Genomic DNA, 230,686 nt, shown 5'->3' on the forward strand with positions numbered 1-230,686 from the left:
TGTTGGGTTAAGTCCCGCAACGAGCGCAACCCTTATCCTTTGTTGCCAGCACGTTATGGTGGGAACTCAAGGGAGACTGCCGGTGATAAACCGGAGGAAGGTGGGGATGACGTCAAGTCATCATGGCCCTTACGAGTAGGGCTACACACGTGCTACAATGGCGGATACAAAGAGAAGCGACCTCGCGAGAGCAAGCGGACCTCATAAAGTCGTCGTAGTCCGGATTGGGTCTGCAACTCGACTCCATGAAGTCGGAATCGCTAGTAATTCGCAGATCAGAATGCTGCGGTGAATACGTTCCCGGGCCTTGTACACCACCGCCCGTCACACCATGGGATGGGGTTGCAAAAGAAGTCGGTAGCTTAACCTGTAGGAGGGCGCTGACCACTTTGTGATTCATGACTGGGGTGAAGTCGTAACAAGGTAACCGTAGGGGAACCTGCGGTTGGATCACCTCCTTAACCGAAGATGGTGAAATGTGAGTGTTCACACAGATTGTCTGTAGAAGGAGAGGACCAAAAGGCAAACCACGGGAAACGGAATAGGCTTGTAGCTCAGGTGGTTAGAGGCGCACCCCTGATTAAGGGTGAGGTCGGTGGTTCAAGTTCACTCAGGCCTACCAACTTTTCTGTCCGGTTCAATGGGCTATAGCTCAGCTGGGGAGAGCGCCTGCCTTGCACGCAGGAGGTCAGCGGTTTCGATCCCGCTTAGCTCCACCAATGACTCTTCTTAATAAAAACTATTTCGGAACACATTGAAGTCAGTGTGTTGTGAAATTTATGCTCTTTAACAATCTGGAACAAGCTGAAAAATTTGAAACAATCGATGTTGTTGAATGATAACATTGATGAGTCTCTCAAAAACTCCAATCTGAAGACACCTTCGGGTTGTGAGGTTAAAGCGGACTAAGCGTACCACGGTGGATGCCTAGGCAGTCAGAGGCGAATGAAGGACGTGCTAATCTGCGAAAAGCGCCGGTGAGCTGATATGAAGCGCTATCAGCCGGCGATGTTCCGAATGGGGAAACCCAGTGCAATCCGTTTGCACTATCCTTACCTGAATCCATAGGGTAAGGAGGCGAACCGGGGGAACTGAAACATCTCAGTACCCCGAGGAAAAGAAATCAACCGAGATTCCCCCAGTAGCGGCGAGCGAACGGGGAGGAGCCCAGAGCCATCAGCGATATGAGTGTCAGGAGAAACGGTCTGGAAAGGCCGGCAGTAAAGGGTGAGAGCCCCGTATCCGAAGACACTGGTATTGTGAGCTCAACGAGTAGGGCGGGACACGTGGTATCCTGTCTGAACATGGGGGGGACCATCCTCCAAGGCTAAATACTCCTGACTGACCGATAGTGAACCAGTACCGTGAGGGAAAGGCGAAAAGAACCCCGGCGAGGGGAGTGAAAGAGAACCTGAAACCGTGTACGTACAAGCAGTGGGAGCCTTGATTTATCAGGGTGACTGCGTACCTTTTGTATAATGGGTCAGCGACTTATATTCTGTAGCAAGGTTAACCGCATAGGGGAGCCGCAGGGAAACCGAGTCTTAACTGGGCGTTAAGTTGCAGGGTATAGACCCGAAACCCGGTGATCTAGCCATGGGCAGGTTGAAGGTTGGGTAACACTAACTGGAGGACCGAACCGACTAATGTTGAAAAATTAGCGGATGACTTGTGGCTGGGGGTGAAAGGCCAATCAAACCGGGAGATAGCTGGTTCTCCCCGAAAGCTATTTAGGTAGCGCCTCGTGAAGTCATCTTCGGGGGTAGAGCACTGTTTCGGCTAGGGGGTCATCCCGACTTACCAACCCGATGCAAACTGCGAATACCGAAGAATGTTATCACGGGAGACACACGGCGGGTGCTAACGTCCGTCGTGAAGAGGGAAACAACCCAGACCGCCAGCTAAGGTCCCGAAGTCATGGTTAAGTGGGAAACGAAGTGGGAAGGCTCAGACAGCCAGGATGTTGGCTTAGAAGCAGCCATCATTTAAAGAAAGCGTAATAGCTCACTGGTCGAGTCGGCCTGCGCGGAAGATGTAACGGGGCTAAACCATGCACCGAAGCTGCGGCAGCGACACGAATGTGTTGTTGGGTAGGGGAGCGTTCTGTAAGCCGGTGAAGGTGAACTGTGAGGTTTGCTGGAGGTATCAGAAGTGCGAATGCTGACATAAGTAACGATAAAGCGGGTGAAAAACCCGCTCGCCGGAAGACCAAGGGTTCCTGTCCAACGTTAATCGGGGCAGGGTGAGTCGACCCCTAAGGCGAGGCTGAAAAGCGTAGTCGATGGGAAACAGGTTAATATTCCTGTACTGGCCATAATTGCGATGGGGGGACGGAGAAGGCTAGGCAAGCCGGGCGACGGTCGTCCCGGTTTAAGTGTGTAGGTGGGATAACTTGGCAAATCCGGTTATCCAGGACACTGAGGCACGATGACGAGGCATTACGGTGCTGAAGTTGCTGATGCCCCGCTTCCAGGAAAAGCCCCTAAGCGTCAGATTATGGTCAATCGTACCCCAAACCGACACAGGTGGTCAGGTAGAGAATACTCAGGCGCTTGAGAGAACTCGGGTGAAGGAACTAGGCAAAATGGTGCCGTAACTTCGGGAGAAGGCACGCTGGCGTTAGGTGAAGAAACACGCTTTCGGAGCCGAGGCCAGTCGCAGATACCAGCTGGCTGCAACTGTTTAATAAAAACACAGCACTGTGCAAACACGAAAGTGGACGTATACGGTGTGACGCCTGCCCGGTGCTGGAAGGTTAATTGATGGGGTTAGCCGCAAGGCGACGCTCTTGATCGAAGCCCCAGTAAACGGCGGCCGTAACTATAACGGTCCTAAGGTAGCGAAATTCCTTGTCGGGTAAGTTCCGACCTGCACGAATGGCGTAATGATGGCCAGGCTGTCTCCACCCGAGACTCAGTGAAATTGAACTCGCTGTGAAGATGCAGTGTACCCGCGGCAAGACGGAAAGACCCCGTGAACCTTTACTATAGCTTGACACTGAACCTTGAGCCTTGATGTGTAGGATAGGTGGGAGGCTGTGAAATGTGGACGCCAGTCTGCATGGAGCCATCCTTGAAATACCACCCTTGAATGTTTGATGTTCTAACGTCGGCCCGTTATCCGGGTTGCGGACAGTGTCTGGTGGGTAGTTTGACTGGGGCGGTCTCCTCCCAAAGCGTAACGGAGGAGCACGAAGGTTAGCTAATCACGGTCGGACATCGTGAGGTTAGTGCAATGGCATAAGCTAGCTTGACTGCGAGAGTGACGGCTCGAGCAGGTGCGAAAGCAGGTCATAGTGATCCGGTGGTTCTGTATGGAAGGGCCATCGCTCAACGGATAAAAGGTACTCCGGGGATAACAGGCTGATACCGCCCAAGAGTTCATATCGACGGCGGTGTTTGGCACCTCGATGTCGGCTCATCACATCCTGGGGCTGAAGTAGGTCCCAAGGGTATGGCTGTTCGCCATTTAAAGTGGTACGCGAGCTGGGTTTAGAACGTCGTGAGACAGTTCGGTCCCTATCTGCCGTGGGCGTTGGAAGATTGCAAGGGGCTGCTCCTAGTACGAGAGGACCGGAGTGGACGCACCACTGGTGTTCGGGTTGTCATGCCAATGGCACTGCCCGGTAGCTAAGTGCGGAAGAGATAACCGCTGAAAGCATCTAAGCGGGAAACTTGCCTTAAGATGAGTCTTCCCTTGTCCCTAGAGGACACTGAAGGAACGTTCGAGACGAGGACGTAGATAGGCCGGGTGTGTAAGCGTTGCGAGACGTTGAGCTAACCGGTACTAATGACCCGTGCGGCTTAACCTGACAACACCGAAGGTGTTTTGGGGTTTGAGAGAGAGAAGTTTCAGAGAAAGCGGGCTTGTTCGGGATTGAAAACAGAATTTGTCTGGCGGCAACAGCGCGGTGGTCCCACCTGATCCCATGCCGAACTCAGCAGTGAAACGCCGTAGCGCCGATGGTAGTGTGGGGTCTCCCCATGTGAGAGTAGGACACTGCCAGACATTCAATCAGTCAGAGAAGCCATCCGTTACCGGATGGCTTTTTTGCGTTTAATTTTTTTAGGGTATTTGGTTATTTTTACGTGTATAAGCGGCCAATATCGCCCTTTCTGATAATTTCAGGTAATCTTTCATTGTCTTGGCGGCTTGTTCATTTTTTCCTGAATTGAGTAATTCCAGAATATGCGCGTTTTTATCGATATAAGGTGCATACAAAAGCTCAGGATCATTTAAAATACCAAAAGCCAGACGCAATTCTGCGGAAATATTGTGATAGAAAGCGATCAACCTATCACTATCAGTTAATTCTACGATCGCGGCATGAAAGTGCATATTTTCTGTTCCAGCACCAATCCAATCTTGTTGTTTGCGACATTGTTGAGCGACTTCAACGGCTTGTTTCATTTTGGCAATACTGGGATGCATTGGATAAGCCTGAGTAAGTGCCTGACATTCAATTAACTGTCGAACTCGATAGATATCAATAATGGATGCAATGTCGGGAGTTGCGACAAACACGCCACGATTAGGTTCATGTTTCAGCAGTCCTTCTTGCGTGAGAAGGCGGAACACTTCACGTAATGTATTTCGTGAAATTGCAAGCTGTTCACTCAACGCAGCTTCTGATAGTCGTTGCCCAGGTAATAACTCCCCAACAACCAATTTATTTCTGATGGTTTCAGCGATTCTTTTGCTCAAAATTTGGGGAGAATGGTTTTTTTTCATAGTCATCCGTTAGATTTAATGGCTGATAACAAACACCTTTAAAGCGTATACGAAAGCGAATCTTCACATATTCCTCGATAACCAGCAAGTTACAACTATCGAACCAATATAGGGCAATATTATTGTGTCCATTGCACCTAAATTGTGCATATTGACGATAAATCCAACGCAGAATGTTAATAAAGTGATCTCTATTGGATTTTGAAGATCGATAATACAAATTTGTTTGCTTATTTCCTCAGCAGGTCTTATTTATTGTTCAACAATATATTCATTTTAATCAAACAATCTGCTTCTTTAGTTTCACAATATTAAAAAACAATAAGTTATATTTTTACGTGGTACATGGGCGCCATGTCTGTCGGTTCAATCTTTGAGTTTTTGAAATCAGCTTAGGGAAATCATCATGATAAAAACAATCGATTTAAATAGTGATCTCGGTGAAAGTTTTGGTCAATGGCGCATGGGAAATGATGAAGAAATACTGGGTATCGTTAGTAGTGCTAACGTTGCTTGTGGTTTTCATGCGGGTGATCCGGTTGGAATTTTGCAAACATTGAAATCAGCGCAGAGAAATAATGTAGCAATAGGTGCCCATGTTTCTTATCCCGATTTGGTTGGTTTTGGGCGACGTAAAATGGATATAGCCAATGATGAACTCACCGCTGATGTTATTTACCAGATTGGTGCCTTGCAAGGATTGGCTACGGTGGCAGGTACTAAAGTGAGTTATGTCAAACCTCATGGCGCGCTTTATAACACGATCGCAAATGACGAATATCAGGCAATTGCTGTTATTGAAGGAATTCTGGCGATAGATCCCAACCTTGCATTGGTTGGTCTGGCGGGATCAAACATTCTCAAATTAGCTCAGGAAAGCGGACTGAGAACCATAGCAGAAGCGTTTGCTGATCGTGCTTATACCTCACAAGGGGAGTTAGTTTCCCGTCGTGAAAAGGGATCTGTTTTGTATGATGCCGATCTCGTTGCTCAACGCATGTTGCAATTGGTGACAGAAGGGGGAGTTGAGTCAATTGATGGCAAATTTACCCCTATTCAGGCGGATTCAATTTGCGTGCATGGTGATACTCCTGGTGCGGTAGTGATGGCAAAACAGGTCAAGGCAGTTTTGCAGCAGGCGGGAATGACTATTTGGCCATTCATTTATAAGTATGGATCGCATTGATATGGTTAATCATTTTGGGAGATAGCCTTGCGTTTTTTACCTGTTAATAGCAACACCATAATGGTTGAATTGAGTGGATTGGAAGAAACACTGGCTCTGCTTGATTCACTGAATATGGCACCTATTTTGGGGATTGAAGAAATTATTCCGGCAGCGAGAACGCTGATGGTCCGTTTTCGGCCGACAAAAATCTCAATCCAACAATTGGCGGCAGAAATCAGTAGCCGGGATTTGCAAGAGCACAGTCATACAACAGGAAAAAGCGTAGAAATTCTTGTGCATTACAACGGTGATGATCTCGCATTGGTTGCGGAAATATTGGGATGTCCCGTTCAGGAGGTTATCCAGCAACATACTGAAAATGAATATACTGTAGCCTTCACTGGCTTTGCCCCTGGGTTTGCCTATATGGTATCGAATACCTCACAATGGAATATACCTCGCCGAAAAACCCCCAGGACACGCATTCCGGCAGGTGCGGTTGCATTAGCAGGGGAATTCAGCAGCATTTATCCGCAGGCAAGCCCCGGAGGATGGCAGCTTATCGGCATTACGACCGAACGTATGTGGGATCTTTCCCGCCCATCTCCGGCCTTATTGCAACCGGGTTATCGTGTTAACTTTCGAGATGCTGGGCGTCATCCTACAACAATTAGTTTACCTGAAACGGGTTCACCCGAAACTAATCCGCTTGAAACGCCGGACAGTAACATCGCCGCTGCTTCATCGGTTTCCTGTTATCTGGAAATTTTGTCTGTGGGATTACAAACCTTATTTCAAGATCTGGGGCGGGTTGGTCAGGCAAAATTGGGGATCTCAGAATCGGGAGCAATGGATAAAAGTGCTTTGCGCAGCGCAAACCGTATTGTTGGTAATCCCTCTGACCAGGCTTGTCTGGAAATCGTTCAGGGCGGGTTTAAGGCGATCGCATATAGACAGATGCTGATTGCGATTACAGGAGCGCCATGTCCAATAGAGATCAAAACGCCATCGGGTGAAATATTACAAGTGAATACTTACCAACCAATTGATTTAAACGATGGTGATGAAATTTCCTTGGGTATTCCTGTCTCTGGAATGCGTTCTTATTTATCGGTACGTGGCGGCTTTACTGTTCCAGCCATTTTATCCAGTCATTCATTTGATACTCTGTCCAATATTGGGCCTGCTCCGTTGAAAATGAATGATAAATTAATTGTCGGTGAAACATCCCACTGTGTAGCGATATCTGTCTCTGAAACTCTGGCTTTTGATATGCCAAATAAAGATGAAATCGTAGTATTGGACGTCATATTTGGCCCGCGTACAGATTGGTTTACGCAAGAGTCCATCGACTTATTGAGCAAACAAATTTGGCAGGTAACACCTCAATCCAGTCGGATTGGTTTGAGGCTAAATGGTGAATGCTCACTATCGCGAATTAAATTACAAGAACTACCCAGTGAAGGAACATGCACAGGGGCGATACAAATTCCTGCCAGTGGGCAGCCGGTACTATTTTTGGCTGACCATCCATTGACTGGAGGATATCCGGTGATCGCTTCAGTAGCCGATTATCATCTCGATCTTGCTGGTCAGATCCCCGTCAATGCCAAAATTCGGTTCAACCCCATTAGCCAATTCCATGAAATTCAAGGGAGTAGTGATTTTCCATGAACACCGCTGTGAACAATTTAAATAACAAGATTAATAAGAAAGTGCTGATTGCCAACCGTGGTGAAATTGCTGTTCGGATCATTCGAGCTTGCCGCGATTATGGTGTACAGACAGTCGCTGTCTATGCGGGTGTCGATATCAACGCACAACACGTCCAACTGGCTGATGAGGCTTATGCTTTGGGAGGAAATAGCCCTACAGAAACTTACCTCAATATTCCTCGTTTGCTAGATGTAGCGAAGAGATCTGGGGCAACCATGGTACATCCAGGTTACGGTTTTTTGTCTGAGCGAGCGGAATTTGCTCAGGCAGTGATTGATGCGGGTTTAACTTGGATTGGCCCTAACCCTGAAACGATTGATGAGCTGGGAGACAAGGTTAAGGCGCGTAAGATAGCCCAGAAAGTGGGAGCGCCGTTGGTTGTCGGGACATCTGAGCCAGTCAAAAATGAACAGGAAGTTATTGCTTTTGCGGAACAGTATGGCTTGCCGATTGCTATCAAAGCGGCTTTTGGTGGTGGTGGACGAGGTTTGAAAGTTGCCTGGCGCATGGATGAAGTTGCAGAACTTTATCACTCCGCGGTACGTGAGGCGACAGCGGCATTTGGTCGTGGCGAATGTTTTATTGAGCAATTTTTGGATAAACCACGCCATATCGAAGTACAGGTCATTGCGGATAAACAGGGTAATGTGGTGGTACTTGGCACCCGTGACTGCTCTTTACAACGTCGTAACCAAAAGTTAGTGGAAGAAGCGCCCGCGCCATTTTTAACTCAGGAACAACGAGAATATATTCATCAGTCAGCAAAAGCCATTTGTGAGGAAGCTAATTATGTGGGAGCTGGCACAGTAGAATTTTTACTGAGCACAGAGGGAACATTTTCTTTCTTGGAAGTAAATACTCGCTTACAAGTGGAACATCCTGTGACAGAAGAGACAACAGGTATTGATCTGGTTATCGAGCAGTTGCGGATAGCGGAAGGTTATCCATTAAGCATTCAGGAAACACCGATCCCAAGAGGGCATTCGTTTGAATTTCGTATTAATGCGGAAGATGCGGCTAAAGGTTTCCTGCCAACATCAGGCACAATCACCGAATTTATTCCGCCTGCTGGCCCTGGTATTCGTCTGGACTCGGGTGTGATTAATGGCTCTACAATTCCGGCCACCTTTGATTCACTAATGGCAAAATTAATTGTCACAGGGTCGACTCGAGAACAGGCCATTGTTCGGGCACGTCGGGCATTGAAAGAATTTAAGATCTGTGGCGTAGCCTCCGTTTTGCCTTTCCATCAAGCGGTAATGGCGCATCCTGATTTTATTTCTGGTGATAAATTCAATGTCTATACCCGCTGGATTGAAACAGATTTTGTGAATGAACTAGAGGCTTCATTACGTCAGTTTCCGCATGAAGATAAAAATATTACCCGTACTTTTATTGAGATCGATGGCCGCAGGCATGAATTGGGATTGCCCCCGGATTTATTGGCGGGATTGGTGAATTTAGCCCCTGTGGGTGAACAGCCGTTTTCGTCACCTGTCATAAAGGAAAAACTGCGGGAAGATCCCCGTCAGGTAAAAGCTCCTATTTCCGGTATCCTGCATTCTTGGACGATTAAAGAAGGTGAGCAAGTCAGTGAAGGCGATGTGATTGCCGTGATGGAAGCCATGAAAATGGAAGTACAAATCAATGCTCATCGTTCAGGAAAAATCACATTCTGTTCCCAGACAGGGAATTATCAGGATGCAGGAAGTATTCTGGCTAATATAGGTGAGTAATTAATATACCTCATTCTCGTCTTTAAAGTTATTTACATTTCTCTTAGAAATGTAAATAATAATGCTTCTCAATAGTATTTTTGCCTGAAAATAAATGTCTAAAATTACCAAAATTTACGCTAGCCTGGCGAAAAGTGGCCTGTGTGTTCCTTTGATGTCCGCATCTATGCTGACAGTCGCTATCTCTACCAACGCATTTGCAAATGCTGAAAATACGACTAAGAAATCGACTAATACTAGCGATACATTGGTTGTTATTGCGGATAACAATGCCCAAGGTGAACCAGAAGATAGAAAAGTCAGCCGTAATGAAATCAGAGTTAAACAAGCACAAAGTGTCGGTGAGATTTTAAAGAATGTACCGGGCGTACAAGCCGGTCACCCTAGCGCTTTAGGGCAACGTTTTAAAATTCGTGGCATGGATGATCAATTCATCAACGTGACGATTGATGGCGCAAGGCAAGAAGGATATCACTTCCACCATGCAGGAAATTATGGCATCGATCCTGAAATGTTGAAGCAAGTTGATATAAAAGTCGGTAGTAACAGTATTACCCACGATATCGGTGCTATTAGTGGTGCATTAAAATTTGAGACTGTTGATGCCGGTGATCTGTTAGAGCCAGGACAACTCTTTGGCGCTAAAGGAAAATTAAACTACTCAAGCAATGGTTCTGAATTCCAACAATCCTTAGCGACCTATGGTCGATTGGGTGCTGCTGATTTGTTAGGTTACTTTACCCATCGCAATATGCACGACTCTAAATCTGGCAGAGATAATAGCGGGCGAGACTCAATCCCGACAGATGGAAGGTTATTCAATTACTTATTAAAAGCGAAATTTAATCTGACAGATGAACAGTATATTAATGTATCAAAAGAACATTATAAAAATGATGCGGTAACCAATCATAGGTTAAATTTTGGTAATGATGTCAGCCCTAAAGTAAATAACGGAAATAAAGCGAAGTACGCTATTGATCGTGATACCCACAGTATCCTTTATGGATATACGCCAGTTGATAATGACCTGATTGATCTAAAACTAACCGCTTATCATACTAAACAAACCTCTACCCATATGAAGTCTGTAAGCGGAAATGGGAAAGGATTCGATAGTTTTGTTAAGACCCAAGGTATTAAAGTTCGTAATATTTCTAGTTTTGATACCCAAAAGTTGGCTCATGCTTTAACTTATGGATATGAATATTTTGATACCAGAATGGGATATACGGATGTAACAGAGAATGCATATAAAAAAGAAACAGAAAGAGGAAATGCATCATCTGTTTATTTAGAGGATGATATTCAATTGGCTGATTTCCACATCATACCGGGTGTTAGATGGGATCACTACAAATATCACACTATTAATAATAATGAATCTTTTGACAGAACCTATGCTCGTTTCTCAAAAGCACTCGGATTAAAATACGAGTTTGGGGCGTCCACAACATTATTTGCCAACTATACCGAACTATTTAGGGGGCCATTAGGTAAAGAACTGGGTAGGGGATTAAGCGACCATAGTAATAACCTGAAAGCCACAACGGGTTATAACTTGGAAACGGGTGTGGCAGGTACTTATCCTGGTGTTTTTGCTGACAATGACTCGCTGGTTGTATTAGGTAAAGTATTCCAAACAAACTTTAAAAACCTGTCTACAACTTTAGCCAAGAATGAGCTGCATAATATCCCGAAAGCCAGACTGCAAGGGTTTGAATTAGCGACGAGCTATAAACTGGATAATTTGTCTTTAAAAGCCACTTATGCCAAAGTCAATAACAAGATTATTGAAGGTAATGGGCTGTTTGATAAGGCCTTTACCAGAGGATTAGAGTTTGGACCATCAGTGGGTGACTCTATCACAGTAGGTGGTAGTTACTTATTTGACACAACTGACATTGAACTTGGCTGGAATACCCGCTTTGTTCTGTCAAAGAACTCAAAAGGTAAAGACACAAATGAGAAGAAAGAAGCCATTGTTGTTGATGTACATAAACAGGGATATGGCGTAAGTAATATGTATGTCTCTTGGGCGCCAAAAACCGGTGTATTTAAAAATACTGAACTCCTGTTTGGTATCGATAATATGTTCGATAAACGCTACAGAGAACATTCTTACTACTTGGGTACAACACCAGGACAAGAAGAGAAAGGCCGCACATATAAAGCGACAATTTCTTATAAGTTCTAATGAGCATATCTTAAAGGTTGCAAAAATACCTTTCGTAACAAGTCTGCGGTTTATCCGCAGACTTTTTTCAGGATAGCTTGCCAGAATTAGCGCAATTACAGCGTAAAAATCCCAATTAAAGCAATAACAGTCAAAATCGCGGCTGCACCATAAAACACCCACTTACTGGCGGGAACATGGATTTGCAGATCGTGCATACCATGATGCAGGCGGTGCAAACCACACCATAAAGGCAGGCTAATCATCAACAGTAAAAAGATGCGGCCAATAAAACTCTGGCAAAATGTCAGGATGCGTTCATAAGAAAGCGCTTCTGGCGCCAATCCCAGTGGCAGCAAGATACCCAGCAGCAGAATAATTGCTGGCCCAACAATCGCGCTCCACATACCACCGGCACCAAACAGCCCCCAGAAAATCGGCTCATCGGAACGTTTAGGTACTTGATTCATCGGATCCTCCTTGGGATTAGAAAAACAGTGCTATGTCGAGAATTACGGCGGTAACAATAATAGTGATTGCCCATAGAAACTTGATAATCGGCCTTGGTGGCATTTTCTCATTCTTAACGATGATATTGAGTGCCTTGGGAGCTAGCTCAAACCAGGTTTTGGTATGCAGTAATGTAGCCAGCAAAGTGATGATATTAATCAGCAGCACCAATGGATTTTGCAGAAAAGAGACAAACCCAGCCCAGCTTTCAGGGCCACCTTTCAGGGCAAACAGACCGTAAAGTACCAAGATACTGAACCAAACGGTGGGGATGGCTGTCCCTTCACGTAACATATAGAAGCGGTAAAAACCCAGTTTACGCCACCAATTAGATTCCATACCGCGCACATAAGGCTTACGTTTTGTCGTCATTACTCTCTCCTCCCTTATTGTGGTTTCAGCATGGAGATAAGGAAATCTTTGGCGCTTTCTGCCTTGCTCTGTTGAATCGCACCGGCAGGATCAACATGTTTCGGGCACACTTCAGAGCAGTAACCGACAAAAGTACAAGACCAGACACCATTATCGCTGTTGATTTGCGGCATGCGTTCTTTCTTGCCGTGGTCGCGGCTATCAAGGTTATAGCGATGTGCCAGTGTGACCGCGGCAGGTCCAATGAATTCAGGATTTAAGCCAAATTGGGGACAGGCGGCGTAGCACAGGCCACAATTGATACAACCGGAAAACTGATGGTATTTCGCCATTTGGGCAGGGGTCTGCACATTCGGGCCATCGGCGGGTTTACGATCATTGCCAATGATATAAGGCTTGATAGCTTCCAGGCTCTCAATAAAGTGAGTCATATCCACAACCAAATCCCGCTCAATAGGGAAATTGCCTAGCGCTTCGACTTTCATTCCTTGAGCATAATCGCGCAGGAACGTTTTACAGGCCAGTTTTGGTACACGGTTTACCATCATGCCGCAGGAACCACAGATTGCCATACGGCAGGACCAGCGGTAGGAGAGGTCCGGCGCCAGATTGTCCTTGATGTAACCCAATGCATCCAGCAGTGAAGTTTGTTCATCGTAAGGCACTTCATAAGTGACGAAATGGGGGGTACTGTCACTTTCCGGGTTATAGCGCATGACTTCCATTTTCAGATTGTTCATCTCAGCCATTCGCTTGCTCCTTCTGTTTTTTCTCTTGTGCAGCCGCTTCGCCCCCATAGACGCGTTTCGCTGGTTGAGATTTGGTGATCTTCACATCACTGTATTCCAGACATGGGGCACCTTCTGGGTTATAGAACGCCAGTGTATGTTTCAGGAAGTTCTCATCATCACGTTCGGTACAGCCTTCATCAAGGCGTTGGTGGGCGCCGCGGGACTCTTTACGATTCATGGCAGAATGCGCCATACATTCAGCGACGTCCAAACCAAATCCTAATTCAATGGCGTAGAGCAGATCGGTATTGAATACATTGGAACGGTCGCTAATTTCGATATGTTTGAAACGTTCTTTCAGTTCGGCAATTTTATCGATAGTTTTCTGCATTAGCTCTGGTGTACGATAAATTCCGCAGCCTTCTTCCATTGAAGTTCCCAGTTCATCGCGGATTTTCGCCCAGTTTTCGCCGCCTTTCTGATTCAGCAACTTATTGAGTTTATCTTCAACATCACGAGATTGAGCATCCAATACGCTATTATTGGCGGGTTTCACTTCCTGGATATGTTTGACTGCTTCTTCACCGGCCAGGCGGCCAAAGACAACTAATTCAGCCAGCGAGTTAGAACCAAGGCGGTTTGCACCATGCAAGCCAATAGAAGAGCATTCACCGACAGCGAACAATCCTTTGATGCGAGTTTCACCCTGTTGATTCGTTTCGATTCCGCCCATAGTGTAATGTGCAGTTGGACGAACAGGGATTGGTTCTTTGACCGGATCAACGCCGACGTAGGCTTTTGCCAGCTCACAGATAAATGGCAGACGTTCGAGCAGCTTTTTCTCACCTAAATGACGCAAATCCAGATGTACTACATCGCCACGCGGCGTTGCGATGGTGCGGCCTGCCCGCCATTCATGCCAGAACGCTTGAGACACTTTGTCACGCGGGCCTAATTCCATATATTTGTTTTCAGGATGTCCAAGTGGCGTTTCTGGCCCCAAGCCATAATCCTGTAGATAACGATAGCCATCTTTGTTCACCAGAATCCCGCCTTCACCACGACAGCCTTCGGTCATCAAAATACCGGAACCCGGCAGGCCGGTTGGGTGATATTGCACAAATTCCATATCGCGTAATGGTATGCCGTGACGGAACGCAATTCCCATGCCATCACCCGTGACAATGCCACCATTAGTGTTATAACGGTATACACGTCCGGCACCGCCAGTCGCCATAATGACCGCATTAGCGCGGATCTGAACTTTCGTCCCTTCCATCATATTTAGCGCAACTAACCCGCGTGCTTGTCCTTCATCCACTAAAATATCGAGGACAAAATGCTCATCAAAGCGCTGGATTTGTGGATAATTGAGTGAAGTCTGGAACAGTGTATGGAGCATATGGAAACCGGTCTTATCTGCGGCAAACCATGTGCGTTCAATTTTCATGCCCCCGAAACGACGTACGTTCACAGAACCGTCATCCTTGCGGCTCCACGGGCAGCCCCATTGCTCCAGTTGGATCATTTCTGTTGGGCAATGCTTGACGAAATATTCAACCACATCTTGCTCACACAGCCAGTCACCACCGGATACAGTGTCATTGAAATGAAAATCATAGGAATCGTGCGATTGAGTGACTGCGGCAGATCCGCCTTCTGCGGCCACCGTATGGCTACGCATAGGATAAACTTTTGAGAGCAAGGCGATTTTGAGTTGAGGATTAGCTTCAGCCGCCGCGATGGCGGCTCGTAGCCCTGCACCACCGGCTCCGATAATCGCAAGGTCAACATTGAAGGTTTGCACTGCTCTTCTCCATTGTTCAAGTGGGAGTCAATCTACTATTTTTTATACGGTTTAATTATAGCGAAGAGTGCAGGAGGTAAATTTGATATGGATGCGGGTTTTGCGGGTTTTTACCTGTAAAACGTGATCTAACGCATGTTTTTACTTATTTTAATGTTGCATGTTAATATAGGTTATAACTTCATTAATATGGCTTATATAAAAGTAAATGATGAAATTAATTAGTTTGGATAACAATATGGTTTTTATTATAAATTTATATAATTAACCCTTTTTTATTGATATGAAACATTAGAGTGCAGATTTATCAGATAATAGGCTAAAAATAATGTTAATTAATTTTTTGTATTTATGTGATTGACAAATAATAGTATTTTTTACTTTGTAAAAACATTTTATTTAACCACGATTGACTATAGATGAACACTATATTCTAAATATAAATAAATGGATAACGAATATAGTTAACAAGGCCACAAATTAAAAAATTAAGTGTATAAAGAATAAGTGTATAAAGAAATTGAGGGTAATGAATTGTCTGGTACGCTTGATGAAGGTAAACTGCGCGTTTTGTTTTATTTTGGAGTCATAGAAATATGAACGAAAACGCGAATTGGCAGCCAAGTGCCCCTATCGCCAATTTATTGAAAAGGGCAGAGATTTTAGCAGAAATACGGCGCTTCTTCGCAGATCGTGGGGTGTTGGAAGTTGAAACGCCTGTCATGAGTCAGGCGACTGTCACCGACGTTCATTTGGTACCTTTCCAGACACAGTTCGTTGGGCCGGGAGCGGCAGATGGCTTGACTCTGTACCTGATGACTAGCCCTGAATACCACATGAAACGTCTGCTGGCAGCCGGCAGCGGTTCTATTTATCAGATGGGGAAAAGTTTCCGCAATGAGGAAGCAGGTCGTCATCATAATCCAGAGTTCACCATGCTGGAATGGTATCGTCCCCACTACGACATGTATCGCCTGATGAATGAAGTAGATGATCTGTTGCAACAGATCCTGGATTGTGAAAGCGCTGAGTCGCTTTCTTACCAACAGGCTTTCATGCGATATCTGGATATTGATCCCCTTACCGCAAGCAAAGAAAAATTGCGTGAAGTGGCGGCGAAACTCGATCTCAGCAATATTGCTGATCAGGAAGAAGATCGGGATACCTTATTGCAACTACTTTTTGTCATGGGCGTAGAAACTCAGATTGGTATTGAAAAACCAACGTTTATCTATCATTTCCCAGCCTCTCAAGCGGCATTGGCGGAAATCAGCAAGGAAGATCACCGTGTTGCGGAGCGTTTTGAAGTCTATTTTAAAGGCATGGAGTTGGCGAATGGCTTTCGTGAACTGACCGACAGCAATGAACAACGTCTTCGTTTCGAACAGGATAACCGTAAGCGTGAAGAGATGGGCTTGCCGGTGCAGCCGGTTGATGAATACCTGATTGCTGCTCTTGCCCACGGAATGCCTGAATGTGCAGGTGTAGCATTAGGGGTGGATCGTTTGATTATGCTGGCATTGGGTGCTGAGCGGATTAGTGAGGTTATCGCTTTTCCTGTGGGGATCTCGTAACAAAATCATTTACGTCATCTATCTGATGCAATTTAGTCATGGGGCAGTCCGGAACTGCCCCTTTGTTTTTCTACGTTATTTGCGCTGATTATTTATGTTCGTGATGTTTTCTCAGGAATTTCACTGCCAAATCAGGGAAATCTGTGAATGCCCCATCGACATTGGCCTTGTCGAAAACGATATCAAACAATTGGTTGCCGCTGGTGGCATATTTTGGTAATTGATCGATACGGATGGTATACGGGTGTACCGCCAGATGGCTAGCGTGAGCCTCTTTTACCATGCCAGTTAATTTAATGTGGTTTGGCGTAGAGTCACTGGCGATAAGCATATGGTAATCAGGGCCGATTCCATCAGCATATTTTGCTACTTCTTTCATCGCACCAGGTTTAAACATCCAGTCATAGCTATAATTCTGCCATGTACCATCTGATTTTTGTTCGTACGTTTCCTTCCAATCGGTGTAAGCAATAAGCTGAATCAGTTTCAGATCCATTCCCAGTTTCGGTTCTAGTTCATTTTTGATGCGTTTGAGTTCATTGGCATCAAAACATTGCAGATAAACTTTATCGCTCTTTTTGGTGTAGCCATATTGTTTCAGAACCTCCAGCACTTTGCTGGTGATATCTTTGCCTTCCTGGCGATGGAACCACGGTGCTTTGATTTCAGGGTAAATGCCAATGTCTTTGCCTGTGGATTTATTCAGACCTTGAATAAACTCAAGCTCTTCCTGAAAAGTATGGATGCGGAAATCTGATTTACCCATTGGAAAACGTCCAGGATAGCTTTGGACTTTTTTGCCATCCTTGATATCAAAACCTTCGGTAAATTTCAGTGACTTAATTTCTGGCAGGGTAAAGTCGATGGCATAATAGCGGCCGTCAGCGCGGGCGCGGTCTGGAAAACGTTCTGCGACATCCGTTATGCGATCAAGATAGTGATCGTGCAGTACAATAAGCTGGTCATCTTTGGTCATGACCAGATCTTGCTCCAGATAATCCGCACCTTGTGCATAAGCCATTGCTTTGGCGGGTAGTGTGTGTTCAGGCAAATAACCACTAGCGCCACGATGAGCGATAACGATCTTATCTGCTGCATGTGCAATGCCTGACATGGATGATGCTAACAGAATACCGGCCATAATTGCCTTAATAGGGGTCTGCATTGGGGTTCTCCATTTTTATAGAAAATAATGACATAACACAATCCTAAACATTAACTATTATTAATAGTATGTCACAGTTTTATGACATAAAAAATTTTCTCTAAGTTATTTTTATATCCCGTCTTATTTTAGCTGTTATTAAATGAACAATATTCTAATATAGAATAGGTTTTTTATTACTAATTAATGGGTCATTGGAAAAGCATTAGTTTATATAATATGAGAATAGAGCGTGTAAAATATGGATTACATAATAATCTTAATATACCAGTCATTCTTGTGATTAAGATTGAACATCTTGAAAGTATTAAATCAAAAGATTGTTAATACAGTATAGATATGAAGAAGATATTCATAAGTAAAAGTAAGCAACGTATTTAAGATGCATATACTTGATTGTCCTATAACCTATGGAATCGCAGTACAATAAAATTGTACTGCGATTGATAGGGTTATTAATCAGCGTCTTTCCGTTATATCACTGGCCTTGACGAGCAATTTCCTGCTTATGTTTGCTTTCGCTTAACATAACAAACAACAGCAGAATAACAGAGAGGATGCTACCGCCGATCATAACCATAAAGCCGCCGTCCCAACCGAAATAGTCAACGGTATAGCCGACGATGATACTGGCCGCAACTGAACCCCCCAGATAGCCAAACAGACCGGTAAAGCCGGCGGCTGTTCCTGCCGCTTTTTTCGGCGCTAATTCCAGGGCATGGAGGCCGATTAGCATCACCGGACCGTAAATCAGGAAGCCGATAACCAGCATACAGAGCATATCAATATCAGGGTTACCTTCCGGGTTCAGCCAGAATACGATAGTGGCGATGGTGACAAGGGTCATGAAGAATACGCCAGTGGCACCACGGTTGCCTTTAAATACTTTGTCAGACATCCAACCACATAGCAGCGTACCTGGAATACCTGCGTATTCATACAGGAAGTAAGCCCAGGAAGACTTATCCATGGTAAAGTCTTTCACTTCCTTCAAATAAGTGGGTGACCAGTCAAGAATACCGTAGCGCAGTAAATAGACGAATACGTTGGCAATGGCGATCATCCACAACAATTTATTCGGCAAAACGTACTGCATGAAAATTTCTTTTGCGGTCAGCTCTTTTTCGTTTTTTTCCGTATAATCGGGTGGATAGTCGTTTTTATACTCTTCGATGGCTGGTAAGCCACAGGATTGTGGTGTATCGCGCATTAAAGCGAAAACGATGACTGCCACGATGATAGCCGCAAAGGCTGGCATGTAAAACGCAGCTTTCCAGTCATTGAACCAAGCCATCCCCAACATGAACAGTAATGGTGGCACGCCTCCGCCAACGTTATGCGCACAGTTCCAGACAGAAACAATTCCGCCCCGCTCTTTCTGTGACCACCAGTGAACCATGGTACGTCCGCAAGGAGGCCAACCCATACCCTGGAACCAGCCGCAGAAGAACAGCAGGGTAAACATGATAGCAATGCTGGAAGTCGCCCATGGCACAAAGCCCATAATCAACATCACTACTGCCGCCAGTATCAAACCTGCGGGCAGGAAAACACGTGGATTCGAGCGGTCGGAAATGGAACCCATGATGAATTTTGAGAAGCCGTATGCAATTGATATGCCTGACAAGGCAAAGCCAAGATCTCCCTTAGAAAAGCCTTGTTCGATCAAGGCAGGTATGGCGAGAGCAAAGTTTTTTCTTACCAGGTAGTAAGCTGCATATCCGAAGAAGATCCCTATAAAAATTTGCCAGCGCAAGCGACGATAGAGTGGATCTATTTCCTGCGCAGGCAACCGAGCCTTATGAGGCGCCGGCTTGAAAATACTTAACATATTTTTGTCTCCACGTGACTTTTGTATGAGCGAATCACCACCATCAAACAGTGATGGCGTTAAACGAAAAATTTTAGCTATTTATTTTCTATATCGAAGCTAATATTAGCTGAAAACAACCTTGTATGACTGTGAGGTGTCGCTAACATATAGATATAATTTCGCAAAGTCGATAATTTTGAGTGATTTAGCACTTTTTTTGAATACAATTTATTTATGTTAGTGTGATGAGTGTCACAATAAACGGCCTTTTTGGTTATTTTTTATTTTTGCACGTTTAAAGTTCGTATATATTCTCGACCAAATAAACGCTCATTATTATTAGGGGAATATGTCTGATGTAGTAACCATGAAAAAGTCAGATAAATATAACCCACACAAATGTTCCTATTATAAAAATTATTTAATAAATAACTGTTGGTGTTTTTCTGTTTTTTGCTTTTAACAAGTTGTACTATTTGCCTGGTAGTGTTTTAAATAACGTTCTCACTTATTCATGTGATTTATTTTTATTTACATGCTTTGCGTTTTTTATAACACGGTTATAAATAAAGTGTTTGAAATTAAAATTCAAAATGATGGATATTACTACAAATAGTTATTCATGCTCATGATGGTAGTTTTTATGTAGGGTTGGATGACTATTTTATGAGGTAAAATATAATAATATCAGTATGTTAATTAAAATTGGCTACAGATTGTATAGGCGTAATACACTCTGTCTTCCAAATAATGATTGGCTTTATTTAAGTTGATTGTTTAATTAATAAAAGATTACAAATTAATACTAATTAATATATTTATTAAATTTGCAATAAATTTTTGTAATTTATTTTTCTGATCCAGTTAGCGTCAACATAAGGTATTTGAAAATACTGAATGCAGACAAAAATTGGAAGATAACGACTACCAGCATTGATGCCTCTATTCATCATGAAAAGTGATGAAATCAATGGGGCTTAGAATGAGAGTATCATTATGAATACTTACACACACAAGGCAATATTACACACAGCATTTACTACTGGGCAAAAAAATTCTCCTGTTGTTGAACCTGAATTTAATCGTAATATCAGTCATATGACAGCAGAGCTAGAACCGTGGTTTAAGAACGTTCCTTCTCAGTTAGCTGAGTTGGCAAAAAGTATACAAAATGAGATAGCTGTTTCTGATCCCCATGAAACGCTGACATTTGGTGAATTGGATCAACGCATTGAGAATGCGGCACATGTTTTGCCTCATTTCGGTGCCAAAATGGGTAGCATAGCCGCTATCCTGGATGAAATGATCGCTGAACGTCAGGCAAACCCTGCTCAGTTTGTAGGAACATACCATAGTGCAGCGTTAATTCGTCAGCATGTGGAGACGCTCAGGAATGATGTTTACCTAAAAGAAGAGGTTTGTCCCGATGGGTTGGCTCATGCCAATTGGTATCAGCCAGATAAAGTATTACTGACAGGCGCGACCGGATATCTTGGGCTGCACTTGCTGGAACAGTTGCTGAAACAGACCTCGGCCAGAATTATTTGCTTGTGCCGTGCATCTGATGCAGAACATGCCCGTGAAAGAATCAAGTCTGGATTCAAAAATTACCATATTGATGTAGGTCACGGGCTTGAGCGTGTAGATTTTATTATCGGTGATTTGAGGCTGCCGCGTTTTGGTTTGTTACCGGAGTCATGGATGCAACTGGCAGAAGAGGTTGATGTTATTTACCACAACGGAGCATTGGTTAATTTTATCTATCCTTATAGTGCTCTGAAAAATATCAACGTTGACAGTACCCGAACAGCGTTAGAGTTGGCCTGTACTGCGCGCTTGAAACATTTTCATTATGTCTCTTCTGTAAACGCACTGTATGCCACGCAGTCGCCTCGCCCCTATATGGAAGATGATCGTGCCATGAGTGAGTCGGTTTGTGATCCTTCCGGTTATTCAGGAAGTAAGTGGGTATCAGAAGGGATCATTAATATTGCCCGTCAAAGGGGCGTTCCCGTTAGCATTTATCGGCCAGGGTTGATCCTCGGACATACCTTTACAGGAGCGGTACAAGTTAATGATTATCTGATTGCCTCCTTGAAAGGTTATTTGGCGATGGGTTTTTATCCCGACCATGCCCTATTGCTGGATATCGTTCCAGTTGATTATGTGGCGGCTTCGCTGGTGCATATCTCCAAACAGCCGGCGTCTAATGGGAAATTCTTTAATCTGTTCAACCCAGAGCAGGTTTCTATCCAGCAATTTTTCGGTTGGGTGCAAGATTTTGGTTATGTCCTCAATCCTGTTCCATTTAATGAGGGTAAAGATAAGATCCTGGCGCTAGATGATACTCATCCATTATATCCCTTGATCCCACTGATCAGAGATATGACGGAAAGACCTTATCGTGCACTCGATCCGGCTTATGTTGATGAACTCTTCCCTGAATTGGAACTGAAAAATACGCTGGCGGGGTTAGCGGGAAGTCATATCCGTTGCCCCACAATTACGGCTGGATACGTCCATCAAGTATTACGTTATCTGATCGGTATTGGATTCTTACCGGCTGCCCTTCCTTTCAGAAGTTTCAAAAGGGAGGTTGTGTCATGGAACGGTTAATCAGCAACGAAGCCATGAATTGGATGGTCGTTACCAATGGTCAACAGCATTATTCGTTCTGGCCTGTTGAGTATGAAATCCCGATGGGATGGATGGTAATCGGCAAAACAGGAACGAAAGAAGAATGCTTGAACTATATTGCTAAAATTTGGCAGGAGCCAACAAGATAGACATTGTTGGTTGACATCGTTAACTAAATTATGGGCATGTTCCTGCGGGTTCATGCCCGTTTTATTTCTGTTTCTCAATGAGTTCCCAAGGAATTGGGGTAAATTTATTCCGCCAGTAAGTTTCAGTTGATGAGTCAATTAAGTATGCTATTCGCCTCATTCCATTTCGCAATCACTTAATATAACCAATCTTTGCCCACTTGGTCTGCGGCCAAAATTGCGGCGTAAACTTGTTCTGGTGTCACAACAAATGGCATATTGTGAATGGTTTCACCCTCGGCACAACTTGCAATAGCGACTTGCATGATTTTTTGATGCAGTTTCTCATTATCACGTAAGCCCAATTGCTCCAGTGTGACTGGTAGCCCGACCTGTACACAGAAATCGAGCACAGTTTCCAACTCTTCACTTGGGCTATTTTCTAAGATCAATTGTGTCAGAGTACCAAACGCAACTTTTTCGCCGTGATACAGATGGTGACACTCTTCCAGCACGGTAAAACCATTGTGGATAGCGTGAGCCGCTGCCAATCCTGCACTTTCAAAACCAATGCCACTGAGGTAGGTATTGGCTTCGACAATATTTTCAACGGCTGGTGTACTGACACCTGCTTCTACCGCCAGTTTTGCTTTGTAACCTTCCGCCAGCAAAGTTTCATAACACAGTTTTGCCAATGCCAAACCTGTGGTGGATGTCGCACCGCCAGCCATGGTTGGTTTATGGGCTGTACTGTTGGCTCGTGCCTCAAAATAGGTGGCGAGTGCATCTCCCATACCTGCGACAAGCAGGCGAACCGGTGCTTTAGCAATGATATTGGTATCCATTAGCACGATATTTGGATTTTGTGGATAGAACAGGTAGCTGTCGAATTCACCGAGTTCAGTATAAAGAACAGAAAGGGCACTGGTCGGTGCATCTGTCGAAGCAAGGGTAGGAGAAATAATGACGGGTATTTGGGATTTGTATGCAACAGCCTTGGCAGTATCAATCGTCTTTCCTCCCCCGATCCCGATGACAGCCTGACATTGCTGTTCCAACAAAATGGCAGACAAGCGATGGATTTCACTACGGCTGCACTCACCATTGAAAAGTTCGAAATGGCTAGTCACTTCGTGTTCTTCTAGACTTTTGCTGACGGTATCCCCAATAAGGTTCATCACGAAATTATCGGCAATCACGAAGACGTGGTCAGCAAGCATTTTGGTGTATCGACCAATGTGAGATAACGCACCTGGCCCTTGGATATATTTGGATGGAGACTGGATCACTTTCAGCATAAGAAATATTCCTTCTTTACTGGAAACTAGGCATAGAGTGTCACAATACAGGTATAGGGCAAGTTACGAATTGCCCATCCACACTATACGGCAAAATATACAGAGAAGTTATGAGTAAAAGCAGGAAATGGGTGATTTGAGAGGAAATACTGGCGAAACGATTGACACCCTGATTAATTCAGTCAGGGTGCCATTTTTTTAGTTGGCTTTGACCAGAGTTTTAACTGCTGTTTGAGCGAAAAAGTATTTCAGGATCAAATTCAACATAACGCCGTAAGCGGGCAGGAAGAACAGCATGCAGATAAACAGCTTGAAAGCATAATCCACTAACGCAATTTCTACCCAATGTGTTGCCATAAATGCATCCGTACTGCGGTAAAACGCGATAAAGAAAAAGGCCAGTGTATCTAACATATTACCGAAAAACATGGCAGCAGCCGGCGCTATCCACCAGCGGCGTTTCTGGCGAAGACGATTGAAGACACCAACATCCAATATCTGACCGAGCACATAGGCCATAAAGCTAGCTGCGGCAATGCGGGCGACAAACACATTAAAGGTTCCCAATGTCCCGAATCCCTGCCAGGTTCCCTGGAAAAACAGAGCTGAAATCAGATAAGAGATCAGCAACGCTGGCAGCATAACGGAAATAATGATCCGGCGAGCTAATGGCGCACCATAAATACGTACGGTTAGGTCAGTCGCCAAAAAGATAAAGGGAAATGTAAATGCTCCCCAAGTGGTATGAAAACCAAAAATGGAGATGGGTAATTGCACCAGATAGTTACTGGAAGTAATGATCAAAATGTGAAAAAGCGACAGCCAGATCAATGCCGTGGCTCGCTGTTGCGCAGTCAATTGGAACATATTGTACCTTTTTGGTGGATGGGGTGAGGGAACCCAAAAAATCAATCTACCTGAAGATCAGGCAGTGGGATCATACGTGTGTTGCGCAATAAAAGTAAAGTACGGCAGTTGGCGATATTTTGTAATATAATCCATTGCCATAGATTGTTTGAACCTACAGAGATTGTTATGTCCGAAGTTTTTGCCAACCCCGACAAGACACTTGATACGTTGGGATTACGTTGTCCGGAGCCAGTAATGATGGTGCGCAAGGCAGTCCGCCATATGGCTGCGGGTCAGACGTTGTTGATCATTGCTGATGATCCGGCAACAACCCGCGATATTCCGGGGTTCTGTCGTTTTATGGATCATGCGCTGATCGCCCAAGAGACAGAGCAAACTCCGTATCGATACCTGCTCAGGAAAAGCGAAAACTCTGTTTAATTTAGAAAAGCCTATATAATTAACTGGCGAAAAAAAGGAGCCGTGCTAGGCTTTAAATATGGTATTTGGTTATTTATCACCTCGCTGGATGCCATATTTTCTTTTTCCTTAATAGCAACCTTTTGTAATTCATTATGATTTTGAAAAGGTGCAGAGTATTAACATGCACCTTTTCGGTTTGTTATTTTCTTTTTAGGTTAATGTTCCATTTATTGCTGCTGTGATTTGCTCCTAAGCAGCCGAACTGCATTTGCTGTTACCAAAGCTGTAGCTCCCGAATCGGCCAGGACTGCCATCCATAGCCCAGTCATACCCAATAGGCTCGTGATAAGAAATATCGCCTTCAGTCCTAATGCAATAGTGATATTTTGACGGATGTTATAATGGGTTGTTCGGGACAAGGCAATAATTTCAGGTAAACCAGTCAGTCGGTTATGCGTCAGGGCGGCATCGGCTGTTTCCAATGCAACATCAGTGCCGCTGCCCATAGCAACACCGATAGTGGCGGCTTTCATGGCTGGGGCATCGTTGATACCATCACCGACCATCATAGTGCAGTGTTTTTGGCTCAATTCAATGACCGCTTGCACTTTATCTTCAGGCAACAACCCTGCGCGATAATCAATGCCCAGCCGATTCGCAATGGCTGCTGCGGCACGGGGATTATCTCCTGTCAGCATTATTGCTTCGATACCTTGTTTTTTCAGGATACGGATAGCGTCTATGGCATCCTGACGTAAGGTGTCTTGCATTGCTATCAGCCCCATAAATTTCCCATTCCGAGTGACAGCAACCGTTGTTTTTCCATTGTCTTCCAGCTCAAAAACTCTCTGTTTCCATTGCTCGGACAAGGTATTTTCCGGCAATCTTCCGGGGGCTGCAACGAGAATTTTTTGCCCCGATAATTGTCCTTCGACTCCTATCCCGGCCAGGGCTTTGCGCTGTTCAGCCTCAACAATTGTCACACCTTTGTTTTCTGCGGCATTCAGGATAGCTTTTGCCAGTGGGTGATGGGAACCACTTTCTACGGCACCAGCCAGTGCTAGCAAGGTTTCTGCACTGATGTTTTCCGCCGGTTCAATGTCAGTAACCTGGGGTTTTCCTTCGGTCAAGGTTCCGGTTTTATCCAGTGCAATGGTGCTCACTGAACCAAGTTGTTCCAAGGCTGCCCCACCTTTGATTAGAGAGCCGCGACCGGTTGCTGCGGCCAGTGCGGAAGTAATTGCGGCAGGCGTCGAGATGACCAAGGCACAAGGACAACCAATTAACAGCAGAGTCAGACCACGATAGATCCAAGTTTCCCATGAGCCGGCAAAAAACAGTGGCGGGACCAATACCACCAGTGCTGAGAACAAGATAATCAGCGGAGTGTAGACACGACTGAATCGGTCGATAAAGCGCTCAATCGGCGCACGACGCTCTTCTGCTTCTTCAATTAGTTGCAGGATGCGGTCAATAGCGTTGTGACCAGGTTCAGAGATCACCTTCATCTGCACGGCACTATCAACAGAAAGGCAACCAGCGGCGACTTTTTCCCCTTGTTGTCGTTCAACCGGAACTGATTCACCGGTCAGGGCACTTTCATCGAAACTGGCAAATGGGTTGAGCAGTTCGGCATCGGTAGGTAAGCGCGCCCCTGGGGCGATTTCGATGATATCCCCCGGACGCAGATCTGCTGCCGGCACGGTTTCCTTTTTTCCATCCTTAATTAGTAGGGCTTGTTCAGGAACTAATGCCATCAAGGCACTGACGCCACGACGTGCGCGTCCGGCGGCATAGGATTCCAGTATTTCCCCTAACTTGAACAGGAGAATAACCATTGCCGCTTCTGCGGTAGCATCAATAAACAAGGCACCAATGGCAGCAACACTCATCAACGTTTCAATGGCGAAAGGTGTGCCAGAACGGATCAGCTTGATGGCTTTGGTTGCTACCGGATATAACCCAATTAGTGTAGTGATGATGAAAGCGATCTGCCCTGTGGGAGCATTGACTTTTGATATTCCCCAACTGACGAACATCAAGGCGGCCAGAATCAAGATTGGGGAAAAAGTCTTCCAGTGATTGACTGTCGGAGGCAATTTAGATGCCGAACTTGCCTCCTTGATTTCAAAGCCAGCCTGTTTTACTGCTTGTTCAACGGCAGCACGAATATCAATATCAGCATCGACCACCAGTTTCTCTGTTGTAAACAGAACCTTGACCTGCTTGGCTTCTGGCAGTTTTTTGACAGCATTTTCGATCTTTCCTGCACAGCTTGGGCAATCCATGCCTTGGATAGTCCAATTAAAACGCTGTCTCGCTATTAATTCGGTGAGGGCGTTGTCCTGTATGGCATGTGCATGATCGTGTGAACAGTGTGCGCTGCTATTTTTATGGGAATGCGCTGTGTTAGTAGAGCAGCAAGAATGGCTATGATTTGGCGTAGGGGAGTTATGCGAATGTTCGTGGCTGTGATCGTGATGTTGATGTGAATGCTCACTTACATTATTGGCGATATTCTGATGATCATCTTTTTGGAAAGATAGAGAATTGTGCTGTGATTGCTTATGTTTTTTGGTAGTGGATAACATAGGCGACCTCTTATAGAGTTAATCTTAATCATTAGTATTAACTCTACACGTTGGAGTGAACTCCAGAGTCAAATCCAATAAGAGGAATTCTTTTGATGATTTGTGCTATTTAAAATAGGTTCTCATTATCAATGTCCTTCCTCTTAATGTTATTTTCTCTTCAAGCCCTTGGTTAGTAAGGGTAAGCTATCATAGGAATAGTGAACGAATAATCAAAAAGTGTCCGATAAAACCACAGGTAGCAACAATCGCTTTTGATAGTTTAAAAGGGAAGCGATATTGAGCAATGATATTGATACTGTGTGCAAGGAGTAGCAGGATCGTGCCAGCGATGACAGAGAATCGGCTGTCGTTGCTGAGGGAAAAATATTGTTCTCCGGCAACCCAAACCATCAGTAGTGCCATCACGAAACCATCTATTACCCGCCAACGCATATTATCCAGACGAGTCCAGACTGTCAGTATGACCACAATGCCAATGACCAGCAGGATAAAAGGCAGCGGAAAGAAGAAACTGAAACCCATATGTAAGGCAAAACTAATGGTGTATAACAGGTAACTCAGGAATAACGCGATGAATGAGAAGAGTAAATACTTACCAGGGAGCATGTGGAGCGCATCAGAGAGCAGGGCAGTAAGAAGGCCCGCAATGATAAGGTAACCTGAAACCTCAAGATTGGGCGCCTGGCAGGCCCATAATAATAGAAGCAACATAGTGACGGGGCGGAAAACCCATTGCTGCCAGTTGGTGCCACGATAGGCAGCATCAATATATAACCACCCAGAGAAAAACACAGCGAGAAATGGCCAACTCATATTTTTCCTTTCCTTAAAGTTCAACACCTGTTTTGTCAGGCAATTTTATTTATGATGGGGTTGGTACGGAGAATATCTTGATTTATCGATATTGGTTCGTTATTAACGAACGAATAACGTTTTATTATCAAAAACAAAGAACGTCAATGAGTAATTACGCGAATTACTCATTGACGAAAGAAGAAAATAAGATGAGTCACTGGATATGGGAAGTTATTTTTTCTCCTGTTGTTTCTCTTTTAGTTGTTTTTTCTGCCAAGCCAATAATTCAAAGACGCCGAAAAAGAAGATTTTGGTCTGGAGAAAACCAGACAGCTTTTGATCTTTAGGCTGGGAGTTTTTCAGCAGCAGTAACTGAAAAGAATGCATGATTGCCGTAAATACCATTGCAATATCCATGAAATATCTCAATGGTTTAGGGAATGGGTGAAACAAATTGAAGATCATGATACCCCAAACTAAGATCATGATCCCTCTTCCTAATTGAATAAACATCATCGACTCCAAAATCGTGTTTAAGCCGTTCAGACACCCGATTACGGGTGGCGAATATATAATCGATAAGCAACTTGCCCGGCGGTTTTTTGCCGATGCAGTTGCCAGTTTGAGGGAACTTCTGTTGCCGCAGATTCTGCTTCTGCCTCAACATAAATCCAGCTTTCTTCTGCTAGCCAGCTATTGGTTTCCAATAAATTGATTGTTTCAGCCAACATTCCCTTACGGAATGGCGGATCGAGGAAAACCACATCAAACGGCGTTCCGGTGTTGTTAAGGTGTTGTAGTGTATTACCTTGTACCACATCGGCATTTTCAGCTTTCAGTAAGGCTAAATTAGCCAATAGTTGTTTCGCCACATTGCGATCGTATTCAATTAAGGTCGTGTGGCTTGCATAACGAGACAAAGCTTCAAATCCAAGCGCTCCGCTGCCTGAGAAACAATCCAGGCAACGAGCACCCTGAATCACTGGCATAAGCCAGTTAAAAAGTGTCTCGCGGACGCGATCTGTTGTTGGACGCAGGCCGTCACTATCAGGAACCGGCAATTTTCTTCCGCGCCATTTTCCGCCAATAATGCGGATTTGTCCCAAAGACGCGCGTAGTGGTTTTTTAGTCATAATTTACATAACTTAAATATTTGTCATCCGACGCTGCTAAATAATATCTGGCGGAGACAAAGAGTGAGTGAAAACGAAGATATCCATTGATTAATTTACCACGAAATCCTCTATAGACATGTGTTGTGGTGTGATGAAAATGTTAGACTGGATTCATTACTGTTAGAACCTATCTCAGTGGATATAACAGCACATATTTAACTTAACCGCGAGGAGTGTAGTGGCCGATGGCAAAAGAGAAAAAAAGAGGTTTCTTCTCTTGGTTTGGACTTGGTCGTCAAGATAAGAAACAGCAAGAGGAACAGGCTGAACAAGAAAGAGTCGCTGCGGAAGAAGCCGACCGTCGCGCAGCAGAAGAAGCGGAGCAACAGCGTTTAGCGGAAGAAGTCACTCGTCGCGCAGCAGAAGAGGCGGAGCAGCAACGTTTAGCGGAAGAAGCCGACCGTCGTGCAGCAGAAGAAGCGGAGCAACAGCGTTTTGCGGAAGAAGCCGCCCGCCGTGCAGCAGCAGAAGCAGAGCAGCAACGTTTAGCGGAAGCCGCCGCCCATCGTGCAGCAGAAGAGGCGGAGCAGCAGCGTTTAGCGGAAGAAGCCGCTCGTCGTGCAGCAGCAGAAGCAGAGCAGCAACGTTTAGCGGAAGCCGCCGCCCATCGTGCAGCAGAAGAGGCGGAGCAGCAGCGTTTAGCGGAAGAAGCCGCCCGTCGTGCAGCAGAAGAAGCAGAGCAGCAGCGTTTAGTGGAGGAAGCCGCCCGTCGTGCAGCAGAAGAAGCGGAGCAGCAACGTTTAGCGGAAGAATTAGCTCGTCAGGCAGAAGAACAGGCAGCCTTACCTAAGGAACAAGAACGGCCATCCAAAGAAGGATTCTTTGCTCGTCTGAAACGTAGCTTAGTTAAGACCCGTCAAAATCTTGGCTCCGGTTTCTTGGGACTATTCCGTGGCAAAAAAATTGATGATGATCTGTTTGAAGAGTTGGAAGAACAGTTATTGATTGCAGATGTGGGCGTTGAAACTACCCGTAAGATCATTACTAACCTGACAGACCACGCCAGCCGTAAAGAGTTGAAAGATGCGGAAGCGCTTTATTCTAAACTGAAAGAAGAGATGTCAGCCATTCTGGCGAAAGTTGATAAGCCGCTGGAGATAGAAGGCAAATCACCTTATGTCATTCTGATGGTGGGGGTGAATGGTGTTGGTAAAACGACCACGATTGGAAAGTTGGCGCGTCAATATCACTCTCAAGGTAAATCCGTCATGCTGGCGGCTGGAGATACCTTCCGCGCGGCCGCAGTAGAGCAGTTACAGGTTTGGGGAGAACGCAACAAAATCCCAGTGATTTCCCAACATACGGGGGCAGATTCAGCGTCAGTGATTTTTGACGCCATCCAGTCAGCCAAGGCTAAAGGTATTGATGTCCTGATTGCAGATACCGCTGGGCGCTTGCAGAACAAATCCCATTTGATGGAAGAGTTGAAAAAAATCGTTCGAGTGATGAAAAAACTGGACGAAGATGCACCTCATGAAATTATGCTGACTCTGGATGCCAGCACAGGTCAAAATGCAGTAAGTCAGGCTAAACTATTTCATGAAGCTGTGGGATTGACGGGTATTTCACTGACCAAACTGGATGGTACTGCGAAAGGGGGAGTTATCTTCGCGATTGCCGACCAATTTGAGATCCCAATCCGCTACATTGGTGTGGGTGAAGGCATTGAAGATCTCCGTCCATTTAAGGCAGACGATTTTATTGAGGCTCTTTTTGCCCGAGAGGATTAACTATCAATGATTCGCTTTGAACAGGTCAGTAAAGCCTATCTGGGAGGGCGGCAGGCGCTGCAAGGGGTGGATTTTCATCTACTTCCAGGAGAAATGGCATTTTTAACCGGTCACTCAGGGGCCGGTAAAAGTACACTTTTGAAACTTATCTGTGGTATTGAACGCCCTAGCGCAGGCCATATTTGGTTTTCTGGCCATGACATTAGCCGACTAAAATCCCGTGAGATCCCTTTTCTACGCCGTCAGATCGGCATGATTTTTCAGGATCATCACCTACTTTTGGATCGCACCGTATACGAGAATGTCGCGATGCCGTTGATCATCTCAGGGGCAAGTGCTGAAGACATTCGTCGACGGGTATCTGCGGCGTTGGATAAGGTCGGCTTACTGGACAAAGCGAAAAACTTCCCCATTCAGCTTTCCGGTGGAGAACAACAGCGTGTTGGTATCGCCCGCGCGGTGGTGAATAAGCCAACAGTATTGCTGGCAGATGAACCGACGGGAAATTTGGATGGGGCATTATCAGAGGGGATCATGCGTCTGTTTGAAGAATTTAACCGAGTTGGCGTGACGGTTCTGATGGCTACCCATGATACAGCCCTCATTGAACGAAGAAAATATCGTATCTTGACCCTGAATCAGGGACGTATGCAAGGAGGACATCATGGCTAAGCATGTCCGTCATTCAGCGAAAAAAACACCGTCCGCAAAATCCAAATCATTAAAAGGGGGATGGCGTGTACAGTGGCGTTATGCGTGGAAAAGTACTTTGTCCGATATGTTCCGCCAACCGCTGGCAACGTTGCTGACTGTTATGGTGATAGCTATTTCCCTGACCTTGCCAAGTGTGTTCTATATTGTTTGGAAAAACGTCAATCAAGCAGTGATGCAGTGGTATCCCATCCCACAACTCACGGTCTATTTGGATAAGTCACTGAATGACAATAGCGTCAAACAGGTAATTGATCAGTTGAAAAATCTGGATGGCGTGAAATCGGTAAATTACCTTTCCCGTGACGAAGCTGTAAACGAATTTCGTGCATGGTCAGGTTTTGCCAGCGCACTAGATTTGCTGGAAGAAAACCCTCTGCCAGCAGTTGCTATAATCTCTCCTAAACTGAATTTCCAGGACTCTCAGGCGCTAACAACATTGCGCGATCAAGTTGCGCAGATTAAAGGCATTGAAGAAGTCAGAATGGATGATAGCTGGTTTGCCCGCTTGACCGCGTTGGCTGACCTTATTGGCAGAATTGCTGCCGTGATAGGTATCTTGATGGTGGTTGCGCTGCTCTTGGTCATTGGTAATAGTGTCCGGTTGAGCATCTTTAGCCGTCGTGAAACGATTAACGTTATGAAACTGATTGGGGCAACGGATGGTTTTATTTTGCGTCCTTTCCTCAATGGTGGAGCCTTATTGGGGATTTTGGGAGCAATATTCTCTTTGATCCTCTCCTCCCTGCTGGTGTGGAAACTGTCTAACGTGGTTACGGAAGTGGCAAGTGTTTTTGGTACAAGCTTTATACTGCATGGTTTGGAGTGGGATGAATCACTCTTATTAGTGCTTATTTCGGGTATGATTGGTTGGATAGCTGCATGGTTTGCGACAATTCAGCATTTACGTCGTTTTATGCCAGAATAAAGGTGTTGCAGGGCTTGCTAGTGAACTGTTGGGGGTGAATTGTTGTCAAAGTCACAGTTATGGTTTTGTATTGATGTTCACACAACTGAGACGATTTGAATATGATCTCTACGGTGGTAAAATAGACGCACTTTTGGCTTGAATAAACCTTACTGGTGAACTCAGGCAAACTTGAAGGCCATCAATTTGGATCTAATTTTGAGAGAATTTGAATGACAAAAGAAATGCAAACTTTGGCATTAGTTCCACAAGGTAGTTTGGAAGGGTACATCCGTGCCTCCAATGCTTATCCTATGCTTTCTGCTGAGGAAGAGAAGGAACTGGCAGAAAGGCTGCATTACCAGGGAGATCTGGATGCAGCGAAAAAGCTGATTCTTTCTCACCTGCGCTTCGTTGTTCATGTTGCCCGCAGTTATGCCGGTTATGGTCTGCCGCAAGCGGATTTAATTCAGGAAGGTAATATTGGCCTGATGAAAGCGGTTCGTCGATTTAATCCAGAAGTGGGAGTACGTTTAGTTTCTTTTGCTGTTCACTGGATTAAGGCAGAAATCCATGAATATGTATTGCGTAATTGGCGTATTGTGAAAGTCGCAACGACAAAAGCTCAGCGTAAGCTGTTCTTTAATTTGCGCAAGGCTAAACAACGTCTGGGGTGGTTCAATCAGGATGAAATTGAACTGGTTGCCAAAGAATTGGGCGTGACCAGCAAAGATGTCCGAGAGATGGAATCCCGTATGTCAGCGCAGGATATGGCATTTGATATGTCCTCTGATGATGATAATCATGATAGTCATCCAGTGGCTCCGGTGCTGTATTTGCAAGACAAGGCTTCTGACTTTGCCGATGGCATTGAAGAAGATAACTGGGAAACCCACGCTGCGGATAAACTTTCTGTGGCGATGGAAGGGTTGGACGAACGTAGCCAAGACATCATTCGTTCCCGTTGGTTGGATGATGACAATAAAACCACCTTGCAAGAATTGGCAGATAAGTATGGTGTATCCGCTGAACGTGTTCGGCAGCTAGAAAAAAATGCCATGAAGAAATTGCGACTGGCGATTGAAGCGTAATTTCTTAGCTGAGCAAAACTTGCTGGATTAAAAAGCGATAATTTGTTTATCGCTTTTTTTATGCGCGCAAGATAATTAGCAGTGAACAGCAAAATAACCATCAGTGTCAGAGAGCCGAGGAAATTCCATGATGAAAATTGTGATTGCCCCTGATTCATTTAAGGAAAGCTTGAGTGCCTTGCAGGTGGCGCAGGCGATAGAGCGGGGATTTAAGGAGATTTATCCACAGGCAGACTACATCAAGCTACCTATGGCGGATGGCGGCGAAGGGACAGTAGAATCACTGGTGGCTGCAACTGGAGGAAAACGTATCGTGTGTACTGTTACTGATCCTTTGGGACAACCTGTTGAGGCATTTTTTGGTCTGCTTGGCGATGGAAAAACCGCAGTGATTGAAATGGCTGCTGCTTCTGGTTTGCACTTGGTGCCGATGGAACAGCGTAACCCTCTGATAACGACGAGTTATGGAACGGGAGAATTGATTCTGGCTGCATTGGAACAGGGGATACATAAACTGATTTTAGGCATTGGCGGCAGTGCAACCAACGATGGTGGCGCAGGTATGATGCAGGCACTTGGTGCGACTTTATTGGATGGTGACAGTCGTATTCTGCCATTCGGCGGCGCGGCATTAACTCGGCTGGAAGGTATTGACTTAACGAACCTTGATCCGCGTCTCAGGCAAATTGAATTTACCGTGGCTTGTGATGTGAATAACCCATTATGTGGTGAACAGGGAGCATCAGCGGTGTTTGGTCCACAAAAAGGTGCGACACCGGAGATGGTGAAATCGTTAGACTCTGCATTGCATCATTATGGCATGAAAATAGAATCCCTAACGGGGAAAAGCGTGATTGATGCTGCTGGTGCTGGTGCGGCTGGAGGGATGGGGGCATCCTTATTGGGATGTTTGGGGGCAAGATTACAGTCAGGTATTAAGATTGTTATTGAAACCTTGCAACTAGAAGAAGTTATTCAGGGCGCAGATCTGGTCATTACGGGGGAAGGTCGTCTGGATAGCCAGACCATATACGGTAAAACTCCCATTGGTGTTGCCCGTGTTGCGAAAAAGTTTGGCATTCCCACCATTGCGTTAGTTGGGGGAATGAGCCGAGACTATCATGTTGTGCATCAGCATGGGCTGGATGCGGTCTTTTCCATCATACCGGAGGCTTGTTCCCTTGCTGATGCCCTCGCCAATGGTGCCGATAATTTGCAGGTAACGGCACGGAATATTGCAGCAATTTGGGCTATTTCCCACTAAATGCTGCTTGTTTTTTATCTTTCAATTTTGTCGTTTGCTCCCATTAGCGCTATCGCCGTTTACGGTGCTGTTGAGTCATGATGGCAGTGAAACCGATAGATACAGCAAATAACAACGCTCCCATTAAAAATACCCATTCATAGTGGTCGTTGAATAATAAGAAACTGCCAACCATTGGGCCAACAGCCATTCCCATATATCGAATAAAATTATAAAGCCCAATCACAGTTGCCCGTTCTTCCACAAATGTTGTTAACAGCAAAGTGGCATGTGTAGGTGTCGATATCCCCAGAGTGAAACCGTATAAAGCTGTGACAATGATTAACGTGGGAATGCCGAATCGATATGTGATGGAAAACAACAGGATTAAAGCCAGATTTAGCAAGCTGCTGACAATCAGGCCATTTATCTTAGATAACCGATGATGGAGTAAACGATAGCTATAGCTGCCAACAATCATTGCCAATGATATGGGAATGTACATCCAACCAATATCGGCAGGGCTGAAATCATATTCATGGTTTAAGATGATGGGTAAAAAAGTCAAAAAGCAGAAATAACAATAGAACAGCATAAAGCCAATACAGAAAACGGATTGTGCGATGCGATCTGACAAAATCTGACCGAAGTTCCAAAACACCCTTTTAGCACTTGCTGACTGTTTTGGCTTATTTTCTGGTATGGTTTCGGGTTTAGTTTCTGGTAACCAAAGCGAATTGCTGATAAGTATTAGCCCACCGATAACAGCAATAAATTGGAAAATCGCAACATATCCGTTTAATTCGGCTAAATAGCCGCCGAGCAACGGTCCCAAAGCAGGAGTCAGCGTTAACAACATCTGATAAGTACTGATGGCTTTGGCTCGATGTTGCTCTTCATACAGATCACCAATAATTGTCGCTGCAATAACAGGAATAGCTGCAATCCCAATAGCTTGAACTATTCGGAAAGCAATCAGCCAATAAATATCAGAAGCCATTGCACAACCAATAGATCCAATGACGGAAATAATCAGAGCAGGAAGTAAAATGGCTTTACGACCTTTGCTGTCCGCTAATGGACCATACACGATTTGCATAATAGCTAAAACAAATGTGAATGCTGATACAGTCAGGTTTACTAAAGGTAGGGGCGCATTGAATAGCTCCTGTATGGTAGGAATAACGGGAACATAGATATTTTGTGCAAGAGATCCTAATAGGGCACTGAAGCATACTAGGTAGAAGATCACGTTTACATTACGAATTGAGTTACATCTATTCATTTCTCTCTCCTTTTTGTTTCCGGGGAAATATTATTTTGGAAAAGTCGTAAATGAGTGACAGTACAGTTTACCAACGTAAGATCCTTGCCGCAGTTAATCACTTGATACCTCTAAGAGATGGTATTAAGAGAGGGCATAATGAAGAGGTACTCCGCGAATATGGACTCAGTGGCTATTCATTGTCTGAATTACATGTGATCCAGTGTATAGGAGAATCGGTATTATTAAATATCACAAGTATCAGCCAGGCGCTGGGAATGACCAAGGGTGCTATCTCAAAGATCTGTGCAAAACTTCTTCAGCGCTCTATCGTTGAAAAACTGAAAATGGTAGATAACCAGAAAGAGACCTATTTCAGCTTCACTGACGAAGGGAAGCTGATATTTTCTGCGCATGAAAAATTGCATCGGCAAATAGAAGCAAGATGGTTGCAAATATTGGAAAACTATTCGCCGGAAGAATTGATGACCATTAGGCGATTTATTGCCGATATATCGGACCACTCTCGATAATGAAATGCCGCAATATATCGTGGCATGAATATAGTGGCATGACAAGAATCAGAAGCCTGAATGGGATAATTGAAATCAGTAAACAACAGGCTTCTGACGAATTTATCTTGCCTCATTCAACAACCATTCTTGCCTATAATTGTCTCGGCAATGGGGATATATTGATCCGTGATTTTATTAACAGTACTGTCCTCTTTCTTGACTGGTTTGCAATCTTCGAAAAACCATTGAATTGGCGTATTAAACGTATCGGCAATATCAACGAGATGGGAGAGGTTGATCCGATTCACTCCCGTTTCATAACGTGAAAGTTGCTGCTGACTGAGGCCAAGTATCTTTGCTAATGCTGTAGCAGTGATACCCAGCTCTTTCCTTTTGATCTGAATACGTTTTCCGACTAATAGGTTTGCATCTTCCATATCTCATCCTTTTTTCATTAGTAAGTTATGGCGTCATCAAGGAGAATTGCCGAAGCTTAAAATGAGTGCGATTTTTGCCCCGTTAGTTGCTCGTAAAATAGAGCCTGCCTTGACGGATTATCGTTCACGGTATGCCTATTGTTACCACCTGATTCACCGTTTTGGTTTTCTAACATGCGTTTTGTTTTTGTAATCCTTGTCTTATGGCTACCTCTGCATATTTTTTCGGTTGAGTTACCGATGCGGCTTAAACAGAGTTCCTATTCTCCTTGCATGAAAGATAACCAATATGTTCCTGGTTTTTATTTTATGGGATTTTGTATATTTAAAATAATTTTATTTTATTGATTTTTAATGGTTTTTAGTTGATTTATTAAGGTAAACATGCAAAAGACAGTGAATTTTTGTCTAACCTCATGTTTGTTGACATATATCATTCTTGTTGATGATTTTCTTGAGGTTATAAACCGGACAAAATATATCAAACTGTAAACATAATCCTACATAATTTAACCTAAGTCAAATTTCATTATATACTACAAACCATTCCATTTAAGCAATTATAATATATGAATTTTTTTTGTTATTCACATATTTTGTTGCATCATCATAATATTCATGGTGAAAAAATATTACTTGATGCCAGTCAGGTATTGCCAGATCATCCAGAATTAATGTTTTAAAAGCATTACATATCCAAAATTTAATTCTATTTAGCGATAGTCATACGGATTATAAATCTAAACTAGACAGTTTGATATAAATTGTTTTGTTTTTTAATAAAATTTTATTTATTTGACTTATGTGAAGGTATTTTGATGTTTTGGTGGATTATTTCGGCTGATTTACCTTATTTTCATTAAAAATATTATTTACCATTACCTTTTCCACTAAATTGACTTTTAATTCGCCTAAAAATGAGGTTTACTCGCATTTTTGAATTTTTTGAAAACGGCAAGAACATTCCTTACGAGATATTAAGAGATATTTTTATTTACCTAATAAAAACAATAATATATCAATTTTTTTTGGTGGATGGGCGTTTTATCAAGTTGTATTCTGTTTTTCTTTGAGGATTTTTCTATGAAAAATAACGGCATTGAAGTGTTTTTTCGACATATCGCATGAAAATTGAAAAAAACAGCTGTTGTACAAGGTTCCCAGAAATACCATTGTGGTTGGAAACTTCGCAGCCGATAGGGCAGCAATATGGAAGGAGAGGTTGATATATTACGATTATGTATATCGGTTAAATTGCTGTGAAGAATTTATCCTCATTAAAACAGACTGATAGATAATCTGAAATTTTTTTAAAATCAGTGAGTTATTCTTTCTGGTTTATCTCTGTTACCGACTAAAGCCCCGCCCTGGGGAATGATGTTGTTGTGATTTTTTTTCCTGCCCGACACGTTGTCGCACCTGCCGCTTATGTTCAGCCTGTTGCTCTTTCAGCAACCTCGCCTGCTCTTCCAGCCGTAATTGCTCCGGTTGCAATTTATCCTGCTGAGAATTTCTCTGAACTCTTTGCATCTCATGAAAAAGATCGTGTTTACACTTGAAGAGGTATAGTGGAATAACTCCCAAATTTGTCAAATTTGCTTTTTCGAATGACGTAATAACTTATTTATCTCCATGGTTAAGTTATCGCATTTCGTATCATAACGGAAACATGAAAATTAAATAGATGGACTGATTTATAGAATAAAAACGAAAATAACCTCAAATTTACCGATTATTTCACTGAGAACTTATACGAAAATTAATATTTATTTGAAATTATTTTGTTTCGGTATTAAATATAATTGGTGTTTACATTTACATTAGTTATGTAATTTGATTATTATAAAATAACATGTAGTTAATTTAGTTTATGTTTTATATGGGTGAATATACATGTATTTATTATAACATTATGATAAATAATAATTTTATTTGGTTGGCCTTGTTCCTTGGTTGTTAGTGGTTATTTATAAACATAAGCACTTCATTTTATCTGAAATAATTTCAGTCAAATACTAAATGGAAAAAATACAGCAAGAACTTAGCGCTCATGCCAGTAGATATATTCAATAGATCCATTTTTATTTAGTTGTGGAATTCAGCGTAATAAAAAATTGATGTAGATCAAAAACGCTTATCTAAAAAAACAGGAAAAAATGGAATGCCTTCTTATGGTTCATCAAATGAATCATTTATTCCGTTGTCTGGAAAATTATTGTCACATCATTTTTGGCTGTGCGGTTATTAACCGGACTATGACATCCAGCGCCTGAAAAATATTGCCTGAGTATCTTTCGATGCTTGGCGTACCTGTTGTTATTTCTCCTAAAAGTAAAAGAAAAATATTTGTGATGGTTGCTGGGAATAACAGTTTTCAAATATCCGATAGATTCGTTGAGGTAGTAAGCAAATGAAAGACAGTATTACCAGCAAGGAAAATACCCTTAAAGTGGGGTTGCTGGAAACTTGGAACGCCACGGAAACACCCTATCCTGACCATGTATGTATTCATCAGTTGTTTGAACAACAAGCAGAGAAAACCCCGACTGCCGCCGCGTTAATCGCTGGGGATCAGACACTGAGCTATGCGGAACTGAATGCCAGGGCCAACGGGTTGGCTTGTCAACTGATTGAACAGGGGATTTGCCTGGGTGACCATGTAGCGATTCTGTTAGAACGTTCAATTGAACTGGTGGTGGCTCAGTTAGCTATCCTTAAAGCGGGGGCGGTTTATGTCCCTGTCGATCCCAACGTACCGGATGAACGGAAAAAACTGGCTGATAAACGATTGTGCCGCCAAATTACTGCTGACTGATATGCAGACGGAAATCCCGGCTGAATTGGTTGTCCCGCGGATCCATCTTACCTGCGAGACAGAACAGATCAGGGCAGAAGAGCATCGCAATCTTGATTTATTGGGTGCCAGTGCCGAGCCAGCGTATATCATGTATACCTCCGGTTCGACGGGTATACCAAAAGGGGTCATCGTGCCCCATCGGGCTGTCGTCCGGTTGGTTATCAATAATGGCTATGCTGACATCGAACCCAATGACCGAATTGCTTTCGCCGCTAATCCGGCTTTCGATGCCAGCACCTTCGAAGTTTGGGCACCGTTGCTTAACGGTGCTGCGCTGGTAGTTATTGATCATACCACGTTGCTGACACCGCGGGACTTTGTCCAGGCGTTACAGGCGCATCGCATTACGATCCTGTGGATGAGTGTCGGGCTGTTTAACCGGTTGGCGGAGGAACTATCTCCGGTGCTGCCTCAACTTAAAATGCTGCTGGTCGGGGGAGATGTCCTCGATCCGCATGTCATTGCTCAAGTACTGCGTAAGAACCCGCCCCAAAAGTTATTGAATGCCTACGGTCCGAGTGAAGGAACCACGTTTACCACGATTTACCCTATTCACGAGTTAACATCGGGCACGACCGCTATTCCTATTGGGCGCCCCATTGCCAACACCCGGATTTATTTGCTGGATACTGACGGTCAACCGGTGCCATTGGGGATGACTGGTGAGATTTATATCGGGGGTGACGGAGTGGCCTGCGGTTATCTCAATCGCCCTGAACTGACCGCTGAACGCTTTCTCACCGATCCATTTAGCGATAAACCGAACGCGCGTATGTACCGCACCGGAGATTTGGCCCGCTATCTGCCGGATGGCAATCTGGAATTTTTGGGCCGTAACGACCAGCAGGTGAAAATCCGTGGTTTCCGGATTGAACCGGGGGAAATTGAGGCTCGGCTGGTGGAATATCCGGCGATACGTGAAGCTGTGGTGCTGGCGTTAGGGGAGGGGCAGGACAAACAACTGGTTGCCTATGTGCTGACCCAAGAGAATGACAAATTGGCCGCTCGCCTGCGTGAACACCTGAATGCACGGTTGCCGGATTATATGATACCGGTAGCCTTTGTGCGTCTGGATGAATTTCCATTGACACCGAATGGTAAATTGGATCGCCGGGCGTTGCCGGCACCGGGGGAGGACGCCTTTGCCCGTCAGGTTTATGAAGCGCCGCGAGGAGAGAAAGAGATTGTTCTGGCAACCCTTTGGCGCGAATTACTGGGTATTGAGCGAATTAGCCGACATGACAGTTTCTTTGCGTTGGGCGGTCACTCTTTGCTCGGTGTACAGATGATTGAACGCCTGCACAATCTGGGATTGACACTGGCCGCCCGTAATCTGTTCCAGTGCCCTGTGCTGTCAGAATTGGCCCAGACATTGGAGCAACATCAGGCTGTAGTCGTACCGCCGAATGTCATTACACCAGCGACCACCGTGCTGACACCTGCAATGTTGCCGCTAATTGATCTGACCCAGTCTGAGATTGACCACATTGTTGAACAGGTGCCGGGTGGGATCGCTAATGTTCAGGATATCTATGCCCTGTCGCCGTTGCAGGACGGTATCTTGTTCCATCATCTGCTGGCGAAGGAAGGTGATCCCTATCTGCTGGCCTATCCGATGATTTTTTCTGACCGGGCGCTGCTGGATCGCTATCTGGCGGCAGTACAACAGGTGGTTGATCGCCATGATATCCTGCGGACCGCATTTATCTGGCAGGGATTATCTGCACCGGTGCAGGTGGTCTGGCGTCAAGCGCCTTTATCGGTCACTGAACTGACTCTGGATCCGGCTGATGGGCCTGTGGGTGAGCAATTGGCTCACCGTTTTGACCCACGTCAGTATCGTTTTGATCTGAGTCAGGCCCCATTGTTACGCTTTGTCGTAGCACAAGAAACAGTAGCGCAGGAAACCGATGGCCGCTGGCATGTGCTGCAATTGCAGCATCACCTGATTGGCGACCATACGACAATGGAAGTGATGCACCGTGAAGTGCAGGTTTGTCTTGCCGGACAGGATGACAACTTGCCAGTACCGGTGCCTTTCCGCAATCTGGTGGCGCAGGCCCGGTTGAATATTCATCAGGCAGAGCATAGCTTCTTTACTGACATGTTGGCTGACGTGGATGAGCCGACGTTGCCGTTTGGCCTCACCGAGGTGCATCGTGATGGTTCGCAAGTCACACAATCGCACCGGATGTTATCGCCGGAGTTAAACGACCGCCTTCGTCAGCAAGCAAAACGTCTGGGCGTCAGCGTAGCAACATTGTGTCATCTGGCCTGGGCGCAGGTGCTGTCGCAGACCAGCGGTCAGGAAAAAGTGGTGTTTGGCACTGTGCTGTTCGGGCGCATGGCAGCGGGGGAAGGAGCTGACAGCGGCATGGGGCTGTTTATCAATACCTTGCCGCTGCGACTGGATATGGATGACACACCGGTGCACGACAGTGTACGGCTGGCACAGTCCCGGCTAGCCGGATTGCTGGATTATGAGCATACTTCACTGGCGCAGGCCCAACGTTGCAGTGGCGTAGCGGGTGGTACGCCACTATTTAGTGCCCTGTTGAACTACCGACATAATGAGCAGCCGCTGATCCCACATGAGGTTGTACCGGGTATCGAATTCCTGGGTGAACAGGAGCGGACCAACTATCCGTTGGTGCTGTCGGTAGAGGACGGGGGTTCTACTTTGGGGCTGACGGCGCAGGTAGTACAGCCATTTGAGCCGGATCGGGTATGTGGTTATATGCAACAGGCGCTGACCAGTCTGGCAGAAGCGCTGGAGCGGGCACCAGAAACGCCGGTACGGGAACTGAATATCTTACCTGTAACGGAACGTGCGTTATTGCTGGAAATCTGGAACGCAACTGAAAAACCGTATCCTGAGCAGTTATGTATTCATCAGTTGTTTGAACAACAGGTAGAGAAAACGCCGGTTGCTACAGCGCTGATAGCGGGAGATCAAACCCTCAGTTATATGGAGCTGAATATCCGTGCTAACTGGCTGGCTCGTCAGTTAATTGAGCAAGGGGTTTATCCGGGTGAGCATGTTGCGATCTTGTTAGAGCGATCCATTGAACTGGTCGTGGCTGAGTTAGCTATTCTCAAGGTAGGTGCTGTTTATGTTCCGATTGATCCTGGCGTACCGGACGAGCGGAAGGACTGGTTGATAAAAGATTGTTCAGCTAAATTGCTGCTCACTGATATGTGGGCTGATATTCCGGCTGATCTCCTGGCTGTTCCGTTATTTCGTCTCTCTGGTGAGATGAACACCATCAGGGAAGAAGATCGCCTCAATCTTGACTTACCCGCTTCCAGTACCGGAGCAGCGTATATCATGTATACCTCTGGATCTACTGGCACACCAAAAGGAGTGGTAGTGCCTCATCGTGCGGTGGTTCGGTTGGCTGTCAATAATGGTTATGCTGAAACTGGACAAGATGACCGAGTTGCCTTTACCGCTAACCCGGCTTTCGACGCCAGTACCTTCGAAGTCTGGACTCCTTTGCTTAACGGTGGCGCGCTGGTGGTCATCGACCACGCTACCTTGTTGACACCACAGGCGTTTGTACAGGTTTTACAGGTTCATCGGATTACTGTCCTGTGGCTGACGGTTGGATTGTTTAACCGACTGGCAGCGGAATTGTCTCCGGTTCTCCCACAGATCAATATCTTGATTGTCGGAGGGGATGTTCTTAATCCGCATGTGATCGCTCAAATCCTGCGTAATAGCCCGCCTCAGCAGTTATTGAATGGCTATGGGCCAAGTGAGGGAACGACGTTTACCACGACATACCGTATCACTGAAATGCCAGTAGGGACGACAAATCTTCCCATTGGTCGGCCAATCTCTAACACACGCCTCTATTTGTTGAACGCTTATGGCCAACCCGTGCCACTGGGGGCGATCGGTGAGATTTATATTGGTGGAGACGGCGTTGCCTGTGGCTATCTTAATCGCCCTGAACTCACCGCTGAACGCTTTTTGGTTGATCCTTTTAGTGATCAACTGGATGCCCGCATGTATCGAACCGGGGATTTGGCTCGCTATCTGCCGGATGGCAATCTGGAATTCCTTGGTCGTAATGATCAGCAGGTCAAAATTCGCGGTTTTCGGATTGAACCGGGGGAAATTGAAACTCGGTTGAAGGAGTATCCTGCGGTGCGTGAGGCGGCGGTGCTGGTGTTAGGTGACGGGCAGGACAAACGGCTGGTCGCCTATATAGTAGCGCAAGCAGATGATGGATTAATCAACAACCTGCGTGCCCATTTAAGCGCAGTCTTGCCTGATTATATGGTGCCGGCGGCTTTTGTACGTCTGGATGAATTCCCATTGACGCCGAATGGTAAACTGGATCGTCGGGCATTGCCGGTGCCAGGAGAGGAAGACTTTGCCCGTCAGGTCTATGAAGTGCCGCAAGGGGAAACTGAAATGGCCTTGGCGGCTATCTGGCGCGAGTTGTTGGATGTTGAGCAAATCAGTCGGTATGACAATTTCTTTGCTCTGGGTGGTCATTCGTTGTTGGCGATGAGGGTGATGAACCGCGTCGCGGCTTTAGGTGCCGAACTGCCGCTGACCACATTGTTTAAAGCGCCTGCTTTGCTGGCCTTTGCTAAGGTGGTTGATGAGCGTCTTAATGAACAGCGTGGGGCATTACCCGCCATCACACCGACACCCCATGACGGAGCGCTACCCCTGTCATTCGCGCAACAGCGTCTGTGGTTCCTGGCGCAGTTTGAGGGGGTTAGTGATACCTACCATATTCCGTTGGCACTGCGTTTACGGGGCCAGCTTGATATTCATGCCTGGCAGCAGGCGCTGAATCACTTGTTTGCCCGCCATGAAGCATTACGTTCCGTTTTTATCACAGTAAATGAACAGCCTCAGGTTGAACTCCTGCCGACGGAATTTGGTCTGCCGATGAAAAAATACGATCTGCGTAAAGCTCTTGAGGTGGATGAACAGCTTAAGCGTTTGCGTGAGCAGGAAGCTAAAATGCCGTTTAATCTTGCCTGCGGTCCCTTAATTCGTTCTGTTCTGATACAACTGACTGACGATGAGTATGTCTTCCTGCTGACCCAACACCATATTGTGTCCGATGGCTGGTCTTTAGGGATATTGAAATCAGAATTGAGTGCACTTTATTCGGCCTGTTTAAACCAACAGCCTGATCCGTTGCCGCCGTTGATGATCCAATACCCTGATTATGCTGCATGGCAGCGTCAGTGGCTTTCTGCGGAGAGGGTTCAGGTTCAATCCGATTATTGGCGAATGGTGTTGGCTGACGCGCCAGTTTTGCTGGATTTGCCAACTGATCGACCACGTCCGCCCGAACAGTTGTTTGCCGGGAATCTGTGGCCTATCAATCTGGACGCAGACTTAACGGCATCCCTTAAGCGTCTGAGTGAACAACAGGGGGTCACGTTATTTATGACCTTGCTATCAGCCTGGTCAATAGTTCTGTCTCGTTTGTCAGGTCAGGATGATGTGGTTATCGGTACACCAAGTGCTGGTCGCAGTCGTCAGGAAGTGGAATCCTTGATTGGTTTCTTTGTTAATACGTTGGCTTTGCGTATCGACTTATCGGGTGAGCCTAATGTAACGGAGTTGCTGGCGCGTGTGCGGCAAACCGCGCTGGCGGCACAAGAGCATCAAGATTTACCGTTTGAACAAGTGGTGGAAATCGTACAACCACCGCGTCGGCTGGCGCATACCCCGTTGTTTCAAGTGATGTTTGCCTGGCAGAGCAATGAGATTGTGGAATGGAAATTGCCGGGGCTGACAATTTCACCGATCGATCAAGCCTTTGATGTCGTTAAGTTTGATCTTGAACTTAACTTGTTTGAAGAGGAGGACAGGGTTGTCGGTTATCTCGGCTATTCAACCACCCTGTTTGATCAATCGACAATCGAACGACACGTTGAATATTTGCACACAATATTGCAAGCGATGGTCGCTGACATTCAGCAGCCAGTCGGGGAAATGAATATTCTGGCACCAGTAGAGCGCCAGTTGTTGCTGGAAACCTGGAATGCAACTGTAACGCCATATCCTGAACAGTTGTGTGTTCATCAGTTGATTGAACAACAGGCAGATAGAACCCCGGATGCTATAGCGGTAAGGTATGAAAACCAGACGCTCAGCTATGCCGAATTGAATACCCGCGCCAACCGATTAGCACATCAACTGGTTGCATTAGGTGTCATCCCCGATCAACCAGTAGCCATTTGTGTGACACGATCACTGGAGAGAATAGTGGGATTGCTGGCGGTGTTGAAAGCGGGTGGAGCTTATGTGCCATTAGATCCGGCTTATCCGGGTGAACGGCTGGCTTATCTGCTTACTGATGCTGCGCCAACTGTTTTGCTGGCGGATCATATTGGCCGGGCAGCACTGGGTGAAGAAGCACTGAAGACGCTAACTGTACTCGATCCAAATGCCCTGCCGGATCAGCCGGACAATAACCCGCAGATCCCTGATCTCACCTCACGGCATCTGGCGTATGTAATCTACACTTCCGGATCCACTGGCAGACCGAAAGGGGTGATGATTGAACATCAGAGTCTGGTTAACCTGACGCTGGAACACATTGCCCAGTTTGATGTTGGTGTCACCAGCCGGATGTTGCAGTTTGCCTCATTTGGCTTTGATGCCAGCGTCTGGGAAATCATGATGGCGTTGAGCAGTGGGGCTATGCTGGTTATTCCGACTGAAACAATCCGGCAAGACCCGCACCGTCTCTGGCATTATCTGGAAGAGCAATCGGTGACGCACGCTTGTTTGACACCCGCTCTACTGCGGGATGGTGCTGATTTACCGGCGCTGGCGATAAAACCGACCGTGATACTGGGTGGTGAAGCACCCAGTCCGACGCTAATCCAGACATTAAACCGTCAGGCCACGCTGTTCAATGCCTATGGCCCGACGGAAATCACTGTTTGCGCCACCACCTGGAATTGCCCGTCAGATTATGCAGGGGGATTAATTCCCATCGGTAGACCGGCAGTTAACAAACGTATCTATCTGTTGGACAAACATGGTCAGCCGGTGCCGTTGGGCGCAGTAGGTGAGTTATATATTGGTGGTGTGGGTATGGCCCGTGGCTATCTCAATCGCCCTGAACTCACCGCTGAACGTTTCCTGACGGATCCGTTTAGTCATCAACCGGATGCGCGGATGTATCGAACTGGGGATTTGGCCCGTTACCTGCCGGATGGCAATTTGGTATTTGTTGGCCGTAATGACCAACAGGTTAAAATCCGTGGCTTCCGAATTGAACCGGGAGAGATTGAAACTCGGTTGATTGAACACCCAGCGGTGAGTGAGGCATTGGTAGTGGCGTTGGGTGATGGACAGAATAAACGCCTGGTGACTTATGTGGTAGCGCAAACGGATGATGGATTGGCCGCCAGTTTGCGTGAACACCTGAGTGCGCGGTTGCCGGATTATATGGTGCCAACGGCTTTTGTACGTCTGGATGAGTTTCCGCTGACGCCAAACGGCAAGCTGGATCGCCAGGCGTTGCCGGCACCGGGAGAAAAAGCCTTTGCCCGTCAGGTCTATGAAGCCCCGCAAGGGGAGATAGAAATGGCGTTAGCGACCATTTGGCGTGAATTGCTGGAAGTTGAGAAGATCAGTCGGCACGACAGCTTCTTTGCCTTGGGAGGCCACTCCCTGTTGGCGGTACGAATGATTGAGCGTTTGCGGTGTATGGGATTGGGTATCTCGGTACAAGCGCTATTCCAGCATCCAACATTGAATGTGCTGGCTCAGTCTTTGTCTCAGCATTGTGAGATCAAGGTGCCTGATAACCGTATTACACCGGATACGTCTGTGTTAACACCGGAGATGTTGCCGCTGATTGACCTCACTCAGCTTGAAATTGACTGTATTGTTGATCAGATATCGGGTGGGATGGCTAACATTCAGGATATCTATGCTCTGTCACCGCTACAGGATGGTATTTTATTCCACCATCTGCTGGCAAATGAAGGTGATCCTTATCTTCTGATAACCCAACAGGCTTTTGCGGATCGGACTTTACTGGATCGTTATCTGGCCGCGGTTCAACAGGTGGTTGATCGCCATGATATCCTGCGGACCGCTTTTATCTGGGAGGGATTATCAGCTCCGGCTCAGGTGGTTTGTCGTCAAGTTCCCTTACTCATCACAGAATTGACACTCAATCCGGCTGACGGATCGATAAGTGACCAACTGACCCAACGCTTTGATCCGTGCCAGCATCGTATTGATCTGAGTCAAGCACCGTTGTTGCGCTTTGTTATTGCTCAGGATACTGATGGCCGCTGGATCTTGCTGCAACAGTTACATCACCTGATTGGTGACCATACCACGCTGGAAGTGATGAACAACGAAGTGCAGGCGTATCTTACCGGACGGGGAGACCGTTTGCCGGCGCCAGTACCTTTTCGTACTTTGGTCGCTCAGGCTCAATTGGGGATCAGCCAGGAAGAACATACCCGTTTCTTTACCGATATGCTGGCGATGGTGGATGAGCCGACGCTGCCATTCGGATTGACGGAAGTACACCATGATGGCTCGCAGGTGACGGAATCGCACAGAATGCTGACGCCTGCACTGAATAACCGCCTGCGTAATCAGGCCCGGCGTTTGGACGTCAGTGTGGCGGCGTTGTGCCATTTGGCCTGGGCGCAGGTATTGTCGCGTACCAGTGGTCAGAAGCAAGTGGTGTTTGGTACGGTGCTGTTTGGGCGTATGCAGGCTGGCGAAGGCGCCGACAATGGCATGGGGCTGTTTATTAATACCCTGCCGTTACGGTTGGATATAGATGAAACCCCGGTGCAGGAGAGTGTACAGGCTGCTCATAGCCGATTGGCGGGGTTATTAGCGCATGAACATGCATCACTGGCGCTGGCTCAACGTTGCAGTGGAGTAGCCAGTGGGACACCGCTGTTCAATGCGCTGTTGAATTACCGACATAATACCCAGCCGGTCACGTCGGATGAAATCATCAGTGGAATTGAATTCCTTGGGGCACAGGAGCGGACCAACTACCCGTTTGTGTTGTCGGTAGAGGATGGTGGTTCCGATTTGGGGCTGACTGCTCAGGTAGTACAACCCTTTGATCCGGAAAGGATATGCGGTTATATGCAACAGGCTCTGGAGAGTCTGGCAGAGGCGCTTGAACAGGCGTCGGAAACGCCGGTACAGATGTTGGAAATCCTGCCGGAAACTGAACGCACATTGTTGTTGGAAACCTGGAATGCGACCGAAACAACCTATCCTGACCAACTGTGCATTCATCAATTGTTTGAACAACAGGTGGAGAATGCCCCGGACGCCACAGCGTTGGTCTATGAAAACCAATCCATTAGCTATGCGGAATTGAATATCCGTGCTAACCGGCTGGCGCATCAGCTTATCGCGCTGGGTGTTGAGCCGGATCAGCGGGTGGCGATTTGCGTGGCAAGTTCACCGGCGCGGATAGTGGGGCTGTTGGCAATATTGAAAGCGGGTGGTGCCTACGTGCCGCTAGATCCTGCTTATCCGGGTGAACGTCTGATTCATATTTTGACCGATGCTGCACCGACTATTTTGTTGGCAGATAATACCGGACGTTCAGCATTAAATGAGCAAATGTTTTCGCAGTATGTTGTTCTTGATCCGAATTCATCACCTGATCAGTTGGACACCGATCAACCAGATACTAACCCATACGTTGCTGAGTTGACCTCCTGTCATCTGGCTTATGTGATTTATACTTCCGGATCGACGGGTACGCCGAAAGGTGTGATGGTTGAACATTGTGGGTTGGTCAACCTCATCCAGGATAAAATCGCCCAGTTCGCCGTTCATTCTCATAGCCGGATGTTGCAATTCGCTTCATTTGGTTTCGATGCCAGTGTATGGGAAATCATGATGGCATTAGGCAGTGGCGCCAGTCTGGTTATTCCTGACAATGCCATTCGTCAAGAGCCGGGTTGTCTCTGGCATTATCTGGAAGATCAATCGGTGACGCACGCTTGTTTGACACCCGCGCTGTTGCGGGATGGTGCGGATTTACCGGCGATAACCATCAAACCAACATTAATACTGGGCGGAGAGGCTCCCAGTGTGGCCTTGCTTCAGGCACTGAGTGGTCGGGCAACGGTATTCAATGCTTATGGCCCGACAGAAATCACCGTTTGCGCCACCGCCTGGCGTTGTCCATCAGACTATCAGAGGGGATTCATTCCGATTGGACGTCCGACGGCCAACACCCGGATTTATCTGCTGGATGCCCTCAGCCAGCCAGTGCCTTTGGGGGCGGTGGGTGAACTGTATATTGGGGGGACCGGTGTTGCCCGTGGTTATCTCAATCGTCCTGAACTGACCAGCGAACGTTTCTTGGCTGATCCGTTTAGTAATGGTACTGATGCCCTGATGTATCGCACTGGGGATTTGGTTCGTTATCTGTCGGATGGCAATCTGGTATTTGTTGGCCGTAATGACCAGCAGATTAAAATCCGTGGTTTTCGGATTGAACCGGGGGAAATTGAAGCTCGGTTGACAGAACATTCCGCAGTACGGGAAGCGCAGGTATTAGCATTGGGTGATGGGCAGGATAAACGTTTGGTCGCTTATGTGTTAGCAGAATCGGATGACGGATTGGCAGCGAGCCTGCGTGAGCATTTGAGTGCTCTATTACCTGATTATATGGTGCCTGCGGCTTTCGTCTGTTTGACCGCATTCCCGCTAACCGCTAACGGCAAGTTGGATCGCCGGGCATTGCCGGTGCCGGGAGAGGAAGACTTTGCCCGTCAGGTTTATGAAGCTCCGCAAGGGGAGATAGAAACGGCGTTAGCGGCTATCTGGCGTGAAGTGTTAGGGATTGAACAAATTAGTCGACATGATAATTTCTTCGCGTTGGGGGGCCATTCGTTGTTGGCTGCGCGGGTGATGAACCGTGTAGCAGCTTTCGGTGTTGAGCTACCGCTTGTTACCTTGTTTATGGCACCCTCGCTGGCTGCTTTTGCGGAGAAGATCTACGCACAATGTAATGAGGATAGTGACAGGTTGCCTGAGATTACTCCGGTATCCCGCGATAGTGCTCTGCCATTGTCGTTTAGCCAGCATCATCTGTGGTTCCTCTCGCAGTTTGAAAGGGTGAGTGATACTTACCATATTCCTGTAATACAGCATGTGCGTGGTCAGTTTGATATCGGCGCCTGGCAGCGGGCACTTAATGCTTTGTTTGCTCGCCACGAAGCTTTGCGTTCTGTCATTGTGACGGTTGACGGTCAACCCCAAGTCAGGCTCTTGCCGCCTGAACCCGGTTTGTCCATGAAGCAATATGATCTGCGAGGTGTACCTGACGCGGATGAACAACTTAAGCGTTTGTGTATGGAGGAGTTTGGGCGATCGTTTGATCTTGCACAGGGGCCATTAATCCGCTCCAGTCTGATACAGCTGGCAGACAATGATTATGTATTTCTGCTGATCTTACATCATATTATTTTTGATGGCTGGTCTTTAGGGATACTGAAATCAGAGCTAAGTGCCCTCTATACGGCTTTTTTGACAGGTCAACCTGATCCACTACCACCGTTGATGATTCAGTATCCTGATTATGCTGCATGGCAGCGTCAGTGGCTTTCGGTTGAACGCTTACAGTCCCAATCTGACTGTTGGCGTACTATGTTGGCTGATACACCGGTACTGCTTGATTTACCAACAGATCGGCCACGCCCTCTTCAGCAGTCGTTTATAGGGAGTTCATTGCCCATCAATCTGGATGAGGTGTTAACGAAATCCCTCAAGCGCCTGAGTGAGCAGCAGGGGACAACGTTATTCATAACCATTCTGTCAGCTTGGGCTATGGTTCTGTCACGTCTGTCGGGTCAGAGTGATCTGGTTATCGGCACACCTTGTGCCGGCCGTGGTCGTCAGGAAATTGAATCCCTGATGGGTTTCTTTGTCAATGTATTGGCTTTACGTATTGACTTATCGGGCACCCCGGATGTGACGGAATTACTTGCGCGTGTGCGGCAAATTACGTTGGCGGCACAGGATAATCAGGATTTGCCGTTTGAACAGGTGCTGGAAATTGTGCAACCGCCGCGCAGACTGGCGCATACACCGCTGTTCCAGGTGATGTTTGCCTGGCAGAACAATGAGAAAATAGAGTGGAAATTGCCAGCGCTGGAAATCTTACCGGTTGATCAGGTTTTTGATGTGGTCAAGTTTGATCTTGAACTTAATCTGTTTGAGGAAGAAGGCAGAATTGTAGGTACTCTGAATTATGCAACGGCTTTGTTTGATCAACAGACAATCGAGCGGTATGTGGGTTATCTGCACACCGTATTGCAAGTGATGGTGGCTAACCCACAACAACCCATCAGGGAAATTGATATTTTGTCACCGGCGGAACGTAGACTGTTACTGGAAACGCGGAATGCGACTGAAATAGCCTATTCTGAACAGGTGTGTATCCATCAGTTGTTTGAGCAACAGGTGGAGAAAACCCCGGATGCTACAGCGGTGATACATCAGGAGCAGATCTTCAGCTATGCGGAACTGAATGTTCAGGCTAATCGGCTAGCTCATCAGCTCATCTCTCTGGGTGTAGTACCGGATCAGCGGGTGGCGATTTGTGTGACACGTTCACCAGCGATGGTAGTGGCGCTATTGGCTGTACTGAAAGCGGGTGGCGCCTACGTACCACTGGATCCCGCCTATCCGGGTGATCGTCTGGCTTATATGCTGAATGATGCCGCTCCGTTGGTGGTACTGGCGGATAATACCGGGCGTGCCACACTGGGTGAAGAAGCACTGGCGAAATTAACCGTACTTGACCCGAATACTCTGCCTGACCAGCCAGACACCAACCCGCAGGTTCCTGCGTTAACTTCACGGCATCTGGCCTATGTGATTTATACTTCCGGTTCGACTGGTATGCCGAAAGGGGTGATGGTTGAACATCGTGGGTTGGTCAACCTTATCCGGGATAAAATCAGCCAGTTTGACATTCATCCCCATAGCAGAATGTTGCAATTCGCCTCATTTGGTTTCGATGCCAGCGTCTGGGAAATCATGATGGCATTGTGTGGTGGTGCCACCCTGGATATTCCTGCCGACATGGTTCGTCAGGATCCGCGCCGCCTCTGGCGTTATCTGGAAGAACAGGCGGTGACTCATGCCTGCCTGACACCGGCTCTGTTGAGGGATGGTGCGGATTTACCGGAGATAAACATAAGGCCAACATTGATACTGGGTGGGGAAGCGCCCAGTGCGGCGCTGCTCCAGGCACTGCGTGGCCGAGCCACACTGTTCAATGCTTATGGCCCGACAGAAATCACGGTATGTGCCACCACCTGGTGTTGTCCGGCAGATTATATCAATGCGTTAACGCCTATCGGACGTCCGACGGCCAACACCTGTGTTTATCTGCTGGATGCCTGTGGCCAACCGGTTCCATTGGGAGCGGTTGGGGAATTGTATATTGGTGGTAATGGTGTAGCGCGTGGCTATCTCAACCGTCCTGATTTGACTGCTGAACATTTTCTGGCTGATCCGTTTAGTCAGGCACCGGATGCACGGATGTACCGAACCGGAGATTTAGTCCGCTACTTGCCGGATGGTAATCTGATATTTATTGGCCGTAACGACCAGCAAGTTAAAATCCGGGGATTCCGTATTGAACCGGGTGAGATCGAAGCTCGGCTGACAGAGTATCCGGCGGTGCGTGAAGCTATCGTACTGGCTTTGGGGGATGGGCAGGATAAACGTCTGATCGCTTATATCGTGGCGGAAGAAGATAGCGGGTTGGCTGCTCGTTTGCGTGAACATCTGAGTGCTATTTTGCCTGATTATATGGTGCCGGTGGCTTTTGTACGTCTGAACGCATTTCCGCTGACCCCTAACGGTAAGTTGGATCGTCGGGCACTGCCTGACCCTGATCAGAATGCCTTTGCTCATCAAGCCTATGAAGCGCCGCAGGGAGAGGTTGAGATCGTATTGGCTGCTATCTGGCGTGAATTGCTGGAGGTTGAGCAAATAGGCCGGTATGACAATTTCTTTGCGTTGGGTGGACATTCGCTGCTTGCTATGCGGATGATAAACCTTGCCGCAGGTCGTGGTTTGATGTGTACATTGAATGACCTATTCCAATTCCCTGTGCTGGCTGAACTGGTATCAAAAATCACATTAGATCCACTGTCTCAGCCGCAAAGCAGTGCGATACCGGTGCGGCTCTCAGGAACGGAACCGCCACTATTTTTTGTGCCCAGTGGTATGTATGATTACTCCTATGTCTTTGGATTAGCACAACATATTCAGTCTGACTATCCGATTTATGCCTTGCCCTGGCCGTCCATCAATGAAGAGCAGGTATCGACTATTGAAGCATTGGCCGCCAAAATGATCACCTTTATGAAGGCGGTTCAACCGAAAGGCCGATACCGGATCTACGGTTACTCTTCTGGTGGTGTATTGGCTTATGCCATTGCCCAGCAACTTTTGAATGCCGGTGAAACCGTCGATTTTCTGGGTTTAATTGATACGCCTGCTCCTCACTGCTTCAGGCAGCAGGTCATTCAACCAAAACTCCAGTTTCTTACTGAACTGGCAAAACAGTCGGGCGGAGAACATGAAGAGGAGATTGCGGTATTGCATCAGAGAATTGATAAACTGAATTTGGTGCAATTTATTGCTGCGGCGCAGGAACTGGGACTCTATCCGGCAAACCAGCGTCCTGACTTGATCGCAAGACGCTGGGAACAGATGGTAAATTATATGCAAATGGTCAAGGAATATGAACCACAAGCATTGGCGATAACGCTCCACCAGTTTTATGCAAGAGAACCTTATCCGCAGCTCCCTTTTGTTACGGAAGCCGAATTACCCTCCTTGAGTATGGAACCGTCGTTAGGCTGGAAACAGGTCATGCCTGATTCTTTGCTCCAGCTAACATCTGTACCGGGCGACCATTTTAGCCTGATGGAAGATAGTAAAAATAAAACCATTTTGGCTAAAACCCTAAGTATGGCGTTGGCAATGAATTGTGAAGCGGAGGTGGTGTAATGTCAGTGATATTGCAGGAATAGCAAGCGATTATTGACGGCGATACTATCCGGTTAAAAATGTTTATCTGGTGCGCCCTAAAATCTCGCCACGCTTCTTATTCATTAAACCGATAAGAAGCGTGGCGGGTGTTCTTGGCGTATTCCATTGGTCATTAAATTGATTATTGCTTGCGAAATCAGAATTGTTGGTCTCGCATAATTATTTAGTATTAATCTACTTAAATAATTTGACATTGAGTCATCACTGAGCAAAATTTCATTTTTGTAGTTAGACTCCCTTCTTATTGAGTAAACTATTTAAACCATTAATGACTATTTCTCTGTAACAAAGTCCTTTTTGATTAGAAATACACATAGAGCGGGGCATTAATGCCATACCTTTTTCTCTTGGAATACTGGAAAGCATTACCAGTGAGTCATCAGGTTCCTTACATCTTTTTAATAGGCAAGGTAATTGTTGAAAATAATTTTCACATTTATCGTAAATTATTTGTGACGTTGATGAACAATGGTCATTTGTGAGTAGTAAGAAAAATCAACGCTGGCTCTGGTATGCTTGGGAACCTCGCCTCAAGCGAGTTGTGGCGCATGTTTTTGGTGATTGAACTTCCTGAAGAAAAACATATTGTTGGAAAACATTATACCTAACGTATAGAAAGAACTAATTTGATATTTCGTACCCGTTTAAAAAGACTGAATCGAAGGACGAGGGGCTATTCCAAATCAAAGGAGATACACGACAAGGTGATAGGGCGTTTCATCGAACGTGAATACTCTTCTTTATAGGGTGATCTAACTATTGGAGTCATGACCGGAATCGATAAACGAAGATACAAGCGATAGCAGACAGCAGATGTCAACTGGAATGGCTTCCCGCTTATAGTCCGGATTTGAATCCTATAGAACACAAATGGGGCGGAGCAAAAGCGATAAGGAAGCAAAATTAATTACTGCAAACCCAGATGCAGCAAGGCCTTGAGAAGAAAGTGCAGAGGGTGTATAACTGAGAGGGTGAAAAAGATTTATAGGGGGGCTTCGGCAGGTAAATGAATTTAGAGAAACTGGAGAGCTGACTTAAATCTTCTGGAGTTTTGAGAGTTTTAGCCAGCTCAGTAGCCAGGGCTTGTAACTGTTTCTCGTCCATCTTTTCACCTGTTTTAGTTGATAAATTAACCATATCAAAAACAGGCAATTACACAAATGTAGAAACAGGATCTGGGTTTGCGATAGCCCTAAGTAACCTTCTATCGAGAAGAAGCGACTCAAAAGATGAAAGGTTATCACCTTACTGATATAACTTATTTTTTATTCATGACTTATCGAGCCAATGTAGCGCAGCTTCAGCAAGGCTAAGTCTTTTTTCTTCAATAGAGTTACTGTAGGTACGTTTTTTTTCGTCAATTGTGCGGGTTACTTCATGGCGCTTACATCTGTCTATCAATGTCTCTCTTCCTCCTGGCTGCTTATTCGCTTTCATATCCTTATTGATTTCACCAAAATGACTTTTGGCGTAATCATTATAAGTATTCATTAAATTCATTGACTGCGCGTGTTTAAAAAAATCAATAGGCAATAATTTTATTGCTTGATCGAAAAATACAACCCGCGCCTTTTTTAATGAATCATTATCAAGTACTGATTCGTAAGGTGAGTGTTCTTCCCTAATAAATTCTATTTTATTATTGAAAAGATCTTGATGAAGCTTTACAAAGTGATCACTATATTTATGCATCTTTTTCAAAAAATGGAGTGAAAAGAGTAGGCAATCTGCATCACTATTTTGTATTTGGTTATAAATATAAAGGGTTTTTATTTTGGGAACATTATTAAGAACAAGATTACTATATAGTATAAAAAGAATAAATTGATTTTTTCCGCGGCTTGAATCAACAAAAATGATAGAAATATTATTATCTACATCTTTAAAAACATTAGCTGAGGCAAAATGCGTTCTATTATCACCAGCGTTAATCACAAATCGCTTGTGCTCATTACTATTTAATTTATTTAATTCATCTATAGAGTTAGCAAATTCATGTGCAGTCATAATAGTAGGATGTGCATTTATACTAGATGTTGCATTTAAATGCTTTAATATTATTTTACAATTATTTACATCCATTTGTATATTATTGAATTGATGGTTATTTGTTTTATTTGATCGAATTTCATCTATATACGATCTTAACGAGTCTTTATCAGGCATTTTTAATATTCCTATTAGTTACTTGAAAAATCATAATTAGTTGATTTAACTTCTTAAGAAAGACTATCTCTTGCTCTGATTATTAGTTTTTTACCTTGAGATACACAGGTAATAATGACTGTGTTACTTATTGTATTTTACTCTACTTAATTTTTAACGAAAGTTCTTAATCCCATTTTTTTGTTAAACAACAAACATTAATTTTTTGTATACTCAAACATCATAGTTAGAATTCTTTCTTATTATTTTTCATGGTGTTAAAAATTTACTTACTGAAAAAATAAATTAATTATAGAAATATCATGAAAAAATTACTCGAATTACGCCAACAAAAATCCGATTTAACTCAACAAATGGGTTCGCTTCTCACCAAAGCTGAAAACGAAAAGCGTTCACTCAATGCTGATGAAGCCAAACAGTTCGACGAGCTGCGCAGCTAATCCGATAACCTGAATACGGAAATTGCCCGTTATGAGACTTTATCTGATGAAGAACGCAATCAGGCAAAGAACCAGCCTGCCAGTAAAACACTCAATAATGACGAACTACGCTACTATATCCTGACTGGTGAAGCTCGTTCCCTGTCTACAAGCATCCCCGCAGACGGTGGCTATACCGTTATCCCTGAACTGAACAAGCAAATCATGCAGCAATTGGCTGGTGAGTCTGTCATGCGCTGAATCTGTACGATTAAGACCACACGCAGCAACGAATATAAACAGCTTGTTTCGGTCGGTGGCGCAGCCGTAGCCCACGGGGATTCACGATCTGGACGACGAAAACGAAATTGATAATGAAGCTCTTTGGATAAAGGCCAATCCCAATCTGAATATCTCCGTGGACAGCGCCGCTTTGCATGACACTATCCAGAAAGCGCGGGGCATTCCCTCACAATGGACGGAAATGCTCACCAAACGCTTTAATATCTGGTGTCAGGGCGAAACGCCGTGGATGGGGGAAACGGATGCGAACGCCAATATCAAACCGAATAAAAAGAAATTGGCGAATAAAGCTGACCCTGCGATTGCGTTCCTGATGAGTTTTGGCACATGGCAAGCAGAGCATGAAGAGTTTGCATTTACTTTGAGTACAGGACAACAGCGGCGATTGGATAGTTTTGGTGGGGTTTAGTTAATTAAAAAAACAAAAGGAGCAAAACTAGTTCAGATCGCTCCTTTAATTCAGTTATCTAATTTAATAATAAAAATTTAATTTATTCAAATTTTAGAGATAACAATATATCAGTGCTCACATCTTTGTACTGTTCCCACTCATCAACAGTTGTATTAAATGAAACAATTACTGCTTTACCATTAAATGATGTAGTTAACATTTTATTATGAATGTCTGTATCCATTGCACTTGATATAAAATCTATTATCCGAGCATCTTTTCCATCTACAGTCACTTTTTGGAGTAATGGTTGGTAGTTTGGCATCATTTTTACTAAAGAATCTGTAAACATATCTAATTGTTCTGGAAGCATAGATACAGTTTCAGCGCTAATTATGATGTTAACTTTTCCTCGCTCATCGGTAAAAATAACTTTTTCATTACTATCTCTCATTGATGGATATTTTAATCTTTTGGATTTTTCGTCCATCAAAGTAAATCCCTTTGGGATTTTAATAGAGAGTGCATGTTTTGGAACTTGTTGTCGTTCCAAACTGACTTTAGCGAGTGTTTTAAACGGCAAAAATAAAATAAAATAAATATAATGGGTAATAATTTCCACATTTTTCTCATAGTGATTAATTCCGGTTTGAACGTTTTCAATAGATATTTTGTTTGAAAATAACTCATCATAACTTTATCTATTTAAAGAAAGTTAATTTTGATTTCCGGTTGTTATTATATGTATTAATGATTTGAATGTTGAGTCATTACCGCAAAAAGTTAAGCGTTTATACTGGTTCGCTTATTGAACCAGATAAACCAATCAGTTAAAGTAGCCCCGCCATTGGCAAAATCCAATGGTCAAGGTTTAATACTCTCAGCAGACCGTGGCCTAAAGGCGAATGGATTATTGCTAACTATCTCGAAATACATCCTTCTGAAATCTGGCCCAGTCGTTATTTTGATTCGTATGGTGAATTGATTGAACGCAAGGTTCGGGATAAATCATAAAAATAATTAGTTCCATTTGAAAATCATCGGGAAGATAGCCGTAACGGGGTATCTTCTCACTGGTAGAAACATCTGTAACTTTCATCTCAATGCTTCCAGACGAAATACATCGTAACTTTTCACAAGGTTGGAATGTTTGGTGTACTGACCTCTATGACACATCTAATTCTTATTTTTCTTTGGTACTCATGTTGTTCTGTGAGTTTTTGTGCTGAGGATTTTTCGGTGGGGTAATCAGTGGGGTAATTCTAAGTAAAAAGGCACTTTCTACATAGTAAAAAGTGCCGATTTAACAACATGATCTAAGACTAGGATCAGTTCATGCCGTATTTTTTCAGTTTCTTACGCAGAGTACCACGGTTGATTCCCATCATCAGCGCTGCGCGAGTCTGGTTGCCACGGGTGTATTGCATCACCATGTCCAACAGTGGCTGTTCTACTTCAGCCAGTACCAGCTCATACAGGTCATTAACATCTTGACCGTTCAGTTGAGCAAAATAGTTCTTCAGTGCTTGTTTAACTGAATCACGCAGAGGTTTTTGAGTTACCTGATCTTGTGAATTTACAGTAGCAACGGTTAGTACATCAGAATTTACGCGTTGTTCGAACATAGTTCTGTCAGCTCTTTTCTTTATTTACGCAAAAATTTTCGAAGTATGCCTTCAACGCCTCCAGCTGTTCGCTGGCATCCTCTATGGCGTTGAATGTGCGCCGAAACTGGTCATCAGGGGCATGTTCCTTGAGATACCAAGATACATGCTTGCGTGCAATACGAACTCCTTTGCCTTGACCGTAAAAATCATGCAGTTCTCGTACATGCTCGCTCATGAAGCACTGCACTTCGCCAAGAGGCATCGGTGGCAGCAATTCTCCTGTTTCCAGATAATGCTGGATTTCCCGAAAGATCCAGGGTCTTCCCTGAGCAGCACGGCCTATCATCAGGGCATCAGCCCCGGTGTATTCAAGCACTGCTCTGGCTTTTAGCGGGTCAGTAATGTCGCCATTGGCAATAATTGGAATGGCAACAGTCTGCTTAACTGTCCGAATATTGTCGTACTCGGCCTCACCATTAAACAGGCAAGCTCGTGTCCTGCCATGTATCGTAAGAGCCTGAATACCACAACGTTCGGCCAATTGGGCAATTTCTACACAGTTACGTTCTTCCGGTGACCATCCTGTGCGGATCTTCAAAGTGACAGGCACATCAACTGCATTGACTACCGCAGAAAGGATTTTTTCAACCAGTTCTGGATAACGCAGTAATGCAGAGCCTGCCAGCTTACGATTCACCTTCTTAGCTGGGCACCCCATATTGATATCGATGATCTGAGCGCCATTAGCGACGTTAATTTTCGCTGCCGCCGCCATTTCATCGGGATCACTGCCGGCTATTTGTACAGAACGCACTCCGGGTTCATCGCTATGAACCATACGCAGCCGAGATTTATCCGTCTTCCAAACCTGGGGATTGGAAGAAAGCATTTCTGAGACTGTCATTCCTGCTCCCATCTGGTAGCAAAGAGATCGAAATGGGCGATCTGTTATGCCTGCCATAGGGGCTGCAATAAGACAGTTTTTCAACTGGTATTGTCCGATACGCATAGACGAAGAAAGAGTGGTCAACTGTGACTAAGGGCGCGTATATTACGCATTTTTCACAAGATATGAAAGGCCAAACTTTGAGCGAATCGACATTTATAACGGATTTTTTCCAGTTGATTTTTTTAAATTTGGTTAATTACTGTTAAATAACAGATGGTTACATGTTATTGCTGAAATTTGTTATTACTGATATTTCTAATCATAAAGAGAGCGGATTACCACTAATTGACCTCCTGGGTGATCATTTTAGTGGATAATCTCGCTTTTCAATAGGCATTGGTTGATTATTTTTTAATCCCTGTGATGCGACACCATTCTTCTTGTTCAGCTATTGGATCGATAATGAATTCATTGTCATAGGCTTGGGCTACCCCTTCAGCCTGACTGGCCAGAACACCGGACAAGCCCAATAATCCACCAGATTTAGGCAGTGAGCCGATGACAGGGGCAAGTTCGCGCAGAGGACCCGCCAGAATATTGGCAATCACGATATCGCATTCGAAGTCTTTAGGTTGATCTTTAGACAGGTAGAGGGTTAATTGGTCAGATACACCGTTGCGTTCGGCGTTATCCCGGCTGGCTTGAATAGCTTGTGGGTCAATATCAATACCGATGGCGTGTTTCGCGCCTAGTTTCAGGGCTGCGATAGCCAATATGCCTGAGCCACAACCAAAATCGATTACGGTTTTACCTGTCAGGTCAAGGCCATCCAGCCATTGCAGGCAAAGGGAGGTAGTTGGGTGAGTACCTGTCCCGAAGGCCAGACCAGGGTCAAGCATAACATTAACGGCGTCTGGTTCGGGCACTTCGCGCCAGCTAGGGCAGATCCACAGACGTTTACCGAAGCGCATAGGGTGGAAGTTATCCATCCATTCTCGCTCCCAATCTTTATCTTCCAGTTGTTCAATTTTGTGAATAAAACCTTTGCCCAGTTGTGGAAGTTGTTCCAATTGGCTAACAACCGCTTTCATATCCATTTCAGCGTCATACAGGCCGATAACATCGGTATCACCCCATAAACGCGTCTCGCCCGGCAGAGGCTCAAAAATAGGCGTATCATGGCTATCCTGAAAGGTGACTGATACTGCGCCACTTTCCATAAGCTCATCGCCTAACGCTTCCGCTTGTTGTCCCGTGGTGTTTAATCTTAATTGTATCCAAGGCATAAAAAATTCTCGTTTTGTAAATCACGTTATTGTGTGAAATGTAATCGTTTAGAGCAAGCCACGCCGAATTTATTTCCTATCCAAAATGCCAGTAAACTCAGTAATAGCGATGGCACGATAGGATGAAAACCAAGAAGCTGAATGTTGAAAGTTGCCAGCAAAGTATAACTTGCTGCCCCTGTCAGCATTGAGCTGATCGCTCCTTGGGCATTGGCTTTTTCCCAATATAATCCCAGAACCAGTGGCCAGAGGAAAACGGCTTGCAGTCCACCAAATGCCAGCAAGTTCAGCCAGATAATCATCTCTGGTGGGCGCCAGGCTGCCAGCAGCAGTAATGCCCCTAGAAATAGAGTGGAATAACTGGAGATGCGTGACAGTTTTTTCTCCTGGCTGATCTGGTGTGGAAACAGGTTTAAATAGAGATCTTTGACGATAGTGGCCGAAGATTGTAGCAGTTGGGCATTGATGGTGGACATAATCGCAGCCATTGGTGCAGCCAGAAAAATGCCGGCAGCAACAGGAGGCAGCACCGTGATCATTAAGGTTGGGATCACTTGATCGGGGATCGTCAGATCAGGAATGATGGCTCGGCCAAGGGCACCGGCAAGGTGCATACCGAACATCAGGAATGCCATCACGATCGTGCCAAGCACAATACCACGGTGAACTGCCTTACTGTCTTTATAAGAGATACAGCGCACTGCGGTGTGTGGCAGCCCAACGACACCAAAGCAAACCAGTACCCAGAAAGACGCCATAAATGGCCCTGTGAGGATATTATCGACGCCATAAGGAGAAACCAGGTTTGGGTCAATAGTGCGCAGTGTCGTCACTGCTGCTGATAATCCGCCAGCTTTATAGATAATGCCTGCCAGTAATAACGCCGTTCCCAGCAGCATCACCAATCCTTGTAAGGCATCATTGAGGACACTGGCCCTAAAACCGCCAAATGCGGTGTAGAGGGCAATGGAAACGCCAAAAATCAATAATCCCGTATCGTAAGGGATACCGGCGGCTGTTTCCAGTAAACGAGCACCGCCAATGAATTGTACTGTCATGGCCCCGATAAAGGCGACCAGCAAGCTTATACTGGCAAACCAGACCAGAAAGCGGCTCTGATAGCGTGCATATAGCATGTCATTGAGGGTGACTGCATTGTAACGGCGGGCTAGGATAGCAAATTTTTTCCCCAGTACGCTAAGCGAGAGCCATATCGCGGGCAATTGGATCAGTGATAATAACACCCAACCGATACCATACTTATAAGCGGCGCCAGGGCCACCAATAAAGGAACTGGCACTGATATAGGTTGCGGTAATGGTCATTGCCAGTACAAATCCCCCCATTGAGCGGTTGCCAAGAAAATACTCACTGAGGAATTCACCTGTTTGTCGGCGGCGATAAGCATAGATTGAGAGTATGAACACTAATGCCAGATATCCCACGAGAGGCAGAATGACTTCACTTTGCATCACTATCCTCCAGTGGAATATCTTTGAATATAAATTTCACCATCAAGTAGCAAAGGATGATAAATAAGGCAGGTAGCAGCAGGCAAGCCAGTTCAAACCAGCGAGGTAGTCCAGTTAAGCCAATGGCATCACTGGGTAAATACGCACACAGTAGCCAACCAACAAGATAAGCTAGCGTCAGGAATACTGCCCAACGTGCTTCTTTGTGGGATTGAACAAATCGTCCGTCCATCTGTTCTCCGGGTAATTTACATGGAACTATAAAAAATCCCACCTATAAAAGATGGGATTTTATTCAAAGCAACAAACGCTAAATAAGCGTCAAAGAAACCTTACTTATCATGTAAGCCCAATTTCTTTTCCAGATAGTGGATATTGGTTCCGCCTTTCTGGAAGTTCTCGTCATTCATAATTGCCAGTTGTAGATCGATATTGGTCTTGATGCCATCAATGATCAATTCGGCCAGTGCGTTCTTCATACGTGCAATTGCCTCTTCACGGGTTTCGCCGTAAGTGATCAGCTTACCGATCATGGAGTCATAGTAAGGCGGTACGGTATATCCCGCATAGATGTGGGATTCCCAACGCACACCAAATCCACCTGGTGAGTGGAAATGGGTGATCTTGCCCGGACTTGGCAGGAAGGTTTTCGGATCTTCTGCATTGATACGGCATTCGATCGCATGACCTTTGATTTCGACATCTTCTTGTTTGATGGACAGTGGCAAACCAGAGGCGATACGCAGCTGTTCCTTAATCAAGTCAACGCCAGTGATCATTTCAGTCACTGGATGTTCAACCTGAATACGGGTATTCATTTCAATAAAGTAGAATTCGCCGTTTTCGTACAGGAACTCAAATGTACCCGCTCCGCGATAGCCTATTTCGATACAGGCATTGGCACAACGTTCACCAATGCTGCGGCGCAGTTCTGGTGGAATACCGGGAGCTGGCGCTTCTTCCACCACTTTCTGGTGGCGGCGCTGCATGGAGCAGTCACGTTCAGCCAGATAGAGCGCATTGCCCTGACCATCAGCTAAGACCTGAATTTCAACGTGACGTGGGTTTTCAAGGAATTTCTCCATATATACCATGTCGTTGTTGAAAGCTGCCTTGGCTTCTGCACGGGTCATGGCGATGGATTGTTCCAGATCTTTGTCGCTGCGTACGACGCGCATACCACGACCGCCACCACCACCCGATGCCTTGATGATCACCGGATAACCGATGCGATTTGCAATGGTTTTGTTTTTCTCGGCATCGTCACCCAATGGGCCATCAGAGCCAGGAACGCAAGGTACGCCCGCTTTTTTCATGGCGTTGATAGCGGAAACCTTATCCCCCATCAAACGGATGGTGTCCGCTTTCGGGCCAATGAAAATAAAGCCAGAACGCTCGACCTGCTCGGCAAAGTCGGCGTTTTCAGACAGGAAGCCATAACCCGGATGGATTGCCTGTGCGCAAGTGATTTCCGCCGCAGAGATAATGGCAGGAATATTCAGGTAACTTTTTGCTGAGGCGGCCGGACCGATGCAGACGGTTTCATCCGCCAGCAGGACGTGCTTCAGGTCACGATCTGCCGCAGAGTGCACAGCTACGGTTTTGATCCCTAGTTCCTTACAGGCTCTCAGGATACGCAGTGCAATTTCACCGCGGTTAGCAATGACAATTTTTTCAAGCATGGGGTGCGCCTCGTTATTCGATGACGACCAGTGGCTCGTCGAATTCAACAGGTTGACCGTCTTGAACCAAAATCGCTTTCACTACGCCAGTTTTGTCAGCTTCGATCTGGTTCATCATTTTCATCGCTTCAACGATGCACAGGGTTTCACCCTGATTAACATGTTGGCCGACTTCAATGAAAGGTTTCGCATCTGGGCTTGGGGAACGGTAGAACGTACCAACCATCGGAGAGCGAACCGTGTGACCGCTGATTTCAGCAGGTTTGTCAGCGGCGACTGGCGCTGCTACTGGTGCAGCGGCCTGTACTGGCTGTTGAAAAGGAGCAGAAATATATTGCTGAGTCACAGGTATTGTCGTGGCTGTTGTTGCCCGGCTGATGCGTACTGACTCCTCACCTTCAGAAATTTCCAGTTCAGAAATGCCAGATTCTTCAACCAGCTCGATCAATTTTTTTATCTTACGAATATCCATGAGTGTGGTTCCGTACTTTTAAGTCAATTAGTTGGATGTTGACAAGCGGTTGACCGCTGCCTGTAATGCGAAACTATAACCATTCGCCCCCAATCCGCAGATGACGCCGACTGCAATATCTGAAAGATATGAGTGATGGCGGAATGGTTCGCGGGCATGCACGTTGGAAAGGTGAATCTCAATAAATGGGATACCTACCGCCAGAAGTGCGTCGCGCAATGCCACGCTGGTATGCGTGTATGCCGCAGGGTTGATTAAAATAAAATCTGTATTGCCCCGTGCAGAATGAATTCTCTCAATCAGTTCAGATTCTGCGTTGGATTGCAGATGGGATAATTCAGCCCCCGATTGCTGAGCTTCTTGTGACAGTTTGTTAACGATGTCATCAAGCGTTAACTTGCCGTAGGTCTCTGGCTCTCGTGTTCCCAACAGGTTCAGGTTGGGGCCATTCAAGAGTAAAATGCGAAACTTGTCTGCCATTGTGCGGGTATCTCCGGCAATCTGTCAACAATCGACCAAGATAACTCGATGTCAACGGTTTGTCATCTCTTTCTGATAGCTAGAATTGTAAATTTGACGATAAAGCCCGACATTATAAACATATCGTGGCATTTAGCAGCTAAATACTGGTCTTATCAGCGCACTTTCACGACCGTTCTGCCCGTAATTTGATTGTTTATCAACTTATTGGCGTGTTCGAGCACCTGGTCTAATGTAATTTCATTAGCTGCTTGCTGATAAAAGGAATCTGGTAGTAGCGCTTGCAAACGCTGCCAAATGGCAGGACGTTTCAAAGCAGGAACAGTGACAGATTCCACACCCTGTAAACGAACATTACGCAGAATAAACGGCATTACGCTGGTGAGTAGTTGACTGTCACTTGCCATGCCACAGGCGGCTACTGTACCGTTGTAACGCATTTGTGCCAGCAAGGTAGCCAATACTGTGCCACCAACGGTGTCTATCACACCGGCCCAGCGCTGTTTTTCTAATGGACGTGATGGCTGGTTGAAGTCACTGGCGGGCAATACCGCTTTCGCTCCCAGCGAGATCAGGTAATCTTGACTGTCGGGTTTGCTGCTAATTGCAGTGACGGAATAACCCAGTTGTGACAGTAAGGTGATCGCCGTACTGCCAACACCACCACTGGCTCCCGTCACGGCGATTTCTCCGCTTTCTGGTGTGATGCCCCCTTGTTCTAACGCCATGACACATAACATGGCAGTAAAACCCGCTGTGCCGATGATCATTGCTTGTCGGATACTTAATGCGTGCGGTAAGGGTGTTAGCCATTCACCAGAGACTCTCGCTTGTTCTGCCAGCCCACCCCAGTGCGTTTCTCCCACACCCCAGCCAGTCAGCAAAACATGTTGTCCGACGTGAAAACGGGGATCTTCGGAATGATGGACAACACCAGAAAAATCGATCCCTGGCACCATCGGAAATTGGCGGATAATTTTCCCTTTGCCGGTGATGGCAAGGGCATCTTTGTAATTGAGTGTTGACCAATGGATATCAACGACCACATTACCCGATGGCAATTGAGATACATCAATATCTTGAATAGATGCAGATAATGTTTCGTGTTGTTCCAGTAATAAAGCTTTCATGATTATCCTCTCTTGATAGGTATCTATCTGACATTATTACCTGTTTAGCATTACCACGATTCTGGTATTACCACAATTTTGCATCATTACAATTTTGCGTTACTACAATATAGATAAAACCTATATAGATAAAACCTGATGTACTGAAATGGGAGGGCAACAATGTTGTGATATTTCACCAAATTCATCTATTGTTTTTATAATTAATGAACTATTTCATCTTGGGACTTTCTTTGTCATGTTGTTTTTTGGTGTATTCGCTGAATTAACCCATTTTTATGCAGTTTTTTTCTGCTCCGTTAGAGAAAAGTAACGTAGAATATCGTATTTCTGATGTGAATAACGTGGCCACTTTTATTGAAGTAGTAAAAGTAGTTAATTATGCGCCTTGTCGCTGCTTCATGTGGTTGGTAGAGTAGACGGACAATCTCCGTCCCCAGCTTGCAGGATTATCCTTTCGTTATGTTAAAGAAATTTCGTGGCATGTTTTCCAACGATTTGTCCATTGACTTGGGTACTGCCAATACCCTTATTTATGTCAAAGGCCAAGGAATAGTATTGGATCAACCTTCTGTTGTTGCTATTCGCCAAGACAGAGCCGGTTCACCAAAAAGCGTTGCAGCAGTAGGGCTGGAAGCAAAACAGATGCTGGGACGTACTCCGGGTAATATTGCCGCTATCCGTCCCATGAAGGATGGGGTCATTGCTGATTTTTATGTTACCGAAAAGATGCTACAGCATTTTATCAAGCAGGTTCACAATAACAGTTTCATGCGTCCAAGTCCGCGCGTGTTGGTTTGTGTGCCTGTGGGTGCGACGCAAGTTGAGCGTCGTGCTATCCGTGAATCCGCCCAAAGTGCAGGAGCGCGGGAGGTATTTTTAATTGAAGAACCTATGGCGGCTGCTATCGGTGCTGGTTTGCCGGTTTCCGAAGCAACGGGTTCAATGGTCGTTGATATTGGTGGGGGAACCACTGAAGTTGCTGTTATTTCCCTTAATGGGGTTGTTTATTCTTCTTCTGTACGTATTGGTGGTGACCGTTTTGATGAAGCCATCATTAACTATGTTCGCCGCAATTATGGTTCCCTGATTGGGGAAGCAACGGCAGAGCGCATCAAACATGAAATTGGTTCTGCCTATCCAACGGATGAAGTACGTGAAATCGAAGTGCGTGGTCGTAACCTGGCCGAAGGTGTACCGCGCAGCTTTACTTTGAATTCCAATGAAATTCTTGAAGCTCTGCAAGAACCATTAACGGGTATTGTGAGTGCAGTGATGGTCGCTCTGGAACAGTGCCCACCAGAATTGGCCTCCGATATTTCTGAACGAGGCATGGTGTTGACTGGCGGTGGTGCTTTGCTGCGTAATCTTGATCGTCTGCTGATGGAAGAAACCGGTATTCCTGTCATTGTTGCTGAAGATCCACTGACCTGTGTTGCCCGTGGTGGTGGCAAGGCACTGGAGATGATCGACATGCATGGTGGCGATCTGTTCAGCGAAGACTAAAAGTCATTCTGCGAGCTGGGAGGTGGACGTGTTTTATTGGGGCCTCCTTGCTGATTGTGCCGGAGTTTTATCATTTATGAGACAACACAGCTCGACAATACGCCATTTATGAAGCCGATTTTTAGCAGAGGGCCTTCTCTGCAACTACGACTCTTTTTTGCTATCATTATTGCCATTATTTTGATGGTGGTAGACAGTCGCCTTGGTATTTTCAATAAAGTCCGTAGCTACATGGATACGGCTGTGAGTCCTTTTTATTTTCTTGCCAACGGGCCGCGTCAGTTTTTGGACAGCATCTCAGAATCTTTTGTTAGCCGCAATCATCTGGAGCTGGAAAATAGAACCCTGCGTAATGAATTGCGTTTACAGGACAGCAAATTGCTGCTGTTGGGGCAACTGAAACAAGAAAATTCCCGTTTACGTGAATTGCTGGGATCGCCGCTGCGTCATGATGAACATATGATGGTATCGCAGGTGATTTCCGGGGGGATGGACCCATACCGCGATCAAATTGTCATTGATAAAGGGGCGAAGGATGGCGTGTACGAAGGGCAGCCGGTTATCAGTGATCGAGGTGTCGTGGGTCAAGTAACTGCCGTGAGCCAGTTGAGCAGCCGGATATTGTTGATTTGCGATCCCTCTCATGCAATTCCTGTGCAGGTACTGCGTAATGACACTCGTGTTATCGCGGGTGGAGCAGGGTGTACGGATGATCTCCTGCTGGAACCTTTACCAAGTGATACAGACATTCGCGTAGGTGATGTATTGGTGACATCGGGGTTGGGAGGGCGTTTTCCTGAAGGTTATCCTGTGGCTGTAGTCTCTTCTGTCAAAATTGATAACCAGCGGGCTCATGCGGTAATTCGTGCCCGTCCATTGGCTGAACTGCGGCGCTTGCGCTATTTACTCCTATTGTGGGGAGTTGATAACGATCCCTCTGAACCATTGCCACCTTCGGAAGTATACCGCGCTGCCAATGAGCGTTTGATGCAGATGTTACCGCAAGTGTTGCCAAATCCATCAAATGAGTCGCCGCAGTTGCTGGCACCAAAATCGGCAGAAGTGTCAGCGGAAAAACCGACATTACCAGCTACAGGAAATCGTCAATGAGTCAATACCATAGCCAAGGACTCTGGGTTATTTGGTTATCTTTCCTGATTGCAATAGTGCTACAAATTATGCCGTGGCCGGAGCAGTTTTTTATGTTTCGGCCAACCTTACTGATGCTGTGTTTAGTTTATTGGTTGCTTGCGCTTCCCCATCGTGTCAGCGTTGGTACTGGCTTTGTCTTGGGGATTATTACTGATCTGTTGCACGGAAGTATTTTGGGAGCATATGCTCTGGCATTTAGCATTATCAGTTTTCTGGTCGCATTCAAATTCCAGCTTATCCGCAATATGGCGCTTTGGCAGCAAGCTCTGGTTGTGGTCGGACTTTCGACATTGATGAACCTCTGCGTTTTTCTGATCCATACCCTGTTACTCAAGACACTCTTTCATCCAGAAGTATTCTGGAATGGGGTGGTCAATGGTATTCTCTGGCCTTGGCTATTCTTATTAATGCGGAAAATCCGTCGTCAATTTTCAGTCCGTTAAAGTGGGTTTGTGTATTTAAAAAGCAAAGGTATATAACAAAAAATAGCTGATGGGATAGACTCCTAAGGATTATTCGCGATGAAAACCATTTATTTAGCTTCTGGCTCCCCAAGACGGCATGAGCTGGTGGAATTATTGGATTTTAATTTTGAAATCCTGGCACCTCAGGTCGAAGAAAAATGGCGTGAAGGAGAGTCTCCTCAGCAATATGTTACTCGATTAGCCAGAGAGAAAGCACAGGCTGGTGTAGCCATTGCATCACACGATTACCCCGTTCTGGGGGCTGATACCCTTGTTGTATTGAACAACCGAATTTTGGAAAAACCGCGAAATCAGCAACACGCTGTGGAAATGCTTAACAGTTTGTCTGGTCAGTGCCATCAGGTCATGACGGCTGTTGCTTTATCGAACAATCAACATACCTTGAGTGAGATAGTCATTACAGATGTGATATTCCGCCAGTTGTCCCAACGGGAAATACAGGAATATATTGCAACTGGGGAGCCAATGGATAAAGCCGGTGCTTATGGCATTCAAGGTAAAGGCGGTTGTTTTGTCAGAAAAATTAATGGCAGTTACCACGCTGTTGTCGGCTTACCACTGGTGGAAACGTATGAATTAATCACACGATTTTTAGCGTTAGCTGATGGGAAGGACTATTCATGACAGCAGAGTTATTAGTCAATATAACACCATCCGAAACGCGGGTTGCTTATATTGATGGCGGTATCTTACAAGAAATTCATATTGAGCGGGAAGCCAAAAGGGGCATTGTCGGAAACATTTACAAAGGGCGTGTGAGCCGGGTTTTACCGGGTATGCAAGCGGCTTTTGTCGATATTGGGCTGGAAAAAGCGGCTTTTTTGCATGCTTCGGATATCGTGCCTCATACTGAGTGTATTGCCGGCGAAGAGCGGAAGAATTTCCATGTCAGGGACATTGCTGAATTGGTGCGTCAGGGGCAGGATTTACTTGTTCAGGTAGTGAAAGATCCTCTGGGGACAAAAGGTGCCCGTTTGACAACGGATATTACTTTACCGTCACGTTATTTGGTGTTTATGCCTGGCGCATCGCATGTTGGTGTTTCACAGCGCATAGAGAGTGAAGAAGAACGTGAGCGCCTAAAAAGCATCGTCATGGGGTACTGTGATGAGTATGGGGGTTTTATTATCCGCACGGCCGCTGAAGGCGTGGGAAAAGAAGAACTGGCACAGGATGCCGAATTTTTGAAGCGCCTGTGGAGTAAAGTGATTGAACGTAAGAAACGCAATATCACCAAAAACAAGGTCTATGGTGAATTAGCGCTGGCGCAGCGTGTTTTACGTGATTTTGTTGGTGCTTCCCTTGATCGCATTCGGGTCGATTCCCGCCAAACATTTCTCCAATTGCAGGAATTTATTGATGAATATATTCCTGAAATGAACGCTAAACTGGAACATTATCAGGGAAATCAACCGATATTTGATCTGTACGATGTGGAAAATGAAATTCAACGGGCGCTGGAACGTAAGGTGGAATTAAAGTCTGGTGGCTATCTGATCATTGATCAGACAGAAGCCATGACAACAATTGATATTAATACCGGTGCTTTTGTTGGGCATCGCAATTTAGAAGAGACTATCTTTAATACTAATATTGAAGCAACACAGGCGATCGCCCGACAATTAAGGCTCCGTAATTTGGGCGGTATCATTATCATTGATTTTATTGATATGGGTAATGAAGAACACCGTCGCCGTGTATTAGCTTCCCTGGAACAGGCATTAAACAAAGATAGGGTGAAAACCACCATCAATGGTTTTTCACAATTGGGTTTGGTTGAGATGACGCGCAAGCGTACACGGGAAAGTATCGAACATATCTTGTGTGATAATTGTCCAACCTGTCAGGGACGTGGAACGGTAAAATCCGTCGAAACCGTCTGTTATGAAATCTTGCGTGAAATTGTTCGGGTCAATCGCGCAATTAATGCTGATCGTTTTCTGGTTTATGCCTCTCCAGCCGTAAGTGAATCCCTGAAAGGGGATGAGTCTCACGCATTGGCCGAGGTGGAAATTTTTGTGGGTAAACAGGTCAAAGTGCAGACAGAACAGCGTTACAGCCAGGAGCAATTTGACGTCATTATGATGTAATACAAGCCGTTAGTTTGTGAGGGCTTATCTGTAGTCTGTAGAAGACGGTTTGCAAAGAAATAGCGCTGGCAACCAAGGAGAAATGCGTGAAGCGACTGCCGGGGATACTATTAGCGACAGCCGCAATAGTCATTATCATTGTGGCTTTGCTTGTCAGCGGGTTGCGTTTCTTCCTGCCACACATCAATGAATATCGTCAGCAATTAGTCGAAAAAATTGCTGACGTGACAAACATTCCTGTCAATATTGGTTACATAAAAGGTCATTGGGAACCTTTTGGTCCTAGTCTGGAAATCCGTGATATCAGCGCGAAAACGGCAGATGCCGATATTCATGCTAAAAAGGTCATACTTTCTTTGGATGTCTGGCGTTCACTGTTACAACGGCGCTGGCATTTTCGTGATCTGTCCTTTTACCAGCTTCAGGTAAATTACGATAAGTCTCTGTTTGGAGCAGAGGGCGAAAACAGGTTTTCTCAGCCGGATAGCCTCTCTGCCTTGTTTCTTGAACAATTCAATCATTTTGATTTGCATGACAGCCGATTGACCTTTTTGACGCCATCGGGTGAAAAAGCGGATTTGCTATTACCGCAGCTAACCTGGTTGAATAAAGATAATCGCCATCGGGCACAAGGCAGCGTAAGCCTCTCTTCGATCAATGGGCAAGAAGGTATTGTTCAGGTGAAGCTTGACCTGAAAGATAGTGATGGGGTTCTGGATAATGGCACAATTTATTTGCAGGCCGATGACATCGACATGCGACTGTGGTTAAGCCATTGGTTGAGGGATAACACAGGGTTGGATAATGCCCATTTCAGTTTAGCCAGTTGGATTACCTTGCAGAATGGGCGAGTTGATAGTGGACGTTTGCAGTTTAGGCACGGTGGAGCTAATTGGCATGTCGAAAATGAAAAACATCAGCTTGACGTGCATGACTTCCTTGTGCAAATGCGTCGCCAGGGTGAAGGGTGGTTGTTTGAAGTCCCAAATCTGGCACGCCTGAAAACTGACGAGCAACAGTGGCCTGAAGGGAAGCTCGCGACACTGTATGTTAAGCAGTCACAGCAATATCAGGGTAATGATCACTGGCGTATTCGTGCTGAAAATATCCAGCTTGAATATTTAAACGGGATATTACCGATACTCTCTTTTGTGACACCGGATATTGTTAAGGATTGGCAGCATCGGCAGCCGAAGGGGGTGATTGACGATTTTGCTTTCGATATCACACCAGCGCTTCCCGATGATATGGGAATTCGCCTGAAATGGCGGGATGTAAGCTGGTTACGTTGGAAGGAACTGCCTTCAATTAACCATTTCAGTGGCAGGTTAGAGGGAAATAAGCAGCGGGGAAAGCTCAATCTTGCACTGAAAAACAGCACCATTGATTATGGCAATATGTTTCAGGCTCCGCTTGAGATTACCAGCAGCGAAGGGCAGGTATCTTGGGAAAATGATCAAAATGGCATGAAAGTCTGGAGTCAGGGGTTGGATTTGCAGGCCAAGTCGCTGTGGCTCAATGGAAATTTCCATTACCTAAAACCTCACAACAAACCACCTGTTTTGGCCATGTTAGCGGGAATTCGCGCCAATGACCTGGGTGAAGCATGGCGTTATTTCCCCACGCCACTGATGGGGGAATCTCTGACAAACTATTTGACCGCTTCCTTGATTAAGGGAAAGGTCGATAATGCGACCCTGATTTTTCAGGGTGATCCTCATGATTTCCCGTTTAGACAGAACAATGGTCAATTTCAGGTATTTGTACCGCTGCGCCATGCCACCTTTCAATATCAACCCGATTGGCCGGCTTTGTTTGATTTGAATATCGATCTGAATTTCCAGAATAACGGATTGTGGATGCTGGCACCGAAAACGCATTTGGGAAAAGTGGAGGCGACTGACGTCTCAGCAGTGATCCCAGATTACGGTAAGCACAAGCTGTTTATTGATGCGGCACTCTCTGGAGACGGAAAGAGTATCCACGATTATTTCAACCACAGCCCGATGGCAGATACGATTGGCAGCGCACTAGATAACTTACAACTTAATGGCAGGGTGGATGGAAAACTCCATATGGATATTCCCTTGCAGCATGGGAAAGTTGTGGCAAGCGGAGAAGTGGTGCTGAAAGATACCCATCTGTTCATCAAACCATTAAATAGCGAAATGGCGCATCTCAATGGCAAATTTCGCTTTGACAATGGTAACTTAAAAAGTGAGACATTATCTGCTAATTGGCTAGGAAATCCCTTGTCTCTGAAGTTTTCTACCCAGGATTTACCAAAACATTATCAGGTTGATGTGAAACTGGATTCACATTGGGCGGCGAAGACATTACCGGAACTTCCGACGGAGATTCGCAACCAACTATCTGGAACGCTGAATTGGCAGGGGGACGTCAATGTAACTCTACCTTCTGGTGAGACAAAGAGTGATGTTAAATATCGTATTGCAGTTAATGCAGATTTGTCACATTTGTACAGTAAATTACCCATATTGGACACAAAATCTCTGCGGGAATGGAATAAGATTAATCTCCATGCTGAAGGTGATATGAACCAACTCCAGATCAAAGGATTAATGGGCAAGCGATATGCTTTCAATACCCAGTGGAGGCTGGAAGAAGCTCATGCCAAATTGCAGCGAGGTATTTTGCAGACCGATAATATGGGTATTCCTGTTCTGCCGAAAAAATCATTGTTGGCCTTAAACTTGCCTGCCATTGATGGTGAAAAGTTATTGGCGCTGCTTGAACTTCTGCATTGGAAGCCCTCGAAAGATAATGGTTCGCTGTGGCCAAGCTTATTTGCAATTTCATTGCCTGCATTGGATCTTGCCGGACAGCGTTGGAATCAACTCACATTCAATGTTATGCAACAAAACGGTGAAGTAACCGTGAATGCACAGGGGAAAGAGATTAATGGCAACCTTCTGATTGAAAAGCATAAACCGATGCGGGCATCAATCAATTATCTTTATTACGATCCTCTGTTTGCGACAGATTCGTCGGTTGATGACAAAAGGCTAATGTCAGATAAGGTGCCAGTGCCCCATTATGCTTTGAACAATTGGCCTGCATTGGATGTCAAATGCGCAGAGTGCTGGGTTGCTGGATTAAAACTCGGCAAAGTATCTGGATCGATCAGGCCAGAAGGTGATTCTCTGATTTTGACCAATGGGCAAATGGAAAACAGTGCTGGAAATCTGACATTATCTGGGCGTTGGTATGAAAACCATACCGGCAGTTATAGCCATATCAAGGGACAGTTATCGGGAGAAAAATTCGATGATATGGCCGCTTATTTGGGCTTTATCGTTCCGATTGTGGATGCGCCTTTCAAATTTGATTTCAATTTGAAATGGCAAAATGTCCCGTGGCAGCCAGATCTCAAAACGCTGAACGGCACGCTGATTGGAGACATGAAAAAAGGTGCTATCGCCAAATTGGGCGGTGGCAGGGCTGGGCAATTATTCAGACTTATCAGTTTTGATGCGTTGTTGCGTAAATTACAGTTGGATTTTAGTGACACATTCAGTGATGATTTCAACTTTGATTCCATTCGTGGTGACGCAACGGTAAAAAATGGGGTCGTGTATACCGATAACTTTCTTATTGATGGATTGGCAGCGGACATCAATGCTACAGGGCGGACAGATTTAGTTCATCGCCAGATCAATATGGCACTGGTCATTACGCCAGAAATTTCGACAACGGTGGGAGTCGCAACGGCCTTTGCCGTCAATCCTGTGGCTGGCGCGGCAATTTTTGCCGCAACAAAAGTACTGAGGCCCCTTTGGAGCAAGATATCGGTGATTCGCTATCGGTTAACGGGCAGCCTCGAACAGCCTAAAATTGATGAAGTTATACGTCAGCTTAAGGAGAATAAAGGGCCATGAAAAACGCCAATGTTGCACTTTTACAATTATGCAGTGGAACGAATGTCAAACACAATTTAGCGCAAATTGAACAGCAGATTAAGCAATTACCAGAGACAGTAAAACTGGTTCTAACACCAGAAAATGCGCTGTTATTCGCTGATGCCGATACCTACCGCGCACATGCAGAAACGCAGGGTAGTGGACCATTGCAACAGGCGGTGAGTGAAATAGCACAACGTTACGGTGTTTGGCTGTTGATTGGCTCTATGCCGTTGATCAGTCGGGAAGATCCCACTCGTATCACTAGCAGTAGTTTGCTGTTTGATGATCAAGGCGAAATCCAGGCACGTTACGACAAAATCCACATGTTTGATGTCAATATCAACGATGAACACGGTGCCTATAATGAATCCACGATTTACCAGCGTGGGGAACATATAACTGTTGTTGATACACCTGTTGGTCGCCTGGGGATGACTATCTGTTATGATCTGCGTTTTCCTGGACTTTTTCAGGCATTGCGTGAACAGGGCGCAGAGCTTATCTCCGTCCCTGCTGCTTTCACCCGCTTGACGGGTAAGGCGCATTGGGAACCCTTGCTGAGAGCCCGTGCTATCGAGAATCAATGTATTATTTTGGCACCGGCACAGGTTGGTGTGCATGGTACTCGCAGGACATGGGGACACACAATGGCGGTAAATGGCTGGGGCGAAATTATCAAGAAAAATCCTCTGACTGTCAGCGCATTACAGCTTAATATCCGTCGGGATAGTTTGGCTCACATGCGTGAGCAGATAAAAGTGGTGAAACACAATCGCTTCCGTCCACAACTGACTTCTTTGATAAAAAAGAATACAAATTAAGATAAAAGAGTAATCAATATGAGTTTAACTTATGTCAGTGAACATTTACTGGCTGCGAATAATTTGAATCATCAAGACTTATTTTCGGTACTGGGTCAATTGTCGGAGCGTCGTCTGGACTATGCCGATCTCTATTTCCAAGCCAGTTATCATGAAACATGGGTATTGGAAGACCGCATCATCAAAGATGGCTCCTATAATATCGATCAAGGTGTGGGAGTTCGCGCGATCAGTGGAGAAAAAACAGGTTTTGCTTACGCAGATCAAATCACATTGAATGCGTTACAGCAAAGCGCTCAGGCTGCGCGCAGTATCGTACGGGAAGCGGGTAATGGTATCTCGCATACGTTAGGTGCTGTGACGCATAAGGCACTTTATCCGGCAGCTGATCCTTTGCAGAGCATGAGTCGGGAAGAAAAAATTGCTTTGTTGCATCGTGTTGATCAAATTGCACGGGCGGAAGATCCCCGTGTACAAGAAGTGAATGCCAGCCTGACAGGTGTCTATGAACAAGTGCTGGTGGCGGCGACAGACGGTACATTGGCAGCAGACATTCGCCCATTGGTACGCCTTTCTGTCAGTGTATTGGTGGAAGAAGATGGTAAGCGTGAGCGTGGCGGCAGTGGTGGTGGAGCGCGTTATGGTTACGAATATTTCCTGCGTACCGAAGATGGTCAGATTCTGGCAGAGCAGTTTGCTCGTGAAGCGGTTCGCATGGCACTGATCAACGTGTCAGCGGTTGCAGCGCCTGCGGGCACTATGCCTGTCGTATTGGGTGCTGGATGGCCGGGGGTTCTACTACATGAAGCGGTGGGACACGGTCTGGAAGGAGACTTTAACCGCCGTGGGACTTCTGTTTTCTCTGGACAGGTTGGGCAAAAAGTGGCTTCAGCGCTTTGTACCGTAGTGGATGACGGCACACTTGAAGGGCGTCGTGGTTCACTAGCTATTGATGATGAAGGTGTTCCGGGGCAATACAATGTGCTTATCGAAAATGGCATTTTGAAAGGCTACATGCAGGATAAACTCAACGCTCGCTTGATGGGTGTGGCTCCGACGGGCAACGGTCGCCGTGAGTCCTATGCACATTTGCCAATGCCACGTATGACCAATACTTACATGCTGGCGGGAAATTCTACACCAGAAGAAATTATCGCCAGTGTGGATCGCGGGCTGTATGCACCCAATTTCGGGGGCGGTCAGGTAGATATCACATCGGGTAAATTTGTTTTCTCAACCTCGGAAGCCTATTTGATTGAAAACGGCAAAATCACCAAGCCAGTAAAAGGTGCGACCTTGATTGGTTCTGGTATTGAAGCCATGCAGCAAATTTCAATGGTTGGAAATGATTTGGCTCTCGACAAAGGTGTGGGTGTCTGCGGTAAGGAAGGCCAAAGTGTACCAGTGGGTGTTGGGCAACCAACTTTGAAACTGGATAACCTGACCGTAGGTGGAACAGCCTGATAATTTCTTGAGCAATAGAACACATAGCTTGAGGTCATCATGAAAAAGAGCATCCTGGCGGCGGTACTATTGGCTCTGGCTGTCATATATACCGCCTTTGCCAACTCAGAGAAAGAACAGATTGATGTTCTGACTGAACAAAACCGTGTTGCGGACTACCTGCGCCAGCATCACACATTGCCAGACTATTACATTACGAAGAAACAGGCCCGTCGCCTTGGCTGGAACGCTCGTGCAGGTAATTTATGTGAAGTATTGCCGGGCAGGGCGATTGGTGGTGATAAATTTTCCAACCGTGAGAATGAATTACCGACAAAATCCGGCCGCCACTGGTTTGAAGCGGATGTAAATTATCGGTGTGGGCACAGAGGAAGTGACAGGTTGCTTTATTCTAATGATGGCCTTATTTATCTGACGGTTGATCACTACAACAGTTTTACCCGACTGGAGTAATGACATGAAAAAGGTGGAATTCGACTTTAACCAACTCCCTGATTTGAGCGCTTTCTATGATGAATTCGAACAGCGCTTCGATCTTGGCGATGATTTTGGTGCCAACTTAGACGCACTGTGGGATGCAGTGACTGGCTATATTCAGTTACCCGTTGAGATTAATTTTATCCACTTAACCCCGCAAAAAAGGACGTTCTTTGCGGCATTAATATTGTTGTTAGAAGAAGCCGAAGAGGAGCTGGAAGGGGAATTGCGGTTTAATGTGTTAGATTGAGTTTTCTCTTCTGTTGGTATTCTTAAGCCGCTTGCGATGATGCAGGCGGCTTTTTACTTCTTAATCACATGTATTAATCACATGGCTCTTATCGCCAGAAAAATATCGCTCAATGTTTTTAAATGAACTTTCGAAATAAATGCCATAACAGCTTTTAGTAACATAACCGATATGTGGGCTGCAAAGTACGTTATTTCGTTTTAACAAAGGGTGATTGGTATCCCATATCGCCATTCAGTTTGCCAGTGACCTTTTTTCATCATTTCTACAGACGGCACTAACCGGCGTATAGTACTTTGAATTAACAGCCAGGTTAATTCTGCTGCGGCAATGGGTGAGCCACTACCTTCAACAACAGCGATGCCCCGTTGTTTGCACAATTCCAGATCGATATTGTAAGCCACCTTTCCTGTCTGACTGATGAGTTTTAAATTGGGTGTTTTAGACAAAAATTTCTCATCAATCAAAGTTCTTTCACGGATCAATATTAGGGCATCAGCTTTAGATAATAGCGCTTCTGCTTTATAACATTTTATCAAATTTGTTAACTTAATTCAGTTAATGTCACGAAGATAAGGGGATGGAAGGAAATATACCGCCAATTCTTGACGAAATGGCGGTGAAGATGGACTAAGCGGATTCCGATAACTCTTTCAAATATTGGAAAATTTGACGGTAGGATTTAGGTGGCTTGTTAGTTGCCTTCTCCTTTTTCGCATTACGAACCAATGAGCGAAGTTGCTGGCGATCAGTATGTGGATACAGTGCGATGACTTCTTCAAAGGCATCATCATTTTCAAGCAATTTGTCACGCAGTTCTTCCAGCTTATGTAAAACAACGACTTGCTGGTTGTGACGGTTTTTCAGTTTATCCAACGCAGTGGTGATTGGCTCAGGATCGCGGGCACGCAACAGTTTGCCAATGAGCTGCAATTGACGGCGACGTCCTTCACGTTTGATTTTCTGGGCCAACTCAATAGCTGCCCGCAAATCTTCATCCAATGGAATTCGCTCCAGTTGGCTTTTACTCAGTTCAACCAGTTCCGTTCCCAACTTTTTCAGGATTTCAGCATCCCGCTTGATTTCACTTTTACTGACCCAGATTATCTCTTCTTCTTCCTCTTCAGCAGGATAATTGTCGAGCCAATCTTCAGGCTGCTTTGCCATAATTGTTTTCCTTCTAAAAAGGCCGGATAAGGTACGTTTTGGAGCATGACCTATCGTCCGGTGGGTGTTAACATCCTAATATTGTGTATTGTAACTGGGAAAATTGCCTGATTACCACTCGGCATTCGTGCCATAAGCCGGAAGCGGGCATTTTTTATGACGAATTCTCTTTTTAATTCATTGGATTATGGTTAATTAATGATAGTTACCAATCAACAAATCGCGGAGCAGCGTAAGCTGCTGGAAGATGCGGTTGCCCATGCGCTGGAATTAGCAAAAGCCGGTTGTGATGCTGCGGAAGTTGCGGTCAATAAGACCACGGGGATTAGCGTCAGCACCCGTTTTAGTGAAGTCGAAAATGTTGAGTTTAATAGCGATGGTGCATTGGGGATCACAGTTTATCACCAACAGCGCAAAGGCAGCGCTTCTTCAACGGATCTCAGCCCTGAGGCGATTGCCCGTACTGTGCAGGCCGCTATTGATATTGCGCGTTATACTTCGCCTGATCCTTATGCCGGCCCGGCCGATAAAGCGTTATTAGCATTTGAAGCTCCTGAGTTGGATCTTTTCCATCCCGCTGATCTGGATGCGGATAAGGCCATTGAATTGGCAGCCCGCGCTGAACAAGCGTCATTGCAGGCAGATGAGCGTATTACTAATACTGAAGGCGGTAGTTTCAACAGCCATTATGGTATTCGGGTATTTGGTAATAGTCATGGGATGCTGCAAAGCTACTGCTCCAGCCGTCATTCTATGTCAAGCTGTGTGATTGCCGAGCAAGATGGCAACATGGAACGCGATTATGCCTATACCGTGAGCCGCCATTTAGACGAGTTGAAATCGCCTGAGTGGGTAGGGCAGGAGTGTGCTCGCCGGACGCTTTCTCGTCTGGGCGCGCGTAAATTATCAACCATGAAAGCGCCGGTTATCTTTGCTGCAGAGGTGGCGACGGGGTTGTTCGGTCATTTGGTTGGCGCGATCAGCGGTAGCAGCATTTATCGTAAATCTTCTTTCTTGTTGGATAGCCTGGGCAAACCGATCTTGCCTTCATGGCTGACGATTGAAGAACAGCCGCATTTATTGCGTGGGTTGGCTTCAACGCCATTTGACAGTGAAGGTGTGCGTACAACAACACGTGATATTGTTAAAGATGGTGTTTTGCAGACTTGGTTGCTGACTTCCTATTCTGCCCGTAAGTTGGGAATGGTGAACACGGGTCATGCCGGTGGAATTCATAACTGGCGTATTGCAGGCCAAGGCCTGGACTTTGCTGGCTTGGTGCGTGAAATGGGCACTGGCCTGATCGTCACTGAGTTGATGGGGCAGGGCGTTAGCGCGGTGACCGGTGATTATTCTCGCGGCGCATCCGGCTTTTGGGTTGAGAATGGCGAGATTCAATATCCGGTCAGTGAGATCACTATTGCAGGCAATTTGAAAGATATGTGGGCAAATATGGTGACAATTGGTAATGATATCGAAACACGTAGCAATATTCAGTGCGGTTCGGTGTTGTTGCCGGAAATGAGTATCGCCGGTCAGTAGGGATACTCAATTAACAGCAGCCAGTTCAATGTCACTGAGCTGGCTGGAAATTAACGGTGATATTCGCCTGCGGCTTCTGGCTGATAAAGTATTTCTAATACTTTTATTCGGGTTGTTTCACCGTTTGGCAACTTCCATGTTATTTCATCATTCACCCGTAAACCCAGAAGAGCAGCACCCAAAGGCGCCATGACGGACAGATGTTTGGTGCTGTCTTGCAGGGCAGCAGGGTAGACCAGTGTACGAACACGCTCTTCATCACTGCCCAGATCAATAAAACGAACTTCACTGTTCATGGTGACAACATCGGCTGGGATATCTACCGGAGCCATTATTTCGGCTCTATCCAGCTCTTCATTCAAGGCATCAGCGATACTGGTATTAGCAAAAGCAGGTTGTTCCAACAGAGAATCTAAACGTTCAGCATCTAATTCATTGATAATGATTTTAGGTTTTTTCATACCACACTCCAAATTAAGCTCAATACAAAATAACACCCCACATCGCAAGGAGGGGGGTGTTATTTTCAAAGTAATTGAAATGATATTAGGCTGTTCTGCCGCGAAAATAAAGAGATCATGATCACGAACTGTTTTGCCTTGCTAATGAAACAAGGCTTATCCACAATGGAGGAAAAGAACAGTCTGCTATCATTTGAACCGCAAATTATAAGCCGGTGGTTACGATACGTGGGTTGGTTTCACCCCAAATGGAAGAAAGCTCAACAACATGCATTCCCCCCCATTTCTGAATATCAGACTGGGTGATTTCGTCGTTACCTTGTTTACCGAAAATGACCACTTCATCGCCACTTTTTACTTCTGGTAAATCAGTCACATCGACCATCACGGTGTTCATAGAAACGCTACCGACAACGGGTACACGGTGACCGTTGATCAGGACATAAGCTTTGTTTGACATGGCAGAGCTAAAGCCATCAGAGAAACCTACTGGCAAGTTAGCGAGCTTGGAATCGCGTTTCAGAATATAGGTGTTGTCATAACCGACTCCATTACCTTTAGGATATGTTTTAACAGAAGCAACACGAGTTTTCATTTGAATCAATGGCTTGAATTCTGGGTGGCTGGTGGTCAGGATGCCGTACAGCGCACTGCCAACGCGAGCCATGTCGAATTGGGCTTCAGGAATGCTAAGTGAGGCAAAAGAGCTTGATGCGTGCAGAGTGATTTCGTCTCTGTTCAGATTTGCCGTTTTGATCAACCAAGAAGTTTGTTCTTTGAAGTTCTTAATGCTGTCACGGATGGCATCCATATTAGTGAATGCATGGTGACTCATCATGCCGACCAGTTTCAGGTCAGGCAACTGGGTAATTTTCAGAGCGTCTTGTTTGCCCTGCTCAGTCTTCATTTCCAATCCATTGCGGCTCATAAGACCTGTGTTCAGCATCAGGTGGACACGAATTTCTTTACCGTGTTTTTTTGCCAGCGTATTGATGGCTTGGGCATGATCTAGATCGCCGATTATCTCTTCCATGTCATAGCCCAGTGTGCTTTCGATTTCAGTGATGTCAGCTGTACGGACACGTATCAGTTGTCCTTTAAAGCCGCTTTCACGCACGAGGCGGGCTTCTTCATTACTGGTAACACCTACACAAGGCACATCAGTTTTGATGATGGATGGCATCAGCAGGTCGATGCCATGACCGTAAGCATCGCCTTTCAAAATCGCACACATTTTGGTGCCTTTATTCAGTTTTTTTTGCAGGGTGTGAATATTATTTTCGAAAGTCGTGGTATTGATTTCAACCCAAGCGTTATTGGTTGCGGCGATGCTTTCTGCATGAGTGTTATCTAAAGAGAGCACAGGTGCTGCTTGGGCAACACCTTGAAACAAACTCAAACCAAGAAAAATTGCCAGTGTAGTTTTATTAAAACGCATGAAGTAAATCTCCAGTGTAGGGACTGTATGTATACTGTTCCGCATATAATTGCGTTTTAATAATAAGTTTTTTTGAATTTAATTTCACATAGTTAACTTATTGAAAGCTAACATTTATTATCTGTATCACACTATTTATAAATAGTTAGATTAATTAACTAAGTTAATGATTATAATATTTTATTTTTACGCATTGTGAATGTTTAATGAGCAGATTATATTAATGATTTTTTATCTTTAGTTAGTTTTAATCACTGATTTTGCGTTTACCTTGAAAATAGGTTCAATGGCACACCACACCGAAGTGCTCTCTAATTGTCTGCTCTGTATCAAGAAATAAATCAGGATTCAAGTTAAATCAGTCTGTTGCGTCGTTAGATTTTTGGTTAGGTGGGAGTTATTGTCCACAATAAGAAGCCATTCGAGACAATATCTTTAGAAGGAACGTGTTACTCTTCGTCAAATCCTGCATTGAAGAGTTCGATAATGGCCGCCAGCGCTTGCTGTTCATCCGGTCCGTTGACTTCAACGTCAATATGGCTGCCTTGTTCAGAGTCCAGCATCAGCATGGCAATGACGCTGCGGGCCTCGGCCTGTAAGTTACTGCTGTTACGCAGAATCACTTCTGATTGAAACTGTTGTACCAGATCATGCAGTTTCATCGCAGGCCGGGCATGCATTCCGAGCCGATTTTTAATTTCAAGTCTTTGTCTGACTGTCATGGCTTGTGTTATTCATATTATTTACGTTTTTCCAGTGTGCGGTGGCGTGATTGCACATTCTTGCCACGGGAACGAAAATAATCAGCCAACTGTTCTGCCACATAGACTGAGCGGTGTTTACCGCCTGTGCAACCAATAGCGACCGTCAGATAGCTGCGGTTATTGGTTTCCAGCATGGGTAGCCAAAGCTCAAGATAGCTACGCGTCTGATAAATAAAATTATGAACTTCTGTATGGCGATCCAAAAATGCTGCCACAGGGCGATCCAAACCGGTCATTGGGCGTAGTTTCGGGTCCCAATGCGGATTTGGTAGGAAACGCACATCGAAAACATAGTCTGCGTCGATAGGAATACCATGTTTGAATCCAAAGGATTCAAACACCATAGTCAATTCTCGCTCCCGTTTGCCTAATAGACGTGTCCTGAGCATTTCCGCCAGTTCATGAACGGACATTTCAGATGTATCAATGATCAAGTCAGCGCGTGAGCGCAGGGGTTCAAGTAAATCGCTTTCTTGGTCAATGGCACTTTCCAGTGACAGGTTCTTGCTGGAGAGTGGATGCAGACGGCGCGTGTCACTGTAGCGGCGGATCAGAGTATTACGATCCGCATCAAGAAACAGTAACTGTGGTGAAAAACTGTCAGGCAATTGCGTTAGCGCTGCTTCAAAAATTTCTGGCGACTCCGGCATGTTTCTGACATCAATGCTAACCGCAGCCGAGATATCACGTTCGGCCAGTGTGTTTGCCAATTCTGGCAGTAACACAACGGGCAGGTTATCCACGCAATAGAAGCCCATATCTTCCAGTGCACGCAAAGCAACGGATTTCCCAGAACCTGAACGACCACTGACTATCATCAGCACCATGAGGTGACTCCCCCTAAATGTTTATAATTATAATCGCTATTTATTCAGTAATAATTTTATAGAGTTCTTCATCACTCTGCGCTGAGCGCAGGCGACGGCAGAGATTTTTATCTGCAAGGCGCTTTGCAATCAATGATAGTGAGTGTAAATGGGTTTGACACTGGTCTGATGGCACCAATAAAGCAAACAGCAAGTCAACAGGTTGATTATCGATGGCGTCAAAGGTAATGGGTTGTTCCAGGTGTAAAAATACCCCAACGGCATTATCCGAACGCTCTTTATCCAATTTGCCGTGAGGGATCGCAATCCCGTTGCCAATTCCTGTTGTGCCTACTTTTTCGCGCGAAAGAATAGCCTCAAATACGGTATTTTCCGGCACTTCAAGCTGTTTTGATGCCAGCTCACTGATAATCTCTAAGGCGCGCTTTTTACTCGAACAAGGTACGTTGTTGCGTGTACATGCGGGTGAAAGCACAGAGCTTAGTGGTAAATCTGTTTCGTTGTTCATTTCTTTATTCACTTAGGGCCTTGTTATACCAGATGCCTGATGAGGCATCCGGTATTAATGCACTGCGCTCTAAAACCGATCTACAGATCGCACTAAGTACATAGCACTATAGGGCGTTATAGACGGTGTTATAGATAGAACAGTGATAATTTTATGACAGCCCCGTTGCCTAAAAGCGATTAATGTTGTCTCAATTTACTTTTGTGTTTGGTCAATTGACGCGCTAGCTTATCTACCAGTACATCAATTGCCGCATACATGTCTTCATGTTCTGAGGTTGCATGCAACTCACCTCCATTAACATACACTGTAGCTTCGGCGATCCGTTGCACCTTTTCTACTCGAAGGATGACCTGAATGAGGTTAATTTTATCGAAATATTGATTCAATTTGCCGCATTTGGTGTTCACAACGTTGCGAAGTGCATCGGTGATTTCAATATTGTGGCCTGTAACATTGAGTTGCATGGTTTTGAGTTGCATAGTGTTTTCCTTCTCTGTGTTGTTCAAACCAATTTTTTACGTTGGTTTGAAGGCGGGATGGATAACGACTCTCTATATTTTGCGACAGTCCGGCGAGCCACTTGAATACCTTGCGCAGTAAGTATGCTGGTCAATTTACTGTCACTCAGTGGCTTGACCGGATTTTCTGCCGCGACCAGTTTTTTCACCAGGGCACGTATCGCGGTAGAAGAGGCTTCACCACCACTGTCGGTGTTGACGTGACTGGAGAAAAAATATTTAAGTTCAAAGATCCCTCGTGGGCTATACAGGTATTTCTGGGTCGTCACGCGGGAAATGGTGGACTCATGCATGTCAATCTGATAGGCGATATCAGCCAATACCAGTGGTTTCATGTGTTCCTCACCATATTCAAAAAAATCTTGTTGCCGTTCAACAATACAGCAGGCGACTTTTAGTAATGTTTCATTACGGCTTTCGAGGCTCTTGAGCAGCCATTTAGCCTCTTGCAAGTTGTTGCGTATAAACAGGCTGTCACTCTCATTGTTGGCCCGTTGTCCCAGTGCTGCGTAGTGTTGGTTGATGCGCAGACGGGGGATACTATCGGTATTTAGCCTGACTTGCCAGCTTCCATTTTCTCTCTGTACCAAGACATCTGGAACAACATATTCGGATTCACCCGTATTGACTACCAGGCCAGGTTTTGGTTCCAGTGATTGGATGATATCAATTGCCCCCTTCAGGGTACTCTCTTTTAATTTGCTCTGACGTAATAAATTACGGAAGTCTCGGTTACCCAGTAGTTCCAGATAGTTGCTGACAATAAGTCTGGCATCCTTCAGATAAGGTGTCTCTGGCGGCAGCATGGAAAGCTGAATAAGCAAGCATTCGCGTAAGTCACGGGCAGCAACGCCGATTGGGTCAAAATGTTGTATGCGTTTGAGGACGGTTTCGACTTCTGCCAACGTCAGTTCATCATCACCAATACTGGCAAGGATCTCTTCGATAGAAATGGTCAGATATCCGGTGTCATCAATGGCGTCAATGATTGAAGTGGCAATGGCAGCGTCCGTTTCGGTAAATGGCGTTAATCCTGCCTGCCACATGAGATAGTCTTGCAAAGTTTGGGTGGTTTCTCCCTGATATATGGGGAAATCGTCAGCGCTATAGTCACTGTGAGTTCCTGAAGGCGTGCCAGCGGTGTAAATGTCATCCCAACTGGCATCTAACGGTAGCTCTTCAGGCATATCCCTCTGCTCAAGTGCTTCACGGGTATCCATGACTTCAGTGTTGGTATCAGAAAGTGCCTGATTCTCCACTTCCTGATGCAGGTCATCCTGTTCAAGCAGCGGATTGGTTTCCAAAGCTTGCTGAATCTCCTGCTGAAGCTCAAGCGTAGATAGTTGCAACAAACGGATGGCCTGTTGGAGTTGTGGCGTCATCGTCAATTGCTGACTGAGCCTGAGTTGCAAACTTTGCTTCATAGCGTTACCACTTTCTCCTTAACCTAGCTTGAATAGTTCCTTGAATCGCGCCTGACAGAAGGATAAAAGTTAAAGGCGGAAACCTTCACCCAAATAGACGCGTTTGACCTGCTCGTTATTCAGGATGTCATTCGGAGTACCGTGGGCAATCAAATGACCCTGGCTGACGATGTAGGCACGTTCACAGACATCCAGTGTTTCACGCACATTGTGGTCAGTAATCAGTACTCCTAATCCGTAATCCCGCAGATGTTGAATGATCTTTTTAATATCCAGTACGGAAATGGGGTCAACACCGGCAAAAGGTTCATCTAACAGAATGAATTTGGGATTGGCTGCCAATGCACGGGCAATCTCCACCCGACGGCGTTCACCACCGGAAAGTGATTGCCCAAGGTTATCACGCAGGTGAGCGATGTGAAATTCTTCCATCAATTCTTCTGCACGCGCTTTTCTCTGCTCTTGAGTCAGGTCTTTGCGAATCTCCAGTACCGCCATCAAATTGTCGAATACACTCAAACGACGGAAGATAGAAGCTTCCTGAGGCAAGTAACCTATCCCACGGCGTGCACGCTCATGCAGGGGCAGCAGGCTGATATCTTCTTCATCAATGGTGATAGAACCAGCATCACGTGGAACAATGCCAACCACCATATAGAAAGTAGTGGTTTTACCTGCTCCATTGGGACCAAGTAAACCAACAATCTCCCCTGATTTCACGTTTAGGCTGACGTTCTCAACGACCTTACGGCCTTTATAGGCTTTTGCCAGATTTTCTGCGTTTAGTATTGCCATCAGTCGTTATTTACCCTTTTTCTGAGCGTCAGCGCCGTTAACACCTGGGCCTTTTTCTTGTAGCTGGGCAGGTAACAAGACGGTAGTGACATGTTTACCTTTATCGCTAAAGGCTTCCATTTGTTGTGTCGGTACGAGATAAGTGATTTTATCGCCTTTGATATTACTGTCTAGCTGTTCAAGATAGGCGTTCCCTGTCAGGGTGACCAGCTCTTTATCCATCTCATAGCGCATCTTTGATGCATGACCTTTGATGGGCTTACCATCATCTTGCAATTGGTAAAAAGTGGCAGGATTACCGAATGCTTCAATAACTGTCTTGTCAGAATTTCCTTCCGGGCGGGTAACAACGACCTTATCTGCATGAATGTCGATCGAGCCTTGTTTTACGCTAACATTATCCGTAAATGTGGCAATGTTTCCCGTTAAATCCAGCGACTGTCTTGCTGAATCGATGGTAATGGGCTTTTTTGTATCATCTTTTAAGGCCAGTACGGGTAGGCTGACGGCAAAAAGAGTACCGGCAATAATGGAATTACGGATTAGGTTGTTCATGTGGAATCTCATATTGAGTGGTCACCTTTTCAATCAGTTCAGCAGTTTTGTTTCGCAGATTGCCACGCATTTTCATGCCAACAGATTTCAGACCGACACCAATAAGAGTGACTCGGTCATCGGATGCGACATCTTGGGTTGTCAGATTGACGATCGCATTGTCTGTTGTGATCCGCTGCAATTGTGACGCATCGTTCAGGCTATCCACTTGGACATCCCCGTACAGATAGAGCATCTTATCTTGGGTCATTTTGGCCTTGTTGGCGCGTACTGTCCATGTTGCTATCGGGGTGCCAGGGGTGCCAGGGGTGCCATTGGGGGCAAATGTTATCAATACGGGGTTGGTAAACCAGGTCAACTTGGTTTCCGTATAGTTTTTAACATCGTCAGCGACCAGCTTGTAAGTCAGCTTACCTTCCGGATCATAGACAAAAGTAATAGCTTCCTGTGTTTGATAAGTCGGATAACCATCATCCACAATGGCTGATGAGGTATTATCATTTACATTCGAGAAATTCCAGCCAATCAGCGCAAGCGCGATCAGTGCCAGTATTGCGATCAGCCAGGATTGAATTTTGCTCATTCTTTTTTTCAATTTTAATTTATATGGATAATCCTTTGGCATCTTCGAGCTTATTCTGAGCGAAGAGTACCAAATCACAAAGTTCCCTGACTGCACCGCGACCGCCGGCAATCTGAGTCACATAATCTGCTTTTGGCAACAGTAAAGGATGGGCATCAGCAACTGCAACAGATAATCCAACTTGTGCCATGACAGGCCAGTCAATAAGGTCATCACCAATATAGGCGACTTGCTCTGGCTGCAACGCTAGTTTATCCAACAGTTCCTTATACGCCAAAACCTTATCGTTTTGTCCTTGGTAAAGATGTGTAATACCTAGGGTTTCTGCCCGATTTTCCAGCAGTTTTGCTTTGCGGCCAGTGATGATGGCAACCTCAATATCGGAGGTGATTAAACAACGGATGCCATAACCATCACGAACGTTAAAGGCTTTCAGCTCTTCGCCTTCATTGCCCATGTAGATAAGCCCATCAGACATCACGCCATCAACATCACAAATCAGCAAACGGATTTGGCGGGCTTTTTCGATAATTACTTGATTAACTGGGCCATAACAGGTGTCCAGGTACTCTTTTTGACTCATTAAGAAATTCTCTTAAGATTTATATCATGCTTGTTTGTATCAGTTTACTTGCTTTATAGAAGACCGGTCTACACAACACCGGCCTGCAAAAGATCGTGCATGTGTAGTACACCAAGTAATTTGTCACCTTCTGTGACCAATAGTGAGGTGATATGGCGTGATTGCATCAGGTTTAGTGCATCAACCGCCAGTGCATTGGGTTTAATACGAATGCCACCGGCAGTCATGACATCAGAGATTTTTGCATTGTTTAAATCAATGCCCATGTCGAAAACACGGCGTAAATCGCCATCGGTGAAGATACCACTGATCTGCATGTTATCATCACAAATAACCGTGATGCCCAATTTTTTGCGGGTGATTTCCACCAAAGCCTCACGCAAAGTCGCTGTACGGGGAACACGGGGAATGTCATTACCCGTGGTCATTAAATCACTGACCAGCAGCAGAAGTTTGCGTCCGAGTGCTCCACCAGGATGGGAAAGGGCGAAGTCTTCAGCCGTAAAGCCACGGGCCTGCAAGAGTGCAAGGGCTAATGCATCGCCCATGACGAGTGTGGCGGTGGTGCTGGTCGTGGGGGCCAATCCCAATGGACAGGCTTCCTGTGGGACTTTGATGCACAAGTGGATGTCTGCGGCTTTGCCCATGTTACTGTTGCGATTATTTGTCATGCAGATGAGCGGGACTTTTTGTCGCTTGAGTACGGGAATTAACGCCAGAATTTCATTTGATTCACCGGAATTGGAAATCGCCAGTACGATGTCTTTTGCTGTTACCATGCCGAGATCGCCATGGCTGGCTTCGCCAGGATGGACAAAGAACGAAGGTGTACCGGTGCTGGCAAATGTCGCAGCGATTTTTCGTCCAATATGACCGGATTTACCCATCCCCATCACAATGACTTTTCCTTCACAACTAAACATTAGTTCACAGGCTTGGCTGAAATCGTCATTAATGTATTGTTCCAGGCCAACCAGCCCTTCAAGTTCAATATGTAATACTTGCTTACCTGCTTGCTGAAAATCGATTTTAGGCATTTTTACTTCCCACTCTTTTCCCATTCAATCGGCAATTACTTAGTACCGTAATAATTAGAAACAAAAAGTACGACAAAATAAGCGATAAAACAGCTCAGTAGCAAGATGCCGTTCAATCGGTTCAATCGATGCTTTCTTCCCAGACAAAATACCGTGAATAGTATACTCGCTGCCATCATGACCCAAAAATCGCGGGAAAATGCTTGAGGTGAAAAGGCACTAGGGGAAAGTATGGCAGGGACACCCAGAACAAGGGTGGCGTTGAATACGTTTGAGCCAACAATATTGCCCATTGCCATGTCATTCTCACCTTTTATGGCCGCAGCAATAGCGGTGGCAAGCTCAGGCAAACTGGTTCCCACGGCAAGTATTGTGAGGCCAATCACCAGTTCGTTAACACCATAAATACGTGCAATAACGGTTGCATTATCAATCACCATGCGGGTAGAAATGGGAAGAATCATTAACCCCAGAACCACCCAAAGAAGCGCAATTCCTTTGTTGCCTTCGACCGGCAATTCGGCATTTCGTTCCTGGGTATAGCTATCAACCCTATTGTGTTGGGAGAAAGCGGTCATCTTTATCATCAGAGAGATAAAGAAGAGGGCTGCAAGCACTAAAAGAATACCATCCAGCCGGCTCAGGTATCCATTGGACAGCAAATACCCTGCAAATACGGTGATCGCCAACATTAGGGGCACTTCTTGTCGCAAAATTTCTGATTTTACTCTGATTGGCCGAATGAAAGCCGCAGCTCCCGTAATGAGCAACAGGTTAGTAATATTGGAGCCAATGGCATTGCCTATGGCCATGTCTGGCTGTCCGTCTAAAAATGCTGTAACAGAGATCATCAGTTCTGGTAGCGAGGTTCCTATTCCCATAATAACCAGGCCGACAATAAAAGGGGGAATTTTCATGGCACGGGCAAAAACGGCCGCACCATAAACTAATCTATCGGAACCATACACCAGTAAAATCAACCCGGTAATGAGCAGTACAATTGTCAGAAACATGGAGTGTCCCTTAAATAAGTTTTATTCCGAGCATAATGCTAATAATGGTTGATTTTTAAACATGGAATGTTTATTCAGCTAGACTTATACATTCTGACGATCAAGCGATAAAAAGTAAAATTTGTCACAACTTTGCTAACGCAAAATTGGGCAATTTTTTGTAGTATGCATTATTAATTATTTAAATACAGTCATGAAGACAGTTCTATTAACGGTTAGGGGCTATCAATAATGAGTCAACAAACAGCAAATCTTATTGAGATCTGTGGAATGCATTTCACCCGGGGCCAACGCCCGATTTTTGCTGATATTAATCTGACCGTTCCGAAAGGAAAAATTACCGCCATTATGGGACCTTCTGGTATCGGAAAAACCACGTTGCTGCGTCTGATCGGGGGACAAATTCGCCCTGAACGTGGTGAAATTTGGTTTGATGGCGATAATATTCCGGCATTATCCCGCCCACGTCTGTATGCTGCCCGTAAGAAAATGAGCATGTTATTTCAGTCAGGTGCTTTGTTCACCGATCTGAATGTTTTTGACAATGTGGCTTTTCCCCTGCGTGAGCATACCCAACTGCCTGAAGCGTTGATTCACACAACCGTGATGATGAAGCTGGAAGCGGTAGGGTTGCGTGGCGCTGCGCACTTGATGCCATCGGAACTCTCTGGCGGTATGGCAAGGCGAGCTGCATTAGCAAGGGCGATTGCACTCGATCCCGACTTGATCATGTTTGATGAACCTTTTGTCGGTCAAGATCCCATCACGATGGGCGTTTTGGTGAAGCTGATCGATGAGCTGAATCATGCGCTTGGTGTTACGTGTGTCGTGGTTTCCCACGATGTGCCTGAAGTACTGAGTATTGCCGATTATGCTTATATTGTGGCTGAGAAGAAAGTGATTGCAGAAGGTACTCCAGATCAACTGAGAATGAATCAGGATCAACGGGTTCGGCAGTTTCTTGATGGTATTGCTGATGGGCCTGTACCTTTCCGTTTCCCTGCTGGGGATTACAAAACTGAGTTATTAGGATGATGGAATGTTGATGTTAACACGGGCATTAGCAGCAATGGGCCGGCGTGCGATTGAGGTTACGGCTTCATTCGGTCGTGCGGGCTTTATGCTGTTTACTGCAATCATTGGTAAGCCAGAGCCAGCCAAACAATGGACACTATTGCGTCAGCAACTGTATAGCGTAGGTGTTCAATCTCTTCTGATCATTGTGGTTTCAGGTCTGTTTATTGGTATGGTGTTGGCCTTGCAAGGTTATTTGGTTTTAACCACATTTAGTGCGGAAGGCAGCCTTGGCATGATGGTGGCGTTATCACTACTGCGTGAATTGGGGCCTGTGGTGACTGCACTACTGTTTGCCGGGCGAGCGGGTTCAGCTTTGACTGCAGAAATTGGTTTGATGAAAGCCACTGAACAGATTTCCAGTCTGGAAATGATGGCGGTTGATCCGCTGCGCCGCGTTATTGCCCCGCGTTTTTGGGCTGGTTTTATCAGTATGCCCTTACTCTCCCTAATCTTTGTCGCTGTGGGGATCTTGGGAGGTGCAATAGTGGGTGTTGATTGGAAAGGCATTGATGGTGGCTTCTTCTGGTCATCGATGCAATCTACGGTTGAATGGCAAAAAGATTTGCTCAACTGTTTTCTCAAGAGTGTCGTTTTTGCTATTACGGTAACTTGGATTGCACTGTTCAATGGTTATGACGCTATCCCAACATCGGAAGGGATCAGCAGGGCAACGACGCGCACAGTAGTTCATGCGTCGTTGGCGGTATTGGGTTTGGATTTTGTGCTGACAGCACTGATGTTTGGGAACTAAGTCGATGCGAAGCAAGAAAAATGAAATTTGGGTGGGAATTTTTGTCTTGATTGCGTTGGCAGCAATCATTTTTTTATGCCTCAAAGTTGCAGATATCCGATCTTTCGGCAGCCAGCCAACTTATCGTGTATATGCCGCGTTTGATAATATTGGTGGCCTGAAAGTACGTTCACCGGTGAAAGTTGGCGGAGTAGTTGTTGGCCGCGTGGAGAAAATCTGGCTGGATCACAAAACCTATACACCACAAGTTGAATTGGATATTTTCACGCAATACGACAATATTCCAAATACCAGTTCGCTTTCTATCCGAACGTCAGGGTTACTGGGAGAGCAATATATTTCTCTCAATATTGGGTTTGATGACCCTGATTTAGGCACTGCCATGTTGAAAGATGGCGATCGTATTGAAGATACCAAGCCTGCGATGGTACTTGAAGATTTGATTGGTCAGTTCTTGTATAAGAGTAGTGGCGGAAGTCAGGGGAAATCCGCTTCGGCACCTGAACAAGCACACTAACCAGCAATCCACTGCTTAGGAGAAATAACACTTATGTTTAAGCGATTACTTATGATTGCGTTGCTGGTGGTTGCGCCATTGGCCAGCGCTACAGATCAAACCAACCCCTACGCATTGATGAAAGATGCAGCGGCAAAAACGTTTATCCGTTTGAAGAACGATCAACCGCAGATTCAGGCCAATCCAGAAGTCTTGCGTCAGATTGTGCGTCAAGAATTACTGCCTTATGTGCAGATAAAATATGCAGGAGCACTGGTTCTGGGGCCTTACTACAAACAAGCGACACCGGAGCAGCGTGATGCTTATTTCAAGGCGTTTGAATCCTATCTGGAGCAGGCATATGGTCAGGCCTTGGCGATGTATCACGGACAAGCTTATCAGATTGCACCAGAACAGCCGTTGGGTGATAAGACGATAGTGGCCATTCGTGTCACGATCATCGATTCTAATGGACAGCCGCCTGTTCGTTTAGATTTCCAATGGCGTAAAAACAGTAAGACAGGTTATTGGCAAGCTTACGATATGATCGCAGAAGGTGTGAGCATGATCACGACCAAGCAGAACGAATGGGCGGATATCCTGCGTCAGAAAGGTATTGATGGCCTGACTGAACAGTTAGCCATCAGCGCGAAAGCACCAATCACTTTAGAAAAGAAAAAGTGATATGGAAAAAGCGACTTTTGATAACGATATGATGATTAACGAAAATGTCAATCAGGGAACTGTTAACTGGGAAAAGGCCGGTAATACATTGTTTCTGCAAGGCACATTGGATCGTGATAGTTTGTTACCCCTTTGGCAACAAAAAGAGCACGTTCTGGAGGACATTGGCAATATTGATGTCTCTCAACTAAGCCGTGTGGATTCTACGGGGTTGGCCCTGTTTGTCCAATTAAAGGGGGAATGCCACAAACGTGGCAGGACACTGACTTTTTCAGGCGTAGGTGAACGCCTGAGTACGTTGATAACGTTGTATGGTCTGCAAGCCCTTCTTGACGATAACCAGCCGAAGACGTAATTCCTTTTTTTGATCATCAGCGCCCTTGTAAGCTATCAACTTACAGGGGCGTTTTTCTTGGTTTAAGAGTTGCCTTTATTCCATTAGGATAAGCATCTACTATTATTTTTTTAATTTAACGACACTATTTTCTAACGACGAGTGTGAGCAGATTTATGGATACGAATGAAATCAAAAAAGTGCTGATGGAAAAATTGGCACTTGATGAAGTTATCGTCAGCGGTGACGGCAGCCACTTTCAGGTTATTGCTGTTGGCGCATTTTTTGATGGCCTGAGTCGGGTTAAACAACAGCAGGCTGTTTATGCTCCTTTGATGGAATACATCGCTGATAACCGCATTCACGCGTTGTCAATCAAAGCCTATACGCCGGCACAATGGCAGCGTGACCGTAAGCTTCAGGGACTTTGAAGCTGTTTGCCTCACCGCGAACAGCACACTTTGAATTAAATAAGAGAATCATGACAGATGGATAAATTTCGCGTGAAAGGGCCTACCTGCCTGTCGGGAGAGGTGATTATTTCCGGGGCAAAAAATGCCGCCTTACCAATTATGTTCGCAGCGTTACTGGCAGAAGAACCGGTTGAATTACAGAATGTTCCTGAATTGAGAGATATTGATACCACGATCAAATTGCTTAATCGTTTGGGTACAAAAGTGGAACGTAATGGTTCTGTTTTTATTGATGCCAGTGAAGTCAATGAATATTGTGCCCCTTATGAACTGGTTAAAACCATGCGAGCGTCCATCTGGGCATTGGGACCGTTGGTGGCACGTTTCGGTCAGGGGCAGGTCTCTTTGCCAGGCGGCTGCGCTATTGGAGCTCGCCCTGTTGATCTCCATATTTCTGGCCTGGAGCAGCTTGGTGCGAAAATCGTGCTGGATGAGGGATATGTCAGAGCCACTGTGGATGGCCGTTTGAAAGGTGCCAGCATTGTGATGGATAAAGTCAGTGTTGGGGCAACGGTTACGATCATGACTGCGGCAACATTGGCAGAAGGAACAACCACCATTGAAAACGCTGCGCGTGAACCTGAAATTGAAGATACAGCTAATTTTCTCAATATGCTGGGAGCAAAAATCAAAGGTGCAGGTACTGATCGCATTGTGATTGAGGGAGTTGAGCGTTTGGGTGGTGGTGTTCATCGTATACTGCCTGATCGTATCGAAACTGGCACCTTCTTGGTCGCGGCGGCGGTTTCACGTGGTAAGGTAGTTTGTCGTCATGCGAAACCTGATACTTTAGATGCTGTTTTAGCCAAGTTGCGTGAAGCTGGGGCGGATATCAAAGTGGGAGAGGATTGGGTTAGCCTTGATATGCATGGTCAGCGGCCAAAAGCAGTGACATTCCGCACGGCACCTCATCCGGGCTTTCCAACTGATATGCAGGCGCAATTTAGCCTATTGAATATGGTTGCAGATGGTGCAGGTATGATCACTGAAACCATTTTTGAAAATCGCTTCATGCATATCCCTGAGTTGATTCGTATGGGCGCACGGGCTGAAATTGAGAGTAATACAGTGTTGTGTCATGGTGTTGAAAAGCTATCTGGTGCTCAGGTTATGGCGACTGATTTGCGTGCTTCTGCGAGTTTAGTATTAGCTGGTTGCATTGCCGAAGGAACGACAGTCGTAGACCGTATTTATCATATTGACCGTGGTTACGAACATATTGAAGATAAGCTGCGTGGTCTTGGCGCAAATATTGAGCGCATTAAGACAACTGGCTAAACGGAATTAAATATTCTTTCTCGTCCACCTTGCCCACATTATGGGTGAGTGGACGAGAAAATAGCTGGCGAGAAAAGATTAATAGCCATCAAACTCATCGATTGTGACGTTAAGTGTGAGGGAAGCTCCATCGCGTAGCACCGTTACAGGAACAACACTGCCCGGACGAATTTCCGCAACTTTATCCATTGTTTCCACAGGTGAGATGGCTGGCTGGTGATTAACGCTGGTAATGATATCTCCCACTTTGATCCCCGCTTTTTCAGCCGGACCATTAGGTGCGATCTGGAAAACGCGTAACCCCTGAATTTGATTGATATTACTGCCTGATGAGCGAATATAGGGTAATTCTCTGGCGGTGATGCCTATATATCCCCTGATAACTCGGCCATCACGGATCAATTTCTGCATAATGGTAGTCGCCAGTTTTGTTGGAATGGCAAATCCCAGCCCTTCCGGTGTTGAACCAAACTCAGACTTATCGAACGTTAACGTATTGATACCAACTAATTCTCCTAGCGTATTGACCAAAGCACCACCGGAGTTGCCTTGGTTAATTGACGCATCTGTTTGCAGGAAATTCTGGCGACGCGTTGGACTAAGGCCGACACGCCCGGTTGCACTGATAATGCCTTGTGTGATGGTTTGTCCCAAATTGTACGGATTGCCGATAGCCAACACGATATCCCCTACGTGGGCCACACGTTTAGGATTAATTGGGATCACAGGCAGGTTTGTGGCGTTGATTTTTAAAACTGCCAGATCCGTTGGGCTATCTGAGCCGACTAACAGTGCTTCATAAAAGCGCCCATCTTGCAAGGCGACAATAATGGAAGCTGCCTTATTGATAACATGCCGATTAGTGAGGATATAGCCTTGTTCACTCATAATGACACCGGAACCTAAAGGAAGAAGTTCCCGGCTTTCATGGGAAAAACTGCCCATGCTGCTGCTGTAAATATTGACTACCGCAGGAGCAGCCCGGCGGACAGCTTTGCTGAAACTGGATACTGTATCGCTGCTGTTGTTGTTATCGCTCAGGAAATTTTTTAAGCCACTAGGACGCAGAGAGGGGATAGCGACCAGCAAAATAGCGGCAATCAATAAGCCTATGAGTATAGAGCGTAATAACTTGATCAGCATGACATTATTCAGAGTAGTAATTGATTGAAAGAAGAATAGCATAGAAGCGGACAGACACAGCATTATACTGTGTCTGTCGTGGGTATAGATTAATTACGCAGTAAGAGATAAATATTATCGTCACCACGTAAGACGTTCAATGCGATAATGGTCGGCTTCTCCTCAGTGATCTTGCGTAATTCACTGATATTTCGTACACGCACATTATTGGCACCAACAATCAAGTCATCCTTCTGCAAACCCGATATTGCAGCAGGTGAGTTCGGAATAATCGAATCCACTTTGATGCCTTGGGTATTTTTTATGGCGGCATTACTCAGGGTTGCGCCTTGCAGGGCAATACTCAAGTTTTCTGCTTTCGTTGGCTCTCCATCACTGTTATCCAGTGTAACGGTGACTTCAAGTGGCTTCCCTTTGCGCAGCAGACCAATTGTGACTTCTTTACCTGGAACTGTTGTACCAACCTTCGCACGTAGCTCAGCAAAGCTATTAATTTTTTTGCCATCAAAGGAGATTAGTACATCCCCTGGTTTGATACCCGCTTTAGCCGCAGCCGATTTAGGCAGGACTTCGCTGACAAATGTCCCTTGTTGTGCTTCAACATTGAGTGCTTTGGCGATGTCTGCCGTCATCTCGGTTCCTTTGATACCGAGTATGCCGCGTTTGATTTCTCCATGGGAAATAAGCTGGGCAGAAAGAGCCTTAGCCATATTACTTGGGATGGCAAAACCGATACCGACGTTACCACCGCTTGGTGCGAGGATGGCGGTGTTAATACCGATCAGTTCTCCTTTCAGATTAATCAATGCACCACCAGAGTTACCGCGGTTAATAGGGGCATCGGTCTGGATAAAGTTTTCCAAACCTTCCAGATTCAGGCCGCTGCGGCCAAGAGCAGAAATGATCCCGGATGTGACGGTTTGCCCCAAGCCAAATGGGTTACCGATGGCAATAGCATAATCTCCGACGCGCAGTTGGTCGGAGTCAGCGAACTTGATGGCAGTCAGGTTTTTGGCATCTTTCAATTGCAAAAGAGCAATGTCGGTTTGTGGATCACGTCCAAGGAGTTTTGCTGAGTATTCACGACCATCATTTAATTGAACGCGTATTTTATTTGCATTATTAATGACATGACTATTGGTCAATACATAACCTTTATTGGCATCAATAATTACCCCAGAGCCTAACCCCGTGAATGGACGTTTTCTTGGTTCTTGCGGAGGAAATGCAGGACCGAAGAAGAACTGAAAATCGTCAGGTAACTGGAGTTGTTGGCTTTGTACTTCTGTACCTGAAACATGAACAGTGACAACAGAAGGCAGCACTTTTTCCAGCATGGGAGCGAGACTGGCTGATTCTTGAGCGACCGCAGCAGCAGGTAGGGCTGCATTACTTACCATTGGAACTGAAGCTAAAGATAGTCCGATACTAATAGCGAGTGCGCTGAGCAATGTATTTTTTCTTTTCATGAATACGTTCTCTTAATACCTAAGCTAGAAAAGGAAATTGTGCTTAAGAGATCTATCCTGTCAAGGCTTTGCTACCTTGGAAATCACTTATTCCTGAGGATTAGATAGGCCTTAAGCATCATTGTTTCAATGCTGTTATGACTCTCAATTATTCAGCAAAGTTCACTAATAAAGTCGTTTTAATGCGTTTCTTTACAGGTATTTACGTGAATCAAAAATAAAAAACAAAAATCTTTCCATTGGATGAAGGGCACGAAAGGGAGCCGTGGTAGCGATTGTTACCACGGCAAAGTGTATTAATTATTTATCTTGGAGCGGACGGAACAGGCCAGATGCACCTTCAGAATAATCCCGTGGAGGCGTGTTAGCAGTCACTTTATTTGTCTCAGTTTCGGATTCGCTTAGACGATAATTGAAAGGATTATCCTGTACTGGCATGTTGGGCATCAGTTCATTGGAACTTTTCGCCATGTGCTGATACAACTGACGGTAATCGCGTGCCATATTGTCAAGTAATTCAGCGCTACGGGCGAAATGGCTGACCAGCTCTTTGCGGTATTCTTCCAATTCAGCCCGATTTTTCTCCAATTCAGCCTGTAGGGCATTTTGTTGGCGTAGCTTTGAGCTGCCAAAGCGGACAGCCAGCGCGCCGACGATAAAACCGATGATTAATCCGATCAGGGCATATTCCCAAGTCATGGCAACTCCTTTAGTAACATCGTTATTCTGCAATATTGTTTCTGCAATGTTCTTAGAGCCTTATCCCATTAGGCAGTTCTGTTTGCAAGGATATACAACTATTGGGATAGGTTCTTGGTTCATGATGACCACTATAACCGTTAATTTAGTCAGAGTGGAATATTGATTATTAATTAATTCATTTATCTGTAATCTAATATATTAATTTTATACAGCTTTACCAACGCATGTAGGTAAAAATTCTTATCCAAAAGCAGATATCTCAATTCACATCAGTGGGAATTGGCATAGTTTTTATTGGTAAATTACGATACGTACTGAGAATAAAAAACTTTAAGGATTGTTATTTTCATGTCACCGATTACACCTTCATCGCTCTATCAATCAGCACTGTCTGATGATCAGTATCAACCTGACGAAGTACAGCGCAAGACTGTTGAACGCCTTGATCTTATTCATCGCGCTCTCATCAATGCTCAACCGCACCATACTCCGCAAGCCAGTGGACTGAAAGGCATATTGGGTAAGTTGTTTGGTCGACAAACTTCTGCGCAATGCCGCCCTGTTCAGGGGCTTTATATGTGGGGCGGTGTCGGGCGTGGCAAAACATGGCTGATGGATATGTTTTACCAGAGTTTACCGACTGAGCGAAAATTGCGTCTCCATTTCCACCGTTTCATGTTACGGGTACATGAAGAGTTAACAACGTTACAAGGCCATGAAGATCCTTTGGAGATAGTTGCTGATGGTTTCAAGGCACAGACGGATATACTCTGTTTTGATGAGTTTTTTGTGTCCGATATTACGGATGCTATGCTCCTTGGTACATTGCTGGAAGCGTTGTTTGTACGGGGAATTGCCTTGGTGGCGACATCCAATATCCCCCCTGATGAGTTATACCGAAATGGATTGCAGCGCGCACGATTTCTGCCAGCCATTGAGCAGATCAAAAAATATTGTGATGTCATGAATGTCGATGCCGGTATCGATTATCGCCTACGGACACTGACACAGGCTCATCTCTATTTGACGCCATTGTCAGAAGAGAATCGACAGGAGATGCGTCATATGTTTCTGCGTTTGGCCGGACGAGAAGGGGAGCCAAATCCAATATTGGAGATCAATCATCGCAATATGCCTGTCATCAGTAGTGTTGATGGGGTATTGGCAATCCATTTCAAGACATTGTGTGAAGATCCACGCAGCCAGCTGGACTATATTGCTTTGTCGAAACTTTATCATTCTGTTTTGTTACACGATATGCCGATTATGACAATATTGAATGAAAGTGCTGCGCGACGTTTTATCGCACTGGTGGATGAATTCTATGAGCGCCAGGTAAAACTTATCATTAATGCCGACGCGCCGGTGGAACAGATTTATCAGGGTGAGTTGTTGACGTTTGAATATCAACGTTGCCTGTCTCGCTTGCAGGAAATGCAAAGTGAGGAATACCTGAAACTTCCACATTTACCCTGATTCCTTCGTCCTTTGGGATAATTATTGAATTTGGGGTCGATTTTTTATGATGAGTTCTCTATAATCTTGCGACCCCACGTTACAGCAGGATTTTTTATTTCCCAAAAAACTTGCATTAGTGCCGGCATAGGCTATTCGAAGGGGTAGGTTTGCTGGACATGAGTCGTGTGAACCTCAAAAACAGTTTCTGAACATCGAGTGTTCACCAACGTGTAACTTATAATTGGGTAAGCTTTAATGAAAACTTTTACAGCTAAACCAGAAACCGTAAAACGCGACTGGTATGTTGTTGACGCAGATGGCAAAACTTTGGGCCGTCTTGCAACTGAAGTAGCTCGTCGCCTGCGCGGCAAGCACAAAGCGGAATACACTCCGCACGTTGATACTGGTGATTACATCATTATTGTTAACGCAGAAAAAGTTGCTGTAACCGGCAACAAACGTTCTGACAAAATTTATTATCACCACACTGGCCACATCGGTGGTATCAAGCAAGCGACCTTTGAAGAGATGATTGCCCGCCGTCCTGAGCGTGTCATTGAAATCGCGGTTAAAGGCATGCTGCCAAAAGGGCCACTGGGTCGTGCAATGTACCGTAAACTGAAAGTTTACGCGGGCAGTGAGCACAACCACGCGGCACAGCAACCACAAGTTCTGGACATTTAATCGGGATTATAGGCAATGGCTGAAAATCAATACTACGGCACTGGTCGCCGCAAAAGCTCTTCCGCTCGTGTCTTCATTAAGCCAGGTAGCGGTAACATCGTAATCAACCAACGCAGCCTCGAAGTTTACTTCGGTCGTGAAACTGCACGTATGGTTGTTCGTCAGCCACTTGAGCTGGTTGATATGCTGAACAAACTGGATCTGTACATCACTGTTAAAGGTGGTGGTATTTCTGGTCAGGCAGGCGCAATCCGTCACGGTATCACCCGTGCACTGATGGCTTATGACGAGACTCTGCGTTCTGAACTTCGCAAAGCTGGCTTCGTTACTCGCGATGCTCGTGAAGTTGAACGTAAAAAAGTGGGTCTGCGCAAAGCACGTCGTCGTCCACAGTTCTCCAAACGTTAATTTATTGCCACAACTGTGGCAATGGGTTAAAGTTAAAAACCCGTCATTTTTATGGCGGGTTTTTTATTCCTTCAGATTTTTCACTCTTCGATAATTCGCTATTTTTAGCAAAAAAATAGCATTTTTGAGAAATTAATTCCCAGACTCTAATATTTCATCATTAATTCTCAATGTACTTCCCCACAAAATGTGCAAAATCTGGTAAACTAGTAACAATTTTTTGCCTTATCCATGAGTTTGCCCGATTTGGCAGAGGTAAAATATAATATCCCAAGATATTTTCTCGTTACAGCCAATAAAGCCGTTACCAGAAGATAAAGGGGATAACCTCGGATAATAAGTGCGAAACAGGATGAGAATATGAGCGAGAATAGCCGCTGTTCACTGAAGGGCTGTTCGTTCCTTTTTTTAGATAAACTTGGAGGTTTTCATGGCTGTCGCTGCCAACAAACGTTCGGTAATGACTCTGTTTTCCGGCCCGACCGACATTTTTAGCCATCAAGTGAGAATTGTGCTGGCGGAGAAAGGGGTCAGCGTAGAGATTGAACACGTTGAAGCGGGTAATTTGCCTCAGGATTTGATTGATTTGAATCCTTATCAATCTGTTCCTACTCTCGTTGATCGTGAGCTGACCCTGTATGATTCTCGCATCATTATGGAATATCTGGATGAGCGTTTCCCGCATCCACCACTCATGCCTGTGTATCCTGTCGCACGAGGTTCCAGCCGTCTGATGATGCATAGAATTGAAAAAGACTGGTATTCCCTGATGTACAAAATTCAGGAAGGAAGTGTTCAGGAAGCGAATGCTGCACGTAAACAGCTTGCTGAAGAACTGCTGGCAATTGGGCCAATTTTCAGAGAAATGCCTTTCTTCATGAGTGAAGAGTTCAGCTTGGTGGATTGTTATTTATCTCCACTGCTGTGGCGTTTGCCTGTCTTGGGGGTTGAGCTACTAGGACCCGGTGCCAAAGATCTTCAAGTCTATATGCAGCGTGTATTTGAACGTGACGCATTCTTGGCTTCGTTGACAGAAGCTGAACGTGAAATGCGTTTACAATCACGGAGTTAATATATATGGAGATGACTCAAATGTCTCCACGCCGCCCCTATCTATTGCGGGCACATTATGAATGGCTGCTGGATAATGACATGACCCCGCATATTGTTGTGGATGTTAACTGTTATGGTGTTAACGTCCCGATGGAATATGCACAAAATGGGCAAATTATTTTGAATATCTCGCCGAGAGCGGTTGGCAATTTGCAATTGACGAACGATGAAGTGAGGTTTAATGCCCGATTTGGTGGTGTTGGTCGTCAAGTGACTGTTCCAATGGCGGCTGTGATTGCGGTTTATGCCCGTGAAAATGGCGCAGGAATGATGTTTGAGCCAGAATTTGCCTATGACGCGGATAATACCGAGTCAGAAGGAACAGATGTGCCAGCAGCGGATAATCTGGTGCTTATTCATAAGAATAAGCATAATAAAAAAGCTTCTTACGATGATGATTCGCCAGATGACGAACCACCTCAACCGCCAAAAGGCCGCCCAACCTTGCGCGTCGTGAAATAATTGTTCAAAGCTTATACCCAATCGTTTCAAGTTGCAGTCAGCACGGCCGCAGCCTGGAAGGTGAAGGGGTTCGTTAGAGATGAAAATAGAGGAGACGTTGATCTCCTTTATTTTTAGTACTACATGTAAGTGCTATGCATTTTCTCAAATTGCCATATACAGGTTTCGATATTGTATCGGTTTTCTCCCCTATTGGATTTTTCCGCCGCTCTTAGGTTGTCTATTATTTTCTTGGCAAATGCTCTCTGTTGACTGAGCCCTCTGATCGTTGGAGGTATATTGCAGACATCAGTGAATGAGAGAGTGCGATGTGATTTTGTCAGTGACAATACTTCTACAGGATTTTCAATTAAAGCAATAGATAAAGCATTAGTAATTTTCCGGGAAAATTCTGGGTGGATATTAGGGGATAGCTTAAAGGCAACTTGCAGCCATTGTTTATCACCGGTTGCAATATTCTGGATAATTTTGTCCTGATTGTGTTCTGCGTTTATCTCTGCCACAACAGAATTTATTCCTCTTTCTTGTATTTGCTGCATAATTTCGACAGGAGTAGAAAATCTGGCCAGTGAGGGTAAGCTTGCTAAGGTTATAGAAGAAAAGCAGAGTATCTGGATAAGTAAGCGCATATATTTCTACCTGTTGTTATCACTTTAATGATCTTTTATTTCATTTCTATTTAATCAGTTTTGCTAAGTAATTTTCTTGTCGAAAAAAATAAACCTTATTGCCGTATTACGGTATTGCACTATTGCTGTATTGCTATAATGAGCAGGAGATTAAATCGATATATTTAACTTTAGAGTATAAGAATAGTTGCATAAGTGCCAAAAATACAACTAATCTGGTAGCAAAAGAAAATCAAAATATTGGATTTTTATTTTGTGAGAGCTTCTCCGACTAAAATGTCGGAGAAGTCATTAAAAAAGCGTTGAATATTAGATTTCAAGATAATCGAGGATACCAAAAGCGGCTTTTCGGCCTTCATCAATAGCAGTCACGACTAAATCAGAACCACGTACAGCGTCCCCACCTGCGAATATTTTAGGATTACTGGTCTGGAAAGGCTGTTTACTGGATGCAGGCGTGATAATGCGGCCTCTTTGATCGAGTTTGACTTGATGTCCGTCCAGCCAGCCCATGGTGTGAGGCTTGAAACCAAATGCCATGATCACTGCATCGGCTTCTATCAAAAATTCGGAACCTTGAATAATCTCAGCCTGACGACGGCCTTTTTCATCTATGGCACTTAGTTGTGTTTTCACCACCTTGACCCCACAAACCCGTCCTGCACCATTAATTTCAATGCTAATGGGTTGCAGGTTAAAACGAAACTCTACACCTTCTTCTTTAGCATTTTTTACTTCACGACGGGAGCCGGGCATATTTTCTTCATCCCGCCGATAGGCACAGATAACATGGGTTGCACCCTGGCGAATCGAAGTACGGACGCAGTCCATTGCTGTATCACCGCCGCCCAGTACCAGAACACGTTTACCTTTCATATCAACATAAGGTTGTTCAGGTAGAGAAGGATAACCCATCAAATGACGGGTGTTGGCGATTAAGAAAGGCAAGGCATCATATACTCCGTCAGCGTTTTCGTTATCCAGCCCACCACGGATGGATTGATAGGTACCCACCCCAAGAAATACGGCATCAAATTCTTTGGTGAGTTCAGCCAGAGTGACGTCCCGGCCTATCTCTGTGTTTAGACGGAACTCAATACCCATCCCGGAAAATATTTCACGGCGGCGAATTATCACCTCTTTTTCTAGTTTAAAGGCGGGAATACCAAATGTGAGCAAACCACCAATTTCAGGATGGCGATCGTAGACCACCACTTGTACGCCATTACGCGTCAGGACATCTGCACAAGCTAATCCTGCCGGTCCTGCCCCAACCACGGCGACACGTTTACCGGTTGGGATGACATGCGACATATCCGGTTTCCAGCCCATCGCAATAGCCGTGTCATTAATATAGCGTTCAATGTTGCCGATAGTGACAGCACCGAAGTCGTCATTCAGGGTACAGGCGCCTTCACACAGGCGATCTTGCGGACAGACCCGACCACAGACTTCTGGCAAGCTGTTGGTCTGGTGTGATAATTCCGCTGCTTCGATGATGCGTCCTTCATTGGCGAGTTTCAGCCAATTTGGAATGTAGTTATGTACGGGACATTTCCATTCACAGTATGGATTACCACAAGAGAGACAGCGATCTGCTTGTGCCTGTGCTTGAATTTCAGAAAATGGTTCATAAATCTCAACAAATTCTATTTTTCTGATTTTCAATAATTTCTTAGGTGGATCGACACGTTGTAAGTCGATAAATTGATAAACATTCTGACTCATTATTAACTCCTTACTGTGCCTGAACCCGCAATTCGGCAGAAGAACGGCTACGGTGCCCCAACAACGCACTGACATCACTGGATTTCGGTTTAACCAAAGCAAACTTATTGACCCATTGAGACCAATTTTCCAATAGGCTTTCACCGTGGTGTGAGTTTGTCAGACGGACATGTTCGGTGATTAATCCCCGCAGATGTTCTGTATGAATGGCAAGGGTATCCATTGAGAGAACTTCTACCAGTTCTGGATTGACGCGTTTGCGGAAGTCATCAAATTCATCAAGGACGTAAGCAAATCCACCGGTCATACCTGCACCAAAATTTACACCAGTGCTGCCCAGGACACAGACGATCCCACCAGTCATGTATTCACAGCCATTGTCGCCTATCCCCTCAATAACGGTGATGGCACCTGAGTTACGTACTGCGAAGCGTTCACCGGCACGTCCGGCAGCAAAGAGTTTCCCGCCTGTTGCACCATAAAGGCAGGTATTGCCGATAATAGTGGCTTCGTTACTTTTAAATGCTGAGCCGGCAGGAGGAAGGATGGTAATACAGCCGCCAGCCATACCCTTACCGACATAATCATTGGCATCGCCAATTAAAGTCAGTTCGACACCGGCAGCATTCCAGACGCCAAAACTTTGTCCGGCCGTTCCATTGAAATGCAGTTTGATTGGATCGGCAGCCCGCCCTTGATCGCCATACCGAGCCGCAATCTCGCCGGAGAGGGAAGCGCCAACAGAGCGATCGGTATTTTGGATATCAAAATAGAACGTCTTGCTTTGCGCGTTTTCTACATACGGCATAGCTTGGGCGACGATCAATGTATTCAGTGTACCTTGGTCAAAAGGAGGATTACCTTCTGTGCAATGCCGCGCTTTGCTGGTATGAGGTTCTACGGTTTCCAGTAATGGTTTGAGATTGAGCTTGCTTTGCTTGGCAGAAATTCCCTCAAGTATTTCCAGCAAGTCTGTTCGTCCAATCAAATCGGTAAGTTTTTTCACTCCTAATTGCGCCATCAGTTCACGTGTTTCCTGCGCAATAAAGCGGAAATAGTTAATAACTCTTTCTGGCAAGCCGTGATAATGGGATTGGCGTAGTTTTTCATCTTGTGTCGCGACACCAGTGGCACAGTTATTTAAGTGACAGATGCGCAAATATTTACAGCCGAGAGCAACCATTGGGCCTGTGCCAAAACCGAAACTTTCTGCGCCTAAAATAGCCGCTTTGATGATATCCATCCCCGTTTTCAAACCACCATCCACCTGAAGGCGGATTTTATGGCGTAATCCATTGGCAACCAGCGCTTGTTGGGTTTCCACCAGTCCCAATTCCCACGGGCAACCTGCGTATTTGACAGAAGAAAGCGGGCTGGCACCTGTTCCGCCGTCATAACCGGCGATGGTAATCAGATCGGCATAGGCTTTGGCGACACCTGTGGCAATGGTTCCTACGCCAGGTTCTGAAACCAGTTTGACGGAGATCAGCGCCTGCGGATTCACCTGCTTAAGATCGAAAATCAATTGGGCCAGATCTTCGATTGAATAAATATCGTGATGTGGTGGTGGAGAAATGAGGGTAACGCCCGGAACGGAGTAGCGCAATTTGGCAATATAAGGCGTTACCTTATCTCCCGGTAATTGACCGCCTTCTCCTGGTTTTGCGCCTTGGGCGACTTTTATCTGGATCACATCGGCACTGGCTAAGTACGCTGGTGTAACGCCAAATCTGCCGGAAGCAACTTGCTTGATGCGGGAAACTTTCTTGGTACGATAACGAACGGGATCTTCGCCACCTTCTCCAGAGTTGGAAAACCCCCCTAACGTATTCATCGCTTCTGCCAGCGCTTCATGGGCCTCTGGGCTGAGTGCGCCAATTGACATGGCTGCGGTATCAAAACGTTTGAACAGTGCTTCTGCAGGTTCAACATCTGCAATATTGATGGGATCACCTTTAGGCACTAGGGCAAGCAGATCCCGCAAGGTGGTGATGGGGCGTCCATTGACCAGTTCGGAATATTTCAGGTAATCACTGTAGTTGCCACTGTGAACAGCGGTCTGCAATGTTTTGACGACATCAGGGTTATAAGCGTGATACTCCCCATTATGGACATATTTTAGCAGTCCCCCTTGATCGATGGAGTGGCGATGCAACCATGCCCGTTTGGCAAGATTACGCAGATCTTGTTCAAAATCGCTGAAATCTGCTCCTCCAATACGGCTGACAACACCATTGAAGCAGATATCTGTCACATCCAGGTGCAAACCAACGGCTTCGAACAACTTAGAGCAGCGATAAGAGGAAATAGTGGAGATGCCCATTTTGGACATAATCTTATACAGCCCTTTATTGATGCCATTGCGATAATTAAGCATCACGCGGGCATATGGCGCATTAATTGTGCCATCATCCACCATTTTTCCCAGTGTTTCATAGGCCAAATAAGGGTAAACAGCGGTAGCGCCAAAACCCATCAATACCGCAAAATGATGCGGATCACGCGCACTGGCAGTTTCTACAATCAAGTTGGTATCACAGCGCAGGTTTTTCTCAACCAGGCAGTGTTGGATAGCACCGACAGCCATTGGCGCAGGGATGGGTACTCTTTCTGGTGCAATATTGCGATCGGATAGTACTAACAATACTGCACCATTGCGGGCGAGTTCTTCTGCCTTTTCACATAAAGCTAACACCGCCTGTTTCAGGGTGATTTCCTGTGGATTGAAGGTCAAATCCAACGTATCAGCGCGATAATAGGATTCCTGCCGTGTCGTCAGTTGTACGAAATCAGAATAGAGCAGGACTGGCGATTGAAAGCACAACCGATGAGCCTGCCCTTCTGCTTCACAAAAGACATTCATTTCTCGCCCAATGCGGGTAGCCAGAGACATCACATGAGCTTCACGTAATGGATCGATGGGAGGATTGGTCACTTGGGCGAATTGCTGACGAAAATAGTCGTAGATAATGCGAGGACGGCTGGAAAGCACGGCAAACGGTGTGTCATCGCCCATTGAGCCGGTCGCCTCCTGAGCATTTTCACCGAGGGGACGGATAACTTGATCCAATTCCTCATTACTGTAGGCAAACTGCTTGTGATAAGTTGCCAACAGGCGATCATCTAACTCTCGCTGCCCGACCTGTGCTTCCGGCAACTCTTCAAACGGAATCAAACGCTTGACGTTTTTTTCTAGCCATTCTTTATAAGGGTGGCGGCTTTTCAGATCGTTGTCAGTTTCCGTTGAGTGGAGAATACGCCCTTCATAGGTATCGATAACCATTAACTCACCCGGCCCGACACGGCCTTTCTCGACGACTTCATCGGGTTGGTAATCCCAAATACCAACTTCAGAAGCGCAGGTAATCAGCTTATCTTTGGTAATCACATAGCGGGCAGGGCGTAAGCCATTGCGATCTAAATTACAGGCGGCATAACGCCCATCGGAAATAACGATGCCGGCCGGTCCATCCCAAGGTTCCATGTGCATGGAATTAAAATCGAAGAATGCACGCAGATCATCATCCATATCAGGGTTATTCTGCCATGCCGGTGGAACGAGCAAACGCATTGCGCGGATTAAGTCCATACCGCCATTGAGAAACAGTTCCAGCATGTTATCCAGTGAACTGGAATCGGAACCAGTTTCATTAACAAAAGGTGCAGCAGTATGTAAGTCTGGGATCAGTGGCGTGCGGAACTTATAGGCTCGTGCTTTCGCCCATTCACGGTTTCCCGTAATGGTATTGATTTCCCCATTGTGAGCCAGATAGCGAAAGGGTTGTGCCAGCGGCCAACGGGGAATGGTATTGGTTGAAAAGCGCTGATGGAATAAACAGATAGCAGATTCCATGCGCAGGTCAGCCAAATCGGGGTAGAAACGCGGTAAATCCGCAGCCATGCACAATCCTTTATAAATCGTGACCAGATTAGACAGGCTGCAAATATAAAAGTCATTGTCGATAATCCGTTTTTCTATACGGCGTCGGGAAACGAACAGGCGGCGTTCCAGATCTTGTGCTCGCCATCCGGCGGGTGCATTGATAAAAACTTGCTCAATGCGAGGAAGGCTTGATAAGGCAATATCACCTAAGATATCGCGATTGATAGGAACTTCCCGCCAACCCACAATGGATAGGGTTTCGTGTTGTAACTCCTGTTCGATAATATCACGGCATAATTGGGCAATTTTGCCATCCTGGCTTAGAAACAACATGCCGACGGCATAATTTTTAGCGAGCCGCCATGACTGCTCACTGGCGATCATTTGAAAGAAACGGTCTGGTTTTTGCATTAACAAACCACAGCCATCACCCGTTTTGCCGTCTGCCAGAATTGCACCTCGGTGTTGCATCCGAGCCAGTGCATGTATGGCTGTGCGCACCACCTTGTGGCTGGGTTCTCCTTCAATATGTGCGATTAATCCAAAGCCACAGTTATCTTTTTCCTGCAATATGTCATACAACATTGTAAAGCTCCCCAAGTTCTGTCCGACTCTCACATTACTCGCGAGATGGTATCGATATATATTTTTTCTACAGGCGTCTAATTTGCGCCCTCAGTAAAACGCCACTTGTTTTATTGGCATTAACAAGCGGTGAATCAAAATGATGTTATGTTATCTATCACTGCATAAATATGAGCCAGAGGATTATCTGGCAGGTGATTTTCAGCGAATTCCCAACTTAACGGTAAAAACAGTGTTGGTCAAATCGTGTTAAATCATGTTTTTTGTTGATAATTTCCATATATTTTGTTGATTTTTATAAGTAAATGGCAATTTTTTGTGTTTTGTGACTGAGATCATCTCTCTTAAATGATGTGAGTTATATCACTAAAATCACCCCATTATCTATTTTGGATATGCTTTAAAATACATCTATCCTGATGTTTTGCTCTTGTTTTTTGGCTTAAATTGGATTTATATTGCGTATTTTTTAATTTGTAAGAGGAAGTGATTGGTTGTTTTTTCCTCTAAAGAGGGGTGGGGGAATTTATTTGCATAATTATTCTTATTATTTTTATTTTTATTCCTTGTGAGAAGTTAAGGGTGATATCCCGTAACGAAGTTGGGGCTTTTTTACGTTATGATTCAATCTAGTAACTTTACTGGAAAAGATTTCACTGGGAGTTGTTATGAAGCTGATTCGAGGGCTTGCCCAATATTATGTAGATTTGATGATGAAGCTGGGGCTGGTGCGTTTTTCTATATTACTTGCATCAGCTTTAGTTATTCTTGCGATGGCGATGCAGATGGCGGTGACATTTGTACTGCATGGAGAAGTACAGGGTATTGATTTAATTCGCTCCATTTTTTTTGGTTTGTTAATTACCCCTTGGGCGGTTTATTTTCTCTCCATCGTAGTAGAACAACTTGAGGAATCCCGCCAGCGCTTATCGAGTCTGGTCGCAAAACTTGAAGAAATGCGCCAGCGTGATGCGAAATTAAACCTGCAACTCAAAGAAAACATCGACCAATTGAACCAGGAGATAAGTGACAGAGAGAAGGCGGAAAAAGCCCATTTGGTTTTATTGGATAAACTCAAATTGGAAATGGAGCAGCGTGAAAAAACCCAGATTGAGCTTGAACAGCAATCGGTGCTATTGCGTTCTTTTCTGGATGCCTCCCCGGATTTGGTTTATTACCGCAATGAAGATAATGAATTTTCCGGTTGTAATAGGGCGATGGAATTGCTGACTGGCAAAAGCGAAAAGCAGCTTATCGGCCTGACGCCGACAGATGTTTATGATAAAGAAATTGCCAGCAAGGTGATGGAAACCGATGAAAAAGTATTTCGCCACAATGTATCTCTGACCTATGAGCAATGGTTAGTTTACCCCGATGGACGCAAAGCCTGTTTTGAACTCAGGAAAGTCCCTTTTTATGATCGCGTTGGTAAGCGACATGGATTAATGGGATTTGGACGCGATATAACGGAGCGTAAACGCTATCAGGACGCATTGGAGAACGCCAGCAGGGATAAGACGACTTTTATCTCTACGATTAGCCATGAGCTTCGTACGCCTTTAAATGGCATTGTGGGCTTGAGCCGAATTCTGATGGATACCGACTTAACACCAGAGCAATGTAAGTACCTGGAGACAATCCATGTCAGCGCCATTACTTTGGGTAATATTTTCAATGATATTATTGAATTAGATAAAATTGAGCGCCGCAAAGTCCAACTTGATAACCAACCAATTGATTTCACCGGTTTCATGACAGATTTAGAGAACATTTCAGGTTTATTGGCGCAGCCGAAGGGAATTAAATTTATTCTGGAGCCTGAGCTGCCACTACCCGCAAAAGTACTGACTGATGGAACCCGTTTGCGACAAATTTTGTGGAACCTGATTAGTAATGCCGTGAAATTTACGCCTGAAGGCGAAATTAAGGTTCGTATCTGGCATGAAAAAGAAGAGGAACGTCTATTCTTTGAAGTGACAGATTCCGGCATTGGTATTCCTCCTGACGAATTGGAAAAAATCTTTGCCATGTATTATCAGGTTAAAGACAGCGCTGGTGGGCGTCCTGCAACCGGAACGGGGATTGGCCTTGCTGTTTCGAAGCGTCTTGCCCTCAGCATGGGAGGGGACATTGTGGTGAAAAGTGCGTTGGGTAAAGGCTCTTGCTTTACCTTGTCTGTCGTTGCACCAGCCATTGATGAACACCCGCAAGGGAAGGCTGAACAAGACATTCTGCCATTGCCAGCGCTTAATATCTTACTGGTAGAAGATATTGAATTGAACGTCATTGTAGCCCGTTCTGTTCTGGAGAAGTTGGGGAACAGTGTGGATGTTGCCATGAATGGCCATGATGCACTGGCAATGTTTGATCCTGACGAATATGACTTAGTGTTACTGGATATCCAATTACCGGATATGACGGGGCTGGATATCGCCCGCCAATTGCACCAGCATTACTCCTCCCAATCCTTGCCTCCTTTGATTGCGCTGACGGCTAATGTATTAAAGGATAAAAAAGAATACCTTGATGCGGGTATGGATGATGTGCTCAATAAGCCGTTATCTGTCAAGGCGTTGACTGCCATTATCGAAAAATATTGGGGTAAGGGATCTGAATCTGACACTGCCTTAGTGGAAGTTGATCTTGTGAATCAGGATGAAGAACGGCTGGATACGGAGATGCTTAATCAATATATCGAATTGGTTGGGCCAAAAATGATCACAGACAACCTGGTTATTTTTGAAACCATGATGCCAAATTACCTTGCTTTGCTGGACTCCAATATGACCGCCAGAGATCAAAAAGGCATTACAGAAGAGGCACATAAAATCAAAGGTGCGGCTGGTTCAGTAGGGTTACGCCATTTGCAGCAATTGGCTCAGCAGATTCAGTCACCGGATTTACCTGCGTGGTGGGATAATGTTCAGGAATGGGTGGATGAGTTAAAGTTGGAATGGAAGCAAGATATAGAAATATTAAGAAATTGGTTATCAAGCGTTACAAAAAAATAACCTCAACCGAAGTTGGGGTGCGCTAATACTGCGCCAACACCAGGGAAATCTGTTTACCCGCTTATCTAAGGTTTGTTTTCGACGCGGGTAATTAAAGAATTCTTTTACACAGAACACAAGTACCAACATAGCAAAGATAAGATTTTTTGTTACAAGATTCATTAAAATCTGTGATGAAGATTGGTGTTTAACCCTCTAAGGGGTTAAGCATTAATCTACTACAAATGGAGAGAAATATGAAATCCGTTGCCATTATATTAAGTGGATGTGGAGTGTACGATGGAAGTGAAATTCACGAATCAGTTCTCACTATGCTCTCTTTAAGCCGTCTTGGCGCTGAAGTGTCTTTTTTTTCGCCTGATGAGATACAACATCATGTTATTAATCACCTTAACGGAGAAGAGAAACAAGAAAGTCGCTACATAATGGAAGAATCCGCCCGTATAACGCGGGGAAATATACAGCCTTTATCCAAAGTTAATATTGATGAGTTGGATGCGCTCATTATTCCTGGTGGTTTTGGCGTGGCCAAGAATTTATGTAATTTCGCATTCAAAGGATCAGATTGTGAAATAAATAAAGAGCTATTAAGTATAGTGCAAAATATGCACCAGCAAGGCAAACCGATGGGGTTTATATGCATCGCCCCAGTTATGGTATCTAAAATATTAGGCAAACCGATAAAAGTAACCATCGGCAATGATCCAGAAACTGCGGCTCAAATAGCGAGAATGGGAGGGGTACATGTTGAGTGCCCGGTTGATGACATTGTTATTGATTTTGAAAACAAAATTGTAACAACGCCGGCTTATATGCTCGCAGAATCTTTGGCGCAGGCAGAAAAAGGAATTGATAAGCTGGTTAGAAAAATATTGGAAATGATTGAGTAATCGGATGAGAAATCCTTTTTCAATATTGTGGCGCAGGCTGAAAAGAATTGTCGTGTCGATCACGGTTTTATGGTTCGTTGCTGTAATTGCCTTTTCATTTTTGCCAGTGCCGTTTTCTATGATGATGATAGAGAGACAAGTCTCTGCCTTAATGTCAATTAATTTGTCTTATGTTTCTCGCTCTTCATGGATGGATCAGAATCACATTTCACCCTATATAGCGTTAGCCGTCATTGCAGCGGAAGATCAAAAATTCCCAAAACATTGGGGATTTGATTTTGAGGCTATTGAAACTGCTATGGCGTATAACAAAAAATATGAGAAGCGAATTCGGGGGGCATCGACAATTTCCCAGCAAACAACCAAAAATTTATTTCTATGGGAAGGACGTAGTTGGATAAGAAAAGGCTTAGAAACGGGAATGACTGCCGTATTGGAATTACTCTGGTCAAAGAAACGTATTTTAACGGTGTATCTCAATATTGCTGAGTTTGGCAACGGTATTTTTGGTGTTGAGGAAGCGGCCCAACATTACTTTGGCAAGCCTGCCTACCGATTGACAGCTACCGAATCTGCATTGCTTGCTGCTGTATTACCAAACCCTCATCGTTATAAAGTGAATGCTCCCTCCAGGTATGTATTACAACGCCAGCAATGGATCTTGCGACAAATGCAGTTAATGGGGGGAGTGAATTACTTAAAGCAAAATAAGTTGGGATGGACGTTGAATACAGGTTGTGAGGCTGGGCGGCATTGATTAATGCCGCCTTGATGGTTTCAGTTGAGGTAGGTAAATGCTGTGGTTACACGTTTTACGCCGCTAGTTTCGCTGGCGATTTTCGCAGCCGCAGCCCCTTCTTGTTGCGTGACAATGCCAAACAAAAAGACTTCACTACCCTCTGTCACCACTTTGATGCTGGATGATCTCACCGCATCACTGGTTAAAATTTGGGAGCGCACTTTGGTCGTCAACCAGGCATCAGCGGAGGCCGTAGCCAATGTCACGGGATACGCTTGACGGATCTCGTTATATACCACGTCGGTGCCTTCAACCTTTGCCGCAATTTGTTTTGCCCGCTCGGCCAGGGCCATATTGGGGCTTTGTCCGGTTAAAAGAACCTTGCCTTGATACACAGTCACTGACACACGGGCTTGTGCCTTAATTTGTGGGTCCTTGCTGATGGCATTGCTGACACGGGCTTCCAGCGTGGTATCGTCAACTTGTTGCCCAATGGTTCGTGGATCTGAACCCGCTTTTGTGGCAATTGCAGCGGAACCTACGACGGCGGCACCAATACATCCTTGTAATAGCATTGCACTGAAACAGACTAATAATAGAGAAAATAACCGCATGAGTTGGCTCCTTATTCATCCTGATGAGGGAATAACGTGTTGTCGATTAAGTCGCACAGGCAGTTGATTGTCAACATATGAACTTCTTGGATCCTGACGCTGTGATGTGAGGGGATACGTATCTCAACATCCTGAGGACCGAGTAAGCCCGCCAGTTCACCACCATCGTAACCCGTCAGCGCAACGATCGTCATATCACGTGTAACAGCAGCTTCCACCGCTTTGATAATATCTCGACTGTTTCCATGTGTAGAAATGGCAAGCAGGACATCCCCTGCTTGTCCCAGGGCCCTGACTTGTTTGGCGTAAATTTCGTCAGGCTGTTTACTGTTGGCGATAGCGGTGATCACCACATTATCAGTATTCAACGACAGGGCTGGCAGACTTGGCCGATCTGTTTCAAAACGATTGATCATACTGGCAGTAAAACGCTGTGCCGTTGCGGCCGATCCACCATTACCACAGCAAAGAATTTTGTTGCCGCTCAGCAGTGATTGAACCATCATCATCGCGGCGCGTGATATTGCGTCGGGTAATGCTTCTGCTGCTGCGATCTGAGTTTGAATGCTTTCTGTAAAACAGACTTTAATTCTATCCAGCACGTTATGACCTATGTATATTGGAATTATTTATTTAGCGAGAAAATTGAGAATCTATTGAAATAGGCTCTCATTCAGGGTGAAGGCATTTTTCAGCCATTCAAATTTCTGCCCTGTTATTGCACAAACATCGAAGCGGCATGATGCCGTTTCCAGACATTCATTGCGTCGGGACAACCAGACAGCAGCCGTATACAAGAGCTTTCTGCGCTTACTTTGAGTAATTGTAGCAATGGCGCCACCATATTGTGCATTTCGGCGGAAACGAACTTCAACAAATACCCATGTATGCTTGTCACGCATAATCAGATCGATTTCACCGCCGCGAATTTTTACATTCTCAGCAACAAAGACAAGCCCTTGTTTTTGCAAAAACAGCTTAGCCTGATGCTCATAATGGCGCCCCAGTGCGTAGTGATTGCCTGTTGGTTTTTTCATCCTGAAATGACCACGATACCTTTAATTACAGAAAATTATTCAATTTCGGGATGATCTCCCTGATCAGTGCTATCGGTGCTTTCTATGTTATGGGTATTTCCTGCGTTATCGATACTTTCCGTGCTATTGGTATTTTCAAGGATTATGCGACCATTATTGAATTGCATCCAAGGTAACTGACGCAAGATAGTGCAGTTATCCATCACGGATAGTTCCCCTGAAGCACCGCTCAAATGAAATCCCATGTCTTGCTGCATTGGCGTAAATTGATTGGCCAGTGACCATGCATCAATGCCCATTGCATAGAGGCGCATCAGGGAATAATCATTAGTGAATTTTTTGGCTGCTTGCTGCATTAACGGCACATTTATGCCTGTCAGCAGTGGGATGTCACTAAACTGCATGCCATCCATTTCCAGGCGGAAATCAGGGCCTGAACCTGCTTTATTACTGCGCGAGCTGGCATAAAGTGCCGGCTTTTTACGGGAGCTGATTGCCATGTCGATCATAGGTTTGATAATTGTCAATTCGTTTGCGGTTGCGACAATATAAACGGCATCGACGGACTCTGTGGCTGGATTTGTGGAAATAACTGGCGTTCCAGACAAACGAATACCAATCCCACGATTCATGGATTGCCTCATTTCATCCAGCGTACCAAAAGATTGTTGTAATACCGTTTGCCCCCCAAGCTTTTGCCACTCTTGTGCAAAGGCTTGTGCAACACGGGTGCCTAATTCAGTACGAGGTATCAACACCAAAGGGCTGCGCTTTTGCTGTTGCCAGATATGCATGGCGGCATTTTTCGCCTCATCTTCAGGAGAGAGTGAAAAATAACAGATATTCGGTTGTTTTTGTGGCACATCAAGCTCATTGAGCGCCAAAATATTCAGTGGAGTTTCAATTTGAGTCAATTGTTCCACATTGGGTTTCAGTAATGGTCCAACTACCAGAGTGACACCATCTTGTTTAGCCTGTTCCAGCAGTTCGGTAAGAGGCTGGCTGTTGGTATCATAGATTTTTACGGTCTGATCATTGGTAGGCACATCATTAATCGCATCCATTTCTGGTTCAATTGTGGCGGCATCAGCATTCTCTGAATTTGCAGCGCTGGTATTTTCAGGATCGGTAGAGGGTTCGGCGTTAACAGTACCGTTTGGATCGGTGGCATTTGTTGGCAATGGTGATTCTGGCAAAGATGGCTTTGGCAAGCCTTTTTGAGCATCGAGGAAACCCTGGCGGATGGCGTCACCAAATATTTTGGCCTGGCCGCTCAAAGGCAGAAATAACCCAATTGTGGCATGGCTGTTTTCAGTTTCGTGCAACATTTGTTGCAGAGCTGTGGGTAAACTGTGGGCAGCGGGGTTGTTTGGATAACGGATTTGCCAATCGTGAATAGCGAGACGCAGTTTATCGAGATCCTGTTTATTGGTCTGATAGGTACTGAGTAAATCAAGCCAGCCCTGCAACGTATACTCATTGGCATTAATCACCAATTCACTCATTTGCTGCGGGGAAAGTTGCGTCAATAATTGCCAGGTCTCATCAAGGTTTTTCTGGCGGGCAGCTTCATCCGGTGCGTAGGAGTCCAATGCGATGTAAGCACGGATAACATCCAACGATGGTTGATTGTGTGCTGCGTCAATAATGGCCTGGTAGCGGTTAATCTCTGCGCTGATCTTATCCTGAGGCTTAGAAGTTGGTTGCCCTTGCCGTTCGGGCATGGTACACCCTGCAATAATCATAGTTGACAGCAGTGCTGTATAGATTAAACCAGTTTTTAAACGCACAAAAATTGAGGGAAGCATACTGTATCCAGCGATGTTTTTTTCAAAGATGCTCAATTTTAAATCGGTCATTCGGATGAAACAATGAATCAAACCAATCGAGCAGTGGTTACGACATCCACGCTATATGTTGTGCCAACCCCTATTGGAAATCTGGGGGATATTACTCAGCGTGCTCTTGAAGTTCTTAAACATGTCGATCTGATTGCTGCCGAAGATACGCGACACACTGGCTTGTTGCTTCAACATTTTGCCATTAATGCGCGCATGTTCGCACTTCATGATCATAATGAACAGCAAAAAGCAGATCAATTGATTACGAAACTTGAACAAGGGGCGAGTATCGCATTGGTATCTGATGCCGGTACGCCGTTGATTAACGATCCGGGTTATCATCTGGTTCGTCGTTGCCGTGAAGCCGGTATCAATGTGGTTCCACTACCTGGCCCTTGTGCAGCCATTACAGCATTGTCTGCTGCTGGCTTGCCTTCAGATCGTTTTTGTTATGAAGGCTTCTTGCCTGCTAAAAGTAAGGGACGTCAGGATACCTTGCGTGAATTAGCACAAGAGCCGCGTACACTGATTTTCTACGAATCGACACATCGTCTGTTGGACAGTTTAGAAGATATTGTGAAAGTATGGGGTGCCGATCGTTATATCGTGTTGGCACGAGAATTAACCAAAACGTGGGAATCGATTCAAGGAATGCCCGCTGGTGAGCTTCTGGCATGGGTCAAGGAAGATGAAACTCGTCGCCGCGGAGAAATGGTTCTGATTGTGGAAGGGTATCATAAGCCCGCCGAGGATAGCTTGCCACAGGAAGCCTTGCGGACATTAGCACTGCTGCAAAAAGAGCTGCCATTGAAAAAGGCGGCGGCATTGGTGGCAGAGATCCACGGTGTGAAGAAAAATGCTTTGTATCGTTATTCACTCGATCAAAACACGACCTTGGGACAAATTGAAGAAGACGCGTGAAAACCCTATACATTGGATATTAAACCTCTTATAATCCGCGCCGGAGTTGACCAGACAGTCGCTGCTTTACCGCTCTTTCGGGAGAAGTAAAGGGGAGGAAAGTCCGGGCTCCATAGGGCAGGGTGCCAGATAACGTCTGGGAGGTGAAAGCCTACGACTAGTGCAACAGAGAGCAAACCGCCGATGGCCCAGCTTTGTTTGTAAAAGCAATGTTGGGATCAGGTAAGGGTGAAAGGGTGCGGTAAGAGCGCACCGCGCGACTGGCAACAGTTCGTGGCACGGTAAACTCCACCCGGAGCAAGACCAAATAGGGGTTCGTATGGTACGGCCCGTACCGAACCCGGGTAGGTTGCTTGAGCCAGTGCGCAAGTGCTGGCCTAGATGAATGGCTGTCCAAGACAGAACCCGGCTTATCGGTCAACTTCACAGACTTTGCCCTATAGAGCAGATGCTTTATAGGGCTTTTTCTTTATCAATAAGGAATTATTAGTCAACCAAATCAATCAGCAGGCCCCGAAATGGCGTCTCCGTTTGTAACATCACTTTCTGCTCTTCCTGAATAAATACACCATCCCCACATTTAATCTTTACATCCCTGCTTTGGTTGCCATTAATTATTGCATTACCACTGATGGATTGCAGGTAAGCATGTTTGCCACGTAAAGACAAAATTTGGCTGTTATGCGGTTTAAGCACGAGATAGCTTATCCACGTTTGTTGGCGCAGATGCAGACTATTGTTTTCTGACGTAGGAGAGGCCAGTAATGTAAGCGGCTTGTTTGGCAGAACTCTATGCTGTAATGGCCGTGCTTCTTGCTGAGGACAGGCATTGAGCCAGAGTTGCAGCCGTGTCAATGGGAGCGTGTCACTGGTATTGTGCTCACTGTAACGAATCCCTTGACGCGCCGAAAATAACAAACAATCCCCTTGGCGTGCATGGAAGTTATTACCTTCACTGTCTCGATATTGGGCTTCTCCTTGCAGGATAATATTCAGGACATCAACATGAGGGTAAGATTTGGGTTGAAACTCGGCTTTCGGCGCCAAAACTTCCTGATTAAGAACACGCAATGTCCTATAGTTCAAAAATTTTGGGTCAAAATAGTGACCAAATGAAAAAGTATAGCGAGCCTGTAACCAGCCGTAATCGGCTTTTCCGCATTGATTTGCTGTTCTCATTATTATCATGCTGTTATCTCTTCAACTATAGATCTATGACTGTCGATCTTAATTATCTGGACGTTGAAATGTTAGCCAGTTAATCTGGTGGCTATATTCAAAATTCCTGATTGAGAAAAATATGGGTAAAGAACGTGCGCTTACTTTGGAATCCCTGCGGGTAATGGATGCGATAGACCGACGGGGAAGTTTTGCTGCGGCAGCGGATGAGTTGGGGCGAGTTCCTTCTGCACTGAGTTATACCATGCAGAAATTGGAAGAGGAATTGGACGTTGTGCTGTTTGATCGCTCTGGTCATCGCACGAAATTTACCAATGTTGGCCGGATGCTACTGGAGCGAGGGCGGTTACTGCTTGAAGCTGCGGATAAACTGACAGCAGATGCAGAAGCGCTTGCCCGTGGTTGGGAAACACACCTGACTATTGTGTGTGAAGCGCTGTTCCCAATGGCATCGCTGTTTCCTCTTGTGGATAAATTGGCGGCGAAATCGAATACACAACTTTCGTTAATGACGGAAGTATTAGCAGGTGCGTGGGAACGTCTGGAAACAGGATATGCTGATATTGTGATTGCACCTGATCTGCATTTCAGGGCGTCAGCCGAAGTGAATTCGCGGGCACTTTATTCTATTAACAATGTCTATGTTGCCAGTGCGGATCACCCTATCCATCATGAGCCCGAACCACTGTCTGATGCCACACGAGTGAAATATCGTGGAATAGCTGTCGCTGATACAGCAAGAGAGCGTCCGGTATTGACGGTTCAATTATTGGATAAACAACCGCGTTTGACGGTGAGTTCACTGGAAAATAAACGTCAGGCGCTTTTGGCAGGATTAGGAGTGGCAACCATGCCATACCCTATGGTGGAACAAGATATTGCCGAAGATCGTTTGCGGGTGATTGGTTCGGAATACAGCCATGAAACCAACATTATCATGGCATGGCGGCGTGATAGTATGGGAGAAGCGAAGTCCTGGTGCTTGCGTGAAATCCCTAAATTGTTTGCGAAGCAATAACATGCATGCCGCCAAGATAATAAAGCGAATGTAGTGAATATCATAAAGCCCCTTGCTGCGAATACACAGGAAGGGGCTATAAAAAGGGTAATGATCTGTTTTTCTTCGATTACCAATTTTTCTTCATTACATGGTCAATACTGAATCTTCCTGGTCCCATCATAGCCAGTAGTAGGTAGCCTGCGCTGATGGAGAAGTTTTTCAGGAACATAGTCAGGTTCAGGTCATTTGAAAAATCGCTATGGAACAGGAGCGCGGTCAGAATACAGAAAATAAATGTAAACACAGCCGTGGTGCGGGTCAACAGGCCGAACATCACAGCAAGCCCGCCCCCCAGTTCAAGTAAGATAGTCAGTGGCAATAGAATTCCTGGCACCTTCATAGCTTCCATAAATTCCTGTGTTCCTGCATAGGCACCACCTAGTTTTCCATATCCTGCGATAATGAAAAGAACGGATATTAAAATACGGGCAACCAACAGGCCACTATCTTCAAATTTTTTCATGATTGTCTCCACAAATACCGCAGGCCGCGATAAATAAACTGTCTGTTTAGCTTTTATTGTCCAAAAAACGGACTGAACAGCACGATTTGTTAATCATTATCTGATGGGAAGTATTTTAAGGAGAGGTATTATTGGTTGATAGTAAGGAATATTAACTATTTCATGCAGTTTTTTTGAAAGAATTCGGTGGTATTAATTTTTGTATAGTGTGTTTCGTACGCTTTTAATGATCCCTAACATGTTGATTATATGACGTGACCAGCGATAAAACTGCTTGGGTTGGTGGAATCCATAAAGCAGCACAAGGCCAAAACCAATGGCGACATAAGGCTTAAAAGCAATGAGGGTTTGCCAGCCTTTATCATATGGTTGTGTCACTTCAAGCCAGTTCTGGCCATAAGTAGCAAGTAACTGTCGTTGTTGCTGGATCTCTTTTAATAGCTGCTGTTTTCGCAACTTTCGCTGATGATACCCTGATTTATTCATGAGAATCATCCTCCAGCATTTTGCGGTCAACATGCAATTGTGTTCGAGTCGCGTTAAGAAAGGTCAGTTTCCGCGCCTTTTTTATCGTCCATATTGCACTAAGTACGGCGAGGAGCAGTAACATTCCGGCAGTGATAGCTATTGCCATTATTCGGTAGGTTGGATCGGTGGCCCAGAATATCAGTGCCAATAGGCACATCAGACCAAAGCCCGCAAAGAGTAATGTTAATCCTACCAGTAGTAGCAGTTGTACCAGTGTTGCGGTTCCCTCTTCCAACTCAACGGCAACGAGTTGGATGCGAGTTTCAACCATGTGAACAGCAATTGCCGCTACTCGCCGTACAGTATCAAAGAGCCCTTTTCCTGGGCCTTTCGCGTGAGGGGACTGGGTCATATTAGCGCCTTGAAAGCAGAACTCCCAATACAACGCCAATTGCCGCACCTATACCGACACCAGCCCACGGATTTTCGCGAACATAACTATCCGCATGACCTGCAATTTCTTTGGTTTGACCTACCAGCTTATCGCTAGCTTCACTGAGCGTAGTACGCGCATTTTTTAGCGTTCTTTCTGCCTTGCTGCGCAGTTTTTCCAGTTCTGCTTTTGAGTTATCACCGGAGCTATTGAGGACTTCTTCTAGCGTATCCGCAAGAGATTGTAATTCAGCACGTAGATCTTCAGAGCTTTTCTTTTGTGGCATTGCCTGTCTCCTTAAATATACGATGGATGAATTTCAAACATAGACGCTTTTATCAGGAGATGAAAGTATGAATAGATGAAAAATTATCACAATATATTGCAAATTAGCCTTAAATACCGTTTGAGGTGACTAAGTGGAGAAGTTTAACAGACAAGGTTAGGCGAATGAGAAGAGCAATGCCCTGTGGTATATTCGCGGCCATACCACAGGGAAAATAAAGCGTTACGATAGTGTTTTATTAGTACGCTTTTTGCGCCAAATGACAGTCAGGCTGCCAATTAAACCAATAAGCAATAGGCCTACAGGTAGCAAAACCAAAAAATTCATCAGATACTCTTCATACTGGCGGAACAGAGGACTTTTACCAAGGGCATAACCCAATGTTGTTAGAATAACCACCCATATGAACCCGCTAAGCCAATTGAATATTTGAAAACGTCCATTTTTTAGCCCAGCGAGGCCCGCCAGTGTTGGCAACAATGTCCTGATAAAAGCGAGAAAACGACCTACTAGTAAGGCAGATAAGCCATGGCGATGGAATAAGTTATGTGCGCGCTGATGATAATGCGCGGGAAGATGTGACAGCCAGCCCTGAACTAATTTTGTATTGCCAAGCCATCTTCCCTGAAGATACCCGATCCAGCAGCCGAGGCTGGCTCCGGTGGTGAGAATGGCTAATGTTACAGGAAAACTCATGGTCTCTTTTGCAATTAAGACACCGACTAATATCAACAGGCTGTCGCCCGGTAAAAAGGCCGCAGGTAATATCCCGTTTTCCAGAAACAGGATGGTAAATAGTAGTATGTAGATTGCCCATACCAACGACGGATTAGCCAGTGTTTCGTAATCTTGGTGCCAGAGTGCATAAATAAGGTCTGTTACAATTTCCATCAAATGTTCCTAAAACACGGATTAAGAATTACATTTTACTTTTATGGTGCATTTATGGTTAATTTCTATTAAATACTTTGTAAGCAAAAGTAATTAATATCAGTTGTCATAAAATGATCTCGAAATCCCTTCAAGATGGCATAAAGATCGACCGGCACATTTTAACAAAATCAGTCGTATCGAGACAGAAGATTTTGTTGATCAATTGAACATTTACCTAAATGTAAAAATTAATTCATTCAGATATTTCAATTAATTAATCGATCGATGAAATTTTACAAAATAGCATTAACAAGTAATTTGTCATGTGTAATGGCTAAATTTATATCTATTGTCAGTTAATTTCGCTTTTGCTATTTGATTAATAGTGGAAAGTAATTTCTCCATGCTATTCGTTTTAAATAAATAATCTGCACTTATTGTTGAAAGCGGTTTTTTAGTAATTGATTGAATTAATAGATTAATTTGTTATTTATTGTGATGAAGCCTATTACATCATGAATTCCTCAGAATGTATTGGATGAGAAAATTGCAGTTTCGATCACACAAATGTAAATGAATTGTTATCAATTTATGGGTTATCTGTATATTGCAATGAATTACTCTTTGTCGTTCTCTATGGATAAAGCTATGAAAAAACAACAAACAGGCTTTGTACAGTATATGGCACAAGGAAGCTTGGTAAAACAAATCCTTGTCGGATTAATACTAGGGATATTACTGGCATGGCTGGCACCTTCCGCAGCTAAGTCGGTTGAATTGCTAGGGACTCTCTTTGTAGGAGCGTTGAAAGCGGTAGCTCCTGTTCTGGTGTGGATCTTAGTCATGTCTTCGATAGCGAACCATAAGATAGGCCAGAAAAGCAATATTCGCCCCATTCTGGTCTTGTATCTGTTAGGCACATTTTGTGCCGCTGTTGTGGCTGTCATTGGTAGTTTGTTATTTCCATCAACGTTGGCTCTGGTGACGAGTGACACTCATGTGTTACCCCCTTCAAATATCATTGAAGTGTTAAGGGGATTGCTGATCAATATTGTTGCTAACCCGATTGATGCGATATTAAAAGGAAACTACGTTGGGATCCTGGCATGGTCAATTGGTTTGGGTATTGCCTTACGTCATGCCAACGAATCAACTAAGGCATTGATTCAAGACCTGTCAGGGGCAGTGACACAACTCGTACGTGTTGTTATCCGGTTGGCACCTATTGGTATTTTCGGACTGGTTTCCTCAACGATTGCTACTACAGGTTTTGAAACTTTGTTCGGCTATGCTCACTTGTTAACTGTGCTAATTGGTTGCATGATTGTCGTTGCACTGGTTATCAATCCATTGATTGTCTTCTGGAAAATCCGCCGCAATCCTTACCCCCTGGTTTTTGCTTGCTTGCGCGAAAGTGGCGTAACGGCGTTCTTTACCCGCAGCTCTGCAGCCAATATTCCTGTGAATATGGCAATGTGCCGCCGCATGAAACTCAATGAGGATACTTACTCTGTTTCCATTCCCTTGGGGGCCACCATTAATATGGCGGGTGCGGCTGTGACGATTACCGTATTGACATTAGCGGCGGTGAATACTCTAGGCATCCCCGTAGACATTCCTCAAGCGATATTTCTGAGTGTCGTTTCTGTTATTGCAGCGTGTGGAGCATCAGGAGTTGCTGGTGGATCATTATTGTTGATCCCCCTGGCATGCAGTATGTTCGGTATTTCCAATGAAATAGCCATGCAGGTTGTTGCCGTAGGTTTTATTATTGGAGTATTGCAGGATTCTGCTGAGACAGGCCTGAACTCTTCTACCGATGTGCTGTTTACCGCAGCTGCTTGTCAGGCCGAAGAGTCTCGTACAGTGGCTGATCGACTGGCACAGCGTTAATCATGAGTTGGAATTAAGAGTAGTTGGCATAAGAATGGTGATAATGAATTGAGTACAGATTATCACCGTTCTTGTTTTTAGATTTGATCTACACTTTAAGCGCCAATTGAACTCCTTGTGCGATTGCCCTGCGTGCATCTAATTCAGCGGCAATATCTGCTCCACCAATGAGGTGTACACTTTTCCCCATTGTTTGTAACGGTTGATAGAGTGCTTTCAATGGCTCTTGTCCTGCGCAAATAATCACATTATCTACTTCCAGACATTGTTGTTTATCGCCTCGACGGATATGCAATCCCTGATCATCAATTTTCAAATATTGAACGCTGTTTAACATAGTGACGCCTCGCATTAACAGGCTAGTTTTATGCACCCAACCTGTGGTTTTTCCTAAGCCATCCCCGACCTTGGAATCCTTGCGTTGCAGCAGATAGATTTTACGAGGAGAACGCTCGACTTGTGCACCTTCTGGCCGTAATCCTCCCTTATGCATAATTGTCCGATCAATTCCCCACTCATGGCTGAAAGCATGGCTGCTTAAGCTGGTGCTTTGTCCGCTTTGACTCAGATACTCAGCAGTATCAAAACCAATACCTCCAGCACCAATAATGGCGATACGTTTTCCGACTTGCTGTTTATGTTTCAATACATCAAGGTAAGTCAGTACCTTTTCATGTTCAATACCATCAATATTGGGGATGCGTGGCCTGATCCCTGTCGCGATGACAACTTCATCAAACGATAAAAGTTGGTCGGCAGTTGCCGTATGGTTGAGGCATACTTCGACGCCGTTCAATGCTAATTGGCGTTCAAAATAACGTAAAGTTTCATGGAATTCTTCTTTACCGGGGATCTGTTTGGCGATATTAAACTGTCCGCCGATTTGGTTTTCTCGTTCAAACAGCGTGACATGGTGTCCTCGGCTGGCTGCTGTGACAGCAAAGGATAATCCCGCTGGTCCGGCACCGATAACAGCAATGGTTTTGGGGGCTATGACAGGAGCGGCAATAAATTCGGTTTCATGGCAGGCACGTGGATTGACCAGACAAGACGTCAGCTTGCCGACAAAGATCCTGTCCAGACAGGCTTGGTTACAGCCTATGCAGGTATTGATTTCATCAGCGCGGTTTTGTTCAGCTTTCAATACAAATTCGGCATCAGCGAGAAACGGGCGCGCCATAGAAACCATATCGGCGCAGCCTTCACTGAGAACTTGTTCGGCAACCTGGGGACTGTTGATGCGGTTGGTTGTAATTAAAGGGATGCTGACTTTCCCCATCAACTTTTGTGTAACCCAGCTAAATCCGGCTCTGGGTACCATCGTTGCAATTGTTGGGATACGGGCTTCATGCCAGCCGATGCCAGTATTGATAATGGATGCCCCTGCTTTTTCAATCTCCCGTGCCAGTTGTTCGATCTCTTGCCAATTGGAGCCATCTTCCACTAAATCCAGCATAGAAAGGCGGTAAATAATGATAAAACGCTCCCTCGTGATAGCGCGGACAGCTTTGACAATTTCTAGCGCAAAGCGCATGCGATTTTCGAAAGTTCCTCCCCATTTATCCTGTCGATGATTGGTGCGTGTGACCAGAAATTGATTGATGAGATAACCTTCTGAACCCATGATTTCTACGCCATCATAGCCGGCTTGTTGTGCCAGTTGGGCACAGTGGGCAAAATCCTTGATTGTCTGTTGGATGTCATTCTCAGACATTTCTCTCGGTATAAAGGGGCTAATAGGCGCTTGAATGGCCGAAGGCGCTACGGAATTTTTCTGATAGCTGTAGCGTCCGGCATGCAGGATTTGTAAAGCAATCTTTCCCCCGGCCTGATGTACCGCCTCTGTAATCAGCTTGTGGTGGGGCAGGTGGTCTTCACTATTCAGGATGCTTGCTCCTGCGGCGGCAACGCCCTGAGGGTTTGGTGAGATACCACCGGTCACAATCAGTGCGACGCCTCCGGCTGCCCGTTCTGCATAAAATTGGGCTAAACGTTGGGCACCGTCGGGATGTTCTTCAAGCCCCGTGTGCATTGAACCCATCAATACACGGTTTTTTAGTGTGGTAAAGCCCAAATCCAGCGGTGCAAGCAGGTGAGGGTAATTGCTCATTGCATTCTCCATCAAATATTTGGTAGCTCAAGAAATATTATTGTTTTCCGTATGAAGCTAAACAGCTAAGTGGTCGGATGAGATGATGATTAAATTTAGACAGTTCCGGCATTATTGGAACCACTTTGTTAATTGATTGTGACAAATATCATGAAATAGAGCTTCAATCGTATCTTAATGAAAATCTATTGAGGCGAGAAATTCCTCTTATTTATGATTGTCGCATGTTTTTAACTGTGCATACTGTGAATATATTCTTACGGAATGATGAATAAGAATGGCGGAATTAAGCTTTAAGTGTGATAGAAATAAGTATGGGGGAAGGTAATTATGGGAAAAATAACAGATTGGGTTACGTTAACTGGAAAAAGTGTGACTTTAATGCCTTTGTTACATGATAGACATGATGAATTTGTTCGTGCTATTGAGGATGGGCAGTTACATAAGCTGTGGTATGCCAGTGTGCCTGATCCTGTCAATGTCCAGGCGGAAATTGAACGTCGTTTAACCCTGCATACCAGGGGAAGTATGTTGCCTTTTGCTGTCATCAATAATGCAACGGGGATGGCAGTTGGCATGACAACTTATATGAATATTGATGCGAATATTCCCAGATTGGAAATTGGTTCTACATGGTATGCGCATTCTGTCCAACGCACTGCGATTAATACGGAAGCAAAGTTTTTACTGTTGCAGTACGCATTTGAGGAACTGGAGTGTGTGGCAGTGGAACTCCGTACTCATTTTTTAAATCATCAAAGCCGTAAGGCGATCGAACGATTGGGAGCAAAACTGGATGGTATTTTGCGTCATCACCTGCGGGCCAAAGATGGTTCGATAAGGGATACTTGTGTTTATAGCATTCTGTTCAATGAATGGCCCGCCATTAAAACGCATCTTACATGGTTAATGACGAAGCCACGTTGAGTGCCTAATTGGTATTTCTTTCTGGCAGGAAGTCAGGCGGCTTTCAGGGATGCCTTGATATCGTTTTCCAGATCATCCAGTAATTGGTAGCGACGGCGATATTCGGCGCGTTTTTTACTGGGGATCTCATCCAAAGATTTTCTTTCTATACATGATGGTAGATGGAATTCATTATTTTCCTTTCTGACACCACTTAGCGATTCCCAGAAAGAATTGTAATCGGCCACCATCTGATTTTTCTTTTTATGCCAATAACGGATGCTACGGTAGATATGAGTCTCATTACTGGCTGCCAAGATCTGCTCACAATTCATATGATCGGCAAAACGACAAATAGCCTCAATCAACAGGCGTTTGGGGAATAATCCATAACACTCTTTAGTTGCATGGCGGATAATCTCCAGAGAATTATCCCCTTTAGTTGGCCCCTGTAGTGCACCAATAAAGAGTGTCTGTTTGCCATCAATCGTTAATAAAGTGAATGCACACTTAGCCAGAATGACATTCTCCGTGGTAGTCATATATAGAGAGAGTTCACCTTCTTTATTCAGGTTATCCAGTGCATCAATATATATCAAAAATGTTTCATTTTTCCCTTCAATGGTTGCCAGTAAATAAGCATTAACATCAAAAATCCGACTAATAATCGTGGATTCTAACTGTTTGAATAATATTTGATAATGATCATTCAGGGCACCGACAATCTGGTTGCGCTTAAAATTAATACTTAAGTATGGGCGATGCAATTTGCAAGGCCAACTGGGTTGTTTTTTCAGAATATCCAAATAATGCGGCGTTCTGGTTATTCCATTCAAAAGTTTTAATGTAGAAACAGGAGTCAGGAGACTGCGTAGAGCAAATTTAGCGCGGTAGCTGGAGGAATGCCAATATACCCCTGGCATAGTACGTTTTCCGATAAGGTCAGCAAACAGCTTCATTCCTGAAGACGAAGGGTGTTGTAAATTACTCATTAATACTCAAACTCGACAAAAATAAAAAATATTTATACCCACTGGATTTCAAGTTGTAGCGCGGTGGCAAGAGAACAACTCCCCAAGAATATAGCGAACTCTGTGTTTAGAACTACGTGACTAAGGGGAATGGACGTAGCCGGCAAAGCTGTAAATTGAAAGGTGATGGGGGATAGAAAGGCCTCATTATATCATTGATTTATCAAATTCTACTCAAATGTTTACAAAATATGCCATTACTTTAAATTTATTTTTATTTAATACATTATTCCTTAAATGATATTTTAATTTTATGTATTTATCTTATTTATGTATTTTTCTTTTTTAACATTCTGAGGCTCAAGCCAGTTTCATATGTAATAAAGGAAATGGATTCCCTTGTCCATCAAGCTCTGAACGAGAAAATACCTGAAATCCCATATATTGGTAGAAGCCGATGCCTTGTGTATTTTGCTCGTTTACATCCAACTCGTTGATCTGTAATTCATTAATAGCAAATTGCAATAACATCTTACCGAACCCTGTTCCCCGCGCTTGTGGCGCAATAAACAACATTTCTACTCGATGTTGATCGGTACTAATAAATCCTACGATATTATCTTGTCTATCTACCGCCTTATAAACAGTAAGATTGGGCAAATAATCGTTAAGGATTTGTGGGCGTAAAACCTCAATCATGGCCTTGGGTAAGAAATCATGCGTAGCAAGTACAGAGGCTTCCCAAATCTGGATTAGTGTCAAAAAATCAGCTTTGGTGGCTTGTTGTATTTTCATTTCATATCCCTAAATTTTTCTGTTGTTTTTGGTGAGAATATGCTTGGTATTGTCAATAACCAGTCTGGAAGATTCTACACAGAGATTAAAAATAAAAAAAGCGCCGAAAATTACGACGCTTTCATATAAATCCAGCTTATTTTTTCACTAGCTTGCCAATACACGGTCTTTGCGGCACAAGCTCGCCAGCAGCATATACATCGCGGTCGCCAATAACACGATGAAAAAGAAACTCATCAACCCATTGTGTTGAACTTTAAAGTAGTGTTGTAGCATAAAATGGCCTGCTCCCAGTGGTCCAATGGCGGAACCGATACTGTAACTTAACAACATGACCTGGCTTGCCGCTACAATATAGGACGCATCCAGCTTGTCACAAGCAAGGGTGATCGCAATGGGATACAGCGCAAAAGACGACATTCCCAAAAGAGCCAATGCCACTATCATGACAATGTAATGTTCAACGAGATAAGTCAGTCCTACGGCGAATACACCCAATAATGAGACCATTGCCAATAGAAACGTTTTGCTCATGATGACGGACAGCTTGCTGATAATCGGTTGTATGACCATTCCACCCAAAATAATGGCTGCCATCAATACACCGACTTGCTCGGCACTGAAATGACTCTGGCTGAGAGATAGAGGCATCAAACCATAGATCGTACCCATAACAATACCCGATGTTATGCAGCCAACGATCGCGGGTTTACTGAATTCAGTGATCTTTCTCAGGGATATACTTTGGTGGTGGAGAGCGGGAGGCTGACCATGACGCACGAATAATGGGGGCAAAATCGCGACAAACAGCAGTGCCGAAATCACTATAAAGGGGATCATCCCCTGAGTACCAATAGACCCAATTAATAATTGCCCTACAGTTGTTCCACCGTAAAGGGAAGTCATATAAAAGCTTAGGCGTTTAGCGCGTTCTTTGGGGTTATCGCCGATCAATAACCAAGATTCGACCACGACAAAGACACCGGCAACGGCTACGCCGGCAATGCATCGCACAAGTAACCAAATTTCTTTATTTGCAAAAAAAGGCAATACAATGACAGTCGCTGACAAAAGCAACAAAAAAACAATGAATGAAAGACGGTGACCTATCCTGGCGATAACAGGCTCAATCATCATTGAACCGATTAATAAACCGGCATAATAAGCACTGGCTAACCAACTGGCATAAACCGTGTCAATGCTGAAACTTGCCATCGACAGAGGAATCAAGCTCATTAGGTAACCAGAAGCAATTGCAAAAACAGTCAAGCCGGCGACAGGTACAAATGCACTGTCATTCTTGCGCAGCAGTTTCACTACTGTCGTCTCCACATAAAAAATCAGCCAGAAATGCGCTGCTTCTTATCACGTTTTTGCCGAATGGCGGTCACGATATATGCCAAGGACTGGAATATATCTTGGTGATTTAAGCAGTAGGTATGTCACTCAATAACCTTGAGTGGTGCGGACTATAGACTTTTCTCACAAAGAGATACAACGAGAAAAACTGATACTTATGAATGAAAAGATTTATGGAAAAGGGGATATTTTCACCAAGTGTGTTACATCGACACTCACATCAAGAAACTCGCTCTCGCCCTAAAAAATCACTTCGCTAACATAATGTTGTTATTTATGAGGGATTGGTGAAATTTAATTGAAAGATGTGAATTTTAAGTTAAAAATTGTTGCCTGGGGGGAGCTGTTTGGCGCACAGAAATGCGATTGTGAGGAACAACTAAAAGAATCAATAAACCTGATAAATGAAAAAGGTGGATACTTATATCGTCAATAACTTGCTAGGTTGTGCTAATGACCTCAGAGAGTATAAAGTTGCATGTGAAATTATTGAAGCGCTTGGTATTGAGCAAATTGATTGACTTACCAATAATCCAGACAAGGTAAAACAGATAACGTTGAACGGGGTTAATATTCGGTATGTCATTTCGACTGGCGTTTTTTACCAAGAACATGACATCGATTATGGGACCAATTCCCTTCATATACATTGAAATTTTTAATGACTACACATAATCTGAGTAAATGGTCAGGCTTTCACCCATTATTTCGAATGGAGTTAGTGATCTGAGGCCACCATAGAGTGGCCTTAAGTTCCCTCAAATTAAACCCAACGTCGGATCACCATCGAGGTATTGATTCCACCAAAGGCAAAGTTATTGCTTTGGATAAACTCGGTTTGGATTTTACGGGGCTGGTGCATAATGTAATCCAATTCGCCACAAGCGGGATCAATCTCGTTGAGATTGATTGTTGGGGCAAACCAGCCTTCATTCATCATTTCCAGGCTCAACCATGCTTCAAGGGCACCACACGCGCCCAGCGTATGGCCGAAATAGCTTTTCAGTGAAGAGATAGGTGTTTGGTTGCCAAAAATATTGGCAGTCGCTTGACTCTCTGCCACATCTCCCCGATCGGTTGCAGTACCGTGAGCGCTGATATAACCGATATCGGCTGGCTGCAAGCTTGCTGATTTCAGTGCCATTTCAATGCATATCTGCATGGTTTCCGATTTTGGTTGGGTAATATGGGAAGCATCACAGTTAGTGGCAAATCCGATGATTTCACCATAAATCTTGGCACCACGTGCTTTGGCGTGCTCCAATTCTTCAAGGATCAATGTACCCGCACCTTCACCAATTACCAGTCCATCACGGTTAACATCAAATGGAGAAGGTGTGGTTTTCGGCACTGCATTTTTCTGGCTGGTGGCGAACAGCGTATCAAATACTGCCGCTTCGGATGGACACAACTCTTCAGCGCCACCTGCGACCATAACAGTTTGATAACCATGGCGGATAGCTTCCCAAGCGTACCCAATTGCTTGACTGCCAGATGTACAGGCACTTGAGGTTGGGATCACTCTGCCACGTAAGCCAAAGAACAGACCTGTGTTAACCGCAGTCGTATGGGGCATCATTTGCACATAGGTTGTGCCTGTGATGTTATTAGTGTGTTTTTCAGTCAGCATGGTGGCAAATTCGCTGACAGGTTTAGTACTGCCCGTAGAAGAACCATAGGCAATACCCGTTTCTCCGTTAGTCAGTATTGGATCATTGAGCAAGCCCGCCATCTCTAAGGCCAGCTCTGTGGCACGCGTTGACATCAGGGAAACACGTCCCATAGAACGAATGCGTTTGCGGGTATAATGTTCGGGTAAAATAAAATCCGTAACCGGTGCCCCAAGATGGGTATTAAGCCCATCATATTCTGCCCATGCTGGCATCTGTTGAACGGCATTAATGCCTGCTTTCAATCCTGTGGAAACAGATTGCCAATTGTGCCCCAATGCGGTAATGCCGCCCATTCCCGTAATCACTACCCTGCGAGGCTGGAATATCGCATCGTACTTCATAGCATCCCTCCGTTGATTGAGATAACTTGACGGGTTACATATCCCGCAATATCAGACATCAGGTAGCTGGCAAGACCAGCCACTTCTTCCACTTGTCCTATGCGTTTCATTGGGATCATATTCATCGCTTCTTTTAAAGCCACTTCTTCCATTTGAATCATGTCTGTCCCAATCAAGCCTGGTGCAATACAGTTCACGGTGATTTTTCTTTTCGCCAATTCGATTGCCAGCGCTTTTGTTGCGCCGATAATCCCTGCTTTAGCTGCGCTGTAATTGACTTGTCCACGGTTGCCCATCAAACCAGATACGGATGATAAGGTAATGATTCGTCCTCCCTGACGTAAGCCGATCATCGGCATGATGCAAGGGTGAATAACATTGTAGAAGCCATCTAAATTGGTATGAATGACACTGTCCCAGTCATTGCCTTCCAGGGCTGGGAAAGCACCATCTTTGGCTATCCCGGCATTGCAGATGATGCCATAGTAAGCGCCGTGAGTTTCGATGTCTTTTTCCAGTTTTTCACGGCAGGTTGTTCGATCTGAAACATCAAAATTCAGAATACGACCACTCCCCCCGTTTGCCTGAATGTGTTCCAGTGTCTCTTCCGCGCCTTTAGCGTCGCGGTGATAATGCACGATGACAGTAAAACCATCTGCCGCCAGTTGGCAGGCAATCGCTCTGCCTATCCCTTTGCTGGCACCAGTCACGAGAACTGAACGCATTATGCTACTCCATCCTGTTTATTTATGAGTTGTGTGAGTTCTGTTTTGTTAGGTTGGTAGGTGTTCAGACGGCCTGTCACCAGTACAGTGCCATTGCAACTGATTTCACCTTCAAAACTGCCAAATTTTTCATCTTGCAGTAATAAATTCATCTGGATATCCAATACACTACCTGGTATGAACGTGGGTACTTGGCACCGTACTGCACGCCCGCCCAGTAACATGCCCAGTGCGGAATCTTCCTCTTTTCTTTCCCTGCGGTGCCAGCCAGACCAGACCCCAATGGTCTGGGCCATGATTTCAATGGCAAACCAACCCGGCAAATGGCCTTCTTCATTGAGAAAAGGGGATAAAACTCCATCTTGGCTGACTGTGACCTGACAATGGACATGGTTGCTGGATACGTTGATCACCTTTTCCAGTAACACCATGGGCGCTTCATGTGGGAGATAACGATCTACCGATAAGTAGTCAGACATTATGCCACTCCCAATATCAGGCTGGTATTGTTGCCACCAAAGGCAAAAGAATTTGACATGACAATCGGTTTTTTCAGTGGTTGTGGTTGGCTTAGCAAGCCACAAGCAGGCAATGAAGTATCTATGCTTGAGCGTGAAAAATCCTGCGCAGGCAGTGGCAAGTTATGTGTTAGCAGTAGCCAGCAAAGTCCGGCTTCACAGGCACCTGCGGCGCCAAGAGTATGGCCGGTTAGATACTTGGTGGAGCTGCATGGCGTGTGTTCACCAAAAATCTGATTGATAACAATCGATTCCATCTGATCATTTAATTTCGTGCCTGTTCCGTGCAGGTTAATATAACCGATCTCGGCCGGAGAGAGTCCGGCACTTCCCAGTGCCATGTTGATTGCTTCAATGGCACCTTTCCCTTCAGGATGAGGGGCTGACATATGCCATGCGTCGCTTGATTCTCCTACGCCGAGTAAGGCTATCGGCTGAGGTTCCCGTGTTAGCAGCAGTAATGTTGAGGCTTCTCCAATAGTAATGCCCTGGCGCTCCTCACAAAAAGGTTCACATAAGGTTGGGGAAATGGATTCCAGGCTATTGAACCCATTGATTGGCATACGGCTCAATGTGTCCGCACCACCAACAATGGCGACATCCACCAGCCCCATTTCAATCAAGCGTTGACCACTGATAATCGCCCGTGAACTGGATGAACAGGCGGTAGAGAGGGTAAATGCAGGCCCATCAATACTCAGGTAACTAGCAAGAAAGCGGGAAGGATCGCCCAACTCTTGTTGGTAATAATGGTAATGCTCATCGTATTGCTGATGCATTGATTGTTGATGAATTGTGCGGCTGACATGCTGATCACCTTCGTTGAGGCCGGATGTGCTGGTTCCCATAATTACAGCGATGCGTTCCTGACCATAACGAGCGATGGCTTCGTCCACTTGTGGTTTTATTTGCATCAAGGCAGCCAGTAACAAACGATTATTACGGCTGTTATGCTGAAACAGGCTGTCAGGAATGACGGGTAGTTCACCGTCAACGCCGCCCAGGCAGCAGGTTTTGTCGGGTTGTAACCAGCCTGCACGTTCATACATACCAGGCGCTTGATTGAGCACTAGATTCTGCGCAATCTCATCCACATTATTGCCCAAGGCATTGAGCATACCCACAGCAGAAATATAAATCATGTTTTACTCTTCCAGATGCTGAATGGCGATGTCATAACCGAAAACGAATTGCTGGACGCGAATCGGGCGTCGTTTGCCATTTTGAGTATCATAATGAATTTCTGTGATTAATTTCCCTTTTTTGTCATGCAGTTGGCGGAGATTACCGCTATCCTTGAGCCTCCAGCCATCGGGCAGTCGGTTTTGCCAGGCGGAAGCAGGCCAGTAACTGAACATAATATCGGCCAGGACTTGGTTGGCAGGGGGAAGTTCTGGCAAGATAATGGATTGTTCGGTATGAACGCCATTTTTGTCGTAATCTAATTTGAACAACCGGATACCCAGCGAAGACAACCCCGCCAATGACAAGTGTTGCTCATTGGCATCAAGCAGCACAATCAATGATTGTTGTTTGCCTTTTACTGTAGCTGTTAACAGTTGCTGTTCATTAATGGCAGGCGTTATGGTCGGCTCTGGTAATGCAACGCGTACACCTGGTTTCAGCCATGCGCTGGGTGTGCCGTTTTGCGGAGCGTTCGTACAAGCTGCCAGCAGGCAGGTCAGAGACAGGATGAATAACCGTATCATAATTGCTTTTTCCTTTTTTGGCGTTTCGCTATTGCCAGCGGTGATAGCAGGAAAGCAGTCAAGACCCCGCTGCACAACACGATGCCAAAGCTACTGATTGCCTGGGTGCTACTGAACATCAACATGCCCAGTGTGAGCAATGACGTACACATTGCTACGCTGATGGCTAATAGAGAAGTCAGCGGAGTACTGCGAGGATTGCTGAAAAACAGGGTGTAATTGATGCCAATGCCAAGCACCAGAACCAGAGCTAATATCGAAAATAAGTTAAGGCTATGACCACTAAAACCGAGAACGGCCAGTCCACAGCCAAGGGACAGCAGTGATGGTAATATGCTGATGACACCACGACGCGGACCAAGCCGTGCTATGTAACTGATGGCGATCAGCATGACTGAACCTGCCAACAACCAGCCAAGTAGGGTTCGATAAAACTGAAACATCTCATCGAAAGCCAGTTTGCGATCAACCCAACTCACTCCTTTCTGGTTTTCTGCCAATTGGCGCATCAATACACTGTTTTTAATGCCATTTACGGGAAGCAGCACGCCGCTGTGACCATTTGGCAGGGTTATCCACATCAAACGCCAACCTTCACTGACGACACTATTGAGCCAGTCATTCGGTGTGACGGTCATAGCGTGAATATCGGGCTGTTTCACTATTAAACCTGCTTCTGTCAGGCGAGCAACGATATTGGGGCTGGCGGTCTTGAGCAGAGCAAGATCCTGATGTTGCTGAGCAAGAGAGGAGAGAGGGAATCGTTGGTAATGGCTGATATTCCCTTGCTGTTTTTCTGCATCCAATTTGGGAATAAAGGATTCCAGCCGTTGCAGCGTTTGTTCTGCATTATCACCATAAATAACGAACCATTTCTGATCACTTCGCTGTCCGGTTAGTGCTGCAATGCGTTTTTCCTGTTGATGAATATCCTGTGGCAGAGCCTGTAATTGGGCAATGTCATCATTGATTTGTAAACGGGAAATTCCCAGCACGGCAAAAATCGCCAATATTGTGGGCAATCCCATATAAAACAGCCGATTGTGTCTCCATAACGCCAGCCAACGCATTAACATGATCATAGCCGGAATGGGGCGCACGGGCAGGTTTTTAGCAAGTCGCGGATACCAGCAGACGACAGTCAAACAAGAAGCGGTTAAACCTGCAGCAGCAAATACAGCCAATTGGCGCAGGCCAGGAAAAGGCGCAAACATCATGATGAGATAGGCAATAACGGTTGTTGCCAATGCCATTAATAAGGCAGGCAAGACCTTTCGCATACTTTGCCACGACGTCACTTCCTGACCATGTACCATGCGTTCTGTTAGATAGTAAATAGCATAGTCAGCAGAAATGCCGATGATACTGATGCTCATTACCAGCGTCATGAAATGAAGTTCGCCAAAGACACCCAAAGTCACTACAGTCCCTGCTAAGGCACCGATACTGATGGATAGAACGCACAGCAATAAAGGTTTCAGGGAGCGAAAAACACCATAGATGAGTAGCAATACACCAAGCACTGTGGCGCTGCCCAATGTTGAAATATCGTGTTTTGCCTGTTGGGTAGCGTAATCGCTGTAAAACAGGGTGCCCCGTGAAATCACTTTGGCATCAGGAAATTGAGCTTCCAGAGACTGCTGCAACTTACTCAATTCAGTGACAGCATGATGGCCTTGCTGCATATCAAAGGAAGAGCTTTTTAGCTCTCCATGAAGTAAATACCAGCTTCTTCCGGCATTATCTTTGGCAACTAACCAGCCATTTTGGAGCCGCAACTGGCTGGATGTCTGCTGGAGTGCCAGCTGTGAGCCTCTGACCAGCATTAAGGGGTCATTATTAAGTTCTTGCCCGCTGACACCAGAAAAAGCGGAATAAACCTGAGACAGTATCCAGTTTGCCTGTTGATTGCCTCCATCTTTCAGTCTGTCACGGGTAGCAGGATCGAGCATCGCATTGCGGTGTTCATAGTAAAAACGCCCCCATGCTTGTTGTTGCTCTGCTGTCATTGGCCCTTTGACATTGGTCAGAAATGGTGTTTTTTGCAAATACTCCAGCCAGTATTGGGCAGGGGTGGTATCCTCTTTTTTTCCAGGGCTAACCATCCACACCAATTGGCGATCAAGGCGTTGCATGAACTCTTCTTGCAAGGCAGGTGGCATGTTTCCGGCACTTTGTGCAGGCAATAAGGCTAATACGCTGGTAGATAGGCGGGATTGAGGTAATAAGAATGCCAGCAATATCAGAAGGATAGTGCATGTTAACAGCCAGAGTAGTGCCAACAGATGTGGCTCAGAATTTGAAGTATTGTTCTTCTTCATGACTTAGAGTCTCTGGTGTTAATCGGTGTTGGGTAAAAGAGAGTTCGGTACGATCACCTTGACGATCGGTCAGTAAAATAGCATCAAGGTTAGTTTGGCCGTTTAGCGTAATTGCGGTGAAAAGTTTATCCAAAGGAGACGTTTTAGGTGTCAGTATCAAGCGCCATTTTTCTTGCCCAAGATCGTTGAATTCGGTTTTGAAATTTTCTTCCAGCACTGCCCGATCGGTCTGAAACAGGGCACGCATCAAGTGGTTGAACTGAAACATTTGTGGATTGGAATCAGCGGTGATCACCTGTGGTGCTTGCCCTGACATGACTTGCACCATATGGTTGTCATCCAGTAACAGGGTCAGTGGAAACGGTTTTTGCTGATGCCACCATAGCCCTTTATGTTGTGAAACCAGCATTTCACCACTGGAAGACAAAGGATGAGGCATACCCTGAATTTGCCGTACTTGTGTGAAGTTCGCTCGCACAACCGGCTGATGAGCAAACCGCTGTTGTAATTCCTCAAGGGTAATGGCATATGCCATGTTATTGATTGTCATAAAACTTGTTGTCAGGAACAGCAGTATCCAGTGCCATTTTTTCACGGTCTGACCCCCATACGTTCGAATAGAATGTCTGGGCTGACAAAGCTCATTTCTTGTGTTTCTTTAGAAACGGCGACCTGAATGGTGTAGCCTGCGGTTGTTTTTTTGCCACTTGCTGCATTAAAAATCTGATAAGCAATTTTCAGGCGGTTTTCAAACTCTTCGATAGTGGCTCTGATACGTATTTTTTGTTCAAAGAGTACTGGGGCACGGTACTTGATTTTGGCGTCAACGACAGGCCAAACATAGCCGGATTCACGCATTTCTCGATAACCATAATTGAGTTGATTCATCAGTGCTTCACGGGCAATTTCAAAATAGCGAAAGTAATTTCCATGCCAAACAACGCCCATTGGATCAGCATCATGAAATGGCACAGTGAGTTCAATCTCGGCAGTAAAACGAGGATCGGTCAGCATTTTTATTCCTTATTGGTTCGGGCAGACGGTAATTGCCAAAAATCGAAAAAGTTAAACCAATCGAGCGGGGATTGCAGGGCATAATGTTCCAGGCGGGAAGCGTAGAGATCCACAGCTTGCTGTAACGCCTGTTCTCTTTGTTTACGTGGCAGTTCCAGGGGATTGGCAAAGTGCTCACAATAAATTTTGAATTGGTTATTTTGCCGGAGAGCGAACATCAACAACACTGGGCAACGCAACACGGCAGCAAGGATAAATGGCCCTTGCGGAAAGGGGGCAGGATGACCGAGAAATTGGCTCCATACAATGCGCTGGGAGTTACCTCTGGCGGGATTAACGGCAATCCGATCACCGACAATGGCGACCCATTCGCCAGCGTCAATTTTTTCTTTCAGCATGATAGCGGTATCGGCTCCTACATCCGTGACGGGCAATAAATTGATCCCCGCTTGTGGTGAAACTTCTTCAATGATCTGTTTGAAACGTTGAGCATGTTCAGTAAAAACCAATGCATTGATAGTCTGTTTACCCGCTTGTTGTGCCAGTGCCCGGCAGACTTCAATGTCTCCCAAATGTGAAACGAGCAGCAGTTTCCCACCTGAGTCGCCATCCAAAAGCGTTTGTTCTGCACCCTGCGCAAACTCAATATCTTTTCCCCATTTCAGATCACCACGCCAGCTTGCGATTTTATCCAGCATGGCTCTGCCAAAACGCAGGTAGTGGCGGTAACTATCAAGGTCTGGTGGAATAGCAATACCTTTGTGCTGCAAGGTTTGTTTTAGTCTTTCAAGGTATTGGCTGGATGCCTGACGTTGTGAGCCGCCAGTTGCCCAAAAATAGCCAACAACAGGGTAGAGCAACCACTCAAAAGGCTTGCGTCCGAACCATCGATAGACCGTCAGCATGAACTTCATGCCTAACAACCCTTTGCGTTCTTGAATATCTGACCAATGGCAGTGATTACGCCATAATCGTTTACGCCATAATAATGAAGGTATGCGCGGTAACATGCCGAAAAACAGGCGGGTATGCATCCATGAAATGCTGAGGTTATCTCTCAAAGCATCAAAATGGGATAAACCATTTTCAGGGTAAGTGACTTTTGTTGGCACAAATTTACTTTCTGTTCCCTGCCAATAAAGCCGTACCATGATTTCAATATCAAAATCCATGCGATGACCGACATCTTTGTTAGCCAACAGTTGTAGCGTGGGTATCAATGGATAGACACGAAAGCCACACATACTGTCTTTAATAGACAAAGAAAGTGTTTCCACCCAAACCCAGAAATGGGTGATATAGCGTCCATAAAGACGGGATTTTGGTACGGAAACATCATATTTAGGACTGCCGGAAATTAAGTGATCGGGATACTGCTGCGCCTTTGCCAAAAATAGAGGAATATCTTCAAGGCAATGTTGACCATCGGCATCAACTTGTAAAGCATGGCTATACCCTGAATCCGCGGCTGCCCGCATTCCTGCCATGACGGCACCACCCTTGCCCTGATTATGTGTAAGGCGGATAAGTGTTACATTAGGAACGGATTTGGCTAAATTCTCAAGACGGTGTTGAGTATCGGCTTCACTGCCATCATCCACGATAAAACAGTGGAGATGATAAGGGGATAACCTTTCCAGTACCGCAGGCATGGTTATGCCGTGGTTATAACAAGGAATAATCACACAGGGTGTAATCGTATTCACACTCACTGACATAGCTTTATTTTTCCCTGGCTTGCAGTCTGGCCTTCGCTTCCGTTCTGGGCTGCTACGTCATAATGGAAGGTTAGGAGGTTCTTTTTTTCGTCCCATTTGATGTTCAATCGCAGTTTATCGCCTGGTTGCAGAGGGAACTGGAATTTCACCATTTCAATCGAAGAGAAAGACCAGTTCGGTACCAACAAGGTTTGGGCGTAATGCATGACCCAATCGATTTGAGCTACTCCCGGCAGAAGTGGCTGAATGGGAAAATGCCCCCGGAACCAGTCCAAATTGGGATCTAAATACAGTTGTACAGTGATCTCATTTGGGGCAGGTTGCTCGCGATGAATTTCAATGGGTTTCATTAAATAGTTCCTGTAATGCAGGCCATGAGCGCTTGCTTTGGGCATTCAAGGGAATGGTTTCAACGGCTCGCCAATAACGTGGCAATGCGACAGATTCCAGCCAAGGCTTTAACTGATGACGCCAATTTTGTGACAGTTCGCGAATTCCTTGTTGTTGATAAAGCTTGTTGGTTTCATGATCTAAAACGACGACCGCACCAATGCTATTGCGTTTACCTCGATTAATAGGTAATACAGCCGCGTCAATGATCCCAGAAATTTCACACAGCCGACGTTCGATTTCTGACAGGGAAATGCGTTTTTCTTCAATTTTCACCAGACGATCTCGGCGCCCTAATAAAGCAAAGTTACCCTGGCTATCGAAGGCAAACTGATCGTCCAGAACCAGACCAAAAGGCTCAGGAAGAAGGGGAGAATAGACGCGTACATTCTTTTCTTCATCTTGCTGGAGTGAAACTCCTTCAAATGTTGTCCAGGCCTCATTGTCCGTTTTACGGTTTCGCCAAGCCACGATGCCTGTTTCGGTACAGCCATAAATTTCATTAGGAGGCGTGTTGAGCCACTGCATTGTTCGTTTCGCATCGGCAAAAGGCAAAGGTCCACCCGCAGAAACGACAAATGTGCAATCAGGAGCGGGGAGTTTCTCATCTAGCCGTTGCAGAAAAGCAGGGCTACTGATCAGCGCACAACGTGGGCTATTGGTCAGCTGCTCAGGAAATTCCACCATTTTACGATCGAATGGTAAACCCAATGACATTGGCAGCCAGATGCGGAAAGTTAAACCATACAAATGCTGGTGGCTGACTGAAGCTCTGACCACGCAGGATTGCAACTTATCTCCCCACAGCGAAGCCAGCCACTGGGATTCAAGATCCATGACGGCAATGGGTTTGGACACTTGTTGAGGAATACCCGTAGAACCAGAAGTGAACATCACCAAAGTGGCATCCGGTGAGATGGCTGGCAATGTGATGTTAAGTGAGGCTTGTTCGCTAGCATCAATTTCTGGGTCAGACGATATGATCTGCCAGCAAGGACAGGACAAGGTCAGGGGTAAGTCTGTCAACACACCATCAAACAGAGGCTGCTGCTCCTGCAATTGCGCTTCACGACAATGACCGGGAATAACAGGAATTTGGCCGGCATGCAGTGTTGCCAGCAGTGCGACACAGAAGTAATAGCTATCGTCAAAACAGAGAGCCCAGCGGAAAGCGGTGTGTTTTGGATCTTCTAGGTGCAGGTTTTTCAGGCGTAAATATAACGCGGTCACATCCTGCTGAAGTTTATTCAAACTGATAGCGTGATTGCCCCAACTGACTAATCGGTTGGAACAATTATCCTCTGATAGCCATTGGGATATAGGTTGTGCTTTCATCATTTTTTTACCCGTTGGCGTACCAGCCATTCAATGGAAACGAGCAATCCAATTAATAGATAACTCACCATTCCGTTCCACAATGTCCATAGGGTCATATTGTTATACAAGCAAGTTCCCAGTGACACTGCACCATTGAACATAAAGAACAGGCACCAGATGTACGTCACTTTCCGTGTATAGATAATCCCCTTTGGGGGTAAATCAGGTTCTTTGATACGGGCCATCCTTTCAATGATAGGTGGCCCGTAACGCAATGAGCTGCTAAACAGAATCAGTAAAACGGCATTAACAACCACAGGGTAGTACATAAGAAGTTGGTGGTTGCGCAGCAATAAGCTGGCTATCCCTAACGTTATTCCTGCTATGGATAATATCCAGCCGGTTTTTTGTTGATTGTGAGTTTGCTGTTTGCTTGCTAATAATCGCAAAACAAAAAACAGAATAATAACAATCAACATGGCATGAAATTGCCCATAGTTAACCATCGCCCAGACCAAAAAAGGCCAGGCGATTAACATGACGGCATTGGCAATACGGAGCAATAAAAGCAACAGATTCAATTAACTACCCAAATGTTTGCTGATTATTGTTCTTTCAACAATTGTTCCACGGCATCCACGACGTCCTGTACGGTACGAACAGACTTGAATGCTTCGGGTTTGATCTTTCGCCCAGTTTTCTTCTGTAAATGTACAACCATATCAACGGCGTCAATGCTATCGAGTTCCAGATCTTCATAGAGTCGTGATTCAGGCGTAATGTCTTCGGGAGACAGCTCAAACAACTGAACTAATAATTGGGAGACTTCCTGAAAAATTGCTTGTGTTTCCATGATGACACCTGTTCTTATGCTTGCTGTGACTGGATGTAAGCTGCCAGCGTGGCGACAGAAGCGAAGTGTTGACGCATTTCTTCGCTTTCAGAGGATAATACGATGCCATAACGGTTTTTTACTGCCAGCCCCAGTTCCAGAGCATCGATTGAATCTAAGCCTAATCCGTCGCCGAACAGGGGGGCATCGGTTTCAATATCCGCAGGTGTAAGATCTTCCAAATTCAGGGTGTCTATAATTAATTGTTTTATTTCAATATGTAACTCTTGCATCATCGTATCCGACGTCTATTAGTTTGATGGTGTTAGTAATTGAGTAAGCTGGCGATTGAGTTGGCGAGCAGCGATGGCATGCCCGTTTTCTATATCAACAGCAAAATTTTCATTGGTGAGTTGTTCACCAATAGTGATCGTATAAATAGGTTTTTTCGGTGGGACTTGATACCACTTGCTTTTTTTATCCAGCATCGTTTGGCTGCAAGTAATATGTATGATCCGTAAATCGCACTCACATCTCACGGCGATATTGGCGGCTCCACGTTGCAGTGAAATAGGCTGTCCGGGGGTCGTGCGGGTTCCTTCAGGGAAAATCAGGATATTGTGACCAGAAGCCAGTCGCTCGCGACAGACAGGAAGCAAAGTTTCTGCATCCCTGTTGATCAGGTAACGTGCAGAGCGGATTACGCCGCTGACAAAGGGATTGCGCCGTAATGCCGATTTTACGATGCAATCCACATCTGGCAATTTTGATGCCAGAATAACGTAATCCAGCAAAGTGGGGTGATTAGCGACAATCAGGCAACCTTTATCCATACGGATTTTATCCAATCCATTGAAATGGTAATCCAGTATCCCCAATTTTCTGGTCAAAAAAAGGAACAGACGAAAACTGCATGAAATGCTATGGCGTGCAAGGTGGCAACGCTTATCTTCATTGCGTTGGAAAACCAGCAATAAGTTAAACCAAATAAGAGAGAGTAGTAACCCACCTACGCCAAACAGGATAAAACAGAATCCGGTCATGAGCAGACGCCAGAGCCAGTTAATGCGTTCAGTGATATTGACTGAAATCCTTTTCATCATCTTATCGACTCCAATGCCACCGGCAATGATCCCCTGAAACAATAAAGTTCTGTTCTCCTTGTAGCCAGCCATGAAGAAACTGGAGGCCTTGAGGCAGACTCGGCTCTGTTTCCGTTGAAGATTGCTTTGTACAACACAAACCCGTACCTTGCTCCAGCAGCAGAGCTACCGCAAATGGATAGGTTGGAGTATGGGTATCGATGACATTGTGATAAAAGCTGGGGATCTCACCCTCAAAATCGACAAGCAGGACTTTACGATGACCTGCATGAAGCAGTGTCAAAGCTTCAAATAACCCTTGCTGGAAACTATCAATACCGGCCGAAACGGAAGAGGAAACCAAAGGAGCCTTAGCGACAATGGTTAAATTGCCTACAGAGGAGTTATGAACTGACATGGCAAAATTGGTTGGAGAAACATGCTCTTTTTGCGCCAGATTCTGCAATATTTGGTAATTGCGCTCCAACTCACCATGACGGCTGGTATAGACAATGGCATCGACTTGATTGCGCCGCAGGATACTCAAGCCACAATCCACGGCAAGACGACTGCCGGAGCTTAAACGGCGGGCTGTCATCATCGGTAATTGGGCACATTTTTCTAATGGCTGTGATTTATCAATAGTGGCTGGTAATGTCGCAGACCATTTGTGCCATTCGTCAGTAAGAGAAAGGCCTGGGGCGATGGCTTGCCAGTCTGTAATATCCAATGTCAATTTCATGAAATACCGTTCGTTACTTCTTCTTGCAGATCAGTAAGGTGTGACCCAGCCCTAACTGATCAATTTGGTTTTCTATAACCAACCCAGCTTTATTGAGGAATTGGGTAAAATCATCAATGCTGTAAAAACGACTATTACCATTTGCCATACAAGTAAAATAAAGCGAGGTAGCATTAAGGCTATAAGCTGCTGCTTCAAAAGGCTGGCAGTCCCAAAACAGCTCCATGATACAAATTCGAGCATCAGGCTTCATGGTTGCGGAGATCTTGCGTAAAATGCCTATAATTTGTGTTTCGGAAAAACAATCCAGGAATTGGCTCATCCACCAAATATCGGCTTCTGTGGGTAATTTGTTATCCGATAACATGTCAACAGGATAGCCGAAAATACGATCAGCCATTCCCTGGCTGCGTATATTTTCTTCAGCCAATTTTATTTGCTGGGGTAAATCCAGAATAGTGACACTGACTTTACTGTCATATTGGCAACAGCGCAATGCCCATTTTCCTGTATTGCCACCAACATCATAAATCACTTTAGGCTTCATGGAGAAAACTGTTTTCAATGCTGCATTAAAGGCGGAATCAGAATAAAAATGGTCAAATGAAAACCAACTTGTTTTCGCAGGTTCGGGTAATTGGCTGAGGGCAGGATAAATAGTTGACCATTCTCCGAACACTTTTAATCCGGCAGGCTTATTTTTCAGAAGAGATTCTTTCAGGTGAAATAGCCCTTGATAACAGACGTCTTGAGTAAAATCCATATTGACGCGAGTCATCTTGTCATGTAATAAGTAATGCCCAATCTTACTGAGGAAATAACGATTCTTTTGTTTGAGAATAATTTTGCCACTCAATCCCATATCTAGCAAAATACCCACACCGTAGCTGTCTAATTCGGAGTTTCTGCAAATCTCATCTTTAGTTGCACCATTTTTATGGTTTTTATCTAAGAAAGATAAAATCCCGCAATCACGCAATCCGATTGCAGTTTGAAATAGCATAGGAGCGAAAGCAATGCGTTGAGCTTCTGTAATCGCTTCAAGTGCACTGAATTCATCTTTGTCATAATTATAGGGTGCAGTCATATATCCAGATATCCGATATGTCTATAGTCAGAAAGCAGATTAACAAACTAAAGCCTATCTGATCAGGATGTTTTCATCGATTGGGATAGGCTTTAAAGTTGGTGTTTATTGATTAGCCTGCAGGGCTAAGTTTAACTGAATGTCTTTATCCAGGTTATTGACCCAACGGTTATAGTTGCGGTGAATTTTCCCATCACTCTCTCTTAGTTTATGGCTTTTGACATAATTGATGGCGTAGTTTTTGGCGGTGTAGTTGATACGTATTTGTACGTCATGCTGGCGGTTTTTCAGGAAGCCATCAATAACCCCGGGAGAGACTTCGGTCATTACCCATTTGCGTTTTTTACCTGCTTCCAAAATGGCTTTTTTTACGGAAGGCAATGAATTCTGCGTCATGATGGTGGTTTGTGGCGTTAATATTGGTACGTTACGAGCACAGCCTGCAAGCGTGACGATGCAAGCCAGACTGATTAATAGTTTATGTGAAATTTTCATTATTTTTCTCGTGTTAAATAAGACAAGATAGATTTTGAAATAGTTAGGTTGTGCAGAATAGTTTAAATAAATTCTTACAACACTGCTACAACTATCACTTTACTATAGATTTCATTGAGTGTGTTGCTGAATTCTGTTCGATTTTATCTCTGCTTTTTATTTGCCTTTAGGATTCATTAACTGCGGTTGTGTATATGGATATTTATTTGGCCTGTTAATTTAAAATTATTTGATTGAATATTGAGTTGGATTTTTTATATTGGTTTTGCGGATGCTTATATCAAGGGTAATGGATTTAGTGAGTGCATTTTTTAGTAATGTAAGTGATAAAAAGATTGATAATAATCACTATGGTTACTTATGAGATTAATATTTTAATCTGGACATTGATTTTTTTGCCATAAATAATCAATGAAACAACTTTATTCATATCATGAAAGAAAATATGTACTCAATAAATTTCAAGTGGCAGCGTCAGATTAATCCTGCTTACCCCGAATTATCGGCAAGGAGGCACTTACCTAATTATCGCGTCTTCCTGACTACTTTAGGTTGTTACGCTCCAGGTTCTCCGTCCCAATAATCAACTTCGTCGCTTACCCGCCCAACAAAATGAAATCACTTTCCGTCTTGTTGCTTTAACACAGACTGAAACTTGCCCGAGTCTGGATATTCAATCACATCTGCTGAAACATTTGTTGAAATAGCAAGATAGCGCAATGGAACTGAACCGGTGTTGATTATTTGATGGGCTGTCTCTTGCCCTCCCGCCGGAGCGCTTACAACATCACCTTTCTCGATCGAAAGTTCATTGGAGCCAAAACGGTAAGTGCCGTTACCTTCAAGAATAAAGAAAAGCTCGTCCGCGCTATGATGGTTGTGAAACGGGCAGCGGTTCATGACCGTAGCGGTGTTAATCAGTTATACCTCACGCTACTGCCAGAAGGTATCCTAGAAAAAACTAAGGGGTCGCACTTTTGATGCAACCCCTTGATAAATTTGGTGGCCCCTGCTGGACTTGAACCAGCGACCAAGCGATTATGAGTCGCCTGCTCTAACCACTGAGCTAAGGGGCCGTTGAACTGCGGGGATTATACGGCACAGTTTGGTGCTAGGTCTAGTCCCCAAAATTCATATGCGCACTTTATATACAATGGTCAGTATATTTTCATATTATTTAAGAATTCGATAAGTCATTTCGGGCTGTTTCTGGTGATGTCTGTCTATTTTTTGATAAGTTTTGTGATTATTTAGTGTACTTTGTTGTAATCTGGTGGGGTATTACTAGCCATGTTCCATATTTTCATTGCTTCCCATAATACACTTTGTGAGTTGATATGAATAATCATAATACTTCAGTATACATTTTAAACCATTTACGACTTGAAGATTATTTTTACTCATCCATCAGTCAGATCCATCAGCATGTGAGTGAACATGTGTGGGCATATGTGACGGGGATAAATAGTTCGCTCTTTAATTTCTTGTTGGTAACCCAAAACGATCCAAGTGTCGTTAAGGCGTTAGAAACGGGTATCCAATTAATGGAAGAAAGGTGTGAACAGCCTTTTAGTATTGTGACCGCTGGAGGGTATGAACATATTCAGAAAGTGAGCAATCAGGCTGGGTTTGTTTATGATCCGGAAAGTTTATTGATATCGATGCGGCTCGATCTTGAAAATTGGCAGATAGAAGATAGGTTCCACAGTGAATATGATATCAGGTGTGTCAATCACTGTTTAGCAGATTGGACGACTCCAATAGATAATGCTTTTAATGTAGGGCAAAATATTGCTTCACAATATCAGAAGAGCCATGAAGCAGCACTTTTAGCCGGAAAACAACTCCAGCACTATGCATTATATGTAGATGAAAAACCAGTGAGTGCAATGACGTTATCACGAGTGCAGGATCATGCTCGCCTTGACGATCTTGGGACTTTAGTCGATATGCAGGGTAAGGGATATGCTACAGCTTTGATGCATCATGTTCTGAGTGAGTCTAAACGGCAGGGTGTAAAAGAATGGTATCTGGATGGTGTTCCTGCAAGATGTCCATCGTATGCACGTATGGGATTTAAGCCATTATTTGAACATTATGCATTCTTCCGTGAATAAAATTGCAATCGTTAATAAAAAAGCGTCTGCCGAAACAGACGCTTTTTAGATTTATCACCAAATTTATTGGTTAGTCATCAAGGAAGCTGCGCAGTACTTCAGAACGGCTCGGATGGCGCAGTTTACGCAGTGCTTTTGCTTCGATCTGACGAATACGTTCGCGGGTTACATCAAATTGTTTACCCACTTCTTCCAAGGTATGGTCAGTGTTCATATCGATACCAAAACGCATACGCAGAACTTTCGCTTCACGTGCAGTCAGACCAGCTAGCACATCGTGAGTTGCTGCGCGCAGGCTTTCTGAAGTTGCTGAATCCAGCGGCAGTTCGAGAGTAGTATCCTCGATAAAATCGCCCAGATGTGAGTCTTCATCATCACCCACAGGGGTTTCCATGGAGATGGGTTCTTTGGCAATTTTCAGTACCTTGCGGATCTTGTCTTCAGGCATCATCATACGTTCTGCCAGTTCTTCCGGTGAAGGTTCACGACCCATTTCCTGCAACATTTGGCGGGAAATACGATTGAGTTTGTTGATGGTCTCAATCATATGCACTGGGATACGGATAGTACGTGCCTGGTCCGCGATAGAACGTGTGATTGCCTGACGGATCCACCATGTTGCGTAAGTTGAGAATTTGTAACCACGACGATATTCAAATTTATCAACCGCTTTCATCAAACCGATATTACCTTCCTGGATCAAATCGAGGAATTGCAGGCCACGGTTGGTATATTTCTTCGCAATCGAAATCACCAGACGCAGGTTGGCCTCAACCATCTCTTTTTTCGCACGGCGGGCTTTCGCTTCACCGATTGACATGCGACGGTTGATGTCTTTGACCTGTTCAATGGTCAGGCCTGTTTCTTCTTCGATCTGGCGTAACTTTTGCAGGCTACGCATAACTTCTTCTTCAACTTCCAGCAACTTGTCAGACCATGGCTTGTTCATTGCTTTTGCAGCGGTGAACCATGTATCAGTGGTCTCATTGCCAGAGAACAGCGTGATGAAGATTTTCTTCGGCATTTTGCACTGTTCAACACACATCTTCATGATCTGACGCTCTTGAAGACGTACACGATCCATCATGGAACGCATATTGTTGACCAGATGATCAAACTGCTTTGGTACCAGGCGGAACTGTTTAAAGACTTCAGATAAAGTTAATATTTCTGCTGCGGAATTAGGATGACTACGACCGTATGTCTTAATCGCCTGACGAGTCAGTTCATGTTGTTCACGCAGTTCCGAAAATTTCTGGCGAGCGAGTTCTGGATCGATGCTGTTATCCTCTTCGCTGTCAGCATCATCGTCATCATCGTCATCGTCGTCATCATCGTCGTCAAGTTCTTCCTGAGGAAGTTCTGAGCCAACGTGAGTGGCAGTTGGGGCAAGATCTTCTTCTGCGTTAGGATCAACGAAACCCGTGATCAAATCGGACAGACGACTCTCGCCGGATTCAACACGGTCGTATTGTTCTAACAGGTAAGTAATCGCTTCAGGGTATTCAGCAACGGAGCACTGCACTTGGTTGATGCCATCTTCAATGCGCTTTGCAATGTCAATTTCACCTTCGCGAGTCAAGAGTTCAACCGTACCCATTTCGCGCATGTACATGCGAACCGGATCGGTGGTACGACCGATTTCTGACTCAACACTAGATAGCACTTGCGCAGCCGCTTCCACTGCGTCTTCATCTGTGTCGTTTGTGTTTTCTGCCAACATGAGATCATCGGCATCAGGTGCTTCTTCCATTACCTGGATGCCCATGTCATTGATCATTTGGATGATATCTTCTATCTGATCAGAATCGACGATATCTTCCGGCAGATGGTCATTGACCTCAGCATAGGTCAAATAGCCTTGCTCCTTACCTCGGGTGACAAGTAGCTTTAGCTGTGACTGCGGGTTTTGCTCCATAAGACGGTATCCACACTTCAGAGTATTGGTTGGTGTCGGTCGGCGAAACAAATATGCCAACAATAATATTTAGGGGCGTTTTCATGATATTGCCGCTGCCCTCAATTGCGGCAATTGTAGGGTTACCTGCCCTACCTAATGCGGCATTTAAGCCGTGAATTCTGTGTCTGTGATTTTTAGGTTTTGGTTTAGAACCTGTTTCACCAAGCTATATTTTATCGGGTGATATTTTTATCAAGCGATAATTTCAGCAAACCATATTAGGGATATAAGCCTATATAAGTAAGCCAAATAGTATAACCTCCAAGTTAATATAATCTTGAAGGAATATAACCTTGCTGAGACAGACTCTTATTTCCTCGCACCAGATACCGTAATTAACCGGACTTCTTCCCGCTCTTCTGGCGTTAGGCCTTCAGTTCTCTCTTTAGCCATTAGAAAATTAAAACGTTCATCAAGTGCTGACGCAAAAAGATGGTTCAGTGCATCGCTGAAAGTCTTTTCAGCAATCTCTTCTATTTGTATATCGTTCCATGCAGCGAGTTTTTCAAGCTGTTTAGCGTACTTATTATCGCGATATTGCTCCAACAGTTGCCCTGTGGTTAAACCTGGTTGCGCAAGGCACGTGTCGACAAGCTCTATGAATAATGGCAGTCCTGCTATCTGAGTAGAAAACATTCCCTGTAATGGGGGAACCAATGTCGCTAAATGCGGATTCTGTACCAGTAATGCGATCAGTATGCGCATTGTTGTTGGTTTCAGTTTTAGCGCCTGATAAGTATTGGTATCTTTTTTGACAAGTTTTGCCAAAAATCGTTCCAATTGTGTTGTATCAGGGGTACCTAACAGGTTTCCAAGCTCTTTAAGCAGGTAGAGTCGCAGTGTTTCCCCTGGGATTTGACTGATCAGCGGCATGGCTAGCGAACTGAGCTTAGTCGTTCCTTCTGGGTTACTTAAATCAACCTGTGGCAAGAGTGATTCGAACAAAAATGCAGATAAGGTCATTGCTTTTTCCATTCTCTGCTCGAATGTTTCCCGTCCTTCTTTGCGGACCAATGAATCAGGATCTTCGCCATCAGGCAAGAACATAAAACGTAATTGCCGACCATCATTCAGATAAGGTAGTGCCGTTTCCAATGTACGCCATGCGGCATCACGACCTGCACGGTCACCATCGTAACAACAGATGACATTATCGGTTGTCCTGAAAAGTAACTGAACGTGTTCAGCTGTCGTGGACGTTCCCAGCGAAGCCACGGCATAGTCAATGCCAAATTGGGCTAGCGCAACAACATCCATATAACCTTCCACCACCAATAGCCTTGTCAGGGTATTGTGGCTTTGCTGTGCCTCATAAAGGCCATATAACTGGCGGCCTTTATGAAAAATTTCTGTTTCCGGCGAGTTCAGGTATTTGGGAAGCTCATCTCCCAGCACTCGGCCGCCAAATGCAATTACGCGACCACGACGATCGCGAATGGGGAACATCACCCGCTCGCGGAAACGATCATAAGTGCGGCCATTGTCGTTCGTGACCAGCATTCCTGCATCGTCTAACTGTTTACGCTCTTCCGCATTATGGGCAAACCGTTTTAAGGCGTTATCCCATCCCGCAGGCGCAAAACCAATGGCAAAACGCTGGATGATCTCTTCACTGAGCCCACGTTGAGCCAAATATTGTCGGGCTGATTGGGCGCTGGGAGTATTCAGTGAATGCTGATAGAAGCTATTGAGCTTTTCCATCAGTTGGTAAAGATTTTGCCTTTGGTGACGTTCGATTTGACTGATGCCGGAACCTGCTTCGTAGGGAACTTCCAGCCCATGCATGGCTGCCAGTTCTTCGATGGATTCGACAAAGTCCAGCCTGTCATAATTCATTAAAAAATCAATGGCATTGCCATGTGCTCCGCAACCGAAGCAATGGTAAAACTGCTTATCACCATTAACAGTGAATGAAGGGGTTTTTTTCGTTATGAAAAGGACAGCACGCTTGATGGTTTTTACCTTTCTTTTTCAAAGGCACCCTAACATCGATCAAATCAATGATATCGGTTCTTGCTAATAAGTCATTGATAAATGCGCGTGGAATCCGTCCAGCCATAAGCCCTTTTTCGCCTGTTGATGAACGAGAATAAGCCGCGCTTCCTTTGGGAAAGCACGGCCTTTAACTGCAGTAGTTTGTTAATACAATCACTAAGCGGATTGACCGCGAAGATTAGTACAAACGAGTGCGGCGTGCGTTTTCGCGAGCTAGCTTCTTAGCATGACGCTTAACAGCAGAAGCTTTAGCGCGTTTGCGCTCAGTCGTTGGTTTTTCATAGAACTCACGACGACGAACTTCTGCTAATACGCCTGCTTTCTCGCAAGAACGCTTGAAGCGACGCAGTGCTACGTCAAATGGCTCGTTTTCACGTACTTTAATTACTGGCATGTGCCTCTCACCTCAATAGAAATCGGGTTTGTCGCTGGCGGGATAGTGCCAGCCGTCTTTAAAATGGTGCGGAATTTTACTTCAATGAACACGGCCTTGTAAAGTGCCGAGGAAAATTGAAACCGATAACGCCACGGGTTACAGGGTGCTTTTTTGTACGCAAAACAAGCGGCCTGATGTTGGCGTTATTAACATTAACCACACAGGATATTCAAGTAGGGCATTGATTATAGACTAAACAGAAAAAATAGCCAGCATGTAATGGATGCAGTGGCGAGAATATTGATATGGAAAGCGTGTCGGCAGAGAATTTAACAATAGATGGTGTTACACTGTCGCGCGTTGAAAGGAATGCGAATGTATATGACCAAGCAACGAGACGTAAGATAACGAGACGAATAGTGCAATGCGAGTTTTAGGTATAGAAACGTCCTGCGATGAAACCGGAATCGCAATTTATGACGATAAAACCGGTCTGCTGGCCAATCAATTATACAGTCAGGTCAAGCTACATGCTGATTATGGCGGCGTTGTGCCTGAACTGGCGTCCCGTGATCATATTCGTAAAACGGTCCCTTTGATTCAGGCGGCTTTGAAGGAAGCGGGTCTGACGAGTAAAGATATTGATGCAGTTGCTTACACAGCAGGGCCTGGATTGGTTGGTGCATTGCTGGTTGGGGCAACTATTGGGCGTTCACTGGCGTTTGCATGGGATGTACCTGCTATTCCCGTGCATCATATGGAAGGCCATTTGCTGGCACCGATGCTGGAAGAAAACAGACCAGAATTTCCTTTTGTTGCCTTACTGGTTTCAGGTGGTCATACCCAGCTTATTAGTGTGACGGGTATTGGTGAATACAAACTGTTGGGCGAATCCATTGACGATGCCGCTGGCGAGGCTTTTGATAAAACAGCAAAACTGCTTGGTTTAGATTACCCGGGGGGGCCAGTGCTTTCCCGTATGGCGCAGCAGGGTAAGGCGGGACGTTTTATTTTCCCACGTCCGATGACCGATCGTCCGGGGTTGGATTTCAGTTTCTCTGGCCTGAAAACGTTCGCAGCTAATACCATCCGCGATAACATTCATGGCCATAATATGGTTGAGGATGAGCAAACCAAAGCGGATATTGCCCGCGCATTTGAAGATGCAGTTGTGGACACACTGGCAATTAAGTGTAAACGAGCATTGGAACAGACTGGATTCAAACGTCTGGTGATGGCAGGCGGAGTGAGTGCAAACCGAACTTTGCGTACTAAGATGCAGGCAGTGATGGAAAAGCTGGGAGGCGAAGTCTTCTATGCCCGACCTGAATTCTGTACTGATAATGGGGCAATGATTGCGCTGGCTGGCATGATCCGTTTGCAAGGGGGGACTGCCGGTGAATTAGGTGTAACGGTGAAAGCACGTTGGCCGTTGGCAGATCTTCCTGCTTTGCAAAAGTAATCATAAAAGACGTTGCTTGATATGGGCTGAGTGCTATTTGCTACTCAGCCTTTTGATTATAAATGCTGCTCCAAATGCAAGGGAGTTTTTCCTATTGTAGAGAATAATCCTGACGCGCTGCGCTTGTCTTCTTCGTGTTACCGGGCTAAGCATTAACCCGGTAATCATTCATAACTACAGTATGCGTTCGGCGGCTGCGGCGTCGAGCCAGTCCTTAAATTCTGTCAACAACAGATCGTACAGTGCGTCTTCTTTTATAGTTGCAAAATTGTCGATTGCGAAGAAATGGGTATTATCCAGACGGCGATCGGTAAAGTTATCGAGTTTTGCGAGTATTCCGTAATTCCAACCGCCCAAGCCAACAAACTTCCAAAAAATAGGGTAATTTGCTGAACGTCGGATGGCTTCCTTAATTTGACGGGTTTTACTGATACCACCGTCTGTAATAAACACGACATAGACAGGTAATTCGCTATCTTTAAAATAGTCGATAATGTCTTCCATGACTGGCGGCTCATTATTGGTAGCGCCAAGGCCGGGGAGGATTTCCCATCTGGAGGGTTTTATGGCGGTCTGTATTGTATGGATATAGTCATCAAGGTTATCAAGGGTTACATCCTGATATTTTTTGTGTCGCTCGGCAAAGCCCCAGACATCCATTGAGCCGTCATCGTCAAATTGCACAGCCAGTACTGCAATACGATCCAAAACCGCCTGAACATTTCCTTTCTTGAATTGACCTTTCATCGATCCTGATGCATCAAGAACAAATGCAACCCGAGCTTTGATTGATTGTAGGTTGTGTTTACTCAGACTGACGGTTGCATTCTTGGCAAGGTTTACGAGGCGTGGCGCTTTATCCTGTAATTTTTTCTCAAGGCTGATAGTTGGGCCAGGAGGTGGATTATTTGAAAGCGTAGGTTGTTCCACATCGACACCAAAATTCACCGCCAGAGGCTCCAGCCCTCCATTGAAACCTTGCCCGAGAGCACGAAGTTTCCAGTTACCGGAATGTCGGTAAATCTCTGCAATAATCATGGCTTTTTCTGTTCTGCCTGCTGTTGAGACCGTAAAGGTAGCAATATCTTGCGCCTCAAATTTCAATTGCTGAAGACCGTCAACTGAATCCGGGCCGTCTATCACCAGCGTGATAGCAACTTTGCTTACATTGGCATCTATTTTTGTCAGATCCACAGTGATAATACTGCCTTGGTGAGAGGCTTCCAAAATCAGACTGTTATCTGCGGCTGCGGGATTATTGTAAAAATAAAAGTCACTGTCTCCTCTGACTTTCCCATTGGCATTTAACAGAAAAGCCGAGGCATCCACTTCACTGCGAAAAGAAGGTGTTGCAGGGTAAGAGAGAGCGAGTCGAAGAAAAGTTTTAGATAAAACGATATTTTGTCCTGCCTGAAGATCCATACATGATGTCCTTTTAAGTACGTAGAGGATAATCCTTTACTATGTTAATCACTATTAGGATATTCAATCCAATGCTGGACAATATTAATAAATTAAACATTCAGCATATATTAATAATTTGTGAAGATGGTCACAGGTTAGAACAGGATTTGGTTGTCAGCTATGGCTTCATCCGCGTTTCAGGCTTTTACTTGGCGTCTCACCATAGCGGGCTTTATATTCTGCGCTAAAGCGCCCCATATGGGCGAATCCCCAACGCAGGGCGACGCCTGTGACGCTGGTGGCTTCTCCCGCCAGGAGTTCCGTGCGGACATGTGCCATGCGCAGATCACGTAAATATTGCATCGGGCTGATATTCAGAAACTCCTTGAAGCCGGAATAGAGGCTGCGCAAGCTGACGCCTGCCACCTGGGCGAGCTGCTCTACGGTTATGGGTTCGTGGGCATGAGCCTGCAAATATTCCTGAACTCGTCGTACATGCCGCGGGCGAATAGAGCATCGGCGGTTAGTGGGTGTTTCACTGTAATTATGTTGATGGGTGGACAGCAGAGTAACGGAAATCAATTGTTCTATTTGGTTAGTAATCAGTTTATGTTGCAAGATGTCGGGCACTTGGGTGGTGCATTCCAGAAGATAAGGCATCAAACAGCGCCAGGCCTGACAGCGTTGCCATGCAAACCCCAGCTCAAATACCAACGGTTGATCCAGAGGGTGCCCCAATTGACCAACAAGCGTTCTTTCCAGCAAGGAGCGGGAGATCCTGACCATAAATTGGTCATTATCGGCATTCCAGCGCATGGAAGTGTGTTGATTTGGGCTGAGAATGGAAGCCAGATTGGGAGTAGAATCAAGACATTGGTCGCCGCTTTCAATACCCGCACAGCCAGCCAGCGGCATCTGGATAAGAAAGAACGAATCCAATTCACCTGGGGTGATTTCAACGCTGGCACCGTAACGCAATCGGCTCATGGAAATATCCCCAAGTGGAATATAGTGCATTTTGGCATCTATCTTTTGATTATTGCCCAATATAGTTAGTTGATGAGGCTGCATGACCCGTCCGACCATAGATTTAACTTCATCAAGATCGTTGGATGAAAAAAGTAAATGTTCTGGCGAATTGAGATGCTCCCTAATTTTTGTCACTGCATATTTAGGATCTGAACAGTTTGAAGCTGAATATCTTGATTCTGCTCTTCTAGAGTCAGTGTGTTTTGATTCAGTATTTTTAGATCCAAAATAGTAGCGAGGCCACGAATTGCTCATAATTTCAGATACCTCTAGCCAGTCATATCATTGTTATGATGTATGAGATATCCCGCTAATAACGTGTTTATTCCCTATTTTGATTATTCGGGATATAAAAAATAACCGTATTAACCTTATTCGATTATCTGCTAACAGTATCCACATATTATTTAAATGAAATATATATGATTATGAATATATTTATGATGGGTACTCTATATCCGCCTGCTGCACGCTTTATCCAAACACCGCATAAATCACAATTACATGACAAATCATGCATTGACCGTTAACGAATACCTGAATTACATAAAAGATAACTAAAAGGCGTTAAAGCGTGTGAGGTAAGCATGGCTGAACGATCATTTGTCGAGGAAGTGAAAAAGTTACGTCTGGGTCAGGGCGAAATTTTCAGTGGTGAAGGCATACTTGCCGTGACAAAAGCGCTGCTGGAATCGGGGGTGGCGTATGTGGCTGGCTATCAGGGGGCGCCGATTTCTCATCTGATGGATGTGTTGTTAGATGCGCAAGATATTTTATCTGAATATGGCATTCGCTTTGAAAACAGTGCCAGTGAAGCCACTGCTGCTGCGACGCTTGCCGCTTCCGTTAATTATCCACTGCGTGGAGCCATCACGTTTAAATCGACGGCTGGCACGAATGTTGCCTCGGATGCATTGGCAAATCTGGCATCGGGCGGTGTGGTGGGTGGTGCACTGATTATCGTCGGTGAAGATTATGGTGAGGGTTCTTCCATTATGCAGGAACGTAGCCATGCTTTCGCGATGAAATCTCAGATCTGGTTACTCGATCCACGCCCCAATCTGCCTTCGGTTGTACAGGCGGTGAAGATGGGATTTGAGCTATCGGAAGCCAGCAATACGCCAGTGATGCTACAGATGCGCATTCGTGCCTGCCATGTGCATGGTCGGTTTACATGTGAGAAAAACCGCTCGTCAACGTTTATGATTCAGAATGCGCTGGAAAATCCGACGCGCGATCTCAGTCGTATTGTTTTGCCGCCCGCCAGTTTTCTGCATGAGAAAGAGAAAGTACAAGATCGCTGGCCTGCGGCCATACGCTTTATTCAACAGCATAAGCTGAATGAGTTTTTCGCTGAGCAGGCTGATGATGTTGGCCTTGCCCTGCAAGGTGGATGCTATAACACCGTGATCCGTGCCTTGAATTTGCTTGGATTGGCGGATGTTTTTGGCAATAGCCAAATCCCGCTGTATGTCATGAATGTCGCCTACCCGTTGATCGATGAAGAGTTTGAACGTTTTTGTCATGGCAAGCGGGCGATGTTAGTGCTGGAAGAAGGTCAGCCCAATTTTGTGGAGCAGAATGTCGCCAATATTTTGCGCCAGCGTGAGATAGCGACTCGATTACATGGCAAGGATTTACTGCCAATGGCGGGAGAGTACAACACGGCTACCGTGTTGTCGGGACTCCGTGCTTTCCTTGAACGTTACGGCAAAATTGCAGCGGAAAGTGCAGTGTCTGCCTGTCAGGTACGTATCCCCGCCGTGGCCTTACCGATAAAAGATCCTCTGGAAGAGGCAGTCCATATCCGCCCACCCGGATTTTGCACCGGTTGCCCAGAGCGCCCCATCTTTACAGCGCTGACATTGATTGAACGGGAATTGGGGCAACATCACATCAGTGCAGATATCGGTTGTCATTTGTTTGCTATTTTGCCGCCATTTAATTTGGGCAACACCACGATGGGGTATGGATTGGGGGCTGCAAGTGCGGCAGCACTGAATACGCCGGTTGCGAATAAGCGGGCAATCGCAGTTATGGGGGATGGTGGATTTTGGCATAACGGCTTAACGAGTGGCATAGCTAATGGTGTTTTTAACCGCAGCAACAATCTGACCATCATTGTGGACAACAGTTATACCTCTGCGACCGGAGGGCAGGATATTCCCTCTTCAACGGCGTTAAATCCCCATCGCAGTACCGGCCATGACATCGAAAAAGCTGTCAAGGGGGTTGGGGTGAAATGGATACGCACGATCAAACGTACCTACGATCTCAAAGCCATGATGAATACCTTACGCGAGGCGCTGACAACAGGTGAGCACGGGCCAAAAGTCCTGATCGCACAGAGTGAGTGTATGTTGAATAAACAACGGCGTGAGAAGGTAAAGATCAGAGGGGCTATTGCGGAAGGGAAGCGGATCGTCCGTGAGCAGTTTGGGGTTGATTCCGATGTATGTACGGGCGATCACTCCTGTATCCGTTTGTCCGGTTGTCCTTCTCTATCGATTAAGCCGAATCCTGATCCATTGCGTACCGATCCGGTGACAACAGTATTAAATAGTTGTGTGGGCTGTGGGTTATGCGGGGAATTATCTCACGCGGCAGTGTTGTGCCCCTCTTTCTTTAAGGCACGGATCATTATCAATCCCAATCGTTGGGATCGGCTGATTCATCGTATTCGCAAAGGGCTTATAGGCTATTTGCAACGTCGTGATGTTAAACGTCGTAATCAATATGATTTTTAAGAAGGGGTCATGCCTATGTCAGCATTCACCAATTCTTCGCTAACGAACTTACCTAAACAGCCAATCAAAATTGCCATCCTGGCGATGGGAGGTGAAGGCGGCGGTGTACTGGCTGATTGGATCGTGACTTTGGGGGAAGAGAATGGCTATTTCGCCCAAACGACTTCCGTACCTGGCGTAGCCCAGCGAACTGGGGCAACTATTTATTATGTCGAGTTGTTCCCTGGTGCTGATGATCCTGAAGTACCAACACCTGTGTTGGCGCTGATGCCGACTGCCGGTGATGTGGATATTGTGCTGGCTTCGGAATTGATGGAAGCCGGACGTGCTGTCCAACGTGGTTTGGTGATACCGGATCGCACTACGCTGATCGCATCAAGCCATCGGGTATTTTCGATGGAAGAGCGTTCGGCGATGGGAGATGGGCGCGTGGATAGCGGAGTATTGATCCGGCAATCCCGACAAGCTGCTTTGCGTTTTATCCATTTTGATATGGCGAAGATAGCAGAGAAGAGTGGCAGTGTGATCAGTGCGGTATTGTTTGGCGCACTCGGTGGTACGGAGATCTTGCCATTTAACCGTAATCAGTTTGAAGCGGCGATCATCAAGAAAAACGTAGGGATAAAGTCCAGTCTGCAAGCCTTTAGTTTGGGGTGGAGCCGGACACAATTGGCAGCAAAATCAAAAAATACCGGAAAAACGGCGCCAGAAACGCCTATATCGAACAATAAAGTCAATGCCCTGCTGTTACATATCCGGCAAAAGTTCCCTGCCTGTATCCATAACATTGCCATAGAAGGTGTCAAGCGCCTGATTGATTACCAGGATCTAGCCTACGCTCGTTTGTATCTTGACCGATTGCAAAACCTCATTGAGCAAGCGGTGAAACCTGATGAGCGATTACTGAATGAGCAACTATTACGTGAAACAGCCCGCTATTTGGCGCTGTGGATGGCTTACGAAGACACCATACGGGTGGCAGATCTCAAAATTCGCGTCGGTCGATTCGAACGTGTCAGGAAAGAAATGCGGGTGAGAGATGGTCAACTGGTCGAAATTAATGACTTTCTGCATCCCAGAATGGAAGAAATCTGTGACACCTTGCCGGCAAGTATTGGGCGTTGGTTATCTCGTCCTCATTTCGTCAATCGTATGTTGGCGAAATTACTCAGCTGTGGGCGTGTGATTACCACCAGTTCCATTCGGGGATATCTGTTGCTTTATATGCTGGCGAGTTGGCGCCGTATGCGCCGCTATACGCTGCGCTTTAAGCATGAAACGGGACGTATTGAAGAATGGCTACGGCGAATTGAAGCAGCAGCAAAGCGCGATCCCGAATTGGCTGCGGAAATCGCCCAATGCCAGCGTTTGATCAAGGGATATGGTGATACTCATTCCCGCGGATCAAGTCATTTTCAAACGCTGATGGCAATTGTTGATCACCATCTGCATGACTTATCTCCCGCCAACCTGCGGCAACTACGTGAAGCGGCATTAGCGGATGAACAGGGTGACCGATTACGCGAGTGCCAACAACGTCTCTCTTTATATTAAAGAACCTTATACATGAGGAGCCTGTAATGAGCCTGCTTAGTTTTATACAGCCCCATAAGATCCGTTTTTCTGAATGTGATCCGGCGGGGATCGTCTTTTATCCCCAATATTTCGTGATGTTCAACAATTTGCTGGAGGATTGGTTCGATGAATTAACGTCAATGGGATATGCCAATTACATCGCAAAACACCGTTTTGGGTTACCGACGGTTCATTTGGAGGCGGAATTTAAGGCAATTAGCAGAATGGGTGATCAGGTCTGGCTGGAATTAAGTGTTGAGAAAATTGGCAAAAAATCATTGACGTTGCTTCAACGCTGCGTCAGCAAAGACGGTGAATTGAGGATGAGCGTAACTCAGACTTATGTCACCACTTCACTGGATACCCATCAAGCTATTCCGATACCCGACGAATTTTACTATGCGTTAACTGAACAGATGCCTTAGCTAAATAGGCAATTGCATGGGGTAGATATCGTGCGGCAGGAGAATAAATTATGAATGTAAGAGGTAAGAATGCAGTAATCAGTAACAATACAGTAACCGTCAGTGGTAAGAATATCGTATGTATTGGCGGTGGACCGGCTGGATTGTATTTCGGTCTGCTAATGAAGTTACAAAATCCTGATAATCGTGTCGTGGTGATCGAGCGTAATCGTCCGTATGACACCTTTGGTTGGGGAGTGGTGTTTTCGGATGCAACGTTGGAAAACCTGCATCTGGCTGATCCTGTGTCGGCTGAAATTATCAGGGAGGAGTTTAGCCGTTGGGATGATATCGATATCCACTTTAAGGGAACCGTAAATCGTAGTGGCGGTCATGGATTTATTGGTATTGGCCGTAAAAAACTCCTGAATATCCTGCAAGACCGCTGCCACGAAGTCGGGGTTGAGTTGCTGTTTGAAACCCAGGTTGAGGATGAGCAGGAGATTGCCCGCAAATATCATGCCGATCTGCTGATTGCCTCTGATGGGATCAATAGCCAGATCCGCACCCGTTATGCTGAATTTTTCCAGCCTGATATCGACCAACGCCATTGCCGTTTTGTCTGGTTAGGGACGCATAAAGTTTTTGATGCGTTTACGTTTCTGTTTGTGGAAACCGAGGATGGCTGGTTTCAGGTTCACGCCTATCAATTTCAGGAAGGGCTGTCGACTTTTATTGTCGAAACGACGGAAGAGACCTGGCTGGCTGCGGGTATTGACAAAATGTCACAGGAAGAGGGTATTGCGTATTGTGAAAAAATATTCGCACCGTGGCTGGATGGACATCCATTAATCTCCAATGCAACCCATTTGCGGGGGGCTGCTATTTGGATACGTTTTCCCCGCGTAATTTGTGCTAACTGGGTGCACTGGATCAAGCCAGAGGAAGATAACGGCAAAAATATCCCGATTGTGTTAATGGGAGATGCCGCCCATACCGCCCATTTTTCCATTGGCTCCGGCACAAAATTGGCATTAGAAGATGCGATTGAACTGGCAAACAGCCTGAAAGCCCATCAGGGGAATTGGCAGGCGGGTTTGTCCGATTATCAGCAATCGCGCAGTGTGGAAGTGCTGAAAATCCAGAATGCCGCCCGTAATTCAACGGAGTGGTTCGAAAATGTTGCACGCTATGAAAGCTTTTCGCCCGAACAATTCGCTTATTCACTGTTGACACGTTCCCAGCGCATTTCCCATGAAAATTTGCGCTTGAGGGATCGGGCATGGCTGGAAAATTATGAGTGCTGGTTTGCCCAAAAATCTCATCCATTCTCATCGCTGACTCCACCGTTGCTGACACCTTATCAGGTACGGGGCGTGAGCTTGAAAAATCGGGTTGTTGTCTCTCCTACGCTGCTGTATAGCGCCGTGGAGGGAATTCCGGGTTCATTCCATCTGGTTCATCTTGGTAGCCGAGCATTGGGCGGTGCGGGCTTAGTGATTGCTGAAATGACGGCAATTTCTCCGCAAGCACGTGTCACTCCTGCTTGTACAGGATTATGGAATGATCAGCAGGTGCAGACATGGAAGGCGATCACCGATTTTGTCCACCAGCACACAGACACTTTAATAGGAATTCAATTGGGACATGCGGGAAGACGGGGATCAACCCAACTGGGATGGGAACAACCTGATCACCCCTTGCCAGAGGGTAACTGGCCCTTAGTTTCAGCATCAGCCTTGCCCTATTTAGTTGGGATTTCACAAGTGCCGGCGGCGCTGACTAAGACGCAAATGGCAGAAATTATCGAGCAGTTTATTACTGCAACCCATCGTGCCATCAAAGCCGGTTTTGACTGGCTGGAGATTCAGGCCGCTCACGGTTATCTGCTCTCCAGTTTTATCTCTCCGCTGACCAATCAGCGCGATGACGAATATGGCGGCTCGCTGGAAAACCGGCTTCGTTTCCCGTTGGCCGTTTTCAAGGCGGTACGTGAGGTTTGGCCGGCTGATTTGCCAATATCTGTGCGTATTTCTGCCACGGACTGGGTGGAAGGGGGAACGACGGTTGATGAAGCCGTAGAGATCGCCCGTCGTTTCCGTGCAGCCGGAGTGGATATGGTGGATTGTTCCACAGGGGAAGTCTCTGCTGAGCAGCAGCCAGTTTATGGACGCATGTACCAGACGCCGATGGCTGATCGCATTCGTAATGAAGGAAACGTGCCGGTTATTGCGGTTGGTGCAATTACCGATGCTGATCAAATTAACGGCATCATTGCTTCTGGTCGTGCCGATCTCTGTGCCTTATCCCGCCCATTCTTATCTAATGCGGCTTGGCTATTGCATGAATGCGCCAGATATGGCTGGACGGGTATCGATTGGCCGAAACCTTATCTTTACGGCAAAGCGCAATTGATTAGAAAACAACTCTAGGAGATATCCATGTCTCAACAAGAAAATATCCAAACTCATGATCAATACAGGGAAGATATTCTCGGCCGTGCCAATGTTGCCGATAGTCCTGAACTGCTGGCGTATTACAAGGAGTTGGTTAAGTACAAGACAGGGGCACTCTGGACAATCGCCAATAAAATAGAACCCTGGCAACCTAAATCAGCTTCAGTGCCGGTACTTTGGCGTTACCGTGATCTGCGTGAGTACGTTCTAAAATCGGCTGATTTAGTCACACCAGAAAAAGCAGGTCGTCGTGTGGTTTATCTGAACAATTCGGGAGAGCCAGGAGCATCTACCGCTGTTGGTTTGCTCTATTCCGGTCTCCAGACGATGCGGCCAGGTGAAGCGGCATCGGCACATGCCCACTCCTCTTCAGCCTTGCGTTTCATTATGGAAGGACGTGGTGCTTACACCATTGTTGATGGTCAGAAAATGTCGTTGGGAGCGAATGATTTCGTCTTAACCCCCAATGGCACCTGGCATGAACACGGTGTTGATCCTGATGGCGCGCAATGTATCTGGCAGGATGGTCTGGATATACCATTGGTTAACATATTAGAGGCAGGTTTTTATAAGGTGCATCCTGATTTGCGTCAGGCAGTGACTGAACCTGTAGATTCTTCCATTGCACTCTGGGGTGCCCCTGCTTTGCGTCCACAGAATGTTGGCTGGGATAAACCGTATTCCCCGCTGTTCAGATACCAATGGGAGCCAACTTATGAAGCCTTGCAGCGTTACGCTCAGGTTTCAGAAGGATCGCCTTTTGATGACATTTTGATGCACTACTCCAATCCGCTAACAGGCGGTCATGTGATGCCAACTCTCGGCGCCAGTATGCAGTTGTTGCGACCTGGTTTTGTTGGTAAAGCACATCGTCATACTGGCAGTTTCATTTATCAAGTGGCGAAAGGAAAAGGTTATTCCGTGATTGATGGTCAACGATTTGACTGGCAGGAGCGAGATATTTTCTGCGTTCCTTCGTGGGCATTTCATGAGCATGTGAATGCCTCACAAACGGATGATGCTTGCCTGTTCTGTTTCAACGATTTGCCAGTCATGCAGGCATTGCAATTGTATTACGAAGAAGCCCTGTCTGATAACGATGGACACCAACAAGTGAGAGGATAAGAGATGCGTTTAATCACTTACCGTTCAGAAGTGACGGCTGCTGCGAGATTAGGTGCAATAGTCAATAATCACGTAGTTGACTTGGCAAAATTGGCCGCCCATACAGGGAATAGATTGCCGGATAACATGCTGGAATTTATTGATCTGGGACCATTGGCGGTAAGCAGCACAACCGCGCTGTTAGATTCATTCAAGGGGTTTTGGCCTACAGGGATTTCACTGCCATTGCAGAATGTGAAAATTCTCGCTCCCATTCCTCGGCCACGGAAAAATATCTTTGGTATTGGCCTGAACTATATTGAACATGTGGCCGAATCTAACCGCGCTCTGGATACGGCAAAAGATCTGCCAAAAGAACCCGTTATTTTCTCTAAGCCGCCAACGACAGTGATTGGCCCTGGCGACGCGATTGAGCATAACAGTGAGATCACCCAGCAATTGGATTGGGAAGTGGAACTGGCGGTGATTATCGGCACTCGCGCCAAAGGTGTATCGGAAGCTGAGGCATTGCAATATGTTTTTGGTTATAGCCTGATGATCGACATGAGCGCCCGTGATTGTCGTCGGGCTGGGCAGTGGATCTACTCCAAGGGGCAGGATACTTATGCGCCTTTTGGCCCTTGCATTGTCACCGCTGATGAAATATCCAACCCGCAAGAGCTGGCGCTGAGCCTAAAAGTCAATGGTGTGACCAAACAGGATTCCAATACACGCCATATGTTGTTCAAGGTAAATACCCTGATTGCAGATATTAGCAAAGGTATCACGCTGGAGCCAGGGGATATCATTGCCACAGGTACACCGGAAGGTGTTGGGGCGGGGCGTGATCCACAAGAATGGCTGTGGCCTGGGGATGTGATTGAAGCATACCTTGAAAAGATTGGTTATTTGCGTCACCCCGTTATTGCGGTGTAAATAAAACAGGAGCCTGATATGCTGAAACTTCCTAAGTTCAAGGCGGCTGCGGTACAGGCTGCTCCTGTCTTTCTGGATACAGAGGCGACAGTTGATCTCGTTTGTCGGCTGATCCAGGAAGCGGCAGATAAGGGAGCCAGTTTGGTGGCTTTTCCTGAAGTGTTTGTTTCTGGTTACCCCTATTGGAACTGGGTGATGAACCCGATACAAGGCAGCCCATGGTTTGAGAAACTGTGCAAATCTGCCATTGAAGTGCCAGGGCCGGAGATCAACAAAATCGCACTGGCTGCGGCACGTCATCACATCAACGTTGTGGTTGGGGTTAATGAACGCAGTTCTAATGGTATAGCAACACTCTATAACACTTTGGTGACCATTTCTGATGAAGGAAACATTTTGGGGCGTCATCGCAAGCTGATGCCGACATGGGCAGAGAAACTGACATGGGCGAATGGTGATGCGGCTTCATTAAAAGTACATGATACCCGTATCGGGCCGTTGGGCGTGCTGGCCTGCGGCGAAAATACCAATACGTTGGCGCGTTTTTCCTTGTTATCTCAGGGGGAATTGGTACATGTTGCCAGTTATATCTCCCTGCCGGTTGCACCACCGGATTATGATATGGCTGAGGCGATCCGTTTACGAGCGTCAGCTCACTGTTTTGAAGGCAAGGTGTTTACCATCGTCTCCTGCTCCACGATTTCGCCGGAAATTGTAAAAGCGATGTCGGCCAGTCATCCTGAAGCTGAAGAGTTGCTGGCACGTTCTAATAGTGCATTTACCGGCATTATTGGGCCTGATGGGCGAGTGATTGGTGATCCCCTGATTGATAAAGAAGGGATCGTCTATGCGCAGATTGACTTGAATCGCTGTATTCAGCCGCGTCAAATGCACGATATCACAGGGCATTACAACCGGTTTGATATCTTCGATCTAAAAGTGAACCGTCGTCCGATGAATGCGATCCGGTTTACCGATCTGCCATCCGATCAGGAGGATCTCCCATGAATAACACAAGACATTTTAGAGTGGGGCTGATTGTTCCCTCTTCAAATACGACAATGGAAACAGAAATTCCCGCTATCCTGCGCGCCCGTGAAGCGATAAGCCCTGAACGTTTCACCTTTCATTCCAGCCGCATGAGAATGAAAACGGTCACAAAAACAGAACTGGCGGCCATGGATGCAGACAGTGATCGCTGTGCGCTTGAACTGTCGGATGCAGCGGTCGATGTACTGGGATATGCCTGTTTGGTGGCGATCATGAGCATGGGACAGGGATATCACCGAATCTCTGAAAAGCGCCTCCATCTGCGGACGGTGGAAAATGGACATCCGGCGCCAGTTGTGACCAGCGCGGGGGCGTTGGTGGATGGGTTACATGCTTTGGGAGCGAAACGAATCTCCATACTAACGCCTTACATGAAGCCATTGACTCAGTTAGTGATTGATTACATTGAAAATGAGGGAATTGAAGTTATCGACAGCATTTCGTTGGAGATCCCCGACAACCTTGCTGTCGGACGACAAGATCCTCTCGCACCGGTGGAGATTACCAAACGATTAAATAGCAATGTGGATGTTATCGTTGCTTCCGCTTGTGTACAAATGCCTTCTTTGGCGTCAGTACCTCTGATCGAAGATCGGGTGGGATTACCTGTTATTTCTTCATCTGTGGCGACAACCTACATGATATTGAAACAGCTTGGGCTGAATACATACGTTCCGAGATTTGGCTCACTGTTATCAGGAAAATATTAATCGAGATATAAAAGGTTGTTCAACTTATGCCAGATTCAAAAGTGTTTGTTGACAATTACTTGCCTGCCTTGCTTGGGCAGGCATGGATGCTAGTTTCTTCTGAATTCCATGATATCGTTGAAGCGCGGGGGCTGTCAGTGCTGGAGTGGCGGGTGTTATCAGCGTTGGCAGGAAGTGGCCCGATTGGCATCAGCCTTTTGGCACAGAAAACGGTCAGTAAACAACCGACCATTACCCGTGTTTTGCAGCGTTTGGAACTACAGGGGTATATAGCGCGTTTCTCCAATGGTGGCAGCGATCGCCGTATTACATTGGTAAGTTTGACTGAAACAGGGAAAAAAGTGGTAGAAGGATTGCTGACCGAGGCGGAATCTCACGAAAAAAGTGTGCTGGAACCGCTGGGTGATAGCAAAAGCCAGCTACTGAAAGAGGTTTTGCAGGAGCTAATTAAACGGCATACACCAATACGTGGAGTATTGGGGGAATTTGGTAAGTAATTCGTATGGAACATTACGAGGAATATACCGGTTAATTTGGCATATTCCTCGTATATATTGAATAGCGATGGGATGGGCTTATTTAATGAGCAATTGTCTCTTATCTTCCCGTTGGGCATTTTCCGCCAGTATTTTAAAATCTTTTACTGTCCAATATTGCTTTGGAACAGGCAGGTTTTTCATCTCATTGGTTGGCCATAGTTGAAATTCAGCCAGTTTATCCAACGAAAAATGCTGATAATGCTCAGGCAGAGATAGACGCAGGGCAAAGTTCTCTTTACCGAAAGGCATTAATGGGTAGCGGTTGTCTTGGATATCATAATTCCGGTGCAGTACTAAAAACTTTTCTGGAATGCGTTGATAACTGTTCCACCACAAACCATCTACGCTATCAAACATCTCCTTTGTGCCTGATTTAGGATAATCCCCAAGTTCATGCAAAGCTATCGGCAAGATCTTAGCCATTGAGTCCGAGAACTGCGTTACAGAAGAAGCGCGTCCTTCCAGGATCAGTGTCAGAGCCAACCGTGCACCCAACAGGTTGGAATAGAGATCTTCCGGGGAAAAAGCCGAAATGCCCTCTGAAAATCCAGGGACTGATTGATAGCCATACCATTGCGCTATTTCATGCCAGGCAGCAAGCTGAAAAGCGAGTTTAACCGCCAAATAGGCACTTAGCGTATAGCGTTCAGCAGGTTCTTCCGGTGGTGTAAAAGCAAAAAAATGAATTTTACGTGCGGCAAGTTCATTATTCAGGGTTAATTTCCATTCCTGACCAAGATGCGCGTAAATCTGGCTAAACAGATAAAGCGTATAATCTGCGGTATCCCTCACATGGGAGATATCAATAAACCCTCCCTGATGGGTATAGAGCAGACCAACTTTTTCATTGCTTACCCCCAACAAAGCGGCACTGGCACCGATAACACTGTCATTATAGTGATGATCACCCAGTTTCTTGGCTTCTACAATATTGTCGATGTCGTAGAAGGGAATGGGGATATTCCAGAGTTGGGCTTTAAGGTTATAGCCGAAAGCACAGCAGGCCCTTAAACCTTCTGGCGGGGTAATGGGAGGTAATGCATCCCAATTTTGCTGTGATTGTTCATGGGTATCACTGATAAGGACAGGTTTTACCGGAGCAACAGATTGTGGTTGATTTTTGCATGCCATCAGTAAGAAACAGAGGCAGAGTGTAACAAATAATCTCAAAACGCTTCCCCAACCTGGAAATAAAATCCGGTACTGTCTTTACCGACACCAAAATCTAATCTGACATTCATGCGTGGTTTAAACTCGAAACGATAGCCAATACCAACAGAAGGAAGCCAATGTTTAGTTCCCAATTGTGAAGGAGAATCTCCCAACGTGCCGGTGCCTATCCAACCGACCACACCGTGGCGCCAGTCAAGTTTATGCCGTAACTCTACCTGTGTTGTGAAGATATTGTTGTCACGATAGCGTCCTTCATAATACCCGCGCATCCGCTGGCCGTTACCAAGTAGTGATAGCTGGTTCCACGGTACATCACCTGCGCTGAAACGGGCATAGTTATCAAAGGCCAGAACTGTCTTTTCAGATAGCTGATAATAGGTTGAAAACTGAAGTTGGGTGGTATGGAAAGGGTGATCACTGCCCAATTCAGGGGGAAAATAGGTATAAATGATCTCAAATATCTGTCCGTGCCGCGCATTGGGCAAAAAATCCCGCGTGTCATAACTGAAATGGGCACTGACACCAGAACTTATCACGGAACGACCACCGACGGACTGTGCAAAATACCGTTTTGCACCGCTATCTGGATCACTGGCATTGACGGATGAAAAATTCCAGCCTAATCCCACATAGGTAGCGTCAGTGATGCGATAGAGAAGCCGTGGATGGATAGAAAATTCCTGCGAGCGGTACTTCTCTTTGTTGCTGTCATTTTTACCAGCATGATAGCCCTTGCCCCAATAGTAAGTTGGGGTGTTATTCAGTGTACTGGAAACAAATAACCGCCATTGGTCACTGGCAAGAAAATTGTAATTAGTAAAGTTCAGTCCAAACGCGCCGGTAGATGAACCAAAGCCACTGAGTCCCAATGAAGAGGTCTGGCTAATGTGGTCTGAATGGTCAGGACGGTATAGGCCAACTATGGCAACACCAATTCCGATACCCATTTCAGGGGTGTAAAAAGGGCCGGGCAATACGCCCCAGTCAATTTTTTTGTGGTCATCAAAATGGTTGCTGCCACCTAATTTGTTTAACCAACCATCAATTTTTTGCCGATCGGGCAGGATATCAGCGTGTGCCGATGAAATGGCAAAAATAAACAGGCTGGAAATTACCAGCCTTTTGAATATTGTAAGGTTAAACATTAAAAACGGAACTCACCGGAGATAAAGAAGCTGTTTCTGTTGCCAAAACCGACTTCTGACAAAATATTGAAATTACGGGTGACTTCGAAACGTGCACCAACGGTATTGTTCCACTTATGGGCAAGGTGTTGTTTGACGTCGAATTTGATGTCAGTCATGCCTTTAATGTACACCATTCCCTCTTGGAGTTTGGGAGGTAAATTGAGTTTACTGACATCGCCGCTAAAATGTTGAGTAATATCTTGATACATGGCACCTACCCAAATTTGCGCTTTTGCATTTCCTTGACCAACAAATAATGGTTCAAAAATAAATTCATAGCCAATTCGTGGAGTAATAACTAAAGCACTAATATCTCCATCTAAGATATCAAGATTGGTACGAGTATAATTAGCATCTAATGTGGCAAAAAATTGGTTGTAACCACCGGCAAGAGTGGCACCACCACCAAAAGTTTTTCCTTTGAAGTTCAATTCGAAAGGAATGTCTTTACCATACTCAGTGTCTCCAATAAAAGTTATATTATCCAAATTTGTTGTGGATTTGCCTTTGGTTTTTCCATAGACGCCGTAGACATTCAGGAAAGGTAACACCCAAGAATCTAGTTTAAGCATATGGGTTTCGCTTTTCTGTCGAGTATCACCTGCATCAATAATGATTGCTTTTTCCCAATTACGAAATCTTGGGTTAGTAAATTTAAATTTAATGCTATCTACGACAATATCCTGCCGCATATTCATATAACTATAACTAGCGCCAAACGGTTCAGGCAGGTCGTAGCCTTTTGCTCGTGCGACATCACCCCAAATTGGCAGAATACGAGATCCCGATTTAGTTGATTGGGATAAGCTACCGTCATTATTTGTTTGCTGAACGCCAGATTCGGATACGGTTAATGAAAAAAGTGGGCGCTCGCTATCTGCATAACTGTATGAGGTCGCAAGGCATAAAGTAGCAGCTAACAGTTTGCTAGTGTTAGTTAAGTTCATAAATGAATTCACTTCCTATTTTTGATATTTGGTTGTCTATAAAATGAACGAATTAAGACGGAAAGGCGCGTAGATTATCATAGCTCTTTTTGACAATCATCAACGAATTATGCTTGTAGGTGTAATATTGCACAATTTGGAATATTCGTTTGTTTTATCATCAAATAGAACGAGTTTTATCTCTCCAAGATGTTAGTAAAAATAATAAATTGATATTGAAATTATTTCTTATATTGATTTTTATTTCGGTTACTTAAAATAAGAGGATAGTCTATAAATGTTTTAATTTTATTTATTATTTATATGACTTATCACAATAAGTCATTGTTAAACGACAATGAATAATCTTATCTTTGGTTTGCTATTACCTTATTTAATCAATAGTTATATTAATGTTTTTTATGCGGGGCATATTGGAATTATTCATTGAGCTTACGGGGAACACAATCCTTGCTGGTCACCGGTCACGTTATAAAACGGAACACCCCCGTGAGTACGGGGAACACCGCATTCGGAGCCAATGCCAGCGCCCGTAAATCGGAACACCCCCGTGAGTACGGGGAACACATCATGACTGACATGCATTGGTCAGAACACGCCGGAACACCCCCGTGAGTACGGGGAACACAAGTCCTTTACCGCCGTCCAGCGGGAAAAATTCGGAACACCCCCGTGAGTACGGGGAACACACCATTGCAAAATATGGGGATGATGCTGATCACGGAACACCCCCGTGAGTACGGGGAACACACTAAATATAACCAATTGTGCTAAAAAACTTTTATCAACAGAAAAAACTTTACCATTTTAATCGCCTTTAACTTTCCCAAACTGATCCTCAGAAAGTGGTTTAAATTTCACTAAACGCAGGCCATCAAAATCTAGCGGTTCCCTTCGGTTTTCACCAAAGGTTTGAAAATCAAACCCAGATTCGGTGTTGGTCTGCCATGCCATAACGGCATTTCCATCCTCAGTCAGTTCCGTGATTTGTTGCCAAATCATCTCCCTGATTTTATGCGAGATATTACCTACATAAACCCCTGCCCGTATTTCCAGTAACCAAATAGCCAGACGTCCCCGTAATCGAGGAGGAACGGCTTCTGTTACGACCACCGTCATACTCATCTTTACTGGCTCCTGTGCCCAATGTCACCGATAGATACCGGTTCAGGAATGGCGGGAGGTTGTGCATCAGCAGGAGGGGGTGGCGGGGAAATTTCGCCCGCCGCAAGTACTTCTTCAATTAAGGGAATAAGGCGTTTCAGAATTTTGTCTGTCCTGAATTTCTCGCGACAAGCAATTCTGACTTGCCTGTCAGGAGCAATGCTATTGGTGGCCGCGACTTTAAACGCAATAGGCACGACAGTATCAAACTTCAAGATATCCGCAATATCATAGACAAATGACAGGGGTTTGCCGGTATGCAGAAAACCAATGGCAGGTGCATAGCCAGCCGCCAGAATGGCTGCCTCGGTCACTCCATATAAGCAAGAAGTTGCGGCACTGATACAGCGATTGATCAGGTCACCTTTATCCCAATCCGTATGATCGTAATTGCGCCCATGCCATTTTACCCCATACTGTTTTGCCAATATTTGATAGGTTTTTCTGACACGAGCGCCCTCAATGCCCCGAAGCTGTTCGACATTGCGTTTTTGGGGAGCAGGCTCCCCAAAGCGCAATTCAAACATTTTGCGGACAACTTTGAGCCTTAAATCCTCATCCAGTGCCAGCTTGGCCTGATAAAGCAGTCGGTCTGAACGCGCACCTCCTGGTTGTCCTACGGAATAGAGCCTGACACCCGCTTCCCCCACCCAAATAAGCAATGTTCCGGTAGTAGCAGCCAGTTTTACCGCAGCATGGCTAATGCGGGTGCCCGGCTCCAGCATAATGCAGGCGAGAGAACCAACGGGAATATGCATACGTTCACCGTTGGCTTCATCGATCACAACAAACGCATTATCTTTGACATCAATACGCCCCATGCCGATAAAGATCATCGAATTCCTGTCCTTGATGGGAATGGGTTTTAATGGAATAAATGCCATTACAGTGCCCTTATCAGCATTAGCCCACAACCAAAGGATTTTGCCCTGCCAAACCCTTTCTGGCATTGCTCAAGGAAAAGTTCGCTATCTGACAAAGTGAGCACGCCCTGAAAATCCACACTGGAAAATGCCACTTTCTGGCCAGAAGCTTTGAAGCTGCGATGTTGGGTATAACGTTCAATATCTGGGGCGAAGTCAAAGCGAATACCCCAATTAGCCAGTCGTTTTTCATCCTGTATCCAGGCTTGGGCGGCTTGCGTCATTACTGATTCGATTTCATCTGAGCTACCAGAATGTCTTGCCTGGAGCTTGGCATGCATCAATACGTCGTGGCGAAGCTGTTTGCCTGAATCTTTATTTGTGATGCAAACAGTAGGGTTCGCGCGGAGTTTGAACGCCAGTTTTTGACCGTTATGTAATTGAGGGATAAAAGGTTTGGTCTGAATCTGGAACTGCGGGGAATTGGCTATCGGTGTAGTTGTGGACAACACAAAAAATTCAGGTCTGCCACTTAAGCTCATCTCTTGCCGAAACAGGAAATTGCGCTCTTCCTGTTCTGTAAACAGTTGCCACAAGAGTTGGTGGGAAGCATAGACATCATTTTTCGTCTGTTTTCGTGACGGTGCTTGTATATGATAAACCGAAGGGTGCAAGGTAACTTTAGACAGATACATGTGTTCCCTCCACGGTCGATAACTGGAACGATAACTGGTGCATCGTGCGTTGCGTAAACTGCCAGCGGCTGCGTGATAGTGGCTCATCCCAACGTTGATGAGTCAGTATTGTCGTATCAGGGATTGTGATCTCGTCTTCATCTCCTTCCCAAAAATAGCTCACGACATCATGATTACGCTGCCAGTAGTGATTGGCTTTTTCTGATTGATAAGGTAAGGGAGGAAAAGACGTATCGAGAGCTGCTTTTAATGACGGATATTCTGCCAATTTCGGCATCATCGGAAGCGCAAGAGGGCAGGATTTTCGCCCAAGGCTCAGCATAAAGACCGGTTTTATCAGCGCATCACGCAAAGCCGAAAGTGTGAAACTGGCCTGTTCGGTCAATGAAATTGCGATAACCCACACGCCATCAGCAAGGTAATCGCGTGAAGACAGTATCGTGTTTAATTTGGATTTATCACGTAACTCACTTTTACGGGTCAGATGTGCCTGTTTTTTCTCTTGCGAGGGGACTTGGGCGGTATGGTAATCCCGCATCAATAAACCGGAAACAATCTGTTTGATGGCGATTTTGATACCCTGCTGCAATGCCACAAGTTGTGTTTCATCGTCACGCCGGATACCCAATGCTGCGCCTAATAGCCCTAAGATAGCCGAACGGGTTGGATAAGTGTCGGTCGGACGGCTTTCACCGACTGCTTCCACCCCCCAACTGGCTAGTGCCCCGTATAAGCGAAAGACCAGGTAAGTCTGCATATTGGCCCCTTTTTTTACTTAGTGACGAATTGAAGTAGTTCAGTAAAACTACCTTCACCCGTGACGGCATTGATTTCATAGTGTGTGTCAGCGCAAGCGCCATAAACGTTATCGAAGTTTTTCCTCTGATTTTCTAACGCCTTGATAGCATCGGTTGCCTGATCTTCGCTATCAATGGGTTTTAAAAAACGCAACAGACAGGGAGCGAGGCTGATATTCTCCCTTTTCCGCCAACACATAACTGGCATAGGCGCGGGAGCCGAAACTGTTTTGTTTGCCGGATGGGGCGATTTTAATAGCGGCTTCTGTCAGGGCGGCAATGGCTTTATGCGCCAGTGCTTCATTGCCTGCCAGGTTTTCGATTAACAAAGACTTGTCGATGCAGATATAGCTGTAGAACAGGGCAGCCGCAAAGCCGGTTTCGCCAATATGAGCTGAACCGGAATCACTTTTACCCGCATTGAGATCGTCTACAGCGGTAAAATAGTCATCTTCCACGGCGACACTATGAACGCTGATAGCATGAGCAACCTGACAGGCTGCTTCTACATTATAAGCAGGGCTGGATGCCAACATACGGCCAAACAGGGCAATATCTACGGCCGTTTTTTCTGTGCTCAGTAGTTTCAATTCTTCTTTGGTCGGTGCGCGATTTTCAGCGATGAGTTTATCGGCCAATGCAAAGGTAGCCTCTTTTTCTGCCGGGCTAATATGAGCCAGCTGTTCAATTTCCAGAGGCTCATCTTTTTTATTTTTGCCAAATACTTCTGCAATAATAGTAGCCCATTCAGTGGCTTGTTTTTCTTTAACTCCCCCATTAAGTAAGCGTTGATAAACCTGGAATCCAAAACGTTTGGTACGAAAACCAAGGTGCTCTACGAGAGCATCCTGAAACAGATCAGAGATTCGCCAATGGCGCTTCAAACTTTGAGAGCTAATTCTTAATCTCTCAGCTCCGCCCATTCTGGCGGTTTTAGGACGTCCGAGATCGTCGCGGTTCAGGTTAGCAGGAGGGTAGGAAGTTAACAGATGTAGCTGAATGAATTGGCTCATTTAAAATTCCTTATAGATTAAAAGTGATTAATTATTGGGGTTATTTAGCGGCTTTGTAGTAATCCATTGCCCATTGCACACAAAGGCGTTTATTGGCTCGATATGCTCTTGGATGGTGGTATTCCCACATCCACTGTTCAATATCTTTGGCGAGAGACAAGACGGAAACCTGGCCTTTCAGTTGTTGCAGGATGCGCCGCAAACGCATAATAAATTCATCGGGAGTTTTGGCTGCCTGTAATTGAGCAAAGCGATGAGTACTGACAATGGGCTTGTCATTTTCTGTTTTGGTGCCTGCGGCGGTAGCCAGATTGGTAGTGGTGTTAGTTTTGACATACACCAGAGTGACGGCAATCATCGCCCATAGTGTAACGGTCTTTTGTTCAGCTTCTTTGGTAATATCTTCTGGCAAACTGAACCATAATGCCCGAAAACCTTCGGTGAAAGTGACCGCCTCAATATCCTGGCAACGCTTTAATTCAGCCTTATAGAGCGTTGGTGCAGGGGGAATCTTTTTTTCCTTCAATTCTTCGGGGGATAAAAACATGCTTTCCCACCAGCGCAGTAAACGACCTTCACTTAGGTTAGTCATTGATAACTTCCTTCTTCGTGTTCTTGGATGATTTGGTTTCTATATTGTGCTCTGCCATAAATGACTTGATATCTTTAGAACCCATCAGCCACTTGGTAAGAATTTGCCGTGCCTCGATTTTTTCCAGTAATTTTTTGGGATCGGTATCTTCTGACAGTACAAATTCATCAAAGAGATCAAAGCAGGTATTTCTGAGTTGGTAGAGCCAGGTTTTAGCTTCTTCGGTGGATAGGGAAGAAGCTTTATGCTGGCTACTGACAATCTGTTGTACAGCTTTAAAGAAGACTGTTTGGGTTCGTTGGTAGAAGGTAGCATCAATAAATGATATATCGCCTTTTATCTCATTTGGGCGATGGAACCATGCGCTTTTGATCTGGGTACGACACTGAGTCAACGCATTGACAGAGAGGTTTTGTAGTGTTTTGACGCGCCGGAAAACGGCATCTTTCTTTTCAATCGGCATGGAAAATAGAGGCAGGCTGGTGGAGTACCAGCAGCGGGCTTTCATGTTATCCAGATCATAGCCAAAAACCCACAACCGTGGAGTGTAACTCTGTTCGTCCGCAAAATAATCATTGAGTTGGTTAAAATGGTCGATAACCTGAGCTACTTGTTGACCATGTTTATCATCGGAAAAAGTCAGGCTATCCCAGATCTTGTAGGTAATGCCACCGGGCTGCCCTTTGACGGAAAGGTGCTCTTCATCCGGTTTTTTAGGATTCCATCGATAAGGAGTTAAGGGATGTTGCCAAGTACCAGAATAGTTATTGCCATAGTTTTGGGTACGATAGCCAGAAACGGATTGGTGAGTTGCTTGCCCCGTTAATTGGCAAGTAGCTGGCTTATCGTCTATCTCCAGACGAATTCGCCGTGGCATTGCCCAATACATATGCAGCTCATGGACATTATGTGCGTAAATTTCTGTTCCTGCTTTTTGGCTGATATGAGTTTTACCCAGCCACGGAAAAATGTCTGGACTGTTGAGATCAGGATCTGGGTAAGACCAAAGTTCCCGATTGATGACATTAAGCCAAAGTTTTTGCCATAGTGAAGCATCCAATTCTTGTGGCTGAATCAAAGTTGTTAGTGGGCCGCCTCCCCGCAACCCCACTCGATGTCCAACACCGCCGGCAGGGGCATTAATCTGTAATGTGAATAGCGCAATAGCGGCCATTTCAGGGGAAATGACTTCACATTGGCTGCGTTTTATAAAGTGGTCAGTATTATCCTTCAACGTTTTTTCACCGGGCGATTCAATCAATAATCCTGAAATACCGATAGGCTTTCTTTCAGCTAACGGATCAAAATCCTGCATAAACAGAGGGCCATCTCCTGACAAATTAAAAGCATGTTCTGTCCGATTAAATGCAGTCTGTAAGTCAGCTTGTGTAGGGGCTTGTTGATAAAATTCATGCCATTCGTCTTCATCTTCAGGGGCAAAAACCGTTTGCAGCAAGCCAATTGCTAACTGATAAGCAGCTCCCTGAAAATCAGCCCTCGGCAGGGCAAAATCGACAACGGCAGGATCACCGATTGCCGTCAGTGGCAACTTTTTCTCGCTGCCATTTCTCATGCTAAAAGTCAGCCATGCGTCTTTAACAAGGTTCATTACGCCTCCTGCTTAGGATAAAAACCAATGTTGGGATCATAAGTAAAATGAGGGTCACTCTCTGGCAGCCAGATTTGCAGGTATTTGACGGATTTGAATTTATCCTGTAACTGTTCTACCGCTTGAGAAAGAGACGCTGGTATGGGTTGCAGCTTATCGGCAAATTTGTTTTTTGAAATTTTGACGATACTTAATTGGACAGGGAATTTTTCATTTTCTACCCACGGTATTAATTCCCCGCTTTCGGTCAGTTTGACAAGCAGTACGCTCACCGTTTCGATATCGCTAAATCGGGTGCTGATATCGCAATCATCGTCATACCAGCCGCGGGCACTGCGTTTACTATATTCATAGCGTTGCCATTGCAGGGCTTGTGATCGTGCTACGGCGTCTTTGCTCCTCCCTTCAGCGATTGTTTCATCATCTTTGTATTTGAGTGCATCAGGGATTTGTTCATCGGCATCTTCACCGTAAACGGCTTCGATCAAGGTTCTAGCCTCAGCAGGCATACGAATGGCACCCAGGCGCAGTAGTTCGCGTAAGCCAAGCCATAAACGTCCGGCTGAACGATAAACATATTGAGTATTGCGGAAATCTTTACTCAGCCAATCAGCGTTAGGTTGGTCATCCCATTCTGGTGCGTGGAGATATAATTTAGGCGCAGATCGGCTATCGATAATGCCTGGCTTATATTCTCCATTTGCATTACGAGTATGGCGGTTCAGGCGCCCGACCCGCTGAATCAAGTCATCAATCGGGCAGATATCGGAGATCATGACATCCGTATCAGCATCAAGGCTTTCCTGAAAGACCTGTGTTGTAATCAGGATCTTTCCTTGCCGATCTTTCTGCTTACTCTCTTTACCAAATATTGCCAGCACACGATCTTCGAGCATTTTTCGGTCATGCAAAATAAAACGGCTGTGGAATAACAGGCAATTTTCCGGCTGTTCCATTTGTGACTGAATCAGTCGGAAAGCATGGAGTGCATCATCCACTGAGTTACGAACCCAAACCACACATTGCCCATTTTGAGCGGCGTCCAGAGCGATTTGTACACATTTATCCAGATGATTCACGGTTTTTACCGTGACGGTACGGCTAACATCTGGGCGACTGCGTAAAGGAGCCTCAATAAGTGGATTTTCTGGGTTTAACGTGACCTGGGTTGCCAGTGGAAAGGCCGTTTTTTGCAATTTTTGTGGTGGGATTCCGCCGGCTGATAGCCAGATATCCACCAGCCGTTGGCGCTGTTTTAAGGAGAGCGTGGCAGTCAGTAATACCACGGAGCCACCCTGGTGCAGGTGCAGACTTAATAAGCTTTCCAGTAATGCAAACATGTATTCATCTGCGGCGTGTACCTCGTCAAAGATCAATACCTTGCGATTTAATCCAATCAATCGAAGTGACTGGTATTTTCTTGGTAAAACTGCAAGCAATGCCTGATCGATAGTACCTACGCCCACCGATGCCAATAGCGCCTTTTTGTTAGAATCTGCCAGCCATCGGTGGCACTGTGCTGTCGCGGTGCTATCGTCTCTGGTGTAATCACTGTCGTTGTGTTCGGAGGTCAGGATAATGTCACGGAAATTGTCATTCATTTCACGTGCACCGTGAGCGAGAACGATACTGGGCAGGTTGCCGTTTTCTGTATCGAACATACGATGGTAGTGTTTAGCGATTCGACCAAACATAGCGTTGGAAGTTGCCATTGTTGGCAGGCCAAAATAGAAACCATCCGCAGTACCGGTTTGCATTAAGCGATGAGTCAGAGCAAGGGCAGCTTCTGTTTTGCCCGCTCCTGTGACATCTTCCAGAATAAAAAGCTGTGGAGAGTCATTAATCGGGACTTTTTCCGCCCATTTTTGTAATGGGGTTGGCGAAAAGTGGTAATACTCCTGAATAGAAGTGTAAGGCGATATTACGCGGGTGTTATGGAAATCAATGCCATTTAAGGCAACTTGGGCTTGCTTTTGGGTAAGCTGCCAATATTCCGCTAACGGAAGCGCTTTGGTTTGATAACGAAAATGATAACAATCAGAGCCTATCCAGTCAGCCAGTACGACAATACCGGCAAGTTGCCAACTCACCTGTTTCAGGTTGTGTTGCCACTCTTTTGAAAGTAATTTTGCCAGTGGCAGACGAGGTTGAAAAAGCGTCAGTAGATCATGGGTAAATGCCGTTGCATCGACAACATTTTGGGACTCAGTAAAATCGGTAATTGCGTTCCAATCAGCATCATCAATGGGTTTACCATGATGACCGAGCATACACTGCATCAAAATCATTAACGTTTTCAGTGCTTGTTTCTTTTGTTTATCTTCACTGAATTGCAGGCCATCATCTTCCACTAAAGCAAGCAGTACGTCGTCCTGAATTTTTTTCCAGAAAAATAGCCCTAACCGATCATGCCTGAAAAATTTGGAATCATAGGGAGAATATTGTTCAGGTTTAATCAGATCAGTATTTTCTTGGGAATATAATTGCTGAAATGCAGAGGCAAATTTGCCGATATCATGTAGTACCAGAAAAAATGAAAACAGATTTTGTAATGATTCTGGTGATAATCCCAAAAAATTTGCGAGATCCTGTGTTAATTTTTTGTGTGGTGCCAATAATAATCGACCTACTGCGGCAACATCTAGGCAGTGATAGACCAGAAGATGATAGTTTTCTTCGGAATAGGGATTTTTTTGGGCTTTGCCCCAATATCGTGTGAGGTAACTAAAGTTATTTATTAAATTAGGCATATTCTTACGTAGAAATAAAATTATAATCGAATCACATTAATGAATTGTTACTGTTCTTCTTTGTTTTCTATATATTGGCTAAATCGAAGTAAATAACCATCTGGATCTTGAACGAGGAATTCTCTCTGACAGATAGTAGTATCGCCTATGCAGTAATAATTATCTTCCAGTGGGCGATAAAGCTCTATTTTGTTAATTACAAGATTTGCCATAATTGACTTAACGTTATCGACTTCAATTTGCAAATTAATACCACGTCCTAACGGCTTATTGAGTTCTCCGGTATTCCAACCATTTTCATGAAATGCTTCCAACATTAATTGCGCCTCACCTAAGCCCAAATAAACAAAATCAGGTTCTTCTCGTCGGATTAATATTTCGAAACCTAATATTTTCTGATAGAAATCGAGTGAAGCAGAAAAATCGGTCACAATAAGTTCTGGTATCATGCGATTCCAGTAAGTTGTTTCTGTTGTGATGCTTGTGCTCAAGATGTTTTCCTATGTGATTATATTATTTTAAAATAGCGAACTACTTAAAAAATTAGTTAAATCTACTACGTCAACAACAGTTTTGGAGAATTTACCCTATTTTGTATTGTATCATCACTAACATTTTATTTTATATGGAATATTGATCACATTTAAAATCACATGAGAAGATAGTGATCAAAATTTCATCTCACTATGAATTAGATTTTGATGACAGTTTTTATGGTGAATTGTAATACTCCATGAGTATTTTTCTCTGATAGTGTTTTATCTCTATATATCAGTGTTTGCTCATTTTGTAGGTGCTGCATTTTTGTTTGCGTCAGTGCTTCTTTGTGCCATCTAATCAGAGTGCTTTTAGAGATTCTATCTGATTTGGCCAGAGAGGAAATACTGATGTTGTAGGGTGGTAGCATTTTTTTGCATGGTTCTTTTTTTTCAGGTGAATAGTGTTTCAAATTTTGTCCCCTATGAGAATTTTGGTCGCGTATTCAATCCGTTGTATGAAACTTTTGCCTACGAGGTGTTTATCTTTAGGCAAAATATTATAAGCGTTAAATTTATCTGTACACCAAAAAGCAATCTTGAATCGTGATAATTTTTTCAGCAGCTTTTTAAGCGTTTTCTTGTTTCACCTTCCGAACGAGTGAGCAATGATACGCTTTAGTCGAGGTTCCCAAGTGCACCATAACCAACGGGAGTGTCATTACGCATTGTGGTTTGAGTTTTTTAAAACCCGAACGACGACATTAATACTGATATGTAATGCATGGGCAGTATCATGAATACCAGGGCTGTTCATAGCAAGATCAAAGACTTGTTCTTTTATACCCGGCTGATACGCTCGATAGGCGTATTCAAGCTGGAAGGTTCGTTTGCAGGATAAACAGCGATAGCGTTGATGCCCCGAATTACCCTTACCCTGTTTTTTGACGAATTCAGTTTGCTGACAAAATCGACATTTTACTTCAACTGTTGCCATTTAATTTCTCCGAAAAAAGGGGAATTATATTCCACCATCAACGGGTTGAATACGTGACCAGAATTTTTATGTGGAATATTTTAAAAGTGTAGAGGGAGTTTGTGGAAAGGCAAATTTTTTCAACACAACGAAAGGAAAAATAAAAACTTTAGGCTAAATTATTATCTATTTAAGCCTGTTAGTATATAGGGTTAGATGTTTATCCCCGTGTATAAGGGGAACATAATCTGATGATCAGATAGAAGTAAAAATAAAAACGGTTTATCCCCGTATTCACGGGAAAAAAATAGTCATATCACAAAACTGTGAACATTTCTATTTTTCGTCTTTCTTAAGACAAATACATTCCTGATTGTTATCTTCACTATGCTTGCCAGAAACAGTGATTTGAAGTGTAGCAAATCACCATAATTACGTCTCTATTATGTTTATGATTTAGTCTCATAATGTAAAAAGCAGATAAAGTTTTACTTTTGTAAAACATAAAAGTATGATTGAGTATAATTTAAACAGAAGGAGAGATAGGCATGACTGCTGTTGTTATTCGCCAATCTGGTGGGGCTAATATTGTTAGCATACCGAAAGCCATTGTGAAAACCCTCAATCTGCATACGGGTTCAAAGCTTGATCTGTCCATTCAAGATAACAAAATTGTGCTTACACCAATCGAAGAAGAGTTAACATTGGAATTACTGTTAGCCGGAAGCCCTAAAGAATGTTTCACGGTAACAGATGAGGATAGAGAATGAATCAATGCTAACTCTGTTGGTAAGGAAGTGATTTGATGTACATACCAGACAAAGGAGACATTGTTTCATTGGATTTTGATCCGAGCGCAGGGAAAAAAATTATGAAACGCCGCCCTGCGTTTGTGATCTCTCGAAAGATATTTAACGAGCATACCGGATTTGCTGTTGTGGTCCCCATTACCAGTACCGTAAGGGGAATGATGTTAGAAGTTGTCTTACCCGAAGAATTATCGACCCAAGGTGCAATTCTTATCCATCAGGTCAAATCCTTAGACTTTTCAGATCGTCAAGTTAAATTTATTGAGAAAGCACCTCAAGACATTATCGACAAAGTAACCGAGCTAACTAAGGTTATTATTTCATAATAAGAATTTCCTGATTTACGGGGAACACGTCGTCGGTATCTACCGCAGGGCAAGGGATTACGGTTTATCCCCGTATTCACGGGGAACACCTGGTCGAATCGCGTAAATTTCAGACCAGCAGCGGTTTATCCCCGTACTCACGGGGAACACATGAAAAAGCAAATAAAAGCGACAATGGATTACGGTTTATCCCCGTACTCACGGGGAACACATTTTGTGGCATCCTTAATGCGTTTAATATCCCGGTTTATCCCCGTACTCACGGGGAACACCATGTATTGATTGATGTGGGTACGTGATGTACCGGTTTATCCCCGTACTCACGGGGAACACGGGATGTCTTTTGACAGTTCTACTAGCATGGCCGGTTTATCCCCGTACTCACGGGGAACACGCCCGGTCTTTTTTCTGGATGATGTTGTAGTCCGGTTTATCCCCGTACTCACGGGGAACACTCCATCCATTCTTCATGGAGGACATCGTAAATCGGTTTATCCCCGTACTCACGGGGAACACTCGATCGGTCAACGCTGCCATGACCACCTCAGCGGTTTATCCCCGTACTCACGGGGAACACCCAGCCATTCATCATAGCGGCTCATGCGTTCCCGGTTTATCCCCGTACTCACGGGGAACACATCTCAACATCATTAGAAAGATACTGGTCTGCCGGTTTATCCCCGTACTCACGGGGAACACTGGGGATTGTTGTACTCGTAAGTAAAAGCGGGCGGTTTATCCCCGTACTCACGGGGAACACATTGCTGTATGTCTCGCTGCAACTTAGTTTTCCGGTTTATCCCCGTACTCACGGGGAACACTTGCACTCGATTGCATACAGGCGATAAAAGGGCGGTTTATCCCCGTACTCACGGGGAACACCTAATTTAATAAGCACCATCTTCCTTGCTGTACGGTTTATCCCCGTACTCACGGGGAACACATGGACATTGAGGATGTGGCCACCGGCGAGCGCGGTTTATCCCTGTACTCACGGGGAACACGCCCTATCCATGCAGGCACCAACATAGGGTACCGGTTTATCCCTGTACTCACGGGGAACACCGACGCGGACACAGTACGCCCATAAAGCAGGCTGGTTTATCCCTGTACTCACGGGGAACACGCGAACAAAATTCAGCAGGTGATGACGGGCATCGGTTTATCCCTGTACTCACGGGGAACACGCGAACAAAATTCAGCAGGTGATGACGGGCATCGGTTTATCCCTGTACTCACGGGGAACATCGCTATGACTACGCGCCTGATGGCTGTTATTGCGGTTTATCCCTGTACTCACGGGGAACACTGTATGAACGTGCTGGTATCACAAAAGCGACACGGTTTATCCCTGTACTCACGGGGAACACCTCACTATTTGATATAAAAATAATAGCACCTACGGTTTATCCCTGTACTCACGGGGAACACATCAGGCATTTCAGCGCGAATAATTTCTAGTGCGGTTTATCCCTGTACTCACGGGGAACACGGCAATCATTGCGGAAAACCTCCAGATAACCACGGTTTATCCCTGTACTCACGGGGAACACTAGCTATCTTGAACTTTAACTCGTAGTTTTCACGGTTTATCCCTGTACTCACGGGGAACACGAGATGGCCGGACGCAATCACTATGCTGCCTACGGTTTATCCCTGTACTCACGGGGAACACGAAAACGAAATAAAGCCTCACGGACAAGATCCCGGTTTATCCCTGTACTCACGGGGAACACACCCCGCAGGAACTGACCCCCGAAGTGAATAACGGTTTATCCCTGTACTCACGGGGAACACGGCAAGCTGTCTGGCCTGCTCTGCCAACTTATCGGTTTATCCCTGTACTCACGGGGAACACTTTTCCAGACTGTTCACGGTTGTGCTTAGGGTCGGTTTATCCCTGTACTCACGGGGAACACGCCGTATTATGACTGGGATCAGCACAGACCCCCGGTTTATCCCTGTACTCACGGGGAACACACTAACGATACTGTTTCAAATTTAAATAATAACGGTTTATCCCTGTACTCACGGGGAACACTTGCTCCACGGTTCCAAGTTCAGAGTAATATGCGGTTTATCCCTGTACTCACGGGGAACACTACATAATGACCATCAATACCAAAAGTGACGGCGGTTTATCCCTGTACTCACGGGGAACACAGGCCGCCCCATTGATGGATCGGCGCGTAGATCGGTTTATCCCTGTACTCACGGGGAACACTTTGTGAAAGAAAATAACAAATAAGGCGTACCCGGTTTATCCCTGTACTCACGGGGAACACGTACATATCACCTAAACGATACCAGCCATGGCCGGTTTATCCCTGTACTCACGGGGAACACTTTACCAAAAGAACCTAAATGAAACAGGTCGTCGGTTTATCCCTGTACTCACGGGGAACACGTTAATGCCAACGCCGCGAATGCAATTGATGGCGGTTTATCCCTGTACTCACGGGGAACACTCATAGGCGACCTGTGTTCCCGTCAGAGACTGCGGTTTATCCCTGTACTCACGGGGAACACATATTCATTATGAAAATGATCGGATTAAAGTTCGGTTTATCCCTGTACTCACGGGGAACACTGATAGAGATTCAGCTTCCATCATGAGACTGGCGGTTTATCCCTGTACTCACGGGGAACACCGCCGATTTGGTGCTGTTGGTGACCGCAAATACGGTTTATCCCTGTACTCACGGGGAACACAAGCTAATGGGGTGTTGATCCCGCTCCATTAGCGGTTTATCCCTGTACTCACGGGGAACACCCACGGTCCCCATGTAAATGGAGGTGCCCACGCGGTTTATCCCTGTACTCACGGGGAACACTCCCGCTGGAGGAAAATCACGCGCATTATCCCCGGTTTATCCCTGTACTCACGGGGAACACTATATAATTCTTTAATGGATGAATTATAATCTCGGTTTATCCCTGTACTCACGGGGAACACCTGCCTGAATCCGATCTTCCCGACGATAAAGCCGGTTTATCCCTGTACTCACGGGGAACACTCTCTGTCGATGCCTGTCCAAATGTATGAATTCGGTTTATCCCTGTACTCACGGGGAACACGGAGCTACCGGCCATTGTAGAACCCGGCCAACCGGTTTATCCCTGTACTCACGGGGAACACATGACAATATTTATCTGCATAAAAGAATATGCCGGTTTATCCCTGTACTCACGGGGAACACTACCGCGATCCTGTCATTAGGCTGTTATAATCCGGTTTATCCCTGTACTCACGGGGAACACGATCTCGATGCTCTGTAAAAAATACTGATTACCGGTTTATCCCTGTACTCACGGGGAACACAATGATATTGAGATTGCATTACGGGATTTGGGCGGTTTATCCCTGTACTCACGGGGAACACTAGGCTCATCATCACCAAGGCCGAAGGGAATACGGTTTATCCCTGTACTCACGGGGAACACTATAGGCAACCCGGTAAATTGATTGTACGTAGCGGTTTATCCCTGTACTCACGGGGAACACGGCGGCGAAGCGCAATAACCCCACCATAAGGACGGTTTATCCCTGTACTCACGGGGAACACAAAGAAAACCCCGGTTGTTACAGCAACCGAGGCGGTTTATCCCTGTACTCACGGGGAACACGATTAACTATTAAAGCCACATTCGCTGACTTAGCGGTTTATCCCTGTACTCACGGGGAACACCGCCCACTGTTTATAGTCATCATCAGAGCCACCGGTTTATCCCTGTACTCACGGGGAACACACCTTCATTAAGTGCTCAATTAAGCCTGTCGGCGGTTTATCCCTGTACTCACGGGGAACACTTCACGCCACTGACAGAGGCGGAAGCCATAGCCGGTTTATCCCTGTACTCACGGGGAACACCTTATCCAGTTCAAGCTATGCGATCTCGGTGACGGTTTATCCCTGTACTCACGGGGAACACCGCTCCACAACCTCGTAGCCTAGAAATGTGTGCGGTTTATCCCTGTACTCACGGGGAACACTTCGGATCATGCAGTTTTAACTTGATACCATCCGGTTTATCCCTGTACTCACGGGGAACACATCATCGCGGATGCGGAAATTATCTGTCCCGGCGGTTTATCCCTGTACTCACGGGGAACACAGTCTCATATCTCCTACAGTATTAATTGCCGCCGGTTTATCCCTGTACTCACGGGGAACACTGAGGGTGGGTGATTACCGCATTCTGTTTGAGCGGTTTATCCCTGTACTCACGGGGAACACGCGAAAATGTCACTCGCATTGAAATAAACGGACGGTTTATCCCTGTACTCACGGGGAACACCCACTCAAACCATAGAACCACCGAATAAAAATCGGTTTATCCCTGTACTCACGGGGAACACGCGGTACGTGACCGTGACCCACAGGGTTATCGCGGTTTATCCCTGTACTCACGGGGAACACCCGCAGGTATTGAGCTAATATTAGAGGATGCACGGTTTATCCCTGTACTCACGGGGAACACAAATACTCTTCCATAACGCGATTAATCTCGAACGGTTTATCCCTGTACTCACGGGGAACACATCCCAGTGGTGGTACACAGCAAAGTGATCCCCGGTTTATCCCTGTACTCACGGGGAACACCGCCGGTTCGTTCAAGATTGCGTCAGGTGTCCCGGTTTATCCCTGTACTCACGGGGAACACCGAATAAAATTAATAACTGATTGTGCCATCTCCGGTTTATCCCTGTACTCACGGGGAACACACTAATTTTATCCATCTGTTTTATAAAAATTTTTTAGAGCGGAAAAATTCTACCATTTTTTTAGTCTATAAAGTCAGTCAAATTTTCTCTTTCATTCTTCCGATTTATCATCTGTAATTCAGATCACATTTCATCCATATTTTTAACTCTTACTTATCAATTTATGAGATTCCCATTGCTGAAATCGCAAAAGAACCTGTTGGTCTTAACTCAACAACAAAGAGAGTAAGAGTCTGAAAACTATTGCATTGAGTAGCGGGGATATCCACCAACATGTTGGAATATTCACTCAAGCACGTGTAAGTCATCACAGTTTCAGCAATTGCTGATAAATAAGATGCGAGTATATTGGCATTTTTCACTAGAAAGCGTGTTGTAATGATGTATAAATATGTTAAAACCGCGAGTTATTCCTCTGTACCTATCAATAACTGATTGCATTACATTGAAAATGAAGAAAAAACGCCCAGCTTTACAAGATGTTGCTGACCTCGTTGGGGTCACAAAAATGACGGTCAGCCGTTTTTTACGCAATCCCGATCAGGTTTCTGAAGCGTTGGGAAAACGAATAGCGGAAGCTGTGGAACAACTAGGTTATATTCCCAACCGTGTGCCCGATATTCTTTCCAATTCCACCAGCCGTGCAATAGGGGTTTTGCTTCCTTCATTGACCAATCAGGTCTTCGCTGAAGTTATTCGCGGTATCGAGCATGTGACTGATCGCAATGGATATCAGACCATGCTCGCCCACTATGGTTATTCTGCCCAGAAAGAAGAAGAACGTTTACTCTCCCTGCTTGCTTACAATATTGATGGCCTGATTCTGGCAGAACGCACGCATACTCCCAAAACGTTAAAGGTGCTGCAGACAGTAGGTATTCCTGTTGTCGAATTGATGGACAGTGTATCGCCTTGCCTTGATATTGCAGTAGGGATCGATAATTTTGCAGCGGCTCGTCAGATGACGATGGCGATGATCGAACGCGGTTGCAAAAACATTATTTATCTCGGTGCACGGCAGGATGAACGAACGATGATCCGTTTGCAAGGGTTTGAAATGGCGATGTTCAATGCTGGGCTTCAACCGAGAAAAATGATGACACCAGTCAGCTCTTCCTATTCATTAGGCACGCAGCTTTTGCAGGAATCCTGCCAGAAATATCCTGAAATTGATGGCCTGTTTTGTACGAATGATGATATCGCCATTGGGGCGATTTTTGAGTGCCAGCGACAGGGGATTAAAATACCGGAAGAGATAGCGATAGCTGGCTTTCATGGCCATGATGTCGGCCAGGTAATGACTCCCAAGCTTGCCAGCGTGCTGACTCCTCGTGACTTAATGGGACGCAAGGCAGCGGAATCCTTACTTGCTCGTTTGAGGGGGGAGAAACTGGAACAAACTCTGATTGATGTTGGGTTTACCCTTTCATTGGGTGAAAGTGTTTAATTTTTGTAGCTCGAAATGATGTTTTCCCATTTTCAATTGCGATAAGCCTCACATTTTCCTTTTTTGATGGTCCTGATTGATTGCCCACCATCCAGCTCTGCTGCTAATGTTACCGGTAATTAGTTACCGGTAACACTTGGTGGGTAATATTTCCCTGCTAATTTTTTAGTGTAAATCAAATGGATATATAAGCGGTAAGATCTGTGTAAAGGAGTTTGATATGAGTGATACCCAACAACCAAACCACGTTTTTGTATTGATGGGGGTATCCGGCAGCGGTAAATCTGCGGTTGCCAGTGGTGTTGCCCGTGAACTAGGGGCTGCATTTCTGGATGGGGACTTCCTTCATCCCCGTGCCAATATTACAAAAATGGCACAGGGCCACGCCTTGAATGATGATGATCGTAGGCCGTGGTTGAAAGCACTCAATGATGCTATTTTTGCCATGCAACGCACCAACCCTATCTCCCTGCTCGTGTGTTCTGCCTTGAAAAAAAGTTATCGGGATATGTTACGTGATGGCAATCAACACCTGTCTTTTCTCTATATGAAGGGGGATTTTGACTTAATCGAAAGCCGCCTGAAAGCACGCAAGGGGCATTTCTTTAAACCACAAATGCTAATCTCTCAATTTGAGACACTGGAAGCGCCGACCAGTGATGAAAATGATGTCCATCACATTGATATAAAACCTGATCTTGATGAAGTCATCAAAAATGCGATTAAAGCTATTGACCATATCCAATCTATTAACCGTATTAGTGAGGGGCATTCATGAGTACTGTAACTCTGGTTCTGACGGCCATCGGCTCTGTTCTCCTATTATTGTTTCTGGTGATGAAAGCTAGGTTACATGCTTTTATTGCCTTGATGATGGTTTCTGTGGGGGCGGGAATTTTTTCTGGCATGCCATTGGAGAAAATCACTCAGACGATGCAAGAAGGTATGGCAGGCACTTTGGGCTTTCTTGCCATTGTTGTGGCTCTTGGTGCAATGTTTGGCAAGATCTTGCATGAAACGGGTGCCCTTGACCAGACTGCCGTGAAACTGCTGGGTAGCTTTGGTGAAAAGCGGGCCAACTATGCATTGGGTGTTGCCGGGCTTGTCTGTGCATTACCACTGTTTTTTGATGTGGCGGTTGTGTTGTTGATTGGCGTGGTATTTGCCGTTGCGCGTCGCACCAATGGCAATGTTGTGAAACTGGCGATTCCATTGTTTGCAGGTGTTGCGGCCGCGGCCGCGTTTTTGGTTCCGGGGCCAACTCCGATGGTGCTGGCTTCCCAGATGGGAGCCGATTTTGGCTGGATGATCCTGATTGGCCTGAGCGCCGCCGTTCCCGGCATGTTATTGGCTGGCCCAATATACGGTAACTTTATCAGCAAATATGTGACACTGGATTTACCCAAAGATCTGGGCACCCCAAGCATTGGCAAAAGCCAGATGCCTTCCTTTGGTTTCAGCCTGGCATTGGTATTGTTCCCCTTGATATTGGTGGGCTTGAAAACCATTGGTGCACGTTTTGTTGATCAGCAATCAGCGCTATATCACTGGCTGGAATTTCTTGGTCATCCTTTCATTGCAATTTTGCTTGCTTGTCTAGTGGCGATTTACGGGTTGGCGATTCGTCGCGGTATGAGTAAGGATAAAGTCATGGAAGTCTGCTCTGCGGCGATTCAACCTGCGGGAATTATTTTGCTGGTGACAGGTGCAGGTGGTGTATTTAAACAAGTGCTGGTGGATTCAGGTGTTGGACCTGCATTGGGTAATGCGTTGATCGGTGCTGGCCTGCCAATCGCACTGGCGTGTTTTATTTTGTCAGGCGCGGTGCGTGTGATTCAGGGTTCGGCAACTGTCGCGTGTTTGACCACGGTAGGGTTGGTTCTGCCAGTGATTGGCGAACTGGGCTATTCTGGTGCGCAAATGGCGGCGTTGTCAGTATGTATCGCCGGTGGCTCTTTGGTTCTTAGCCATGTGAACGATTCTGGTTTTTGGCTGTTCGGTAAGTTTACTGGTGCGACAGAAGCGCAAACCCTGAAAACCTGGACGGTAATGGAAACCATTCTCGGCACAACCGGCGCGATGGTTGGCATGATCTATTTCGCTATGCTGTGATGTGTTAAAGCCTTTTTAAGCCATTTTTAATGGCACCTTATTTCATTATAAGGTGCTGTTTTACACGATTTCCCTTGCTATCCACGTTTGTTAGCTGCTAAATAAATCTCCTTTCCTGCTCGCTTACCAACAGTAATCACTAATAAAACAATCACATTATCATTGATTTCATATAGTAAACGATAGCCAGAAGAGCGTAATTTGATTTTGTAGCGATGGCTTCGGCCTCTTAATCGGGCTGAGGAGACTTGGGGGTTTTCTAGACGTTCAGCCAATTTCTTTTTGAACTGTTCACGAATAGGATGCCCTAGTTTTCCTATTCTTTTAGCGCCCGTTTTTCAAATTTGAGACTATAGGTCATTGGGATTGACGCTCACAAATTCAGGCGTTTTCATACGTTCATCTGCAATGTGATTTAATTCGGCATCTTCTGCAAGTTCCAGATAATCAGCGTAAGGCTCTGGGGGACACAATAAAATACAGGTTCATTGCGGTTTAGGATGGCAACGGCACCACCTTCACCATCTGCCACTGTTCCCATTGGATTGCGTTTCAAATCGGTAATACTGGCTGCTATTGTTGTCAGAATTTGATAAGACATATCGCTCTCATTGTTGAAATTTTATTCATTTTGGCACTTTTAAAAGCTTTATTTAAAGACTTTTACGGCTTGCATATAGAAATTTTAATTATTCAACTAAATCCATAAACTGCTTATAAAGCGCTTCAGCACTGCGTTCATAACCGGCTGCGGAGAGGTGAATGTAATCAGGACGTGCGAGGTTTTGCTGTTCCCAACTTCTGACAGAACATGGCCCACCCATATATTCCCGCCAATCCCAAAGCAGGGTACGCTGTTGTTTGGCGATAGTTTGTTGAACCTGAATCACATTATCAAGCAAGGCAGGTTGTTGTTCTTCACAGTTTGCCCCGGTTTTATTTTTCAGCGAATCATTCGGCCCAACCAGCAGGATAACGGCTTGTGGTATGGCTCTGCGGATGTCTTGTATTTTAGCTGTCAAATCCTTCTGATAAGCAACCAAATCCAGTGAATCGTTAAAGGCTTCATTGGTGCCATAGGCGAGAATGACCATATCCGGTTTTATCTGTGCCAGCGTATTAATCCATTGCGGTTGCCATTTATCCAGCATATTAATGGTGGCGCCATTAATTCCCAATGCAGATAACATAATGCCAGGGGTTTGACGTGTTATCAGCCAGCCGCCAATTTTCAATTGTGTATCCTGTGGATAGAGATCAATGGGGAAACTAATGCTCTGTTCTGGTGAGAAATGCCATTCACTTTGTGTTGCGGGTAAATCTATGGTGGTAAATGGCGTTCTGATTTGAGTCTCTGTATGGGATTGATAGAGTGCACTCAGCCAATACTTGCCACGAGCAGAGGAAGACTTGAGTTGTATCGCACTCCCGGCACTCTCGGGAATAGCGATAAATCCACCCAGTGGATAATCTGCCCGATTCTCCTTACGGCTGCTTGAAAGCCACCAACCGGTTTTATCTTCAGAAAATTGTATTAAGGCGTTACGCTGGCCGGGAATGCTCATTGGGGGGATAAAACCCGGCCCTGCGTCGCCATAACGATTCTGCAATAAACTGCGCAACTTACCGGTAAAGAAATCGGCAGCCGTGTGTGAATCACCCAATTGTACAAAATGGAGTTGGCGAGTATCACTATGACGTAATTTATCTGTTAATAGCGCGAAATTGGGATCACCAAAATTTGTCAATTGTTGCTGACGGTGTATGTGTGTTGTTTGGAGGCCCGATGTAGGCTTAGATTTTTCTACTTGGCACGATAATAGGCTTATTGAGAGCGCGATAGCCAGACTTGCACCTACTATCCGATAACATCCACGGAACATGTTAAATGGTTGCATTTTCTTTAACTGGCTCCTGAGTAAATGTGATCAATGAAAATAGATAATCCGCAATGGTTTGTTGCCCTTTCAAACTGAAATGAATACCGTCTCCGGTTCGGAGTTTGATGGTGCTGCTGCCATCGCCAATATAGTCTGAATAATTATCCGACTGATATTTGAACATATCATTAACCGCAACATAGATCTCTCCCTTTTTTTCTACCTCGCTTTGATACAATTTATTAAGGTAAGACATACTGTTGGAAAGTTTTTTCTGGCGCATATTAGGTGGTCCAACCCAAATAACATCAGCTTGACGTTGGCGCGCGTCATTTAATATGGATTCAATTCTTTGGCGATAAAGATCCTCCCAGTTTTCACTGGCGAATTTCAAATAAGGCCCTCCGTGTCCTGAGGGCATATTCCACGGATCATTTGGGCCTAAAAATATCACTACCAACTTAATATCAGGGTGAGTTCTCAACGCATTGCTAATGGTTTTTGGCCAATCAAAGAAACCAGGATAAGACAATCCTGTACTTTGTTTACTTAAATTAAGGCTAGAAATGCCATATTGCTGAAAAAGTCGACGTTTTAAATGTGGGGCTACGCCCTGCATCATTGAATCACCGGCAAATAACACCTTATCTTTTAGGCTCAGATTGACATGGGTTTTCTGGGTAATTTCAACAACCGGATTTTCTACTGAACTATTTGGCGGTAAAGAAGACTGAACGAGTTTAATATTTTTGTTCAGTAGCTCAGGAAAGGTGAAAGAGAGATTTTCGATGGGATACACGTAACCTTCCAGAAAGCGCAAGCCAACCTGCAAATCAGGGAGAAATACGGTCTGCCTGTTATCAATATTCATGGCTGATGACGGGTTATCTTGATATTTGCCCTGCGCGTATGCCATAAAAGTTTTACTGGCAGCAATGGCTCCTTGCTGCACATTATTCCCCAAATCCCACCACGGTTCCCCTTTGAGAGATGTCCAGGGACTATTGTGGTGATATTTCTGTTGCCAGAAATTATCTAATGAACCCTGATTAAGCCAAATGAGCATTAAGCTGGTTAAGGCTACTATACAAATCACTTGTCCGATTTTTTTAATATTAGATATAAATTCAGAAGTTGGCATAAATAAATCCTGGCATTCCTGAAGGTGACAAAATAAATACCAAAGTAAGGATCAGGGCTAAGGGAATTGGGTAATAAACCCAGGAAATCAGGCCATGATTTTTTTCAATTTTGTTTCTGAAATTCACCAACCAGGGGTAGATAATAAATAATCCCCAGAAAACCATTAATAGAGAACTGCTGGATAACAGGGATGCAAATGTTTCACCAGAGAACAGTTGATTTAATACCGCCAGCGCATCATTAAATGTCGGGCTACGGAAAAAGATCCATGCAAAGCAGACAAAATGGAATGTCACCACACGAGATAAAAATAATACAATCGGGCTGCTAGCTTGTGGTTCCTTCTGTTTCTTTGAAACAGGGAACAGGGCATTTTTAATATTTTGCAGAATTAACCCTAATCCGTGAATAGCACCCCAGATAATAAAACTAAGGCCAGCGCCATGCCATAGGCCAGAAATCACCATAGCGGTGAACATATTCAGGTTTTTGCGGAATACGCCTTTTTTATTACCACCTAATGGAATGTAGACATAATCACGGATGAATGTTGACAGGCTGATATGCCAGCGTCGCCAAAATACCTGTAAGTTTTCAGCCAGATAAGGGGCATCAAAATTGCGTGGCACTTTGTAGCCTAATAGCAGGGCGATACCTGTGACAAGGTCGGTATAGCCGGAAAAGTTAAAGTAGATATTCCAGGCATAAGCATAAATTGCCACAAGAACTTGCCCTGCATGATGACTAATTGGATCTTCAAAAACAGGATTCACAAGATACTCAGAGAGCGTAGAACTGAGCAAAAAGAGCTTTATGATAGCGAGAGCAATCAATAATAGTGCCTTCAATGGTTCCTGCATAACTCTGGATGTTGCCTGAATCTGTGGCAGAAAATCTTCGGCTCGATTAATCGGTCCGGCGACAATGCTGGGAAAAAAGCAAAGATACAAAATGACATCAGGCAATGGAGCGGCAGGCCACTCTTTCTTGCATACCGATACAACATAGCTGACCGAATGGAACGCATAAAATGACAGACCTAGCGGCATCAGCAATTCAAGGACAGGGAGTTCCACGTTGATCCCAACATTAGCCAATGTTTGTTGAATCGACTCTTGAAAGAAAGAGTAATATTTGAAAACAGTGAAACAGCCGAGGAGTCCGAATGTCAGTAGTATAAATATGACCTTATTGGATAAATAACGACTAAGAATATTCGCCAAAAAGTAAATAAATAGGGTATAGGCGAATAAAATGTAGGCGAAATTTGCTGCGAAAGAGAATACAAATAAATAACTCGCTAAAATTAATACGCCATTCTGTAGCCTGGGCGCTTTTTGTAAAAGCCAATAGACAACCAGCAGAATAACAAACGATCCAAGGAACTCAAAAGAGAAGAAATTCATATTAGGCTCTGGTTAACCATTTACCGTTGGGAGAAGGAATGTAATTCTGAAGTGCATTATAGTATGGAATTTGTCGATGTTTACAGTAGATAATACAGAGATAGATTATAAAAAAAGAATCCACTTTGTAATTAATACAATGTGGATTGTTGGGAGAGTGTTATTGGATAGCCAATTCTTGCACTTGTGAAATCAGATCCTTGTTGCCATTAAATACCCGATGTAAATAGCGATTATAGTCAGATCCCAGTTCAGAATAACCATTGAGATTATCAATCAGCTTACCGATATTCAGCGGCTTCTGTGTTGTTCTCTGCTTTGCACGTGAAGAACGCAGTGACTCATAAGCACGGTGCGTATTCAGGTTTTTCATATAGGCAACGACGGAAGCATCAATGGTAGCGTAAACTGAATAACCTTTGACTTTTCCTTTCGTTTTGCCGCAAGAGCTACAACGCATTCCAAACAGATTATTATTTTTTTTGGCAAGTTCTGACGTTCCCCAACCCGATTCAGCCGCTGCTTGAGTGGCAACAAAATGGGTGGGAATAATATCAACCCGACTTAATAACTTATTCCAATTAACCTGTCTTGGCGAATTGCAGGTCATTTTGTAATCCATGCAGATCTTTTTTAATCGGTGACTATCCTGTTCAGACCAATGATGATTCTTTTGGTGTGACAGGAGCCATTTGCGGTCTTGCATAATCTTTTGATTATGTTGATCAATTACAGGGACAATAATATTTAAAAACGCTTTCTTCCGAGGTGTACCTGAAGGGTATTGTCGCAAATCAGGCAAACTTACCTGCATGTCATTGTGAGAATACTCTTGCACTTTTGAGGTACTGGTCGAGGCATGGCTCAGACCGATAAAGATTAATGAGATAAAGAAAGCGAAGACCGCACTTGTCCTCATCATTAGAGAGGGCATTGCTTCTCCTCTTTTTATTACTCTGGATAAAAATCAGACGAATATTAGCAGAGCAAACAATATATGGCTACTGTTATTCGTCATTCATAAGTTTAGTTTCTGTAACGAATATTAGCACCCTACTGACAAATATCTATATTTTTTACTTTGTATGGTAAATTAGTGTAATAAATATTATGATTTTATCTGGTGAAGAATGTTATTTATATTATATTTTATGGTGTTCTTTTGCTTGTTTATCCAACTTAAATTAATAACTGATTTTTACTTAACTGCATGTTATTAATTGAATATTACCTAATTTAACTTAGCTATCGTCGGGAGAGTGAATTTTTGCTTTATTGTAGTTATTGTAAATTATTTTGTTGTTCATTCTTGATTATCTATTTTTCTGGCTTGTTTTAAGTTTTTTATCTGAATTTCAGTATTAGAAAATGACATTAATATATCATAAAAAGTAATATTTTTTTGCTGAAGAAAATATGTCAATTAACATCATGATGGTGAGATTATTTTCTGGTTGGGGAATGAATTGTTTTAAAAGAATTAGGGAGCCGAAGCCCCCTAATTGTGCATGATGAAAAATCAACGAAACTTTATAGCCATTTAGCAACACCACCGTGGCGAGAGCAGGCTCCTTTACGGGATTTACTCTTGCTATAGCTACCATCTTTGCAAAGAGCCGTATTAGCGCTTTTTTTGACTGAGCTATTTCTATTTTTCTTCTTTGATATTTTTGTTTTTTTTGCCTTTTTGGTAACTTTTTTCTCTAATAAATTAGCTTTGTTTTTTGCTGACTTAACATTTTGTTCTATTGCCGTTGCTGTTTTTGAGGCAGCTTCGGCGGCGGTTGATACTGCTGGCGCTGCAAGTGTTGCACTTGAAAACAACACCAGTAATGCTGCAACTGATAACTTCAAGCTTTTCATCATATAGTTCCTCTGATTAGAGTACTGAAACTCGAAATCTACTCTTGCAGTTTGGAGTATAGTTTTGAATGTTATGATTTCAAATTTAACATAGGGAATAAAAAAATAACGCAAATATGGGGTGGCATTGTGAAAAAAGTAACGATCATTACTGGTGGTTCCCGTGGTATCGGTAAGGCCACAGCACTTTGTTTAGCAAAACAAGGGCACCACATCTGCATTGGCTATCGTAATCGCGAAGACAGTGCTTATGAAGTGGTGGATATGATCCGTACCCTTGGGCAGTCAGCAATTGCGGTTCAGGTGGATATCGCGGATGAAAAGCAAGTGATAGCATTGTTCCAGAGGGTAGAAAAAGAGCTGGGGTATATTTCTGGATTGGTGAACAATGCCGGGATCTTAAAGCCTCAAGCTACCATTGAACAGTTGACGGCAGAGCGGCTAAATGAAATTTTTGCCACTAATATTACGGGGACCTTTCTTTGTGCGCGTGAAGCGGTTAAGAGAATGGCTTTGCGTCACGGTGGGCAAGGTGGAGTCATCATCAATGTTTCATCTGCTGCCGCTCGACTGGGTTCTCCCCATGAATACGTTGATTATGCGGCATCGAAAGGGGCTATTGATACGTTGACAATTGGGTTGGCGCAAGAGGTGGCTGCACAGGGAATCAGGGTAAATGCTGTGCGCCCTGGATTCATCTATACCGGAATGCATGCCGATGGTGGAGAGCCTGAACGCGTTGAAAGAATCAAAGATTCCTTGCCTATGAAACGGGGTGGACAACCGGAAGAAGTTGCTCAGGCCATTGCATGGCTGTTATCTGATGAATCGTCGTATGTTACAGGCAATTTCATTGATTTGGCGGGTGGGAAATAGGTTATAGAGTTCGCAATGCCGTTTAAATAAGGTGGTATTTAATATCAGATAATATAAAAGCCGGAATTCTTTTTAATATTTCTTTCCGGCTAATTAATGGAAGGCTATTTTTGTAGTGACAATTGATTTTAAGCTAATATTTCCATCAATTTAGGTTTTAGAATAATTTTGTCAGGTTGTATTTCAATGTTAATAGGTTGTTCCACTAAATTGCTAATTGTTAGCCAGTCACCGGCAATATAAAGTTCACCATTTTCACGAATATTGTCGATTCCTTGGTATGGATTATTTTCCACTTCATTGATTAAACTGGCTAAATCTGCGTTAGGATCAACAAGAGAAATAATAACGCCATTGGAAAACTGTGAGATATGAAATAATTCATTTGCGGTAAATCCAGCATCGCTGAGTGCACTGCCGTTCAGTATTAATTCAGGGAAGCCAATGTCAGAATAGCGAAATGAAACATGAAGGCTCATTTGTACGTTCCTTGTGTTATGGATATACTGCGATACTCTATCAGCACTTCGCCCGCACTGCACCGCGAATTCATACGTGTTTTTCATCTAAATAGTATTCATTGTTAATAATCGATACCTACCCTAGCGGTTAGTTGGCTAATATGCCATCGGTAATGTTGCTCTTTGCGAAGCAACTCGCAAAAAATGACTGGATATTTATCCATTTTGAAATGCATCTCTGAAGTTAGAACAAAAAATAACGCTGTAAATAATTATGTAATTTTCTGTGTTATCAAAGAGATGAATAAAAGATCTTAGTCTGTGGTTTCTTTGACAGATTATATTTTTTAGCCTGTACCTATTTATAAATATTGACATTATATGTCGTGGAAATACTAAAGAGTTTTAAATAGAAATATTAAAATGAAACGCATTCCAAAATTTTTTCGAATTAAAATGGCAGAAATATCCGTATGATAACCCCAGATTTCCAGTGATCAATTTCTGGCTCAGGCTCTGAGGAATGAATTATAAACAAATAGGTAAGACAACAAAAAGCCCTACCGATATTATCAAGCAGGGCTTTTAATTTCAGTGCACCGAATTCAAGCTTTACACTGAAATGCTTAATTGAATAACACCCAAATTAAGCAGCATTAATACCATACTGGGCACAAACAGAAGCCAGACCGCCAGCATAGCCCTGGCCTACTGCGCGGAATTTCCATTCTGCATTGTGGCGATACAGTTCACCGAACAGCATAGCGGTTTCGGTAGACGCATCTTCAGTCAGGTCATAGCGCGCCACTTCAACTTGTGTGTCATCGTTAACCAGACGGATGAAAGCACCGGAAACTTGACCGAAGCTCTGGCGACGAGCTTGTGCTTCATGGATAGTTACTACAAACACCACTTTTTCTACGTCAGCAGGAACTTGATCCAGTTTGATTTTCAGTGATTCGTCATCGCCATCCCCTTCACCGGTACGGTTGTCGCCAGTGTGCATGATGGAGCCGTCAGATGATTTCAGATTGTTGTAGAAAATGAAATCTGCATCACTACGTACTTTGCCGTTTGCTGCCAGCAGGAAAACTGAGGCATCAAGGTCAAAGTCTTGTCCGTCAGTAGCACGAGCGTCCCAGCCGAGACCGATCAGAACGTTTTTCATGCTTGGCGCTTCTTTGCTCAGAGAAACGTTACCGCCTTTAGAAAGAGATACACCCATTGTTATTTCCTCACTATTATTACGTCGTATTAGTTATCTAGATTTTACGGATTTAGCTTGCATTTTCTTTTTGCGGGAACAGCAGGCTGGCAAGAATACCGGCTGCCAGTACGCCAATCACCACAAATAAGCTACTTGTAGCTGAAATTGAATAGCCGTGGTGGAATATATGTTCAGAAGCATTTAGACCCAGTTTTATGGCAATAAAGAACAGTAAAACGATTACTGCCTTTTCCAAATGCACCAGATACTTTTTCAATGCTTCAAGCACAAAGTAGAGCGTGCGCAGACCCAAGATAGCAAACATCATGGCGCTGTACACAATTAATGGTTCCCGGCTGACTGCAATTACCGCAGGTACAGAGTCAAAGGCAAACATCACGTCAGACAGTTCAACCACTGCCAGACACAGCATGAGTGGCGTAGCATAAAGTGCAGCTTTGCCCGCCCGGCCCACTTTCACATCGGCGTTTTCTGGTTTAGCCAATTCCTGATCCACTTCCTTTTGGTTCAGTACAAAAGCATGGCCGTGCAGTTTCGGCCAGATTGGGAAGAAACGCTTCACCAGACGATAGGCAAGGTGCTGTGAATAGTCTTCGATTTCATCGTCATCATCACCGCTTTTCAGCATCATGACCGCTGTCCAGCCAACGATAACCGCAAATATGATTTCAACCCACGGCCCAAGCGTCAGCAGGCTTGTCCCAATGGCAACGAAAATACCACGGAAGACAATCGCGCCGATAATCCCCCAATACAAGACTCGGTGGCGATAGCGGTCTGGGACGGCGAACCAGGAGAAAATTGCCATGATGACAAACAGGTTATCGACGGAAAGGACTTTTTCCAGTGCATAGCCCGTGACAAACAGACTCGCTGCTTCCGCACCATGATGGACATACAGGAAGCCCGCGAAAACAAAGGCAATTGCGATCCAGAAAATAGACCAAAGAGCGGCACTACGCAGCGAAATTGGTTTATCATGACGATGCATAAAGAGGTCGATAAAGAGTGCACCAACCGACAGAATAATAAATACAGCAACGGTTTCCATCGGAAAACCAATGTGCGTGGATACCATGAAGTAAGCCTCTTAAATTATCTGCGATTACAGTTCGAAATCAGCCGATGCAAAGCCAAGGGCTAAGCAAATTTCACGGGCAGCCTGTTTTTCGTCGTTATCAAAGTCACCATCACTCTTGGCGACTGCAATGCCGACGCGCAAAGCAAGCTGCGCCGCTTCCGGCTGCTGTTTCAGAGCCATAATGAATTTCATGGCTTCACCTTTACCGATGTCAGCATCAAACTCATAGCTGCTGACCAGTTTGTTAAAGAATTCGATAATCTCAGAGGTATCGAACACTTTCAGCTCAGGGGAGTTTTTGATGAACCCGATCATTTTCTGCTTTTCTTCTGAACTGACGCCGTTACTCGCCATGGCAACGTGTGCACATACTGCTACCGTACCTTCCATGAACTTTCTGTTCTTGAAGCGACTAACTTGGGTGGTGAGTTCTTCGCGGCCTGCGTTGAACGCTGATTTGATTTTGTTTAAAAAGGACATCAGTCCCTCCGCTTATTGGTAAAATAGAGAGTTATTTCTTGCCGGATGTCCAGCTAAAGCCCCAGCTAAACGCCCTGTCCATCTCTTTATGCCCGCTGAAGTATTGATTGATGCGTTCTACTTTGATGGCGCCGTTTTCATTGACAAGGCGGGCAATGGCACACATGCCTTTGTGGTTGTTGCCTTCTGTCATCCGCGTTTCAATCGGGGGCTGGTCAGGGACATAAATTGTGACTATACCGTCGGTTTTGTCCCAGCTAGGTACGCCCTTGTAGATAAAGGCGTAGATCAAAACTTCACGGATGTTTTTCCATTCAAACCCATTAACGTGGAGCCATTCACCGTCACGCACTTGACCGGTGCGATCATCCCCCTGTAATTCTACATACGGTTCATAACGGTAATCGCCAAAGCGATTCCCCAATGCCTGTACAACGTCTTTCTCTCCATCTTGCAGTCGAACGAATGCGCCGAGATCCAAATCCACGTTTTTGTTTGCACCGAACATGCCTTGCAATAGGCCTTTTGAGGAGGAGGCATTTTGACTCCAGTTCAGATTGATGCGAATTTCACCGTAGCTGTCGCGTTTGCTAAGGCTGATAGTCGGTTTTTCTTTGGTCAGAGAAACCTTACTCAAATTAACGGTATTTGGTGCTGGCTCATCATCAATAATATCTACGCCAAAATGCTCAGCCAGTGGTTTGAGACCGCCATTAAAGCCTTGGGCAATAAAACGGAATTTCCATTCACCGTTCCGGCGATACAGTTCGCCGAGGATCAAGGCAGCCTCTGGACGGCCTTGTACTTCAACATCCCCCTGCAAAATCACGCTGCTGTTCAGTTCAACCCGAATGGAAAGGTTACGCAGATTGGAAATCGTTTGGTTACCGTCGCAAGTCGCGGTGAACGCGACTTTCTGGACATCCTGGCTCAATGCAGGCAAGTTGACACTGAAGGAGGTATTGATATTACCGCCAGTCAGGCGGATGGTGTTGTCATCATTGACCGGCTGACCGTAGAACACCATATCTGGATCACTCTTAACTTTGCCATCTACATACAGACGGAAAGCAGAAACGTCAACGGCTGAACCTGATAGAACCCGCACAGTAAGCGCGTGGTTGGGAACAGAGGCGTTGCCCCCAGGTGTCAGATTCATTAGCGCACCACCGTTTCAACGATCTGTGGATACATCGCGTCAATAGTACGTCCAAGACAAGGGACGCCGTGAGCAGTGAAATCCCACTGACCACCGTTGCGGCGCAGGGAAGAGATGATAATGCCAGTGTGGGCACCTTGTTCATTCAACTGATAGCGAGCCAGCTCTTTGCCGTTTTGGTCAACGACGCGACAGAAGGCATTTTCAACGTCATTGAAAGTTTGTCCACGGAAACTGTTAACAGTAAATGCGAGATATTCGACATTGGTGGGAAGTTTGATTAGATTGACGCGGATAACCTCATCATCTCCATCACCTTCACCAGTCAGGTTGTCGCCAGTGTGTTGTATAGAACCACATTTTGATTTTAGCTGACCAAACCACACTGTATCGATGGCATTGCCAGATTTATCAAGCAGAATGCAGCTCGCATCCAGATCAATTTCATCATTGCCACCGCCGAATAAACTCGCCAGAAAGCCTTTCTTCTTGGTCACAGGGTCCCATCCCAGACCAAAATCCATTTTAGCCAGTGATGCGCTCTGTTTGGCGAGCGAAACTGACTGATTTTTGCTTAACGAAACCATTAATGACACCTCTATTCTGTTCGTCGGTGAATCACGGTAATTTCACGTATTAAAAAATCATAATATGACAAATAGATAGCTTAAATCTGTCATATTATGACTCCCGTAAACAGGTATATCTGAATATTAACTGTATGATAGACAATAGCCTAGTTTCGTTTGGTATGATTTCTTTTCCATGCAGAAAAGTCAAACAAATTTTAATCTAAAGAATCATAATATGATTGACATGTACTTATTTGAGACTCTAGACTGCGACATATATTTCACCAAATTAAAAACAAATGCTGAAAGTTATCCTATTGGTTCAGGCTGAGATTTTTTTGAAAAGGCGTCTCCATGACAATGTTGAGTGACATCGATGTTGATAAAAAACAAACTGATAAAAAACAGGTTTACCAAAAACGGGTTTACCAAAAAAAGTTAAACAGTGGGACATTGACGGTGACGGCATCGCGTGGCACAGCATGTCTGGAAACCCTGTTTGATATTGCTGAACGGCGTAATCCCAAAAGAGCATTCCTGTTTGTCAGTAAAGTCTTGGGACGGCATATTCCGGTCAAGCCATCGATCATGCGTTCGGTTTATCAACAATTATCTGCACGGTTCCCCACTAATATTCCCGGCCCAGTCCTATATATTGGCATGGCAGAAACGGCTGTCGGGCTAGCAGCAGGCGTATTTCAGGAAACGAAACACAAAGTCGATAAGCCAGTATTTCTGACTTCGACACGCCATCCGGTTGATGGAGATTTATTGTGTGAGTTTAAGGAAAATCACAGCCATGCTACGGATCATCTGATTTATTGGCCAGCAGAAAACCGTCTGCGCCAACGGGTGATAAATGCCCGAACTTTGGTTCTGATTGATGATGAAGCAACCACGGGTAACACGTTCCTTAATTTGCTGGATGCACTGCGTCATGCAGGGCTTGGGCATATTGAACATATTGTCACCGTGACATTGACGGATTGGAGTGGGAAGTCGGTTGTGAAACGCAGCCCATTGCCGGTTTCTGAGGTTTCTCTGGTTGAAGGGAATTGGCAGTGGGAAGCAGATATCTCTGCCCCAGTGCCGGTGATGCCTCAGGTCAATGTTACGGCTCGGGGAAAAATCAACATCATAGGTCAACAGAGCTGGGGGCGGTTGGGATTGGATGAAATCCAGTGTGATATTGGTGCAGCAATCAATGCCAAAGTAGGCGAAAATGTATTGGTATTGGGTTCCAGTGAATTTGTCTGGCAGCCATTTCTGCTTGCTGAACGGCTTGAGCAGGAAGGGGCATCGGTGGTATTTGGCTCGACAACCCGCTCTCCAATTTCTTGCGGTCATGCCATCCAATCTGTCATGGCTTTTATGGATAATTATGGGCTTGGCATCCCGAATTTTATCTATAATGTTGCGCACCAGAAATTTGATCGGATATTGCTTTGTCTTGAAACCCCAAAAATGTCCGCTGATCCGGCGTTGATGGTGCAGCTTGCCCATATTTCTCCGGTTGTTGAGATCGTTGGATATGATTAAGCCTGTATTTTTGACTGATCTTGATGACACATTATTTCAATCTCGTCGGAAGCTGAAAGAAATATCTTTTCGTGTGGGTGCATTGGATCGAAAATGTTTTCCCCACAGCTATATGACGGAAAAACAATCCATGTTGGTTGATTGGTTGTTGGCTCATGCAGAGGTTATTCCAGTCACCGCCAGAAATACAGAACAGCTAAGCCGCGTGCAGATCCCTTTCAGTTCCTGGCGTATTGTTTCGCACGGTGCGGTGATCCTCACATCAGAAGGTTCTGTTGATGAGCTTTGGCAATCGTGCATGTTGTCAGAATTGTTGTCATATCGGGATAGATTGTGTGAGTTGGAACGTCTGAGCCAGCGTTTGATGACATCTTATGGTATAGATGCCTGGGTACGCATTGACTATGAGTACGGAGATGTACCTGTTTTCTTGATCATCAAGCACCGCAATCACGATAGGTTGAATGAGCTTAATATACTGGCTGAAACTTTGGCTCAAGAAAGTCATTTCCATCAAGACTTTTATTTTCATCAAAACAATAACAATCTTACTGTGTTGCCAAAGTGTGTTGACAAGGGATTGGCAACTCATCACCTTTTGCAAAGGCTTCGTGCTGAGAGAGGCGTTTTCCCGGTTATTGGTCTGGGAGATAGTCTGAGCGATCACCGGTTTATGCAATTGTGTGATTGGTTTGGTATGCCTCAGCAAAGCCAGTTTGCTGGCACATTAATGACTGCCTTATTTGGAGCTGTAAATAATGAATAGCTTTCCCCCTTTCTCTGGGAGTTATGCTTCTGATGATGTTCAATTCCTGCTAAAACCCGTTCAGATTGAGATGACGCCTGTGGATATTAAGGAGCAGTTGATCCAGTCTGGCGCCCGCCATTATTCGGATATGTTAAGCCAGGAGCCAGAACCCACGTCTTATCACCTTGAACTGTTTGATAAAGCGCTTGGACAAGGGGCTGTTCGGTTGGCGGCGGAAGTTGTGATGCTCGCCAAAGCTCTGGTATCCCGCTTTGGTGATACGCCGATTGTATTGGTCAGCTTGGTCAGGGCTGGTGTTCCTTTGGGGGTGATGTTGCATCAAACGCTCAGGGAAATGGGCAAGCTTTCTTATCATTATGGCGTCAGCATTATTCGGGATCGTGGTATTGATAATACAGCGCTATCGTATATTGAGCAGAAACATGGAACGGATGGCGTGGTATTTGTTGATGGCTGGACAGGCAAAGGCGCGATTACCACAGAACTGTCGCGATCTTTGGCGGAGCGGAATGGTTATTCAGGTATTCCACGTCTGGTGGTATTAGCTGATCCTTGTGGCTGTTCGTGGCTGGCAGCCAGCGATGATGATTGGTTGATTCCTTTCGGTATTATGGGAGCGCCGGTATCGGGATTGATATCACGTTCAATCTGGCATGAAGAAGGGTTGCACGGTTGCGTGCAGTGTGATCACCTGCTCAAGTTTGAATGCAGCCGCTTATTGGTGGATACTGTCGCTGATTGTCGTAATCGATTGGATTGGGCTGCTATCCCAGAAGCGGTTTGGTTGCCGCAGGAAAAAACACTTTTGCAGCAATTGAGCAAAACGGTGATTTCTAATCTTGCTGAAAAATACCAGATTGACAGTATTAACCGTATTAAACCTGGTATTGCAGAAGCAACTCGTGCAGTATTACGACGTGTGCCAGAACATGTACTCGTACGTTCCCAGGATGATCCTGATGTTGGCCTGTTGGTTCATTTTGCACGTCAGAAAGATGTTGTTATTACGGAAGTCGGTGATCTAATCGGTCAATATCGTGCTGTAACTATCATTAAGAAGGTAGCGTGATGAAACCAATCCCTTCTCCGCATCGACTCGGCGCAACTCTGTATATGCCAGCCACCCGCCAAGACATTGCAGAAATTGTGTTACAGAATAAGCTCCCCGATCTGCGCTCGCTGGTTATTTGTCTGGAAGATGCCGTCAGTGAGCAGGATATTCCCATTGCCCTCGAAAATCTCCGGGAGGTTATGCAAACATTGGCAACAGCAGATATCTCTTCTTCCAATATCGACCGCCATCGTCCTCTGATTTTTATCCGTCCGCGTGATGAAAAGATGGCGAATTATCTGGTTGCTAATGTGGATCTCAGTGCCATTGATGGGCTGGTTTTGCCCAAATTTACCCATGCTTCGTTGTCTGGCTGGTGGGATGTGATTAATTCAACCCATCTGTGCATTATGCCAACATTGGAGAGTGAAGAGGTGTTTGATGTTCGGAAAATGAACCAGCTTGCGGACATTCTCAAAAAACACCCTTGCAAAGATCGCATTATTGCTTTGCGTATTGGTGGTAATGATCTGATGAATGTCATGTCTCTGCGGCGCTCCCGTAATTTCACTCTGTATGATGGGCCGATGGGATACGTTATTAAGATGTTGGTTGCCGTTTTTGTTGCGCGGGGATTTGCCTTGACTGCACCAGTTTGTGAACATATTGATGATTTGAGATTACTTGAAAAAGAGCTGGAATTGGATATTGCTCACGGTTTGGTGGGAAAAACGGCCATACACCCAAGACAGATTACATGCATCCAGAGAGCGCTGATGGTTAGTGCTCATGATCATGCTGAGGCGCTGACCATTCTTAATTCCAGTAAAGCTGTTTTCAAATCGCAGGGAATGATGTGTGAACCTGCCACCCATCAACGCTGGGCAGTAAATATTCTCGAACGAGCAGAGCATTATGGTATAGAACCTGAGGCAGCGTAGGATCTTAAACGGACGAAAATATTGCTAAGGCTTTTCATTCGTTTTGATATTGATTTACCTGTGATAGTAGTTATGCTGAAAGTTATGTTGTAGTTAACAGTAGAGGGCTTGGGGTTTGTTATCCCTGACTTGGTAATAAAAAATGCTACTTAGTTCCAAACAATTTAGAAATTTCAAATTAACCTTATTACTTTCACATGGTAAACCGGTTAGTAAGGTTAGGATCATTAGGGAACTGAATTGTTCGGAGCCAACGTTAACACGTGCATTGCGGGAATTGAGAGATCTTTACTGTGCAGATATCCAGTTTAGCAAAATGGGAAATACTTATCAGTTAGTTGATAAGGGAATTCTGACTAAGAAAGATGTAAGGAGGATTGAAGAACTCCTTACTCAGCATCTTAGTTTTAAATCCGAAGAAGCCACCAGCCATGTTTTTCTTGATAAAGAGAAAAAAAAGCCGGTTTCCCTTTCTCTGAGGATGTCTGTTATCAGAAAAATTGATAGTTTGGCTAATCACTTGGAGACAACCAGAAGTGATGTCGTTGAAATGGTCGTGGATAAGTTTATTGAAAAACTGTTAAAAGAGGCCGTGAAAGGAAGTTCATCAAAGCGAAGGATCCCGTAATGCCAGCCGATTGGGTTCAACTGGCATCAGGGCGATGATTGTTGGTCTGCTTGTTCGCTTACTGATTGATCGTTTAGTGATTGTGGCGCGTAAGTTTATCCAGATATCCCATCACAAATGCGGACAAAACAAAGGTGAGGTGGATAATGACATACCACATAAGTTTATTGTCCGGCACATTCTTGGCATCCATAAAGACGCGCAGCAAGTGAATGGAGGAAATGGCAACAATTGAGGCTGCAACTTTATTTTTGAGTGAGGTCGCATCCATTTTCCCCAACCAACTTAATTTCTCTTTGCTTTCGTGAATATCCAGGCTTGAAACAAAGTTTTCATAGCCAGAAAACATCACCATTACCAGCAATCCTCCAACCAGAGCCATATCAATCAGGGAAAGCAGCGTCAGGATTAAGTCGGATTCTGTAATGTAAAGAAGATTCGGCAGGATATGCATGATTTCCAGAAAAAATTTAACTGCAAGGGCAAATAATGCCAATGATAAACCGAAATAAACCGGTGCAAGTAGCCAGCGAGAGGCATACATTGTGTTTTCGAGAAAGCGTTCCATTGTGTTTTTTATGTGTTACAAAAGGGGCGATAGTATAGATCAAGAGTGTGAAAGCTATGAAATACATATCACAGCTAAGTGTTCAATGATGAACTATACATAGGCAGGCACTGTATGATGCAGGCTTGTTATAATAGCGAGCCTGCATCTATCCTGTTACTTACCAACCCAAGGTTGCTCCACCATCAACAACAATATCCTGCAAGGTAATATGACTGGCGAGATCTGAGGCAAGAAAAAGAATTGTGTTTGCAATTTCTTCCGGTAGGGCAATTTTTTTCAAAGGAATACCTAACTTAAATTGGTCAGGAAAACCATTAATGATATTTTGCCTGATTGCATCGCTTTGCCACATATCATTTTGCCACATATTGCGTAGCATAGGCGTATCCGTTGAACCAGGAGAAACCAGATTACAACGTACACCGTAGGGAGCCAATTCAAGCCCAACACTTTGGCACAGGCTGCGCATTGCAGCCTTAGAAGCGCCATAAGCTGACATTTCAACTCGTGGAACATGAGCAGCGTTAGAGCAAACAGAAACGATGTTTCCACTGCGTTGTCGTTGAAATTGTGGAATTACGGCTTGAAAGAGGTTAAAAGCGCCACCAGCATTGACATTGAAACATTGTTGCCAATCTTCCCAACTCAGGTTTTCTGTTAGTCCTGTTCGCAGGATACCAGCACCATTGATCAATACATCCAGATGAGGCTCTGCCGTGAGTAATTCATGGCAAAGCTGACTTACGGCTATATGGTCACTGATATCTAACTTATAAGCAGTAAAAGGAAGGGCAGAATCAGGAAATACCAGATCTAATCCGATGACTTTCGCTCCGGCCTGACTGAATCGGCTGGCAATGTGATAACCAATACCACTTCCGGCACCTGTCACCCAAACATGTTTATTGCTGAAATCAAAAGCTATGTTCATAGTTTGGAGCCTGAGCTAGCAGTCAGCAAATTGAGCCAATTTGCCAACGTTGGGGTTTTCATTAGTGAGATAAAATCAACATTATGGTTTTCATAGCGCCAGCGTGCTGCCAGTGACATTATTTTTACCGAGTCGAGACCGTAATCCAGCATGTTTTCATGATCATCAATATCACCACAGTCATCATCCAATAAAGGTAAAATTTCAGCTCGGAGACGTTCGCGAGTCCATTCAGGTTGCGGAGATATTTCATTGAGTAGTGTTTCTGTCGTTAGTACACGACCACAGCGGCCAGCAATATAATGTAATGCCATGATGTGCTCGTCGTGGCTGAAATCTGCCAGTGCATCAGCGACAAAAAAAGGTTGGATATCACGCATAAAAGCATCTATAGCCGTTATCATGCAACCAATATGAGCATAAATACCGCAGATAATTAATTGATCACGCCCCATGCCTTTCAATTGTTGTTCCAAATCTGAACGCTGAAAGGCACTGTAACGCCATTTTATTAATACGGTGTCATCGCTTTCGGGCGTCAGTGCGTTAGTGATGCTTTGTTGCTCAGGATACAGATTTATCCCCGCGCCCCACATATCATTTAGCAAACCACGGTTTGCATCATCCTGATGTTCAGGTTGGGCGGTGTAAAAGACGGGTATTCCCTGCTTCTTACACATTGTTTTTAGATGCAAAATATTGTTGATAACCTGCTTCACCAGCAGACTGTCAGTCTGCCAGAAATTGAGGAAATAATTTTGCATATCATGGATGAGTAGTGCGGCACGCTTGTTATCAAGCGGCCAATTCACTTTATTAGTTGGTAATTCTTGAGATGTGGGAAGAAGGTAGTCACTCAGTGTTGGAATACTCATTTTGTCCCTCTGTGATACGTTAAGGTGCAGCATGGATTAATGTGCTGTATGCAATGTGACGTAATTTCTGTTTATCGATTTTTCCGACAGGTGTCATGGGAAGGGATTGAACGTTTTCAAAGCGGTCGGGAAGTTTGTAATCAGCGATACCTTGCTCGCGTAAAAAGCGACGTAATATGGCTGATTTTACCGCTTCACGGGTAACGACATAGGCGCAACTCTTTTCTCCCATGATTGAATCAGGGATGGCGATCAAGGCTGCATGGATCACGAGTGGATGGCGTAACAGTAAATTTTCAATTTCCTCTGCTGCAATTTTTTCACCACCACGGTTAATTTGATCTTTTTCTCTACCCACAACTTTTAGATAGCCTTTCTCTGTCTGAATGACTAAATCACCCGAACAGTAAAAACCGTTTTCATCAAATACTTGATTGTTATATTGAGGACTTTGGTAGTATCCACGGAACGTATAAGGCCCACGTGTCATCAGCAGACCGGGAACCCCATAAGGTAGCGGGTTACCCTGGCTGTCGGAGATCCACACTTCATCATCATCACTAATCGGGCGACCTTGAGTAGTGAAAATAGTTTGTTCGTCATCATCCAGGCGTGTGTAGTTAACTAACCCTTCGGCCATACCAAATACCTGTTGCAGTTGACAACCTAATTCTGAAGGTATCCTTCGTGCCAGCGATTCACTCAGGCGGGCACCACCTACTTGCAATAACTCCAGACTTTCCAGTGGTGATTTATCCCCTGTCAGTGCAATAGCTTCCAGCCATAGGCTTACCGCAGGAGGAACTAAAGCAGCAACGTTAATCCGATATTGTTCAATCAACGGGAAACAGCTTGATGTACTGGGATCATTGGCCATAATCACTTGGCCTCCAGCATAAAAAACGCCTAATGCGCCTGGTGAACTCATTGGATAATTATGTGCGGCAGGAAGGGCACATAAATAGCGTGTTTGAGGATTGAAATGGCAGATATCAACACTGGCTCGAATGCTGTAGTAGTAATCATTGTGAGTTCGGGGGATCAGTTTTGGGATACCTGTACTCCCTCCCGATAGTTGGAAAAAAGCCACTTCATCTGCTGGAGTGGGCGTCGCGATAAAATTGTTTTCTTTTTCATTAATCAATGTTGTTAGGTCTATCGGGCTGTCGTTATCTCCCCGCAGAAATATATGTGTCAGTGAAGAGTAATGTGTATGCAGTTCGTGAATAAATACATTGTCAGAAAAGAGTGAATGGCTACGGTCTGCAATCAATAGTGATGGTTTAATTTGCTCGGCATAAGATAAGAGTTCACTACGCTGATGGCTGAATAGAGCATTGACGGGAACCACACCTAAACGCAGCAGAGCAAAAAAGGTGATATAAAATTCTGCAATATTACCTAATTGCACCAATGCGGTTTGTCCATGCTGAACACCACAGCGCTTGAGGGAAGCGGCCAGATTATCCACGAGTTGATTGAGTTGGCGATAAGTATATTGTTGATATGAGCAAATCAGAGCAGTATCTTCGTTGTCAGCATGACGCCTGAGTATGTCGCAAAGGGGAAGGTCAAGCCAATAGCCGCGCTGGCGATAGCGTTGTGATAATGTTTCAGGCCAGCGATTAAACTCAATACTCATAACACACTTTCCTTACTGTCAGATAATCCCAGAGCTTGTAGCATGGTGCCAAGTTTCACCCCTGTTTCTTGCCATTCAGCATGGGGTTGTGAGTCAGCTACGATGCCTGCTCCTGCAAAGAGTCGAATATGGTTTTCGAATAATTCACCACAACGAATGGTAACAACCCATTCACCATTGCCCTTGGTATCACACCAACCGACAATCCCGCCAAAATAGTTGCGCTCGAAGGGTTCGAGCTGAGCGATAAGTTCGTAGGCTCGTTCTCTTGGTGTTCCACAAAGTGCCGGAGTCGGATGGAGTAAGCCAGCAAGGGAGAGAACGTTAGTGTGTTTATTACGCAATTCGCTGCGTATTTCTGTCGCGAGGTGCCAAAGTAAAGGGGTGCTGAATATTGAAGGAGAGTCTGGGATCATCAATTCAGTACAATGTTCAGTGAGTGCGGTTCGGATCGCATCAATTACTAATTGATGCTCATGGTGATCTTTAGCTGAATGTAGCAGTGATTGGCGCAACGCATTATCTTCCAGGATATTGTGACTTCTGCGTGACGAACCTGCCAGTGGTTGAGAAATAAGGGTATTGCCCTGTTTACGTAGTAGAAGTTCTGGACTAGCACCAATTAATGTGCTGTTTTCTAGTGGAATATGAAAGTTGTAGCTATAAGGGTTTTGGGCATTAAGTTGCGTAAAAAGCTGGATAGAGTCAGGTTTCCGATCAAATTCAATATCCAGTAGACGCGAAAGGACGGCCTTATCAAGCAAGCCATGATGTATGGCGTCAACAGCTTGCAAGACCATCTGACAAAATTCTTCTTTTTTCGGCCATAAATGCCATTGCTTTATTTGTAACGGTGGCATAGAAGATCGAGTGGAAAAATGTGCGGTTTCCCGTTCCAGCCAACGGTATTCATAAGGTATGTAGAGGGCGGAAGGTTGGCGTTTATCAAAAGGGATTGCCCCGACTGCAATAGGATTTTTAATTCCGGCTTGTTCAGCTTGAAGGAATAATTGAGATAGATGGTCACTTAATAGGTTATCAATATCACCATAATGATTGGCGGGAGTTGTTACTTTGGCAAAACGTCCTCGTGCATGTAGGCTCTTATTTGAAGATAGGAACACAAAATCATCACAACTAAAATCCAATAATTCGGATGTGTGATATTCAGTCGTTAACTTAAGCACGATATTTCCCTGTTACTATTTAATAAAAAAGTCATTTAATACGTATTAATGTTGATAGACGCAATTCACAGTGGCAAAAAGCTTTTGCCTGATGCCACTGGAGTCAATGAGTTTTGCTTTACCAGTTATATTCCACTGTGGCAACGATGCTGCGCCCGCTACCATAGAAGCAGGCTTCTACATTCGAGCACGAAGCGACATAACGTTTATTGGTCAGGTTATTCACATTCAGTTGTACACTGGCACCTTTTAATTGCGGGGAGGCTTCGCCAAGATCGTATTTCGCCATCAAGTCATAGAGGGTATAGGGCTTGACGTGGAATGTTTCTTCATAATCACCGGAAGTCGATCCGATATAGCGTACACCTGCTCCCAAGGTAAATCCTTTTAGTGCAGTTTGTGTGAAGCTATAACTGCCCCAGGCAGATGCTGCATGTTCAGGCACTGAAGGGACTCTTTGACCAATACGTGAGGTATTGCTATCGTCTTTAGTTTTAGTATCTGTGTAGGTATAGCTTGCCATCAGGTTAATTTCTGGTGTGATTTGGGAATGAATTTCGGCCTCTGCTCCTTTTGAACCAATTTTGCCAATTTGCTCGCTAAAGCGGGTGACTGGGTTACGGGTGGTTACGTTTTTCTGGGTGATATCGAACAGGGAAAGTGTTAACAGGGTATCGTGATCTTTTGGTTGGAATTTAATACCGATTTCAGTTTGTTCACCTGTTGTGGGTTTGAATGCCGGTGTACCCGGTGCCCCTTGAGACAGGTTAGGTTCAAAGGAAGTGCTGTAACTGATATAAGGCGAAATGCCGTTATCAAAGGCATACAATAAACCGGCACGTCCTGTAAAAGCTCGGTCTTTCTGTGTTGTTGAGCTGTCTTTGATAATGTCTTGTTGCTTGGTTTCAGTCCAGTCATAACGCCCGGACAGAACTAAATTCCAGTTTTCCCAACTGAGTTGATCTTGTACGTAAGCACCTAACTGGTAAAGTTTCTTTTTATCATTTAAAGAAAGAGATAACTCATTTTCATTGACGGGAATACCCCAAGCTGGATTTGACCAATCAAAGTCGTATTGACTGCCACTTTTATGCCATCTTTTGTTGTGACTATCCGCCCATTTGTAATCGATTCCACTGATGACGTTATGATCAATGTTACTGGTTGAGAATTGTGCCTTAAGCTGATTATCCACATTAAATGACTGCGTTTTGCTGTATTCCCTTTGTGGGCGGCGTTGGATACTGGTTGGTAGGTCTTTTACATCCGATACATAAACGAAAAGCTTAAAACGCTCATTTGCTTTTGAATAACGCAGGTTTTGTTGGAAAGAGAAGACATCATTAATGTCATGCTCAAGAATGTAGCCGATAGAGTATTGTTCCCGTCTGGACTGATTAAAAGAAGGTTCACTGAGATTCATTTTGTAGGGAATATAGCCTACATTGGGAACCGATGTTACGGTGCCCTTTTTAGGGTAGAAATTACGGAATCCCGCTTTGGGATCGTACTGATAACTGGTCAATAATGTAAACGTCGTATTATTGTTGGGGATCCATGTCAGCGCAGGAGCGATGGCAATCCGCTCTTTTTTATAGTCTTTGACGAACTGCTTTTGGGTGCTGAGTACACCATTTAAACGATAGAGAACGGGAATGTCATCCCCCAAAGCACCACCAAAATCAAAAGCCAATTCACCAAGGCTCCGATTGCCCGCTTTCATCTGTACCTTGTGGATAGGCTGGTCAGTCGGCCTTTTGCTGGTCATATTAATCAAGCCGCCAGGGCTGACCTGACCATATAGCACAGATGCCGGTCCATGCACTAACTCCACACGTTCCAATAACCAAGGATCGAGCTGATTACCATAACTCAACCCATCAAGGAATTTAGGGGCGTAACGAAAACCACGGGTAATCACTTCGTCGTTACGATTGGAAGAGCCGCGGTAGTTAGTCACAACACCACTTGAATAATTCAGTGTGTCGGCAACGCTCATTGCGCCTTGTGCTTCTATTTGTGTGCGATTGATGACGCTGATTGACTGGGGAGTCTTAATAAGCGGAGTGAGGCTTTTGGTGCCTGCGGCACTGTCTGATTCTACAAAGTTTTTTTCAGAATACCCTTCCATCTTGCCTGTGATGATTAAGGTATCTTCGTTGTTATTGGCAGTCCCATTATTGGCTGAGGCATAGGGAGATAGCAGTAAGATAGAAGTAAGCGATAAGAATAATTTATTATAGTTATAGTTTCTATTTGTTCTTTTTGCGGTTTTCAATGTCTTATTCTTGATAGGCAGTACCATAGATTTCATCTCTCAATATAGATATTTTTAAAATAACTTTTTAAAAATCAAATTGATAATTAAGGCGACACCATTATGGCTAAGCTGAATAGTGAAGGCCTCCTGCCTCGTTACTCCTGATAATGCGCCATTAATTCTGTTAGCCAGCGGTTAAGATTAATAAAATAAATTGGATAATATTGCAAACAAAAATCATTATCAATATCATTGGCGAATGATAACCGTTTTTATTTTCTGAGATCGTTGCTGGTGTGGTGTATCAAATGGATATGTCATTTGTGAGCGGATTTTTTTGAAGGGGATAAAGGGATGACGTTAGTATTTCAGCCACTAGGTACGGTAGATAATTTATTATCTGCCCGTCATGTTGGCAGTGAGTTGTGGTGGGAAAATATTGCTATTTTGGGAACTCCCATTATAGAAATTGCAAATAATCATCAAGTTAAAACAACCTTCTTTTGGCGAGATCCTAATGGGGACGAACAAAATTCACCTTTTCGCCAAGTCTACATCGATATCAATGGCATCACTGATCACCACCGTCCACAACCCCAGAGCCTACAACGATTGCCTGAAACGGATATCTGGTATTGGTCAGTGAATGTTGAAGATAACTGGAGAGGAAGTTATCGATTTATACCTGTTACTGACGCACATTTGCCCCCCCAATTTTCCGATGAAATCAAGCATCGCAATCAACAGCAACGTGAATGGTGGATTTCACTCTTTCCATTATCCATTTCAGATCCTTTGAATCTACAGGGTTGTCATCGTAATGGGCTTGGTTTGCCTTTATCGGCAATTCATATGCCTCATGCTCCTGCACAGACTGCATGGTCACTCGTTGATGGAATCAGCCCACATCATGCTGCACAGCCAGATAAACGAGAACCTTTGCTTTTGCATTGGCACAGTGAGCGGCTTAACAATCGAAGGCGTGTTTGGCTTTATTCCACGGGGGAAGAAACTGCTCACCCTCGCCCTCTTATCATCCTCTTGGATGGGTTGACTTGGGCGGAGAGAGTGCCGGTTTTTTCTGTGATTGATATAGCGACTGAAAAACGGCAGATACCAGAGGCGGTTTGGCTGTTGATTGATGTTATTGATATGCCGCATCGAGAGCGGGAGCTTCCCTGCAACCCAGATTTTTGGCAAGCGATCCAGGATGAATTGTTGCCGCTTGTCGCACAGTATGCGGCTTTTAGCGATGATCCTGAACAAACAGTGATAGCAGGACAGAGTTACGGTGGGTTGGCGGCATTGTATGCCGCACTCCATTGGCCACAACGTTTTGGCTGTGTTCTCACACAATCAGGGTCTTTCTGGTGGCCTGATAGCAAAATTGTTCGACAGTTTATGTCATCTGCTGAGCATAACCTTGGTTGGCTGACACAGCAGGTTCTTGGGCACAAAGTTATTCCTTCGTCATTAAAAATCTTTCAGGAAGCGGGTTCCCGTGAAGCAGATATCCATTTTGTCAATGATCAAATGCATGCTGCGTTGCAAGGGGCAGGGCACAACGTGAATTATCGCGTGTTTAATGGTGGGCATGATGTGTTGTGCTGGCGTGGTGGGTTAATTGATGGCCTTAGTTGGTTATTGGCTAAGAAATGATACGACAAACCGATTATTGAAATCCAAGAATTGATGAGAATTAAAAATGAATTTGGAACAAAAGAATCCTTTTGATGATGACGAAGCCACTTTTTATGTACTGATAAATAATCAACAACAATATAGTCTTTGGCCGGCTTTTGCCGCACAACCCGCCGGTTGGGAGCGGGTTATTGGCCCAGATTCACGGGCTGCCTGTATCGCATACATAGAAGAGCACTGGGAGGATATGCGCCCGGCTAGTCTGCGTAATTTCGATCCGCGTAAACCATCTGTGCAAACCACGGATAAATCAAACTGATAATGCTGATGGTTTAACCTGTCGATAAGAAAGGAAATCAAACGTGCCCAATGTATTGCCATTTTCTGAAATTAAATCAGTCGATCTAACGTTGCCACTAGTAGCTGCTCAGCCTGGAATTTGGGTGGCTGATCAACTTGCCAACCACCGTAATGTGTTTACCATTGCGCATTATATTGAAATTAATGGGAGACTGGATCGCTCCCTATTTGATGCCGCTATTCGCCAGGGATTGGCTGAGGCCGATACCATTCACGCGCGATATTTTATTAATGAAGAGGGAGAGCCTGTACAGCAAATTCCTGTTTTCCGTAATGCGCAACAGGTAGTTGCTCCTGAGTGGTTTGATTTCTCTCATGGACAGGGAGAAAGCAGAGCTCAGGAATTAATGCAGACAGATCTGGCTGCTGAGTTACCCGCCGATGGAGAACGTCCTTTATATCGACACGTGATCATGAAGGTTGATGCCCAGCCAGAGCGCTGGTTCTGGTATCTGCGTTTTCACCATCTTATGTTGGATGGCTTCAGTTTTGATGCTCTGACTCGACGTATTATTGATATCTATAATGCGTTAAGCGCAGGTCGCCAGCCAACTGAAAATCCTTTCTGTTCCTTTGAATTAGTCGTCAAAGAGTATCAGAGCTGGGAGCAATCCTCTGCGAAAGCAGAGTCAGCCACGTTCTGGCAAAAGCATACCTATGAACGAGGTGTTGCTGTTTCACTTGCCACTGAAAATATTGTAAATAATAACAATATATTACCGCTGCATTATCATTGTCATTTTCCCCTCACTCAGTTTGTTTCATTAAGAGAAGATGATTTACTGCGGCAATTCCAGCCGGCTGAAATTGTGATGGCTGCACTCTGCATCTATTTCTATCGCATGAGTGGAGAAAAATATCTGTCGATTGGTTTTCCTTTTATGCGGCGCTTGGGATCTCAAGCGCTTTGTGCGATGGGGCCAGTAGTTAATCTCTTGCCACTGCACATAAAACTGCAAGACAGGATGTCCCTGGCAGAAGTAGCAAAAGCGTTTGTGGATGAAATGAAGCAAGTTCGTCGTTACCAGCGGTATGAAGCCGAACAACTGCGTTGTGATCTGGGATTATCCGGTGGCAACAATGCGCTTTATGGCCCCGTGTTTAATTACAAAATCTATAATGAGGCGTTGAAATTAGACGGTAAATCCATCAAGACGCATACACTCGCGATGGGGCCCGTGGATGATTTAGAATTTGAATTGTGTTGTTATGATGAGCAGCTTCATCTGACACTTATCGCGAATCGCAAAAAGTATAGTGAACAAACGTTACAGTGGCACAGTGAACGGATCAGCTATTTGTTGAATCAATTGCTCATGCAGCCGCAGCAATCTATTGCGTTCATCCCACTTATTCCGCCACAAGAACAACAACGGCTTGATAGCTGGTCATGCGGGCCGAGAACTCAACCGTCTATAGATAGAGTTTCTGTACTGGATCTCTTTTTGCAACAGGTTGAACGGCAGCCTGATGCTATTGCTATACGTTGTCACAATGAACAGCTTACTTACCATCAATTGATGGTAAAAGTGATGCAACTAGCACGTTTCTTGCTATTACAGGGAATGGGAGCCGAGGATGTGGTTGCCATTGGCATTCCTCGTTCAGTGGATTCAATTATTGCTATTTTGGGTGTATTAGCCAGCGGTGCGGCTTATATTCCTCTTGATCTCGATTATCCGCGGGAGCGTTTACAGTTAATGTGTGATGATGTTCAGCCAGCCTTGCTGATCACCCACCTGAATACACTGGAACAAATGCCCGAAGCTCTCAAAGTCATCTGTCTGGATGATCCGCAGGTAGCGACGCTGTGTTCCCGTTTATCCCCGTTACCTGTCACAGACGAAGAACGACGCGAAAAACTGCGTGGTGAACACTTGGCTTATATGATCTACACCTCAGGATCTACAGGTAAGCCAAAAGGTGTGATGAGCACACATGGCGGGTTGCTGAATTTATTAACTTCCCATGCAACGCATTTATTTGGGCCTGCCATTGAGAATTTTTATCAGCAATATGGCCGACGAGCACGTGCAGGACATACTGCGTCTTTCTCCTTTGATTCCTCTTGGGAGCCACTGTTTTGTATGATCTTAGGCAGTGAACTCTATATTTTTGATGAGGAACTGAGGCGGGATGCATGGGGAGTGGTACAGCAGATGAATCTGCTACCGATTGATATCATGGATATTACGCCTTCCTTCTTGATCCAACTTATCGATAGTGGGTTGTTGGAAAAAGGTAATCACCAACCTGCGTTTATTATGATTGGTGGTGAGGCTGCTACGCCACGGTTATGGGAATTACTCAAACAGCAGCCGCAAATGGATATCCACAACTATTATGGCCCTTCCGAATATACTATTGATACGTTGGGGGGGAGTATTCGGATGGCTGATCAGCCCGTAATTGGGCGTCCAGTTGCTAATACCGATATCTGGCTTTTAGACCGTTACTTACAACCCGTGCCAATCGGTGCAGCGGGAGAACTGTATCTCTCTGGCGCGGGTATTGCCCGTGGTTATTTGCATCGCCCAGGGATGACAGCAACACGCTTTGTCGCCAATCCATTCCGTCACGGCGAAGTGATGTATCGCAGTGGTGATCTTATGCGTTGGCGCCCTGATGGGCTGCTTGAATTTATTGGTCGAGTGGATCATCAGGTTAAAGTGCGAGGTTTCCGTGTTGAGTTAGGTGAAGTAGAAAATGCTCTGGTTGATTTACCAGAGGTTAGTTCTGCGGTAGTCATTGCTGAACCTGTCGGTGCAACATATCGGTTGGTGGGGTATTGCGCTGTACCGGATGAGCAACAACGTGCTTTACCCAATATCTCGGCTCTGCTGCTGGCTGCACTGGCAAAGAAACTGCCTGATTATATGGTTCCTTCCCTCTTAATGGTATTGGAAACCTTACCTATTTCGATCAATGGCAAAATTGACCGTAATTCATTACCCAAACCACAGCAATTTCAATTGCCAGTGGGCAGAAAAGCGGAAAGTGAGCAGGAAAAATCTATTTGTGGGGCATTCTCCAGCTTATTAGGTGTGCAAGAAGTCAGTGCCGATGATGACTTTTTTGCGTTGGGGGGAGATAGTATTTCTGCGATGGCGCTAGGAACGCAATTACGTCGCCTTGGTTGGCAGTTACGTCCGCGGGATATTTTCAGTGAACGTACACCTGCGCGCATGGCGTTAAAGATGACACCTATTGCCATGGTTAAGCCTGTGACTACACGCATTCAAAAAGGGACGATTGATAGCCTGCCTATTTTACATTGGTTTGCTGAGTTTCATGGAATTAATACCCGTTTTGTTCACGGTGTATTTATACATGTCCCCGCAGAATTGCAGCCACAACACTTATCACAAGCATTGGTTGCCTTAGAACACGCGCATCCTGTACTACGCGCATTTACTCGTGATGATCGCTTGGTTTTAGGTGAGTCGATTTCGGTATCTGAAGCAACTCATTACAGTCTATGGCAAGATTGCGCAGATATTGAAGCCTGTGCCGAGCAAGCTTTCCATGATGCGGTTATGCGTTTGGAACCGGCGAGCGGTCAGTTATTCCATGCTTGTTTATTGCAACATGGAGGAATATCTAAAGGATTAGTGCTTGTTATTCACCATCTGGCAACAGATGGCGTTTCATGGCGAATATTATTGGATGAATTGCGTCAGGGAGTAGAAGCAGCAATCGCAGGTAAGCCCATAGTCTTACCCACAGAAGAGTACACTCTATACGATTGGAATGATTATCTACGCCAAAATTTACCACAACGTGTGGTTGAATTGCCTTTTTGGCAACGAATGCTAAATGAAAAAACGCCTCTTTTAGGGCAGCGTCCGCTGGATGTACAGCGGGATCGCCAAATAACCTCCTGCAAGGAGCGAACATTATTGAGCGGCGAGCAAACAATCGCGTTATTAGGAATATTGCCAAAGCAATACCACGCTAATATTGAAGAAATGTTATTAACAATATTGGCAATGGCTTGTTATCGTCATTTTAACGTCAATAAGTTACGTTTCCAGTTAGAATCTCATGGTCGCATTGAATTAGATCAAACAGGCGACTTAGCTCGCACGGTTGGCTGGCTAACCGCTGAGTACCCAATAGTGGTAGGTTTGCCACTAACAGGAGAGCACCAACCTGTTGGGATGGTTATTGTTGAAATAGTTAGGGCGGTGAAAAGTGTTTTGCGCGCAGTGCCTGATCGCGGAGTCGGTTATGGCTTGCTGCGCTACCTTGATCAAACAGGGCGGAAAATACTGGCAACGCAAGAAACACCAGAGATTTTATTTAATTATCTGGGGCGCTTTGTCGAGACAGATCACTTATGGGCACCACGGCGAACTAAGAATCTTTTCCAAGATGCTTTTGCGGTTTATCAAGATCCCGAAATGTCCCTAAGCCACAGCTTAGAAATCAATTTGTTTGTGGATGAGCAGGGCAACACTCCACAGTTGGTGGTTAACTGGCAATGGGTTGATGGTATTTTCAGTCATCAAGATATTGCGGAATTACATCGCGGTATGGCGTGGGCGGCTGATTGCTTAATCCAATTTGCCAGGCAGCAGCCCTTACGGGCTATGGCAACTTTAGTCGCTGCAGAAACTGGGTTATCAGATATTGAGGAGAACGATCTCACTCAGTTGACTGAACGTTATGGCCCACTATCCGCGGTATTACCGTTACTGCCACTACAACAAGGGTTATTATTCCATGCACAAACAGCCACCGAGCATGGCAGCTATAACTCATTGACGCGCCTTTCCCTGTTCGGATCATTGTCTGTTGTTAAGCTACGTCGGGCGCTGTCAGTTTTAGTACGGCATCATCCTCAGATAGCTGCAAAATTTGATACTGAACAATGCGTCTCTCCATTGCAATTGATCCCCCTCATTTCTGATGACAAAGATTATTGGACACTTGATTGCCATCAACTACCTGAGTTGACAGCGGAAGAGGGAGAGATAGCGTTACGGGAACTGGAAAAAGCAGAACTCACGCGGAACCTCTTTCAACAACCAGCAGCGATGTTACATGCATTGCTGGTGCGTCACGGTAGAAGTTTACACCATACGCTATTGCTAAATGCTCATCATCTGATCGTTGATGGCTGGTCAACCCCTATTCTAGTGCGAGACCTTTTGACCTTGTTGAATCAAGGCGAGCAAGCCTTGCATAAACCCGAGATACATACACCTAAAATACGTTATCAAGATGTAGTTCAGCAATTATTGGCGCGTGAAACGGAGCCTTCTCGTCAATGTTGGCAACAGGTATTGAAAGGTGTTCAACCAACATGTTTATTTGGTGAACAACTCCATACTGGTGAGGTTAAAGAGCTTGAGATATTACTCGCACCAGAGATGGAACAGGCATTAACTGACTTGTGTCAGCAACGTGGTTTAACGCTCAATACTCTGATGCAAGGGATTTGGGCGCTGTTATTGAGTATACAAAGTGGCTCATCTGATGTTGTTTTCGGCTCTCCTGTATCGGGGCGGTTTGGGCAGATTGATGGGTTGGATCAGCATGTCGGGTTGTTTAGTAATACCTTACCCGTTCGCGTTATTCTGGATATGGAGCAACCTCTATTGCCTCAACTAGAACAGCTACAGGCACAGCAGATCCAATTGATTGAACATGACAATATTGGCTTGGGCGAGATTCAGCGAATTGCAGGTACTGGCACGCTTTTTGATACTTTATTGGTAGTTGAAAATTATCCTAATGTGGAGCAAGACAAAGGAAATAAAGAAAATATTGAAGGCATTCTCTGCCAAGGAATCAATAACCGTGGTTATACCCATTATCCTTTGACGTTATTGGTATTGCCGGGTAAGCGTCTGCGCTTATTAATGGAATACCGTGAAAGCGTTAAACAGCCTGAACATTTGGCACAACGCATACTGTTCTTGTGCCAACAATTAATCGAACGGCCTGAGATTGCTCTGCGGGAATGGGGGTTACAATCAGTCGATGAAGCCGCATTCATTGAGGAAGTTAATAACACTTATCGTGATATTCCAGCCAAAACACTTCATCAGATTGTGGTTGAGCAGGCAGGCAAAACGCCGGACGATTTGGCGTTGTTGGATTGTCATCATCGTCTGACCTACCAGCAAATGCGCCTGCAAACTCGGCTATTGGTTGATCGTCTAATTGAAGCGGGTGTACAAGCGGGGGATATTGTTGGGGTTGCATTATCACGTTCGGTTCGGCTAAGTCTGGCGTTACAGGCGATTCTGGAAGCAGGGGCGACATGGTTGCCTCTTGATATCGGCTATCCTGATGAACGCTTGACCATCATGCTGGAAGATGCTGAACCTCGATTAGTGATGACAGAAAGTGAGTATCAGGCCCGTTTTGCCAGTCAGGCTTCTCTATTATTATTGGATAAACTGGCAGATGAAACACAACAACCTATCCATTCTGCCGCCAATGTAACGCCTGAACATGCTGCATATATTATCTATACCTCAGGTTCTACAGGGCGACCAAAAGGCGTGGTGGTAAGCCACCACGCCATTGTTAACCGTTTATTGTGGATGCAGGATACTTACCCATTGACTACAGATGATGTGGTATTGCAGAAAACCCCCTGTAGTTTTGATGTTTCTGTATGGGAGTTTTTCTGGCCGTTGATGACCGGTGCTCAGTTAATGATGGCGCCACCGGAAGCGCATCGCGATCCCACACGTCTTCGACAACTTATTGATGATTACCATGTCACGACCTTACATTTTGTGCCATCAATGCTGGCAACATTCATTGATTCTTTAGCGTTACAAGGACAAGAAGCGCCTTTCTGCCGTGGTTTGAGACGTGTTTTCTGTAGTGGGGAAGCCTTGTCCTGTGAACTGGCACATCGCTACCAAACGCTGATCACTGCACCTTTGCATAATCTTTATGGGCCAACAGAGGCGGCGGTGGATGTGACATGGCAACCTGCGTTTGGTGAGGCATTACAGCGTTGTAGTAGCGCTGGTGTTCCTATCGGCCGGCCGGTATGGAATACCCAATTGCGTATTTTAGATCCTTGGTTGCGCCCTGTTCCCATTGGCGTGGCGGGTGATCTTTATCTCAGTGGTATTCAGTTAGCGACAAACTATCTGAACCGAGCTGATTTGACAGCCAGCCGTTTTGTGGCCGATCCGTTTGCATCGGGTAAGCGGATGTACCGAACGGGGGATATTGCATGCTGGTCAGAAAATGGTGAGGTTGAATACCTTGGACGCAGTGACGATCAATTAAAAATACGTGGTCAGCGTATTGAGCTGGGTGAAATTGAACAAGTTTTACTAGAACAACCAGGAGTGGCTCAGGCTGCGGTTGCTGCACGTGAGTTAGGTAAGTCAAGTCAGGCAATTGAGAATGTTGATGCGCGTCAGCTAATTGCTTGGGTAATCCCGCAATCAGATGTGACATTGAATATTGAAGCACTGCAACACACGATGATGAAACGATTGCCTGCTTATATGCTGCCGGTCAGCTATGTAATACAGGAAAAATTCCCGCTAAGTGCCAATGGAAAATTGAATCGCAAGGCACTCCCAATGCCAGAGAAATTAACGACTGGCAGGTTACCGCAGGCGGGCTTGGCAAGTCAGCTAGCTAAGTTGTTTGCGGAAATCTTAGAGTGCGACATTGTTTGGGCTGATGACGATTTCTTTGCTTTGGGCGGGCATTCGTTGCTGGCAATGCGTTTGGCAGCCGAAATACATCGACGCCTTAATCTTCGTGTTTCAGTCGGTCATATTATGGTCGCGCGAAGTGTAGAAAAATTGAGTGCACTACTGGTGGATGAACAGAAGAAAAATTCGGACGAAAACAGTGGAATAGGCGAGGTTTTGCCGTTGAGGGAAGGAATCGGGCCGGCACTGTTCTGTGTGCATCCGGCGTCAGGTTTTTCTTGGCAATACAGTGGGTTGCTGCGTTATCTGGAGGGAGACTGGCCGATTATCGGATTACAATCTCCTCGTCCTCGCGGTGTCATTGCTGACTGCGACAGTCTCGACGCAATGTGCACACGCCATTTGGCGACTTTACGAAATATCCAACCTCATGGGCCTTATTACTTGCTGGGTTATTCTCTGGGAGGAATGTTGGCTCAGGGAATGGCTATCCGTTTACAGCAAGAAGGTGAGGAAGTGGCTTTCTTGGGATTGTTGGACGCTTATCCTCCAGAAGGTCAGGATTGGGGAGGGTTAAGCGAAGAAGAAGCCAAACAGGAAATTGCCCGTGAACAGGCAGAGTTTATGGCGGCTACAGAAGATGAGCATGATCCGCAACTGCGTAAGGAAAAGCAGGCAATGTTTGAAGATATTGTGGCTAACTATCGAGACGCTGTCCGCAGTTTATTATCCGCTGTTAACCAGAAATATGATGGCGAAGCTACGTTGTTTGTGGCTACGCGGACGTTGCCACCGGAATTGGATGTCGAGGAGACATGGGCACCTTGGATTCGCCATTTAAGGGTTTATCGGCAAGATTGTGAACATGCAGATATCCTTTCTCCAGATTCG

The 230,686-nt window shown here is 45.1% G+C and carries 184 protein-coding genes, 2 tRNA genes, 3 rRNA genes, 1 other RNA gene, 11 pseudogenes and 2 CRISPR repeat arrays (1 of these 203 cut by a window edge); of the genes and pseudogenes, 81 read left to right on the forward strand and 120 right to left on the reverse strand.

The window, feature by feature from the left end:
* The 4 genes from BDE27_RS00005 to rrf all read left to right on the forward strand — a co-directional run.
* Window positions 1-461, forward strand: a 16S ribosomal RNA gene (locus BDE27_RS00005); the annotation flags it as partial.
* 82 nt (window positions 462-543) lie between these two features.
* Window positions 544-622, forward strand: a tRNA-Ile gene (locus tag BDE27_RS00010).
* A gap of 271 nt (window positions 623-893) precedes the next feature.
* Window positions 894-3,811: ribosomal RNA gene (locus BDE27_RS00020) — 23S ribosomal RNA — on the forward strand.
* 81 nt (window positions 3,812-3,892) lie between these two features.
* A 5S ribosomal RNA gene (gene rrf / locus BDE27_RS00025) occupies window positions 3,893-4,008 on the forward strand.
* Window positions 4,009-4,065: 57 nt separating this feature from the next.
* On the opposite strand, the gene BDE27_RS00030 is transcribed toward rrf, so the two are convergent.
* The gene (locus BDE27_RS00030) at window positions 4,066-4,731 is read right to left on the reverse strand and encodes a GntR family transcriptional regulator (protein WP_167450505.1); all 666 of its coding nucleotides are present in this window, start codon (window positions 4,729-4,731) and stop codon (window positions 4,066-4,068) included.
* 406 nt (window positions 4,732-5,137) lie between these two features.
* Between BDE27_RS00030 and BDE27_RS00035 the strand changes: the two genes are divergently transcribed.
* The 4 genes from BDE27_RS00035 to BDE27_RS00050 all read left to right on the forward strand — a co-directional run bounded on the left by BDE27_RS00035 (window position 5,138) and on the right by BDE27_RS00050 (window position 11,548).
* A complete protein-coding gene (locus BDE27_RS00035) occupies window positions 5,138-5,917 on the forward strand; it encodes a LamB/YcsF family protein (protein ID WP_099130883.1) in 780 nt (259 codons plus the stop codon).
* A 27-nt stretch (window positions 5,918-5,944) separates the two neighbouring features.
* Window positions 5,945-7,573, forward strand: a complete 1,629-nt coding sequence (locus BDE27_RS00040) for a 5-oxoprolinase subunit B/C family protein (RefSeq protein WP_099130882.1) — start codon at window positions 5,945-5,947, stop codon at window positions 7,571-7,573.
* The gene (locus BDE27_RS00045) at window positions 7,570-9,351 is read left to right on the forward strand and encodes an acetyl/propionyl/methylcrotonyl-CoA carboxylase subunit alpha (RefSeq protein WP_208638544.1); all 1,782 of its coding nucleotides are present in this window, start codon (window positions 7,570-7,572) and stop codon (window positions 9,349-9,351) included. The genes BDE27_RS00040 and BDE27_RS00045 overlap by 4 nt, the downstream gene beginning before the upstream one ends.
* A 94-nt stretch (window positions 9,352-9,445) precedes the next feature.
* Entirely contained in the window at window positions 9,446-11,548 is a 2,103-nt protein-coding gene (locus BDE27_RS00050) for a TonB-dependent receptor domain-containing protein (protein ID WP_099130881.1), read from the forward strand.
* A gap of 95 nt (window positions 11,549-11,643) precedes the next feature.
* Here the strand turns inward: BDE27_RS00050 and frdD are convergent, their stop codons facing one another.
* From frdD to frdA, 4 genes are read right to left on the reverse strand one after another with little or no spacing between them, the layout of a single operon-like run.
* Entirely contained in the window at window positions 11,644-11,997 is a 354-nt protein-coding gene (gene frdD / locus BDE27_RS00055) for a fumarate reductase subunit FrdD (protein WP_099130880.1), read from the reverse strand.
* 16 nt (window positions 11,998-12,013) lie between these two features.
* Window positions 12,014-12,409, reverse strand: a complete 396-nt coding sequence (gene frdC, locus BDE27_RS00060) for a fumarate reductase subunit FrdC (protein WP_099130879.1) — start codon at window positions 12,407-12,409, stop codon at window positions 12,014-12,016.
* A gap of 14 nt (window positions 12,410-12,423) precedes the next feature.
* Window positions 12,424-13,158 (reverse strand): succinate dehydrogenase/fumarate reductase iron-sulfur subunit, encoded by a 735-nt coding sequence (locus tag BDE27_RS00065; protein ID WP_099130878.1) that lies wholly within the window; start codon window positions 13,156-13,158, stop codon window positions 12,424-12,426.
* Window positions 13,151-14,947, reverse strand: coding sequence for a fumarate reductase (quinol) flavoprotein subunit (gene frdA / locus BDE27_RS00070; RefSeq protein WP_099130877.1), 1,797 nt, complete (start codon window positions 14,945-14,947; stop codon window positions 13,151-13,153). The genes BDE27_RS00065 and frdA overlap by 8 nt, the downstream gene beginning before the upstream one ends.
* Window positions 14,948-15,543: 596 nt before the next feature.
* Here frdA and epmA point away from each other — a divergent pair.
* Complete coding sequence (gene epmA / locus BDE27_RS00075) at window positions 15,544-16,521, forward strand: elongation factor P--(R)-beta-lysine ligase (protein ID WP_099130876.1); 978 nt, start codon at window positions 15,544-15,546, stop codon at window positions 16,519-16,521.
* A gap of 88 nt (window positions 16,522-16,609) precedes the next feature.
* On the opposite strand, the gene glpQ is transcribed toward epmA, so the two are convergent.
* Complete coding sequence (gene glpQ / locus BDE27_RS00080) at window positions 16,610-17,686, reverse strand: glycerophosphodiester phosphodiesterase (protein ID WP_099130875.1); 1,077 nt, start codon at window positions 17,684-17,686, stop codon at window positions 16,610-16,612.
* 478 nt (window positions 17,687-18,164) lie between these two features.
* On the reverse strand, window positions 18,165-19,517 hold the full coding sequence (gene glpT / locus BDE27_RS00085) for a glycerol-3-phosphate transporter (RefSeq protein WP_099130874.1): 1,353 nt from the start codon (window positions 19,515-19,517) through the stop codon (window positions 18,165-18,167).
* 978 nt (window positions 19,518-20,495) lie between these two features.
* Here glpT and BDE27_RS00090 point away from each other — a divergent pair.
* Together BDE27_RS00090 and BDE27_RS00095 are read left to right on the forward strand one after the other, a co-directional pair.
* Window positions 20,496-22,115 (forward strand): thioester reductase domain-containing protein, encoded by a 1,620-nt coding sequence (locus BDE27_RS00090; protein ID WP_244208643.1) that lies wholly within the window; start codon window positions 20,496-20,498, stop codon window positions 22,113-22,115.
* On the forward strand, window positions 22,103-22,285 hold the full coding sequence (locus BDE27_RS00095) for an MbtH family NRPS accessory protein (RefSeq protein WP_099130873.1): 183 nt from the start codon (window positions 22,103-22,105) through the stop codon (window positions 22,283-22,285). Before BDE27_RS00090 ends, BDE27_RS00095 begins: the two co-directional genes overlap by 13 nt.
* Before the next feature lie 176 nt (window positions 22,286-22,461).
* Here BDE27_RS00095 and BDE27_RS00100 read toward each other — a convergent pair whose 3' ends face one another.
* Window positions 22,462-23,562: a glycerol dehydrogenase gene (locus BDE27_RS00100; protein WP_099130872.1), complete on the reverse strand. Its 1,101-nt coding sequence runs from the start codon at window positions 23,560-23,562 to the stop codon at window positions 22,462-22,464.
* Window positions 23,563-23,760: 198 nt separating this feature from the next.
* On the reverse strand, window positions 23,761-24,429 hold the full coding sequence (locus BDE27_RS00105) for a 7-cyano-7-deazaguanine/7-aminomethyl-7-deazaguanine transporter (protein WP_099130871.1): 669 nt from the start codon (window positions 24,427-24,429) through the stop codon (window positions 23,761-23,763).
* A gap of 168 nt (window positions 24,430-24,597) precedes the next feature.
* Here BDE27_RS00105 and tusA point away from each other — a divergent pair, with 168 nt between their 5' ends.
* A complete protein-coding gene (gene tusA, locus BDE27_RS00110; protein ID WP_099130870.1) occupies window positions 24,598-24,852 on the forward strand; it encodes a sulfurtransferase TusA in 255 nt (84 codons plus the stop codon).
* Between the two features lie 209 nt (window positions 24,853-25,061).
* Here tusA and BDE27_RS00115 read toward each other — a convergent pair whose 3' ends face one another.
* From BDE27_RS00115 to rsmD, 4 genes are all read right to left on the reverse strand, one after another.
* Entirely contained in the window at window positions 25,062-27,425 is a 2,364-nt protein-coding gene (locus BDE27_RS00115) for a zinc/cadmium/mercury/lead-transporting ATPase (protein WP_099130869.1), read from the reverse strand.
* A gap of 189 nt (window positions 27,426-27,614) precedes the next feature.
* The gene (locus BDE27_RS00120; protein ID WP_099130868.1) at window positions 27,615-28,241 is read right to left on the reverse strand and encodes a lysoplasmalogenase; all 627 of its coding nucleotides are present in this window, start codon (window positions 28,239-28,241) and stop codon (window positions 27,615-27,617) included.
* 213 nt (window positions 28,242-28,454) lie between these two features.
* A complete protein-coding gene (locus BDE27_RS00125; RefSeq protein ID WP_099130867.1) occupies window positions 28,455-28,736 on the reverse strand; it encodes a DUF1145 family protein in 282 nt (93 codons plus the stop codon).
* Window positions 28,737-28,777: 41 nt separating this feature from the next.
* On the reverse strand, window positions 28,778-29,356 hold the full coding sequence (rsmD, locus tag BDE27_RS00130; protein WP_099130866.1) for a 16S rRNA (guanine(966)-N(2))-methyltransferase: 579 nt from the start codon (window positions 29,354-29,356) through the stop codon (window positions 28,778-28,780).
* A 227-nt stretch (window positions 29,357-29,583) separates the two neighbouring features.
* On the opposite strand from rsmD, the gene ftsY reads away from it, so the two are divergent.
* The 5 genes from ftsY (at window position 29,584) to BDE27_RS00155 (ending at window position 35,101) form a co-directional block, all read left to right on the forward strand.
* A complete protein-coding gene (gene ftsY, locus BDE27_RS00135) occupies window positions 29,584-31,128 on the forward strand; it encodes a signal recognition particle-docking protein FtsY (protein ID WP_099130865.1) in 1,545 nt (514 codons plus the stop codon).
* A 6-nt stretch (window positions 31,129-31,134) separates the two neighbouring features.
* A complete protein-coding gene (gene ftsE, locus BDE27_RS00140) occupies window positions 31,135-31,800 on the forward strand; it encodes a cell division ATP-binding protein FtsE (RefSeq protein WP_074024812.1) in 666 nt (221 codons plus the stop codon).
* Complete coding sequence (gene ftsX / locus BDE27_RS00145) at window positions 31,793-32,767, forward strand: permease-like cell division protein FtsX (protein ID WP_099130864.1); 975 nt, start codon at window positions 31,793-31,795, stop codon at window positions 32,765-32,767. The genes ftsE and ftsX overlap by 8 nt, the downstream gene beginning before the upstream one ends.
* A 212-nt stretch (window positions 32,768-32,979) precedes the next feature.
* Window positions 32,980-33,837 (forward strand): RNA polymerase sigma factor RpoH, encoded by an 858-nt coding sequence (rpoH, locus tag BDE27_RS00150; RefSeq protein WP_074020519.1) that lies wholly within the window; start codon window positions 32,980-32,982, stop codon window positions 33,835-33,837.
* Window positions 33,838-33,967: 130 nt separating this feature from the next.
* Window positions 33,968-35,101 carry a glycerate kinase gene (locus tag BDE27_RS00155; protein WP_099130966.1) on the forward strand — a complete coding sequence of 378 codons (1,134 nt, stop codon included), beginning with the start codon at window positions 33,968-33,970 and terminating at the stop codon, window positions 35,099-35,101.
* 49 nt (window positions 35,102-35,150) lie between these two features.
* On the opposite strand, the gene BDE27_RS00160 is transcribed toward BDE27_RS00155, so the two are convergent.
* Entirely contained in the window at window positions 35,151-36,365 is a 1,215-nt protein-coding gene (locus BDE27_RS00160; protein ID WP_099130863.1) for an MFS transporter, read from the reverse strand.
* A gap of 50 nt (window positions 36,366-36,415) precedes the next feature.
* Here BDE27_RS00160 and BDE27_RS00165 point away from each other — a divergent pair, with 50 nt between their 5' ends.
* Complete coding sequence (locus BDE27_RS00165; protein ID WP_099130862.1) at window positions 36,416-36,877, forward strand: MarR family transcriptional regulator; 462 nt, start codon at window positions 36,416-36,418, stop codon at window positions 36,875-36,877.
* Window positions 36,878-36,993: 116 nt separating this feature from the next.
* Here BDE27_RS00165 and BDE27_RS00170 read toward each other — a convergent pair whose 3' ends face one another.
* Complete coding sequence (locus BDE27_RS00170) at window positions 36,994-37,296, reverse strand: helix-turn-helix domain-containing protein (RefSeq protein ID WP_099130861.1); 303 nt, start codon at window positions 37,294-37,296, stop codon at window positions 36,994-36,996.
* Between the two features lie 1,347 nt (window positions 37,297-38,643).
* On the reverse strand, window positions 38,644-38,826 hold the full coding sequence (locus BDE27_RS19190) for a hypothetical protein (protein ID WP_143707502.1): 183 nt from the start codon (window positions 38,824-38,826) through the stop codon (window positions 38,644-38,646).
* A gap of 880 nt (window positions 38,827-39,706) precedes the next feature.
* On the opposite strand from BDE27_RS19190, the gene BDE27_RS20315 reads away from it, so the two are divergent.
* Window positions 39,707-40,111 carry an AMP-binding protein gene (locus BDE27_RS20315; RefSeq protein ID WP_422645818.1) on the forward strand — a complete coding sequence of 135 codons (405 nt, stop codon included), beginning with the start codon at window positions 39,707-39,709 and terminating at the stop codon, window positions 40,109-40,111.
* Complete coding sequence (locus tag BDE27_RS00175) at window positions 40,029-55,187, forward strand: non-ribosomal peptide synthetase (protein WP_422645819.1); 15,159 nt, start codon at window positions 40,029-40,031, stop codon at window positions 55,185-55,187. Before BDE27_RS20315 ends, BDE27_RS00175 begins: the two co-directional genes overlap by 83 nt.
* Before the next feature lie 315 nt (window positions 55,188-55,502).
* On the opposite strand, the pseudogene BDE27_RS20320 reads toward BDE27_RS00175, so the two are convergent.
* Window positions 55,503-55,676, reverse strand: a pseudogene (locus tag BDE27_RS20320) (LysR family transcriptional regulator); the annotation flags it as partial.
* On the opposite strand from BDE27_RS20320, the pseudogene BDE27_RS00180 reads away from it, so the two are divergent.
* Window positions 55,675-55,975: pseudogene (locus BDE27_RS00180) on the forward strand (IS1 family transposase); the annotation flags it as partial. The pseudogenes BDE27_RS20320 and BDE27_RS00180 sit on opposite strands and share 2 nt — an antisense overlap.
* A gap of 53 nt (window positions 55,976-56,028) precedes the next feature.
* Window positions 56,029-56,136: a transposase gene (locus tag BDE27_RS20325; RefSeq protein ID WP_422645820.1), complete on the forward strand. Its 108-nt coding sequence runs from the start codon at window positions 56,029-56,031 to the stop codon at window positions 56,134-56,136.
* Between the two features lie 362 nt (window positions 56,137-56,498).
* Here the strand turns inward: BDE27_RS20325 and BDE27_RS00190 are convergent, their stop codons facing one another.
* The gene (locus tag BDE27_RS00190) at window positions 56,499-57,395 is read right to left on the reverse strand and encodes a YopJ family acetyltransferase (protein ID WP_099130859.1); all 897 of its coding nucleotides are present in this window, start codon (window positions 57,393-57,395) and stop codon (window positions 56,499-56,501) included.
* Window positions 57,396-57,697: 302 nt separating this feature from the next.
* Between BDE27_RS00190 and BDE27_RS00195 the strand changes: the two are divergent.
* Together BDE27_RS00195 and BDE27_RS00200 are read left to right on the forward strand one after the other, a co-directional pair.
* A pseudogene (locus tag BDE27_RS00195) lies at window positions 57,698-58,171 on the forward strand (phage major capsid protein); the annotation flags it as partial.
* Window positions 58,155-58,526, forward strand: a pseudogene (locus BDE27_RS00200) (terminase TerL endonuclease subunit); the annotation flags it as partial. The pseudogenes BDE27_RS00195 and BDE27_RS00200, both read left to right, overlap by 17 nt.
* Before the next feature lie 82 nt (window positions 58,527-58,608).
* On the opposite strand, the gene BDE27_RS00205 reads toward BDE27_RS00200, so the two are convergent.
* On the reverse strand, window positions 58,609-59,130 hold the full coding sequence (locus BDE27_RS00205; protein WP_244208644.1) for a hypothetical protein: 522 nt from the start codon (window positions 59,128-59,130) through the stop codon (window positions 58,609-58,611).
* A 251-nt stretch (window positions 59,131-59,381) separates the two neighbouring features.
* Here BDE27_RS00205 and BDE27_RS00210 point away from each other — a divergent pair.
* A pseudogene (locus tag BDE27_RS00210) lies at window positions 59,382-59,522 on the forward strand (helix-turn-helix domain-containing protein); the annotation flags it as partial.
* A gap of 314 nt (window positions 59,523-59,836) precedes the next feature.
* Here the strand turns inward: BDE27_RS00210 and fis are convergent.
* From fis to acuI, 9 genes are all read right to left on the reverse strand, one after another.
* Window positions 59,837-60,133: a DNA-binding transcriptional regulator Fis gene (fis, locus tag BDE27_RS00215; protein ID WP_010847912.1), complete on the reverse strand. Its 297-nt coding sequence runs from the start codon at window positions 60,131-60,133 to the stop codon at window positions 59,837-59,839.
* Between the two features lie 7 nt (window positions 60,134-60,140).
* Window positions 60,141-61,124: a tRNA dihydrouridine synthase DusB gene (gene dusB, locus BDE27_RS00220; RefSeq protein WP_099130858.1), complete on the reverse strand. Its 984-nt coding sequence runs from the start codon at window positions 61,122-61,124 to the stop codon at window positions 60,141-60,143.
* A 284-nt stretch (window positions 61,125-61,408) separates the two neighbouring features.
* Window positions 61,409-62,290 (reverse strand): 50S ribosomal protein L11 methyltransferase, encoded by an 882-nt coding sequence (gene prmA / locus BDE27_RS00225; protein WP_099130857.1) that lies wholly within the window; start codon window positions 62,288-62,290, stop codon window positions 61,409-61,411.
* A 26-nt stretch (window positions 62,291-62,316) separates the two neighbouring features.
* On the reverse strand, window positions 62,317-63,762 hold the full coding sequence (gene panF / locus BDE27_RS00230) for a sodium/pantothenate symporter (RefSeq protein ID WP_099130856.1): 1,446 nt from the start codon (window positions 63,760-63,762) through the stop codon (window positions 62,317-62,319).
* Window positions 63,752-63,994, reverse strand: a complete 243-nt coding sequence (locus BDE27_RS00235) for a YhdT family protein (RefSeq protein WP_099130855.1) — start codon at window positions 63,992-63,994, stop codon at window positions 63,752-63,754. Before BDE27_RS00235 ends, panF begins: the two co-directional genes overlap by 11 nt.
* Window positions 63,995-64,094: 100 nt before the next feature.
* The gene (gene accC / locus BDE27_RS00240) at window positions 64,095-65,444 is read right to left on the reverse strand and encodes an acetyl-CoA carboxylase biotin carboxylase subunit (RefSeq protein ID WP_099130854.1); all 1,350 of its coding nucleotides are present in this window, start codon (window positions 65,442-65,444) and stop codon (window positions 64,095-64,097) included.
* A 13-nt stretch (window positions 65,445-65,457) separates the two neighbouring features.
* On the reverse strand, window positions 65,458-65,916 hold the full coding sequence (accB, locus tag BDE27_RS00245) for an acetyl-CoA carboxylase biotin carboxyl carrier protein (protein ID WP_099130853.1): 459 nt from the start codon (window positions 65,914-65,916) through the stop codon (window positions 65,458-65,460).
* Window positions 65,917-65,943: 27 nt separating this feature from the next.
* Window positions 65,944-66,396: a type II 3-dehydroquinate dehydratase gene (gene aroQ / locus BDE27_RS00250; protein ID WP_099130852.1), complete on the reverse strand. Its 453-nt coding sequence runs from the start codon at window positions 66,394-66,396 to the stop codon at window positions 65,944-65,946.
* A gap of 155 nt (window positions 66,397-66,551) precedes the next feature.
* Window positions 66,552-67,526 carry an acrylyl-CoA reductase (NADPH) gene (acuI, locus tag BDE27_RS00255; RefSeq protein WP_099130851.1) on the reverse strand — a complete coding sequence of 325 codons (975 nt, stop codon included), beginning with the start codon at window positions 67,524-67,526 and terminating at the stop codon, window positions 66,552-66,554.
* A gap of 462 nt (window positions 67,527-67,988) precedes the next feature.
* Between acuI and mreB the strand changes: the two genes are divergently transcribed.
* From mreB to BDE27_RS00305, 10 genes are all read left to right on the forward strand, one after another.
* Entirely contained in the window at window positions 67,989-69,032 is a 1,044-nt protein-coding gene (gene mreB / locus BDE27_RS00260) for a rod shape-determining protein MreB (protein ID WP_010847922.1), read from the forward strand.
* Window positions 69,033-69,140: 108 nt separating this feature from the next.
* Window positions 69,141-70,142 carry a rod shape-determining protein MreC gene (gene mreC / locus BDE27_RS00265; protein WP_099130850.1) on the forward strand — a complete coding sequence of 334 codons (1,002 nt, stop codon included), beginning with the start codon at window positions 69,141-69,143 and terminating at the stop codon, window positions 70,140-70,142.
* Window positions 70,139-70,627, forward strand: coding sequence for a rod shape-determining protein MreD (mreD, locus tag BDE27_RS00270; protein WP_099130849.1), 489 nt, complete (start codon window positions 70,139-70,141; stop codon window positions 70,625-70,627). The genes mreC and mreD overlap by 4 nt, the downstream gene beginning before the upstream one ends.
* 78 nt (window positions 70,628-70,705) lie before the next feature.
* On the forward strand, window positions 70,706-71,293 hold the full coding sequence (locus BDE27_RS00275) for a Maf family protein (protein WP_099130848.1): 588 nt from the start codon (window positions 70,706-70,708) through the stop codon (window positions 71,291-71,293).
* The gene (rng, locus tag BDE27_RS00280) at window positions 71,290-72,759 is read left to right on the forward strand and encodes a ribonuclease G (RefSeq protein WP_099130847.1); all 1,470 of its coding nucleotides are present in this window, start codon (window positions 71,290-71,292) and stop codon (window positions 72,757-72,759) included. The genes BDE27_RS00275 and rng overlap by 4 nt, the downstream gene beginning before the upstream one ends.
* A gap of 86 nt (window positions 72,760-72,845) precedes the next feature.
* Complete coding sequence (gene yhdP, locus BDE27_RS00285) at window positions 72,846-76,658, forward strand: AsmA2 domain-containing protein YhdP (RefSeq protein WP_099130846.1); 3,813 nt, start codon at window positions 72,846-72,848, stop codon at window positions 76,656-76,658.
* Entirely contained in the window at window positions 76,655-77,503 is an 849-nt protein-coding gene (nit1, locus tag BDE27_RS00290) for a deaminated glutathione amidase (protein ID WP_099130845.1), read from the forward strand. The genes yhdP and nit1 overlap by 4 nt, the downstream gene beginning before the upstream one ends.
* Before the next feature lie 18 nt (window positions 77,504-77,521).
* Window positions 77,522-78,967, forward strand: a complete 1,446-nt coding sequence (gene tldD, locus BDE27_RS00295) for a metalloprotease TldD (RefSeq protein WP_099130844.1) — start codon at window positions 77,522-77,524, stop codon at window positions 78,965-78,967.
* Window positions 78,968-79,006: 39 nt separating this feature from the next.
* Window positions 79,007-79,420 carry a ribonuclease domain-containing protein gene (locus BDE27_RS00300; protein ID WP_099130843.1) on the forward strand — a complete coding sequence of 138 codons (414 nt, stop codon included), beginning with the start codon at window positions 79,007-79,009 and terminating at the stop codon, window positions 79,418-79,420.
* A gap of 4 nt (window positions 79,421-79,424) precedes the next feature.
* Window positions 79,425-79,694, forward strand: coding sequence for a barstar family protein (locus BDE27_RS00305; protein ID WP_099130842.1), 270 nt, complete (start codon window positions 79,425-79,427; stop codon window positions 79,692-79,694).
* 200 nt (window positions 79,695-79,894) lie between these two features.
* On the opposite strand, the gene BDE27_RS19700 is transcribed toward BDE27_RS00305, so the two are convergent.
* Both BDE27_RS19700 and yjgA read right to left on the reverse strand, forming a co-directional pair.
* Window positions 79,895-80,233, reverse strand: a complete 339-nt coding sequence (locus BDE27_RS19700; RefSeq protein ID WP_339352360.1) for a Rossmann-fold NAD(P)-binding domain-containing protein — start codon at window positions 80,231-80,233, stop codon at window positions 79,895-79,897.
* A 91-nt stretch (window positions 80,234-80,324) separates the two neighbouring features.
* Complete coding sequence (gene yjgA, locus BDE27_RS00315; protein WP_099130841.1) at window positions 80,325-80,861, reverse strand: ribosome biogenesis factor YjgA; 537 nt, start codon at window positions 80,859-80,861, stop codon at window positions 80,325-80,327.
* A gap of 198 nt (window positions 80,862-81,059) precedes the next feature.
* Between yjgA and pmbA the strand changes: the two genes are divergently transcribed.
* Window positions 81,060-82,403, forward strand: coding sequence for a metalloprotease PmbA (gene pmbA / locus BDE27_RS00320; RefSeq protein ID WP_099130840.1), 1,344 nt, complete (start codon window positions 81,060-81,062; stop codon window positions 82,401-82,403).
* A 50-nt stretch (window positions 82,404-82,453) separates the two neighbouring features.
* Here the strand turns inward: pmbA and rnk are convergent, their stop codons facing one another.
* The 13 genes from rnk to BDE27_RS00385 form a co-directional block, all read right to left on the reverse strand.
* Window positions 82,454-82,864 (reverse strand): nucleoside diphosphate kinase regulator, encoded by a 411-nt coding sequence (gene rnk / locus BDE27_RS00325; RefSeq protein WP_099130839.1) that lies wholly within the window; start codon window positions 82,862-82,864, stop codon window positions 82,454-82,456.
* Window positions 82,865-83,069: 205 nt separating this feature from the next.
* Window positions 83,070-84,302, reverse strand: a complete 1,233-nt coding sequence (gene alr, locus BDE27_RS00330) for an alanine racemase (protein ID WP_099130838.1) — start codon at window positions 84,300-84,302, stop codon at window positions 83,070-83,072.
* A 449-nt stretch (window positions 84,303-84,751) separates the two neighbouring features.
* Window positions 84,752-85,024: a PTS phosphocarrier protein NPr gene (gene npr, locus BDE27_RS00335; protein WP_074020590.1), complete on the reverse strand. Its 273-nt coding sequence runs from the start codon at window positions 85,022-85,024 to the stop codon at window positions 84,752-84,754.
* A 17-nt stretch (window positions 85,025-85,041) separates the two neighbouring features.
* Window positions 85,042-85,893, reverse strand: coding sequence for an RNase adapter RapZ (rapZ, locus tag BDE27_RS00340; RefSeq protein ID WP_099130837.1), 852 nt, complete (start codon window positions 85,891-85,893; stop codon window positions 85,042-85,044).
* 40 nt (window positions 85,894-85,933) lie between these two features.
* On the reverse strand, window positions 85,934-86,401 hold the full coding sequence (ptsN, locus tag BDE27_RS00345; protein WP_099130836.1) for a PTS IIA-like nitrogen regulatory protein PtsN: 468 nt from the start codon (window positions 86,399-86,401) through the stop codon (window positions 85,934-85,936).
* Window positions 86,402-86,580: 179 nt separating this feature from the next.
* Window positions 86,581-86,868 carry a ribosome hibernation promoting factor gene (gene hpf, locus BDE27_RS00350; RefSeq protein WP_099130964.1) on the reverse strand — a complete coding sequence of 96 codons (288 nt, stop codon included), beginning with the start codon at window positions 86,866-86,868 and terminating at the stop codon, window positions 86,581-86,583.
* A gap of 38 nt (window positions 86,869-86,906) precedes the next feature.
* Window positions 86,907-88,346: an RNA polymerase factor sigma-54 gene (rpoN, locus tag BDE27_RS00355; protein WP_099130835.1), complete on the reverse strand. Its 1,440-nt coding sequence runs from the start codon at window positions 88,344-88,346 to the stop codon at window positions 86,907-86,909.
* A 69-nt stretch (window positions 88,347-88,415) separates the two neighbouring features.
* The gene (lptB, locus tag BDE27_RS00360; RefSeq protein ID WP_099130834.1) at window positions 88,416-89,141 is read right to left on the reverse strand and encodes an LPS export ABC transporter ATP-binding protein; all 726 of its coding nucleotides are present in this window, start codon (window positions 89,139-89,141) and stop codon (window positions 88,416-88,418) included.
* Between the two features lie 6 nt (window positions 89,142-89,147).
* A complete protein-coding gene (gene lptA, locus BDE27_RS00365; RefSeq protein ID WP_099130833.1) occupies window positions 89,148-89,696 on the reverse strand; it encodes a lipopolysaccharide ABC transporter substrate-binding protein LptA in 549 nt (182 codons plus the stop codon).
* A complete protein-coding gene (gene lptC, locus BDE27_RS00370) occupies window positions 89,677-90,279 on the reverse strand; it encodes an LPS export ABC transporter periplasmic protein LptC (protein ID WP_099130963.1) in 603 nt (200 codons plus the stop codon). The genes lptA and lptC overlap by 20 nt, the downstream gene beginning before the upstream one ends.
* Window positions 90,280-90,298: 19 nt before the next feature.
* Window positions 90,299-90,862 carry a 3-deoxy-manno-octulosonate-8-phosphatase KdsC gene (gene kdsC, locus BDE27_RS00375; protein WP_099130832.1) on the reverse strand — a complete coding sequence of 188 codons (564 nt, stop codon included), beginning with the start codon at window positions 90,860-90,862 and terminating at the stop codon, window positions 90,299-90,301.
* A 68-nt stretch (window positions 90,863-90,930) separates the two neighbouring features.
* Entirely contained in the window at window positions 90,931-91,899 is a 969-nt protein-coding gene (kdsD, locus tag BDE27_RS00380) for an arabinose-5-phosphate isomerase KdsD (protein WP_099130831.1), read from the reverse strand.
* Window positions 91,900-91,934: 35 nt separating this feature from the next.
* Window positions 91,935-92,912: a calcium/sodium antiporter gene (locus BDE27_RS00385; RefSeq protein ID WP_099130830.1), complete on the reverse strand. Its 978-nt coding sequence runs from the start codon at window positions 92,910-92,912 to the stop codon at window positions 91,935-91,937.
* 231 nt (window positions 92,913-93,143) lie between these two features.
* On the opposite strand from BDE27_RS00385, the gene mlaF reads away from it, so the two are divergent.
* The 7 genes from mlaF (at window position 93,144) to murA (ending at window position 98,005) form a co-directional block, all read left to right on the forward strand.
* Complete coding sequence (mlaF, locus tag BDE27_RS00390) at window positions 93,144-93,947, forward strand: phospholipid ABC transporter ATP-binding protein MlaF (RefSeq protein ID WP_099130829.1); 804 nt, start codon at window positions 93,144-93,146, stop codon at window positions 93,945-93,947.
* A 10-nt stretch (window positions 93,948-93,957) separates the two neighbouring features.
* The gene (gene mlaE / locus BDE27_RS00395; RefSeq protein WP_099130962.1) at window positions 93,958-94,740 is read left to right on the forward strand and encodes a lipid asymmetry maintenance ABC transporter permease subunit MlaE; all 783 of its coding nucleotides are present in this window, start codon (window positions 93,958-93,960) and stop codon (window positions 94,738-94,740) included.
* A gap of 4 nt (window positions 94,741-94,744) precedes the next feature.
* On the forward strand, window positions 94,745-95,257 hold the full coding sequence (gene mlaD / locus BDE27_RS00400; protein WP_099130828.1) for an outer membrane lipid asymmetry maintenance protein MlaD: 513 nt from the start codon (window positions 94,745-94,747) through the stop codon (window positions 95,255-95,257).
* Between the two features lie 33 nt (window positions 95,258-95,290).
* Window positions 95,291-95,920 (forward strand): phospholipid-binding protein MlaC, encoded by a 630-nt coding sequence (gene mlaC, locus BDE27_RS00405; RefSeq protein WP_099130827.1) that lies wholly within the window; start codon window positions 95,291-95,293, stop codon window positions 95,918-95,920.
* Window position 95,921: 1 nt separating this feature from the next.
* Window positions 95,922-96,275: a lipid asymmetry maintenance protein MlaB gene (gene mlaB, locus BDE27_RS00410; protein ID WP_099130826.1), complete on the forward strand. Its 354-nt coding sequence runs from the start codon at window positions 95,922-95,924 to the stop codon at window positions 96,273-96,275.
* Between the two features lie 155 nt (window positions 96,276-96,430).
* Complete coding sequence (gene ibaG / locus BDE27_RS00415) at window positions 96,431-96,685, forward strand: BolA family iron metabolism protein IbaG (RefSeq protein ID WP_074020576.1); 255 nt, start codon at window positions 96,431-96,433, stop codon at window positions 96,683-96,685.
* Between the two features lie 57 nt (window positions 96,686-96,742).
* On the forward strand, window positions 96,743-98,005 hold the full coding sequence (gene murA, locus BDE27_RS00420; protein ID WP_099130825.1) for a UDP-N-acetylglucosamine 1-carboxyvinyltransferase: 1,263 nt from the start codon (window positions 96,743-96,745) through the stop codon (window positions 98,003-98,005).
* A 78-nt stretch (window positions 98,006-98,083) separates the two neighbouring features.
* Here murA and degS read toward each other — a convergent pair whose 3' ends face one another.
* The 3 genes from degS to zapG form a co-directional block, all read right to left on the reverse strand.
* Window positions 98,084-99,148: an outer membrane-stress sensor serine endopeptidase DegS gene (degS, locus tag BDE27_RS00425; RefSeq protein ID WP_099130824.1), complete on the reverse strand. Its 1,065-nt coding sequence runs from the start codon at window positions 99,146-99,148 to the stop codon at window positions 98,084-98,086.
* A gap of 89 nt (window positions 99,149-99,237) precedes the next feature.
* Window positions 99,238-100,617, reverse strand: a complete 1,380-nt coding sequence (locus BDE27_RS00430; protein WP_099130823.1) for a Do family serine endopeptidase — start codon at window positions 100,615-100,617, stop codon at window positions 99,238-99,240.
* 300 nt (window positions 100,618-100,917) lie between these two features.
* The gene (zapG, locus tag BDE27_RS00435) at window positions 100,918-101,316 is read right to left on the reverse strand and encodes a Z-ring associated protein ZapG (RefSeq protein ID WP_099130822.1); all 399 of its coding nucleotides are present in this window, start codon (window positions 101,314-101,316) and stop codon (window positions 100,918-100,920) included.
* 351 nt (window positions 101,317-101,667) lie between these two features.
* On the opposite strand from zapG, the gene zapE reads away from it, so the two are divergent.
* The 5 genes from zapE to sspB all read left to right on the forward strand — a co-directional run bounded on the left by zapE (window position 101,668) and on the right by sspB (window position 105,444).
* Window positions 101,668-102,795 carry a cell division protein ZapE gene (zapE, locus tag BDE27_RS00440; protein WP_099130821.1) on the forward strand — a complete coding sequence of 376 codons (1,128 nt, stop codon included), beginning with the start codon at window positions 101,668-101,670 and terminating at the stop codon, window positions 102,793-102,795.
* A 237-nt stretch (window positions 102,796-103,032) separates the two neighbouring features.
* Entirely contained in the window at window positions 103,033-103,461 is a 429-nt protein-coding gene (rplM, locus tag BDE27_RS00445; protein WP_011148147.1) for a 50S ribosomal protein L13, read from the forward strand.
* A gap of 15 nt (window positions 103,462-103,476) precedes the next feature.
* A complete protein-coding gene (rpsI, locus tag BDE27_RS00450; protein WP_045959780.1) occupies window positions 103,477-103,869 on the forward strand; it encodes a 30S ribosomal protein S9 in 393 nt (130 codons plus the stop codon).
* Window positions 103,870-104,299: 430 nt separating this feature from the next.
* The gene (gene sspA, locus BDE27_RS00455; RefSeq protein ID WP_099130820.1) at window positions 104,300-104,941 is read left to right on the forward strand and encodes a stringent starvation protein SspA; all 642 of its coding nucleotides are present in this window, start codon (window positions 104,300-104,302) and stop codon (window positions 104,939-104,941) included.
* Between the two features lie 5 nt (window positions 104,942-104,946).
* The gene (sspB, locus tag BDE27_RS00460) at window positions 104,947-105,444 is read left to right on the forward strand and encodes a ClpXP protease specificity-enhancing factor (RefSeq protein ID WP_099130819.1); all 498 of its coding nucleotides are present in this window, start codon (window positions 104,947-104,949) and stop codon (window positions 105,442-105,444) included.
* A gap of 119 nt (window positions 105,445-105,563) precedes the next feature.
* On the opposite strand, the gene BDE27_RS00465 is transcribed toward sspB, so the two are convergent.
* The 3 genes from BDE27_RS00465 to gltB all read right to left on the reverse strand — a co-directional run bounded on the left by BDE27_RS00465 (window position 105,564) and on the right by gltB (window position 112,269).
* Window positions 105,564-105,947, reverse strand: a complete 384-nt coding sequence (locus BDE27_RS00465) for a hypothetical protein (RefSeq protein WP_244208645.1) — start codon at window positions 105,945-105,947, stop codon at window positions 105,564-105,566.
* Between the two features lie 435 nt (window positions 105,948-106,382).
* Window positions 106,383-107,801, reverse strand: coding sequence for a glutamate synthase small subunit (locus tag BDE27_RS00470; RefSeq protein ID WP_099130817.1), 1,419 nt, complete (start codon window positions 107,799-107,801; stop codon window positions 106,383-106,385).
* A 10-nt stretch (window positions 107,802-107,811) separates the two neighbouring features.
* Entirely contained in the window at window positions 107,812-112,269 is a 4,458-nt protein-coding gene (gene gltB / locus BDE27_RS00475; protein ID WP_099130816.1) for a glutamate synthase large subunit, read from the reverse strand.
* Between the two features lie 668 nt (window positions 112,270-112,937).
* Here gltB and arcB point away from each other — a divergent pair.
* The 3 genes and pseudogenes from arcB (at window position 112,938) to mtgA (ending at window position 116,927) form a co-directional block, all read left to right on the forward strand.
* Window positions 112,938-115,371 (forward strand): annotated as a pseudogene (gene arcB, locus BDE27_RS00480) (aerobic respiration two-component sensor histidine kinase ArcB).
* A gap of 145 nt (window positions 115,372-115,516) precedes the next feature.
* Window positions 115,517-116,170 carry an isoprenoid biosynthesis glyoxalase ElbB gene (gene elbB, locus BDE27_RS00485; protein ID WP_099130814.1) on the forward strand — a complete coding sequence of 218 codons (654 nt, stop codon included), beginning with the start codon at window positions 115,517-115,519 and terminating at the stop codon, window positions 116,168-116,170.
* A gap of 4 nt (window positions 116,171-116,174) precedes the next feature.
* Window positions 116,175-116,927, forward strand: coding sequence for a monofunctional biosynthetic peptidoglycan transglycosylase (gene mtgA / locus BDE27_RS00490; protein WP_099130813.1), 753 nt, complete (start codon window positions 116,175-116,177; stop codon window positions 116,925-116,927).
* Window positions 116,928-116,947: 20 nt separating this feature from the next.
* Here the strand turns inward: mtgA and dolP are convergent, their stop codons facing one another.
* From dolP to BDE27_RS00510, 4 genes are read right to left on the reverse strand one after another with little or no spacing between them, the layout of a single operon-like run.
* On the reverse strand, window positions 116,948-117,523 hold the full coding sequence (gene dolP / locus BDE27_RS00495) for a division/outer membrane stress-associated lipid-binding lipoprotein (RefSeq protein ID WP_099130812.1): 576 nt from the start codon (window positions 117,521-117,523) through the stop codon (window positions 116,948-116,950).
* Between the two features lie 11 nt (window positions 117,524-117,534).
* Window positions 117,535-118,125: a DnaA initiator-associating protein DiaA gene (diaA, locus tag BDE27_RS00500; protein ID WP_074023390.1), complete on the reverse strand. Its 591-nt coding sequence runs from the start codon at window positions 118,123-118,125 to the stop codon at window positions 117,535-117,537.
* A gap of 51 nt (window positions 118,126-118,176) precedes the next feature.
* Window positions 118,177-118,560: a YraN family protein gene (locus tag BDE27_RS00505; protein WP_099130811.1), complete on the reverse strand. Its 384-nt coding sequence runs from the start codon at window positions 118,558-118,560 to the stop codon at window positions 118,177-118,179.
* Between the two features lie 35 nt (window positions 118,561-118,595).
* A complete protein-coding gene (locus BDE27_RS00510; RefSeq protein WP_099130810.1) occupies window positions 118,596-120,368 on the reverse strand; it encodes a penicillin-binding protein activator in 1,773 nt (590 codons plus the stop codon).
* Between the two features lie 63 nt (window positions 120,369-120,431).
* Between BDE27_RS00510 and rsmI the strand changes: the two genes are divergently transcribed.
* Window positions 120,432-121,322 carry a 16S rRNA (cytidine(1402)-2'-O)-methyltransferase gene (gene rsmI / locus BDE27_RS00515; protein ID WP_099130809.1) on the forward strand — a complete coding sequence of 297 codons (891 nt, stop codon included), beginning with the start codon at window positions 120,432-120,434 and terminating at the stop codon, window positions 121,320-121,322.
* A gap of 42 nt (window positions 121,323-121,364) precedes the next feature.
* An RNA gene (rnpB, locus tag BDE27_RS00520) (RNase P RNA component class A) lies at window positions 121,365-121,751 on the forward strand.
* A 57-nt stretch (window positions 121,752-121,808) separates the two neighbouring features.
* Here rnpB and BDE27_RS00525 read toward each other — a convergent pair.
* Window positions 121,809-122,510 carry a pirin family protein gene (locus tag BDE27_RS00525; protein WP_099130808.1) on the reverse strand — a complete coding sequence of 234 codons (702 nt, stop codon included), beginning with the start codon at window positions 122,508-122,510 and terminating at the stop codon, window positions 121,809-121,811.
* A 112-nt stretch (window positions 122,511-122,622) separates the two neighbouring features.
* On the opposite strand from BDE27_RS00525, the gene BDE27_RS00530 reads away from it, so the two are divergent.
* Window positions 122,623-123,519: a LysR family transcriptional regulator gene (locus BDE27_RS00530; RefSeq protein WP_099130807.1), complete on the forward strand. Its 897-nt coding sequence runs from the start codon at window positions 122,623-122,625 to the stop codon at window positions 123,517-123,519.
* A 109-nt stretch (window positions 123,520-123,628) separates the two neighbouring features.
* Here the strand turns inward: BDE27_RS00530 and BDE27_RS00535 are convergent, their stop codons facing one another.
* The 5 genes from BDE27_RS00535 to BDE27_RS00555 form a co-directional block, all read right to left on the reverse strand.
* Window positions 123,629-124,024 (reverse strand): DoxX family protein, encoded by a 396-nt coding sequence (locus BDE27_RS00535; RefSeq protein WP_099130806.1) that lies wholly within the window; start codon window positions 124,022-124,024, stop codon window positions 123,629-123,631.
* Window positions 124,025-124,216: 192 nt separating this feature from the next.
* Window positions 124,217-124,510 (reverse strand): YqjK-like family protein, encoded by a 294-nt coding sequence (locus BDE27_RS00540; RefSeq protein WP_099130805.1) that lies wholly within the window; start codon window positions 124,508-124,510, stop codon window positions 124,217-124,219.
* Window positions 124,503-124,904, reverse strand: coding sequence for a phage holin family protein (locus tag BDE27_RS00545; RefSeq protein ID WP_099130804.1), 402 nt, complete (start codon window positions 124,902-124,904; stop codon window positions 124,503-124,505). Before BDE27_RS00545 ends, BDE27_RS00540 begins: the two co-directional genes overlap by 8 nt.
* 1 nt (window position 124,905) lies before the next feature.
* Complete coding sequence (locus BDE27_RS00550; protein ID WP_099130803.1) at window positions 124,906-125,211, reverse strand: ElaB/YgaM/YqjD family protein; 306 nt, start codon at window positions 125,209-125,211, stop codon at window positions 124,906-124,908.
* Between the two features lie 222 nt (window positions 125,212-125,433).
* Window positions 125,434-126,102: a DedA family protein gene (locus BDE27_RS00555; protein ID WP_099130802.1), complete on the reverse strand. Its 669-nt coding sequence runs from the start codon at window positions 126,100-126,102 to the stop codon at window positions 125,434-125,436.
* 630 nt (window positions 126,103-126,732) lie between these two features.
* On the opposite strand from BDE27_RS00555, the gene sstT reads away from it, so the two are divergent.
* Window positions 126,733-127,977, forward strand: a complete 1,245-nt coding sequence (gene sstT, locus BDE27_RS00560; protein ID WP_099130961.1) for a serine/threonine transporter SstT — start codon at window positions 126,733-126,735, stop codon at window positions 127,975-127,977.
* An 88-nt stretch (window positions 127,978-128,065) separates the two neighbouring features.
* On the opposite strand, the gene BDE27_RS00565 is transcribed toward sstT, so the two are convergent.
* Window positions 128,066-130,087, reverse strand: coding sequence for an oxidoreductase (locus tag BDE27_RS00565; RefSeq protein ID WP_099130801.1), 2,022 nt, complete (start codon window positions 130,085-130,087; stop codon window positions 128,066-128,068).
* Window positions 130,088-130,417: 330 nt separating this feature from the next.
* On the opposite strand from BDE27_RS00565, the gene BDE27_RS00570 reads away from it, so the two are divergent.
* Complete coding sequence (locus tag BDE27_RS00570; protein ID WP_099130800.1) at window positions 130,418-131,014, forward strand: GNAT family N-acetyltransferase; 597 nt, start codon at window positions 130,418-130,420, stop codon at window positions 131,012-131,014.
* Window positions 131,015-131,046: 32 nt separating this feature from the next.
* On the opposite strand, the gene BDE27_RS00575 is transcribed toward BDE27_RS00570, so the two are convergent.
* The 23 genes from BDE27_RS00575 to BDE27_RS00695 all read right to left on the reverse strand — a co-directional run bounded on the left by BDE27_RS00575 (window position 131,047) and on the right by BDE27_RS00695 (window position 151,158).
* Window positions 131,047-131,985: a VirK/YbjX family protein gene (locus BDE27_RS00575; RefSeq protein ID WP_099130799.1), complete on the reverse strand. Its 939-nt coding sequence runs from the start codon at window positions 131,983-131,985 to the stop codon at window positions 131,047-131,049.
* Window positions 131,986-132,324: 339 nt separating this feature from the next.
* Window positions 132,325-132,759, reverse strand: coding sequence for a GNAT family N-acetyltransferase (locus tag BDE27_RS00580; protein ID WP_099130798.1), 435 nt, complete (start codon window positions 132,757-132,759; stop codon window positions 132,325-132,327).
* A 147-nt stretch (window positions 132,760-132,906) separates the two neighbouring features.
* Window positions 132,907-134,076 (reverse strand): MFS transporter, encoded by a 1,170-nt coding sequence (locus BDE27_RS00585; RefSeq protein WP_099130797.1) that lies wholly within the window; start codon window positions 134,074-134,076, stop codon window positions 132,907-132,909.
* Window positions 134,077-134,881: 805 nt separating this feature from the next.
* Window positions 134,882-136,132, reverse strand: a complete 1,251-nt coding sequence (locus BDE27_RS00600) for a beta-ketoacyl-ACP synthase (RefSeq protein ID WP_099130796.1) — start codon at window positions 136,130-136,132, stop codon at window positions 134,882-134,884.
* Window positions 136,129-136,860 carry a 3-ketoacyl-ACP reductase FabG2 gene (locus tag BDE27_RS00605; RefSeq protein ID WP_099130795.1) on the reverse strand — a complete coding sequence of 244 codons (732 nt, stop codon included), beginning with the start codon at window positions 136,858-136,860 and terminating at the stop codon, window positions 136,129-136,131. The genes BDE27_RS00600 and BDE27_RS00605 overlap by 4 nt, the downstream gene beginning before the upstream one ends.
* Entirely contained in the window at window positions 136,857-137,336 is a 480-nt protein-coding gene (locus BDE27_RS00610) for a hotdog family protein (RefSeq protein ID WP_099130794.1), read from the reverse strand. Before BDE27_RS00610 ends, BDE27_RS00605 begins: the two co-directional genes overlap by 4 nt.
* A complete protein-coding gene (locus BDE27_RS00615; RefSeq protein WP_099130793.1) occupies window positions 137,336-138,517 on the reverse strand; it encodes a beta-ketoacyl-[acyl-carrier-protein] synthase family protein in 1,182 nt (393 codons plus the stop codon). The genes BDE27_RS00610 and BDE27_RS00615 overlap by 1 nt, the downstream gene beginning before the upstream one ends.
* A gap of 3 nt (window positions 138,518-138,520) precedes the next feature.
* Window positions 138,521-139,084, reverse strand: coding sequence for a DUF3261 domain-containing protein (locus tag BDE27_RS00620; RefSeq protein WP_099130792.1), 564 nt, complete (start codon window positions 139,082-139,084; stop codon window positions 138,521-138,523).
* The gene (locus tag BDE27_RS00625) at window positions 139,081-141,405 is read right to left on the reverse strand and encodes an MMPL family transporter (protein WP_099130791.1); all 2,325 of its coding nucleotides are present in this window, start codon (window positions 141,403-141,405) and stop codon (window positions 139,081-139,083) included. Before BDE27_RS00625 ends, BDE27_RS00620 begins: the two co-directional genes overlap by 4 nt.
* Entirely contained in the window at window positions 141,377-141,955 is a 579-nt protein-coding gene (locus BDE27_RS00630) for an outer membrane lipoprotein carrier protein LolA (protein ID WP_099130960.1), read from the reverse strand. The genes BDE27_RS00625 and BDE27_RS00630 overlap by 29 nt, the downstream gene beginning before the upstream one ends.
* A gap of 41 nt (window positions 141,956-141,996) precedes the next feature.
* The gene (locus BDE27_RS00635; protein WP_099130790.1) at window positions 141,997-142,419 is read right to left on the reverse strand and encodes an acyl-CoA thioesterase; all 423 of its coding nucleotides are present in this window, start codon (window positions 142,417-142,419) and stop codon (window positions 141,997-141,999) included.
* A 2-nt stretch (window positions 142,420-142,421) separates the two neighbouring features.
* Window positions 142,422-144,137, reverse strand: a complete 1,716-nt coding sequence (locus BDE27_RS00640) for a glycosyltransferase family 2 protein (protein ID WP_099130789.1) — start codon at window positions 144,135-144,137, stop codon at window positions 142,422-142,424.
* The gene (locus BDE27_RS00645; RefSeq protein ID WP_099130788.1) at window positions 144,128-144,487 is read right to left on the reverse strand and encodes a 3-hydroxyacyl-ACP dehydratase FabZ family protein; all 360 of its coding nucleotides are present in this window, start codon (window positions 144,485-144,487) and stop codon (window positions 144,128-144,130) included. Before BDE27_RS00645 ends, BDE27_RS00640 begins: the two co-directional genes overlap by 10 nt.
* On the reverse strand, window positions 144,474-145,865 hold the full coding sequence (locus BDE27_RS00650; RefSeq protein ID WP_099130787.1) for an AMP-binding protein: 1,392 nt from the start codon (window positions 145,863-145,865) through the stop codon (window positions 144,474-144,476). Before BDE27_RS00650 ends, BDE27_RS00645 begins: the two co-directional genes overlap by 14 nt.
* Entirely contained in the window at window positions 145,862-146,425 is a 564-nt protein-coding gene (locus tag BDE27_RS00655) for a COG4648 family protein (protein ID WP_244208646.1), read from the reverse strand. The genes BDE27_RS00650 and BDE27_RS00655 overlap by 4 nt, the downstream gene beginning before the upstream one ends.
* 23 nt (window positions 146,426-146,448) lie before the next feature.
* Entirely contained in the window at window positions 146,449-146,697 is a 249-nt protein-coding gene (locus BDE27_RS00660) for an acyl carrier protein (protein WP_222941528.1), read from the reverse strand.
* 14 nt (window positions 146,698-146,711) lie between these two features.
* Window positions 146,712-146,969: a phosphopantetheine-binding protein gene (locus BDE27_RS00665; protein ID WP_099130785.1), complete on the reverse strand. Its 258-nt coding sequence runs from the start codon at window positions 146,967-146,969 to the stop codon at window positions 146,712-146,714.
* Window positions 146,970-146,987: 18 nt separating this feature from the next.
* Entirely contained in the window at window positions 146,988-147,779 is a 792-nt protein-coding gene (locus tag BDE27_RS00670; protein WP_420882883.1) for a lysophospholipid acyltransferase family protein, read from the reverse strand.
* A gap of 1 nt (window position 147,780) precedes the next feature.
* The gene (locus BDE27_RS00675) at window positions 147,781-148,500 is read right to left on the reverse strand and encodes a beta-ketoacyl synthase chain length factor (RefSeq protein ID WP_099130784.1); all 720 of its coding nucleotides are present in this window, start codon (window positions 148,498-148,500) and stop codon (window positions 147,781-147,783) included.
* Between the two features lie 13 nt (window positions 148,501-148,513).
* The gene (locus BDE27_RS00680; RefSeq protein WP_099130783.1) at window positions 148,514-149,587 is read right to left on the reverse strand and encodes a methyltransferase; all 1,074 of its coding nucleotides are present in this window, start codon (window positions 149,585-149,587) and stop codon (window positions 148,514-148,516) included.
* A gap of 105 nt (window positions 149,588-149,692) precedes the next feature.
* Window positions 149,693-150,082, reverse strand: coding sequence for a hypothetical protein (locus tag BDE27_RS00685; RefSeq protein WP_099130782.1), 390 nt, complete (start codon window positions 150,080-150,082; stop codon window positions 149,693-149,695).
* Window positions 150,083-150,700: 618 nt separating this feature from the next.
* Window positions 150,701-150,982, reverse strand: coding sequence for a cupin domain-containing protein (locus tag BDE27_RS00690; RefSeq protein ID WP_099130781.1), 282 nt, complete (start codon window positions 150,980-150,982; stop codon window positions 150,701-150,703).
* Between the two features lie 100 nt (window positions 150,983-151,082).
* Window positions 151,083-151,158, reverse strand: a tRNA-Ile gene (locus tag BDE27_RS00695).
* Between the two features lie 261 nt (window positions 151,159-151,419).
* Here BDE27_RS00695 and BDE27_RS00700 point away from each other — a divergent pair.
* The gene (locus tag BDE27_RS00700) at window positions 151,420-152,199 is read left to right on the forward strand and encodes a GNAT family N-acetyltransferase (RefSeq protein WP_099130780.1); all 780 of its coding nucleotides are present in this window, start codon (window positions 151,420-151,422) and stop codon (window positions 152,197-152,199) included.
* A 70-nt stretch (window positions 152,200-152,269) separates the two neighbouring features.
* On the opposite strand, the gene rpoD is transcribed toward BDE27_RS00700, so the two are convergent.
* The 3 genes and pseudogenes from rpoD to rpsU form a co-directional block, all read right to left on the reverse strand.
* Window positions 152,270-154,117 carry an RNA polymerase sigma factor RpoD gene (rpoD, locus tag BDE27_RS00705; RefSeq protein ID WP_099130779.1) on the reverse strand — a complete coding sequence of 616 codons (1,848 nt, stop codon included), beginning with the start codon at window positions 154,115-154,117 and terminating at the stop codon, window positions 152,270-152,272.
* A 351-nt stretch (window positions 154,118-154,468) separates the two neighbouring features.
* Window positions 154,469-156,218: pseudogene (dnaG, locus tag BDE27_RS00710) on the reverse strand (DNA primase).
* 114 nt (window positions 156,219-156,332) lie between these two features.
* On the reverse strand, window positions 156,333-156,548 hold the full coding sequence (gene rpsU, locus BDE27_RS00715; protein ID WP_001144069.1) for a 30S ribosomal protein S21: 216 nt from the start codon (window positions 156,546-156,548) through the stop codon (window positions 156,333-156,335).
* Between the two features lie 406 nt (window positions 156,549-156,954).
* On the opposite strand from rpsU, the gene tsaD reads away from it, so the two are divergent.
* Window positions 156,955-157,992 (forward strand): tRNA (adenosine(37)-N6)-threonylcarbamoyltransferase complex transferase subunit TsaD, encoded by a 1,038-nt coding sequence (gene tsaD / locus BDE27_RS00720; protein WP_099130777.1) that lies wholly within the window; start codon window positions 156,955-156,957, stop codon window positions 157,990-157,992.
* A gap of 174 nt (window positions 157,993-158,166) precedes the next feature.
* Here tsaD and BDE27_RS00725 read toward each other — a convergent pair whose 3' ends face one another.
* Both BDE27_RS00725 and BDE27_RS00730 read right to left on the reverse strand, forming a co-directional pair.
* Window positions 158,167-159,414: a VWA domain-containing protein gene (locus BDE27_RS00725; protein WP_099130776.1), complete on the reverse strand. Its 1,248-nt coding sequence runs from the start codon at window positions 159,412-159,414 to the stop codon at window positions 158,167-158,169.
* 168 nt (window positions 159,415-159,582) lie between these two features.
* Window positions 159,583-160,560 (reverse strand): AraC family transcriptional regulator, encoded by a 978-nt coding sequence (locus BDE27_RS00730; protein WP_244208647.1) that lies wholly within the window; start codon window positions 160,558-160,560, stop codon window positions 159,583-159,585.
* A gap of 452 nt (window positions 160,561-161,012) precedes the next feature.
* Between BDE27_RS00730 and BDE27_RS00735 the strand changes: the two genes are divergently transcribed.
* Genes BDE27_RS00735 through BDE27_RS00775 form a run of 9 tightly spaced genes read left to right on the forward strand, consistent with a single transcriptional unit; the run spans window position 161,013 to window position 171,904 of the window.
* Window positions 161,013-163,172, forward strand: coding sequence for a thiamine pyrophosphate-dependent enzyme (locus tag BDE27_RS00735; protein WP_099130774.1), 2,160 nt, complete (start codon window positions 161,013-161,015; stop codon window positions 163,170-163,172).
* A gap of 15 nt (window positions 163,173-163,187) precedes the next feature.
* Entirely contained in the window at window positions 163,188-164,726 is a 1,539-nt protein-coding gene (locus tag BDE27_RS00740; RefSeq protein ID WP_099130773.1) for an indolepyruvate oxidoreductase subunit beta family protein, read from the forward strand.
* 26 nt (window positions 164,727-164,752) lie between these two features.
* Window positions 164,753-165,172, forward strand: coding sequence for an acyl-CoA thioesterase (locus BDE27_RS00745; RefSeq protein WP_099130772.1), 420 nt, complete (start codon window positions 164,753-164,755; stop codon window positions 165,170-165,172).
* Window positions 165,173-165,222: 50 nt separating this feature from the next.
* Window positions 165,223-167,583 (forward strand): bifunctional salicylyl-CoA 5-hydroxylase/oxidoreductase, encoded by a 2,361-nt coding sequence (locus tag BDE27_RS00750; protein WP_099130771.1) that lies wholly within the window; start codon window positions 165,223-165,225, stop codon window positions 167,581-167,583.
* 9 nt (window positions 167,584-167,592) lie between these two features.
* Window positions 167,593-168,732, forward strand: coding sequence for a cupin domain-containing protein (locus BDE27_RS00755; RefSeq protein ID WP_099130770.1), 1,140 nt, complete (start codon window positions 167,593-167,595; stop codon window positions 168,730-168,732).
* 3 nt (window positions 168,733-168,735) lie between these two features.
* Entirely contained in the window at window positions 168,736-169,647 is a 912-nt protein-coding gene (locus tag BDE27_RS00760) for a fumarylacetoacetate hydrolase family protein (protein ID WP_099130769.1), read from the forward strand.
* A gap of 18 nt (window positions 169,648-169,665) precedes the next feature.
* Window positions 169,666-170,655 carry a carbon-nitrogen hydrolase family protein gene (locus tag BDE27_RS00765; RefSeq protein ID WP_099130768.1) on the forward strand — a complete coding sequence of 330 codons (990 nt, stop codon included), beginning with the start codon at window positions 169,666-169,668 and terminating at the stop codon, window positions 170,653-170,655.
* The gene (locus BDE27_RS00770; RefSeq protein WP_099130767.1) at window positions 170,652-171,407 is read left to right on the forward strand and encodes a maleate cis-trans isomerase family protein; all 756 of its coding nucleotides are present in this window, start codon (window positions 170,652-170,654) and stop codon (window positions 171,405-171,407) included. Before BDE27_RS00765 ends, BDE27_RS00770 begins: the two co-directional genes overlap by 4 nt.
* Window positions 171,408-171,433: 26 nt before the next feature.
* Entirely contained in the window at window positions 171,434-171,904 is a 471-nt protein-coding gene (locus tag BDE27_RS00775) for a MarR family winged helix-turn-helix transcriptional regulator (RefSeq protein ID WP_099130766.1), read from the forward strand.
* Between the two features lie 78 nt (window positions 171,905-171,982).
* On the opposite strand, the gene BDE27_RS00780 is transcribed toward BDE27_RS00775, so the two are convergent.
* The 13 genes and pseudogenes from BDE27_RS00780 to BDE27_RS19705 form a co-directional block, all read right to left on the reverse strand.
* Window positions 171,983-173,077, reverse strand: a complete 1,095-nt coding sequence (locus BDE27_RS00780) for a DUF4056 domain-containing protein (protein ID WP_099130765.1) — start codon at window positions 173,075-173,077, stop codon at window positions 171,983-171,985.
* Between the two features lie 35 nt (window positions 173,078-173,112).
* On the reverse strand, window positions 173,113-174,264 hold the full coding sequence (locus BDE27_RS00785) for a BamA/TamA family outer membrane protein (protein ID WP_099130764.1): 1,152 nt from the start codon (window positions 174,262-174,264) through the stop codon (window positions 173,113-173,115).
* Window positions 174,264-175,253 carry a hypothetical protein gene (locus BDE27_RS00790; protein WP_099130763.1) on the reverse strand — a complete coding sequence of 330 codons (990 nt, stop codon included), beginning with the start codon at window positions 175,251-175,253 and terminating at the stop codon, window positions 174,264-174,266. Before BDE27_RS00790 ends, BDE27_RS00785 begins: the two co-directional genes overlap by 1 nt.
* 477 nt (window positions 175,254-175,730) lie before the next feature.
* Window positions 175,731-176,004: direct repeats of the CRISPR family, unit length 30 nt; unit sequence CGGAACACCCCCGTGAGTACGGGGAACACA.
* A gap of 56 nt (window positions 176,005-176,060) precedes the next feature.
* A complete protein-coding gene (gene cas2e, locus BDE27_RS00795; RefSeq protein WP_099130762.1) occupies window positions 176,061-176,378 on the reverse strand; it encodes a type I-E CRISPR-associated endoribonuclease Cas2e in 318 nt (105 codons plus the stop codon).
* Between the two features lie 2 nt (window positions 176,379-176,380).
* Window positions 176,381-177,301 carry a type I-E CRISPR-associated endonuclease Cas1e gene (cas1e, locus tag BDE27_RS00800; RefSeq protein ID WP_099130761.1) on the reverse strand — a complete coding sequence of 307 codons (921 nt, stop codon included), beginning with the start codon at window positions 177,299-177,301 and terminating at the stop codon, window positions 176,381-176,383.
* Window positions 177,301-177,975 carry a type I-E CRISPR-associated protein Cas6/Cse3/CasE gene (gene cas6e / locus BDE27_RS00805; protein ID WP_099130760.1) on the reverse strand — a complete coding sequence of 225 codons (675 nt, stop codon included), beginning with the start codon at window positions 177,973-177,975 and terminating at the stop codon, window positions 177,301-177,303. The genes cas1e and cas6e overlap by 1 nt, the downstream gene beginning before the upstream one ends.
* The gene (gene cas5e / locus BDE27_RS00810) at window positions 177,962-178,732 is read right to left on the reverse strand and encodes a type I-E CRISPR-associated protein Cas5/CasD (protein WP_099130759.1); all 771 of its coding nucleotides are present in this window, start codon (window positions 178,730-178,732) and stop codon (window positions 177,962-177,964) included. Before cas5e ends, cas6e begins: the two co-directional genes overlap by 14 nt.
* Before the next feature lie 14 nt (window positions 178,733-178,746).
* Window positions 178,747-179,785 (reverse strand): annotated as a pseudogene (gene cas7e, locus BDE27_RS00815) (type I-E CRISPR-associated protein Cas7/Cse4/CasC).
* 40 nt (window positions 179,786-179,825) lie between these two features.
* Window positions 179,826-180,377, reverse strand: a complete 552-nt coding sequence (gene casB, locus BDE27_RS00820) for a type I-E CRISPR-associated protein Cse2/CasB (protein ID WP_099130757.1) — start codon at window positions 180,375-180,377, stop codon at window positions 179,826-179,828.
* Window positions 180,370-181,986, reverse strand: coding sequence for a type I-E CRISPR-associated protein Cse1/CasA (casA, locus tag BDE27_RS00825; protein ID WP_099130756.1), 1,617 nt, complete (start codon window positions 181,984-181,986; stop codon window positions 180,370-180,372). Before casA ends, casB begins: the two co-directional genes overlap by 8 nt.
* On the reverse strand, window positions 181,986-184,736 hold the full coding sequence (locus BDE27_RS00830; protein WP_099130755.1) for a CRISPR-associated helicase/endonuclease Cas3: 2,751 nt from the start codon (window positions 184,734-184,736) through the stop codon (window positions 181,986-181,988). The genes casA and BDE27_RS00830 overlap by 1 nt, the downstream gene beginning before the upstream one ends.
* 47 nt (window positions 184,737-184,783) lie before the next feature.
* A complete protein-coding gene (locus BDE27_RS00835; protein WP_099130957.1) occupies window positions 184,784-185,185 on the reverse strand; it encodes a bleomycin resistance protein in 402 nt (133 codons plus the stop codon).
* 532 nt (window positions 185,186-185,717) lie between these two features.
* Window positions 185,718-186,209, reverse strand: a pseudogene (locus BDE27_RS19705) (IS1 family transposase); the annotation flags it as partial.
* 527 nt (window positions 186,210-186,736) lie between these two features.
* Here BDE27_RS19705 and BDE27_RS00855 point away from each other — a divergent pair.
* From BDE27_RS00855 to gntU, 5 genes are all read left to right on the forward strand, one after another.
* Window positions 186,737-186,958, forward strand: a complete 222-nt coding sequence (locus BDE27_RS00855; RefSeq protein ID WP_099130751.1) for an AbrB/MazE/SpoVT family DNA-binding domain-containing protein — start codon at window positions 186,737-186,739, stop codon at window positions 186,956-186,958.
* Between the two features lie 35 nt (window positions 186,959-186,993).
* Window positions 186,994-187,323, forward strand: a complete 330-nt coding sequence (locus BDE27_RS20115) for a type II toxin-antitoxin system PemK/MazF family toxin (RefSeq protein ID WP_420882882.1) — start codon at window positions 186,994-186,996, stop codon at window positions 187,321-187,323.
* A gap of 60 nt (window positions 187,324-187,383) precedes the next feature.
* Window positions 187,384-192,049: direct repeats of the CRISPR family, unit length 29 nt; unit sequence CGGTTTATCCCTGTACTCACGGGGAACAC.
* 451 nt (window positions 192,050-192,500) lie between these two features.
* Window positions 192,501-193,496, forward strand: a complete 996-nt coding sequence (gene gntR, locus BDE27_RS00865; RefSeq protein ID WP_099130956.1) for a gluconate operon transcriptional repressor GntR — start codon at window positions 192,501-192,503, stop codon at window positions 193,494-193,496.
* A 220-nt stretch (window positions 193,497-193,716) separates the two neighbouring features.
* Window positions 193,717-194,274, forward strand: a complete 558-nt coding sequence (gntK, locus tag BDE27_RS00870) for a gluconokinase (protein WP_099130750.1) — start codon at window positions 193,717-193,719, stop codon at window positions 194,272-194,274.
* Window positions 194,271-195,608, forward strand: a complete 1,338-nt coding sequence (gntU, locus tag BDE27_RS00875) for a gluconate transporter (protein ID WP_099130749.1) — start codon at window positions 194,271-194,273, stop codon at window positions 195,606-195,608. Before gntK ends, gntU begins: the two co-directional genes overlap by 4 nt.
* 77 nt (window positions 195,609-195,685) lie before the next feature.
* Here gntU and BDE27_RS00880 read toward each other — a convergent pair.
* The 7 genes and pseudogenes from BDE27_RS00880 to BDE27_RS00910 form a co-directional block, all read right to left on the reverse strand.
* A pseudogene (locus BDE27_RS00880) lies at window positions 195,686-195,969 on the reverse strand (type II toxin-antitoxin system RelE family toxin).
* Window positions 195,959-196,209, reverse strand: a pseudogene (locus tag BDE27_RS00885) (type II toxin-antitoxin system Phd/YefM family antitoxin). The pseudogenes BDE27_RS00880 and BDE27_RS00885 overlap by 11 nt, the downstream one beginning before the upstream one ends.
* An 88-nt stretch (window positions 196,210-196,297) precedes the next feature.
* Window positions 196,298-197,506, reverse strand: coding sequence for an SGNH/GDSL hydrolase family protein (locus tag BDE27_RS00890; RefSeq protein ID WP_099130748.1), 1,209 nt, complete (start codon window positions 197,504-197,506; stop codon window positions 196,298-196,300).
* On the reverse strand, window positions 197,493-198,629 hold the full coding sequence (locus tag BDE27_RS00895; RefSeq protein WP_099130747.1) for an SGNH/GDSL hydrolase family protein: 1,137 nt from the start codon (window positions 198,627-198,629) through the stop codon (window positions 197,493-197,495). Before BDE27_RS00895 ends, BDE27_RS00890 begins: the two co-directional genes overlap by 14 nt.
* Window positions 198,616-200,037 carry an MBOAT family O-acyltransferase gene (locus BDE27_RS00900; protein ID WP_099130746.1) on the reverse strand — a complete coding sequence of 474 codons (1,422 nt, stop codon included), beginning with the start codon at window positions 200,035-200,037 and terminating at the stop codon, window positions 198,616-198,618. Before BDE27_RS00900 ends, BDE27_RS00895 begins: the two co-directional genes overlap by 14 nt.
* 160 nt (window positions 200,038-200,197) lie before the next feature.
* Window positions 200,198-200,971, reverse strand: a complete 774-nt coding sequence (locus BDE27_RS00905) for a protein bax (protein ID WP_099130745.1) — start codon at window positions 200,969-200,971, stop codon at window positions 200,198-200,200.
* 596 nt (window positions 200,972-201,567) lie between these two features.
* Window positions 201,568-201,903, reverse strand: coding sequence for a DUF3761 domain-containing protein (locus tag BDE27_RS00910; RefSeq protein ID WP_244208648.1), 336 nt, complete (start codon window positions 201,901-201,903; stop codon window positions 201,568-201,570).
* Between the two features lie 126 nt (window positions 201,904-202,029).
* Here BDE27_RS00910 and BDE27_RS00915 point away from each other — a divergent pair, with 126 nt between their 5' ends.
* Window positions 202,030-202,776, forward strand: a complete 747-nt coding sequence (locus tag BDE27_RS00915) for an SDR family oxidoreductase (protein ID WP_208638545.1) — start codon at window positions 202,030-202,032, stop codon at window positions 202,774-202,776.
* A 128-nt stretch (window positions 202,777-202,904) separates the two neighbouring features.
* Here BDE27_RS00915 and BDE27_RS00920 read toward each other — a convergent pair whose 3' ends face one another.
* The 6 genes from BDE27_RS00920 to BDE27_RS00945 form a co-directional block, all read right to left on the reverse strand.
* On the reverse strand, window positions 202,905-203,255 hold the full coding sequence (locus tag BDE27_RS00920) for a SymE family type I addiction module toxin (protein ID WP_099130743.1): 351 nt from the start codon (window positions 203,253-203,255) through the stop codon (window positions 202,905-202,907).
* A gap of 628 nt (window positions 203,256-203,883) precedes the next feature.
* Window positions 203,884-204,462, reverse strand: coding sequence for a TerD family protein (locus BDE27_RS00925; RefSeq protein WP_099130742.1), 579 nt, complete (start codon window positions 204,460-204,462; stop codon window positions 203,884-203,886).
* Between the two features lie 52 nt (window positions 204,463-204,514).
* A complete protein-coding gene (locus BDE27_RS00930; protein ID WP_099130741.1) occupies window positions 204,515-205,543 on the reverse strand; it encodes a TerC/Alx family metal homeostasis membrane protein in 1,029 nt (342 codons plus the stop codon).
* Between the two features lie 27 nt (window positions 205,544-205,570).
* A complete protein-coding gene (locus BDE27_RS00935) occupies window positions 205,571-206,026 on the reverse strand; it encodes a tellurite resistance TerB family protein (RefSeq protein ID WP_099130740.1) in 456 nt (151 codons plus the stop codon).
* A gap of 31 nt (window positions 206,027-206,057) precedes the next feature.
* Window positions 206,058-207,185, reverse strand: a complete 1,128-nt coding sequence (locus BDE27_RS00940; RefSeq protein ID WP_099130739.1) for a TerD family protein — start codon at window positions 207,183-207,185, stop codon at window positions 206,058-206,060.
* On the reverse strand, window positions 207,185-207,772 hold the full coding sequence (locus tag BDE27_RS00945; protein WP_099130738.1) for a TerD family protein: 588 nt from the start codon (window positions 207,770-207,772) through the stop codon (window positions 207,185-207,187). Before BDE27_RS00945 ends, BDE27_RS00940 begins: the two co-directional genes overlap by 1 nt.
* Window positions 207,773-208,117: 345 nt before the next feature.
* Here BDE27_RS00945 and BDE27_RS00950 point away from each other — a divergent pair, with 345 nt between their 5' ends.
* From BDE27_RS00950 to BDE27_RS00970, 5 genes are all read left to right on the forward strand, one after another.
* Complete coding sequence (locus BDE27_RS00950; protein WP_099130954.1) at window positions 208,118-209,296, forward strand: phosphoribosyltransferase domain-containing protein; 1,179 nt, start codon at window positions 208,118-208,120, stop codon at window positions 209,294-209,296.
* Window positions 209,289-210,062 (forward strand): hypothetical protein, encoded by a 774-nt coding sequence (locus BDE27_RS00955; protein ID WP_099130737.1) that lies wholly within the window; start codon window positions 209,289-209,291, stop codon window positions 210,060-210,062. Before BDE27_RS00950 ends, BDE27_RS00955 begins: the two co-directional genes overlap by 8 nt.
* Window positions 210,055-211,134: a cysteine protease StiP family protein gene (locus BDE27_RS00960; RefSeq protein WP_099130736.1), complete on the forward strand. Its 1,080-nt coding sequence runs from the start codon at window positions 210,055-210,057 to the stop codon at window positions 211,132-211,134. The genes BDE27_RS00955 and BDE27_RS00960 overlap by 8 nt, the downstream gene beginning before the upstream one ends.
* Window positions 211,134-212,057: an HpcH/HpaI aldolase/citrate lyase family protein gene (locus BDE27_RS00965; RefSeq protein ID WP_099130735.1), complete on the forward strand. Its 924-nt coding sequence runs from the start codon at window positions 211,134-211,136 to the stop codon at window positions 212,055-212,057. Before BDE27_RS00960 ends, BDE27_RS00965 begins: the two co-directional genes overlap by 1 nt.
* A 142-nt stretch (window positions 212,058-212,199) precedes the next feature.
* Window positions 212,200-212,685, forward strand: coding sequence for a tellurium resistance protein TerW (locus tag BDE27_RS00970; protein ID WP_099130734.1), 486 nt, complete (start codon window positions 212,200-212,202; stop codon window positions 212,683-212,685).
* 73 nt (window positions 212,686-212,758) lie between these two features.
* Here BDE27_RS00970 and BDE27_RS00975 read toward each other — a convergent pair whose 3' ends face one another.
* The 6 genes from BDE27_RS00975 to BDE27_RS01000 all read right to left on the reverse strand — a co-directional run bounded on the left by BDE27_RS00975 (window position 212,759) and on the right by BDE27_RS01000 (window position 220,196).
* Entirely contained in the window at window positions 212,759-213,253 is a 495-nt protein-coding gene (locus BDE27_RS00975; RefSeq protein ID WP_099117792.1) for a TIGR00645 family protein, read from the reverse strand.
* A 160-nt stretch (window positions 213,254-213,413) separates the two neighbouring features.
* Window positions 213,414-214,187 carry a 2,3-dihydro-2,3-dihydroxybenzoate dehydrogenase gene (gene dhbA / locus BDE27_RS00980; protein WP_099130733.1) on the reverse strand — a complete coding sequence of 258 codons (774 nt, stop codon included), beginning with the start codon at window positions 214,185-214,187 and terminating at the stop codon, window positions 213,414-213,416.
* The gene (locus tag BDE27_RS00985) at window positions 214,184-215,062 is read right to left on the reverse strand and encodes an isochorismatase family protein (RefSeq protein WP_099130732.1); all 879 of its coding nucleotides are present in this window, start codon (window positions 215,060-215,062) and stop codon (window positions 214,184-214,186) included. The genes dhbA and BDE27_RS00985 overlap by 4 nt, the downstream gene beginning before the upstream one ends.
* Window positions 215,063-215,081: 19 nt before the next feature.
* Entirely contained in the window at window positions 215,082-216,704 is a 1,623-nt protein-coding gene (locus BDE27_RS00990) for a (2,3-dihydroxybenzoyl)adenylate synthase (RefSeq protein ID WP_099130731.1), read from the reverse strand.
* Complete coding sequence (locus BDE27_RS00995; RefSeq protein ID WP_099130730.1) at window positions 216,701-217,891, reverse strand: isochorismate synthase; 1,191 nt, start codon at window positions 217,889-217,891, stop codon at window positions 216,701-216,703. Before BDE27_RS00995 ends, BDE27_RS00990 begins: the two co-directional genes overlap by 4 nt.
* A gap of 118 nt (window positions 217,892-218,009) precedes the next feature.
* Window positions 218,010-220,196, reverse strand: a complete 2,187-nt coding sequence (locus BDE27_RS01000) for a TonB-dependent siderophore receptor (RefSeq protein WP_099130729.1) — start codon at window positions 220,194-220,196, stop codon at window positions 218,010-218,012.
* A gap of 309 nt (window positions 220,197-220,505) precedes the next feature.
* Here BDE27_RS01000 and fes point away from each other — a divergent pair, with 309 nt between their 5' ends.
* The 3 genes in view from fes to BDE27_RS01015 are tightly spaced (at most 46 nt apart) and all read left to right on the forward strand, a layout consistent with a single transcriptional unit that may run on beyond the window.
* Window positions 220,506-221,810, forward strand: a complete 1,305-nt coding sequence (fes, locus tag BDE27_RS01005) for an enterochelin esterase (protein WP_099130728.1) — start codon at window positions 220,506-220,508, stop codon at window positions 221,808-221,810.
* Window positions 221,811-221,856: 46 nt separating this feature from the next.
* Window positions 221,857-222,111 carry an MbtH family protein gene (locus BDE27_RS01010; protein ID WP_099130727.1) on the forward strand — a complete coding sequence of 85 codons (255 nt, stop codon included), beginning with the start codon at window positions 221,857-221,859 and terminating at the stop codon, window positions 222,109-222,111.
* A gap of 43 nt (window positions 222,112-222,154) precedes the next feature.
* On the forward strand, window positions 222,155-230,686 hold the 5' portion of the coding sequence (locus BDE27_RS01015) for an amino acid adenylation domain-containing protein (protein ID WP_244208650.1). It continues 54 nt past the right edge of the window; only the first 8,532 of its 8,586 coding nucleotides appear in the window; the start codon lies at window positions 222,155-222,157; the stop codon falls past the right edge of the window.

The sequence above is a fragment of the Xenorhabdus ehlersii genome (genome assembly GCF_003610465.1).
Lineage (GTDB): Bacteria > Pseudomonadota > Gammaproteobacteria > Enterobacterales > Enterobacteriaceae > Xenorhabdus > Xenorhabdus ehlersii.

What these genes read in the sequence shown, in the direction of transcription:
- elbB (WP_099130814.1), top strand. Translation starts at nt 115,517, where the DNA reads ATGAAATCCGTTGCCATTATATTAAGTGGATGTGGAGTGTACGATGGA.
- BDE27_RS00665 (WP_099130785.1), bottom strand. Translation starts at nt 146,969, where the DNA reads ATGCAAGAGTTACATATTGAAATAAAACAATTAATTATAGACACCCTG.
- BDE27_RS00635 (WP_099130790.1), bottom strand. Translation starts at nt 142,419, where the DNA reads ATGCTGACCGATCCTCGTTTTACTGCCGAGATTGAACTCACTGTGCCA.
- BDE27_RS00935 (WP_099130740.1), bottom strand. Translation starts at nt 206,026, where the DNA reads ATGTCCTTTTTAAACAAAATCAAATCAGCGTTCAACGCAGGCCGCGAA.
- mlaB (WP_099130826.1), top strand. Translation starts at nt 95,922, where the DNA reads ATGGAAAAAGCGACTTTTGATAACGATATGATGATTAACGAAAATGTC.
- tusA (WP_099130870.1), top strand. Translation starts at nt 24,598, where the DNA reads ATGTCCGAAGTTTTTGCCAACCCCGACAAGACACTTGATACGTTGGGA.
- BDE27_RS00790 (WP_099130763.1), bottom strand. Translation starts at nt 175,253, where the DNA reads ATGAACTTAACTAACACTAGCAAACTGTTAGCTGCTACTTTATGCCTT.
- BDE27_RS00775 (WP_099130766.1), top strand. Translation starts at nt 171,434, where the DNA reads ATGCCAGATTCAAAAGTGTTTGTTGACAATTACTTGCCTGCCTTGCTT.
- BDE27_RS00575 (WP_099130799.1), bottom strand. Translation starts at nt 131,985, where the DNA reads ATGAGTAATTTACAACACCCTTCGTCTTCAGGAATGAAGCTGTTTGCT.
- BDE27_RS00525 (WP_099130808.1), bottom strand. Translation starts at nt 122,510, where the DNA reads ATGATAATAATGAGAACAGCAAATCAATGCGGAAAAGCCGATTACGGC.
- BDE27_RS00565 (WP_099130801.1), bottom strand. Translation starts at nt 130,087, where the DNA reads ATGAGCAATTACCCTCACCTGCTTGCACCGCTGGATTTGGGCTTTACC.
- lptA (WP_099130833.1), bottom strand. Translation starts at nt 89,696, where the DNA reads ATGAACAACCTAATCCGTAATTCCATTATTGCCGGTACTCTTTTTGCC.
- BDE27_RS00675 (WP_099130784.1), bottom strand. Translation starts at nt 148,500, where the DNA reads ATGAAATTGACATTGGATATTACAGACTGGCAAGCCATCGCCCCAGGC.
- aroQ (WP_099130852.1), bottom strand. Translation starts at nt 66,396, where the DNA reads ATGGCAGACAAGTTTCGCATTTTACTCTTGAATGGCCCCAACCTGAAC.
- mlaC (WP_099130827.1), top strand. Translation starts at nt 95,291, where the DNA reads ATGTTTAAGCGATTACTTATGATTGCGTTGCTGGTGGTTGCGCCATTG.
- rng (WP_099130847.1), top strand. Translation starts at nt 71,290, where the DNA reads ATGACAGCAGAGTTATTAGTCAATATAACACCATCCGAAACGCGGGTT.
- BDE27_RS00975 (WP_099117792.1), bottom strand. Translation starts at nt 213,253, where the DNA reads ATGGAACGCTTTCTCGAAAACACAATGTATGCCTCTCGCTGGCTACTT.
- BDE27_RS00050 (WP_099130881.1), top strand. Translation starts at nt 9,446, where the DNA reads ATGTCTAAAATTACCAAAATTTACGCTAGCCTGGCGAAAAGTGGCCTG.
- BDE27_RS00505 (WP_099130811.1), bottom strand. Translation starts at nt 118,560, where the DNA reads ATGAAAAAACCAACAGGCAATCACTACGCACTGGGGCGCCATTATGAG.
- gltB (WP_099130816.1), bottom strand. Translation starts at nt 112,269, where the DNA reads ATGTTGTATGACATATTGCAGGAAAAAGATAACTGTGGCTTTGGATTA.
- degS (WP_099130824.1), bottom strand. Translation starts at nt 99,148, where the DNA reads ATGCTGATCAAGTTATTACGCTCTATACTCATAGGCTTATTGATTGCC.
- BDE27_RS20315 (WP_422645818.1), top strand. Translation starts at nt 39,707, where the DNA reads ATGAAAGACAGTATTACCAGCAAGGAAAATACCCTTAAAGTGGGGTTG.
- BDE27_RS00235 (WP_099130855.1), bottom strand. Translation starts at nt 63,994, where the DNA reads ATGGACGGACGATTTGTTCAATCCCACAAAGAAGCACGTTGGGCAGTA.
- BDE27_RS00645 (WP_099130788.1), bottom strand. Translation starts at nt 144,487, where the DNA reads ATGAAACCCATTGAAATTCATCGCGAGCAACCTGCCCCAAATGAGATC.
- BDE27_RS00610 (WP_099130794.1), bottom strand. Translation starts at nt 137,336, where the DNA reads ATGTCTGACTACTTATCGGTAGATCGTTATCTCCCACATGAAGCGCCC.
- BDE27_RS00890 (WP_099130748.1), bottom strand. Translation starts at nt 197,506, where the DNA reads ATGCAACCATTTAACATGTTCCGTGGATGTTATCGGATAGTAGGTGCA.
- fis (WP_010847912.1), bottom strand. Translation starts at nt 60,133, where the DNA reads ATGTTCGAACAACGCGTAAATTCTGATGTACTAACCGTTGCTACTGTA.
- panF (WP_099130856.1), bottom strand. Translation starts at nt 63,762, where the DNA reads ATGCAAAGTGAAGTCATTCTGCCTCTCGTGGGATATCTGGCATTAGTG.
- mreB (WP_010847922.1), top strand. Translation starts at nt 67,989, where the DNA reads ATGTTAAAGAAATTTCGTGGCATGTTTTCCAACGATTTGTCCATTGAC.
- rnk (WP_099130839.1), bottom strand. Translation starts at nt 82,864, where the DNA reads ATGAAAAAACCTAAAATCATTATCAATGAATTAGATGCTGAACGTTTA.
- yjgA (WP_099130841.1), bottom strand. Translation starts at nt 80,861, where the DNA reads ATGGCAAAGCAGCCTGAAGATTGGCTCGACAATTATCCTGCTGAAGAG.
- BDE27_RS00680 (WP_099130783.1), bottom strand. Translation starts at nt 149,587, where the DNA reads ATGACTGCACCCTATAATTATGACAAAGATGAATTCAGTGCACTTGAA.
- BDE27_RS00940 (WP_099130739.1), bottom strand. Translation starts at nt 207,185, where the DNA reads ATGAATCTGACACCTGGGGGCAACGCCTCTGTTCCCAACCACGCGCTT.
- cas6e (WP_099130760.1), bottom strand. Translation starts at nt 177,975, where the DNA reads ATGTATCTGTCTAAAGTTACCTTGCACCCTTCGGTTTATCATATACAA.
- BDE27_RS00580 (WP_099130798.1), bottom strand. Translation starts at nt 132,759, where the DNA reads ATGAAAATACAACAAGCCACCAAAGCTGATTTTTTGACACTAATCCAG.
- BDE27_RS00625 (WP_099130791.1), bottom strand. Translation starts at nt 141,405, where the DNA reads ATGAAGAAGAACAATACTTCAAATTCTGAGCCACATCTGTTGGCACTA.
- BDE27_RS00960 (WP_099130736.1), top strand. Translation starts at nt 210,055, where the DNA reads ATGAATAGCTTTCCCCCTTTCTCTGGGAGTTATGCTTCTGATGATGTT.
- zapG (WP_099130822.1), bottom strand. Translation starts at nt 101,316, where the DNA reads ATGACTTGGGAATATGCCCTGATCGGATTAATCATCGGTTTTATCGTC.
- mreD (WP_099130849.1), top strand. Translation starts at nt 70,139, where the DNA reads ATGAGTCAATACCATAGCCAAGGACTCTGGGTTATTTGGTTATCTTTC.
- BDE27_RS00175 (WP_422645819.1), top strand. Translation starts at nt 40,029, where the DNA reads ATGTCCCTGTCGATCCCAACGTACCGGATGAACGGAAAAAACTGGCTG.
- epmA (WP_099130876.1), top strand. Translation starts at nt 15,544, where the DNA reads ATGAACGAAAACGCGAATTGGCAGCCAAGTGCCCCTATCGCCAATTTA.
- gntR (WP_099130956.1), top strand. Translation starts at nt 192,501, where the DNA reads ATGAAGAAAAAACGCCCAGCTTTACAAGATGTTGCTGACCTCGTTGGG.
- rplM (WP_011148147.1), top strand. Translation starts at nt 103,033, where the DNA reads ATGAAAACTTTTACAGCTAAACCAGAAACCGTAAAACGCGACTGGTAT.
- BDE27_RS00990 (WP_099130731.1), bottom strand. Translation starts at nt 216,704, where the DNA reads ATGAGTATTGAGTTTAATCGCTGGCCTGAAACATTATCACAACGCTAT.
- rpsI (WP_045959780.1), top strand. Translation starts at nt 103,477, where the DNA reads ATGGCTGAAAATCAATACTACGGCACTGGTCGCCGCAAAAGCTCTTCC.
- BDE27_RS00905 (WP_099130745.1), bottom strand. Translation starts at nt 200,971, where the DNA reads ATGCCCTCTCTAATGATGAGGACAAGTGCGGTCTTCGCTTTCTTTATC.
- BDE27_RS00300 (WP_099130843.1), top strand. Translation starts at nt 79,007, where the DNA reads ATGAAAAAGAGCATCCTGGCGGCGGTACTATTGGCTCTGGCTGTCATA.
- BDE27_RS00895 (WP_099130747.1), bottom strand. Translation starts at nt 198,629, where the DNA reads ATGCCAACTTCTGAATTTATATCTAATATTAAAAAAATCGGACAAGTG.
- BDE27_RS00160 (WP_099130863.1), bottom strand. Translation starts at nt 36,365, where the DNA reads ATGAATAGATGTAACTCAATTCGTAATGTAAACGTGATCTTCTACCTA.
- cas1e (WP_099130761.1), bottom strand. Translation starts at nt 177,301, where the DNA reads ATGGCATTTATTCCATTAAAACCCATTCCCATCAAGGACAGGAATTCG.
- BDE27_RS00535 (WP_099130806.1), bottom strand. Translation starts at nt 124,024, where the DNA reads ATGAAAAAATTTGAAGATAGTGGCCTGTTGGTTGCCCGTATTTTAATA.
- rpoH (WP_074020519.1), top strand. Translation starts at nt 32,980, where the DNA reads ATGACAAAAGAAATGCAAACTTTGGCATTAGTTCCACAAGGTAGTTTG.
- BDE27_RS00155 (WP_099130966.1), top strand. Translation starts at nt 33,968, where the DNA reads ATGAAAATTGTGATTGCCCCTGATTCATTTAAGGAAAGCTTGAGTGCC.
- BDE27_RS00970 (WP_099130734.1), top strand. Translation starts at nt 212,200, where the DNA reads ATGCTACTTAGTTCCAAACAATTTAGAAATTTCAAATTAACCTTATTA.
- BDE27_RS00620 (WP_099130792.1), bottom strand. Translation starts at nt 139,084, where the DNA reads ATGATACGGTTATTCATCCTGTCTCTGACCTGCCTGCTGGCAGCTTGT.
- BDE27_RS00920 (WP_099130743.1), bottom strand. Translation starts at nt 203,255, where the DNA reads ATGAGCCTTCATGTTTCATTTCGCTATTCTGACATTGGCTTCCCTGAA.
- dolP (WP_099130812.1), bottom strand. Translation starts at nt 117,523, where the DNA reads ATGCGGTTATTTTCTCTATTATTAGTCTGTTTCAGTGCAATGCTATTA.
- BDE27_RS00740 (WP_099130773.1), top strand. Translation starts at nt 163,188, where the DNA reads ATGTCAGCATTCACCAATTCTTCGCTAACGAACTTACCTAAACAGCCA.
- BDE27_RS00660 (WP_222941528.1), bottom strand. Translation starts at nt 146,697, where the DNA reads ATGGAAACACAAGCAATTTTTCAGGAAGTCTCCCAATTATTAGTTCAG.
- gntK (WP_099130750.1), top strand. Translation starts at nt 193,717, where the DNA reads ATGAGTGATACCCAACAACCAAACCACGTTTTTGTATTGATGGGGGTA.
- frdD (WP_099130880.1), bottom strand. Translation starts at nt 11,997, where the DNA reads ATGAATCAAGTACCTAAACGTTCCGATGAGCCGATTTTCTGGGGGCTG.
- mlaF (WP_099130829.1), top strand. Translation starts at nt 93,144, where the DNA reads ATGAGTCAACAAACAGCAAATCTTATTGAGATCTGTGGAATGCATTTC.
- kdsC (WP_099130832.1), bottom strand. Translation starts at nt 90,862, where the DNA reads ATGAGTCAAAAAGAGTACCTGGACACCTGTTATGGCCCAGTTAATCAA.
- BDE27_RS00835 (WP_099130957.1), bottom strand. Translation starts at nt 185,185, where the DNA reads ATGATACCAGAACTTATTGTGACCGATTTTTCTGCTTCACTCGATTTC.
- dhbA (WP_099130733.1), bottom strand. Translation starts at nt 214,187, where the DNA reads ATGAACATAGCTTTTGATTTCAGCAATAAACATGTTTGGGTGACAGGT.
- BDE27_RS01010 (WP_099130727.1), top strand. Translation starts at nt 221,857, where the DNA reads ATGAATTTGGAACAAAAGAATCCTTTTGATGATGACGAAGCCACTTTT.
- BDE27_RS00545 (WP_099130804.1), bottom strand. Translation starts at nt 124,904, where the DNA reads ATGACCCAGTCCCCTCACGCGAAAGGCCCAGGAAAAGGGCTCTTTGAT.
- BDE27_RS00690 (WP_099130781.1), bottom strand. Translation starts at nt 150,982, where the DNA reads ATGAACCGCTGCCCGTTTCACAACCATCATAGCGCGGACGAGCTTTTC.
- alr (WP_099130838.1), bottom strand. Translation starts at nt 84,302, where the DNA reads ATGCGTTTTAATAAAACTACACTGGCAATTTTTCTTGGTTTGAGTTTG.
- prmA (WP_099130857.1), bottom strand. Translation starts at nt 62,290, where the DNA reads ATGCCTTGGATACAATTAAGATTAAACACCACGGGACAACAAGCGGAA.
- BDE27_RS00045 (WP_208638544.1), top strand. Translation starts at nt 7,570, where the DNA reads ATGAACACCGCTGTGAACAATTTAAATAACAAGATTAATAAGAAAGTG.
- BDE27_RS00955 (WP_099130737.1), top strand. Translation starts at nt 209,289, where the DNA reads ATGATTAAGCCTGTATTTTTGACTGATCTTGATGACACATTATTTCAA.
- BDE27_RS00170 (WP_099130861.1), bottom strand. Translation starts at nt 37,296, where the DNA reads ATGGAAGATGCAAACCTATTAGTCGGAAAACGTATTCAGATCAAAAGG.
- rpoD (WP_099130779.1), bottom strand. Translation starts at nt 154,117, where the DNA reads ATGGAGCAAAACCCGCAGTCACAGCTAAAGCTACTTGTCACCCGAGGT.
- BDE27_RS00120 (WP_099130868.1), bottom strand. Translation starts at nt 28,241, where the DNA reads ATGAGTTGGCCATTTCTCGCTGTGTTTTTCTCTGGGTGGTTATATATT.
- BDE27_RS00550 (WP_099130803.1), bottom strand. Translation starts at nt 125,211, where the DNA reads ATGCCACAAAAGAAAAGCTCTGAAGATCTACGTGCTGAATTACAATCT.
- BDE27_RS00780 (WP_099130765.1), bottom strand. Translation starts at nt 173,077, where the DNA reads ATGGCATGCAAAAATCAACCACAATCTGTTGCTCCGGTAAAACCTGTC.
- frdC (WP_099130879.1), bottom strand. Translation starts at nt 12,409, where the DNA reads ATGACGACAAAACGTAAGCCTTATGTGCGCGGTATGGAATCTAATTGG.
- accB (WP_099130853.1), bottom strand. Translation starts at nt 65,916, where the DNA reads ATGGATATTCGTAAGATAAAAAAATTGATCGAGCTGGTTGAAGAATCT.
- BDE27_RS00615 (WP_099130793.1), bottom strand. Translation starts at nt 138,517, where the DNA reads ATGATTTATATTTCTGCTGTGGGTATGCTCAATGCCTTGGGCAATAAT.
- BDE27_RS00275 (WP_099130848.1), top strand. Translation starts at nt 70,706, where the DNA reads ATGAAAACCATTTATTTAGCTTCTGGCTCCCCAAGACGGCATGAGCTG.
- pmbA (WP_099130840.1), top strand. Translation starts at nt 81,060, where the DNA reads ATGATAGTTACCAATCAACAAATCGCGGAGCAGCGTAAGCTGCTGGAA.
- npr (WP_074020590.1), bottom strand. Translation starts at nt 85,024, where the DNA reads ATGACAGTCAGACAAAGACTTGAAATTAAAAATCGGCTCGGAATGCAT.
- BDE27_RS00125 (WP_099130867.1), bottom strand. Translation starts at nt 28,736, where the DNA reads ATGTTTATTCAATTAGGAAGAGGGATCATGATCTTAGTTTGGGGTATC.
- tsaD (WP_099130777.1), top strand. Translation starts at nt 156,955, where the DNA reads ATGCGAGTTTTAGGTATAGAAACGTCCTGCGATGAAACCGGAATCGCA.
- BDE27_RS00540 (WP_099130805.1), bottom strand. Translation starts at nt 124,510, where the DNA reads ATGAATAAATCAGGGTATCATCAGCGAAAGTTGCGAAAACAGCAGCTA.
- BDE27_RS00090 (WP_244208643.1), top strand. Translation starts at nt 20,496, where the DNA reads ATGAATACTTACACACACAAGGCAATATTACACACAGCATTTACTACT.
- sspA (WP_099130820.1), top strand. Translation starts at nt 104,300, where the DNA reads ATGGCTGTCGCTGCCAACAAACGTTCGGTAATGACTCTGTTTTCCGGC.
- BDE27_RS00750 (WP_099130771.1), top strand. Translation starts at nt 165,223, where the DNA reads ATGAATGTAAGAGGTAAGAATGCAGTAATCAGTAACAATACAGTAACC.
- mlaE (WP_099130962.1), top strand. Translation starts at nt 93,958, where the DNA reads ATGTTAACACGGGCATTAGCAGCAATGGGCCGGCGTGCGATTGAGGTT.
- rpsU (WP_001144069.1), bottom strand. Translation starts at nt 156,548, where the DNA reads ATGCCAGTAATTAAAGTACGTGAAAACGAGCCATTTGACGTAGCACTG.
- rsmI (WP_099130809.1), top strand. Translation starts at nt 120,432, where the DNA reads ATGAATCAAACCAATCGAGCAGTGGTTACGACATCCACGCTATATGTT.
- BDE27_RS00570 (WP_099130800.1), top strand. Translation starts at nt 130,418, where the DNA reads ATGGGAAAAATAACAGATTGGGTTACGTTAACTGGAAAAAGTGTGACT.
- cas2e (WP_099130762.1), bottom strand. Translation starts at nt 176,378, where the DNA reads ATGAGTATGACGGTGGTCGTAACAGAAGCCGTTCCTCCTCGATTACGG.
- BDE27_RS00785 (WP_099130764.1), bottom strand. Translation starts at nt 174,264, where the DNA reads ATGTTTAACCTTACAATATTCAAAAGGCTGGTAATTTCCAGCCTGTTT.
- BDE27_RS00670 (WP_420882883.1), bottom strand. Translation starts at nt 147,779, where the DNA reads ATGATGAAAAGGATTTCAGTCAATATCACTGAACGCATTAACTGGCTC.
- rapZ (WP_099130837.1), bottom strand. Translation starts at nt 85,893, where the DNA reads ATGGTGCTGATGATAGTCAGTGGTCGTTCAGGTTCTGGGAAATCCGTT.
- ftsX (WP_099130864.1), top strand. Translation starts at nt 31,793, where the DNA reads ATGGCTAAGCATGTCCGTCATTCAGCGAAAAAAACACCGTCCGCAAAA.
- BDE27_RS00430 (WP_099130823.1), bottom strand. Translation starts at nt 100,617, where the DNA reads ATGAAAAGAAAAAATACATTGCTCAGCGCACTCGCTATTAGTATCGGA.
- BDE27_RS00470 (WP_099130817.1), bottom strand. Translation starts at nt 107,801, where the DNA reads ATGAGTCAGAATGTTTATCAATTTATCGACTTACAACGTGTCGATCCA.
- BDE27_RS00600 (WP_099130796.1), bottom strand. Translation starts at nt 136,132, where the DNA reads ATGAAGTACGATGCGATATTCCAGCCTCGCAGGGTAGTGATTACGGGA.
- sspB (WP_099130819.1), top strand. Translation starts at nt 104,947, where the DNA reads ATGGAGATGACTCAAATGTCTCCACGCCGCCCCTATCTATTGCGGGCA.
- casB (WP_099130757.1), bottom strand. Translation starts at nt 180,377, where the DNA reads ATGACTAACCTAAGTGAAGGTCGTTTACTGCGCTGGTGGGAAAGCATG.
- BDE27_RS00065 (WP_099130878.1), bottom strand. Translation starts at nt 13,158, where the DNA reads ATGGCTGAGATGAACAATCTGAAAATGGAAGTCATGCGCTATAACCCG.
- glpT (WP_099130874.1), bottom strand. Translation starts at nt 19,517, where the DNA reads ATGTTAAGTATTTTCAAGCCGGCGCCTCATAAGGCTCGGTTGCCTGCG.
- sstT (WP_099130961.1), top strand. Translation starts at nt 126,733, where the DNA reads ATGAAAAAACAACAAACAGGCTTTGTACAGTATATGGCACAAGGAAGC.
- acuI (WP_099130851.1), bottom strand. Translation starts at nt 67,526, where the DNA reads ATGAAAGCTTTATTACTGGAACAACACGAAACATTATCTGCATCTATT.
- BDE27_RS00650 (WP_099130787.1), bottom strand. Translation starts at nt 145,865, where the DNA reads ATGATGAAAGCACAACCTATATCCCAATGGCTATCAGAGGATAATTGT.
- BDE27_RS00925 (WP_099130742.1), bottom strand. Translation starts at nt 204,462, where the DNA reads ATGGGTGTATCTCTTTCTAAAGGCGGTAACGTTTCTCTGAGCAAAGAA.
- BDE27_RS00095 (WP_099130873.1), top strand. Translation starts at nt 22,103, where the DNA reads ATGGAACGGTTAATCAGCAACGAAGCCATGAATTGGATGGTCGTTACC.
- mtgA (WP_099130813.1), top strand. Translation starts at nt 116,175, where the DNA reads ATGAGAAATCCTTTTTCAATATTGTGGCGCAGGCTGAAAAGAATTGTC.
- BDE27_RS00640 (WP_099130789.1), bottom strand. Translation starts at nt 144,137, where the DNA reads ATGTCAGTGAGTGTGAATACGATTACACCCTGTGTGATTATTCCTTGT.
- BDE27_RS00385 (WP_099130830.1), bottom strand. Translation starts at nt 92,912, where the DNA reads ATGTTTCTGACAATTGTACTGCTCATTACCGGGTTGATTTTACTGGTG.
- cas5e (WP_099130759.1), bottom strand. Translation starts at nt 178,732, where the DNA reads ATGCAGACTTACCTGGTCTTTCGCTTATACGGGGCACTAGCCAGTTGG.
- dusB (WP_099130858.1), bottom strand. Translation starts at nt 61,124, where the DNA reads ATGCGTATCGGACAATACCAGTTGAAAAACTGTCTTATTGCAGCCCCT.
- BDE27_RS00830 (WP_099130755.1), bottom strand. Translation starts at nt 184,736, where the DNA reads ATGCCTAATTTAATAAATAACTTTAGTTACCTCACACGATATTGGGGC.
- BDE27_RS00910 (WP_244208648.1), bottom strand. Translation starts at nt 201,903, where the DNA reads ATGATGAAAAGCTTGAAGTTATCAGTTGCAGCATTACTGGTGTTGTTT.
- murA (WP_099130825.1), top strand. Translation starts at nt 96,743, where the DNA reads ATGGATAAATTTCGCGTGAAAGGGCCTACCTGCCTGTCGGGAGAGGTG.
- nit1 (WP_099130845.1), top strand. Translation starts at nt 76,655, where the DNA reads ATGAAAAACGCCAATGTTGCACTTTTACAATTATGCAGTGGAACGAAT.
- zapE (WP_099130821.1), top strand. Translation starts at nt 101,668, where the DNA reads ATGTCACCGATTACACCTTCATCGCTCTATCAATCAGCACTGTCTGAT.
- BDE27_RS00035 (WP_099130883.1), top strand. Translation starts at nt 5,138, where the DNA reads ATGATAAAAACAATCGATTTAAATAGTGATCTCGGTGAAAGTTTTGGT.
- ibaG (WP_074020576.1), top strand. Translation starts at nt 96,431, where the DNA reads ATGGATACGAATGAAATCAAAAAAGTGCTGATGGAAAAATTGGCACTT.
- BDE27_RS00685 (WP_099130782.1), bottom strand. Translation starts at nt 150,082, where the DNA reads ATGAAAATTTCACATAAACTATTAATCAGTCTGGCTTGCATCGTCACG.
- BDE27_RS00115 (WP_099130869.1), bottom strand. Translation starts at nt 27,425, where the DNA reads ATGTTATCCACTACCAAAAAACATAAGCAATCACAGCACAATTCTCTA.
- BDE27_RS00760 (WP_099130769.1), top strand. Translation starts at nt 168,736, where the DNA reads ATGCGTTTAATCACTTACCGTTCAGAAGTGACGGCTGCTGCGAGATTA.
- BDE27_RS00700 (WP_099130780.1), top strand. Translation starts at nt 151,420, where the DNA reads ATGAATAATCATAATACTTCAGTATACATTTTAAACCATTTACGACTT.
- BDE27_RS00105 (WP_099130871.1), bottom strand. Translation starts at nt 24,429, where the DNA reads ATGTTCCAATTGACTGCGCAACAGCGAGCCACGGCATTGATCTGGCTG.
- BDE27_RS19190 (WP_143707502.1), bottom strand. Translation starts at nt 38,826, where the DNA reads ATGCAAAGAGTTCAGAGAAATTCTCAGCAGGATAAATTGCAACCGGAG.
- BDE27_RS00030 (WP_167450505.1), bottom strand. Translation starts at nt 4,731, where the DNA reads ATGAAAAAAAACCATTCTCCCCAAATTTTGAGCAAAAGAATCGCTGAA.
- fes (WP_099130728.1), top strand. Translation starts at nt 220,506, where the DNA reads ATGACGTTAGTATTTCAGCCACTAGGTACGGTAGATAATTTATTATCT.
- BDE27_RS00630 (WP_099130960.1), bottom strand. Translation starts at nt 141,955, where the DNA reads ATGACAATCAATAACATGGCATATGCCATTACCCTTGAGGAATTACAA.
- lptC (WP_099130963.1), bottom strand. Translation starts at nt 90,279, where the DNA reads ATGAGCAAAATTCAATCCTGGCTGATCGCAATACTGGCACTGATCGCG.
- ptsN (WP_099130836.1), bottom strand. Translation starts at nt 86,401, where the DNA reads ATGAACAACGAAACAGATTTACCACTAAGCTCTGTGCTTTCACCCGCA.
- BDE27_RS00735 (WP_099130774.1), top strand. Translation starts at nt 161,013, where the DNA reads ATGGCTGAACGATCATTTGTCGAGGAAGTGAAAAAGTTACGTCTGGGT.
- rpoN (WP_099130835.1), bottom strand. Translation starts at nt 88,346, where the DNA reads ATGAAGCAAAGTTTGCAACTCAGGCTCAGTCAGCAATTGACGATGACG.
- BDE27_RS01000 (WP_099130729.1), bottom strand. Translation starts at nt 220,196, where the DNA reads ATGGTACTGCCTATCAAGAATAAGACATTGAAAACCGCAAAAAGAACA.
- lptB (WP_099130834.1), bottom strand. Translation starts at nt 89,141, where the DNA reads ATGGCAATACTAAACGCAGAAAATCTGGCAAAAGCCTATAAAGGCCGT.
- gntU (WP_099130749.1), top strand. Translation starts at nt 194,271, where the DNA reads ATGAGTACTGTAACTCTGGTTCTGACGGCCATCGGCTCTGTTCTCCTA.
- tldD (WP_099130844.1), top strand. Translation starts at nt 77,522, where the DNA reads ATGAGTTTAACTTATGTCAGTGAACATTTACTGGCTGCGAATAATTTG.
- BDE27_RS00510 (WP_099130810.1), bottom strand. Translation starts at nt 120,368, where the DNA reads ATGCTTCCCTCAATTTTTGTGCGTTTAAAAACTGGTTTAATCTATACA.
- BDE27_RS00930 (WP_099130741.1), bottom strand. Translation starts at nt 205,543, where the DNA reads ATGGTATCCACGCACATTGGTTTTCCGATGGAAACCGTTGCTGTATTT.
- ftsY (WP_099130865.1), top strand. Translation starts at nt 29,584, where the DNA reads ATGGCAAAAGAGAAAAAAAGAGGTTTCTTCTCTTGGTTTGGACTTGGT.
- casA (WP_099130756.1), bottom strand. Translation starts at nt 181,986, where the DNA reads ATGAACCTTGTTAAAGACGCATGGCTGACTTTTAGCATGAGAAATGGC.
- BDE27_RS00165 (WP_099130862.1), top strand. Translation starts at nt 36,416, where the DNA reads ATGAGTGACAGTACAGTTTACCAACGTAAGATCCTTGCCGCAGTTAAT.
- BDE27_RS00725 (WP_099130776.1), bottom strand. Translation starts at nt 159,414, where the DNA reads ATGGATCTTCAGGCAGGACAAAATATCGTTTTATCTAAAACTTTTCTT.
- BDE27_RS00100 (WP_099130872.1), bottom strand. Translation starts at nt 23,562, where the DNA reads ATGCTGAAAGTGATCCAGTCTCCATCCAAATATATCCAAGGGCCAGGT.
- ftsE (WP_074024812.1), top strand. Translation starts at nt 31,135, where the DNA reads ATGATTCGCTTTGAACAGGTCAGTAAAGCCTATCTGGGAGGGCGGCAG.
- BDE27_RS00765 (WP_099130768.1), top strand. Translation starts at nt 169,666, where the DNA reads ATGCTGAAACTTCCTAAGTTCAAGGCGGCTGCGGTACAGGCTGCTCCT.
- BDE27_RS00985 (WP_099130732.1), bottom strand. Translation starts at nt 215,062, where the DNA reads ATGAGTATTCCAACACTGAGTGACTACCTTCTTCCCACATCTCAAGAA.
- BDE27_RS00305 (WP_099130842.1), top strand. Translation starts at nt 79,425, where the DNA reads ATGAAAAAGGTGGAATTCGACTTTAACCAACTCCCTGATTTGAGCGCT.
- mlaD (WP_099130828.1), top strand. Translation starts at nt 94,745, where the DNA reads ATGCGAAGCAAGAAAAATGAAATTTGGGTGGGAATTTTTGTCTTGATT.
- BDE27_RS00530 (WP_099130807.1), top strand. Translation starts at nt 122,623, where the DNA reads ATGGGTAAAGAACGTGCGCTTACTTTGGAATCCCTGCGGGTAATGGAT.
- BDE27_RS00745 (WP_099130772.1), top strand. Translation starts at nt 164,753, where the DNA reads ATGAGCCTGCTTAGTTTTATACAGCCCCATAAGATCCGTTTTTCTGAA.
- accC (WP_099130854.1), bottom strand. Translation starts at nt 65,444, where the DNA reads ATGCTTGAAAAAATTGTCATTGCTAACCGCGGTGAAATTGCACTGCGT.
- BDE27_RS00965 (WP_099130735.1), top strand. Translation starts at nt 211,134, where the DNA reads ATGAAACCAATCCCTTCTCCGCATCGACTCGGCGCAACTCTGTATATG.
- BDE27_RS00555 (WP_099130802.1), bottom strand. Translation starts at nt 126,102, where the DNA reads ATGGAAATTGTAACAGACCTTATTTATGCACTCTGGCACCAAGATTAC.
- glpQ (WP_099130875.1), bottom strand. Translation starts at nt 17,686, where the DNA reads ATGCAGACCCCTATTAAGGCAATTATGGCCGGTATTCTGTTAGCATCA.
- BDE27_RS00950 (WP_099130954.1), top strand. Translation starts at nt 208,118, where the DNA reads ATGTTGAGTGACATCGATGTTGATAAAAAACAAACTGATAAAAAACAG.
- BDE27_RS00855 (WP_099130751.1), top strand. Translation starts at nt 186,737, where the DNA reads ATGACTGCTGTTGTTATTCGCCAATCTGGTGGGGCTAATATTGTTAGC.
- BDE27_RS00190 (WP_099130859.1), bottom strand. Translation starts at nt 57,395, where the DNA reads ATGCCTGATAAAGACTCGTTAAGATCGTATATAGATGAAATTCGATCA.
- hpf (WP_099130964.1), bottom strand. Translation starts at nt 86,868, where the DNA reads ATGCAACTCAATGTTACAGGCCACAATATTGAAATCACCGATGCACTT.
- BDE27_RS00945 (WP_099130738.1), bottom strand. Translation starts at nt 207,772, where the DNA reads ATGGTTTCGTTAAGCAAAAATCAGTCAGTTTCGCTCGCCAAACAGAGC.
- BDE27_RS00770 (WP_099130767.1), top strand. Translation starts at nt 170,652, where the DNA reads ATGAATAACACAAGACATTTTAGAGTGGGGCTGATTGTTCCCTCTTCA.
- rsmD (WP_099130866.1), bottom strand. Translation starts at nt 29,356, where the DNA reads ATGACTAAAAAACCACTACGCGCGTCTTTGGGACAAATCCGCATTATT.
- BDE27_RS00755 (WP_099130770.1), top strand. Translation starts at nt 167,593, where the DNA reads ATGTCTCAACAAGAAAATATCCAAACTCATGATCAATACAGGGAAGAT.
- BDE27_RS20115 (WP_420882882.1), top strand. Translation starts at nt 186,994, where the DNA reads ATGTACATACCAGACAAAGGAGACATTGTTTCATTGGATTTTGATCCG.
- kdsD (WP_099130831.1), bottom strand. Translation starts at nt 91,899, where the DNA reads ATGCCTAAAATCGATTTTCAGCAAGCAGGTAAGCAAGTATTACATATT.
- mreC (WP_099130850.1), top strand. Translation starts at nt 69,141, where the DNA reads ATGAAGCCGATTTTTAGCAGAGGGCCTTCTCTGCAACTACGACTCTTT.
- BDE27_RS00900 (WP_099130746.1), bottom strand. Translation starts at nt 200,037, where the DNA reads ATGAATTTCTTCTCTTTTGAGTTCCTTGGATCGTTTGTTATTCTGCTG.